This is a genomic window from Streptomyces sp. PT12 (assembly GCF_003311645.1).
Classification (GTDB): domain Bacteria; phylum Actinomycetota; class Actinomycetes; order Streptomycetales; family Streptomycetaceae; genus Streptomyces.
In genome coordinates this window covers 55,855-222,205 of the sequence record NZ_QEST01000096.1, presented here as the reverse complement: position 1 = coordinate 222,205, position 166,351 = coordinate 55,855, and the positions used below count along the sequence as shown (strand labels likewise).

149 protein-coding genes, 2 tRNA genes and 10 pseudogenes (1 of these 161 cut by a window edge) are annotated in these 166,351 nt (G+C 72.6%); 84 read left to right on the top strand and 77 right to left on the bottom strand.

Annotated elements, in window-relative coordinates; translation table 11 throughout:
- Positions 1-62: 62 nt before the first annotated feature.
- The 3 genes from pglX to DEH69_RS11980 all read left to right on the top strand — a co-directional run bounded on the left by pglX (position 63) and on the right by DEH69_RS11980 (position 3,921).
- On the top strand, positions 63-2,213 hold the full coding sequence (pglX, locus tag DEH69_RS11990; RefSeq protein ID WP_113686904.1) for a BREX-2 system adenine-specific DNA-methyltransferase PglX: 2,151 nt from the start codon (positions 63-65) through the stop codon (positions 2,211-2,213).
- Position 2,214: 1 nt separating this feature from the next.
- The gene (locus tag DEH69_RS11985; protein WP_147255527.1) at positions 2,215-3,066 is read left to right on the top strand and encodes a hypothetical protein; all 852 of its coding nucleotides are present in this window, start codon (positions 2,215-2,217) and stop codon (positions 3,064-3,066) included.
- A 150-nt stretch (positions 3,067-3,216) separates the two neighbouring features.
- Positions 3,217-3,921, top strand: coding sequence for a restriction endonuclease (locus DEH69_RS11980; RefSeq protein ID WP_113686902.1), 705 nt, complete (start codon positions 3,217-3,219; stop codon positions 3,919-3,921).
- A gap of 25 nt (positions 3,922-3,946) precedes the next feature.
- Here DEH69_RS11980 and DEH69_RS11975 read toward each other — a convergent pair whose 3' ends face one another.
- From DEH69_RS11975 to DEH69_RS11930, 9 genes are all read right to left on the bottom strand, one after another.
- On the bottom strand, positions 3,947-7,678 hold the full coding sequence (locus DEH69_RS11975; protein ID WP_113686901.1) for an AAA domain-containing protein: 3,732 nt from the start codon (positions 7,676-7,678) through the stop codon (positions 3,947-3,949).
- Positions 7,675-8,091: a hypothetical protein gene (locus DEH69_RS11970; RefSeq protein ID WP_113686900.1), complete on the bottom strand. Its 417-nt coding sequence runs from the start codon at positions 8,089-8,091 to the stop codon at positions 7,675-7,677. The genes DEH69_RS11975 and DEH69_RS11970 overlap by 4 nt, the downstream gene beginning before the upstream one ends.
- Before the next feature lie 130 nt (positions 8,092-8,221).
- Positions 8,222-9,583: a hypothetical protein gene (locus DEH69_RS11965; protein ID WP_113686899.1), complete on the bottom strand. Its 1,362-nt coding sequence runs from the start codon at positions 9,581-9,583 to the stop codon at positions 8,222-8,224.
- Positions 9,584-9,594: 11 nt separating this feature from the next.
- Entirely contained in the window at positions 9,595-10,734 is a 1,140-nt protein-coding gene (locus DEH69_RS11960; RefSeq protein ID WP_113686898.1) for an ATP-dependent endonuclease, read from the bottom strand.
- Positions 10,727-11,962, bottom strand: coding sequence for a hypothetical protein (locus DEH69_RS32640; RefSeq protein WP_258534611.1), 1,236 nt, complete (start codon positions 11,960-11,962; stop codon positions 10,727-10,729). The genes DEH69_RS11960 and DEH69_RS32640 overlap by 8 nt, the downstream gene beginning before the upstream one ends.
- 11 nt (positions 11,963-11,973) lie before the next feature.
- Complete coding sequence (locus tag DEH69_RS11945; protein ID WP_113686897.1) at positions 11,974-13,278, bottom strand: helix-turn-helix domain-containing protein; 1,305 nt, start codon at positions 13,276-13,278, stop codon at positions 11,974-11,976.
- A gap of 792 nt (positions 13,279-14,070) precedes the next feature.
- Positions 14,071-16,167, bottom strand: a complete 2,097-nt coding sequence (locus DEH69_RS11940; RefSeq protein WP_113686896.1) for an iron ABC transporter permease — start codon at positions 16,165-16,167, stop codon at positions 14,071-14,073.
- A gap of 7 nt (positions 16,168-16,174) precedes the next feature.
- A complete protein-coding gene (locus DEH69_RS11935) occupies positions 16,175-17,161 on the bottom strand; it encodes an ABC transporter substrate-binding protein (RefSeq protein WP_113686895.1) in 987 nt (328 codons plus the stop codon).
- Positions 17,162-17,225: 64 nt separating this feature from the next.
- Positions 17,226-18,020: an ABC transporter ATP-binding protein gene (locus tag DEH69_RS11930; protein WP_113686936.1), complete on the bottom strand. Its 795-nt coding sequence runs from the start codon at positions 18,018-18,020 to the stop codon at positions 17,226-17,228.
- A gap of 340 nt (positions 18,021-18,360) precedes the next feature.
- On the opposite strand from DEH69_RS11930, the gene DEH69_RS11925 reads away from it, so the two are divergent.
- Complete coding sequence (locus tag DEH69_RS11925; RefSeq protein WP_113686894.1) at positions 18,361-20,028, top strand: amidase family protein; 1,668 nt, start codon at positions 18,361-18,363, stop codon at positions 20,026-20,028.
- On the opposite strand, the gene DEH69_RS11920 is transcribed toward DEH69_RS11925, so the two are convergent.
- Positions 19,934-20,671 (bottom strand): TetR/AcrR family transcriptional regulator, encoded by a 738-nt coding sequence (locus tag DEH69_RS11920; protein WP_113686935.1) that lies wholly within the window; start codon positions 20,669-20,671, stop codon positions 19,934-19,936. The two genes, DEH69_RS11925 and DEH69_RS11920, sit on opposite strands and share 95 nt — an antisense overlap.
- Positions 20,672-20,990: 319 nt before the next feature.
- Here DEH69_RS11920 and DEH69_RS11915 point away from each other — a divergent pair, with 319 nt between their 5' ends.
- Together DEH69_RS11915 and DEH69_RS11910 are read left to right on the top strand one after the other, a co-directional pair.
- Positions 20,991-22,478, top strand: a complete 1,488-nt coding sequence (locus DEH69_RS11915; RefSeq protein ID WP_113686893.1) for an MFS transporter — start codon at positions 20,991-20,993, stop codon at positions 22,476-22,478.
- A 63-nt stretch (positions 22,479-22,541) separates the two neighbouring features.
- Positions 22,542-23,219, top strand: coding sequence for an AIM24 family protein (locus tag DEH69_RS11910; RefSeq protein WP_113686892.1), 678 nt, complete (start codon positions 22,542-22,544; stop codon positions 23,217-23,219).
- On the opposite strand, the gene DEH69_RS11905 is transcribed toward DEH69_RS11910, so the two are convergent.
- Positions 23,170-24,150 (bottom strand): YihY/virulence factor BrkB family protein, encoded by a 981-nt coding sequence (locus tag DEH69_RS11905; RefSeq protein WP_181727391.1) that lies wholly within the window; start codon positions 24,148-24,150, stop codon positions 23,170-23,172. The two genes, DEH69_RS11910 and DEH69_RS11905, sit on opposite strands and share 50 nt — an antisense overlap.
- 188 nt (positions 24,151-24,338) lie before the next feature.
- On the opposite strand from DEH69_RS11905, the gene DEH69_RS11900 reads away from it, so the two are divergent.
- Complete coding sequence (locus DEH69_RS11900; protein WP_113686934.1) at positions 24,339-24,605, top strand: DUF1876 domain-containing protein; 267 nt, start codon at positions 24,339-24,341, stop codon at positions 24,603-24,605.
- Positions 24,606-24,636: 31 nt separating this feature from the next.
- Here DEH69_RS11900 and DEH69_RS11895 read toward each other — a convergent pair whose 3' ends face one another.
- The gene (locus tag DEH69_RS11895; RefSeq protein ID WP_113686890.1) at positions 24,637-25,491 is read right to left on the bottom strand and encodes a PhzF family phenazine biosynthesis protein; all 855 of its coding nucleotides are present in this window, start codon (positions 25,489-25,491) and stop codon (positions 24,637-24,639) included.
- Positions 25,492-25,588: 97 nt separating this feature from the next.
- Here DEH69_RS11895 and DEH69_RS32635 point away from each other — a divergent pair.
- From DEH69_RS32635 to DEH69_RS11870, 5 genes and pseudogenes are all read left to right on the top strand, one after another.
- A pseudogene (locus DEH69_RS32635) lies at positions 25,589-25,732 on the top strand (4a-hydroxytetrahydrobiopterin dehydratase); the annotation flags it as partial.
- 109 nt (positions 25,733-25,841) lie between these two features.
- Positions 25,842-26,297 carry a GNAT family N-acetyltransferase gene (locus tag DEH69_RS31470; RefSeq protein WP_181727390.1) on the top strand — a complete coding sequence of 152 codons (456 nt, stop codon included), beginning with the start codon at positions 25,842-25,844 and terminating at the stop codon, positions 26,295-26,297.
- A gap of 287 nt (positions 26,298-26,584) precedes the next feature.
- On the top strand, positions 26,585-27,916 hold the full coding sequence (locus DEH69_RS11880; protein ID WP_113686888.1) for a Bcr/CflA family multidrug efflux MFS transporter: 1,332 nt from the start codon (positions 26,585-26,587) through the stop codon (positions 27,914-27,916).
- Entirely contained in the window at positions 27,913-29,115 is a 1,203-nt protein-coding gene (locus DEH69_RS11875; protein ID WP_258534610.1) for a small ribosomal subunit Rsm22 family protein, read from the top strand. The genes DEH69_RS11880 and DEH69_RS11875 overlap by 4 nt, the downstream gene beginning before the upstream one ends.
- A 52-nt stretch (positions 29,116-29,167) precedes the next feature.
- The gene (locus DEH69_RS11870; protein ID WP_113686887.1) at positions 29,168-29,887 is read left to right on the top strand and encodes a bifunctional DNA primase/polymerase; all 720 of its coding nucleotides are present in this window, start codon (positions 29,168-29,170) and stop codon (positions 29,885-29,887) included.
- A gap of 48 nt (positions 29,888-29,935) precedes the next feature.
- Here DEH69_RS11870 and DEH69_RS11865 read toward each other — a convergent pair whose 3' ends face one another.
- Positions 29,936-30,916, bottom strand: a complete 981-nt coding sequence (locus DEH69_RS11865) for a hypothetical protein (protein WP_147255525.1) — start codon at positions 30,914-30,916, stop codon at positions 29,936-29,938.
- A gap of 110 nt (positions 30,917-31,026) precedes the next feature.
- On the opposite strand from DEH69_RS11865, the gene DEH69_RS11860 reads away from it, so the two are divergent.
- A complete protein-coding gene (locus DEH69_RS11860; RefSeq protein ID WP_258534609.1) occupies positions 31,027-31,773 on the top strand; it encodes a CDP-alcohol phosphatidyltransferase family protein in 747 nt (248 codons plus the stop codon).
- Here DEH69_RS11860 and DEH69_RS11855 read toward each other — a convergent pair.
- A complete protein-coding gene (locus DEH69_RS11855; RefSeq protein ID WP_113686884.1) occupies positions 31,689-32,159 on the bottom strand; it encodes an adenylyltransferase/cytidyltransferase family protein in 471 nt (156 codons plus the stop codon). The two genes, DEH69_RS11860 and DEH69_RS11855, sit on opposite strands and share 85 nt — an antisense overlap.
- Before the next feature lie 195 nt (positions 32,160-32,354).
- On the opposite strand from DEH69_RS11855, the gene DEH69_RS11850 reads away from it, so the two are divergent.
- From DEH69_RS11850 to DEH69_RS11840, 3 genes are read left to right on the top strand one after another with little or no spacing between them, the layout of a single operon-like run.
- On the top strand, positions 32,355-33,608 hold the full coding sequence (locus tag DEH69_RS11850) for a glycosyltransferase (protein ID WP_113686883.1): 1,254 nt from the start codon (positions 32,355-32,357) through the stop codon (positions 33,606-33,608).
- Positions 33,605-35,356 (top strand): lipopolysaccharide biosynthesis protein, encoded by a 1,752-nt coding sequence (locus DEH69_RS11845; protein WP_113686882.1) that lies wholly within the window; start codon positions 33,605-33,607, stop codon positions 35,354-35,356. The genes DEH69_RS11850 and DEH69_RS11845 overlap by 4 nt, the downstream gene beginning before the upstream one ends.
- Positions 35,353-36,618, top strand: a complete 1,266-nt coding sequence (locus DEH69_RS11840) for a hypothetical protein (RefSeq protein ID WP_258534608.1) — start codon at positions 35,353-35,355, stop codon at positions 36,616-36,618. Before DEH69_RS11845 ends, DEH69_RS11840 begins: the two co-directional genes overlap by 4 nt.
- 73 nt (positions 36,619-36,691) lie before the next feature.
- On the opposite strand, the gene DEH69_RS11835 is transcribed toward DEH69_RS11840, so the two are convergent.
- The 3 genes from DEH69_RS11835 to DEH69_RS11825 all read right to left on the bottom strand — a co-directional run bounded on the left by DEH69_RS11835 (position 36,692) and on the right by DEH69_RS11825 (position 40,875).
- Positions 36,692-37,645 (bottom strand): M28 family metallopeptidase, encoded by a 954-nt coding sequence (locus DEH69_RS11835; protein ID WP_258534607.1) that lies wholly within the window; start codon positions 37,643-37,645, stop codon positions 36,692-36,694.
- A gap of 131 nt (positions 37,646-37,776) precedes the next feature.
- Positions 37,777-39,222, bottom strand: coding sequence for an O-antigen polymerase (locus DEH69_RS11830; RefSeq protein WP_113686880.1), 1,446 nt, complete (start codon positions 39,220-39,222; stop codon positions 37,777-37,779).
- A gap of 105 nt (positions 39,223-39,327) precedes the next feature.
- Positions 39,328-40,875 carry an aldehyde dehydrogenase family protein gene (locus DEH69_RS11825; RefSeq protein ID WP_113686879.1) on the bottom strand — a complete coding sequence of 516 codons (1,548 nt, stop codon included), beginning with the start codon at positions 40,873-40,875 and terminating at the stop codon, positions 39,328-39,330.
- A gap of 143 nt (positions 40,876-41,018) precedes the next feature.
- Between DEH69_RS11825 and DEH69_RS11820 the strand changes: the two genes are divergently transcribed.
- The gene (locus DEH69_RS11820; RefSeq protein WP_113686878.1) at positions 41,019-42,167 is read left to right on the top strand and encodes a glycosyltransferase; all 1,149 of its coding nucleotides are present in this window, start codon (positions 41,019-41,021) and stop codon (positions 42,165-42,167) included.
- 21 nt (positions 42,168-42,188) lie between these two features.
- Here the strand turns inward: DEH69_RS11820 and DEH69_RS31465 are convergent, their stop codons facing one another.
- Together DEH69_RS31465 and DEH69_RS11815 are read right to left on the bottom strand one after the other, a co-directional pair.
- Positions 42,189-42,347 carry a hypothetical protein gene (locus DEH69_RS31465; protein WP_181727389.1) on the bottom strand — a complete coding sequence of 53 codons (159 nt, stop codon included), beginning with the start codon at positions 42,345-42,347 and terminating at the stop codon, positions 42,189-42,191.
- A gap of 477 nt (positions 42,348-42,824) precedes the next feature.
- Positions 42,825-44,165: a tetratricopeptide repeat protein gene (locus DEH69_RS11815; protein ID WP_113686877.1), complete on the bottom strand. Its 1,341-nt coding sequence runs from the start codon at positions 44,163-44,165 to the stop codon at positions 42,825-42,827.
- 1,009 nt (positions 44,166-45,174) lie between these two features.
- Between DEH69_RS11815 and DEH69_RS11810 the strand changes: the two genes are divergently transcribed.
- Together DEH69_RS11810 and DEH69_RS33435 are read left to right on the top strand one after the other, a co-directional pair.
- The gene (locus DEH69_RS11810) at positions 45,175-45,873 is read left to right on the top strand and encodes a hypothetical protein (RefSeq protein ID WP_258534606.1); all 699 of its coding nucleotides are present in this window, start codon (positions 45,175-45,177) and stop codon (positions 45,871-45,873) included.
- A 510-nt stretch (positions 45,874-46,383) separates the two neighbouring features.
- The gene (locus DEH69_RS33435; RefSeq protein ID WP_309302782.1) at positions 46,384-47,832 is read left to right on the top strand and encodes a replication initiator; all 1,449 of its coding nucleotides are present in this window, start codon (positions 46,384-46,386) and stop codon (positions 47,830-47,832) included.
- Between the two features lie 222 nt (positions 47,833-48,054).
- On the opposite strand, the gene DEH69_RS11800 is transcribed toward DEH69_RS33435, so the two are convergent.
- Both DEH69_RS11800 and DEH69_RS31460 read right to left on the bottom strand, forming a co-directional pair.
- Complete coding sequence (locus DEH69_RS11800) at positions 48,055-49,623, bottom strand: recombinase family protein (protein ID WP_113686876.1); 1,569 nt, start codon at positions 49,621-49,623, stop codon at positions 48,055-48,057.
- A gap of 222 nt (positions 49,624-49,845) precedes the next feature.
- Entirely contained in the window at positions 49,846-49,998 is a 153-nt protein-coding gene (locus DEH69_RS31460; RefSeq protein WP_181727388.1) for a hypothetical protein, read from the bottom strand.
- Between the two features lie 261 nt (positions 49,999-50,259).
- Here DEH69_RS31460 and DEH69_RS11795 point away from each other — a divergent pair, with 261 nt between their 5' ends.
- From DEH69_RS11795 to DEH69_RS11765, 8 genes and pseudogenes are all read left to right on the top strand, one after another.
- Entirely contained in the window at positions 50,260-51,147 is an 888-nt protein-coding gene (locus DEH69_RS11795; RefSeq protein WP_113686929.1) for a helix-turn-helix transcriptional regulator, read from the top strand.
- Entirely contained in the window at positions 51,134-51,319 is a 186-nt protein-coding gene (locus DEH69_RS11790; protein WP_113686875.1) for a DUF397 domain-containing protein, read from the top strand. The genes DEH69_RS11795 and DEH69_RS11790 overlap by 14 nt, the downstream gene beginning before the upstream one ends.
- A 64-nt stretch (positions 51,320-51,383) precedes the next feature.
- A complete protein-coding gene (locus DEH69_RS11785; protein ID WP_113686874.1) occupies positions 51,384-51,686 on the top strand; it encodes a DUF397 domain-containing protein in 303 nt (100 codons plus the stop codon).
- Between the two features lie 37 nt (positions 51,687-51,723).
- On the top strand, positions 51,724-52,935 hold the full coding sequence (gene fxlM, locus DEH69_RS11780; protein WP_181727387.1) for a methyltransferase, FxLD system: 1,212 nt from the start codon (positions 51,724-51,726) through the stop codon (positions 52,933-52,935).
- A gap of 79 nt (positions 52,936-53,014) precedes the next feature.
- Complete coding sequence (locus tag DEH69_RS31455; protein ID WP_181727396.1) at positions 53,015-53,188, top strand: hypothetical protein; 174 nt, start codon at positions 53,015-53,017, stop codon at positions 53,186-53,188.
- Between the two features lie 130 nt (positions 53,189-53,318).
- A complete protein-coding gene (locus DEH69_RS11775) occupies positions 53,319-56,141 on the top strand; it encodes a lantibiotic dehydratase (protein ID WP_181727386.1) in 2,823 nt (940 codons plus the stop codon).
- Complete coding sequence (locus tag DEH69_RS11770) at positions 56,138-57,334, top strand: lanthionine synthetase C family protein (RefSeq protein ID WP_220131232.1); 1,197 nt, start codon at positions 56,138-56,140, stop codon at positions 57,332-57,334. The genes DEH69_RS11775 and DEH69_RS11770 overlap by 4 nt, the downstream gene beginning before the upstream one ends.
- Before the next feature lie 190 nt (positions 57,335-57,524).
- Positions 57,525-58,261: pseudogene (locus DEH69_RS11765) on the top strand (dienelactone hydrolase family protein).
- 294 nt (positions 58,262-58,555) lie between these two features.
- Here DEH69_RS11765 and DEH69_RS11760 read toward each other — a convergent pair.
- Positions 58,556-59,194 carry a TetR/AcrR family transcriptional regulator gene (locus DEH69_RS11760; protein WP_113686870.1) on the bottom strand — a complete coding sequence of 213 codons (639 nt, stop codon included), beginning with the start codon at positions 59,192-59,194 and terminating at the stop codon, positions 58,556-58,558.
- Positions 59,195-59,360: 166 nt separating this feature from the next.
- On the opposite strand from DEH69_RS11760, the gene DEH69_RS11755 reads away from it, so the two are divergent.
- The 9 genes from DEH69_RS11755 (at position 59,361) to DEH69_RS11715 (ending at position 67,218) form a co-directional block, all read left to right on the top strand.
- Positions 59,361-60,305 carry an alpha/beta hydrolase gene (locus tag DEH69_RS11755; RefSeq protein WP_220131231.1) on the top strand — a complete coding sequence of 315 codons (945 nt, stop codon included), beginning with the start codon at positions 59,361-59,363 and terminating at the stop codon, positions 60,303-60,305.
- Positions 60,302-61,672 carry an ABC transporter substrate-binding protein gene (locus DEH69_RS11750; protein WP_113686869.1) on the top strand — a complete coding sequence of 457 codons (1,371 nt, stop codon included), beginning with the start codon at positions 60,302-60,304 and terminating at the stop codon, positions 61,670-61,672. The genes DEH69_RS11755 and DEH69_RS11750 overlap by 4 nt, the downstream gene beginning before the upstream one ends.
- Complete coding sequence (locus tag DEH69_RS11745; protein WP_258534604.1) at positions 61,650-62,606, top strand: carbohydrate ABC transporter permease; 957 nt, start codon at positions 61,650-61,652, stop codon at positions 62,604-62,606. The genes DEH69_RS11750 and DEH69_RS11745 overlap by 23 nt, the downstream gene beginning before the upstream one ends.
- Positions 62,607-62,629: 23 nt before the next feature.
- Complete coding sequence (locus tag DEH69_RS11740; protein ID WP_113686926.1) at positions 62,630-63,427, top strand: carbohydrate ABC transporter permease; 798 nt, start codon at positions 62,630-62,632, stop codon at positions 63,425-63,427.
- 152 nt (positions 63,428-63,579) lie between these two features.
- Positions 63,580-63,882, top strand: a complete 303-nt coding sequence (locus DEH69_RS11735; protein ID WP_258534603.1) for a hypothetical protein — start codon at positions 63,580-63,582, stop codon at positions 63,880-63,882.
- Between the two features lie 10 nt (positions 63,883-63,892).
- Positions 63,893-65,113, top strand: a complete 1,221-nt coding sequence (locus DEH69_RS11730; protein ID WP_113686868.1) for a hypothetical protein — start codon at positions 63,893-63,895, stop codon at positions 65,111-65,113.
- 60 nt (positions 65,114-65,173) lie between these two features.
- Entirely contained in the window at positions 65,174-65,974 is an 801-nt protein-coding gene (locus DEH69_RS11725; RefSeq protein ID WP_113686867.1) for a hypothetical protein, read from the top strand.
- Between the two features lie 64 nt (positions 65,975-66,038).
- Positions 66,039-66,701, top strand: a complete 663-nt coding sequence (locus tag DEH69_RS11720; RefSeq protein ID WP_113686866.1) for a hypothetical protein — start codon at positions 66,039-66,041, stop codon at positions 66,699-66,701.
- Between the two features lie 73 nt (positions 66,702-66,774).
- Complete coding sequence (locus DEH69_RS11715; protein ID WP_113686865.1) at positions 66,775-67,218, top strand: SdpI family protein; 444 nt, start codon at positions 66,775-66,777, stop codon at positions 67,216-67,218.
- Here DEH69_RS11715 and DEH69_RS11710 read toward each other — a convergent pair.
- Positions 67,196-68,443, bottom strand: a complete 1,248-nt coding sequence (locus DEH69_RS11710) for a HEAT repeat domain-containing protein (protein ID WP_113686864.1) — start codon at positions 68,441-68,443, stop codon at positions 67,196-67,198. The genes DEH69_RS11715 and DEH69_RS11710 overlap by 23 nt on opposite strands.
- 177 nt (positions 68,444-68,620) lie before the next feature.
- Positions 68,621-69,457: a hypothetical protein gene (locus DEH69_RS11705; protein ID WP_113686863.1), complete on the bottom strand. Its 837-nt coding sequence runs from the start codon at positions 69,455-69,457 to the stop codon at positions 68,621-68,623.
- 159 nt (positions 69,458-69,616) lie between these two features.
- Here DEH69_RS11705 and DEH69_RS11700 point away from each other — a divergent pair, with 159 nt between their 5' ends.
- Positions 69,617-70,660 (top strand): hypothetical protein, encoded by a 1,044-nt coding sequence (locus DEH69_RS11700; protein ID WP_220131230.1) that lies wholly within the window; start codon positions 69,617-69,619, stop codon positions 70,658-70,660.
- 96 nt (positions 70,661-70,756) lie between these two features.
- On the opposite strand, the gene DEH69_RS11695 is transcribed toward DEH69_RS11700, so the two are convergent.
- The 3 genes from DEH69_RS11695 to DEH69_RS11685 form a co-directional block, all read right to left on the bottom strand.
- Complete coding sequence (locus DEH69_RS11695; RefSeq protein ID WP_220131229.1) at positions 70,757-71,368, bottom strand: DUF1080 domain-containing protein; 612 nt, start codon at positions 71,366-71,368, stop codon at positions 70,757-70,759.
- A 253-nt stretch (positions 71,369-71,621) separates the two neighbouring features.
- Positions 71,622-73,061 (bottom strand): family 43 glycosylhydrolase, encoded by a 1,440-nt coding sequence (locus DEH69_RS11690; protein ID WP_113686860.1) that lies wholly within the window; start codon positions 73,059-73,061, stop codon positions 71,622-71,624.
- Between the two features lie 698 nt (positions 73,062-73,759).
- Positions 73,760-74,737, bottom strand: coding sequence for a GNAT family N-acetyltransferase (locus DEH69_RS11685; protein WP_113686859.1), 978 nt, complete (start codon positions 74,735-74,737; stop codon positions 73,760-73,762).
- Between the two features lie 402 nt (positions 74,738-75,139).
- On the opposite strand from DEH69_RS11685, the gene DEH69_RS11680 reads away from it, so the two are divergent.
- The 3 genes from DEH69_RS11680 to DEH69_RS11670 are packed head-to-tail and all read left to right on the top strand — an operon-like array spanning position 75,140 to position 79,149.
- Complete coding sequence (locus tag DEH69_RS11680) at positions 75,140-75,832, top strand: pyridoxamine 5'-phosphate oxidase family protein (RefSeq protein ID WP_113686858.1); 693 nt, start codon at positions 75,140-75,142, stop codon at positions 75,830-75,832.
- Positions 75,833-75,864: 32 nt separating this feature from the next.
- Positions 75,865-76,647 (top strand): HAD family phosphatase, encoded by a 783-nt coding sequence (locus DEH69_RS11675; RefSeq protein WP_113686857.1) that lies wholly within the window; start codon positions 75,865-75,867, stop codon positions 76,645-76,647.
- 18 nt (positions 76,648-76,665) lie between these two features.
- The gene (locus tag DEH69_RS11670; RefSeq protein WP_113686924.1) at positions 76,666-79,149 is read left to right on the top strand and encodes a glycoside hydrolase family 65 protein; all 2,484 of its coding nucleotides are present in this window, start codon (positions 76,666-76,668) and stop codon (positions 79,147-79,149) included.
- 89 nt (positions 79,150-79,238) lie between these two features.
- Here the strand turns inward: DEH69_RS11670 and DEH69_RS11665 are convergent, their stop codons facing one another.
- A complete protein-coding gene (locus DEH69_RS11665) occupies positions 79,239-80,150 on the bottom strand; it encodes a universal stress protein (protein ID WP_113686856.1) in 912 nt (303 codons plus the stop codon).
- Between the two features lie 92 nt (positions 80,151-80,242).
- On the opposite strand from DEH69_RS11665, the gene DEH69_RS11660 reads away from it, so the two are divergent.
- Together DEH69_RS11660 and DEH69_RS11655 are read left to right on the top strand one after the other, a co-directional pair.
- A complete protein-coding gene (locus DEH69_RS11660) occupies positions 80,243-81,229 on the top strand; it encodes an NAD-dependent epimerase/dehydratase family protein (protein WP_113686855.1) in 987 nt (328 codons plus the stop codon).
- A 159-nt stretch (positions 81,230-81,388) separates the two neighbouring features.
- Positions 81,389-81,601 (top strand): hypothetical protein, encoded by a 213-nt coding sequence (locus tag DEH69_RS11655; protein ID WP_113686854.1) that lies wholly within the window; start codon positions 81,389-81,391, stop codon positions 81,599-81,601.
- Between the two features lie 154 nt (positions 81,602-81,755).
- On the opposite strand, the gene DEH69_RS11650 is transcribed toward DEH69_RS11655, so the two are convergent.
- The 3 genes from DEH69_RS11650 to DEH69_RS11640 form a co-directional block, all read right to left on the bottom strand.
- Positions 81,756-82,106: a nitrite reductase (NAD(P)H) small subunit gene (locus tag DEH69_RS11650; protein ID WP_258534614.1), complete on the bottom strand. Its 351-nt coding sequence runs from the start codon at positions 82,104-82,106 to the stop codon at positions 81,756-81,758.
- A 164-nt stretch (positions 82,107-82,270) separates the two neighbouring features.
- Entirely contained in the window at positions 82,271-84,886 is a 2,616-nt protein-coding gene (nirB, locus tag DEH69_RS11645; RefSeq protein ID WP_113686852.1) for a nitrite reductase large subunit NirB, read from the bottom strand.
- Between the two features lie 3 nt (positions 84,887-84,889).
- Positions 84,890-86,245 (bottom strand): NAD(P)/FAD-dependent oxidoreductase, encoded by a 1,356-nt coding sequence (locus DEH69_RS11640; protein WP_113686851.1) that lies wholly within the window; start codon positions 86,243-86,245, stop codon positions 84,890-84,892.
- 111 nt (positions 86,246-86,356) lie between these two features.
- On the opposite strand from DEH69_RS11640, the gene DEH69_RS33430 reads away from it, so the two are divergent.
- Positions 86,357-87,346, top strand: coding sequence for a GNAT family N-acetyltransferase (locus DEH69_RS33430; RefSeq protein ID WP_309302781.1), 990 nt, complete (start codon positions 86,357-86,359; stop codon positions 87,344-87,346).
- Between the two features lie 86 nt (positions 87,347-87,432).
- On the opposite strand, the gene DEH69_RS33425 is transcribed toward DEH69_RS33430, so the two are convergent.
- Entirely contained in the window at positions 87,433-87,840 is a 408-nt protein-coding gene (locus DEH69_RS33425) for a hypothetical protein (RefSeq protein ID WP_309302780.1), read from the bottom strand.
- Positions 87,841-88,200: 360 nt separating this feature from the next.
- On the bottom strand, positions 88,201-88,476 hold the full coding sequence (locus DEH69_RS32630; RefSeq protein ID WP_258534602.1) for a hypothetical protein: 276 nt from the start codon (positions 88,474-88,476) through the stop codon (positions 88,201-88,203).
- 143 nt (positions 88,477-88,619) lie between these two features.
- Between DEH69_RS32630 and DEH69_RS11625 the strand changes: the two genes are divergently transcribed.
- On the top strand, positions 88,620-89,618 hold the full coding sequence (locus tag DEH69_RS11625) for an AraC family transcriptional regulator (protein ID WP_113686850.1): 999 nt from the start codon (positions 88,620-88,622) through the stop codon (positions 89,616-89,618).
- A gap of 4 nt (positions 89,619-89,622) precedes the next feature.
- Here DEH69_RS11625 and DEH69_RS33420 read toward each other — a convergent pair whose 3' ends face one another.
- From DEH69_RS33420 to DEH69_RS33410, 3 genes and pseudogenes are all read right to left on the bottom strand, one after another.
- Complete coding sequence (locus tag DEH69_RS33420) at positions 89,623-89,790, bottom strand: hypothetical protein (RefSeq protein WP_309302786.1); 168 nt, start codon at positions 89,788-89,790, stop codon at positions 89,623-89,625.
- Positions 89,775-90,125 (bottom strand): hypothetical protein, encoded by a 351-nt coding sequence (locus DEH69_RS33415; protein WP_309302785.1) that lies wholly within the window; start codon positions 90,123-90,125, stop codon positions 89,775-89,777. Before DEH69_RS33415 ends, DEH69_RS33420 begins: the two co-directional genes overlap by 16 nt.
- 130 nt (positions 90,126-90,255) lie before the next feature.
- Positions 90,256-90,474, bottom strand: a pseudogene (locus DEH69_RS33410) (phosphoesterase); the annotation flags it as partial.
- Between DEH69_RS33410 and DEH69_RS33405 the strand changes: the two are divergent.
- Positions 90,467-90,625 (top strand): hypothetical protein, encoded by a 159-nt coding sequence (locus DEH69_RS33405; protein ID WP_309302784.1) that lies wholly within the window; start codon positions 90,467-90,469, stop codon positions 90,623-90,625. The pseudogene DEH69_RS33410 and the gene DEH69_RS33405 overlap by 8 nt on opposite strands.
- An 11-nt stretch (positions 90,626-90,636) precedes the next feature.
- On the opposite strand, the gene DEH69_RS33400 is transcribed toward DEH69_RS33405, so the two are convergent.
- From DEH69_RS33400 to DEH69_RS11610, 3 genes are all read right to left on the bottom strand, one after another.
- Positions 90,637-90,921 carry a phosphatase PAP2 family protein gene (locus tag DEH69_RS33400; protein ID WP_309302779.1) on the bottom strand — a complete coding sequence of 95 codons (285 nt, stop codon included), beginning with the start codon at positions 90,919-90,921 and terminating at the stop codon, positions 90,637-90,639.
- Between the two features lie 426 nt (positions 90,922-91,347).
- Positions 91,348-91,755, bottom strand: a complete 408-nt coding sequence (locus DEH69_RS11615) for a cupin (protein WP_258534601.1) — start codon at positions 91,753-91,755, stop codon at positions 91,348-91,350.
- Positions 91,756-91,794: 39 nt separating this feature from the next.
- Complete coding sequence (locus tag DEH69_RS11610; RefSeq protein WP_113686922.1) at positions 91,795-94,146, bottom strand: molybdopterin oxidoreductase family protein; 2,352 nt, start codon at positions 94,144-94,146, stop codon at positions 91,795-91,797.
- Between the two features lie 243 nt (positions 94,147-94,389).
- Here DEH69_RS11610 and DEH69_RS11605 point away from each other — a divergent pair, with 243 nt between their 5' ends.
- The 5 genes from DEH69_RS11605 (at position 94,390) to DEH69_RS11585 (ending at position 99,399) form a co-directional block, all read left to right on the top strand.
- A complete protein-coding gene (locus DEH69_RS11605) occupies positions 94,390-95,127 on the top strand; it encodes a sirohydrochlorin chelatase (RefSeq protein WP_113686849.1) in 738 nt (245 codons plus the stop codon).
- 123 nt (positions 95,128-95,250) lie between these two features.
- A complete protein-coding gene (locus tag DEH69_RS11600) occupies positions 95,251-95,847 on the top strand; it encodes a hypothetical protein (protein WP_113686848.1) in 597 nt (198 codons plus the stop codon).
- A gap of 30 nt (positions 95,848-95,877) precedes the next feature.
- Entirely contained in the window at positions 95,878-96,531 is a 654-nt protein-coding gene (locus tag DEH69_RS11595; RefSeq protein ID WP_113686847.1) for a bifunctional 2-polyprenyl-6-hydroxyphenol methylase/3-demethylubiquinol 3-O-methyltransferase UbiG, read from the top strand.
- Between the two features lie 235 nt (positions 96,532-96,766).
- Positions 96,767-98,011 carry a deoxyguanosinetriphosphate triphosphohydrolase gene (locus DEH69_RS11590; RefSeq protein WP_113686846.1) on the top strand — a complete coding sequence of 415 codons (1,245 nt, stop codon included), beginning with the start codon at positions 96,767-96,769 and terminating at the stop codon, positions 98,009-98,011.
- Positions 98,012-98,124: 113 nt separating this feature from the next.
- Complete coding sequence (locus DEH69_RS11585) at positions 98,125-99,399, top strand: NAD(P)/FAD-dependent oxidoreductase (RefSeq protein ID WP_113686845.1); 1,275 nt, start codon at positions 98,125-98,127, stop codon at positions 99,397-99,399.
- 42 nt (positions 99,400-99,441) lie between these two features.
- On the opposite strand, the gene DEH69_RS11580 is transcribed toward DEH69_RS11585, so the two are convergent.
- The 3 genes and pseudogenes from DEH69_RS11580 to DEH69_RS11570 all read right to left on the bottom strand — a co-directional run.
- A complete protein-coding gene (locus DEH69_RS11580; RefSeq protein WP_113686844.1) occupies positions 99,442-100,062 on the bottom strand; it encodes an SRPBCC family protein in 621 nt (206 codons plus the stop codon).
- Positions 100,055-100,405, bottom strand: coding sequence for a helix-turn-helix transcriptional regulator (locus DEH69_RS11575; RefSeq protein ID WP_113686843.1), 351 nt, complete (start codon positions 100,403-100,405; stop codon positions 100,055-100,057). The genes DEH69_RS11580 and DEH69_RS11575 overlap by 8 nt, the downstream gene beginning before the upstream one ends.
- A gap of 204 nt (positions 100,406-100,609) precedes the next feature.
- Positions 100,610-101,128: pseudogene (locus DEH69_RS11570) on the bottom strand (NUDIX hydrolase); the annotation flags it as partial.
- An 82-nt stretch (positions 101,129-101,210) separates the two neighbouring features.
- Between DEH69_RS11570 and DEH69_RS11565 the strand changes: the two are divergent.
- From DEH69_RS11565 to DEH69_RS11555, 3 genes are all read left to right on the top strand, one after another.
- Entirely contained in the window at positions 101,211-101,723 is a 513-nt protein-coding gene (locus DEH69_RS11565; RefSeq protein WP_113686842.1) for a GNAT family N-acetyltransferase, read from the top strand.
- A gap of 58 nt (positions 101,724-101,781) precedes the next feature.
- Complete coding sequence (locus DEH69_RS11560; RefSeq protein WP_309302783.1) at positions 101,782-102,198, top strand: DUF4231 domain-containing protein; 417 nt, start codon at positions 101,782-101,784, stop codon at positions 102,196-102,198.
- Positions 102,199-102,329: 131 nt separating this feature from the next.
- Complete coding sequence (locus tag DEH69_RS11555; RefSeq protein ID WP_181727383.1) at positions 102,330-102,524, top strand: hypothetical protein; 195 nt, start codon at positions 102,330-102,332, stop codon at positions 102,522-102,524.
- Here the strand turns inward: DEH69_RS11555 and DEH69_RS11550 are convergent.
- Positions 102,512-103,795, bottom strand: a complete 1,284-nt coding sequence (locus DEH69_RS11550; RefSeq protein WP_181727382.1) for a hypothetical protein — start codon at positions 103,793-103,795, stop codon at positions 102,512-102,514. The genes DEH69_RS11555 and DEH69_RS11550 overlap by 13 nt on opposite strands.
- Positions 103,796-103,853: 58 nt before the next feature.
- Between DEH69_RS11550 and DEH69_RS11545 the strand changes: the two genes are divergently transcribed.
- The 3 genes from DEH69_RS11545 to DEH69_RS11535 all read left to right on the top strand — a co-directional run bounded on the left by DEH69_RS11545 (position 103,854) and on the right by DEH69_RS11535 (position 107,911).
- Positions 103,854-104,552, top strand: coding sequence for a TetR/AcrR family transcriptional regulator C-terminal domain-containing protein (locus DEH69_RS11545; protein ID WP_220131228.1), 699 nt, complete (start codon positions 103,854-103,856; stop codon positions 104,550-104,552).
- A 123-nt stretch (positions 104,553-104,675) separates the two neighbouring features.
- Positions 104,676-106,625, top strand: coding sequence for a DNA primase (dnaG, locus tag DEH69_RS11540; RefSeq protein WP_113686838.1), 1,950 nt, complete (start codon positions 104,676-104,678; stop codon positions 106,623-106,625).
- 227 nt (positions 106,626-106,852) lie between these two features.
- Entirely contained in the window at positions 106,853-107,911 is a 1,059-nt protein-coding gene (locus DEH69_RS11535; protein WP_258534599.1) for an RNA polymerase sigma factor, read from the top strand.
- Positions 107,912-107,986: 75 nt separating this feature from the next.
- On the opposite strand, the gene DEH69_RS11530 is transcribed toward DEH69_RS11535, so the two are convergent.
- A complete protein-coding gene (locus DEH69_RS11530; protein WP_113686836.1) occupies positions 107,987-108,841 on the bottom strand; it encodes an SDR family NAD(P)-dependent oxidoreductase in 855 nt (284 codons plus the stop codon).
- Positions 108,842-108,964: 123 nt separating this feature from the next.
- On the opposite strand from DEH69_RS11530, the gene DEH69_RS32020 reads away from it, so the two are divergent.
- The 3 genes from DEH69_RS32020 to DEH69_RS11520 are packed head-to-tail and all read left to right on the top strand — an operon-like array spanning position 108,965 to position 110,746.
- Entirely contained in the window at positions 108,965-109,204 is a 240-nt protein-coding gene (locus DEH69_RS32020) for a hypothetical protein (protein WP_220131227.1), read from the top strand.
- The gene (locus DEH69_RS32015; protein WP_258534598.1) at positions 109,179-109,835 is read left to right on the top strand and encodes a helix-turn-helix transcriptional regulator; all 657 of its coding nucleotides are present in this window, start codon (positions 109,179-109,181) and stop codon (positions 109,833-109,835) included. The genes DEH69_RS32020 and DEH69_RS32015 overlap by 26 nt, the downstream gene beginning before the upstream one ends.
- Positions 109,836-109,861: 26 nt before the next feature.
- Positions 109,862-110,746 (top strand): class I SAM-dependent methyltransferase, encoded by an 885-nt coding sequence (locus DEH69_RS11520; protein WP_113686835.1) that lies wholly within the window; start codon positions 109,862-109,864, stop codon positions 110,744-110,746.
- 77 nt (positions 110,747-110,823) lie between these two features.
- Here DEH69_RS11520 and DEH69_RS11515 read toward each other — a convergent pair whose 3' ends face one another.
- From DEH69_RS11515 to DEH69_RS11505, 3 genes are all read right to left on the bottom strand, one after another.
- Complete coding sequence (locus tag DEH69_RS11515; RefSeq protein WP_113686834.1) at positions 110,824-112,245, bottom strand: FGGY family carbohydrate kinase; 1,422 nt, start codon at positions 112,243-112,245, stop codon at positions 110,824-110,826.
- Positions 112,246-112,555: 310 nt separating this feature from the next.
- On the bottom strand, positions 112,556-113,773 hold the full coding sequence (locus tag DEH69_RS11510) for a cation:proton antiporter (RefSeq protein ID WP_113686920.1): 1,218 nt from the start codon (positions 113,771-113,773) through the stop codon (positions 112,556-112,558).
- Positions 113,774-113,849: 76 nt separating this feature from the next.
- The gene (locus DEH69_RS11505) at positions 113,850-114,329 is read right to left on the bottom strand and encodes a cation:proton antiporter regulatory subunit (protein ID WP_113686833.1); all 480 of its coding nucleotides are present in this window, start codon (positions 114,327-114,329) and stop codon (positions 113,850-113,852) included.
- 195 nt (positions 114,330-114,524) lie between these two features.
- Between DEH69_RS11505 and DEH69_RS32625 the strand changes: the two are divergent.
- The 6 genes and pseudogenes from DEH69_RS32625 to DEH69_RS11480 all read left to right on the top strand — a co-directional run.
- Positions 114,525-115,034 (top strand): annotated as a pseudogene (locus DEH69_RS32625) (helix-turn-helix domain-containing protein); the annotation flags it as partial.
- Positions 115,021-116,061: pseudogene (locus tag DEH69_RS32620) on the top strand (MFS transporter); the annotation flags it as partial. The pseudogenes DEH69_RS32625 and DEH69_RS32620, both read left to right, overlap by 14 nt.
- Before the next feature lie 78 nt (positions 116,062-116,139).
- A complete protein-coding gene (locus DEH69_RS11495) occupies positions 116,140-116,925 on the top strand; it encodes an IclR family transcriptional regulator (protein ID WP_113686832.1) in 786 nt (261 codons plus the stop codon).
- A 158-nt stretch (positions 116,926-117,083) separates the two neighbouring features.
- Positions 117,084-119,561 (top strand): FAD-dependent oxidoreductase, encoded by a 2,478-nt coding sequence (locus tag DEH69_RS11490; RefSeq protein ID WP_113686831.1) that lies wholly within the window; start codon positions 117,084-117,086, stop codon positions 119,559-119,561.
- A gap of 27 nt (positions 119,562-119,588) precedes the next feature.
- Positions 119,589-120,740 (top strand): N-methyl-L-tryptophan oxidase, encoded by a 1,152-nt coding sequence (gene solA / locus DEH69_RS11485; protein ID WP_113686830.1) that lies wholly within the window; start codon positions 119,589-119,591, stop codon positions 120,738-120,740.
- A 2-nt stretch (positions 120,741-120,742) separates the two neighbouring features.
- On the top strand, positions 120,743-121,864 hold the full coding sequence (locus DEH69_RS11480) for an aromatic ring-hydroxylating dioxygenase subunit alpha (protein WP_113686829.1): 1,122 nt from the start codon (positions 120,743-120,745) through the stop codon (positions 121,862-121,864).
- Positions 121,865-122,358: 494 nt separating this feature from the next.
- Here DEH69_RS11480 and DEH69_RS11475 read toward each other — a convergent pair whose 3' ends face one another.
- Entirely contained in the window at positions 122,359-123,123 is a 765-nt protein-coding gene (locus DEH69_RS11475) for a hypothetical protein (protein ID WP_113686828.1), read from the bottom strand.
- 154 nt (positions 123,124-123,277) lie between these two features.
- Here DEH69_RS11475 and DEH69_RS32615 point away from each other — a divergent pair.
- Positions 123,278-123,415: pseudogene (locus DEH69_RS32615) on the top strand (DUF4360 domain-containing protein); the annotation flags it as partial.
- A 22-nt stretch (positions 123,416-123,437) separates the two neighbouring features.
- On the opposite strand, the gene DEH69_RS32610 reads toward DEH69_RS32615, so the two are convergent.
- On the bottom strand, positions 123,438-123,719 hold the full coding sequence (locus DEH69_RS32610) for a hypothetical protein (protein WP_258534597.1): 282 nt from the start codon (positions 123,717-123,719) through the stop codon (positions 123,438-123,440).
- A gap of 179 nt (positions 123,720-123,898) precedes the next feature.
- Here DEH69_RS32610 and DEH69_RS32605 point away from each other — a divergent pair, with 179 nt between their 5' ends.
- Positions 123,899-124,030 (top strand): hypothetical protein, encoded by a 132-nt coding sequence (locus DEH69_RS32605; protein ID WP_258534596.1) that lies wholly within the window; start codon positions 123,899-123,901, stop codon positions 124,028-124,030.
- Between the two features lie 169 nt (positions 124,031-124,199).
- Here the strand turns inward: DEH69_RS32605 and DEH69_RS11460 are convergent, their stop codons facing one another.
- The gene (locus DEH69_RS11460; protein ID WP_147255523.1) at positions 124,200-125,681 is read right to left on the bottom strand and encodes an amidohydrolase family protein; all 1,482 of its coding nucleotides are present in this window, start codon (positions 125,679-125,681) and stop codon (positions 124,200-124,202) included.
- A gap of 201 nt (positions 125,682-125,882) precedes the next feature.
- Here DEH69_RS11460 and DEH69_RS32600 point away from each other — a divergent pair.
- A pseudogene (locus DEH69_RS32600) lies at positions 125,883-125,990 on the top strand (NAD(P)-binding domain-containing protein); the annotation flags it as partial.
- A 304-nt stretch (positions 125,991-126,294) separates the two neighbouring features.
- Here the strand turns inward: DEH69_RS32600 and DEH69_RS11450 are convergent.
- From DEH69_RS11450 to DEH69_RS32595, 9 genes are all read right to left on the bottom strand, one after another.
- A complete protein-coding gene (locus tag DEH69_RS11450) occupies positions 126,295-127,008 on the bottom strand; it encodes a type 1 glutamine amidotransferase (protein ID WP_113686825.1) in 714 nt (237 codons plus the stop codon).
- A gap of 609 nt (positions 127,009-127,617) precedes the next feature.
- Positions 127,618-128,421, bottom strand: a complete 804-nt coding sequence (locus DEH69_RS11445) for an HAD family hydrolase (RefSeq protein ID WP_181727380.1) — start codon at positions 128,419-128,421, stop codon at positions 127,618-127,620.
- Between the two features lie 125 nt (positions 128,422-128,546).
- Positions 128,547-129,848, bottom strand: coding sequence for a hypothetical protein (locus DEH69_RS11440; RefSeq protein ID WP_113686823.1), 1,302 nt, complete (start codon positions 129,846-129,848; stop codon positions 128,547-128,549).
- Positions 129,845-131,104, bottom strand: coding sequence for an MFS transporter (locus DEH69_RS31450; RefSeq protein WP_181727379.1), 1,260 nt, complete (start codon positions 131,102-131,104; stop codon positions 129,845-129,847). Before DEH69_RS31450 ends, DEH69_RS11440 begins: the two co-directional genes overlap by 4 nt.
- Positions 131,101-132,033 carry a phosphotransferase family protein gene (locus tag DEH69_RS31445; protein WP_181727378.1) on the bottom strand — a complete coding sequence of 311 codons (933 nt, stop codon included), beginning with the start codon at positions 132,031-132,033 and terminating at the stop codon, positions 131,101-131,103. The genes DEH69_RS31450 and DEH69_RS31445 overlap by 4 nt, the downstream gene beginning before the upstream one ends.
- Before the next feature lie 59 nt (positions 132,034-132,092).
- Positions 132,093-133,145 carry a hypothetical protein gene (locus tag DEH69_RS31440; RefSeq protein ID WP_181727377.1) on the bottom strand — a complete coding sequence of 351 codons (1,053 nt, stop codon included), beginning with the start codon at positions 133,143-133,145 and terminating at the stop codon, positions 132,093-132,095.
- Positions 133,142-134,278, bottom strand: coding sequence for an arginase family protein (locus DEH69_RS11425; RefSeq protein WP_113686821.1), 1,137 nt, complete (start codon positions 134,276-134,278; stop codon positions 133,142-133,144). The genes DEH69_RS31440 and DEH69_RS11425 overlap by 4 nt, the downstream gene beginning before the upstream one ends.
- 6 nt (positions 134,279-134,284) lie before the next feature.
- A complete protein-coding gene (locus DEH69_RS11420; protein WP_147255521.1) occupies positions 134,285-135,532 on the bottom strand; it encodes a radical SAM protein in 1,248 nt (415 codons plus the stop codon).
- A 263-nt stretch (positions 135,533-135,795) separates the two neighbouring features.
- On the bottom strand, positions 135,796-135,927 hold the full coding sequence (locus DEH69_RS32595) for a hypothetical protein (RefSeq protein ID WP_258534595.1): 132 nt from the start codon (positions 135,925-135,927) through the stop codon (positions 135,796-135,798).
- A 174-nt stretch (positions 135,928-136,101) separates the two neighbouring features.
- On the opposite strand from DEH69_RS32595, the gene DEH69_RS11410 reads away from it, so the two are divergent.
- A complete protein-coding gene (locus tag DEH69_RS11410) occupies positions 136,102-136,485 on the top strand; it encodes a VOC family protein (protein ID WP_113686819.1) in 384 nt (127 codons plus the stop codon).
- Between the two features lie 81 nt (positions 136,486-136,566).
- Positions 136,567-137,235 carry a hypothetical protein gene (locus tag DEH69_RS11405; RefSeq protein WP_258534594.1) on the top strand — a complete coding sequence of 223 codons (669 nt, stop codon included), beginning with the start codon at positions 136,567-136,569 and terminating at the stop codon, positions 137,233-137,235.
- Between the two features lie 18 nt (positions 137,236-137,253).
- On the opposite strand, the gene DEH69_RS11400 is transcribed toward DEH69_RS11405, so the two are convergent.
- Both DEH69_RS11400 and DEH69_RS11395 read right to left on the bottom strand, forming a co-directional pair.
- Positions 137,254-137,327, bottom strand: a tRNA-Ile gene (locus tag DEH69_RS11400).
- A 199-nt stretch (positions 137,328-137,526) separates the two neighbouring features.
- Positions 137,527-137,599 (bottom strand) — tRNA-Asn (locus DEH69_RS11395).
- A gap of 136 nt (positions 137,600-137,735) precedes the next feature.
- Here DEH69_RS11395 and DEH69_RS11390 point away from each other — a divergent pair.
- The 7 genes and pseudogenes from DEH69_RS11390 to DEH69_RS11360 all read left to right on the top strand — a co-directional run bounded on the left by DEH69_RS11390 (position 137,736) and on the right by DEH69_RS11360 (position 144,176).
- The gene (locus DEH69_RS11390) at positions 137,736-138,026 is read left to right on the top strand and encodes a hypothetical protein (protein WP_113686818.1); all 291 of its coding nucleotides are present in this window, start codon (positions 137,736-137,738) and stop codon (positions 138,024-138,026) included.
- A gap of 122 nt (positions 138,027-138,148) precedes the next feature.
- Positions 138,149-138,919 (top strand): IclR family transcriptional regulator, encoded by a 771-nt coding sequence (locus tag DEH69_RS11385; RefSeq protein ID WP_113686817.1) that lies wholly within the window; start codon positions 138,149-138,151, stop codon positions 138,917-138,919.
- A gap of 26 nt (positions 138,920-138,945) precedes the next feature.
- Positions 138,946-139,797, top strand: a complete 852-nt coding sequence (locus DEH69_RS11380) for an SMP-30/gluconolactonase/LRE family protein (RefSeq protein ID WP_113686916.1) — start codon at positions 138,946-138,948, stop codon at positions 139,795-139,797.
- Positions 139,798-140,021: 224 nt separating this feature from the next.
- Positions 140,022-140,483 (top strand): annotated as a pseudogene (locus tag DEH69_RS11375) (extracellular solute-binding protein); the annotation flags it as partial.
- Positions 140,484-140,488: 5 nt separating this feature from the next.
- Positions 140,489-140,692 (top strand): annotated as a pseudogene (locus tag DEH69_RS11370) (carbohydrate ABC transporter permease); the annotation flags it as partial.
- A gap of 102 nt (positions 140,693-140,794) precedes the next feature.
- Positions 140,795-142,321, top strand: a complete 1,527-nt coding sequence (locus DEH69_RS11365; protein ID WP_113686816.1) for an alpha-N-arabinofuranosidase — start codon at positions 140,795-140,797, stop codon at positions 142,319-142,321.
- Between the two features lie 133 nt (positions 142,322-142,454).
- The gene (locus tag DEH69_RS11360; protein WP_113686815.1) at positions 142,455-144,176 is read left to right on the top strand and encodes a PHP domain-containing protein; all 1,722 of its coding nucleotides are present in this window, start codon (positions 142,455-142,457) and stop codon (positions 144,174-144,176) included.
- Between the two features lie 106 nt (positions 144,177-144,282).
- On the opposite strand, the gene DEH69_RS11355 is transcribed toward DEH69_RS11360, so the two are convergent.
- From DEH69_RS11355 to DEH69_RS11320, 8 genes are all read right to left on the bottom strand, one after another.
- Positions 144,283-145,347 (bottom strand): aldose epimerase family protein, encoded by a 1,065-nt coding sequence (locus tag DEH69_RS11355; RefSeq protein ID WP_258534593.1) that lies wholly within the window; start codon positions 145,345-145,347, stop codon positions 144,283-144,285.
- 106 nt (positions 145,348-145,453) lie between these two features.
- Positions 145,454-146,596 (bottom strand): multiple monosaccharide ABC transporter permease, encoded by a 1,143-nt coding sequence (mmsB, locus tag DEH69_RS11350; protein ID WP_113686914.1) that lies wholly within the window; start codon positions 146,594-146,596, stop codon positions 145,454-145,456.
- A 53-nt stretch (positions 146,597-146,649) separates the two neighbouring features.
- Complete coding sequence (locus tag DEH69_RS11345; protein WP_220131226.1) at positions 146,650-148,221, bottom strand: sugar ABC transporter ATP-binding protein; 1,572 nt, start codon at positions 148,219-148,221, stop codon at positions 146,650-146,652.
- The gene (chvE, locus tag DEH69_RS11340; RefSeq protein ID WP_113686813.1) at positions 148,218-149,333 is read right to left on the bottom strand and encodes a multiple monosaccharide ABC transporter substrate-binding protein; all 1,116 of its coding nucleotides are present in this window, start codon (positions 149,331-149,333) and stop codon (positions 148,218-148,220) included. Before chvE ends, DEH69_RS11345 begins: the two co-directional genes overlap by 4 nt.
- 257 nt (positions 149,334-149,590) lie before the next feature.
- Entirely contained in the window at positions 149,591-150,562 is a 972-nt protein-coding gene (locus tag DEH69_RS11335) for a hypothetical protein (RefSeq protein WP_113686812.1), read from the bottom strand.
- A gap of 69 nt (positions 150,563-150,631) precedes the next feature.
- Positions 150,632-151,663, bottom strand: a complete 1,032-nt coding sequence (locus DEH69_RS11330; RefSeq protein ID WP_113686811.1) for a zinc-binding dehydrogenase — start codon at positions 151,661-151,663, stop codon at positions 150,632-150,634.
- Positions 151,660-152,826, bottom strand: a complete 1,167-nt coding sequence (locus DEH69_RS11325) for a mandelate racemase/muconate lactonizing enzyme family protein (protein ID WP_113686810.1) — start codon at positions 152,824-152,826, stop codon at positions 151,660-151,662. Before DEH69_RS11325 ends, DEH69_RS11330 begins: the two co-directional genes overlap by 4 nt.
- Positions 152,827-152,916: 90 nt before the next feature.
- The gene (locus DEH69_RS11320; protein ID WP_113686809.1) at positions 152,917-153,519 is read right to left on the bottom strand and encodes a TetR/AcrR family transcriptional regulator; all 603 of its coding nucleotides are present in this window, start codon (positions 153,517-153,519) and stop codon (positions 152,917-152,919) included.
- A gap of 143 nt (positions 153,520-153,662) precedes the next feature.
- Here DEH69_RS11320 and DEH69_RS11315 point away from each other — a divergent pair, with 143 nt between their 5' ends.
- Positions 153,663-154,022: an NmrA family NAD(P)-binding protein gene (locus tag DEH69_RS11315; RefSeq protein ID WP_181727376.1), complete on the top strand. Its 360-nt coding sequence runs from the start codon at positions 153,663-153,665 to the stop codon at positions 154,020-154,022.
- Here the strand turns inward: DEH69_RS11315 and DEH69_RS11310 are convergent.
- A complete protein-coding gene (locus DEH69_RS11310; protein ID WP_113686808.1) occupies positions 154,019-154,927 on the bottom strand; it encodes an SGNH/GDSL hydrolase family protein in 909 nt (302 codons plus the stop codon). The two genes, DEH69_RS11315 and DEH69_RS11310, sit on opposite strands and share 4 nt — an antisense overlap.
- A 267-nt stretch (positions 154,928-155,194) precedes the next feature.
- Here DEH69_RS11310 and DEH69_RS11305 point away from each other — a divergent pair, with 267 nt between their 5' ends.
- Together DEH69_RS11305 and DEH69_RS11300 are read left to right on the top strand one after the other, a co-directional pair.
- Positions 155,195-155,689 carry a DUF3145 domain-containing protein gene (locus tag DEH69_RS11305; protein WP_113686807.1) on the top strand — a complete coding sequence of 165 codons (495 nt, stop codon included), beginning with the start codon at positions 155,195-155,197 and terminating at the stop codon, positions 155,687-155,689.
- A gap of 17 nt (positions 155,690-155,706) precedes the next feature.
- Entirely contained in the window at positions 155,707-156,597 is an 891-nt protein-coding gene (locus DEH69_RS11300) for an NAD(P)-dependent oxidoreductase (protein ID WP_113686806.1), read from the top strand.
- Positions 156,598-156,711: 114 nt separating this feature from the next.
- On the opposite strand, the gene DEH69_RS11295 is transcribed toward DEH69_RS11300, so the two are convergent.
- Complete coding sequence (locus DEH69_RS11295; RefSeq protein WP_113686912.1) at positions 156,712-157,344, bottom strand: TetR/AcrR family transcriptional regulator; 633 nt, start codon at positions 157,342-157,344, stop codon at positions 156,712-156,714.
- 39 nt (positions 157,345-157,383) lie between these two features.
- Here DEH69_RS11295 and DEH69_RS11290 point away from each other — a divergent pair, with 39 nt between their 5' ends.
- On the top strand, positions 157,384-158,322 hold the full coding sequence (locus tag DEH69_RS11290; protein ID WP_113686805.1) for a beta-ketoacyl-ACP synthase III: 939 nt from the start codon (positions 157,384-157,386) through the stop codon (positions 158,320-158,322).
- Positions 158,323-158,383: 61 nt separating this feature from the next.
- On the opposite strand, the gene fabF is transcribed toward DEH69_RS11290, so the two are convergent.
- From fabF to DEH69_RS11265, 5 genes are all read right to left on the bottom strand, one after another.
- Positions 158,384-159,646 carry a beta-ketoacyl-ACP synthase II gene (gene fabF, locus DEH69_RS11285; protein WP_113686804.1) on the bottom strand — a complete coding sequence of 421 codons (1,263 nt, stop codon included), beginning with the start codon at positions 159,644-159,646 and terminating at the stop codon, positions 158,384-158,386.
- Positions 159,647-159,732: 86 nt separating this feature from the next.
- Positions 159,733-159,981 carry an acyl carrier protein gene (locus DEH69_RS11280; protein WP_113686803.1) on the bottom strand — a complete coding sequence of 83 codons (249 nt, stop codon included), beginning with the start codon at positions 159,979-159,981 and terminating at the stop codon, positions 159,733-159,735.
- A 58-nt stretch (positions 159,982-160,039) separates the two neighbouring features.
- Positions 160,040-161,038, bottom strand: coding sequence for a ketoacyl-ACP synthase III (locus tag DEH69_RS11275; RefSeq protein ID WP_113686802.1), 999 nt, complete (start codon positions 161,036-161,038; stop codon positions 160,040-160,042).
- Between the two features lie 5 nt (positions 161,039-161,043).
- Positions 161,044-162,039 (bottom strand): ACP S-malonyltransferase, encoded by a 996-nt coding sequence (locus tag DEH69_RS11270; RefSeq protein WP_113686801.1) that lies wholly within the window; start codon positions 162,037-162,039, stop codon positions 161,044-161,046.
- Positions 162,040-162,127: 88 nt separating this feature from the next.
- Positions 162,128-163,321, bottom strand: a complete 1,194-nt coding sequence (locus DEH69_RS11265) for a CdaR family transcriptional regulator (RefSeq protein ID WP_113686800.1) — start codon at positions 163,319-163,321, stop codon at positions 162,128-162,130.
- A 93-nt stretch (positions 163,322-163,414) separates the two neighbouring features.
- Between DEH69_RS11265 and DEH69_RS11260 the strand changes: the two genes are divergently transcribed.
- Positions 163,415-164,083, top strand: coding sequence for a pirin family protein (locus tag DEH69_RS11260; protein WP_113686799.1), 669 nt, complete (start codon positions 163,415-163,417; stop codon positions 164,081-164,083).
- A 209-nt stretch (positions 164,084-164,292) separates the two neighbouring features.
- Here the strand turns inward: DEH69_RS11260 and DEH69_RS11255 are convergent, their stop codons facing one another.
- Positions 164,293-165,117, bottom strand: coding sequence for a serine hydrolase (locus DEH69_RS11255; RefSeq protein ID WP_113686798.1), 825 nt, complete (start codon positions 165,115-165,117; stop codon positions 164,293-164,295).
- 96 nt (positions 165,118-165,213) lie between these two features.
- On the opposite strand from DEH69_RS11255, the gene DEH69_RS11250 reads away from it, so the two are divergent.
- Complete coding sequence (locus DEH69_RS11250) at positions 165,214-165,654, top strand: MerR family transcriptional regulator (RefSeq protein ID WP_113686797.1); 441 nt, start codon at positions 165,214-165,216, stop codon at positions 165,652-165,654.
- 4 nt (positions 165,655-165,658) lie between these two features.
- A protein-coding gene (locus DEH69_RS11245; protein WP_113686796.1) for an aldo/keto reductase crosses the window boundary here: on the top strand, positions 165,659-166,351 show its 5' portion. The gene runs 330 nt beyond the window's last position; the window shows 693 of its 1,023 coding nt (coding positions 1-693); its start codon is at positions 165,659-165,661; the stop codon falls past the right edge of the window.

Genomic DNA, 166,351 nt, shown 5'->3' with positions numbered 1-166,351 from the left:
TCAGGCAGACATGCCCAGATCAACCCGCTTCGCGAAGATCATTTCGCTGAGAAAACCTCAGTGTGCACGGTGAGCCCAGGCGACCGGAGCACCCGGCTCAGGGAATCGTGTGGCGGTCGATCCTCGACCAGATCGGCCGGCCCGGCAGCACCTCGGAATGGGTGAGCGTCGAGGATGAACCCCGTCACCGTTTTTCCCGCTTCCCGTGGACCATGGTGGGCGGCGGAGCGGCGGATCTCATGAATCGGCTTGCGGGATCCCCGCGGCGACTGGTCGACGTCCTTTCCGGGGCGGTCGGAGTGGGCTCCGACCCGGGGGAGCGAGGTGTCTTCGATCTCGGTCGTCCCTGGTTCAACCGACACCCCGACGCGTCCGGGCTGGACCTCGGCCTTGTCACGGGCCAAGTCGTGCGCGACTGGCGTGCTGAAGCGGCAACGGAAGTCCTGGCCCCTTATGACGGGGACGGTTCACCGCTTCCCCTGAACCTCAGCAGCTCGTGGGGGCGACACCTCTGGACGATGCGACAGGTCCTCGGCACGGCCACCGGACAGCGGGAATCGTCGCAGCACCGGCCGTGGTGGACCTGGCGGCGTTGGCTCCCCGAGCGTCATCGGGGTCCGCTGATCACGTTCGCCACCGTGGCCACGCACAATCACTTCGCGCAAGCAGACGACGAAAGGGCGTTCAGCCGGACCGCACCTGTACTTCGACTGCCAGCCGACGCGAGCGAGGACACATACGTCGGTCTGCTCGGAGTCCTCAATTCGTCCACGGTCTGTTTCTGGCTCAAGCAGACCAGCCCCAGCAAAGGGACCGGTGGGGCGACTCTTTCCGCGCCGGGCGATGAATGGGCACGTGTGTACAGATTTGCGCCGAAATCTCTTCTCCAGCTTCCCCTTCCAACCGACGCTCCTCTTGCTCGAGCGCGGGAACTGACCAGGCGGGCCAGGCTCCTTGACGCCGAAGAGCCGAGCACCGTCCTCGCGGATTGGCGTGCGCCCAGCCGGAGAGTCCTGGGCGCGGCAAGAGCCGCATATGCGCAGACCCATCATGAGATGGTCGCCCTTCAGGAGGAACTGGACTGGGACGTCTACGGCTCGTATGGACTGCTGTCCGCTGATGAGCGACCTCGTCTGACCACCTCGCCGGATTTCGAACTCCCTGCGCTGAAGCCGGGGGAGCGCGCGTTCGAGATCGTGTGGGCCCGCAAGGTCGCTGACGGTACGGCCTCGTCGTCCTGGTTCAAGCGGCACTCCTGGTTCGAGATGCACGGAGTCACCCCGGTCACCGACGTCCCGAATCACTGGCCGGCTGCCTACCGGGACGTCGTACAGGCCCGGATCGATGCCATTGAGTCCCACCAGGTAATCGCCCTCGTCGAGCGCCCTGAGTACAAGCGGCGGTGGGCGACGGAGCCCTGGGAGAAGCGCGAGGAGCGAGCGCTGCGCGCCTGGCTGCTCGATCGTTGCGAGGACGAACGCCTGTGGTTCGAGGAGAAGAACGGCGACAAGTATCCGCATCCCCGAACAATCGGCCAACTGGCGCGGCAACTCGGCGACGATGCCCGGGTCCGCTCCGCAGCCGGGCTCTACGCGGCCGACCACCTTGGGCGGCGGGAGGCCACGCTTGCAGATGTGCTGGCCACGATCCTGGACCGGGAGCAGGTCCCGTATGCGGCAGCGCTGAGGTACAAGGAGTCGGGACTGCGCAAGCGCGCGCAGTGGGAGCGGGGCTGGGAGCTTCAGCGTCGCGAGGACGAGACGGGCGAGGCATTGGGGATTCCCGTTCCGCCCAAGTTCGTGAGCGCCGATTTCCAGCGCGCGTCGTATTGGTCGATCCGAGGCAGGCTGGATACTCCACGGGAACGCTTCATCTCCTATGGCGATGTCGTTGACGAAGGAAGCGGCCTGCTGCTCGGTTGGTCCGGCTGGAGCGAAACGGATCGTGTTCGCGTTCTGCTGGATCTGGTCAGTGCTGTTGACCGGCAACCGAATCCGAGTGTGTACCGGATTACCCCCCTCCTGGCCGGCGTACAGGAACTGCTCCGCTCCATGCACCGGTGGGAGGCTCAGGAGGAATCGGCGGGCAGGGTAGTTCAAGCCGAGGTGTTCCAGCGTCACTTCGAAGACATGCTCAGCGCGTACGGGCTCAGCACCCACGACTTGACCTCCTGGAGACCGCGGCGCTCCACGCTGAAGCATCACGACCGGTGATTTGGGCGATCTCACGGATGCCGACCGGCGGGAACGGCCCCGGCCGTTCCCGCCGGTCGGCAGTAGGCTCTTCGCCTCTCTTGCCGCTATCTCCAGCTCACCGATCTGCGCTGGCACTTGGCTCATCGTCGTCGCGGCCACCGTGTTCGCCGCGGCCGCCACAGGGACCTGGTTCGCGCTGGACCCGGGCCACGCCTCAGCGCGCGCCACCCACTCCCCGCAGCCGGCCGCGGCCCGCTCCACCCTTGGCGCCACACCGGCTGGGACCACGTCACCTCCCGCCCGTTCCGCCGTCACCGAGTCGCAGACCTCGACCGTCGCGGCGTCGTCCGCTCCGACGCAGACCCAGGTGATCACCCTCAGCCCCTGGTCCCCAGGCGGCACCCCGGCAACCGGCATCACCATCACCGACCGTGCCAGCGGCTCTTGCTTCGGGACCGCCGAATCCACGATGCGCACGGACGCCTGGCGCTGCACCGCCGGCGACCGGATCCTCGACCCCTGTTTCTCCCCGGACTCCAATCCCTCGGACACCAGCGCACTGTGCCCGGACGGAGCCCTCGACCGCATGGTCGAACTGTCGGTCCCCGAGGGCTTTCCCGGCAACAACAACCACATGCCGGGCGGACCCGACATCGAACCGATCACCCTCGTCCTGACCAACGGCGCCCGCTGCTCGTTCGCCGGTGGCGGCACCGCAACGCTCGCGGGACAACGCCCGAACTACGGCTGCGACAACGGCGGCTACCTGTACGGCTACCCGAACAAGACCGCCGCCGTGTGGACCATCTCGTACGCCGCTCCCGGCAGCGGAGCCAGCGTCTCCACGCCGATCACGACTGTCTACGAGTAGCGCGCTGACAGCCACGCTGCTGAATCAGCGGATGGTGGCATCGGCCGCCGGATCCGGCTGAGCGGAATCGGTCATGGCTGACTTGCGCTCTTCCGGGCTTGTCCTGCGTTGCCGAGACTCTCGCTTCAGGAAGGTTCGGGGGAGGGCGAGATGGCTGTTCAACGTGGACGGAAGTCGGCTCGTCGTAGCGGGCGGGTGACAAGAGCAAAGCCGATCGTGCTCGGCGGAGGCGGCCTGCTCATCGTGCTGATGGTGTTCTGGTCGGAGGTGTGGCCGTACGTCGTTGGGAGCGTAGTCCTCGGCGGTATCGGAGCCGTGGCCTGGTGGCTGTGGCGCACCGACCGGAGGGTGCGTGCTCGGGACCGCCGCTGGCGCCAGGACGAGGCGGTGAAGGCCGGACGGCGGACCCTGGCCGAGGTGGATGCGATGACGGGCACCGAATTCGAGGAGCTGGTCGCCGACTTGTGCCGCAGGGACGGATGCACGGAGGTCCGGCGGGTGGGTGGTTCGCACGACAACGGTGCTGATGTCGTCGGTCGTCTGCCGGATGGCCGGACGTTTGTGATCCAGTGCAAGCGGTACGCGCCCAGCAGCACCATCGCCAGCCGTGAGCTACGTGATCTGCTGGGTGCCAAGGTCCACTTCCAAGCCGACGTGGCGGTGTTTGTGACGACCACCAGGTTCAGCCATCCTTCCGAGAGGTTCGCGGTGGAGCACGGCATTCTCGCTGTGCACCGCGATCACCTCGGCTTGTGGAACAACGGAGCGTCCCTTTTGGCGCTGAGCCGTGTGAACGGTCGCGGCCAGGGGGACTCCCGTCACCGGGCGCGCTGGAAGCAGGCCTACGGGAAGTGACCAGCGCCCAAGAGCCGTTCACCGGTCAGCGGGTGCTCGTGTCGTACAGTCGCCACGCCGGGTAGCGCAGGGCGTGAGCGCTCTCTTCGCCGCAGTCCACGAGCCGACGGCGGTGCAGCATCAGGCGCAGGTGGCGAGCTTCGTCAGCGCCTTCGTCCGGCCCGCGGTCGAGCAGGACGGCCTGTGGACGGGCAGCGTCCCGGCTTCGTACCAGGACGTCGACGGGGTGGCCGTGGACGCTCTCGCCGAGCGTCGCTGTCGTTCCCGGCTGTGTGCACATGACCTGGTAGAGGCGTTGCAGCAGGTCGTCGCCCGCATGGTCCTCGATGCGAGGCCCGGTCGTGGTGGCGGCGTTCAGGAGTTCGCTGGCGACCCCGCCCCACCTGCGCCACAGGTTCATGTCGCCGACCACGATGAGGTGGCTGCGGGCGCGGGTGATGGCGACGTTCCAGAGATTGAGCTGGCGGTGGACCCAGCCGATCGCGCTGTCGTGCATGCCTTCACCGGCGACGAGGGAGAAGACCATGACGTCGCGCTCACCGCCCTGGAAGGTGTGCACGGTGCCGACGCGCACGCGTTGCCGGCCGTATTGCCTCAGTTGCGCGCGGAGTTCGTCGGCTTGGGGCGTGAAGGGGGTGACCACGCCGATCGTGGCTTCGTCGGGGAGTTCCTCCAGCAGGGCACGCACGAAACTGTCCACCTGCCGGATCTCGTCGTGGTTCACCCAGGAGCCGCCGTACGGAGGCCGGGTGGCCCGTCCGGGAACGTGGGACCAGAAGATCGGTTGCCTGGGCAGGGACGGGCGGTCCCGGGTGTCGGTGAGGACCGTCAGCCCCTGGTCGTAGAAGAGTTCGTTGGACACGGCGGCGATGTGAGGGTGGCAGCGGAAGTGCTCGTCGAGGAGGAGGGTGCCTCCCGCGGAGCGCTCGGCGGTGTGGAATGCGGAGTGGCGGCGGTGGACGAGCCGGTGCTTCTCCAGCCAGCCGGAGCGCAGGCCGGTCTTGCGGCGGATCAGAGCCTCGCGTTCGGGGCTGATCTTGGCGATGTGCGGAAGTTGCATGGCGTCCCCGATGACCAGGGCTCGCCGCGCCCGGAACAGCAGCGGAAGCACGTGCGGGATGGCGCACTGGCTGGCCTCGTCGATGACGACCAGGTCGAACAGGGCGGGACCGAGCGGGAAGCGCCGAGCGGAAAGGCTGGTGACCGCCCAGCTGGGTGCGGCAGGGAGCACTTCACGCACGGCGGCCCAGTCGGTGCGGTTGCTGTCTCTGGCGCTCAGAAGATTGCGGATGCGCTGACGGCCGGTCCGCGCGTTGCTCCGTACGGTGCTTTCCAGCAGGGTGCGCGAGGCGTTCTGCACGCCCGCTTCGGCAGCGCCGACCGTCGTAGCCAGCGCGGTGTCATCGACATGGGCGACCCGTGCGTATCCGTTGCGCCAGGCTGCTTCCGCAGCAGCGAAGTCGGCCAGAGCGAGGCAGCCTTCTGCCCGGTCCCCCTCGAAGGTCTTGAGGCCGATCTTGCTCAGGAAGCGGCCGCGCCGCCAGGTGCCGAAGAACCGGGCGTGGGCCAGACGCCGTGCCCGGGCCTCCACCTGATCGTGGCTTCTCGCCTGTGAAAGGACCTCGGTCAGTTCGGTTACAGACCGGCCGAGTTGGGCGGCGTGCTCCTCACGCAGTTGGCCGGCTTGAAGCAGGTCCTTTTCGGTCATGGTGACCTGGGCGAGATCCTGCCGGACGCGGGCGAGTTGGCCGCGGGCGATATCGACGTTCATGGCGGCCGTGGCCACGTTGGGGACGGGTTCCGGCGCGGTGCGCAGGGCGTCCAGGCCTTTGGCCTCGGTTTCGACGTAGTTCCCGGTCTTGGCCTTGGCCGAGCCGGTGCGTATGACACTGCCGGGTACCAGGGTGTCGCAGCGGCGCCAGACCTCGTTCACCGCCTCGTTGTTGTTGGAGGCCACGAGAACGCTCTGGCCGCTCGTCACCGCTGTGGCGACGAGGTTGGCCACGAGCTGGCTCTTTCCGGTGCCCGGCGGTCCCGTGGCGACGGTCAGCCGTCGGGTCATGGCCGAGTGCAGCACGGCGGCTTGGGCCTCGTTGCAGGGTAGTGGTGTGACCAGACGTGTCGGCTCTGGTTCCGACAGGGCCAGTGCGCGGGTGCGTTCGGCCGGGTCGGGCGAGAGGGCGGCGAGCGCTGTCGCCTGGATGCGGTCCGTCTGCTCCGCGATACCTGCGAAGTCGTCCAGGAGCTTCCTCGTGTAGGCGGTGTCGGGCAGGGCTGTGAAGAGCACGGCGGTGTTGCGCGCGCCGTCGCCTGGCGTGTGAATGTCGATGCGGTCGGCGAGCTGATCGGGAAGGAGTTCCTGGATGCAGGGGATCTCGAACTCCTCCCGGAGGAGCTTGCTCGCTTCCACGGCCATGCGGTCGTGCTGGCCGCGATGCCAGGTCGGCTGGAAGGTGTCGGCGAGCTGGGCGGCCTCCTCGTCCCCCAGCCAGTCCCGCGCCAGCTGAGGGTGCGGCTGGACGGGACCGAAGGGCTTGAGCCGTACGCGGCCGTCTTCGGAGACGACCTCCACGCGGCGGATCAGCAGGGGCGCAAATTTCGGGTGCCGCCAGGGGCGGCCGCCGCGTGGTCCGGTCAGGACCACGGCCGGGTATCCGGCCCACAGTTCGGCCTCCTGCTCGACGGCGGACTCGATCAGCCCGCCTGCCTTCGTCGGGACGGGGATGCAGCCGTCGTCGTCGACGTCGCCGGAGAGAAGCCGCTCCGAGCCGGAGAGGCACACGTACGAAGTGTCGTGGTCGCCGACCGACATCAGCGGTGTCTCGGTCTCGTCCGACAGCACGCACTCGCGGTAGTAGTCCAGGAGCTGGTGCCACGTTGGCTGAGACGAGGCGGATTTGCGAGTGGGGGCCAAAGCCTGCGGCGCGGAGGAGAGGATGGGGCGACGGGTGAGTGGTGTGAGCAACGGGGCCGCGCCGAACGGGCAGTCGGCGATGACGATACGGTCGTCGACGCCGTGCGCGAACTTGACCGGCACCTGGCGGGCACCCTGGGCGCGCATGCGTCGGTTGACGTAGTGGAAGAGGTCCTCCACCGACACGTCGCCCTTGCCGTCCTTGCTCACCTTGCCGGTACGCAGGGCTTCGATGACCTCGGCGGTGAACGCGGACGGCTGCACCTCGCCGGTGCTGTCCCTGTCGGCGTATGAGTCCTCACCGGCCCGTGACGACGACAGCACGTACACGCCGCGGCTGGTGAGCAGAGGCTGCTCCTGCTCGGCGGACTTCGCGACGGAGTCGGGCTGCCGGTCAGAGGTGCGCAGGCCCACGGCGAAGCCGCCGCTGCGGCAGCAGTCGATCATTACGACCTTCTGCGGGGCCCAGCACTGTTCCAGCCGCTCGTTGACGAAGCCCGCGCTCACGCCCGTTTCCGCGATCCGGTCGAAGTCGGTGTCGGTGGCGATGAAGTGGAACTCCCCGCCGTCCCGCACGAGTCGAGCACCGTGTCCGGATACGTAGACCAGGGCCAGTTCATCCTGCTCACAGGCGTCCAGGAACTCGCTGACGGCCTCCTGCATGTCGGCGGCGGTCAAGTTCTCCCGGGACGTGATGGAGACGAACCCGCCGATGCTGCGGTGTCTGAGGACCTGCTCCATGCCCCAGATGTCGGCCCGAGTGGAGGGCAGCGGGGAGAAGCGGCTGTCGTCGTAGTGCTCATTGCCGATGAGCAGGGCGCGGCGCCTGACAAGCCGGGTCACTCGCCGTCACCTTCCGGTCCGTTGGACGGGGCGTCACCCACCTTGTCCAGGAATTCGCGAACCACACGCTCTTGAGCGGCGTCCGGGCGGCCCGTGATGGCGACGGAATGCCCGTCGTAGGTGACCTCGACCTTGCGGTGCCGGTCCTTGGCGCACCATTCCTTGATCGCGGTGATCAGAACCTGGGAAGCGGGCCGGGCGATCGCGGTTGCCGTGGCAGCCCACAGTGCCACCTCGCCGACGCCGACACCCTTGTGGCCCGGCTGTATTGCCGCGTCGTCTTCGGCGATGCCGGCGACCACGCCCTCCGTTCCGTGCAGGGCCGCGTACAGATCGCGCGTGAGACGTTCCTGCCGCAGCGCGTCCCCGCCGGCCGCCACCACGAGCTGCCACCGGCGTCCCCCGTCCCGCATGCGCCACTCCTTGTTATCGGGTCATCACGTGGGATGATATTGGCATGAAGGTGCCCCTGGAGACAGCTCGACGGGGATTCGCAGGGGCACCATTCAGCCAGCCGTGAGCTACAGCTCGTGTCGGCTCGATTCAGAGTGTGCGGGGCGGCTCGGGCAGCAGTCGCATGGCCATGATGGAACCGTCCTCGCGCACCGAAACGGGTCCGTCCCAGTCGTCCTGGCGGCTGACAGCCTTCCACCTCGATCGCAGAGCGTGTGCGTTGCGCCGGTACTCCTCCACCCGCCCGTCGCGCAAGTGATCGAAGAGGCTCGCCTCAAGACCGGAGAACGCCTCCACCCGCGTGCCGTTCAACCGGAAGACGTGATCCGTCCCGACAAAGGACATCCCACCGATCTCGTGATCGATGTCCTGCACGATTCCCGTACCGGCATGCGTGAAGCCCTTGAAGTGCCGCTTACCCTGCCGCTCCGTCAGGTATTGCGCCGTCGGCTCACCGCCGCCGGTGAACCCCGTCAGCCCGGCTGCCCCTGCCCGCGCGAGGGCCATGCGGAACCACGGGTACTGGTCCGGCATCACCTGGAAGCCGCTCACGCGTTGCTCGTCCTCACCATCAGCACCCGGGACGCGGACGTCGGGGTAGATATTCAGGTCCTGCAGCTCGCGATTCGCGTCCAGAGCGTCCGGTGGCATGGGCAGGGAGCCGTCACCGGGGGCATGCAGCACGTGCACGATGATGCCGCCCTGCCCGAGCAGCTCCGTCGACGTCACCAGGGTCGGCGTTTGATCCCAGGGGCCGATGTGCACCGCTTCGACCTGCGCTGAGGCAGCGGCCAGCTGGGTGTGCGCGTAAGAGCCCTTCGCGTGGGTCCCCTTGCACGCGAGAGGGACGACCTTCGACGGCTCGCCAGGCTTCCACGCCTCCAGGAGAAAGTCGGGGCGCAACTTCACCCAGTCCCGTCGCTCGACGTCCTTGCCCACCAACGCCCAGCCCGCCTGCAGGGCGATGTCCGCGTCCACGACCGAGATCAAGTGGTCCGGATACCGCTTCTTGAGAGCTCGTTCCGCGACGGCGAGCGCGAATCCGATGCCCAACTCGCCGGATTGCACAGTCTTGTAGTGGCGCCTGGGATTCAACCCTTCCTCTGACAGCGCCATATACCGACCAGGGCTGCCGTCCAGTGCCTGGCAGTACTTCAGACAACCCCAGTGCTCAGCCAGCCCACGCCCGGCTCCCTGCCGGGACAGCACAGTGGCACGCCCCAGCGCGTGCAGTACATCCCACGGCGTGAACCTGACCGACGGGCCGACCTCGGTTGCAGGCAACGGCCTCAACCCCGGCTTTCGCCGAAGCGGTTCGCGCCCGTCCTCCCGTCGTTCCTTGTCGTCCTTCGCGGCGGCATCGGCGACGGCTCCCGCCAACGCGCTGGTCGAGTCGATCTGCACATTCCAGGCCTGCACAAGTTCCTTGAGCACCTGTGCTGCTTCTGCCACGGCTGTTCCCCCTACGTCGCATCGGTGGCGTCATGACAAGATCGAGACTGTAGGTCGGATACGACGGGCGCACACAAGGGGACATGCCCGCGCACAGTCCGAAAACGGACGCCAGAGCTGCTGCCGTGCTGCTCGACGCGGCCAGGGCCCAGCCATGAGCCGAACCCCGGTCGAAGTTTCGAACCAGGGCGACCTGGTGCCGCTGCGAATTGGCTGGATCCTTGTGAGCAGACACCGACGCCCATGGTGTGCAACGCATCGTCGAGACCGGAGCTGTAGCGGATCGAGTCGATGACGCTTCGGGCCAGTCCTACCTTGTCCAGATGTAGACCAGGCACCTTGGACTGGGCGGCCGCGGCGAGGGCTTCGTGCGTGCCGTCGCAGTCCGAGAAATCCACGTCACCGACGTCCAACGACTGAACTTGCTGGGACTGTTCGGGTTCCAGGAAGTCATTCGCGTAGCGCTTCACGGCGGAGACGCCGATCGCCAGGGGAATAAGGTCTTCGATGGTGCGTACACCGTCAGTTGCGGTGCTGGCGACTTTGTCTCCCGGAACGTCGCCCAGTTGCAGGATGAGATCTGGGTCGATCAGTCTCTTACCTTGAGACCCGCGCTGCAGCCCCTTACGGGCCTTGTCACCCGCCTCATCGCTGCCCAGCAGAACGATGACCGCTGGCCGGTCTGCATCGCGCCCCCGGGCGAGGTACACCATGTACGGGATGTGGGAGGCCGAACCCGCTGGAACCAGCGTCAGCGCGTTCAGGTCAATGTTGTCGAGCGCCGGCGCCTTCTGCTGCCGCAGTCGCGCGGACATGCCGGCAAGCAGGATCTGGTCCGACATGCCCTCGAGCATCAGGTTGCAGTTGCTGATGAAGGTGGTCTCTGCGACAAAGCCGCCGAACGCCGAGCGCAGCGGCTCGTAGTGATTGCGTGACGCGTTCCGTACGACGCGTGTGCCCTCGTCTCCTTCGCGCTTCTCCAGCACCCGGATGCGTTCGCCGTGGTTCTTGTCGATCAGGAACGGTGAGTGCGTCACGTACACGACCTGGCAGGGTGCACGCTTCGGGTCCTGTGGATGGGCGAAGCCTTCGAAGATTCGCAGGAGATCCTGCTGGCCCGAACTGGACAAGTAGGCGTCCGGCTCATCCATCAGTAGGATCTCCGGGCCCCGGATGCCGGTGGCTCGTGAGAGAGGTACTGCACGAAAGAGCTGAGGAAGTACTTGAGGCCGCCACTGCGCTCGTCGGCTGAGTACTCTGTTCCTGGAAGAGACGGGCGCTGCCGCCGCCAGCGTCGACCACGATCGCGCCGAACTCGGACCGCTTGCACGGATGTACTCGGCGATGTCGTCGAACGGGTACCGCTCGACCACCAGGTTGGCCGGGATCTCGAAGCCGGCGGCCTGGGGCGACCTTGAACCAGTCGTAGGCGGACTGGCTGGTCGCGTCTGCGTCCAGCAGCAGTGTCGGCAGGTCGAGGACGACGGCGTAGTAGAGGGTGATGAACCAGGCCGAGGTGGTCTTGCCGGTGCCGCCCTTGAGCATGCCGACGACGATCACGAACGCGTCCGAGACGTGTTCTGTGGCCGCGGCCAGGGTCTTGTGACGGGTGTTCTCGTTCACGGGTACTTGATCTCCTGAAACTGGAAAGGTGCCTTGTCGTATGTGCGTCGCCGAGAAGGCCGACGTTCGGCGGCGGGTGTCGGCCGACGGCGGCGGGGCCCGTGCTGCCGTGCCGTGTTTGGGATGGCGCACCGTCGGTCCCTTGTTCTGCGGGGCCCAGCCGTGAACACCTGCGGGCGCGCTCATGACCGCTTCCTCGGGGGTGCGGGCCGGGCCGTGGTTGTGCTTGGGCCGCATGCGGGTGCCCGCCTGGTGCAGGAGCCGGTACACGGTGGCGACCGAGTAGTTGCACCCCTTAGCAAGGTCCGGGACTGTGGCGCCAGCCTCATAGTGCGCTCGAAGGGACAGCGCGAGCTTCTGCCGGTCAGCAGCCCGAGCTGCGGCGCGCATCCGCAGCGTCTGCTGCGTGGTGCGCACGCTGCCGCCGGCCTCGATCAGCAGGCTTCGGGCAGCACGCCTCGTCCCTTGCGCAGCCGCGGCAAGCTCGGTAAGGGGCGCGCCGTGCTCCTCGTACAGGGTGCGGAGATGCGCTGCGAGGCGTTGGCGTGCCTGAGGGGCCTGGCGCATGCGGCGGGTCTGCCACGACGTGCGCATCTCGGTCCCGGCGTCGTGCAGCCGGTTGAGAACCGTGCCGTACGACAGCCCGCTGGCGGCGACGAGTTCTTCGACCGTGGCGCCGGACTCGTACTGCTTGCGCAGGGCCTCGGCCGTCACGGCCTCGCTCGCATCGGATGTGACTGGGGGCTCTGGGTTCACGCGGCGGACTCCTATTCGCTGAGGGCTTCGGCATGGGCGGCGGCCAGCTCGTCGTAACTGCGCTGGTCCGATGGGGTGATGAGGATCAGCCGACCGTCGGTGGCCACGCGCCAGTCGGCGTCAGGGCGGCCCGTGACCGGGTCGATCACGCGCCCGCGCGGGGCGTGCCAGGCAGAGGGGATCTCGTCGGGGCGAGGTGCTGGGATCAGGATCTGGCGGCCGTCGCGGACGATCACCACGGCCTTGCTGCGGTGCTCCGCAAGCCGGTCCAGCGCCTCCCGGTACGCTGCGCGCTCGGCCGCGTGCAGCGGCTTGCGTCGGGTCGCGACGCCCGCGGTGCCGTATTGCTGGGCGACCGCGTCCCAGCCCTGTGCCGGGTGCGCAGTCGGTCCGGGAACCGCATCCGGAAGGCTGGTACCGAAGCCCTCCAGCGCGCGAGGCGCGAGGCTCGAGGTCTCTCCGCTGTGGTGCACCAGACCGTGGTCGGCCAGGCGACGCAAGGCCCGGTAGGCGGTGGCTCGGGACACCGATGCCGAGCCGACGAGCTCGTTGATGGTCTGGGCGGGCCGGGCGTGCAGCGCGCCGATGATCATGAGGGCGGAGCTGCCGAGGCCGTGGTGGGCGAAGGCGTCGTGGCCCATCAGATGGCCGATGACGGTGGAATCGATATCGGCCGTCGCCCGTGTCTCAGGGGTGGGCCACTCCTCAAGTGCCGGGTCGGGGGGGTACTGAGTGGTCCGGAAACGAGACAGCGAAGCGTGGGCGTTGCCGTCGGCGAGGTACCAGGTGGAGCCCTCCCGGCCATGGCCGACTCGCAGGCGGCGCAGCCAACCTTGTGGCTTGAGGACCGTCTCGTAGACGGTTCGGAGTGTCGTCCGGGAGACGCCTGCTTCCTCAGCGGTCTGCCGCTCACTGGCGTGGTGCAGGGGCCCGCCGGCGATCTCGGCGAAGGTCAGATGCGCCCGCAGCACCCGCAGTGCGGCCCGCCCCCGCTCCCCGCGCCAGGGCGTCGTTTCGATCCGGTCCCGCATCGCGGCGAAAACCTCGTACGCCCGCTGACGCGAATCCAGGACTCGCGTATTGCTCACCACTGCCGAGGCGCTGGCCCACACCCGACGGATGTAGTCCAGGGCGCGCGCCTGCCCAGAGCGCAGCGCGATGTGCCGGGCGTGCCGACCACCCTCGTGGTCGGGGTTGAGCAGCAGCCGAGTCAGCTCATCAACGGTTCCGCCAGCGCGGGCGACGTGGCAGGCGATGGCCGCCGTGATCCGGTGCCCGTGCTCGGCCGCACCCTGCCGGTCCTCGCGCGGGACCACGGTTCGGCTGTCGGAGCCGAGCTTTCTGTAGCTTCCAGCCGAGTAGCGGCCGGTGAGGTCTCCGAGCAGGACAAGGTCAGCCGCGGCTCGGGGCAGCCGGTGAAGCCCCAGTCGCTCGCTCGGGTGAAATGTCCGTCGGGATGGGTCTGCCTGGTGGGTGTGGTGTGGCACTGTGGGGTCGTCTCGCAAGGACGTGGACGCCACCCCGGCCCGCTAAAACCACGGGTGGTGTCCGGAACCGACCTCCAATCGGTGCCAGGCGAAGCCTCCAGGATGGCCGTCCTGGAGGCATTCGTATGCCTGGCTCCTCAGCGGAGGCAGGCGTCCCCATCGCGGCTCGACCGAGATCGACTCGGAGTGCGGCCTGAGGAATCCTGACTCGTCCAACACCGCCCCGACCTCGGCCGATCGGGGCCAGACAGAGGGTGATTGCCTCTGACTGGCTCCGAGCAGCTCGGGTCGAGTCGGGGGCGAATCAGAGAGGTTTCCTCTGACTGCCTCCGATCGCCTCTGCAACCCGTCCTAGCAGGTCACAGCCGGTCCGATCCCGGAAAGCCGCGGGTCAGAAAGGTGCTCCAGGAATACCCGGCGTAGAGGCCGACTCGTCCGCCGCCCCTGCTGCCCACCGCACGCCCGTCTCCACGGGACCGACGTGGGCCGGGACGGACAGCACTGCGGGACATTTCCGGCGCCGAATCCACCCCGTTCATCCCACCCCGTTCATCCCGCCCCGTTCATCCCGCCCCGTTCATCCCGCCCCGTTCACGCTGCCCCCGTTCACGCTGCCCCCGTTCACGCTGGCCTCGTGCGGTGCAGGAGCCACAGGAAGTAGGGCGTGCCGATCACCGCGGTGAGCAGGCCCGCGGGGAGTTGGTCGGGGGCGATCACCGCGCGGCCCAGCAGGTCGGCCAGGACGACCAGCGCGCCGCCGAGCAGGGCCGCGACCGGGATCACCCAGCGGTGGCGGCGCCCCAGGAGCGTGCGGGCCGCGTGCGGGGCGACCAGGCCGACGAAGCCGATCATGCCGATCGCGGCGACCGCGGTCCCCGTCAGCACCACGCCGCACGCCAGCAGGGCGAGCCGGGTCCTTGGCACGTTCAGGCCGAGGACGCGCGGGGTGTCCTCGTCGATCGAGATCAGGTCGAGGTAGCGGTGGCCCGCCCACGCGAGCGGGACGACGACGAGGCACACCAGGCTGAGCGGCAGCAGGTGCTCGTAAGCGCGGCCGTAGGTCGAACCCGAGAGCCACGTCAGGGCCTTGGCCGCGCTGAACGGGTCGGTGGCCACGATCAACGTCGTCACCAGCGCCGTTGTCACATACGAGACGCCGACGCCCACGAGCACGAGCCGGTCGGAGGCGAAGCCGCCGCGCGCCGAGAGCGCGAAGATGACCGCGGCGGCGACGGCCGCGCCCGCGCCCGCCGAGCCGGTGAGCGCCCAGAAGCCCGCGAGCGGGGCGTAGGTCACCACGAGCACGGCGCCGACGGACGCGCCGCCCGCGACGCCGATGACGCTGGGGTCGGCGAGGGGGTTGCGCGTGACGGCCTGGATCGTCGCCCCGGCCACGGCGAGCGCGACGCCCGCGAGCAGGGCCGCGACCACGCGCGGGATCCGGGTGCTGAGCACGGTGTTGACCAGCGGGCCCGCCTCGCCGCGCGCCCACAGCAGCAGGTCGCCGACCAGCAGGGAGCGGTCGCCCGCGAGCGCCGCCGCGGCGGCCAGCCCGAACAGCACAGCCGCCACCGCCGCCGCCAGCAGCGCGCGCCGGCGCACGCCCGTGCCGCGGACCTCCAGCGACGCACCCGCGCCGCCGATCGGCGCCGCGCGCAGCCGCAGCGCGAGCGCGACCATGAGGACGCCGCCGAGCAGCGACGTGACCGCGCCCGTGGGAACGCGCACCGCGGTCTGCGCCCCCATGGCGGCGCGCAGCGCGACGTCCGCGCCCAGCACCACCACGACGCCCATGAGCGCGGAGACCGGCACGAGCGCCCGGTGCCGGTGCAGCCCGGGGACATAGGGCACGAGCAGGCGGGCAAGGGCGGGCGCGGCCAGGCCCACGAAGCCGATCGGCCCCGTGGCGGCGACCGCGGCGGCGGACATCAGCACGGTCACCAGGAGCACGGTGAGCTGCGTGCGCCGTACGGGGATCCCGAGCGCCCTCGCCTCGTCGTCGCCGAGCATCATGACGTCGAGGCGCCTGCCGAGCACCAGCAGCGCGGCCACGCTCGCCACGACGAACGGGGCCATGAGCCGCAGGGTGCCGAAGCCGTTCTGGCTCAACGAGCCCGACGCCCATGCGTATAGGCCCGTGCCCTCCTCGGGGCGCAGGATGAGCAGGGACGTCGTGAGCGAGGCGAGCGCGAGCGAGACGGCCGTGCCGCCGAGCACGAGCCGCATCGTGCCGTACTCGGTGCCGGTGAGCGCGATCACCACCGCCGAGGCCAGCAGCCCTCCGGCGAACGCCAGCGCGATGTCGCCCACGAACGGCAGCGACCACCCGGCGACGGAGGCGGCGACCAGCGCGAAGTGGGCGCCGTTGTTGACCGCGAGGATGTCGGGGGACGCCACGGGGTTGCGGGAGATCGACTGGAGGACGCAGCCCGCGGCGCCGAGCGCGACGCCGACCGCGAGCGCCGCGGCGAGCCGGGGGATGCGGGACTCGACGACGACGGCGGCCTCGAGCCCTGATTCGCGCCGCAGGGCCCACGACACGAGGTCGGCGACGCCCACCGCGGCGGTGCCCTGCACCAGATGCACCGCCGCGAGCAGCACCAGGAGGACGAGCAGGGCCCCGGTCAGCGCGAACAGCCGCCCGGACGGGGGCCGTTGGCCGGTCGGCGGCAACGCCCCGCGCCGGGTGGGCTGTTGGGTGAGCGTACCGATCGCCATCGCGGTGTCAGCTCGCGGTCTCGACGGCCGCGTCGACGAACTGGATCATCGAGGCCGGGCCGCCGAACATCCAGATGGAGTCGGGCAGTCGGACCGCGTCCGCGGAGAACGGCAGTGAGGTCCACAGGGAGTTGTCGCTGAGCGTCTCGGCGAACGGGTCGGTCTCGCCCGCCCCGCCGATGTACCAGAACGCGGAGTCGTCGGGGAGCTGGGCAAGCCCTTCGACATCGGTGGCGCCCAGGCCGTAGACCGGGTCGAACTCCAGCCCTTCGACGGTGCCCCACGCGTTGACGAAGCCCAACTCGGCCAGCACGCCGCCGATGAGCGAGCCCTCGCCGAACGGGCGGATGGTGATCGTCTCGCCCGCCTGGTAGGCGTCGCTGAACGCCACGGTCGAGCCCTCGGCCCCGGCCTCCGCGAGCGCGGAACGGCCGTCCGCCACGGCCTCGTCGAACTGCTCGCGCAGCCCGGCGGCCCGGTCCTCGGTGCCGGTGGCCTGGGCGACCAGGTCCAGGTTGTCCCACATCTGGCCGATCGGGTCCTCGGCGTCGCCGCCCGGCACGACGATGACGGGGGTGTTCTCCTCGATCTGCTCGACCGCGCCCTCCACGAGCTGGTCGGTGACGAAGACCGCGTCGAGGTCGAGCGTGGCGAGCGTGTCGAGGCTGGGCTCGCCGCGGGTGCCGATGTCCGTTGCCTCGGGGGAGAGTTCGACGGAGTTGTTCCACTTCTCGAAGCCCTCGATGTCGGAGACGCCGACGGGCTGGACCCCGAGCGAGATCAGGTACTCGATGACGTTCCACTCGGTGCCCGCGACGTTGACGGCCGGGCCTTCGAGGGTGATCTCCTCGCCGCGCGCGTCGGTGAGGGTGATGGGCTCGGCGGACGACTCGGGGGCCTCGTCGTCGTCGGCGGGGTCGTCGGTCGTGCCGCACGCGGCGAGCGTCGCCGCGAGGGCGACGGCGGACAGGACGGAGGCGGTCGTGTGTCTCAACGGAGGTTCCTTCGTGGGTGGTTGGCGCGAACGCGGGAGCGCGGCCGCGGGGCGCGGCGCGCGGTCAGGCGCCGAGGCGGCCGTGGTGGCGGGCCCTGGCCCTGGTGTGGATGAGCCCCGACGCGGGGTCGTGGTGGACGTCGACGTCGATGCCGTACGCGGGGCTGAGCAGCTCCGCGGTCATGACCTCGGCGGGCGGCCCCGCGGCGGCGACCCGCCCCTCGACGAGCAGCACGACCTCGTCGGCCACCGCGGCGGCCTGGTCGAGGTCATGGAGGACAAGGCCGACGGCGATGCCCTCGCGGTCGGCCAAGTCGCGGACGATGTCCAGGAGTTCGACCTGGTAGCGCAGGTCGAGGAACGTCGTCGGCTCGTCGAGCAGCAGCACGGGCGTGTCCTGGGCGAGGCAGCTGGCCAGCCACACGCGTTGCAGCTGGCCGCCGGAGAGGCTGTCGACCGGGCGGAGCGCCAGCTCGGTGACACCGGTCATCTCCATGACGCGCGCGACCACTTCGGGCCCCTCGGCGTCACCCGAGCCCCAGCGCGGGCGGTGCGGATGGCGGCCGTACTCGACGACCTCGCGCACGGTCACCCCGCCAGGGGTGGGCCGGGCCTGTGACAGGAGGGTGACGCGCCGGGCCAGGTCGCGGGGGGCGAGGTCGCGCACGGCCACGTCGCCCGCGAGCTCGATCCGCCCCGCCATCGCCGGGTGGAGCGCCGCCATTGTGCGCAACAGCGTCGATTTGCCACTGCCGTTGGGGCCGATGAGCGCGGTCACGCGCCCGGCGACGAGCCGGACCGAGGCGTCGTCCACGACGGCCGCGCCGCGGTAGCCCGCCCGGACGCCCTCGGCCCGCATCGCCGCATCGGCGGCCACTGAGTTCACTGTCACGCGCACTAAGGTAAGGCATACCTAAGAACGCGGAACCCCCGGGGCGGGGTCCACGGTGAGGTGTTTAACATACATTCCCCCCAGTCGTAACACGCGCGGAGTGGTGCGCACGGGGCGCGAGGGCCACAGTGGTGAGCCGGTGGTGAAGCCGCCCATGGAAAGGCGCATCATGCAGTTACCGGGCCGCGGCGCCTGACCTCTCGGCGCCCCTTCCTCGAACTCCCCTTCTCTCTCGCTTTGTTGCCACGCGCCCGCACGCGTCCCTGATCGGTGAAGGACCTGGTCGGCACAGGAGAGGACACCGCACATGAATGGATGTGGAAGGCGCGGCTTCATCGCCGGGGCGGGGGCCGTGGGCCTGACCGCGGGAACGGCGACGGGGGCCTTCGCCCGGGGCGGCTCCCCGACCCGGCGTCGCCAGGGGCCGCGTTTCGACATCGAGGAGGCGACGGTCGCCGACATCTCGGCGGCCTACGACGCCCGCGAGCTGACCTGCGTGGAGCTGACCGAGATGTATCTCGCGCGGATCGCCGCGCACGAGGACGGCGACGACCGCCTCAACTCGATCACCACCGTCAACCCCCAAGCCCTCCGCGCCGCCGAGGAGTTGGACCGCGAACGCCGACGGCGCGGGCGGCGCGGCCCCCTGCACGGGATCCCCGTGCTGCTCAAGGACAACGTCGACACCCACGACATGGCCACGAGCAACGGCTCGGTGATCCTCAGGGACTCGGTGCCCCCCGACGACGCCTTCATCGCCCGCGCGCTGCGGCGGCAGGGCGCGTTGATCCTGGGCAAGGCGTCGATGGGGGAGTTCGCGGGCGGCAGCTACAACACCATCGACGGGCAGGTCGTCAACCCGTACAACGCCAAGCGCAACACCGGTGGCTCCAGCGCGGGTTCGGGCGCGGCGATCGCCGCCAACCTCGCCGTGCTCGCCATCGGCACCGACACCAGCACCTCCGTGCGCGGCCCCGCGTCGTTCTGCGGCCTCGTCGGGCTGCGGCCCACCACGGGCCTCATCAGCCGCGACGGCATCGCGCCCAAGAACCTGACGTTCGACACCGCGGGGCCCATGGCGCGCACGGTCACCGACACCGCGCTCCTGTTCAGCGCCGTCGCGGGCCTCGACCCCGCGGATCCGCTGAGCGTCGAGGTATACGGCGATCACCCCGGCCCGCTGCGGCGCAAGGCGGCGCGCGGCGACCTGGACTTCACCCGCTATCTGCGCAGGCGCTCGCTGCGCGGGGCCCGGCTCGGCGTGGTGCGCGACTTCTTCGGCGGCGACCCGGAGATCGACGCGCTGGCCGAGGACGCCCTCGACACGCTGCGCTCGCTGGGCGCGCGGCTGGTCGACATCACGCTCGACCCCGAGTTCGTCGAGTTCTACATCACGGGCGGCGGCGCGAACATCAGGGACATCGCCGACTACCGCTTCAGGGAGGACTGGGAGGGCTACCTGGCCACGCTGGGCCCCGAAGTGCCCAAAACTATCGAGGAGTTCGTCCACATCTACGAGACGGAGGTCAACGCGTCGCCGCTGCCGGTCGAGGACAGCGTGCTCGAGCTGCTGACGACGTCGCTGACCACGTCGACCGACGCGCCCGAGTACCGCGACCTGACGCGGCGCGTTCTCCCCGAGGCGACGCGGCTGAAGCTGGCGATGTTCGACCGGCACCGGCTTGACGCGATGGTGTTCCCGTACGAGAGCAGCTTCGCCTCGCCGATCCGCAACCCCGTCTACAGCGTCGATGACCCCACCCATGTGCCGTCGTCGCGCCCCAGGCCGTCGACGTTCGCCGGGTACAGCTCGGTCGGCTTCCCCGGCGTCGTGGTCCCGATGGGCTTCGGGTCGCAGGGGCTGCCGATGACGCTGTCGTTCATGGGGAGGCCGTACAGCGACGGGCGGCTTCTCGGGTACGCGTACGACTATGAGCAGGAGTCCCGGTGGCGGAAGGCGCGGAAGGCGCGGTAGGCGCGGTCACGGGCGCGAGCCACAACCCCACCAGCGCGTCGACCAGACCCGTCGCCGCCTCGTGCCACGACGCCCTGTCCGTGGATTCGCGCCGCGCGAGCGCCCGTTCGCGCTCGGCGCATGAGAGCACGATGAGGTCGCGCGTCATGGCCTTGCGCTCCCGGCGCGCCTCCACCGGCAGCTCGGGCAGCGACTCCCACGTCCCGTCGAGGACCCGCCGCAGCGCGGGGGACGCCAGGGACTCCTCGATCACCATGGCCCGGAGCGTGGGATCCGTGGTCACCTGGGCGCAGAACCGCGCGTACCACGTGGGGCCGCCGAGCGCCGCGAGGTGCTCGGTGGACGGCCTGACCAGGCAGGACACCCAGTCCCTGAGGTCAGGCGACGGCCCGAGCCCGGCCAGCATCCGCTCCCTGATCTCCTCGATCGGCCCGGTGTGCCTGCGGATGATCGCGCGCACCAGATCGGTCTTGGTGCCGAAGTGGTAGCCGACGGCCGCCGTGTTGCCCTGGCCCGCGGCCTCGCTGATCTGGCGGTTGGAGACGGCGTATAGGCCGCGCTCCGCGAACAGCCGCTCCGCGGCGTTCAGGATCGACTCCCGCGTCGCGCCGACCCGTTCGGCCCGCGCCGTCCTGCCCTCCATGGTCCCGCCCGCCATCGCGCTCACCTCGTCCAAGCCTCACCCGAGCTCACCGACCTCATTCGACCCATGCAAGCCCATCCGACCCATGCAAGCCCATCCGACCCATGCAAGCCCATCCGACCCATGCATCCACGCACCCACGCACTCCATGCACCGCATCCACCCCGTGCGGCCCGCCGCCCTCGCGGCCCGCCGTGGGCCCAGCCCCTCAGCCGAAACGGGCCGTGCGAAAACCAGGCAACACGATCCGTTAGTCTCGGTCAATCGATTGATTTAAATCCGATGAGGTCGCGTACCGCGTCAAGACGGAGGCTCCCCCGTGCACGACACCCCTGCCCACCCCACCGACCACGCGGCCCCCGCGGCGGCGCCGCGCGCGAACGCGGTCGTGGGGATCCTGGCGTTCGCCGGGATCGTGGTCGCGCTCATGCAGACCCTGGTGATCCCGCTGATCCCCGAGCTGCCCCGGCTGCTCGACGCGTCGCCCTCCGACGCGACGTGGGCGATCACCGCGACGCTCCTCGCGGGCGCCGTCGCCACCCCGGTGGTGGGTCGGCTCGGCGACATGTACGGCAAGCGGCGCATGCTGCTGGTCAGCCTCGTCCTGCTGGTCGCTGGCTCGGTGGTCGCGGCCCTGAGCGACAGCCTCACGCCGATGATCGTCGGGCGCACGCTCCAGGGCCTGTCGGCGGGCGTGATTGCCCTGGGCATCAGCATCATGCGCGACGAGCTGCCCGCGGAACGCCTGGGCGCCGCCACCGCGATCATGAGCGCGTCACTCGGCGTCGGCGGTGCCCTGGGGCTGCCCGCCGCGGCGCTCCTGGCCGAGAACGCCGACTGGCACGCGCTGTTCTGGGCGTCGGCGGCGCTGGGCGTGCTGGCGTTCGCGCTGGTGATCCGGCTGGTGCCGGAGTCGCCCGTGCGCAGCGGCGGGCGGTTTGACGTCATCGGCGCGCTCGGGCTCTCGACGGCGCTCGCGAGCCTGCTGCTCGCGATCTCCAAGGGCGGCGACTGGGGCTGGAACGACGGCCTGACGCTCGGCCTCTTCGCCGTCGCCGCGGTCACGCTGGGGCTGTGGGGCCTGTGGGAGCTGCGGACGACCGGCCCCCTGGTGGACCTGCGCACCAGCGCGCGCCGCCAGGTGCTGCTGACCAATGTGACGTCCCTCGTGTTCGGCTACTCGCTGTTCGGGATGTCCCTGATCCTTCCGCAGCTGCTGCAACTTCCCGAGGCCACCGGCTATGGCCTGGGCCGGAGCATGCTGACCGTCGGCCTGGTGATGGCGCCCACGGGCCTGGTGATGCTGGCGACCGCGCCGCTCTCGGCGACGATCTCCAGGACCAGGGGCCCCAAGGCCACCCTCATGCTGGGCGCCCTGGTGGTCGCGGCGGGCTATGCCCTGAGCATCGTGATGATGTCCTCGCTGTGGCAGATCGTGATCGCGTCGAGCGTCATCGGCGCGGGCATCGGCCTGGCGTATGGGGCGATGCCGTCCCTGATCATGGCGGCCGTGCCGCCGTCCGAGACGGCCGCGGCCAACAGCCTCAACGCCCTGATGCGCGCCATCGGCACCTCCGTCTCCAGCGCGGTGGCCGGGGTGATCCTGGCACAGATGACGACGTCGTTCGGCGGCGTGGCGTTGCCTTCGCGGGACGGCTTCCGCGTGGTGATGGTCCTCGGCTCGGCGGCGGCGCTGGTGGCGTTCGTGATCGCGTCGTTCCTCCCCCGCCACCGCGCCCCGAGCGCGTCCCCGGTCGCCACCTCGGCGACCGCGCCGTCCACGAGGGGCGCCAGCGCCCGAGGCTGAGCGGAACGCGGGGTTCCGCGTGATTCCGCCGCATTCGAACGGGCGGACGCCTAATATGACGGCGTGCGAAGTGACCTTTTCAAGTCCGAGTACCAGGCGCAGGCGCCCACCGCCCCCGGGATGTCTTTGCAGCACTCGAAGGCGATCAAGTACGTCGTCAACGGCGAATGCCACGCCCGGCAGGGCGCCATGGTCGCCTTCAGGGGGAATCTCCAGTTCGAGGTGAAGTCCCAGGGCGTGGGGAACTTCCTCAAGCGCGCCGTCACCGGCGAGGGCCTGGCGCTCATGGCCGTGCGCGGCCAGGGCGAGGTGTGGTTCGCGCACTACGCGCAGAACTGCTTCCTCATCGACCTCGAGCAGCAGGACATGCTCACGATCAACGGGCGCAACGTCCTGTGCTTCGACCCCTCCCTCAGCTACGAGATCAAGATGGTCAGCGGGGCGGGGATGACGGGCGGTGGGCTGTTCAACTGCCTGTTCTCCGGGCAGGGCCGCATCGGCCTGGTGTGCGACGGGGCGCCCATCATCATCCCCGTCACCTCCCAGGCGCCCGTCTATGTCGACACGGACGCGGTCGTCGGCTGGTCCAGCGGGCTCACCACCTCGATCAACCGCAGCCAGAGCCTGAAGTCGATGCTGCGCGGCGGCTCGGGCGAGGTGTTCCAGCTGGTGCTCCAGGGCGAGGGCTTCGTCATCGTCCAGCCGAGCGAGGCGCAGCCGGGCGTGGGCGAGAAGAAGTAGCCACCCCTTCGGCGCTCCCGTTGCTTCCGGCGCTGCCGGTGGGCGGCCTCGGCCGCCCGCCGCCGGGCGCGGCCAGGCGGGGCGCCGCCCTGCGCAGCCTGGACAGCTCGGCGTTGAACTGAGCCCCGGTCAACAGCGCCAGGTTGGACACCCACAGCCACACCAGGAAGACGATGATCCCGGCGAGCGAGCCGTAGAGGCGGTTGTACGTGGGCACATGGGAGGCGTACAGCGCGAAGCCCGCGCTGGCCACCAGCCACAGGCCCACCGCGAGCGCCCCGCCCGGCACGGCGCGGTGCGGGGCGCGCGTTCCCGCGGGCCCGGTGCGGAAGAGCACCAGCACCAGCCCCGTGACCAGCACCAGCAGTAAGGGCCACTTCAGGGCGTTCCACGCGGCCGTTCCCGCCTCGCCCGTGCCGAGCAGCCGTCCGATCGAACGGACCGCGCCGCCCGTCAGGATCAGCACCGTCGCGCTGCCGACCAGCAGCCCGAGCAGCCCGAGCGAGGCCATCATCATGCGCGGCACCGCGCTCCACGGCGGCCTGTGGTCCTCCACGCCGTGCATCCCGTGCAGCACCCTGCGGAAGACGCTCAGGTAGTTGTACGCGGACAGCCAGGCGCTCGCCGAGCCCACCGCGATGACCAGCCACGCGGTGGAACGCTCGTCCCGCGGCTGGCCGAGCACCGACCGCACCTCGGCCCCCGAACCGGCCGGGAGCAGCGACGTGACCTCGGCGATCAGCTGGTGCGCGGCCCGCGGATCGGCGAGACCGGCGACGGACACCGCCACCATCAGGGTGGGGAAGACCGCGAGCACCGAGTAGTACGTGAGCGCCGCCGCCCAGTGGTCGATGTCGTCCCGCCACATCGCCACGGGCGTGCGGCGCAACGCCCGCGCCCACGGCTCCGACGACCGTCCCTCCGGTGCCATGGCTCCCTTTCGTCGCGACTCGACATTCCCTTCGCGGGGGTCCATTGTCCCGGACAGCGATACGCCCCGCCGCCCGGGCGCTTCGCGTGGTCCTCCGCGCGGCGTTCGGCGTGGTGCTCCGCGCGGTGCTCCGCGCGGGCGCGAACGGTCGGAGTGCGGGCCGCGAACGCCGGGGTGACGATGGACGCATGACCACTGAGACCTGGAATGTCCGGGTGGCCATCGACTCAGGCGGCCGCCTCACCCGGGCCGAGGCGCGCCTTGAGGACCGGCCCGACACGGTGCTCGTGGCGGAGGGCACCGCGCGCGCCAACCCCGACGACCCGCAGAAGCCGGGCATCGGGCGGGAGCTGGCGGTGGCGCGTGCGCTGTCGGAGCTGTCCCACCAGCTGCTCCACCTGACCGCGCAGGACATCGAGGCCGGGACGCACCACCCCGTCACGCGGCTCGAATGAGCCCCTGGCGCGGACCTGGCCCCCTCGCGCGTCAGGTGAGGGGGACGGCCGTGCCCGAGACCAGGACGCGCGGGTCGCCCGCGCGCAGCCGGACGGTGAGCGTCGAGGGGCGGCCCATGTCGTGGCCCTGGTGCAGCGTGAGCACGGCCTCGTCGGGGACGAGGCCCGCCGCGCGCAGCGCGCCGCCGAGCGCGGCGGCCGCGGCTCCCGTCGCGGGGTCCTCGACGACACCACCCACCGGGAACGGGTCGCGCACATGGAAGACGTCCGCGCGCTCCCGCCACACCAGTTGGAGCGTCGTGAGGTCGAGGCGCAGCATCAACGCGGTCAGCCCTGGCCCGTCGTAGTCCAGGTCCGCGAGGCGCGCGCGGGTGGCGGCGGGCACGATCAGGTGGCGGGCGCCCGCGAACGCGATCACCGTCGGCAGGGCGGGGTCGAGGTCGCCGGGGGACCAGCCGAGCGCGGCCAGCGCCTCGGCGAGGTCGGCCGGGTCGACCGGCTCCTGGTGGGGCGCCACGCTGGTCAGCGTCGCCCGCGTCGCCCCCTCGGCCGCCTCCACGCTCACCGGAACGCGCCCCGCAGGCGTATCGAACAGCAACTCCCCGGATCCGCCCGCTCGTTCACCCAGCGCTACCGCGGCGGCAATCGTCGCGTGGCCGCAGAAGGGCACCTCGGCCACGGGGCTGAAGTACCGCACGCCGAACGCGCCGCCGCCGCGCGGCACCAGGAAGGCGGTCTCCGAGTACCCCACGTCGGCGGCGATCCGCGCCATGTCGGCCTCGTCGAGCCCTCGCGCGTCGAGCACGACCCCCGCGGGGTTGCCCCCCGCGGGGTCGTCCGTGAACGCCGCGTAGCGCAGCACCCGCGTGGTGTCCCCTGTGGCCATGCCGGGTCAACGGCCGCCGCCCGGCGCGTTATTCCGTCCCCCGCGGGACAGGCGCCCGCCGGGTACCCGGTGGATCGCCAACGGGTCAGTGAGGGATGCGGACATCGATCTGCGTTGGGACTCCGTGCGGTTCGCGATCACGACACACGACGCGGGCCATCGGCTGACCGCTGCGGACTTCGACTTGGCCGAGCGGATCAACGCGATCGCCGCCGCGCACGACGCACGCCCCCTCGACTGACGCCAGACATGACGGAACGCCCCCGCGCGACCTGATCCACCAGAAGCGGCACAGCGCCGCCACCGAGAACGCCACCGCCCAGGCCGACCACGCCCCCGCACGAGGATGGGTGCGAGGGCTCCAGAGCCTCATCTCCTACTGGGCGGGGCGCCCCCAGGACGCTGGCCACTACGCACAGAGCGGCGCCGCCGCCGCACCGGAGACGGCCGGAACGGTTCGCGTCTGGCTCGCCAGCCTTCACGCCCGTGCGGCTGCTGTACTCGGTGACGCCGATGGGATGAACGCGGCCATGCGCGCAGGTGCCGAGGCCCGTGAACGAGTAGCGCCCGACGACCTCGACGCCATCGGAGGGCTCCTGACGTTGGGGTTCGACTCCCTGGGACTGCACCGGATCTGGGCCGCACGGTCACCCGAGAACGAAGCCTCGCGCCGCGTACTCGACCGCGCCGGACTCGTCGAAGAGGGCAGGATCCGCCACCACGTGCACGTGCGCGGCGCGTGGCGCGACTCCATCGTCCACGCGATCATCGCTGATGAAGGGACGCCCACGACCCCGACGGCATGACGATGCGCCCCCGCGCGCGGCCCGGCTCGCGTGCGGGGGGCGTGTTCAGCGGACGAGCGCGAGCGGGCCCGCCCCCGGCACCCGCCGCCTCGGTGTGGGGTTGGTCACCACGTCGATCGCCAGCGGCGGCCACGGCTTCGCGCGACCCGCCGACCAGGCCCGGCTCACCGGGCCGCGCCCCACGGCGGGGCCCCCGGCGGGGGCATCGGAGGCGCTTAACGGGGTGGGGCCCGAGGGGGTGGTCGTGGGATGATTGGGCCGATCCCCAGTACGTCACGGAGAGGTGCATGAACCTGCCCGGCCCATCCAGCATGGCCGCCCCCGACTCCACCCCCGACGCCCTTCCGATACCCGGCCCCCGCCGCGACGCGGCGGGGGCCACCGCCGCCCAGCTCACGCGCCGCCAACGCGCCGGGGTGCTGCTGACGTTGATCCTCGGCGCTCTCTCCGCGGTGCCCCCGCTGTCGATGGACATGTACCTGCCCGCCCTCCCCGAGGTGGGCGACTCACTCGGCACCGGCGCGGCCACCGTGCAGCTCACGCTCACCGCGTGCCTGCTCGGCCTTGGTCTAGGCCAGCTGATCGTCGGCCCGATGAGCGACCAACTCGGCCGCCGCCGACCGCTGTTGATCGGCATGGGCTGCTATGTCCTCGCCTCGGTCGCGTGCGCGCTCGCGCCCACGGTCGAGTCGCTGACCGCGTTCCGCTTCATCCAGGGCCTCGCGGGCTCGGCCGGGGTCGTGATCTCCCGGGCCATCGTGCGCGACCTGTTCGACGGCGTGGCCATGGCCCGCTTCTTCTCCACCCTGATGCTGATCTCGGGCGCGGCGCCCATCCTGTCGCCGGTGTTGGGCGGCCAGCTGATGCGGTTCACCGACTGGCGCGGCATCTTCGTCGTGCTGGCCGCCGCCGGGGTCGTGCTGACGCTGGTCGTCGCCCGCTGGCTGCCCGAGACGCTGCCGAGGGAGCAGCGCCACGCGGGCGGCGTGCGCTCGGCGCTGCGCGACATGGGCGGGCTGTTCAAGGACCGGGTCTTCACGGGCCATCTCCTGGTCGGCAGCCTGACGTTCGCCGCGCTGTTCGCTTATGTGGCGGCCTCGCCCTTTGTGATCCAGGAGATCTACGGCGCCTCGCCGCAGACGTTCAGCATGCTGTTCATGGTCAACTCCATCGGCCTGGTGGGCGTCAGCCAGATCAACGGCAACGTGCTCGTCGGCCGCCTCCCCACCCACCACATCATGGCCATCGGCCTGGCCGGGGTGACCCTGTCCGCGCTCGCGCTGCTCGTCATGACCAGCGGCGTGCTGGGCGAACCCGGGCTGATCCCCATCTCCGTCGGCCTGTTCCTGCTGATGGGCTCGATGCCGCTGGTGCTGCCCAACGCCAACTCCGAGGGCCTTGAACGCACTCCGCACGCCGCGGGCTCCGCCTCCGCGCTGCTGGGCGCGTCCGCGTTCTTCGTCGGCGCCATCGCCTCGCCGCTCGTCGGCATCGCGGGCGAGGAAACGGCGCTGCCGATGGCCGTGGTCCAGCTGACGTCCGTGCTGCTCGCGGCCGTCTGCTTTGTGACCCTGTGCCGCCCCTGGCGCCGGGCGGGCCGCCCTATCCTGTCCCGGTGACCAGCGCATCCACGACCCTGCGCGCCGCGCTCGACCAGCTGCTCGACGGCCTGCCGCCACGCCAGGCGGCCGGTGCGGTCGAGCGGCTGATGGCGGGCTACCGCGAGCGTTCCGAAGGGGCCGAACGCCCCGGGCGCGGCGGCCCGTTCACCGCCGCGCCGGTCCTGCGGGACCGCGCGGACGCGGTCGCCTACGCCGCCTACCGCATGCCCGCGACATGCGAGGCGGTCACCGCGGCGCTGCGCGAGCTGGCCGCCCGCCTGCCGGGCTGGGCGCCCGCCGCCCATCTCGACGTGGGCGGCGGCACCGGCGCCGCGCCATGGGCCGCGGCCGAGGTGTGGCCGGGGCGCGAGGGCCGCACCGTCGTCGTCGACCGGGCCGGGCCCGCGCTCGACCTGGGCCGCGAGCTGGCCGCGGCGGGCGGCCTGGCCGTCCCGGTCGAGTGGCGCCAGGGCCAGCTCGGCGCCCCCGGCGCGGCGCCGGAGCTGCCGGGCGCCGACCTGGTCACCGTCTCCTATGTGCTGGGCGAGCTGCCCGAGCCCGCCCGCGACGCCGTGGTGGACGCCGCCGCGGCGGCCGTGACGCGCTCGGCCCAGGGCGCGGCCCAGGGCGCGGCGGGGGAGTGGGCGGGCACCGGGGCCGTCGTGCTCGTGGAGCCCGGCACCCCCGAGGGGTACCGGCGCATCAGGGACGCGCGCGACCGCCTCCTGGCCGCCGGGCTGCGCGTCCTCGCGCCCTGCCCGCACGGCGCCGAGTGCCCCATCGAGGTGGGCGCCGACTGGTGCCACTTCGCCGCCCGCGTCAGCCGCTCCTCGCTGCACCGCCGCGTCAAGGGCGGCGTCCTGCCGTACGAGGACGAGAAGTTCACGTATGTGGCGGCCGCCACACCGGGCACCGGCGCCTCTCCCGCCCCAGGGCGCATCGTGCGCAGGCCGCTGCTGCGCAAGGGCCAGGTGCTGCTCGACCTGTGCACGCCCGAGGGCGCGCTGCGCCGCACGACGGTCTCCAAGCGCCGAGGCCAGGAGTACAGGGCCGCTCGGGACAGCGAGTGGGGGGCGCCATGGCCGCCCCATCCGTCTCCCTCTCCACCCCCTCCTCCCGATTACCCATCCGCCGCCCATCCAGGGCAGGATGTGCAGCGGACGGACGCGGCACCGGACCCCGCGGCACCCGCGGAACGCGCGGACGACGCGGAATAACGGCCCGGGCCGCCACGCTGCACCGGGACGGAAGTGAGGCGGCAGGAGGCTCATGGAACGCGACAGCAGATTCCCCCGCTGGCTGCGACGCGGGGCCAGGGGCGCCGCCGCGGGGGCCGCCGCCGCCCGCGCCAGGGAAGCGCTGCTGTTCGCCGCCGCCAGGGCGGGCTTTCCGCTGGCCCCCGCCGCCCACCCCCTGGACTACGGCTGCTCCTGCGACCGCATCGGCTGTCCCACCCCGGGCCGCCATCCGCTGTCGCTCGCCTGGGCCACCCAGGCCACCACCGACCCCGACCAGATCGCGCGCTGGCTGCGCGTCCACCCCGACGCCAACTTCATCACCGCGACGGGCCGCGCCCACGACGTTCTCGACCTCCCGGCCGCGGCGGGCTACGCGGCGCTCGAGCGGCTCTCTGGCGGAGCCGAAACGTTCGGCCCCGTGGCCGTCGCCGACCCCGACCGGGTCCTGTTCTTCACCGCCACCCGCGGCACCCCGGACGACGAGGACGAGTGGTGGCCCTGCGAGCTCGACTGCCACCCCGAGACGCTCGACGAGCACCCCGGGCTGCGCTGGCACTGCCGCGGCAGCTATGTCCTGCTGCCGCCCTCGCGCGTCCCCGGCGCGAACGAGGCGGGCGTGCGCTGGCTGCGCGGGCCCGAGCACCCGCTGCCCGAGCCGTTGACGCTGCTCGCCGCGCTCACCGACGCGTGCGGCGACGAGCTGTCGGGACGCGGCGCCGCACGCGAGGCCGAGGCGGGCCCGCGGCGCTGACGCCGGGGCGCGCCGACGCCGGGTAGCGCCGACCCGGGAAGGCGCGTATCACTCCCCGGCCGCGCTGACCACGCCGATCGAGCGGAACAGCAGCTCCACGTCGCCCTCGCCCTCGGGCACCACAGCCGAGAACATCGCGACCTGCTCCACCGTGAGCGCGCGCTCCGCGGGGGATGACAGCAGCGGCTCGATGGCCTCGTGGACCTCGATCGTCTGGCCCTCGGCCATCGTCTGCTTCTGGTTGTGCAGCGTCGAGAACAGCACCAGCGCGCCGCCGTCGGCCGTCCGCATCGCCACGGGCCGGTACGTGAACTCGTCCTCGTCGGGCGGCACGTCCTGGTAGTCCATGACGAACGCGGCGCTGCCGTTGGCCTCTTCCCTGGCCGCGACCTCGTCGCTCGTGTAGGCGCCGTCGTTGAACGGGCCCGAGCCGTTCGCCAGGTACTCGGTGTAGGCGGTGGGGAGCTGGCCCGGCTCGACGGCCAGGCCCGTGTCGGTCTCGCCGGTCACGGGCAGGTCGTCCAGGTAGCCGTCCTCGTCCTCGGCCAGCTCGGGGCCCCGGCCCGTGGGCAGCACCGTCACATAGGAGGCGTTCCACTCCGCGTCGAGGCTGTCGCGCGTGAAGACCAGCATCCAGCGGTTGTCAGGGTCCTGGTTGGTCTGGGTGTCGGCGACGAAGAACTTGGGCCAGCCCGCCTGCTGCGGGATGTGGAACTGGGTGTCGTTGACCGCGAGGGGCGTGAAGTCCTGGTCGCCCCCGGGGTTCCTGGCGCGCAACGACGCGAACTGGGCCTCGCGGATGGCGCCGAGGGGGCCGATCTCGACCGTGGAGTTCAGCTCGGGGTCGAACGCGCGGGACGCCTCGTTGCTGATCTCCACATAGCGCTCCAGGGCCTCCTCGGCCTCCTCTTCGGAGGCGGCGGGCACCACCGCTTCCTCGCCGTGGACCGTCATGCAGCCCGACAGGGACGCCACAAGGGTCAGGGTCAGGGTCGACCCCGCCGCGGCCGTCGTCAGTCGTGCTCGCACCCGCATCGTCTGGGCCCTCCCCGTCATACCTGTGTCTCGCCCGGTGTCGCGCCCGGCCCGCGCATCGTATCGATGCCCGAGGGGGCCCGACGCATGGGATGATGCCACGCATGCCGGGGACGGGGAGCTACGGGGCGGCGTTGCGGCGGCTTCGTGACGCGCAGAAGACCGCCAAGGGGATCTCGTTGTACTCCCGTTACCTGAACCGGCCGCTCGGCCGGGTGTTCGCCGCGGCGGCCCACCGGGCCGGGCTGCGGCCCAACCAGGTGACGGCGCTCAGCGCCCTGCTGAGCTGTGCCGCGATCGCGGGCGTCGCGCTGGCCGAGCCGTCGTGGCCGCTGGCCCTCGCGGTGTGGGCTGGCCTTGTGCTTGGCTTCGCGCTCGACTCGGCCGACGGCCAACTGGCCAGGCTGCGCGGGGAGTCGAGCGCGGTGGGGGAGTGGCTCGACCATGTGGTGGACTGCGCCAAGATCACGGCGCTGCACGCGGCGGTGCTGATCTCGTTCCACCGGTTCTTCGACCTGCCGGGCGAGGGGTGGCTGCTGGTGCCGCTGGTCTTCCAGCTGGCCGCCGTGCTGATCTTCTTCGGCGGGCTGCTCACCGACAAGCTCAAGCCCAGGGCCGCGCCGGGGAGTTCGCCGGGGGGCGCGCCGCCGTCCCGGGTGCGGGCGGTGGCGCTGCTGCCCGTGGACTACGGCGTGCTGTGCGCGCTGTTCCTGCTGCTGGGCAGCGAGACGGCGTTCCGCCTCGGATACGCGGCGCTGTGCGCCGTTTACGTGCTGTTCTGCGTGGCGTTCTCGGTCAAGTGGTTCCGCGAGCTGTCCGCGCTCAACGCGTCGAGCGCCGCGCGCAGTTGAGTGCTGGAGGTGTGCACCGTGTAGGGGAAGTAGACGATGCGGACGCCCACGGTCGCGAAGTCCCGTTCCAGACGCTCCCCCTTGGGGGTGCCGCGCCAGTCGTCGCCCTTGAACAGCACGTCGAACCGCACCTGTTGCCAGGTCTGAAGCTTGTCGGGCACCGTCTCCACGAACGCCGCGTCCACATGCCGGATCGAGCGCACGATCTCCAGGCGCTCCACCAGCGGGATCACCGGCGGCCTGCCCTTGGCCAGGGTCGCCATCTCGTCCGAGACGACCCCGGCCACCAGGTAGTCGCAGTGACTCCTGGCGTGCCTGAGGATGTTGAGGTGCCCCACATGGAAGAGGTCATAGACCCCGGGCGCGTAGCCCACCGTCTGCGGCATGCGTCCGACCCCCCACTGGTCCCGCCGAATTCACCGGGTTCACGCGTCCTTCACGCGCGACGATCCCTTGACCATAGCGCCACAACGCGTGGTGATTCTGCGGATAGGCTGGGAACTCGGGGTTGTACTCGGGCTTGTACTCGGGGTGTTGTCCGGGGTTGTTGGCGGCGTGGAGCGCCGGGGAGGAGACCCACCGTGGGCGAACGGCTGCTGCTCGTGTCGACCAACTACGCGCCCGAGCAGGCCGGTATCGGCCCCTATGCCACCCAGATCGCCGAGCACCTGGCGGCCCGCCGCGCGGCCGAGGTCCATGTCCTCGCGGGCATGCCGCACTACCCCGCCTGGCGCCTCGACCCCGCCTACCGCGGCACGTGGCGCGCCGAGGAGCGGCGCGCGGGGGTGCTCGTGCACCGCAGGCGGCACGCGGTCCCGCCCCGGCAGACCGCCGTGCGCCGCGCCCTGTACGAGGCGTCGATCCTGGCGGGCGGCCTGGTCGCGCCCCCGCGCATGGCCCGCCCGCACGCGGTGCTCGCCCAGGTGCCGAGCCTGGCGGGCGGGGTGCTCGCCGCCCGCATCGCGCGCCGCCACCGCGTTCCCTATCTGCCCATCGTGCAGGACCTGATGGGCGCGGCCGCCGCGCAGAGCGGCATCAGCGGCGGGGGCCGCGCCGCCTCGGCCGCCTCGGCGGTCGAGCGCCGCATGCTGCGCGGCGCGACCCTGGTGGGCGTCATCCACGACAGCTTCCGCGACCGCGTGCGCGCCCTGGGCGTGCCCCCCGAGCGCATCAGGCTGGTGCCCAACTGGTCGCATGTGCGGGCCCCTTCGCCGGGCGCGCGAGCCGCGACCAGGGAACGCCTGGGCTGGCCGCCCGGGTCCGCGGTGCTGCTGCACTCAGGGAACATGGGCCTCAAGCAGGGCCTCGACGTGCTCGTCGACGCCGCCCGCGAGGCGCCCGAGCTGCGGGTGGTGCTCATGGGCGAGGGCAGCCAGCGCGCCCGCCTCGCCGCGCGGGCCGAGGGGCTGCCCAATGTCACGCTGCTGCCGCCCGCCGCCGACGCCGACTTCCCCGAGGTGCTTGCCGCCGCCGACATCCTGGTGGTCACCCAGCGCGCGGCCGTCCTGGACATGAGCGTGCCGTCCAAGCTGACGTCGTACTTCGCGGCTGGGCGCCCCGTGCTCGCCTCGGTCGCGGGCGAGGGCGGCACCGCGGCGGAGGTGCGGCGTTCGGACGCGGGCCGCCTGGTGCCGCCCGAGGACCCGGCCGCGCTTGCCGCGGCCGCCAGGGAGCTGGCCGCCGACCCGGCCGCGGCCGACGCCCTGGGCGCGCGCGGCGCCGCCTACGCGCGCGACCACCTGTCGCGTGCCGCCGGGCTCGGCCGCGTCACCGCACTGCTCGACGAGGCGCTCGCCCTGGCCGCCGACGCCCGCACGAACGGAGAAGGATCATGAGCGCGGTGCGCGACGACGCGCGGGGCGGCGCCCCCGCGGCCCCCGCGGGCGGATACGACGAGCCCGACCTGCTGCGCGACCAGTTCCGCCAACTCCTGCGCTACCGGCTGCTGATCGTGTGCGGCATCCTGCTTGGCCTCGCGGGCGGCGGCTGGCTCGGGCTGACCGGGAACGAGTCCTACATCGCCACCTCCGAGGTCACCGTCCGCGCCCCCACCGCCGACCCGTTCGCCGGGGCGCCCGTGGACCGCGTGGCCATGGGCTCCGAGCGCCGCACCGCCGTGAGCGACCTCGTCGCGCGGCGGGCCGCCGACGCGCTCGGCATGCCGGAGCGGGTGCGCGAGCTTGGCCGTGGACTGACCGTCACCAACCCCCCCAACACCGAGGTGCTGCGCTTCTCCTACTCCCATGGCGACCCCGACGTGGCCGCCGAGCGCGCCAACGCGTTCGTCGCCGCCTACCTCGCCAACCGCCAGGCCGACGCGCAGGAGACCATCGCCCACAACGTCGCATCGCTCGAGGGCCAGCGCGCGCCCCTCGTCGAGCGCCGCGACCAGCTGGAGACCGAGCTCGACACGCTCTTCGACGGCAGCTCGGCCTATGACAGCGCGGTCGCCGACCTGTCCACGCTCACCGGGCAGATCTCCGAGATCAACGCGCAGATCTCCAGCCTCCAGGCCCTGGACACCTCGGGCGGCCGGGTCATCACCGAGGCCACCGCCCCCGGCAGCCCCTCAGGCCCTGGGCTGCCGCTGCTGCTGGCCCTCGGCTACGCCGTCGGCATCGGCCTCGGCCTGCTCGCCGCCTGGGTGCGGCTGGTGTTCGACCCCACGGTCCGCTCGCCTGGCGATGTGACCCGCGCGCTGCGCGCCCCCGTCCTCGGCGTGCTGCCCCGCACCGGGCGCGGCCACCCCGACCAGCTGCTCGCGGCGGGGCGGCTCGCGGAGGAGTACAGGTCGGTGGCGTTCAGGCTGGCCTACGACGAGACGTTCGCCCAGCGCCGCCGCCTGCTCGTGGTCGCGCCGCGCGGCAGCATCGAGGCGCCGCTGGCCGCCTCGGTCAACCTGGCCGCCGCGTTCGCCGAGATGGGTATGGACGCGCTGCTCGTCGAGGCCGACCTGCGCACCCCGACCCTGGCCGAGCAGCTGCGCCACACCGACGGTGGGCGCCCTGGCTGGGCTGGCTCGCCCGGGTACCGGGAGGGCACCTGGCCGGTGGGCGCGCGGGTGCCCATCGACGCGGGCGAGTCCGGCATCTTCGACCTGGTGCCAGGGCGCCGCGTGCGCAACGTCCCGCGCGCCCTGACCTCGCCCGCCGCCACCACCCTGGTGGGGCACGCCGACGCCAAGGGCTCGGTCGTGGTGGTGCTCGCCCCTGCCGTGCTGTCCTACGCCGACGCCATAGCGCTCGTGGACCGCGTCGACAACGTCCTTGTGGTGTGCGACCCGAGCCAGGTGCGCCGCGACGACCTCGCGCGCGTGCGGGAGTTGGTGGTCGGCGCGGGCGGCGCGCTGCTTGGCGCCGTGCTGCACTCGTGGGGCGGCGGCCACGAGGGCGGGCGCGACGCGGATGGCACCGAGGTGCCGGGAACGCGCCCCAGAGTGGCCTCCGTCAGCTCGCGCGAGCGGGAGCGCGAGCGCCGCGCGGCGCGCGCGTCCCAGCAGGCGTACCGCGACATCGGCTCGGAAACGCTCGGCCTGCGGGTCCTCGACCCGGCCGAGCTCGAGGACGGTTCGCCGCGCCCGTGACCAGCTCACCCGACCCCACCGACGACATACGCCGACCGCCCGCGAGCGCCGCATCCGCCGCGGCCGCCTCGGTCGCCGACCAGGGCGTGGCGGCGCTCACCAATGTCGCCGTCGTCATCGTCGCCGCGCGCCAGTCCACGGCGGACGACTTCGCTTCGTTCGCCGTCGTCTACACCGTCTTCGCGCTACTGCTCGGCCTGACCGGCGCCTATGTGGGGCAGCCGCTCGCGCTGCGGCGCGGCGGTGAGTCGGCGCTGCACCGGCACTGCCGGGCGTCGGTGGCGTTCACCCTGTACGCCTCGGGCGCGCTTGGCGCGGTGCTCGCCGCCGCCACGGTCGCGCTGCCAGGCGGGATCGCGGCGGGGCTGGCCGCGCTCGGCGCCGTGCTGCCCGTGGTGCTGACGCAGGAGGCGCTGCGGTACGCGTTCGCCGTGCTGCGGGCCCCGCATCTGGCCCTGGCCTGCGACGTGCTGCGCGGCGCGGTGGCGCTGCCGCTGCTCGTGGCCCAGCCGTATGGCACGGGCCCGGCGCGCATGGTGCTGGTGTGGGGCCTGTCGGCGCTGCCCGCGCTGGCGCTCGCGGGGCTGCTGCTGATCCGGCGCACGCGCGGGGCGCGCGGGGCGCGCGGTGGCGTGGGGGCGCGGGCGCTGCTCGACCCGCGCCATCTCGGGCGCAGGTTCGCGGTGGAGTTCGGGGTGGGCAACGCGGGGTCGCAGGTGGCCGTGGTCGGCCTCGGCGTCCTCGCCGACCCGCTGGCCGTGGGCGCGCTGCGGGGCGCGTCCACGCTGTTCGGGCCGATGAACGTGCTGTTCAACGCGGCCACCGGCTTCGGCCCCCCGCTGCTCGGCCGCCACGGGGGCCCGCACCGGCAGGCCAGGGCCGCGGGCCTGGTGGGCGGCGCCCTGGCGGCGGTCGCGGTGGCGCTCGCCCTCGCCCTGTCGCTGCTTCCCGACGCGACCGGGCGCGAAATCCTGGGCGACACCTGGGAGTTGGCCGTGGAGCTGCTGCCCGCCACGGGCAGCCAGTATGCCGCGATGGCCCTCGGCACATGCGGGCTGCTGACGCTGCGGCTGCTGAGCCCGCGCGCCACGCTGCCGTTGCAGGTGGTCTTCTCGGCGTTCTCGGTGTGTTGTCTGCTGCTCGGCTACGGGATCGGGGGCATCACGGGCGCCGCCTGGGGCCTGGCCTTCGGCTCGGCCGCCAAGGCGGCGGCGGTGTGGGCGCGGATCGCGCTCGAACTCCGCACCGTGGTCAGGAGCTGAGTCGGGACCCGGGTCGGGAGCCGGGTCGGGACCCGGGTCGGGAGCCGGGTCGGGACCCGGGTCGGGAGCCGGGTCAGGAGCCGAGCTCCCACACGGCGTGCGCGAGCGCGTCCGCGTTGCGGTCGAGCGCCGTCTCGTCCACATTGGCGAGGTCGTCGCACGCCCGGTGGTAGCACGGGTCGAACGACACGCCCGCGTCGCCGCCCCACAGCTCGGCCTGCGCCGCCGTCTTGGCCTGGCCCGCGCCGGTGAACACGCCGCCGACGGGCACGCCGACCGCGTCGAACGGCGCGTGGTCGGAGCGCCCTCGCACCTCGGAGCTGGCCTGGGTCGTGACCCCCCGCTGGGCGAACCAGTCGGCGAACACCGCCTGGATCTCCGGGTTCTCGTCGTAGACGAAGTAGCCCGCGTTGGGGGATGCGACCATGTCGGCGTTGAGATAGCCGGTGAGGGAGGCCAGCTCGTCGGGGGCGAGCGAGTCGACGTAGTGGCGGGAGCCGACCAGGCCGAGCTCCTCCGCGCCCCACCAGGCGAAGCGCAGCCGCCGCTCGGGCGCGAGGCCCGACTCGGCGACGGCCAGGGCGACTTCGAGGACGGCGGCCGAGCCGGAGCCGTTGTCGTTGATGCCGGGGCCCGAGCCGACCGAGTCCAGGTGGGCGCCGGTGAGCAGCACGTCGTCCGTGGCGGCCTGCGGCCACTCGGCGATCAGGTTGTGGCCCGTGGTGCCACCCGCGGTGAACTCCTGCCGCTCGGTGGTGAATCCGGCGGCGTCCAGCTGCGCCTGGATGTGGTCGACGGACGCGGTGTAACCGGGGCGGCCATGGGCGCGGTTGCCGCCGTTGGCGTCGGCTATGGCCTCGAAGTCGGCGAGTTGGGCGAGCAGCCGGTCGAGGGCGATGTCGGGGGCGGCCGCGGCGGCCGAGGGCGTGGCGGGGGCCGTGGCGGTCGCGGTCGCCGCGCCGGGGAGCGCGGTGAGGACGAGCGCGGCGGAGAGGGCGGCCAGGACGGCGCGGCAGGGACGAGGCACGGTGGCGGCTCCAGGGACGCGGTGGGGGCGCGAACTGAACCACGAGCATCGAACGCCTGTCGCCATGCCGTCAAGGGCGGCTCCCACGGCGGGAGTTGCGCCAGGCCGCCCTCAGTCCGTCCCCGGGCCGCTCAGCGCAGCCGCGCGTGGCGGTTCTCGCGCAGGGTGGTCACCAACAGCAGGCACAGCACCGCGATCCCGATGCGGCCCGACGCCTGGAGCAGGGAGCCGCGCAGCAGGATGAAGCCATAGCCCGCGAGCAGCGGCACCACCACGGCCAGAACGTTGCCGGGCGAGGGGTCGTCCACCGTTCTGCGCACATAGCGCCGGTCGGTGCGGGCCGCGGCATAGCCGATCCCGAGCATGCCCACGGTCATCCCCAACGGGCCGAAGTCCAGCCAGAGCTCGGCCCACAGCGGGGAGGACAGGTTGGCGCTCGTGGTGCCCATCCAGCCGCCCACGAGAAAGCCGGTGTCCTCGGGCTTGCCCTCCCACACGCCGCGCGGCACGAAGAACAGCGCGGCGCCAGCGACCTGTTGGCCATAGGTGTGCCCGTTGCCGTCGGCGGCGTAGGTGATCGTGTTGGCGAACATGTTGACCTGGTCGTAGTCCTTGACCACCAGCGGCTCAAGCGGCGCGTTGGTCTCCAGGGGCCGCCTGCCGTCCTCGTCGTAGCGGAACCGGTCGGTGAACGGGAAGACCAGCAGCGCGATCACCACCCCAAGCGCCAGCGACGCCCGGTACATCACCGGGCTGCGCGGGAAGAGCGTGAACAGCAGCGCGAAGAGCACCGTCAGGAACCAGTAACGGGGGTTGGACACGGGGTTGTTGACGATCGCGTTGACCACGAGCAGCCCGGCCCACGGCAGCAGCACCGAAGGGCGCCCGCGCGCCGCCCTCGACGTCACGAGCCACCGCGTGAGGAACAGCAGCGCCAGCAGCGCCGGAACGGTGCCGAAGCCCCGCAGCAGCGCGTTGCCCGCCTCGCCCCCGCCCTCGGCCGCCGAGCCGCCCGTCGCCTCGCTCAGGCTGGCGCTGATCTCCTGGCGGCTGGTGAAGAACACGGCGGGGCCGCCGAGCTGGACGATCAACAGCCCGCTCGCGGCATACGCGAGCGCCACAAGCAGCCACAGCCGCCCCCGGTGCACGGTGGCGGGCGGCCTGCGCCGCCGCACCGCGACGGCGGGCCGGTGCCGGGCCAGCAGCGCGCCCACGTCGAACGCCGCCATCCCGCACAGCACGAGCGCGGTGGCCAGCTGCGTGTCCTCACGCGGCCCGAGCACGGGCGTGGGATCCCGCCCCAGCACGCTCTGCGCGAGCGGCGCGATGCCCATCGCGAGATAGCCGAAGAGCCAGAACACGCCCTGGATCAGCCGCCGTCGGCCCGAGAGCACCATCGCGCACAGCCGCACACCGGCGTAGCACGCGACGACCAGCTGGAGCCAGAACGTGGTGTCCCGCAGCCCCTCGCCCGGCTGCGCCGCGACGGCCAGCGGCAGCACCCCCACGATCCCGCTGATCAGCGGGACCGACAGCGGCCGGGACAGTACCGCCCTGCTGGGCACCTCAACGGCCACCGGCCCAGTGTAGTCGGGGCCCGTGCGGTCGGGCCCTGGCCCTTCCGCGGCCGAGGAGCCCGACGCCGTTGTCGGCCTCCGCGGAGCGTCGCCGCAGGGCCCGGGTCAGGCGGGCAGCAGCGTGTAGTCGGGGTAGTTGCCTGGCAGCCGCTCGGCGTGCGGGCCACGGGTGATCGCGCGGGTCAGCAGGTCGCCGCCGACGAACGCGCCGCGCCACGCGTTGCCGTGCCCGCCGAATGTCTCGTCGCGGTCGCCCCGGGACCGCGGGCGGTTGATGCCGACCTTGAACGCCCGGATCTCCGAGGCCAGTTCGGCGGCCAGCGCTTCGTCGTCGCACGACACCGTGGCGACGAGCGCGCCGTTGGAGACGTTCATCGCGGACAGCAGCTCGGCCCTGGTGTCGACCACCACGATCGTGTCGACAGGCCCGAACGGCTCGGCGTGGAACAGCGGCGAAGACCGCGGCGGCGACAGGATCGTCGCGGGCGCCAGATAGGCGGAGGTGTCCTGCCCCGGCAGGAAGCGCCCGGCGTCGAGCGATCCCCGGTGGATCGGCAGGCCACCGGCCGCGATCGTGTCGCCGGTGAGCCCGGCAAGCTCCTTGGCCTTGGCATTGTTGATGAGCGGCCCAAAGTCCAGCTCGGGGAAGTCGTCATCGGGGCGCTCGACGGCCAGCGGGTTGCCGAACCGCACCTCCTTCACGGCCGCCAGATAGACGTCCAGGAACCGGTCGAGCAACTCCCGCTGCACCACGAACCGCGGATACGCCGTGCAGCGCTGCTTGCCGTAGTCGAACGTCTTCCTGAGCTGGCCGCCCAGCAGGCCGAAGTCGCTGTACTCCCACACGCCCCAGGTGTTCAGGCCCTCCTGCTCCAGCATGTGGCGCCGTCCGGTGCCCGAGAGCGCCGCCGCGACGCGCCCACCGGCCGCCCGGCCCCCGACGAACGCGACACAGCCCAGCAGGTCCGAGCCGACCAGCGCGGGGCTCAGCTCCGCGCCGCCGCCGCTGATCAACGTCACAGGAAGACCCTCCCTGACCGCGAGCGCCGAGGCCAGGGCGAGGCAGCTCAGGCCGCCGTTGGTGGGCACCTTCGCGATCGCCGCGTTGCCCGCGAGGACCTGCACGAGCACCGCGTGCATCAGGACGCTCATCGGGTAGTTCCAGCTCGCGATGTTCGACACCGGGCCGTCAAGGGCCACCCGGCCCGCCAACTGCCCCTCGCACTCCTCCAGATACCACCGCACGCCGTCGACGCAGCGGTCCACGTCCTGGCAGGCCAGCTTCCACGGCTTGCCGATCTCCCACACCAGCAGCAGCGCGAGCAGGTCGCGGTGCTCGGTCAGCGCGTCGAGCGCCGCGCCCACCCTGGCCCTGCGCTCGGCGAGCGGGACGCGCCGCCACGTCTGGTGCGCGTCATGGGCGGCGCGCACCGCCTCGTGGCCCTCCCCCGCCGTCAGCTGCGGCGGCCCGGGGACGGGCGTTCCGTCGACGGGGGAGACGGCAGGCTGCGGTATGCCGTCGCGCTGCCACGCCCCCGCCCACAGGTTGCGCACGCGCTCGTCGTCGAATGCCTCGGGCGCCGCCCGCAGACACCGTTCATAGGTCTCGCTCCACCCCGTACCGGCCTTCCGAGTCAGTTGCGGAGGTCGCATGATCCATCCTCTCGGGATAACCCAGCGGTCTGAGCCTGACGGTAATGACGCGGCTTGGGCGCCCCTAAAGGCGGCGTGGAAGGCGCTGCTCGACGTGCGCGGACGCCGCCCCGACGGGCCGCGTGCGATGGGAGGATGGCGGGGTGAGGATCCTCCAGGTGGTGACGCTGCACACCCCGACCCACGCGTTCGGCGGCCCCACCAGGGTGGCGCTCGGCCAGTGCGCGGGCCTGCGCGAACGCGGGCGGCAGGCGACGCTCGTGGCGCTCGGCGACGGCTTCCCCTCCCGCGGCGCGCTGCCGCGCGAGGTCGACGGCGTGCCGGTGCGGCTGTTCCGGGCCCGGCACGTGCTGCCCCGCTTCGAGGTCAGCGGCATCACCTCGCCCGCGCTGCTGGCCAGGGCGGGCGCCTATGCGCGCTCCGCCGATGTCGTCCATGTCCATCTGATGCGCGACCTGATCACGCTGCCGTTCGCGCTGGCCGCCCTCGCGGCGCGGAAGCCGCTGGTGCTCCAGACCCACGGCATGGTGGACCCCACGGACAAGCCGGTGGCCAGGCTCGTGGACGCGCTGGGCGTGCGGCGCGTGCTGCGCCGGGCCGACGCCGTGCTCTACCTCACCGAGCGCGAGCGCCGCGAGACCGCGGCCGTGGTCGCGCCCGCCCCGATCGGGCCGCAGCACCGGCTGGTCAACGGCGTTCCCCCGCAGAAGGAACGGCGCGCCGTCGAAGGCCCTCCCACCGTGCTCTACCTCGCGCGCGTGCAGGCGGGCAAGCGGCCCGAGGACTTCGTGGCCGCGATGCCCGCCGTGCTCGAACGGCACCCCGACGCGCGCTTTGTGCTGGCCGGTCCCGACACCGGCGCGCTGGCCGACACCCTCGCGCTGGCCGACGCGCTGGGCGTGCGCGGGGCGCTCGACCATGTGGGCCCGGTCAACGGGCGCGACGCGGTCGTCCAACTCCTCCGCTCCGCCCATGTCTTCGTGCTGCCGTCGGTCCAGGACGCGTTCTCCGTCTCGGTGCTCGAGGCGATGTCGGTGGGCACGCCGGTCGTGGTGACCGAGACCACGGGACTCGCGCCCGATGTGGCGCGCGCGGGCGCGGGCCGGGTGATCCCCGACGGCTCCGCCGTCGCCTCCGCGGTGCTTGAGCTGCTGGATCCGGCGGCCAACGAGAAGGCGTCGGTGGCGGCGTTCGAGCTGGTGCGCGAGAGGTTCACGCTGGGTGTCGTGCTCGACGCGCTGGAGCGCGTGTACGCGCAGGTGCGCGGGGCGGGGACGACGGCGCGGCGGTGATCGGGACGGCCTGGCGCCGCGTCAGCGGCGCGTTCTCTCGTAGCGTCTGGGGCGGGGTGGGAGGAAGCCGGGGAGTTGGGAGATGTGGCGGCTGGCCCACAGCACCGTGAAGCAGCCCATGTGGAAGGACTCGCCTCCGTGGAAGTGCAGCAGCTTGCCGCCGCTGGCGAGCGCGCTCATGTCGCATATGGTGTAGGGCCGTCCGCCGACGACCAGTTGGTCGCAACTTCGGCCCTAAGGGGGGCCTCTGACCTGCGGTTTTGCGGGTCGTCTGAGACCGTTGCGGGATCGTGACCTTAGGTGGGTGGGCGGGTCGGGTGCGGTCGCGGGTGGCGTGCGGGGTGGTGGGCGGCGGCCGGTTTGGCGTGAGGGAGCGGGGCCGTACGCTGGCCGCGAACCGGGCAGCCCTTGGCCTGCCCGCAACAGCCCGGTTGGGCCCCGCTCCGGAGGCTCGCGCCAAACCGGCCGCCCCTGCCGCGCCGCATGCCGCCCGCCCCAGCCAGGGACCAGTAGCCCGGTGCTTCCGTCAGTGAGTGCGGGAACGTACTCGTCGCGGTCTCGTCTCCATGGTGGCGGGGTGTGGGGCGGGGCAGTTCCCAGGCGGACGGGGCGGGTGGCGCAGAGGACGGGTTTGGCCAGCCGTGCGGACCGTTGCTCTCAGGCTGTGAGTTGCCGGGCGCGGTCGTAGACGTCCCGTGCGTGCGCGTTGCCAAGGTGCGGGCGCAGAAGTCCTTTCAGCTTCGCTACCCGCTCATCGACTCGACCTGAGTGGACGGTTGGGAAGTCGTCGAGCACGCGGTGCCAGGAGGCGCAAGCGGCTTCAAGGTGTCCGACTTCCAACTGTCGTTCCGCGAGCATCGCTCCGAATCGGATTCCTGACCTGTGGCTGTCGGTGGAGTCACGGAGCCGGAAGTGCAGTTGGAAGGAGCCGATGCTTCCGGAGACATCTCCCAGGTTGTATCTGACCTGAGAAATGGTGTATGCGAGGGTTGCGGGAGAGTATCCGCCGTAGGTTGGGATTTGGCTCTCTGCGATGTCGAGAGCCTTCTCGGCCTCCCTAGTGCTCCGGAAAGCGTTGATTCGGTCTCCGGCGACGGCGTAGGCATGTGCCTGCTGTCCGGCAAGGAAGGCGCGCATCCTGGGACCGGAAGTGGGTGAAGCCGCGGCAGCGCTGTTCGCGAGACGCACGGCATGAGGGCCGTGGCCCAGGTCGGCAGCCTGGACGGACATACCTCGGAGGATGTGACAGTATGTCAGGTGATCGTTGCTCGCCCCCGCCAGTTCGAGCCCTTTGACATAGTACCGTTGGGCCAATCCGTGAAGTCCTTCGTCGACCGCCATCCATCCTGTCACGTAGCACAGAAATGAAGCGGCCGAAAGCATGGCCCGCCTCACTTTGTCCGACCCGTCCGCTCTCAGATACGGGGCAACCGTATTGGCCATGAAGGCGGCGGCCATCGGGCGCGCGTAACGGCCTCCGTATTGGTCGTCCAGCTCGCAAAGCCTGTCGGTCATGTCCGAGACGGCAGTGACATCGGCCATTCCTATTTTCCGCGCAAATCCTGTTTGCACGGCTTCCATTCTGCCCACGATGTCGGGCCATCCTGGGATGGTCAGTGCGACGGAGTACAGTCCGGCACTCATCACCCCTCGGCGGGACGGGTCCATGTCGCTCCTCACCAGGTCAAGCAACTCTTCGACGGTACGCGAGTACGCCGGTGACGAGGCCGACGAAGTGCGCGCGGGGCTGGGGAACCCAAGCTCGGCGAGCGTCACAGGGCGGCCAAGGCGCCGGGCGAGCGCTTCGGCGACGAAAGGGCGCACGGCCTCGCGGGGAACCGTCCCTCCCAGCCACTGACTGACGGATGGTTGGTCGTACCGGGTGGCTTGCCCTGCCTCACGCGCCAGCCGGTTGACCGCACGGGCGAGCTGCGTTGCGGTCAGGCCCGACTCTGCGATGAGCCGAGCGAGACCCCGGTTCGGCTCACGTCTGGTCATGGTGCAGTTCTCCCCCAACTCTTATGCCTCTAATGGTTTGGCCTTCGCCCCACGCTACCGCCGAGCGGGTGCGGTGAGTTGTCCTTGGCGTGCACTCGGTGACCAAGGAGGACAGCCAACATGGCCGAGTCAGAGCCGGAGATCAGCGAGCCCGTGCGTCGTGGACGAACGGATGGCGTCGGCGTGTACGTCCGTCCGGTTGCTGGACGCGCCCCCCTTCCCCCGTTGAGCGGCACCCTCGCCAGCCAGCGCTCGACGAGCGAGACCGCCTCCCCCCCCACCGGAGGCGGACGGGAGAGTGACGGCTGCGAGGGCGGGGCGGGCTGCGGGATAGGCGAACGTCCGGCGTCGGCGGCGGACGTAGCCACCGCCGCTGAGATTCCCGCCGCTGATTCCGCGTGAGCGTACCGGCGAAGCGCTCCACCAGGCGCAGGCCGAAAGCCGACGAGGAAGGGCCGCCGCGGTTGTACTGCGGCACCTGCTGCGGTCACCGGAAAGTGTGGTGTCCGTCCTGCTTCGGCTTCTTCGGCTGTGCGACGTGCCACGGCACATGCAAGGTCCCGTGCCCGGAGTGCGCGGGCGGGACTTTGGGGCCGATCACGGCCTACCGATAAAAGCCCCGGCGAGTGGGCGAACACTCCCGGGGCATGGCCAACAGATCTGGGACTGCTGACATGCGAAACCCTACCGGCCGCGCCGTCGCGTGGCTCTCGTTACTGATCAGGCCGTCCGGCCGACACCGCGTCGGGGCGTCCCTGCCCCATCGGTCGAACTCGCCGGAACTGCCGACGGTTGAACCGCCTGCGGCACAAGTGCCTCCGCGATACGCCCATGTCGAGGAGCTGCGCGGCATGGAGCCAGCGGAGCGCGCCTACTGGCTCAGGGTGCTCGACGACTCCGCCAGGGCGGTGGGCAACGCCCGCCGATCCTCCTCCCGTTCCGGCCGTCCGCGCCCTTCCTCACGCCAGGCCGGGGCTTCTCCATCACACGACCGCAGGGGATGAAATCCATGTCGCACCGCACGGACAACGCCACCGTGCAAGAAATCCGCCCCGGCGCGGCCGACCTGGCGTCGAGCGATGCGGGGCCGCCGCTGGGTGTGCTTCCCCGGCCGGATGTGGTGCCGTACATCGCGCAGTGGAGCGAGGAACGGGACCCGGAAACCACGGTGGTCGCGCGGCGCGGAGGCATCGGCTACGCGGACGAGATCGTCCACGACCGTGACGAGGACGGCGTGCTGTGGACCAGGACCACCCACCGCCCGGGGAAGGGCCGCCCGGAGTTCGGCAAGGTCCACGGCCTGCGGCAGCGGCGGGCGATGCGGCGGCTGCTGTGCCAGGTGTGCGCGGGACCTGCCGACCTCAACGACGACGGCGTGCTCTGGCTCCTGGGCGAGGACCCCCACGACCCCGCGTCCTGGCCCAAGGACCTGCTCACCTCCCACCCCCCGCTGTGCCTGCCGTGCGCGGCGACGTCCGTCCGGATGTGCCCGCACCTGAGCAGGCGGTATGTGGCCCTGCGCGTCAGGGAGTTCCACCTCGCCGGTGTGTGGGGCACGTTGTACCGCCCCGGCTTCCCGCTGCCCGTCGTGGCCGACGCGGCGGGGATCGGATACGACGACCGACGCCTGCGGTGGCTGCGCGGCCACCAGCTGATCATGCGTCTGGAGTCCTTCACCGCCGTGGATCTCGACGTGGAGTCCGGCTGAGACGGGCCCCACGACCGCGCGGCGAACGCCCGGCCGTCCACCGCTGCTGAGCGCCCGGCAGGTCTCGGCGGGGGCGTAGGGGTGTTCTGTTGGCTGGGGTTGCGCTCGTGTGACGGGCGGCCTGGCCGCTCGGCCGGGACCGGCCGTGAGGCCGCATGCCCGGCCGGGGGCGGCCGGGGGCCGCCCGGCGCGCCGGTAGGCGCGCCCCTTGAGCCAGTAAAGATATTTCGGACCCACGTTGTCCTGGCGTGTGCCCCGGCGAGCGGTGAGGGGCCGGTGCTGCGTGGTCCCGTACGGGGGTCTGGGATAGGTGTCGGGTGCGGGCCGTGGCGGGCCGGGCGGGCGGTGACAGGCGGTCGTTCTCCTGTTCGGGAAATCCGGTTGGTTTGGGGGCGTTTGACTGGTAGTACGGCTGGTGGTGTTCGGTCTCCTGGGGGCTGGATGGCTTCTGGGGTGAGGGAAGGGAGTTGTGGTGTCTGATCCTGTTGCTTCTGAGTTGGTGGGTCCGCCATGGGCGCGGGGCGTGCGGTCGCGGTGGGCGGTGGAGGCCGGGATGCCGCGTGGCAGGGGCGGGAGTGGTCGTCCGGGCTGTCGTGGGTGGAGCGTGACGTGGTTCGTGTGGCTGCGGAGCCGGGGTTCGGCCGGTGGCTTGAGCAGGTCAAGGGCACCGGGGGATGCGGGCAGCCGGTGTATCTGGCGGGGTATTCCATGGTGGTGGACGCTGGTTCGGGTGAGGTGTTGCGGTACTTCGGGACGGTGGGTGAGCCGGGTGGCCGGTTGGCTGTGCGGTGCGGGAACCGTCGGGAGTCGCGGTGTGCGTCGTGTTCGCGGGAGCATGCCGGGGATACCTGGCATCTGGTCGCGGCGGGGCTGGGCGGGGGTAAGGGTGTTCCGTCGTCGGTGGTGTCGCATCCGCGTGTGCTGGTGACGCTGACGGCTCCGGGTTTCGGTGTGGTGCACCGGGCTGGGCGTTGTGTGCGGGCGGGGGCCGGGGTGTGTGAGCACGGGCGGCCGGTCGGCTGCGGGGGTTGGCATGCGGATGGTGCCGGGGTGGTGGGTGAGCCGCTGTGCAGGGGCTGTTATGACTACGCGGCGCATGTGCTGTGGCACGCGATGCTGGGCGAGTTGTGGTCGCGCACGGTTCGTGGGGTGCGGCGTGCTCTGGCGGCTGCGGGTGGTGTGCCGCGCTCGCGGCTCGGCGAATGCCTGCGGGTGTCGTTCGCGAAGGTCGCGGAGTATCAGAAGCGTGGCGCGGTCCATGTCCACGCGGTGATCCGCCTGGACGGCCCGGACGGTCCCGGGAGCCCGCCGCCCGCCTGGGCGACGGGATCCGTGCTCGATGCCGCGGTACGCGCCGCCGCAGGCAAGGCGAGTGTGCGCACCCCGTACGCGCCTGAGGTCGGGGCGCTCACGTGCCGGTGGGGGCGGCAGCTCGATGTTCACCCCATCCTCGACCAGTCGGCCGCTGACGGTGCCCTCTCGGGTGAGGCGGTGGCGGGGTATGTGGCGAAGTACACGTCCAAGTCCGTGGGGGACAGTGGCGGTTCGGATCACCCGGTGCGTTCCTGGGCCGATCTGGTCTCGCGGCGGGTGTCGGGGCATGTGCGGGCGCTGATGGCGGCGTGCTGGCGGCTGGGGGCGGTTGCCGAACTGGCGGGGCTGCGGTTGCGGACGTGGTGTCACATGCTCGGTTTCCGGGGCCATGTGCTGACCAAGTCGCGCCGGTACTCGACCACGTACACGGCGCTGAGAGGCGCGCGGGCGGCGTTCCGTTCGGCGCCTGCCGTCGGCGGGAACACGGTGACGGTCTCGTCCTGGCGGTTTGTCGGGGCGGGGCATTCCCCGGGTGAGGCTGAGTTCGCCCGGGGTGTCTGGCTGGACCGGATGCAGGCCCGCGCGCTGGCTGCGGAAGCGGAGCGCGGCGGGGGCGGGGGCTGGTGGGTGGGGCGCGGTGGGTGATCATCGGCGGGCACAGAAGCCCAGCACGGTTGAAGCGGAGACGGCAGTGACAGGCGGTGAAGATGGACGAGAAGAGGAAAGAGAGGTGTTCCTCGACGAGTGGCTGAAGAGGGCCGGGGCGCCGCCCCGGGACGTGCTGGAACGGTTGCGTGACCTGCTGCCCGAGGACGCCCGGCACCCCCCTCTCCCCGAGTGAGGGCGCCGGGCATCCCCGCCAGGTGATCAGCCAGACCGGACCGGGTTCGTGTCCGGCGTCATGGTGTAGGTGATCCGGTGCAGCACACCGGGCTTGCCTTCCCGGCGCCGGATGCGGACCTCGCCCAGGGCGGCGGGGGAGAAGACGAGGCGGACGGCTTCGCGGCGGGCGGTCAGCTCGATACGCGCCCACCGCTGCGCGATGTCCTCTCCCGGCGCGACGAGCGAGCGGAGCGTCTCGGGCATCGCGGTGGCCTGCTCGGTCGCCTCCAGGGCGGCGATGTCCGCCGTGATGCCGTCCAGCGTCTTCGCGATCATCATCGCCTCGGCCGCCGTCTTCGTCTCGGTGTTCTCGCACACGGCCTTCTCCGCCCGCAATTCGGCGAGTTTCGCGCGGATACGGGCGGCCCGCGCGTCGTCCCTCGGCGGGGCGGCGAAATCCCGGTAGACGGCATCGGACGCGAGATACCGCAGCAGCGCCCCGGGCTTGGCCGCGTCGCCTATCAGGACGGAATCAACGGCGGCCTTGCTGATCTGCACGCACTGATTGTCCTTGCACACGTAGATCGCCTTGGGCGAGTCCGGGGATTTCACCCTGACAAGGCTGCCGCACACGTCGCATCTGACGGCCGCTGTCAGTTCGTGGACGGCCCGGCCGTGACGGTACGTGCGGCGGGAAGGGTCCGCCAAAATCTTCTGGACCTTCCAGAACACTTCCGGGGACACCAGCGGCTCCCATACCGCCTTGGTGATCTGTGGATTCTTCACCCCCCGGCGCCTGACCGGTTCCCCGTCCACCTCGTTGGGAATGTGCACCTTCAGCCCCGCGTAGGCGTGGATGTGCGCCATCGCCAAAAGCCGCTGATGGCTGAACGGGCGTCCCCTGTGCGTGAGATACCCACGCTGCGCAAGATACCGCTCAACACGCTTGAACGAGATCCCCCGCACCAGGGCATGGAAAAGGATCTTCGGCACCCGGGAAGCGGGCCGGTCCTCCACCCAGTTCACCAGATCACCCGTGGCCTGGTCGTACACCGGGCGGAAACCGTAGGGGGCCAGCGCGTACGGCCGCCCCGCCCGGGCGAGCCTGCGGGCCGTCCGCTTGATCCGCTCGCTCGTCTCGTACGAGCTGTACTCCCCCTTGTTCGCCTCGTCATAGAGGACACTGCGGTCACGGCCGTTCCTCGGGTCATACAGCCGCTCATGCGAGGTGACAAAGATCCGCACGCGCTTCTCGGCACATACTTCGATCAACTGCACCCATTCCGTCATCTGACGGCTTCCCCGCGACGCCTCCCACGGAATCAGCACGTTCGCGCCGAACTGACCCGACCCGAGATCGTTCATCAGGCGCGCGAAGTCCTCACGCTGCTTCCGCGCGTACCGCGACGCCGACAAATCATTGTCCGTGTAAGGATCACCAGAAATCGTGATCCCATGCTCAGCCGCGATCTCCTCGTTCTCGCCGTGCTGATCGGTGACGCTCCGCCTCTGACCCGACCTGTCCTGGGAAACCCTCAGGTATTCCCGGCCGGTAAGGGCGAGATGCTGACTGCTCCGGGACTGCGAAACCTCGATTGCTGCTGTCGTGTTCATACCCCCATTTTCTCAATTCCCCAGAGAATAGGCCACCATTAAGGCCGCAATCCCTCGCCGAGCTTGACCGTGGCGGCGGTGATCTCGACGGCCACCATCCCGCTGGGGTTCATCGCGCCATCACCGCCAGTGTGATGGTGACCACAAGTCCGCAGCCCACGACGACCTGGGCGACGATCTCGCTGGTCCGTATTCCCTGATCGTTTTCATACCGCTGCCGCGTCACTTACGCCTCAGCTCCTCAAGATGTGCGTCGATCTGCTTGTTCAACTCGGCCCAGCGCGCGGCGAGTTCTTCCGAGGTGAGAACGGCGATCCGACTCTCGCCCTCGTCCGCCTCGCCGTCAGGGGGCATGGCCTGGTCCTGCGTGTTCATGGGGGTGTCACCTGCCGCTCGATTCGTTCCGGCGGATCCCCGGCTGCGGGCAGCATCAACTACCACGTAACGTGGCTGGATTGACACACCGGGCAACCGGTGGATCTAGAATGCTCATTGCCCGAGAAATGTGCAAGCCTTCAGGGAGCCCTTTCGGTGGTCACGTTTTCGAAGGGGCAAACGCCATTGAGAAATGAATGGATGGCGGGCTTTCATTCCGGGGCAAGGGACTACTTCAGACTGAACGAGGGAAGGGGATTCATGGCGGAAGCGATGCTGGGGTCGACCGTGCCAAGGCGCCAACTGGGGCGGGTGCTCCGCGAGTTGCGTACCGACGCGCGGCTCACGCTCAAGCTGGCGGCGAAGAAGCTGGAGTGGTCGGAGGCGAAAATGTGGCGGATCGAGTCGGGGCTCACCTCGATGCGAAGCCATGACGTCCAGACCATGTGCAAGATCTATGGCGCGTCGGCGGAGATCACCGAGGCGCTGATGGGTCTGGCGAAGGAAACGAAGGCCCGGGGCTGGTGGCACAGCTTCGGCGACATCATCCCGGAGGGATTCGACGTCTTCATCGGTCTTGAGGGCGCCGCCTCCCAGATGTCGATCTATCAAGGCGACTTGGTGCCCGGCCTGTTCCAGACCGAGGACTACGCACGGATCATCATCAGGGCGGCTCACCCCGACAAGGACGAGGAGGAGATCAAACGCCGGGTGCGGCTGAGGCTGGCCCGGCAGAACATGGTCACCCGGGTGACCGAGCCACCTCTGCTGCGCGTGACGCTGGACGAAGCGCTGTTGCGGCGCCCGATCGGGGGAGGCGCCGTGATGGCGGAGCAGCTGCGCCATCTGGCGAAGCTGTCCCAGCTGGACAACGTGGAGATCCGGGTGGTCCCGACCGAGGCTGGGTTCCACCAGGGCCTGTCCGCTGGCCCGTTCTACATCCTGCGGTTCCCGGTCAACGGGGACGGCAAGGAGACCGAGCCGCCCACCGTCTACGCTGATGGGTACACGGGTGATCTCTATCTGGACCGGCCCACCGAGATCGAGCGGTACGACGCCGGGTTCGCCGACATGTGGAACAAATCGCTGAGCGAGGGGGCCTCCAGGAGCCTCCTCACAAAACTGGCAGGGAGTCATGAACAGGGTTGATGTAACGGGAGCGGTGTGGATCAAGTCCTCGCGCTCCGCAGACAACGGCAACTGCGTCGAGGTGGCCCGCGTGACCGATGTGGTCGCGATGCGGGACAGCAAGTTCGGTGAGGAGAGCCCGGTGCTGGCCGTTCCCACGGCCCAGTGGTCGGCGTTCCTCCGCACCCTCTGAGTGCTCCAACGCGCCCCCCACCCGGCCTGGCGCCGGTCCCCGGGGGGCGCGTTCACTTGGCCGTATGAGTGGAATCTGGATCACGTCCTCATACTCCGAAGCCAACGGCAACTGCGTCGAGTTGGCCGCACTGAACGGCGCGCGCTGGACCACGTCCTCGCGCTCCTCCGACAACGGACAGTGCGTCGAGGTGGCCCGTGTGACCGATGTGGTCGCGATGCGGGACAGCAAGCTCGGCGAGCAGAGCCCGGTCCTTGCCGTCCCCACCCCCCCAGTGGTCGGCGTTCCTCCGCACCCTTTGACCCGCCACCCCACGCGCCCGACCCGAGCGTCAGCGCTCACGTGTCGTAGCCATAGGGTTACATGAAGGTGGGCAATAGGCAGGCACGATGAGGGAGGACGGCATGACGACGGGGACGGCGGCGGGCGTTGAGGAGCTGCGCGAGCGGATGGTGCGGGAGTTGGTGGAGCGCGGCGCCGTCGTGGGGCCGATGGTGGCGGCGGCGTTCCGTGCCGTTCCGCGCCACCGGTTCGCGCCTGAGGTGCCTCCTGAGGAGGTCTACGGCGCGCCTGAGGCCATCTTCACCAAGCGCACCGACGACGGGCGCGCCGTCAGCTCCGTCTCGGCGCCCTGGCTGCACGCGCGGATGCTGGAGGCGGCTCGGCTGGCTCCGGGGATGCGGGTGCTGGAGATCGGCTCAGGGGGCTGCAACGCCGCGCTGCTGGCCGAGCTCGTCGGCCCCGCGGGGGTCGTCACCAGCCTGGACATCGATCCGGACATCACCGGGCGTGCCCGCCAACTCCTCGATGAGACCGGGTACCAGCGGGTGCGGGTTCGGACGGGCGATGGCGCGTTGCCGTTGACCGACGCCCCGGTCGGCGGCTGGGACCGCATCATCGTGACCGCGGGGTCGGCCGACCTGCCGGAGGCGTGGTTCGACCAACTGGCAGACGGCGGACGGCTTGTCGTTCCGCTCCGCTTCCGTGGCCTGTCCCGGACCTTCGCCTTCGCCCGGGACGGGGGGCAGCTGCGGAGCGACACCACGATCGTCTCCGGATTCCTCGCCATGCGGGGGGAGAGCGCTGACGCGCCGCGTGTGGTCCGGCTGGCCGACGAGGATGTCCGGCTGGTCGTCGACGAGCGCCAGCCCTGCGACGAACCCGCGCTCCGTGCGGCGTTCTCCACGGCCCGCCGCGAGCTGTGGACGGGGGTGCGTCTGACCGGCTCGGAGGGGTTGCTGCCCCGCCTCGATGTGTGGCTCGCCGGGGCGGTCGCGCCCTACGGCAGGCTGCGCGCCAGCCGGACCGCCGCGGAACGCGGACTGGTGGGGTGGGTCCTGGGCACCGGCGCGGCGGCGATCTGGAGCGACAGCTCCCTGGCCTACCTCGCGTTGCGCACCGCACCGGATCACACCGACCCGTTCGAACTCGGCGTCATCGCTCACGGCCCCGACCGGGAACACCTCGGCCTCGCGCTCGCCGACGAGGTCATCCGCTGGAACGCCACCGCCCGCCACCAGGGCGACCCCGAGGTCCGCGCCCACCGGCGCGGCGACCCCGCGCTCCCGACCGGCGTGGTCATCGACAAGCCCAGCGTCCGGCTGACCATCGGCTGACCGCGCCGCCCGCCACCCGAATCGGCACCACACCGACGTCCCGGCGCGACGCCGGGAACCTCACCACAAGGAGAACCGGATGACAACGTCCCCGGCGCCAGCACCCGAACTGGCCGACGCCTTCGACCTGGACCTACGGCAGCGGCCCGTGGACGGCCTCCACGTCTGGCTGAGCGGCGGCGAGGAGGAGGGCGACACCACAGGTGACGGCTGTGGCGAGTCCCCGCCCCAGGGCCCGACGACCGGCTGCTGAAGGGGCTTCGGGACCGCGAGCGGCCCGGGTGCCCATCCCGCCCGGCCGCGTCCTCGTCATTCCCACGTCCACGCCTCCGACGAACGGTGGTGCGATGCCCCGCAGGCTGTTCTCGGCTCACCCGGTGGCCATGGCCCGATTACCGCTTCGGCCCCACCGAGAAGTCGGCCATGGGGCCGACGGTCTCCTGGCCGAGGGGATTCTCATCGCCAATCGGGGCATCGAGCCCTCAGAAGCCGACAGCGACGTTCGCACCAGGGCCACCCTGCGCGGCTACGACCTCCGTTCACGCTGCCGCACCACCCCGCACGGCGTCTTCGCGGGTGTGGCGCCAGCCTCCCTGACCGCCCGTGCCACCACGCTGCGGCTGGGCCCGGTCCACCGCGCCATCACCACACCGAGCCCACACTGGCTGTCGGCCCTCGCCGATCAACTACTGTACGAACAGCCGGAGTTGCTGCGTGCACTCACCCTGACCACCAGCAACCTGGTCACCCGGCGCGGCGACCGGCTGGAGGTCGAGCGCCCCACCGAGCGCGGCGCGGAGATCGGCAGCGTGCGGGACACCCGAGTCTCCCGTTGGCTACTCCGCGCCTGCGCGGACGGCGCGCCAGCCGCCTCCATACTCGCGGAACTGGCCGACCGTCATCCCGGCGCGAGCGCCTCCACCATCGCCCGCGCCGTGCTGCACATGATCGAGGCGGGAATCCTGCTCGGCGACCTCCTCCCGAGCGACCTTCGTGCCGACCCAATCCAGCATCTTCTGCGCCGCCTCCCGGCGCGTTCCCCAGCCGCCCGCACACTGGAGCGCCTGGGCACCCTCATCCGGGAGGCCGACGCACACCCTCCCGGCTCACCCCACCGTCGGCCCCTCCTGTCAGCGGCTCAGGATCTCGCCGCCTCCCTCCACCACTCCACGCGCCCGCTGACCGTGGACACCCTCGCCGACGCCGAGATCGCCCTGCCTCGAATCGTGAGTGACAGCGCCGCCCTTGCCGCCTCCGTCCTCTGGCGCATCGGCCACCGCAACCCACCGCTCGGCGACTACCACCGCCGCTTCAGCGCTCGTTACGGCCGCCACAGACTCGTTCCCCTTCTCGAAGCCCTCGACCCTGTGACAGGTCTCGGGCCACCGACGGCCCACGACGCACTCGGCACCGACGAGGGGCTTGTCCCCTCCCGCATGGCCGCACTGGCGTCCCTGCTCGCCGGTTCCCTCAGCACCGGTACACCAGAGATCGTTCTCCAGGACCGTGACCTCGACCGGCTCGCCAACCCCTCCCCGCTGCCGCCACCCCGCACTGCCGAGATCCACCTACAGCTCCTCAACACGGCCAGCGGGGCGCTCGGCGTCGCCGTCGTGCCCGGGACCGGCTCGCAGGACGCAGGCGCGGCATCGGGGCGCTGGACCCGCTGGCTACCCGAACTCGCCGTCACTCAGCACGCCGACGACGGAACCGGAACGATGGTCGCCGAGATCGTCTGCCGCACTCGTACCGCTGCCACCGGAGCGCTCAACGTCGAGACGGGCACCGCCCCCTGGCGTATCCCCCTCGGCGTTCCCACCCGACCGGGAGACCTGATCCCCGAGGAACTGGCCCTCACCACCACCGGTACGCATCTGCTGCTGTGGTCCACCCGCCACGACCGTCCCGTCACCCCGGTCCTCCGCAGCCGCATCGCGCCCCGTCTGCTACCCCCAGTCGCCCGTGCCCTGCATCTGCTCGGCCACGCCGGTACCCGCCCATGGCACCCCTGGAACTGGGGCCCGCTGTCGGCCTTCCCTTTCACACCCCGCGTGCGCTACCGCGACATCCTTCTCTGCCCCGCCCGCTGGCAGATACCCGCCGAACTGGCCGCCACCGCAGGCAACCGCGCCGCCTTCACCAGCGCACTCGTAGCCTGGCGGCACACCGTCCACCCCGCCCTTCCCGACACCGTGGTCGCCACCGAGAATGACCGCCATCTTCCACTCGACCTCCACGATCCCGACGAGCGCGAACTCCTGCGCCGCAGCGTCCACCGGGGCACCCGTACCCTCCACGAACCCCTCGGCTCCCCCGAAGCCCTCGGTGTCCTCCCGGGCCCCGACGGCGAACGCCACCACCTCGAACTCGTCGTCTCCCTCACCCGCCGTGACGCCCCACCCCAGCCCCGGCCCAGCCCCCACCGAGCCATCCGGGCACCGCGCGCAGGTCGCCACCTCCCCGGTGGCACCTGGCTGTCCGCCGTTCTCCCCGGTCCGGCCCACCTCCACGACGCCACCCTCACCGAGCTCACCCCGCTGCTCGACCAACTGACCATCGAAACCGGCATCGACCGCTGGTTCTGGATCCGCTACACCACCCCGGCGCTCGGCCCTCACCTTCGCCTCCGCTTCCACGGCGACCCCGCCACCCTGAACGGTCATGTTCAACCCCAACTCGCCACTGCAGTCGCCCACCTCCACCGACGAGGACTGCGCGACGGCCTCCACCTCGAGCCCTACGACCAGGAGATCGAGCGATACGGCGGCGACCAGGCCATCACCGCCGCCGAGAACTTCTTCCACGCGGACAGCGCACTCGCCCTCCATGCCCTCGCCCTCACGGAGAACCAACGCCTCCTCCTCGCCGCCGCCTCGTCCGCCGAGATCGCCACGACCCTCGCGTCCGAACAGCCTCGACGAGCCCTCGAGCCGGGCCGACTGACCCCGAACCAACGCCACCACCGGGATGCCCTCCGCCCCGCCATCCGCGACGGTGCCCAAGCCCTCGTTCCGCCCGCCCTGGCCTCCTATCACGCCCGACACCACAGAGCCCTCCTCGCCTACCGCGATCTCCTACCCATTGCGCTCACCGCCGCCTGCGCCTCCGACCTCATCCACCTGCACAACAATCGGCTCCTGGGCACCGACCCCGGCCATGAACGCCTCGTCCGAACCCTCGCCGCCGACTTCCTCCACCGCCCATGACCGACCATCTCCGCCGCATGGCCGCCACCAAGGCTGAAGAACGGGCCCGTGCCCTCAGGCCCACCGAGTCCGTCACCTCCGCCATCACCACCCGCGCCGCGCACACCCTCTGCTACGGACTGGCAGGCACCGCTCTCCTTCACGCCTGCCTCGGCGACGCGAACACCGCCGCCCACCACTGGAACGCGGCCTCTCGCGCCCTCGGCGACGCCCCATCTGACGGCGTCCACACCGGACCCGGCGCCCTCGCCACCTCGTTGATCATCGGCACCGCCCACCTCCCCGACCGCGGCCCCCACCATGCCCTCGTGCCCCGTGCCACCGGCTGGCTCTCGGCCCGCGCCCAAGCCCTCGCCCGCCACCAACAGACCAGCCCTCACCCATGGACACCCTGGGCCGTCTACGACGCGATCAAGGGCCTGAGCGGCATCGGCCGCATCCTCCTCGCCGCCCATACCACGGGCCACCACACCGATGCCGCCACGGGACTCCGAGCCGCCCTGACCACGCTCACCGGGATGATCCTCACCGACCAGGGCACCCGCCCCGGCTGGTGGCTCCCTGCCCACGCCCATCCGCCAACCGTCCGTGTTCCCCCATCGGGTGCTGCCACCACTGGCATGGCCCACGGAATCGCAGGCCCCCTCGCCTTCCTCGCCCTCGCCCAACGCGCGGGCCACACCGTCCCCGGCCAACACGACGCCATCGCCAAAGCCGCCCACTGGCTCCTCACCTGGGCAGGCCCCGGCCCCACCTGGCCACCCCACATCAGCGGCACCGACCTCGACACCGGCCCCACCCCAACGCCCAGCATCACCCCAGGTCGCAGAACGGCCTGGTGCTACGGCACCCCAGGGATCGCCACCGCCCTCAACCACGCCGGTCAAGTCCTCAACGACCCCACCCTCCTCCATGCCGCCACAACGGCCCTCGGGCACCTCGCCGCCGATCTCACTGCCTGGGACACCGAAGGTCCCGGCCTCTGCCACGGCGCGGCAGGCGTTCTCATCAGCGCCCGCCACAGCAACGCCCAGCTGGCGGCCCGCGCTGTGAACACCGCCCTGTCGCTGTCCTCCGCCACACCGGGCCTCCTCACCGGCAAAGCTGGCGCTGCCCTCGCCCTGGCTGACTACGCCCAACTCCTCGCCCACCCTCGAACGGCCCCCTGGGACGCCGTTCTGCTCGCCTCCTGAATCTTCCGCCTGAGGTGCGGGGCGGCGGCCGACCCGGGGTGCGGGTTTCATCGACCCGGCGATGCTCGTCGTGCAGCTTGTCGCGGCCGGACACACCCCGGAGTCCGCCGAGTCCTGGGCCGCGCGCTGCGCGGCGTGGGGGGAGGCGGACCCCGAGGGCATCGACGCGTTCGCGGCGGCCAGCGCCCGCATGTGGCGCGATGTCGCCGAGCGGCGACCGCGTGAGCTGGCGGGCAGGGCACTCGCCGCCTTCCCCGACCGCGGCGAGCGGCACCCAGGGGTGCTGATGTACGCGGACGGCTTCGGCATCCGGCCCGTGCTGCGGGAGATGGCCCGCGAACTGGCCGGGCACGGGTACTACGTGCTCGTCCCCAACCTCTTCTACCGGCACGGCCCGGCACCGGTGATCGAACTTCCCGAGCACATCGGTGAAGAGGTCCGGCCCGCGCTCATGGCCCAGTTGATGCCCTTGATCGAGGCGCACACCGCCGAACGTGTCCTGAGCGACGCCGACGCCTACCTCAGGTTCCTCACCGCCCAGCCCGAGGTCGGCGTCGGACCGGTCGCGGTGACCGGCTACTGCATAGGCGGCCTCGTGGCGATGCGCACCGCCGCGGCCCATCCCGGCCACGTGGCCGCCCTCGCCGCATTCCACGGCCCCGTGGGCGCGGACGGGCCCGACGCCCTCGCCGAGATCACCGCCGACGTCCACTTCGGCCACGCCGAAAGCGACCTGACGCCCAAAACCCTCGGCGAGCTCAACCGGGCCCTGGACGCCGCGGAGGTCGACTACACCTCCGAGATCTACCCCGGCACCGTCCACGGGTTCACCATGTCCGACACCGACGCCTTCGACCCGCCGGACTCCAGCGCCACTGGGACCGCCTGCTCCGCCTCCTCGACCGCACCCTGGCCAACGGCTACTGACCGAGTAGGGGCCTGACCAGCGTAGAAGGCTGCTGGTCAGGCCCCGTCGCGGAGGTGGGTAGGTGAGTCGGGCGTTCTCCGCGCGGATCATCCTGCCGCGGGCTGCCGCGGGCTGCCGCGGGCTGCCGCGGGCTGCCGCCAGGTCCTTCTCCAGATCTCTTGCGCACGTCGCCTGTTGGCGTTGGTGAGTTCGGTGATGCGGTCCGCGGACGTTCACCGCGTTGCCCGCCCCCTTCGGGGACCCGCGCCGAGCGGGCCGCGTTTACCGCTGCGTCCAGACCAACGCCACCTTGATCACCGGGTGAGGGCAAGGGCCTCCACCTGTGCGGCGGCCCATCCGATGGCGGTCGCATGGGCGGGCACGTCGCTGTCGACGAGCCAGGCCATCTCAAGGCCGCTGAGGAACGCGAGGATCTCGATGGCCTTGGCGTGCAGGTCGACGTCCGCACGGATCTCGCCTCGCGCTCGCGCGGACACCAGCGTCTCCTCGAGTCGCGCGACGGTTGCGCGGTACGTGGCGGTGAGCCGGTCCTTGAGGACGGCGTCGGTGCCGACGTTCTCCGCGACGAGGATGGCGACGAGACCCACCAGCTCGGGGTGCTTCGGCCAGTCGGCGACGACGTCGGCGACGATGTCGAAGATGCCGAGTCCGGGATCCGGACCGCCCCGCCAGAGCAGGGCGTTCTCGTGCTCGTCCCGGCGGTCGAGCACCGCGTGCAGAAGCTGCTCCTTGGTCGAGAAGTGGTGGAGCAGCCCGGTCTGAGAGACACCGGCCGCCGAGGCGATCTGGGCCAGGGACGTTCCCCTTGAGCCGTTCCGCGCGAGCAGCGATGTCGCGACCTCGATGATGCGCGCGCGTCGCGCCTCCCCACGCGCCGAGATCTTGTGGCCATCGCCCCGGGCGCCCGCGGTGGGCGTCGTTGGAGTGCTCATGCCTCCCCATACTAGACAACCGACCGAGCACTCGTTACGTTTGCGAAACAGACCGAGCACTCAGTTTGTTTCCGATGCGACGAGGAGGTCAGTCGAGATGAACTCGCGAGGACCCGGGCCCGCTTCGCGGGCGGCCGACCCGACGGCTCCGAGGATCCGCCCCGAGGTGGGCAGGTACCTGGAGCTCAACCCGGACGGGGCGATGCGGTGGGATGACACGGAGGCGCTGCGCCGGACCACCCGCGACCGCGCGCTGGCGGTGCGGGGCGCGCTTGAGCCGGTCTTCTCCTCCGAAGACCTCGACGCCTCAGGGGTGCCGGTGCGACGCGTCCTGCCATCCCCCGACGCCGTGGACGTGCTGGTATGGGTGCACGGGGGCGGCTGGGTCCACGGCGACCTCGACGGCTACGACGGAGTCGCGCGATCCCTGGCCAACCGCGCCCGGTGCGCGGTCGTTTCGGTCGACTACCGGCTGGCTCCCGAGCATCCGTTTCCCGCCGGGCTCGAGGATGTCCTGCGGGTGCTCGACTGGGCCCGATCCAGATACGGGGCCGTGGCCGTGGGCGGGGACAGTTCGGGCGGGAACCTCGCGGCCGCCGCATGTCTGGCCGCCCGTGAGCGTCAACTGGACCTCGCGGCACAGCTGCTGGTCTATCCGGTGCTCGACCACGGGGACAGCGAGTACAAGGCGGCCTTTCGGCGCCGCTATCGCGGCTTCGTCGGGCAGCGGGACTTCGGGGCCGCCGCCTGTGAACGGATCGCCTGGCTCTGGGACCAGTACGACCCCGAGGGCAGCCACCGCGACGACCCTCTCGCCGCGCCCCTCCGGGCGGCCGGTCTGAGCGGCCTTCCCCCCGCCACCGTCATCCTCGCCGAGCACGACGTGCTCCGCGGCGAGGGCGAGCGCTATGCCGATCGTCTCCGGGACGCCGGAGTGCCGGTCGACCTCCTGGCGTTCCCCGGCCAGATCCACGGGTTCTTCCAGATGGCCGGTGTGACGCCGGACGCGCGCCGGGCCCTCGACCTGGCCGGAGACGCGATCCGCAAGGCCCTCGACTCCGCGTCGCCCCGTCCCCGCACCACGCTGTTCGACCAAGGGGAGCGGAGATGACCACGTCCCTCCATGGCATGGTGGCCCTCCAGAGCCTCCGCGGACGCGCCACAACGGCCCTGCTCCTGGGGGCCGCTCTCCTCCTGGCCGCCTGCGGCCCACCCGGCGCCGGTAACCCCGGTGGGCCAGGGCCGCAGGAGCCCGCGACGAGGCTGCCCGCCGTGTCAGGACCGCTCCGCATCCTGGTCAGCACTCCTGATGTGCCCCTCTACGAGGCACTGGCCGAGGAGTTCGAGGCCGAGCATCCGGACGCGGACGTCACCGTCGACAGCGAGGACTACGCCACGCTGATCACCAACGCCCCGCGGATCCTGTCGACCAGCAATCCCCCCGACATCATCAAGCTCGGGTCCTTCGGAAACCTGGTGAAGGACGAGATGATCATCAGCCTCGACGGCTACGCGGAAGCCTACGGGTGGGACGACTGGCCACCGTCGCAGTTCCTTTCCGCGCGCGTCGCCGCGGACGGAGGGACCCGCGGCACGGGGTCGCTTTACGCGGTCGGTCCGGGCTTCGGGCTCACGGGCGTGTACTACAACACGTCGCTCGCGGGCGAGATAGGAATGTCACAACCCCCGGAGTCCGTCTCCGAGTTCGAGGACCTCTTGGACCGGGCACGCGAGAAGGGCCTGTTGCCCATGATGGTCAACGGGAAGGACGGCGGCACCGCCTTCCTGCTTCAGAACCTCCAGATGGGCCACGCGGGAACGAGCGAGCCGATGCAGGCATGGACGTTCAACCAGCCCGGCGCGGACATCGACACCGAGCCGACCGTCCAGGCCGCCGCCGCCCTCCAGGCATGGGCCGCCGACGGGTACCTCCCCGACGATGTCAACAGCATCGACCAGTCCGCCGCGCCGATCCGGTTCACGGAAGGCGAGGGCGTCTTCTTTCCGAGCGGCAACTGGCACGCACCCGGGCTCGACGAGTCCTCAGGCGACTTCGGCTTCTTCCTGTTCCCGCCGATGGAGGAGGGCGGCCCGTACTCGGCCATGACGGCCGGTTCGAACCTGGCGATCTCCGCACGGTCGGAACACCCCCAGGAGGCGGCCGCCTTCCTTGACTTCGTCCAGACCGACGCGAGCGCCCGCGAGCTCACCGTTCGCCTGGGAGGGCTGATCCCCGCCGGTCCCGAGAGCGCGCCCATGCCCGCGACCGAGCGCGGCTCGGCCGTGAGCGACACCGTGGCGGCGTTCGGGCACCTCGTGGCCAGCGACGGACTGGTCGACTTCATGGCGAACGCCACCGCCTCCATCCAGGTGAGCACGATCGTTCCCTCGATCCAGTCGCTCCTGGCCGGACGGATCACACCCGAAGAGCTGGCCAGCCAGTTGGAGGACGGCTATGAGCGCGAACTCGGCCGTTGAGCCGGGGCGGGCGGTCCGTGAACGGGGAGGTAAGCCGACGCGCGCGCCCAGGAAGCGCGTCCCGCCGCACATCGCCGGCCGCTCGATGGCGGGCCTCGTCTGGGCGGGCCCGGCCCTGGTGGCGTACGCCGTGTTCGTGGTGTACCCGTTCACGCAGGCGGTTCGGTACTCGCTCTACGACTGGGACGGCTTCGGATCGGCGCGGTTCGTCGGGATCGACAACTACCGGCGCGTGCTGACCGATCCCCAGCTGGCGGGCTCGATCGGCCACGCCTTCGTGCTGATCGTGTTCTTCACCGTCATCCCGGTCGGCGCGGGCCTGCTCTGCGCGGCGGCGCTGAGCCGCGTGGATCGCGGCCCGGTCGGGGGACTGGCGCGCGCGGTGCTGATCGTTCCCCAGATCCTGCCCCTGGTGGGCGCCGCCATCGCGTGGACCTGGGCCTACTCGTCCGAGGGCGCGATCAACCAACTCCTCGGGGCCCTCGGTCTCGGGGGCCTCGCACGCCCATGGCTGGCCGACTTCGACACGGCCCTCCCCGCGGTCGGGCTCATCGGCACCTGGGTCTCGTTGGGCTTCTGCACGGTCCTGCTCCTCTCGGGCGTCGGCCGCATCGACACAAGCCTCTTCGAGGCCGCCCGTCTCGATGGCGCGGGCCACTTCAGAGAGCTGACGACCGTGCTGATTCCCGGCGTTCGCCGCGAGATCGCCGTCTGCGTGACCGTGACGGTGATCGCCGCCCTCGCCAGCTTCGACATCGTCTACGTCTCCACCGGCGGTGGTCCGGGCACCGAGACCATGGTCCCCGGCGTGGAGATCTACCGGCTGACCTTCCTGAGCCAGCAGGTGGGGCAGGCGTCCGCGCTCGGTGTCGCGTTGACCGTGCTCGTGCTCGCGGTGGTGCTGCCGCTCCAGTGGCTGGGGCGTGAGCGATGACCAGGCGCTGGCCCCCGACCCGCATGCTCCAGTACGCGCTGCTGCTGGCACTCATCGTCTACACCCTGTTGCCGCTGCTCAGCATGCTGACCACCGCACTCGCGCCCGAAGGCTCCGCGCCGCGCGGCATCGCATGGCCAGGCGATCCCCAGTGGGGCAATTTCCGTCTGGCCTGGCGCGAAGCGGACCTGCTTCCGCTACTGCTGTCCAGCAGCCTGATCGTGCTCGCGGTCGTACCGGTCTCGCTGGTGCTGGCCACCTCCGCGGGATACGCCTTCGCGTTCCTGCGCGTTCCGGGACGGAGAGTGCTCTACGTCGGCTTCCTGGCCGGACTCGCCCTGCCACTGGAGGCCCTGATCACCCCGCTGTACTACCAAGCGCGCTCGCTGGGGACCTTCGAGAGCCGCTGGGCGATCATCCTGCCTCTGGTCGGGCTGTTCATGTCCTTCGGCGTGTTCTGGATGACAAACCAGTTCAGGAGCCTTCCCCCCGAACTCCAGCAGGCCGCCCAGCTCGACGGCGCCTCCCAGTGGCAGGTATTCCGTCACGTTCACCTGCCCCTCGTGCGATCCGGCCTGTCCGTCCTGGGCATCCTGTACTTCCTCTGGACGTGGAACCAGTTCCTGCTCGCCCTGGTGCTCGTCAGCGATCCCCACGATCGCACCATGGCCGGGGCACTCGGGACCTTCCAGAGCCAGTACGGAACCGACATCGTCCTGTTGTGCGCCGCGGCCCTGATCGTCATGATCCCCTCCCTGCTCATCTACCTGGTGTTCCAGCGGCAGTTCGTCAACGCCATCCTGCAAGGGGGACTGAAGTAGCACGGGAGGGCTGTCGGCCCCGGGCGTCGACCAGCCCTCCGTCGCCGCCCTCCGGCGCGGACGGCCGCCGGATCCGCGAGAACCGCCGGGCCCCGCCGCGCGTCATGGGTCGTGAGTAAAGAAGTGACCAAGTGGCCGACCGCGGGGGAGCAGTGAGCAGCGATCTGTACATAGACGGCGAGATGCTCGCCGAGGTGCGCGGCAATCTGACGCGCATCACCGACATCCTCAACGATCCCGCCGAGGCGATCAGCGACGTCGGCACCGGGGAGGCGGGCGTCGCGGCGCTCTCCGACCGGCTGGGGGAGTTCGGCGACGAGTGGAGCTACGGCATCGGGCGGATCGGGGAGTTCGCGCGGAGCGCCGCGGAGATCCTGACCCAGGTGGAGCGGCAGTTCGACGAGCTCGACCTGAGTCTGGCCGAGGAGCTCCAGGCCGCCAACGAGGGCTCCTGAGGGGGGAACGATGTCCTTTCCACGCAAGCCGCACATCAACGACTTCCCCGCGCTCGGCTTCGTCCCGTGCCCGGGCGACCAGGAGTCGATCGACACCGTCGGCACGGCGTTCGGCACCACGGCCGAAGTGCTCGAAGAGGTCAACGCCGTGCTCAGCGGCGCCGACGCGGGCGAGTGGCGCGGGCGCACGGCGCGGGAGTTCAGGCGGATGCTGCGCGACGACTTCCAGCCGAAGGTGCAGGACGCGCTCCAGTCGTTTGGCGAGGCCCACCGGGCCATCGGCGACTGGCTGGTGACGATGGGCGACTTCCAGCGGCGGGCCGATGTGCTCGAGGTGGACGCGGCGGCTGCGCTGGCCGACCTGGAGGCCGCTAGGACGAGCATCGACGGACTGCCGCCCGAGCCCGGCCCGTTCGAGCCCGAGCCCGAGACGGAGGAGGAGCGCGGCGAGCAGGAGCGCAACGCCGAGGAGCGCGAGCGCCAGGAGACCGCCTACCGCGTCGCCGAGGCCGCGCTCTCCGAATTCAGGGACCGCGGCGAGCGGTTGCGGCAGGACTACGACGCCGAGGGCCGCACCATCGCGGGCCGCCTCCAGAACGCCATCGACATCGCGCCCAACGAGCCCGGCCTGTGGGACCGCATCGGCGACGCGCTCGGCGACCTCGTCGAGGGACTGACCGATCTGCTCGACGAGTTGGGCGCGGCGTTCATCGACCTGATGACCGAGCTGGCCCCGATCCTGTCCAAGATCGGCGCGCTCACGGGACTGCTCAGCTCGATCACGGGGCTGCTGGCGTTCATACCCGGGCTCCAGTTCCTCGGGGGCGTCTCGCTCGTGCTGGCCGGGATCTCGATGGCCGCCAACTACCTCTCGGCGGTGGGGGAGACGGGCAGCTTCACGGCCGCCCTGGCCGATCCCGCGTTCCTGCTCTCGGCGGCCAGCTTCGCCTTCGGCGCCGGTTCGTTCATCGGCATGAACGTGCTCCACGGCATGCGGGCCACCCAGACGCTCGGCAACGTGCCGGGGGTGTTCGGCTGGGCCATGCGCAACGGCACGAGCGCCAGCGCGCTGCCCGGCGTCATGGGCCTGACGTGGGTCACCAACGCCAATACGGCGGGCCTGCGCTTCATGGACGGCTTCGGCAACGCCGGGACCGTGCGGGACATGTACAGCGGCGCCTTCTGGACCTCGGGCTGGCGGACGAACTCCTCACCTGTGGCCCGGAATTGACCGTCGCAAGGAATTGACCGTCGCCCGGAATCGACCACGGGCCGAGGAGAGGGACACACCATGGAGACAGCGGACGGCGGGACGGAAGGGCCCGAGAGGGCGGCGCGGGAGGGGGCGGCACGGCCCGAGGAGTCGGCGCGGGCCGAGAAGTCGGCACCCGAGGGCTCGGCAACCGAGGGCTCGGCACCCGAGGAGGCCATGTTCGGCGGGGGGCCGCCCGCGTTGCTCTACCTGCCGAACGACTGGTTCGACTTCCTCAGCGAGGGCCCCGACGCGGAGGCGGCTCGCCGCCGCTACGAGGACCTGATGCCGCGCGCCTTCCCCCACATGCCCCCGGAGGGGCACCGGGAGATCCTTGACGGGCTGATGCTCTGGCGCGACGCGCTGTGGTCCAACGGGTTCCTCACTCATGGCATCATCTGTGTGCCACCGGACGACGGCAGGGCGGCGGCGCTATGGCAGATCATGGTGACCACGATGCGGCTGCCGAGGGTCAACCCCGACATCGACACCACGGCACTGCTCACGCGGATGATCCCGCGGTCGGACATCGGCTATGTCACCCATGTCGAGAGCTATGGGACGGAGATGGGGCTCGGTCTCGGCGTCATCGGCCGCACGACCCTGACCCCGCCGGGGGCCCCGCTGCCCGAGGGGGCCACCGAGGCGCCGAAGGGGGGCATGGCCGCAGCGCTGTCCTTCGCGCCGGGCGCCGAGTACGGGCTGCTGGTCACGGGCGTGTGCATGGATCCCGAACAGGACGAGATGCTGGCCATGCTGATCGCCCTCATCGCGGGGAAGTCCACACTGGCGAGCGACGCCGCCCCACCGGACACCCAGGCGAAGGCGCTGGTCCGATAGCGGCTTCCGACGGTGGCGGCTTTCGACGGTGGCGGCTTTCGACGGAAGAGGCGAGCAGAGGCAGATGGCGCGCAAGAGACTGATCAACCCGTACACACCACGCCACGAGTTCCCGCCCGACCTGCGGCGGCGGCACACGTTGCGGCATGTCCACGAGGTCGGCATCGGAGCGATCGCGCACCACCCCCTGCCCTACCGCAGGCCGCGCCCCGGCCTCGCGATCGGCGTCTCCCTCGCGGTCTTCCTCGGTCTCGGCCTGGTGGGCGGGACCGGCATGGCGCGGGCGGGCCAGCCGTTCTGGATCCCACCGGCCGCGGGCCTCGGATGCTGGCTGGCCCTCGTCGGCCTGCCCATCATCCTCCCGCAGTCGCTCGCCCGTGCCGCGAGGCGACGCCGGGTGGAACGGGTCCTCGACGCCATGCCCGCCCACCGCGGCGCGGCCCACACGGTGCCGGGGCAGCTCGGCAAGGACACCGGCGTGGTGACCTACCACGGCGGCTGGCTCAGGACAGCCACCCCGGGAGGGACGGCCGCCGCCATCCCGTTCGCGGACATCGCCCTGGCCGAGGAGCTGCCGGGGAAGGGCTTCTGGGGATTCCCTGGCGTCGACATCATGAACAGGGCCGGGGAATGGACCGAGATCCGGACCACCGACAACCGGGAGCTGCTTGACACGCTGGAGCACTCCGGCGTTCCCGTGCTGCGCACCGCCAAGGGGATCAGGTAGGCGAGCTGGGCCGGTTGTGTGGCGACTGTGGAGCAGCCGGGGGAACGGCAGGTCAGACAAGTACGCTGACCGCATGACCGACGCGGTTACCACCGGCACGGCCATCACCACGGCACTCGCCCTCACCGTGGCCGGAGTGCTCCTGCTGGCGCTCGGACTCCTGCCGCAGCGCGGCAAGTTGAGCAGGAACGCCTTCCTCGGCATACGGACCGTGCGCGCCCTGGAGAGTGACGAGGCATGGCGCACCATGCACCGCGTCGCGGGCCCCTGGGTCACGGCCGGGGGCGTCCTGCTGCTGCTCGTGGCGTTCTCCGGCTTCTACCTCGATCGCGAACCGGCGTTCAGCGTCACGGTGTTGACGGCCACGGGCGCCTGTGTGGCGCTGCTGTTCACCGGCGCGTGGCGCGGCAGCCGCGCCCTGCGGCCCACGGCCGCCGCCCCCGCGGGTGGCCGAGGACCGGGTGCGGGCGTGGGTCCTCGGCCGGGTGGTGGGGTCAGCGGCGCCGGAAGAGGTTGAGGCGCTGCTGCCATGTCGGGCCCATGCCCGGCTGCTTGGGCCGCGCGTGCGTGAACCGCTCGAAGCGGGCGATGTCGCTCGGCTCCGCGAAGGAGTCGAAGATCGTGCGCGCCTCCGCGCTGACCGGCGCGTCCTGGGCCATGAGCGTAAACAGCAGGTCACCGCCGCGCAGCACGGCGAGCGAACGGTGCCTGATCTCGTAGTCGGGGCGCGCCGCCAGGCCGTGCAGCGCGCGCAGCAGCCGTATCGGGTGCTCGGGCGTCAGGTCCGCGTTGAGCGGCGACAGGAGCTCGAGAACGATGTGCACCTCGGCCGCGGGAAGCTCGGGCGCGCCCTCGAGCGCCGCGAGCACCGCGGGGATGCCCGACGGGTGGCTGCGCACGAAGTGCCGGGCCCGGCTGATGAGTTGAAGGTCACGCGCGGGCCGCTCCGCCCGCGCGGCAAGGCCGATCGCCTCGCGCACCAGCTCCTGGGGCGTCGGCTCGCCCAGCGCCTGCACCGCCCGCAGGCTCACCGGTGGCGCCTTGTCGAGGGCCAGCAGCGTCAATGCCTCACGTGTCTCACCCTCCTCCCCGCCCCTGCCCGAACCCGCCAGCTCCTCCACGGACTTCAGCCGCACATCCGTGTGCGGCGAGAGCGCGGCGTGCAGCCCGTCGGCCACCGCGGCGTCGCCCTCGTGGGCCAGCACCGCCAGCAGACCGTTCAGATTCTGCTGCCCCTGCTGCGACTTCTCCGCCTGGAGCCGCCGCTCGATCACCGCCCTCGGCACCGGGTAGCTGCGCAGGGTGTCCGCGATGTCCCAGATCAGCGAGCCACTGGGCTGCGCCCTGGCGAGCGTGTCGAGCAGCGGCCCCACCGCGTCGTCGTCGCGCACGTCCTTCAACGCCCGCGCCGCCGCCCACCGGCACGCCGGGTCGGCCAGCGACGCCGTGAGCACCGGGCCCGCCTGCTGGTCGCCGATCCGGTGCAGCGCCTCGATGATCCCCTGCTTCAGGCCCGCGCTCTCGTCCGCCGACTCGTCCGCCGCCGGGACCCTGCTGACCTGGTCGCGATGCTGGGCTGAGGCGGTGACCAGCGCCCTGAGCCGCTTGATCAGCACCGGGACCACATGCGGCCCCTGCGTGCTGAGCTCGGCGAGGACTCTCTCGCGCGGGCTCTGGTCGGCGACATCACCCGCCCGCCAGGAGCCCAGCTGCTCGATCAGGTCTTCCACGCGCTCGGTCATCCGGTCCAAGACTCCTCTACTGCTCGCGCGTCAAACGCCTTACGGCGCCCGTCGGTTGACAACCGTAGTCATTCGGGCGACCGGCTCCGACCGGGATCACCACTGTCCCCCGGTCGCCGCCACGGCTGTGAACGGATCTCTACGTATCGTTAACTGTCCCCACTCAGGCGGGAGTCGTCAGGCGGGCCTGAGACGGTCGGGGAAGCGCAGGGGATACCCCAGCCGCGCGCACCGCGCCTCGAAGCCAGGCGGCAGCCACGCGCAGGACAGCAGCCGCGGATGCGCGGGAAACGCGTGCAGCGCCGTCAGCACAAAGATCAACGATGCCCAGGGCGTGTGCAGTTGGGCGGCGACATGGCCGCCGTTCCCGCTGACGAAACCGCACTGGAGCCGCTCGGGACCCACCAGCTCCACCGAGGTCGGCGTGCCCCAGTCCCAGGTGTACGCGGCCGCGAAGGGGTTGAGGAAGTGGAACCCCAGATCGCTGACCACCACCTCTCCCGACGCCTCGGGCACCCAGCGGGGCTGGAGCGCCGCCTGCGCGGCACGGCGCCGCGCGGCGTTCCCCATCGCCGAGCCGATCAACGTGCCCGCCACCAGCGCCGGATGGCCGAACGCCACCACGCCGCTGTGCGTCCAACTCCCGTCGCCCACCGCGCGCCAGGTGAGATAGAACGCCGGGCCGACCGCCAACGGCCGCTCTCCCGGCCTGAGTCGGGCCGTGGTCGCCACCATGGGCCGCTGGTCGAGCGCGCCCGCGAGGTGATCGCTGAGGATGTCGCACGTGTACCAGAGGTACTGGTCGAGATAGCCCCAGGGCGGCTCGGGGGCGGCCCCAGGGTCGACCGCGGTGGGCATCTCGCCAGGAGCGCCGGTCGGGGCGCCTGTCGCGACGCCGATTGCCGCGCCCGCCTCGGTCGGGGCGTCGGGGGCGCCGTTTGCCGCGCCCGCCTCGGTCGGCGCCTCCGCGCCGTCCCGGTCGTCGGGGCCCCAGGGCCCCCACTCCTGTCCCACCGGACCCCACCCCCGCGACCCCGCGACATCCTCACCGCGCCGACAGGCCGTGACGGCGCGCACATCCCAGGGTACGCGGCCCCGGTGGCCCAGGGGCGGCCTTCTGGGCGGAACGATCTGTTTACACAACGGTAGAACTCGGACACTACGGTGAGATACATGATCGATGCGCAAGTGTCGCGCCGCTCCGCGCCGGGCGGGCTCCTGGGCGGAACCGCCGGGCCCCGTCCCACCGGACCGGCCGCCTGGGCGCGCCGCCCCCGGCCGCTCCGTGTGCTGATCGCCACCAACGAGCCCTGGGGCACCTACCATGTCGCCCCCCTCCTCGACGAGGCCGCACGCCGCCGCTGGGACCTCACCCAACTCGTCCCCGACTACGAGGGCATCGCCCCTGGCGACCCCGTCCAGGTCGCCACCCCCGCCGACGCCCCCGAGGCCGACCTCCTCGTGGTCACCGGCGCGGGAGACTGGCCCGCGGACTGCGCCGCCCGGTTCCGCCGCCTGCCGCTCAACGCCTCCGCGCTCGCCCACCAGCGGCCGGCGCAGGCCCCACGCGCCGGCGAACTACGCCGCCGCGTCCGCCTGTTCACCGCCTCCTCGGCGGCGGAAGGACGCGCGTTCGCCGACTGCTTCGGCACCAGACGCCCCGTGCGCACCGTCGGCTCGCCCCAGACCGACGACCTCCCCCCGCGCCGCCCCGAGCCCGGCCTGGTGCTCGTGCTCACCAGCGTCGCCCACCCCGACCGGACCGGGGACGCCGCGCCCGGCACCGAGCTGCTGCTCGCGTCGGCCGAACGGCTCGCCGCGGCGGGCAAGCGGATCCTGGTCGGCCTGCACCCGCGCGAGGACCGTTCGCTGTGGGAACGCTGGGAGATCAGCACCGTGCCCTCCGTGACCGCGTCGGCGCGGGCCGAGGCCGCCATCGGCATCCCCGGCACCGTCTTCCCCCTCGTCGCCGCCGTCGGCACGCCGCTCGTCGGCTGCGTCGACCCCGAACTGACCGTCCCCGACTACCTGTTGTCCGTCTGCTCCACCACGGTCGACGACCCCGCCGACGCGCTCGCCGCGATCGACACCGCCCAACTTCCCGCCCCCGCCACGCTGTCGGACGCCGTCGGCCCCATCGGCGGCTCGGCCGACCGGCTGCTCGACGCCTGGCACGAACGCACCGCCGCCGCCCAACCGGCCGCCATGGCCGCGTAGACCGCGTAGACCGCGGAGACCGCGGAGAAGCGCCGAGAGGGCGGACACGGCGTGTGCGCGTCCGCCCTCCCCCTCACCGAGGCGTCATGGAGCCGTCTACAGATCCATGATCTGGATGTCGCGGAACCACACGTTCGAGCCGGTGTGGTGGTTCTGCAACCCGACGCGGCCCGAGCTCAGGTCGCGGTCCGGACTGGCGTTCTCGGTGTCGTAGTCGTTGATCAGCATGCCGTTGAGATACACCTGGACGCGCAGATCCTGGACCACGATCTCGTAACTGTTCCACTGGCCAGGCGGGTTGAGGGCCTGATCGCGGGCCTCGATGTCGGCGCCCTGGAAGCTGTAGATCGCGCCCGTGGTGCGCTCGGGCACGTCCGTGGCGTCGATCTGCACCTCGAACGCCTGGTTGCGCGCCACGGGATCGCCCTGCGGGTCGGGAAGCCCGATGTGCACACCGGAGTTGTCGTCCCCGCCCATCTTCCAGTCCAGCTTCAGGCGGTAGTCCGTGAACTCCTCGGGATAGGACAGGAGTCCGAGGCCGCCCACCGACCGGATGGTGCAGTCGGCCTGCGAGATGAAGCCACCGGGGGCGGCCATCTCCCAGGCGGCCAGGCTCTCCTGGGTGCCGTCGAACAGCATGCGGTAGCCGTCGTCGGGCTCGGCCGGGACGCACGCCTCCTGCTGGATCCGCAGATGGTCCCAGTTCACATGGCGGTCGTCGTCCTCGCCCGCGGAGACCGTGATGGTGTTCGCCCCCGCCTCCAGATCGAGCTGCTCGACGTGGTCCGCCCACGTCTGCCACGTCCCGGTCGTCTCGACCGCGATCTGGCCCAGATCCTCACCGTTGACATCGAGCGAGATCGGAGGCTGGGAGGGAAAGCGCTATCCAGGGTGACCTGGAAAAAGCCACCGGACCGGGCCCACCTCGTCGTCGTGTCGCCGCCCGGTCCGGTGGCAGCTTTCAGTCGGTGTAGACCTCGGCGCGGTCCACACTCACGAACGCGGCCCCCGAGTCGGGATTGCGCTCTCCCGTGACCCGGATCCGCAGCGTGTGCTCGCCGTGCGGCAGGCGTGGGCTGAGGTACTGGAGCGTTTCGCCCGTCCTGATGGGCCCGTGGAAGTCGACGCGTTGCTCGGGGCCGCCGTCGACGCTGATCGCGGCGATGCCGTTGCCGGTGTCCTGCACGGAGAGCAGCGCGATCCTGGTGCCCGTGAACGTGAACGTCGCGGTGTTCCCCGCCTGGTCGCTCCAGTGGTCGTCGCCCCAGAAGCACTGGGCCGCGCAGCCGGAGCCGGAGTTCCACGTGCCCTCGTAGGCCACGGCGCCGTCGCCGCTCGAACGGCCGTCGTCGTTGATCCAGTAGGTGCCGGAGCCGGGGTCGCCGGACGGGAGGTCCTGGGTCGCGCCCAACGCGAGCGGCGTGCCGAGATCCGGGCTGCCGTCGGCGTTCCAGCCGATCTTCTGGGCGCGCGTCGTGCGGTTGGTGTAGGTGAGGTCCGTGGTGGTCTTGGCGTGGTAGATGATCCAGTCCTCCGTCCCGTCGGGGGACTGGAAGAAGGCGTGGTGTCCGGGGCCGTAGACGCCCACCGCGTCGTTGCGCGCGAACACGGGCCCGTCGTGCTGGATCCAGTTGCCCGGCACCAGCGGGTCGGCGCCGTCGGGCAGGGACATCATCCACACCTGGTAGTCGGGCTTGCCGGTGTCGCACGTCGAATACGTCATCCACGTACGGCCGTTGCGGTACAGGAACTCAGGGCCCTCGCGGACCTCGGGGCAGCCGCCGTCCCCGTCGATCGCGACGGCGTCGCCCGAAACGGTCCAAGGGTTCGACATCGGCGCGATGTTGAGGCCGTTGTGGTGGTACTCGTTGATGCCGCTGTAGGCCAGGTAGAGCCGCCCGCCGTGCTGGAGGATCCCGGGGTCGATGGCGAAGTCGTCCAGGTGGTTGGGCGGGGCGAGCTTGGCCTTGAAGTGGTAGGGCCCGGTGGGGTCGTCGCCCTCCGACTCCAGGACATAGAGCCTGTGGTGCTCGTCCACGCCGTCGTCGGCCGTGTAGTACATGTACCAGCGGCCGTCGAAGCGGTAGAACTCGGCGGCCCAGATGTGCTGGTTCCGCGAGGGGTCGGAGTCGGTCCACACGGTGACGGGGTCGGCGGCCAGCAGGGTGCTCAGCGAGGGCGAGCTCCACATCTTGATGCTGCCACCCTGGGTGGTGGTGAGGTGGTACTCGCCGTTCGCATACGTCGCGAACGGGTCGGGTCCGGGGTTGAGCGGATTGCGGAACGTTCCCGCGGCGGTGGGTGACATCGTGTCCTCGGCGGTGGCCTGCGGTATCAGGACCAGGCCGACGAGCAGCGCGAACACTGCCGTGACCAGTGGAATCCTGGATCGGACGCGCATCAGCGGCTCCCTCTGTCATGACGACGTGGGTTGGCGTGCCCATGGCATCACGTCGCTTACAACGATGTAAATACGCGCGACAAAAGTCCCTCTCCGGGCATGGCCTGTGTCGAACAGACCGTGCCGCGCCTGCCCGGGGCAGCGGCGGCCCAGCGGGCGCGCTGGCTGAGGTCGGCGTGGGGGTGGTGGGGTGGCGGCGGGTGGAGGTCGGGTGGTGGCGGCGGTGGGGCGGTGAGGTGGTGGTTGCGGTGGTGGCCGGGGCGGTGGGGGCGGTGGGTTGGGGAGGCGTCAACTGGCGTATGGAGCTGGGCTCGTTCGGTGGATGGACTTGGTTGCTTGGAGGGAGAGCGCTCTCCGGGGCGGCTGGTCGTCCGGCGTGTGCGTGTGTGGATGGGGCTTGGCGGCCGGGGCGGGTCCGACGGGACGTCAGGTCGGTGCCGCGCCCTGTGCCTGTTCGGTGAACGCTGCTGGTGACGCGGGCGGGGGAGAGCGCTCTCCTGGCTGCTCGACGTGCCGGGGGAGAGCGGTTTCCCGGAGGCCCGCACACGAACCCGGCCGCGGTCCTCGACTCGGCGATGTCGCGGAGAGCGGTTTCCCGGAGGGCCCACACCCGGCGTGCGTGCCCGGAAGCGGACGCCGCAGGCGGCGGCGTGGTCGCCGGACCTCGCCCCGCCCCGCCGCCGCTGCTGAGGCGGCCCTCAGGCGGAGCCGCCGAGCGACAGGTGCGCGGCAACCGCTCCATCGGCCCGCTGGGTCAACGTCGCCCCGAGCCCCGCCGCGAGAATCCGGCGCATCGGCGCGTTGTCGCTGGTCGTCTCAGCGACCAGCGCCGTCGCGCCGTCCTCGCGGGCCAGGGCGGCCAGCTCCCGCAGCGCCGCGCCGCCGACCCCCACACCGCGGTGGGCGCGGGCGAGCCACAACCCCGCCTCCAGCGTCCGCGGTTGGCCCGCGACCGGCTCAAGGCGTGCCGCGCCCACCACCTCTCCGTCGCCGACCATCACCGCGTAGGTGGACTCCACCGGCTCGGCGGCCAGCCCTCTCGACCGGTGGAACTCAACAAATGCCGCCCGCCGTTGACGGGTCCACCCCGGCGCGCCCGCCACCGGCGGCATCACATCCAGCGGATCCGCTCCCTCGACGGCCGCGTCGAGCAGCCGCCCGAGCGACGCCTCGTCCAGCGGCACCAGCCGCACCCCCCGGTGGAACATGATCAACAGATCCGCCCCCACATCCCTCGACGTGACCACGAACCCTTCCGACGCATAGAGGTGGCGCGCCCGCGCGTTGCCCGGCCGCACATCGAGCCAGACCCGGTCGGCGCGATGGGCGAGATACGCGCGGTCGCGCACGGCGCGCAGCAGCGCGCGCCCCACGCCCGCGCCCCGGCGCTCGGGCGCCACCACGAGGCGGCGTATCTCGAGAACGCGCCCCGCCCGGTCCCCCGGATCCAGCCGATCCTCCTGGTCCGCCGCCCGCCACAGCCCCGCGAGAACCGCGAACGCGGCGGGCTCGCCGTCCCGTTCGGCCACAAGGTGCTCCTGACGCGGGTCGGCCAGAGCGCGTTCGTGCCACGCGACACCGATCTCGCCGAGGAAGGCGGCTGTCCGGAGAGCGCTCTCCCACTCGATGAGCCGGGGAAGGTCGGCGGCCGTGGTGGGGCGGAGGGGCAACGACATGCGGGGGAGCGTAACGCCCAGGGTCGACCGGGGCGCTCGGTAACAGAGTGGTCGCGGAGTGAAGCAGCGCGGTGGCGGAAACCGGTCGATGGGTAGACCTATGTTGTGCTGGACATGACCGCTTTTGTGAGGGGATCGTTTCGAAGATCGTTACGGGGCGGGCCGTGCTGACCGGGGAGTGGCCCCCCTCGTTGGAGCGGCTCGGGCCCTATCAGCTGATGGGCTTCAGCTGCGCGCTGTGCGGCGACTACCTGGGGGCGCGCGCACGGGAGTTGGGGACGCTGCGACATCCGCGTTTCGGGTATCCGTTCCGGCTGTGGGCCTGCGTGCCCAGCTGCCTGGCGAGCGGTCCCCCGGCGCTGCCACCATCCTTGGGAGGGGTGATCCCTCGGAGGTGACGCGGTGGCGGAACGGGCGCGCGGGCGCGGCAGCGACGTCGGGCGGCGCATCGCGCTGCGGCGCGAGCAGCTGGGGCTCAGCCGCGAGGACGTCGCCGGGCGCGCCGGAATGGCACCGCAGTACCTCCGCTATCTGGAGGAACGGCTCTCCTCGCCCGGTGGGAACGCGCTCTCCCGGCTCGCCCGCGCGCTGGACACCACGGTCGCCGAGCTGAGGGGCGCGGAGCCCTTCCGCGCGCCCGGCGCGAAGGCCGCGCGCCCGCGCGTGACCGAGCTCCGCGCCGACGAGTGCCACCGGCTCGTCGCCGCCCACCACATCGGGCGGGTTGCGGCCGCCACGCCCGAGGGGCCCGCGATCGTTCCCGTGGTCTACGCCGTGGTGGGCGGCGCGGTCGTCTTCCGGGCCGCGCCGGGCACGGGCGCCTCCGCCGCGGGCGACGCCGAGCAGACCGCGTTCGAGGTCGATCACCTGGACGAGGACGCCACCGCGGGCTGGAGCGTGCTGCTGGTCGGCCAGGCCCGCCGGATCACCGACCCCGGGGAGAGCGAACGGCTGGCGGAGCGGGTGGCCGAACGGCTGGGGAAACGGCTCGGAGAGGGGGGCGCGGCGGCCGGTCCCTGGGCGCCGGAGCGCGATGCCATGTGGGTACGCCTGCGCCCGGCGCGCGTCACCGGCTGGCGCGCCCGGCTCGGGTAGCGGAGCGCGCGCCCCCGGGTTCCTATGGAGAGATGGTGACTGTGCCGGAGCCCGAGCTGTGGAACTGCCGCGCCGTCGTGTTCGACACCGACGGTGTGATCACCGACTCGGCGGGCGTGCACGCGGCCGCTTGGAAGGAGGCGTTCGACACCGTTCCCGGCGTGGCCCCGCCGTTCGACGCGGGCGAGGACTACCGGCGCCATGTGGACGGCAAGTCGCGCCTCGACGGCGCCGCCGCCTTCCTCGCCGCGCGCGGCATCGACCTCCCCGTGGGCAACCCCGAGGACCCGCCCGGCACCGACAGCGTGTGCGCCGTCGCGGCTCGCAAGGAGGACTTCTTCGTCCGGAGGCTGGGCGAGAGGGGCGTGGACGTCTGGCCGGGCACCGTCCGCCTGCTGCTCGCGCTGCACGACGTGGGCGTGCGGTGCGCGGCCGTCTCCTCCTCGCGCCACGCGCGCGACCTGCTGGCGCGCGCCGGCGTGCGTTCGCTGCTCCAGACCGTGGTCGACGGCAACGACATGGCGCGGCTCGGCCTGCCGGGCAAGCCCGACCCCGCGCTGTTCCTCGAGGGGGCGAGACGGCTGTCCGTCCGGGCCGGGGAGGCCGCCGTGGTCGAGGACGCCCTCGCGGGCGTCGAGGCCGGGCGCGCCGGGGGGTTCCGGATGGTGATCGGCGTGGACCGCGTCGGCGGGCCGACCAGCGAGGATGACCTGCTCGACCACGGCGCCGACGTGGTGGTGCGCGACCTGGCGCAGTTCCTCACCGACAACGACGAGGGCGGCGCGTCGGGCGACCTGGCCTCCGGGGGTGCGTGAGCCATGGGCGAGGGACACATGGCGGACGGCATCTGGGAGTACCAGGGCTACGACCCGCACACGGAACGGCTGCGCGAGGCGCTGTGCACCCTCGGCAACGGCTACCTCGCCACCCGCGGCGCCGCCCCCGAGACCACCGCGGGGCCATCGCACTACCCGGGCACCTATGTGGCGGGCCTGTTCAACCGCCTCACCACCACCATGTCGGGTCGCGACCTCGACCACGAAGACCTGGTCAACCTCCCCAACTGGCTTCCGCTTCGCTTCCGCATCCACCCCGAACAGGGCCCGCCCGGCGACTGGTTCAGCCCCGACGCCGACCCCGAGGAGCTGATGAGTTACCGCCAGGCGATCGACCTGGCGCGCGGCGTGCTCATCCGCGAGATCAGGTTCCGCGACGCACACGGGCGCCATCTCCGCATCGAGCAGGCCCGCCTCGTCCACATGGGGGACCCTCATCTCGCCGCGCTGCGCACGACGTTCACCGCCGAGGACTGGACCGGCACCCTCGAGGTCGAGTCGGCGCTCGACGGCGAGATCACCAACGAGGGCGTCGCCCGCTACCGCGACCTCGCGAGCGACCACCTCACCGATCTGGACACCGGGAGCGACGGGCCGGACGTCGTGTGGCTGCGCTGCCGCACCCGCGTCTCCGACGTGCGCGTCGTGATGGCGGCCCGCACCCGCTACCGTTACGAGACCGAGGCCGAAACCGGCGCGGTCCGCGGCGCGCAGGGCGCCGAGGGAACGGTCCTCACCCGCCTGGTCGAGTGCCGCGCCGCCCACCTGCTGACCCTGCCGCTGGTTTCCGACCGCACCGTCACGGTGGAGAAGGTGGTTGCGGTGCACACCTCACGCGACCCCGCGATCAGTGGCCCGCTGGAGGCGGCGGTGCAACGGGCCCACCGCGCACCGGACTTCACCGGGCTGCTCGACGCACACGCCGCCGCATGGGAAGTGCTCTGGAGACAGGCGGAGTTGGAGGTGCCGGGGGAGACCGGACGAATCCTGCGGTTGCACCTCTTCCATGTGCTCCAGACGCTCTCGCCGCGCCACACACCGGAGTTGGACGTGGGCGTCCCGGCGCGCGGGCTGCACGGGGAGGCGTACCGGGGGCATGTGTTCTGGGACGAGCTGTTCGTGCTGCCCTATCTCAACCTGCACTTCCCCGAGTTGTCCAAGGCGCTGATGACCTACCGCTACCGGCGGCTGCCCGAGGCGTGCCGCGCGGCGACCGCCGCCGGGTACCCCGGGGCGATGTACCCGTGGCAGAGCGGCAGCGACGGCCGCGAGGAGACCCCCGAGGTCCACCTCAACCCGCGCTCGGGGCGTTGGCTCCCCGACAACTCCCGCCTCCAGCACCATGTCGGCTCGGCCGTCGCCTACAACGTGTGGCGCTACGGTGAGGCCACGGACGACGCGGAGTTCGTCCACACCAAGGGCGCCGAGATGCTGCTCCAAGTGGCAAGGTTCTGGGCGGCGTTCGCCCAGTGGGACGCAGACCTCGAGCGTTACCGCATCCGGGGCGTCGTCGGCCCCGACGAGTACCACGAGGGCTACCCTGGCGCCGCCAAGCCGGGCCTTGACGACAACGCCTACACCAACGCGACCGCCGCCTGGGTGCTGGCCCGCGCGATCGACCTCACGCGGACGCTGCCGATCTCGCGCCGCCGCGAACTCCTGGAGCGGCTCGCCCTGTTCCCCGAGGAGCTGGACCGCTGGGAGGACGTGTCGCGGCGGCTGCGCATCCCGTTCCACCAGGGCGTGATCAGCCAGTTCGACGGCTATGGCGACCTGGAGGAGCTGGACTGGGAAGGCTATCGCGGCCGTTACGGCAACATCAGGCGCCTCGACCGGATCCTGGAGTCCGAGGGCGACACCGTCAACCGCTACCAGGCGTCCAAGCAGGCGGATGTCCTCATGCTGGGCTATCTGTTCTCCCCCGACGAACTGACGCAGCTCTTCCGCCAGTTGGGCTACGACCTGGACGAGGCGCGCTGGCGAAGGACCGTCCGCTACTACCTCGCGAGGACCAGCCACGGCTCCACGCTCAGCGGCGTCGTGCACGCCTCCGTCCTGGCCCGGGTCCGGCACGAGGAGGCGTGGACGTTCCTCAAGGAGGCGCTGGCCAGCGACGTCGCCGACCTCCAGGGCGGCACCACGGAGGAGGGCATCCACCTGGGCGCCATGGCGGGCACGCTCGACCTCGTGCAGCGCGGTCTTGCCGGGATCCAGACCCGGCAGGGCGCGCTGTGGCTCGACCCTGCGCCGGTGCCCGAGCTGTCGGAATTCGGCTTCTCGGTGCGGCACCGGGGGACCGCCGTCCATGTCCGCATGAAACCAGGGCAGTTGTGGATCGGCGTCCCCGCCTGGGAACAGTCACCCGCCCGGGTGGTCCTCGCGGGCGGCACCGTGGACATCGCCCCCGGCGACGACCGGCTGCTGCCGCTCCCCGAGGCGGGCGCCAGGGGGAGCGACGAGGAGCGCCGCGAGGCGAGCTGAACCCCCGGCACCGTCACCGCCGCTCGGCCGCGGCTCAGCCGTCACCCTCGGTCGTCCCCCTTCGGTCGTTCCCCCTCGGCCGTCACCGCTCACTCGTCATCGTCGTTCTCGCCGTGGTACGGAACGACCGCCACCGGGGAACGCGCGTGGTGCAGCGCCGCATGGGTGACCGGACCGATGCGCATTCCGAGCGTGCGCCGGTGCACGCGCCGGCCCACGACGACCAGCGCGCCCCGGGGCGCGGCGGCTGAAAGCAGCGTCTCGGCGGCGTTGCCATAGCCGGGGTGCTCGATCACCCGCACCCTGGGAGAGCGCTCTCTCCAGGGCGCGAGCACGTCCGTCAGCACCCGGCCCTCCACCGTCTCCAGATCCCGGGCCGCGCCCGCGTTCTCCTCGAGGCTGCCCGGCACCTCCGCGCTGAACAGCGACGGCGTGCCCCACGCCCGCACGGCGCGCACGGCCGCGCCGCGCGCCAGAGCCGCCGTGAAGGCGAAGTCGAGGAGCGCCCGCGCCGCCGGGCCCGCGTCCTTGATGCCCACCACGATCTCGTCGGGCTCATCGCCCTCCTCCCCGGGGGCGCGTTCGGTGGCGTTCGCGCGGACCAGCACCACAGGGCGCCGGGCGTGCGCAATGACCGGAAGCCCGACCGAGCCGAGCAGGAACCCCACGAACGCCCCGTGCCCCCGCGTGCCGAGCACCAGCATCTCGGCCCCCGCGGCGGCGTGGATCAGGCCATTGGTCGCCACGTCGGTGATCACCTCGGTGGCGATGTCGGGCGGGGGCCCGGCGGGGTGCCGCTCGACCAGGTCGCGCGCCACCCGGTCGAGCAGCGCCCTGGCTGCCATCTCGTCCGGCGCGGGCGGTACATACAGGGGCTCGGTGATCCACGCGTGGACCAGGCGCAGCGGCAGCCCGCGGCGCGTGGCCTCGACGGCGGCCCAGTCCGCGGCCGCCAGGCTCCCCGGCGAGCCGTCGACGCCGACGGTGATGGGACGTTCCATGCGTTCTCCTCTCCCGTCCACTGTGGCCCCTTTCTCCTGATCTCGCCGGATCGGGCACGGCGTGGACCCGCGCCGGGTGCTTGGCTGGGGGGATGGAGATTCTGATACTCGGCGGCACGGCGTGGCTGGGCCGCGAGGTGACGCGGCAGGCGCTGGCGCGGGGCCACGGGGTGACGTGTCTGGCCAGGGGCGAGAGCGGCCCGGTCGCGCCCGGCGCGCGCCTGGTGACCGCGGACCGGCGTGAGCGCTCGGCGTACGCGCCAGTGGTCACGCGGGACTGGGACGCCGTGGTGGAGGTGTCGTGGCAGCCGGGGTTGGTCACCGACGCCCTCGCCGCCCTGGCCGAACGCGCCGGGCACTGGGCGTATGTGTCCTCGGTCAGCGCGTACGCGTCACACGGCCTGCTCGACGTGGACGAGTCGACTCCGCTGCTTGCGGCCACGGGGGAGCGCGAGGCGGGGCACGAGGAGTACGGGGCCGCCAAGGTGGCCTGTGAACGGGCCTGCGAGGCGGTTGCGGCCGACCGGCTGCTCGTCGCCCGCGCGGGCCTGATCGGCGGCCCTGGCGACGCGAGCGGCAGGTCCGGGTACTGGGTCGCGCGCGCCGCCCGCGACCCGCGCGAGCCGATGCTGGTGCCCGACACCCCGCGCCTGCCCACGCAGGTCGTGGACGTGCGCGACCTGGCCGCGTGGCTGCTGGACGCGGCGGAGGCCGGGACCACGGGAACGTTCGACGCGGTCGGTCCGATGCTGCCGTTCGGAGACTGGATAGCGCTCTCCCGCGCCATCGGCGGGCACACGGGCCCCGTGGTGACGGCCGATCCGACCTGGCTGGCGGAGCGGGGCGTGGCCGCCTACATGGGCCCCGAGTCGCTGCCGATGTGGCTGGTCGAGCCCGGCTGGGAGGGCTGGTCGGCCCGCACGGGGGCGGCGGCCAGGGCGGCGGGCCTGACCCACAGGCCGCGCGCCGAGCTGCTGGCCGACACGCTGGAGTGGGCGCGCACCCAGGGGTTGCACCACCCGCGCAGTGCGGGATTGAGCGCCGCGAAGGAGCGCGAACTCCTCGCCGCACTGGGCTGAGCCGGGGCCACACCTGTGGGTGACAGGGCGTGTCCGCTGTTCGACGTCGTTCCCGGCGCGGTGCCCGGCGAACGCTGCCCGTCCATGCACACGATGGCGCGCGGGCCAGCGGATCCACGCCGGCTCGTGGACCCACGTCACCCCCCCAAAGGAGCAGACATGCGTATCCGTTCCGTGCTCACGGCCAGCGCCATGGCCGCCGCGATCATCGTCGGCGGCGCCGGTGGCGCCCTGGCCTACAAGGGCGACGACACGCACCACCCGAGTGCGGGCGCGGCGGAGTTCGCCACGTGCGGCATCTTCGCGGGAGTCATCGAGGACAACCCCGTCTTCGGCTCGGGCTGCGCGGGCGGCCGCCTCGCCTGGAAGTAATCGACCCACGTAATCCCCATCGAGGGCCGGGAGTCGCCAACGCGGCGCCCGGCCCTCTCGCATGCCCGGGCCCGGTGGCGCGGGCGCGGTAGCCGGGCGCCCGGTGGCGGGGCTCAGCGGTGACGGGTGAGGGGCAGGTTCAGGGGTAACGGGTTCAGCGGCGCCGGGTCGCGTAGACCGGGACCGCGCGGGCCGGATCAGGGTCGTCCAGGCAGGCGCCCGTGGTGAGGTCGAAGCGCTGCTTGAGCAGCGGGGAGGCGACGAACGGCGCACCCCCTTTGCCCGCCCCGCCCATCAGGCCACGGGAGAGGACCTGGGCGCCGGTGAACGGATCGCGGTTGCCGATCGCGTGCACGCGGCCATGGCGGTCCCTGAAGACCGCCGCCTGGCTGCCGTCGGGCAGCAGCGCGGCCACGCCACGCCCCGGCGTCAGCTCCGCCAGACCGCACACCGTCAGCCACTGACCGGCGGCCACCTCGATCTGCACGGTCGTTCCGGTCTCGATGTCCGCGGCGGACCCGTTGCCCGCCGCGGTCTTCACGTTGGCCGTGGTCTCCGCGTTCGCGGCCGTCTTCACGTTGGCCGTGGTCTCCGTGTTCGTCGCGGTCCCCGTGTTCGTCTTGCTCCGCGCGTTGGTCTCGATCCGCGTGTTCGTCTTGATCCGCGTGGTCATCGGGCCGCGCTCCGCTTCGGGGAGGCGAGGGTGAGCAGCGTCAAGTCGGGCTTGAGCTGGTCGCGTTCGGGCACGAACCGCACGGTCGGGTCGGGCACGTCAGGGGCGTTGACGAACGACACGAAACGCCGCAGCTTCTCCGGATCGCCCAGCGTCTCGGCCCACTCGTCGCGGTAGCTGGCGACATGCGCCGCCATCAGCGCCTCCAACTCGTCGCAGATGCCGAGGGAGTCGCGCACCACCACGTCCCGTACATGCTCAAGGCCGCCCTCGATCCGCTCCAGCCACACCGAGGTGCGCTCCAGGCGGTCGGCAGTGCGGATGTAGAACATCAGGAACCGGTCGATCAGCCGCACCAGTTCGGCGTCCGAGAGGTCCTGAGCCAGCAGGTCCGCATGGCGCGGGGTCGCGCCGCCGTTGCCGCCGACGTAGAGGTTCCAGCCGTTGGCCGTGGCGATCACGCCGAAGTCCTTGCCCATGGCCTCGGCGCACTCGCGGGCGCAGCCGGAGACCGCCGACTTGAGCTTGTGCGGCGAGCGCAAACCCCGGTAACGCAGCTCCAGATCGATCGCCATCCGCACGCTGTCCTGCACCCCGTAGCGGCACCACGTCGAGCCCACACACGACTTCACCGTGCGCAACGCCTTGCCGTAGGCGTGCCCGGACTCGAAGCCCGCCTCGACCAACCTGGCCCAGATCCGCGGAAGTTGATCGACCCGGGCGCCGAACATGTCGATCCGCTGGCCCCCCGTGATCTTGGTGTAGAGGCCGAAGTCCCTTGCCACCTCGCCGATCACGATCAGCTTCTCCGGGGTGATCTCGCCGCCCGGCACGCGGGGGACCACCGAATAGGAGCCGTTCTTCTGGAGGTTGGCGAGGAAGTGGTCGTTGGTGTCCTGGAGCGCGGCCTGTTCGCCGTCGAGCACATGCTCTTCGGCGCCGATGGACGGGGCGAGCGAGGCGATGACGGAGGCCACCGCGGGCTTGCACACCTCGCAGCCGTCGCCGCCGCGCGCCGGGTCGCGGCCGTGCTCGTCGAGCAGCGTCCGGTAGGAGATGATCCGGCGGACGCGCACGATCTCGTACAGCTCCTGCCGGGTGTGCGCGAAGCAGCCGCACAGACCCGTGTCCACCGCGACGCCGCTCGCCGCCAGCTCGTCGTTCACGAGCTGGCCCAGCACCTTGAGGCAACTCCCGCAGCCCGTACCCGCCTTGGTGCAGCGCTTCACCTCGGGAACGGTGACGCAGCCCTCGTCGGCGACGGCCGCGCGGATGGTGCCCTTGGTGACGTTGTGGCAGTTGCACACCACCGCCTCGTCCGGCAGCGTCGAGGGGCCGAGCGCGGTGGGCGGGCCCAGACCGGCGGGCAGCACCAGGCGCTCGGGCGCGGCGGGCGGCACACTCCCGGTCAGCGGACGCAGCAGCGCGTACGCCTCCGCGTCGCCCACCAGCACCCCGCCGAGCAGGGTGCCGTCGCGGCCCATCACCAGCTTCTTGTAGACCCCCGAGCGCGAGTCGGCGTAGACGACGTCGAGGCAGCCGTCGGCGGTGCCCTGCGCGTCGCCGAACGAGGCCACGTCCACGCCGAGCAGCTTGAGCTTGGTCGAGGTGTCGGCGCCCGTGAACGCCGGTCCGCCGCCCGCCCGTTGCGGCTGCTCGGGAGACAGGTCGCGGGCGATCGCCTCGGCCGCCGTCGTGGCCATCTCGTAGCCGGGGGCGACCAGGCCGTAGACCGTGCCGTCCACCGCGCGGGCGCACTCGCCGATCGCGTAGACCGCGGGGTCGGCGGTGCGGCACCGCTCGTCCACCACCACGCCGCCGCGCTCGCCGACCGCGAGGCCCGCCTCCCTGGCGAGCTGGTCGCGTGGCCGCACCCCGGCGGAGAACACCACCAGGTCGGCGGCCACCGTCGAGCCATCGGAGAGCGCTATCCCGGTGACCTCGCCCGCCGCGCCCCGGGTGATCTCCTGGCCGCCGACGCCGGTGTGCACGACCAGGCCGAGGTTCTCGACGGTCCGCCGCAGCGCCGCGCCGCCGCCCTCGTCCACCTGGATCGCCATCAACCGCTCGTTGAACTCCACCACATGGGTCTCGAGACCCAGGCCAAAGAGCGCTCCCGCGGCTTCCAGGCCGAGCAGCCCGCCGCCCACCACCACGCCCGCGCGGCGGCCTTGCGCATAGGATTCGATGGCCCGCACATCCTCGATCGTGCGGTAGACGAAACAGCCCTCGGCGTCCCGGCCCGGCACCGGCGGCACGAACGGCGCGCTGCCCGTCGCCAGTACGAGCGTGTCATAGGCGAACGAGGCCCCCGAGCGCGCCGTCACCACCCGCGCCGCCCGGTCCACGGCGACGGCCGGGTCGCCCACCCTCAGCTCGATGCCGTGCTTCTCCGTGAACCCCTCGGGCAGCAGGGAGAGTTCCTCCGGCGATGTGCCGGAGAAGTACGAGGTGAGGTGCACCCGGTCGTAGGCGGGCCGCGGCTCCTCGCACAGCACGACCACGCGCGCCCGCCCGCTCACCCCCCGCTCGGCCAGCTCCTCCAGGAACCGCTGGCCGACCATCCCGTGGCCGATCAGCACGATCGTGGGAGTGCGTGTGGTGGGGTCCATGGCTCAGTACCCTCCGTCGTGGGTCAGCAGATGGAGCAACGGGCTGGCGGGGAGGGCCTCGTCGCTCTCCCACGCGCTGGCGAGCGCGGCGACCCCGCCCAGGTCGCCGAGCAAGACCCCGCCGCGCAGCCGGTCGCCGCGGACGACGATCCTGCGGTAGGCGCCGCGCGTGGCGTCCGCGAGGCGCACCACGTCGTCGCCCGGGGCGGGCGAGGTCTCCCCGAAGGCGGCCAAGTCCAGGGAACCAAGGGCCGGTTCGGCCCGCGCGCCCCGCTGGCCGCGTTCGCCGCGTTCGCCGCGCGCCTCACGGTGGCCGTGCGCCTCGCGGTGGCCGCGTTCGCCGCGATCGGGGAGCGTGAGGCGGACCAGCGCGCGCGTTCCCCCGTAGCGGGCGTCCGGGTCGCCGCCGAGCACCCGGGCCAGCACATCGGCCTGGTCCTGTGCCGCCCCGGCCAGGCCGTGCAGCACACCGCGGTGCTCCGCGCAGTCACCCACGGCGTACACGCGCGGGTCGTCCGGCGTGCGCAGCCGGTCGTCGACGACGATCCCGCCCCGTGTTCCGAGGGCGAGCCCGGCCGCGCGCGCCAGGCTGACGCGGGGCCGCACCCCGCAGGCGAGCACGACGAGTTCGGCGTCGAGCGCATAGCCGTCGGCCAGCCGCACGCCCGTCACCCGGCGCGTTCCCCGGGCCGTCGCCACGCCCCGCACCCGGCACTCGGTGTGCACCTCGACACCCCTGGCGGCCAGATGGTCGCGCAGCAACGCGCCCGCGTCCGGGTCGACATGGCGCTCGAGCAGGTGCTCCCCCTGGTGGGCGAGCACCACATGGACACCCAACTCGGCCAGCGCGCGGGCGGCCGAGACGCCGAGCAGCCCGCCGCCGATCACCACCGCCCGGGGCGCGGGACCCGCGGCCGACACCGCGCCGCGCAGCGCCAGGCAGTCGTCCAGCGTGCGGAACGGGTATACGCCGTCCAGGAGTTCGCCCCCGCCCGGCGGCAACAGGCCCCGCAACGGCGGCAGTACCGGATGCGACCCCGTGGCCAGCACCAGCACGTCATAGCCGACCCGCGTCCCGTCGGCGCACTCAACTGTCCGCGCCGCGCGGTTGATTCGCTTCACCCGCGTTCCGGCCCGCCACGCGACGTTCGCGCCGGGCCTCGGAAGGGCGATCACCTCGGCCGGGTAGCGCCCGGCCAGCACCTCGGCGAGCAGCACGCGGTTGTACGCGGGGTGCGGCTCATCGGCGAGCACCGTCACCGTGGCGCCCGGCGCGGTGCCGAGCTGCCACGCGAGCCGCGCACCGGCCATTCCGCCGCCCACGACCACCACGCGCGTGTCCACCGACCCACCAGCCATGCCCCGAGCGTGCGGCGGCGCTGTTACCCGTCGGCATCACTGCCGTTTCTCCTGGGCAACGCTGCGCTCAGCACCGCTTCCCCGAGGCTGTGAGCCGGATACGCTGCGCCCGTGCGGACTTCCTCGGGCTCCACACCCCACACCTTGACCGTCGGCACCGCCCGGCCGTCGGCCGAGTCGTTCGAGCTGCCCCCGGCCGATCTCGGCCGGATAGGGGCGGAGTCGATCGCCGAGGGGGTCGCCCGCCTGAGCCGGGCCACCCCGTTCCCCCACGAAACCCGCATCGCCGACCCTCACCCCGACCCCGACCCCGACGCCGACCCCGGCCCTGACCTCGGCGCCGACCCCGACGCCCCACTCACCCGCCACGCGGCGTTCGCCGGGACCACCGCCCCGGGCACGTGGCCCGCCCAAGCCCGTTCCCTCAGCGAACCGCCCCACTCCGGTGCCTCAACGGCGCCCGCCCTCCCAGGAACTGGCGCCACTCGCAGCCGCCCGCGCTCCCGGCCGTCCCGCGTCGGCCGCGGCTGGCTGACCCACCCCGCTCCGCCGCAAGGAATGATCCCCATGACCGAGGTGCGCACCGCCCACACCGCCGATCTCGACCCCGCCACCCTCGCCGCGGTACGCGCTCTCCTGCATCAGGCGTTCGACGGCGACCTGGGCGACCTCGACTGGGAACACGCCCTGGGCGGGATGCACGCCCTGGCCTATGCGGACGGGGAGTTGGTCGGCCACGCGTCCGTCGTCCAGCGCCGGGTCCTGCACGGGGGCCGCTCGCTGCGCACCGGCTATGTCGAGGGCGTCGGCGTCCGCCACGACCAGCGCGGCCGGGGCCATGGCGCGGCGCTGATGGCGGCGTTGGAGCGGGTGATCCGCGGCGCATACGACCTGGGAGCGCTCTCCACGACCGAGTCGGCCCGCGCCCTGTACATGTCACGCGGCTGGCTTTCGTGGCAGGGGCCGACGTTCGCGCTGACCCCGCTGGGCATAGTGCGCACCGAGGAGGAGGACGACGGGGTGTACGTCCTGCCGGTGACGGCGCGCCTCGACATCGAGGGGGAGCTGGTGTGCGACTGGCGCGACGGGGACGTCTGGTGAACGCCCACGATCGCCGTCTCGTCGCCCGTCCGCGCGCGACCGGCTGGCGCCGCGGGCTGGTTCCTCGACATGTGCCCGAACAGGGCTCAGTTGAACGCTGACGGCATGGGAGAGCGCTCTCCTCGCGCCCCGGTGGCCGCGGCCTCGGCCACATAGGCGGAGAAGTCGCGCGGCGCCCGGCCCGGGATCGCGGCCACGTCGCTGGTGAGGCGGGCGTTGCGCCCGTCGAGCACCGCGCCGAACACCTCGGTCAGCAGCGCCGCCACCTCGGGCGGCATCCCGGCCCCCGCCAGGATCTCGGCATACCGCACCGGCGGCACCGCCAGGAACCGTACGTCCCGCCCGATCGCCGCGCCGATCTCGCCCACCGCATCCTCGAACGTCAGCAGCCGTGGCCCGGTCAGCTCGTACACCCGCCCCGCGTGCCCAGGCCCGGTGAGCGCCGCGACCGCGCAGTCCGCGATGTCCTCGGCGTCCAGGAACGCCTCCGCCACCCGGGCGCGGCGGGCAGCACCACCTCGCCGCCGAGGACGGCGTCCAGGAGGAAGTCCTCGCTGAAGTTCTGGGCGAACCAACTACCGCGCAGCACCGTCCACTCCGCGCTCGCACCCGCGCTCGCACCCGCGCTCGCACCCGCGCTCGCACCCGCGCTCGCACGTGCGCCCGCCCGCCGCATCGCCCGTTCCGACTCGACCGCGCGCTCCTCGCCCCGGCCCGAGAGCGGCACCAGGCAGCGCACCCCCTTGGCCACGGCCAGCTCGGAGAACGCGCCGATCGCCTCGGGCGCCCACGGCGGCCGCCGCGTAGGGCACGTAGCACAGGAACACGGCCTCCATCCCGTCAAGCACCGGCCCTCAGGTCGTGGGGTCCTCCCAGTGGAACGGCGGGGTTCCGGCGCGTGAGCCGATCCGCGCGCCCGGTAGCCGCCGCGCGACGCGCCTACCGCTCTTGCCGGTGCCGCCCAGGACCAGGATCCGCTCGGGCGCAACGGTGCCGTTGGCGTTGGTGTTGGCGTTGGTGTTGCCGTCGGTGTCGGTGTCGGTGTCGGTGTCGGTGTCCGTGTCCGTGTCCGTGTCGTTCGTTATGCCAGGTATCTCGGCCAACTCGTTCATCTCATCCGTCTCATCCATCGCGGAAACCGCTCTCCCGCCGATTCCGTCGAGGGTGCGCGGCGGTGCCGCGCCCATGTCCTCAGTCCACCGGAGCGGCGCCCGCCCGGCCATCGCCGTCAGGCTCACGCGCATGCGCGTGCGCGTGCGTCTACGCTCGTGGCATGGACGCGCTGACCAGCCTCCTCGACGGCCCCCGCGCGCGGGGCGCCTTCCTGTTGCGCGCCGTGCTCAGCGCGCCCTGGGGGATACGGGTGTGCGACGAGGCGCCGTTGACCGTGGCGTGCGTGACGCGCGGCCACGCGTGGATCGTTCCCGAGGGCGAGTGCCCGGTGCGACTCGCGAAGGGGGACATCGCGGTGGTGCGCGGCCCCGAGCCCTACACCGTCGCGGACGACCCGGACACCCCGCTGTCGACGCGGGTGCTGCCCGGCGGGTGCAGCGTCGGCCCCGACGGCACCGACCTGTGCGAGGCGCTCGACCTCGGCGTGCGCACATGGGGTACCGACCCCGAGGGCGGGACCGAGCTGCTGATCGGCACCTACCAGCTCCCACTGGAGGTCAGCGCACGGCTGTTGCGCGCCCTGCCCCGGGTGCTCGTGCCGCGCCGCGGCGCCTGGGACGGGCCGCTGCTCGGGCTGCTTTCCAGCGAGATCGTCAAGGACGAGCCAGGGCAGGAGGTGCTTCTCGACCGGCTGCTCGACCTGCTGCTGATCGCGGCGCTGCGCGCGTGGTTCGCGCGGCCGGACGCGGAGGCGCCCGCGTGGTACCGCGCGCACGGCGACCCCGCGGTCGGCCACGCGCTGCGGCAGATCCACGACCACCCCGCGCACCCGTGGACCGTCGCGGGCCTCGCCGCCAGGTCCGGGGTCTCGCGCGCGGCGCTGGCCCGCCGTTTCACCGAGCTGGTCGGCGAGCCGCCGATGGCGTATCTCACGGGCTGGCGGCTCCAGTTGGCCGCCGAGCTGCTGCGCGATCCGGAGGTGACACTCGAGGCGGTCGCCCGCCGTGTGGGGTATGGCAGCGCGTTCGCGTTGAGCACGGCGTTCAAGCGGGAGCGCGGCATCAGCCCGAGCGAGCACCGCGCGCGGGGCGGCGCCGCTCAGGTCAGCGGCGCGGGCAGCGGGCGCAGCTCCTCGTCGCCCGAGCGCACCGGGCGGTAGACCGTCAGGTGGCCCCGCACCTTTCGAGCAGCAACGACGCCGGTGCCGGGCCCGCCTCGCCGTCGAACGCCAGGGAGCTGCCCTCGCTTAGGCCCGCCAGGTGCAGGCGCGGCAGCCGGGTCGCCGAGTACACGCGCGAGCGGGCCAGCGTCCCGGTCAGCGCCGAGCACACCACGCGCGTCTGGCCAGCGGCCGGTCCGCGGGCACCAGGCGGACGTCGAGCAGCCCGTCGTCCAGGTGGGTGCGGTGCGAGGGGGCGAAGCCCTCGGGGGAGTAGAGGCCGTTCCCCGCGAACAGCAGCCACAGCCGGTGCGGGTAACCGTTCAACTCGACGTCTACGGGGCGCCCGGTGCGCGGCATCCGGGCCAACGAGACCGCGGCCGAAGGCCACTTGCCGATGCGCCGCTCCAACGACGCGCGGGCGCGGACGACTTCGGGGTAGAGGCCGAGGCTGAACGTGTTGAGGAAGTGCCGCGTCGGGCCCTCGGCCCCGCCGACCGGGCGCACGCGGCCGAGGTCGACGGAGATCGCGTCGTCCTTGCGGAGCGCGGCGGCCGTGTCCTCGAAGGTCTGTATGGCCGGTGTCGAGGGCGAAGTGGTTGAGCGTGCCGCCGGGGAAGACCGTGAGCGGCACGCGGTGCTCCACCGCGCTCGCCGCCGCGGCGTTCACGCTCCCGTCGCCCCCGCAGATGCCCAACGCGCCCCCGGCGCGCGCCGCTCGCCGCGCCGCGTCGTCCAGCGACGCCACCAGACCCTCATCGTTGGATCGTTGAACAATCTCGGCGCGCGGTGGTACCGCCCGCAGCCGGTCCTCGTCCGAGGCGGCCGCGCCTGGCCCCGCCCCGTCGTTGACCACCACGACCAGGCCCGCGCCGTCCTGGAGCGCGGGCGCCTCGGCGCGGTGGTGCACCCGCTGCGCGGGCACCGGGCGGCGCGGCCACCGGTGCCCGGTCGCCATCGCCGCGCCCACGCCGAGCACCGTGCCCGCCACCACGTCCGACGGGTAGTGCACGCCGACCTACACGCGCGAGGCGGCGACCGGCGCCACCGCGGCCCCGTACCGCCGCGACTCCAGCGCCACCCCCGTGGCGAACGCGGCCGCCGAGGCCGCGTGGCCCGAGGGGAACGAGCTGGTCAACGGCTGCCGCGCCAGCCTGCGCGCGAGCGGCACCGCGTCGATCAACGGGCGCTGCCTGCGCAGCGCGTACTTCATGATCGTGTTGGTCGCGAACGACGCGAGCGTCAGCGCCGCCACCCCGCGCAACGCCGCCCGCCGCCCGGCCCGCCCGCCGAACACGGCCATGGCCGAGCGTCGCGAACCACAGCCGCCCGTGGTTCGCCGCGTGGCTCAGCGCGGGCAGCACCGTCTGCACGCCGGGCGGGTGGGCGGAAGCGACCCGGTCGAAGACCCGCCGGTCGAGGCGGCTCAACAGCCCCAGCTCGTCGTCCCCTCGCCAGCCCATGCCCCTCGCTCCTTCTCGCGCCGCGCGGGCGTCGCACGGCCGCCTCTCGTGCGTTTCCCTGCCCTGGCGCGCCTACCCCGGGGCATTGGCGGCACTCCTGGGGCCGAGTGCTCAGGGCCGGGCGCTGCCGGGGGCGTTGACCCGGGCTGGTTGATCCGCGCTCGGTGCTCCTGGGGCCGGTGCTGCCGAGCTCGGTGCCCTTGGGCTCGGTGCACCGAGGGGCGTTGGGAGAGCGCTTCCCGAGACGCGGCGTCGTGCGCGAAGGGTCAAAGGGGGTTGTCGTCGTTCCTCTCCCCGGGGCCTCGCCGCGTGTCGTCCACGACGACCGGCTCGGGCGTCGCCGTCACCGAGGTCAGCACGATCACCGAGTCGTCGAGCGCCATCAGCCCGTGGCGCAGCTGCGGGATCCGCATCACCTGGCCGCTCACCAACTCCGTGTCGCCCGGCTCCGAGAGCAGCCGCACCCGGCCACTCAACACATGGAGGCTGGCCGCGGGGGGCGCGTTGTGCTCCTCCAGCTCGGCGCCGCCGACGAGCGCGATCACGCTCTGCCGCAACGGTCCGTCGTGCAGGAACAGATGGGCGCTGCGGCCGTGCTCGTTGTGCCGCGCGAGCGCGAGGTGCGCGTCGGCCAGCCCGGGCAGCCCGATCACGTCCTGGGGCAGATCAGTCATGTCCCCATGCTGCCGGGTGGCGGGCGCCCCGCAACTCGGCTACGGGGCCCCGCCGTCGGCCTCTGGCCCCGTTTCGGCCCGCTCCACCCGGACCGCGCACACCTTGAACTCCGGCATGCGGGACACCGGATCGAGCGCCGGGTTGGTGACCGTGTTGACGCGCCCCTCACCCGGCCAGTGGAACGGCATGAAAACGGTGTCCGGCCTGATGTCCCCGCTGATCCGCGCGGGCGCCACCGCCCGGCCGCGCCGCGAGATCACGGCGAGCCGGTCGCCCTCGCCCGCGCCGAGCCGTTCCGCGAGCCGGGGGTGCAACTGGACGAACGGGCCTGGCGCGGCGGCGTTCAGCTCGCCCACCCTCCGCGTCTGCGCCCCCGACTGGTACTGCGCGAGCACCCGCCCCGTGGTCAGCAGTAGCGGGTACTCCTCGCTCGGCTCCTCCGCCGAGGCCCGGTGGCTCACCGGCGCGAACCGCGCCCGCCCGTCCGGCGTCGCGAACCGGTCCAGGAACAGCCGCGGCGTTCCCGGGTGAGCGCTCTCCGGGCGGTGAGGGCTTTCGGGGCGGTGAGCGCTCTCCGAGCGGTGAGGGCTCTCCGGGCGGCGAGGGCTCTCGGGGCGGTGAGCGCTCTCCAAATGGTGAGCGCTCTCCGAACTCTCCGACGGGTGAGCGCTCTCCGAGCCCGCCCCGCTCTCCGAGCCCGCCCCGCCCCCCGCGCCCAGCCCCTCCGCGCCCTCCGTCGCCGGGCATGGCCAGAACACCCCGTCCTCCCGTGCGATCCGCTCATAGGTGATACCCGAGTAGTCCGCCTTGCCCCCGGCCGAGGCCCGCCGCAGCTCGTCGAATACCTCCTCGGGCTCCGTCGAGAAACCGCTCTCCCACCCCAGCCGCGCCGCCAGCCCCCGCAGCACCTCGAGATCGCTCCTGCACCCCGGTGGCGGGTCGACGGCCTTGTGCCGCAGCAGCACCCGGCCCTCCAGATTGGTCAGCGTCCCCGTCTCCTCCGCCCACTGCGTCACCGGGAGCACCACGTCCGCAAGCCGCGCCGACTCCGATAGCACCACGTCGCACACGGCCAGGAAGTCGAGCGCCCGCATCCGTTCCTCCACGTGCGCGGCGCGCGGCGCGGAGACGACCGGATTGGATGCCATCAGCAGCAGCGCCCGCACCCCGTCGGGGGTGTCCCTGCCGAGCGCGTCGAGGAGTTCGTAGGCGCTGCGCCCAGGGCCCGGCAGCGTGTCGGGGTCGACGCCCCACACCCCGGCCACATGGGCGCGCGCGTCCGCGTCGGCCAGCATCCGGTAGCCCGGCAGCTGGTCGGCCTTCTGCCCGTGTTCGCGCCCGCCCTGGCCGTTGCCCTGCCCGGTAAGACAGCCATACCCGGAGAGCGCTCTCCCGGCCCGGCCGGTCGCGAGGCAGAGGTTGATCCACGCACCAACGGTGTCCGTTCCCTTGGACTGCTGCTCGGGCCCGCGTGCCGTCAGCGCCATCGCCGCCTCGGGCGCGCAGAACATCCGCGCCGCCGCGCGCAGCAGCGGAACGGGCACCCCCGTGATCCGCTCCACCAGCTCGGGCCAGTGCGCCATCGCCGCCGCGCGCGCCTCCTCCCACCCCGTCGTGCGCTCCCTGATGAACCCCTCGTCCGTGCGCCCTTCCGCCACCACCAGGTGCAACAGCCCCAACGCCAGCGCCAGATCCGTCCCCGGGCGCGGCGCGAGGTGCAGGTCAGCCTGCTCGGCCGTGCGGGTCCGCCGCGGATCCACGACGATCAGCGTGCCGCCGTTCTCCCGCAACTCGGTGAGGTAGCGCAACGCGGGAGGCATGGTCTCGGCGAGGTTGGAACCGACCAGCAGGACGCAGCCGGTGCGCGGGATGTCGGCCAGCGGGAACGGCAGCCCCCGGTCGATCCCGAACGCCCGCGTCCCCGCCGCCGCGGCCGACGACATGCAGAACCGGCCGTTGTAGTCGATCTGCGAGCTGCCCAGCACCAGCCGCGTGAACTTGCCGAGCGCGTACGCCTTCTCGTTCGTCAGCCCGCCGCCGCCGAAGACGCCTACGGCGTCGGGCCCGTGCCGTTCGCGGACCGCGGCCAGTCCCTCCGCGACCCGGTCCAGTGCCTCGTCCCACTCCGCGGGGACCAGCTCGCCCCCGCGCCGCACCAGGGGCCCGGTCAGCCGCGCCCCGGCGGCCAGCACGGCGGGGGCGGTGCGGCCCTTGCCGCACAGCGCGCCGCGGTTCACGGGGAACGCGGTCCGCTCCACCACCTCGAGCCCGCCCGCCGCCCCCGGCGCGGGCCGCAGACCCATCCCGCACTGGAGCGCGCAGTACGGGCAGTGGGTCTCCGTGGCCCGTACCGCCGCGCCCACCGCCGCGCCTGCCTTGGTGCCCACCATGCCCGCCTCCGCACCCGCCTCCGCACCCGCCGCCACGCCCGCCGCCACACCCGCCTCCGTGTCCGCCGTGATGCCCGTCATGCGGTTCATCGTGCGACGGACGTGTTACGCGGCGGCGCCCCCCGCGTTACCCGGCAGGGGCGGCGACCTCAGCCGGGCGCGTGGCGCGCGGTGAGGAGTGCAGCGGCCAGTGGTGACACTCGCGCAACACCGCCGCAACGCCCGGGGCGCAGGCTGGCGGTTATGCGCAACGCCCGTAGCATCCCGCCCACCCTGGTCGCCGTGGCCCACGGCTCACCCGACCCCCGGGCTCACCGGGCCGTCGAGGCGCTGGTCCGGCTGGTCCGCGCGCTGCGCCCGGGACTGCGTGTCGAGCTGGGCCACCTGGAGATCGACAAGCCGCTCCTGGCCGACACGCTGGCCCGTCTGCGCGGCGAGGCGGTGCTCGTGCCGTTGCTGTTCAGCAGGGGGTACCACGTCAAGCACGACATACCCGCGATCGTCGCGGGCGCCAACCCCCGCCTGAACGTGACCACCGCCGCATGCCTCGGCCCCCACCCGCTGCTGGCCGAGGCGCTGCACAGCCGCCTGGTCGAGGCGGGCCACCGGCGCGGCGACGCGGTGATCCTCGCCGCGGCGGGCTCACTCGACCCCGAGTCCGCGGCGGGCACCGGCTACACCGCCCAGATGCTCGCCACCCGCCTGGGCGGCGCCCGGGTCCTTCCGGCCTACGCGTCGGCGGCCCGCCCCACGGTGGCCGAGGCGGTGGAGCGCTTGCGCGCCGAGGGCCACCATGGCATCGCGATGGCGTCGTGCTTCGTGGCGCCGGGGCTGTTCAGCACCCGCTGCGCCGAGGCGGCCCCGGGGGCGGTCGCCGCGCCGCTGGCCCCGCACCCGGCGCTGGCGCGGCTGCTCCTGCACCGTTACGACCAGGCGCGCGACGCCGCGTTCACCAGCCCCGCCCTGGCGACGACGGCCTGATCCGCGGCACCTGCCGTATCCCGCCCTCGACCGCCGCCGCTCGCACACCAGTTGGTGCAATGGGCCAATGTGTCGGGGGTGTGAGCCGACCAATGACTGGGAGAGCGCTCTCCATGGTCGGGAGTGAGGGCCGATTACGACTGGCTGCGGCGGGCCGCGGACGCCGAGGCGCGGGCGCGCTGGCTCGGTGAGCGCTTTCCCGATGGGATCCCACCCCAGTGGTGGAACGCCGTCCTCGGCCTGGTCGAGACGGAGGTCAGCCTGCTGCGGGCGGTAACTCGCGCGGAGAGCGCCCAACGGTTCGCCTTCGCGGACTCCCTCCTCGCGCAGGCCCCCGCCCTCGGGGGGATCAGCCGATGTGAGGCCGCGGCCCGGCGGGTCAGGCTCGCCGCCCTCGCGCACCGGTACGAGCCTCCGCTCGTCGGGCTGCCTCCCGGGCTGACCCCCGACGGCTCGGCCCGCCGCCTCCTGGACGCCCTGCCGCTCGCCCGCCCCGAGGCCCGTGCCGCCGCCGAGCTCAGGCGCCGCGGGCAGGCCACAGGCGAGGACCGCTCCCACGAGCCGGGGGAACCCATCCCGCCCGGCCAGGGCGCCTCCGGAACGCTCGCGCGGCTCCAGGAAACGGAACGCGCCGTCGAAGACCTCCGCTGGGTGGTGGACGCGATCGAGGACCCTGGGCTGCGGGCCGAGGCCGCGGCCTGGCTGGCGCGGCACGACTGAACCCCGGGCAGGCGCGGGTACGGTCCCGGCATGACCGAGTCGCTCGACGTATCCGGCTACTGGGAGACCACCGGGGCCGCCAAGGCGTTCACCCACCCCCTCGACCGCGACCTGCTCGCGGCCCATGTGCCGCGGGGCGCGCGGGTGCTCGACTTCGGGTGCGGCTACGGGCGGCTGACCGCCGAGCTGGCCGCGCTCGGATACCCGGACGCGCACGGCGTCGACACCTCGGCCGCGCTCGTGCGGCGCGGGCGGGCCGAGCACCCCGGGCTGAGCCTGGAACACCGCCAGGCGCTGCCCCTGCCGCACCCGGACGGCGCGTTCGGGGCGGCGCTGCTGTTCGCGGTGCTGACGTGTGTCCCCGACGACGTCGCGCAACGGGCGATCGTCGCCGAGCTGGCCCGCCTCGTCCACCGCGGCGGGGTCCTGTACCTCAGCGACGTCCCGCTCCAGAACGACCTGCGCAACCTGGAGCGTTACCGGGAGCAGGCGGAGCGCCACGGCGCGTGGGGTGTGTTCGAGATTCCCGACGGTGGAGTGTTCCGTCACCACGACCCCGACCACCTGCGTTCCCTGGTGACCGACCACGGCTTCGCGATCGAGGCCGAACGCCAGGACACGGTCGCCACCCTCGACGCCCACACCGTCGAACGCCTCCAGATCGTCGCCCGCAGGGTGGGCTGAACGCGAAGGTCCCGCCCGGAGGGCGCGGCTTACAGGAGAAAGGATTCGCCCGGTTCCGGAGAGCGCTCTCCCGGGGCGAGGATGCAGCACGGTGGACTTGGCCGCGCAAGCTTTCGCGCTATGGGAGAGCGCTCTCCCGCTGCCTAGCCCGCCACGCCCCCGCCCTGCCCCTGCCCCCGCCCCGCTTGGCCCCCGAGGGCGGCGGGTCGGGTGTGGGGCGGCTACCTTCGTTCGTATGCACGTCGCAGGGTATGACGAGGCCGCCGCCGAGCGGTGGGATCCGGAGGCCGACAAGCGGCCTGGGCGCACCGCGTTCCAGCGGGACCGGGCGCGGGTCCAGCACTCGGCCGCCCTGCGCCGTCTCGCGGGGAAGACCCAGGTCGTCACGCCCGACGCCCCCGATCCCGACGCCGCGCCGCGCACCCGGCTCACCCACTCCCTCGAGTGCGCCCAGGTCGGGCGCGACCTCGGGGCGGCGTTCGGGTCCGACCCCGACATCGTCGAGGCGGCGTGCCTCGCGCACGACCTCGGGCATCCGCCGTTCGGGCACAACGGAGAGCGCGTTCTCGACCGGATCGCCGACGGCTGCGGCGGGTTCGAGGCCAACGCGCAGTCGCTGCGCCTGCTCACCCGGCTCGAACCCAAGCGCTTCGCGGGCGCCCAGGCGCGTTCCGTCGGCCTCAACCTCACCCGCGCCACCCTCGACGCCGCCACCAAGTACCCCTGGCCGCGCGGCACCAGCCGCCGCAAGTACGGCGTGTACGAGGACGACCTGCCCGTCTTCGCCTGGCTGCGCGCCGGCGCCCCCGCCGAACGCCGTTGCTTCGAGGCGCAGATCATGGACTGGGCCGACGATGTCGCCTACTCCGTGCACGACATGGAGGACGGGCTGCGCGCCGGGCACCTCACCCCGGGGCTGCTGCGCGCGACGGCCGAGCGCGACGAGGTGTTCACCGTCGCCGCCAAGCGGTACGCGCCCCCCGGCACCGAGCACGACGCGCTCGCCGCGGCCCTCGACCGGCTGATGGCCCAGGAGTGGTGGCCGACGAGCTACGACGGCGGCGCGCTCGCGCAGGCCCGGCTCAAGGACGCGACGAGCCAGCTCATCGGGCGGTTCTGCCTGGCCGCCGAACGCGCCACCCGCGCTAGGTACGGCCCGGGCCCGCTGCGCCGCTACGCCGCCGACCTGGTCGTTCCCGAGGCGACCCGGCTGGAGTGTGACGTGCTCAAGGCGGTCGCAGACGTCCATGTGATGCAACGCCCCGACCAGGAGGCGATCAGGACGCGGCAACGCGCCGTGCTCGGGGAGCTGGCCGAGGCCCTCGTCGTCCGCGCGCCCGAGGGGCTCGACGCGCAGTACCGCGCGCTGTTCGCCGCGGCCACGGACGACGCCGAGCGGCTGCGCGTCGTCGTCGACCAACTCGCGGCGCTCACCGACGCGTCCGCGCGCTCCCTGCACGCCCGGCTCACTCGGCCGTGACCTGGCGCGTCGCGCGAGGGCGCGGCGCGTCCCGCGACGACGTGCCCCCTTCCGGCCAAGCCGCTGGTGGGGCAGGCTCCTTGGGATTGGCGCACCAGATCGGGAGGCACTGCGTGGACGGCACACACCGGACGTTCGTCATCATCGGCGGTGGACTGGCCGGGGCCAAGGCGGCCCAGACGTTGCGTGAGGAGGGCTTCCCTGGCCGGGTGATCCTCATCGGCGACGAGCACGAACAGCCCTACGAGCGTCCCCCGCTCTCCAAGGACTACCTGACCGGCCGGGCCGTCAGGGAGAGCGTTTTCGTGCACCCCCCGGCGTGGTACGCCCACAACCGCATCGAGCTCCATCTGGGCCAGCCCGCCGTCGCGATCGACCGGGCGGCCCGCGAGGTCAGGCTCGGCGACGGAACACGGCTGCCGTACGACGCCCTGCTGCTGGCCACGGGCGCCGAGCCGCACCGACTCGGCATCCCGGGAACGCAGTTGGCGAACGTTCACCATCTGCGCCGCCTTGCCCACTCCGACCACCTGCGGGGCGTGCTCACCGGCACGGCGGGGGCGGGCGAGCCGCTGGTGATCGCGGGGGCGGGCTGGATCGGTCTCGAAGTGGCCGCCGCCGCACGGACGTTGGGCGCCGAGGTGATCGTGGTGGAGCCTGGGCCCACTCCGTTGCACGGCGTGCTGGGGCCCGAAGTGGGGGCGGTGTTCAGTGAGTTGCACCGCTTCCACGGGGTGACGTTCCACTTCGGGACCCGGCTCGCCGAGATCACCGGGCGCGACGGGGTGGTCGCGGGTGTCACCACCGAGGACGGCCGTCGGCTGCCCGCGCGGGCCGTGCTCGCGGCGATCGGCGCCGGGCCGCGCACCGCGCTGGCCGAGGGCGCCGGGATCGCGCTCTCCGAGGGTGGCGGCATCGCCGTGGACGCCGCGCTGCGCACCAGCGACCCGGCGATCTTCGCCGCCGGGGACGTGGCCGCCGTGGCGCACCCCGGCGGCAAGGGCGGCAGGCTCCGCGTGGAGCATTGGGCCAACGCCCTCAACTCGGGTCCCGCGGCGGCCCGTTCGATGCTGGGCCACGAGGTCGTCTACGACCGGGTGCCGTACTTCTTCTCCGACCAGTACGACGCGGGCCTCGAGTACTCGGGGTGGGCGCCGCCGGGGGCGTATGACCGGGTGGTGTTCAGGGGGGATCTGGCCAAGCGCGCGTTCATCGCGTTCTGGCTGCGCGAGGGCCGCGTGCTGGCCGGGCTCAACATGAACGTGTGGGACGTGGTCGAGCCGATCCAGCGGCTCGTCCGCGCGGGGCTGCCCGTGGATCCCGAGGCTCTCGCCGACCCGGGGACCCCGCTCGAGTCCCTCGTCCCCGGCGACCGACTCAAGGGGTGACCGGGCCCGGTCCCGGCCGACCCGGGCCCGGTCCCGCGCCGGTCAACTCTCCTGTGGCTCAGGGGCGTAGAAGGCCGCGGTGTTGGCCGCCGAGCGCTCCGCCTCGGCGGCGTCCGCGCCCGACGCCTCGTGCGCCGCGCGCCAGCGCTCGGCGCTGCCGAGGATGAACTCCCGTTCCTCCTTCGCCTCCGTGCCGCCGAGGTGGGCCTCCAGGCCGATCAGGGCCAGGTCCCAGCCCACCCCGACGGCCCCGGGACCGTAGCGGTCCCAAAACTCCGGGTCGACGACGGCGACATGCTCGAGCTCGAGGAGCGTGGCGCCGTCGCCGTCAGGGGGCAGCCGCAGCGTGACCTCGGGCGCGGGGGTGCCGGGGATCTCCTCGCCGTAGATCCAGCTCACCCGCAGCAGCGTCGGCTCCTGGCACGCCAGCACCTCACCGCGGGCGTTCCCCTCCAACTCGTAGGCGCCGCCCAGCCGTAGCTCGCCGCTGACCGGCGCGAGCCAGCGGGCGAGGCGTTCGGGGCTGGTGCAGGCGTTCCACACGTCGGCGGCGGGGGAGTCGTAACGCCGCCGCAGGATCACGGCCTTGCCCTCGTGGCCGCCGATCGCCGTCGTGACAACCTCACGCCGCACGGCGTTGATCCGGTCCACCAGCTCACTCATCCGAGCCCTCCTCGCCCGTTCTCGCCCGGCGCTTCCCGCGGGCCAACTCCGTGCCGAGCGCGTCCAGTCGCTGGTTCCAGAACCGGCCGAAGCGGTCGAGCCACCGGTCCACCTCGGCGAAGCGCTCGGGGGCGACGGCGTACAGCCGCCGCGTCCCCTCGGCCTGCACCGTGGTGAACCCGGACTCGCGCAGCACCTTGAGGTGCTGCGAGACGGCGGGTTGCGATATCCCGAACTCCGCCCGGACGACGCCCACGATGTCTCCGGCTGGCCGTTCCCCTTCGGCGAGCACCTCGAGGATGCGCCGCCTGACGGGGTCACCGAGAACGTCGAACGCGTGCACGGCGGTAAGCTATCAGCGTCGACTTATATCAGCGTCGACTTATATCAGCGAGGGCGAACGTGAATCGGGTCGGTCCGCGTGTCACAGCGCCCTGTCAACGCCGTCAACCACGTCAACGCCGTCAACCACGTCAACGCCGCCGACCCTGTCGACCACGTCAACGCCGCCGCCCTTGTCAACTCCGTCGACTCCGCCGCCCACCCCGTCGACCAGCAGATACAGCAGCCCGACCAGTGAGCCGCCGCTGATGATCTCGCGGCGGTCGATCATGCCCCTGATCCGGTCGACGGGGATCCACTCGATGCGGTCGGACTCGTTCAGCTCGGTCGGTGGGCCGATATGGGTCGCGGTGTCCGCGCGGAAGACGTGGTGCTCGGCGTCGGTGATGCCGTTGGCGGGCTCGGCGTAGATCAACGGCCGCATCGGCCCTGGCCGCCATCCGGTCTCCTCCTCGACCTCGCGCGCCGCCGTCGCCGCCGGGGTCTCGCCCTCCTCGACCAGGCCCATGGGCAGCTCCCACGCCCACGCGTCGGTGATGAACCGGTGGCGCCACAGCATCAGCACCTCGCGGCGCTCGTTCAGCACGACGGCCACCGCGAGGTGTCTGAGGCGGACCACATGGTGGTCGAACCGTTGTCCGTCGGGGAGTTCGACATCGATCAAGCACAAGTTCAGCCAAGGGTTGGTGTACACCTGCCGTTCGCCGTACGTCTTCCAGCGCATGATCATGACCGTAGTCCACGCGGGCGCCCCCCACGCCATCCCTGGCGGCCTTCACCCGGACGAGCGCGCGTAGGGTGCGGGCATGACCATCCGCACCGAGGTCGTTCCCCGCGACGCGGTCCTCGATCTGCGCTGGCGGGTGCTCCGGCCCGGACACCCGCGCAACGCCGCCGAGTTCGCCGAGGACGCGCGGGAGGACACCTACCACCTGGCGGCGTTCGATGGCGAGGGCGCCGAAGTGCTAGCGTGCGTCAGCCTGTTCCCCGAGCCGCTGCCCGGCGATCCGAGGGTCGCCCACCGCATCAGGGGCATGGCGTCGGCGCCCGCCGTGCGCGGGCGTGGCTTCGGCGCGGCGCTGCTGGGTGCGGCGGGGACCGAAGCGGCCCTGCGCGGCGCGGAGTTGCTGTGGTGCAACGGCCGCGTCGAGGCGGTCGGTTTCTATGTGCGGCACGGATTCTCCGTCGTGGGCGAGGAGTTCGTGATCGAGGGCGTGGGCCCGCATCACGTCATGGCGCGGTCCCTCACGGAGCGGCCGCTCACTGACCGGCCCCTCACCGAACCGCCCGTCGCGAAGGCCCAGGGCCACGGCGGGTGACGCGCCGGGCGCCGCCGGTGAGCGCTCTCCCGACCCCTGGACCGGCGCCCCCGACCCCCTGCTGGCCCGGGACCGGCGCGACCTGGCGTTCTACGAGCGGGTGCGCGACAACAACCGCCGCCTCCACCGGCTCGTCGAGCTGGTCGCCCTCGCGGCCGCCTCGGGCACGGTCGTCGCCGCGGGGCTTCGGGCCGAGCCCTGGCTGACCGCGACGATCGCCGCGGTGACGCTGTTCTGCACGGGCTTCCGCCAGGTCTTCGGCCCCGGGCCGCGCTGGGCGGTGGCCGGTCACGCGTGGGACGCGCTGCGCCGCGCGCTCGACCGCTACCAGCTGCTGCCCGAGGCCGAGCGCGACGAGGCGGCCCGGGCCGAGCTGCTCGCCGCGGTCGAGGCGATCCGCGCCGACGAGACCCGGCAGTGGGCCGAGCGGCAGCGCCAGCAGGCGCCCCCGGGCGAGCCGCCCGCGCTGCCCTGAGGGCCCGTGGCCCCCAGGCCCGTCAGCGCCCGTCGGCGGCGCTCAGCGCCCGTCGGCGGCGGTCTGCGCGGGAGTACTCTGGCGGCGAGGGGGCCGTTCGGGTCCCCGCTTCCGGAACGGCAGGTGACCCCATGGACACAACGCGTACCGCCGACGCGCCGGACACCCCCGACGAGGCGGCCGCGGCACGGGCGGCCAGGTTCGGGCAGCTGCCGCCCCGCGTCGCCCCCGGCGACATGGTCGAGGAGAGCCCGGCGTCCCCGCCCGCCGACCCGTCGTTCGGACGGAACCCCGACACCGACTGGATGCTGCGCTACGCGAGTTGACCCCGCCGGGGCCGCCCCTCGGGCCGGGGCCGCCCCTCGGGCCCGCCGACCGCGATGTCGGCGGGCAGCAGCGGCTCGGTGAGCAGCCGCCGCACCCGCGCGTTCCGTTCCTCGGGCGCCCCCGTGTCAAGCCACGCGCCCACCGTGCGCCAGCCGTGGTAGTAGCCGAGGACATACACCCCCATCCCCGGCGCGGCCACGGACGCCATCGCCGCGTCCACCTCCGCGTCGTCGAGCAGCGCCCAACGCGCCAGGTAGGCGCGGACCTCCGCCTCGGGGCGCCCCTTGTCGGCGAGGAGCGCGGCGTTGGCCCACGCGCCCCAGAGCGCGTTGCGCGCGTCGTGGATCGCGGCGAGGTCCGCGCCGTCGGGGGCGATGCCGAACGGGCCGAGCACGTGGCGTTCCAGCCACTCCCGCGCCTCGTCGCCGGGGAAGATCACCTCCTGGGCGCGCAGCCCCATCCCCTCGCTGAGCACGAACGGCGGGCTGAGCAGGAAACGCGTCCGGCAGTCCGGGTGGTGCTCCTTGAGCAGCGACTCGGCGATGTGCCCCGGGTGGCCCTCGTGGGCGACGACGGAGAGCAGGTCGGCGAGGTTGAACGGCAGCCCCCCGTTGACGAACAGCGTCGAGCGGCCCCCGCTCTCGTGGTGCCCGGCCGCCAGGAAGTGCGCCCGCGGCACCACCGTGCAGCGCACGTCCTCGTCCGGCAGCGGCACGATGGCCGCGCTCGTCCTGGCGCGGGTCTCGGCCACGGCCGCCAGCACCAGGCGCGGTAGCTCGTCCCGGCGCCTCCGCGGCAGCGTGTGCGCCCGGCGCCAGGCGTGCAGGCGGTGGTGCGTCGTTCCCCGCGCGCCGGAGGGCAGCGCCGTGGCGAGCCGGTCGTGCGCCTCCTCGAAGACCGGCTCGGGCACCCATCCGGCCTCGATCCCCAGACAGGCGCGCGCGTAGGCGCTCAGCGGCTCGCGCACGCCCGCCGCGCGCCGGGCCACCGCGCGCAGCGATCGCACCTGCGCCGTGAGATACGCGGCGCGCGCCGGCGTGAACGGCGGGTCGGCCAGCAGCCGTTCCGCGTCGTCGGCCAACTGGCCCGCCGGGCGCGGCTCCTCGCCCGCCACCTCGTTCGCCCATGCCGCTGGGCCCCGGTGGATCAGCAGTGTTCCGCTGCCCTCCCCCGTCACCGCCCGGTTGACGCGCAGGGCGAGCATCGCGTAATCACGCAGCCAGGACGCGGACTCCGGGGACTCATGTGATGGTGCTATCGCATCGGCCATGGAAGAGAAGCTAGCCGTACGGAAAACCGTACGGCGTACGGACGAAAGGCGGGCGTGGGTGACGAGGCGGCGTGGACAACCGAGCCTCTGGTTCCGGGACGACGGGGGTGGGCGTAGGCCACGGCTGTCGCGGGAGCGGATCGTCGAGGCCGCCGTGGACCTGCTGGACAGCGAGGGAGTGGAGGGGTTCTCCATGCGCCGCCTGGCCGCCAGGCTGCGCGCGGGCACGATGTCGCTCTACTCCTATGTCGAGACCCGCGAGGACGTGCTCGACCTCGCGCTCGACGCGGTGATGGGCGAGTTGGCGCTCGATGACGACGACGGCGTCGACTGGCGCACCGCGTTGACCCGGCGCGTCGAGCAGAGCCGCCAGGTGATGCGCCGCCACGTCTGGATCACCACGTTGATCGGCACCCGGCCGCTCATCGGCCCGACGTCGCTCGCGCGTTCCGACCGCTTCTACGCGACCCTCGCCAGGGCCGGGCTGCCACCGCTCGAACTCAACGCCGCCGTGAACACCCTCTTTGCCTACGTGCATGGATTTGTCGCCGCGGAGAACGTCTGGCGTTTGACCGTGACCGATCCCGAACACGAGGCGAAGCTGCGCCGCCAGGTCCGCCGCCATGTCCTCGCGCACGCGGACCGCTATCCGGCGCTCGCTCGCGAGGCCGATGTGACGGACGGCGACGCCGACGGGGGGTTCAGGCGCGGCCTCGACCTCATCCTCGACGGGATCGAGGCCCGCCTCGCGGCCTGAGCCCCGTGGCACGAGCCCTGTGGCACGAGCCGCGCGGCCCGAGCCCGTCGCCGTTCACGCGTGGCTGTTCACGCGCGGCCGTCCCGGGCCCCGGGTGTCGGAGGGGCGCCGTAGACTTCTGGCGTGGCGGGCAGGATCAACGACGAGGACGTGAAGTCGGTCAGGGACGCGGTCCCGATCGACGCCGTGGTCTCCGAGTACCTTCAGCTGCGCCCCGCGGGCGGCGGGAATCTCAAGGGTCTGTGCCCGTTCCACGACGAGAAGTCGCCGTCGTTCCACGTCAGTCCGAGCAAGGGCCTCTACCACTGCTTCGGCTGCCAGGAGGGCGGGGACACCCTCGGCTTCGTGATGAAGATCGAGCATCTGTCGTTCTCCGAGGCCGTCGAGCGGCTGGCCGCGCAGGCCGGGGTCACCCTGCGGTACGAGCAGGGTGGGTACAGCCCGGGGCGCCAGCAGGGCGAGCGCACGCGGCTGATCGAGGCGCACAAGGTCGCCGCCCGCTTCTACGCCGAGCAGCTGGCCACGTCGCCCGAGGCCGAGATCGGCAGGCGCTTCCTCGCCGAGCGCTCCTTCGACCAGGCGGCCGCCGAGCGCTTCGGCGTCGGATACGCCCCCGCGGGCTGGGACCACCTGGTGCGCTTCCTGCGCGGACGCGGCTTCACCGACCTGGAGTTGCTGGCCTCGGGGATCGCCCAGGACGGCAAGCGCGGGCCGATCGACCGGTTCAGGGGGCGGCTGATCTGGCCCATCAGGGACATCACGGGCGAGGTCGTGGGCTTTGGCGCCCGCAAGCTCCGCGACGACGACGGCGGCCCCAAGTACCTGAACACCCCCGAGACGCCCATCTACCGCAAGTCCCAGGTGCTGTACGGCATCGACGTGGCCAAGCGCGACATCGCCAAGACCAACCGCGCGGTCGTCGTCGAGGGGTACACCGACGTCATGGCCTGCCACCTGGCCGGGGTCACCACGGCGATCGCGACGTGCGGCACCGCGTTCGGCGCCGATCACGTCAAGATCCTGCGCCGCGTCCTGATGGACAACTCGAGCTCGCACCGCGCCGGAGAGGTCGTCTTCACGTTCGACGGCGACGCGGCCGGGCAGAAGGCCGCGCTGCGGGCGTTCGAGGACGACCAGAAGTTCGCGGCCCGCACGTCGATCGCCGTCTCGCCAGGCGGCATGGACCCGTGCGAGCTGCGGATCGCCGATGGCGACGAAGCCGTGCACAAGCTGGTCGAATCGGCGTCGCCGCTTTTCGAGTTCGCCATCAGATCGATCGTCGACCAGCACAATCTGGACACGGCGGAGGGCCGTTCCGCCGCGCTCGAGTTCGCCGCGCCGATCGTCGCCCAGATCAAGGACCAGGCCATCCAGCACGAGTACGCCGTGCGGCTCGCCGGGCTCGTCGGCATCCCCGACGAGGGCTTCGTGGTGCGGCGCATCGGCCAGATCGCGCGCTGGGGGAGGGCGCGCGCCCAGGGCCAGGGCGCCGGGGGACCCGGCGCGCCGCGCGGCCAGGGGGAGCGCAGGGGTAACGCGCCCGCCCCCGTTGCCGCGCCCCCTTCGCCCGTCGGCCCTCCACTGAACCTCCGCACCCCCGCCTACCTGGCCGAGCGCGAGCTGCTCAAGATCGCGCTCCAGTTCCCCGCGCTGGTCGCGCCGGTCTTCGACGCCTACGGCGAGGACGAGTTCACCGCCGCCCCCTACACCGTCGTCCGGCGCGTCATCGGCGAGGCGGGCGGCGTCGCCGCGGCCGACGACGCGTTCCTCGACCGGGTGCGCGAGGCCGCGCCCGACGACGCGGTGCGCTCCCTGGTCACCGAGCTGGCCGTCGAGCCGCTGACCCTGCCGCGCCGCCGCCAGGCCGAGGTGGACGTGCACGCCGAGCGGAGCCTGGTGCAGGTCAGGATGGCCGCCGTCGAACGCCGCATGCGCGAGCTGGAGTCCACCGCGCGCCGCGCCGAGGCGCAGAGCGGCAACACCACGGCGGCCGAGGTCCGCCAGGAGCTGTGGGCGCTCGAGCAGTACCGCACGGCCCTCAAGGAGCGGGGCGCCGAGGCGCTCTACGCCTGACCGGCCGAGGCGCTCTACGCCTGACCGGCCGGGGCATTCCACGTCTGACCGGCGGGGGTGCCGCGCGCCTGATCGACGGGGTGCCGCGCGCCTGACCGGCCGGGGCGCGGCGGGCGAGCGGCGGGCAGCGGCGGGTAGTTGGCCGTCGCCGCTCGGTAGCCACTCCCGGCAAAAAGTGCACGCACGCATCTCGTGGCCGGAGTGTGCCGTACCCCACACTGGGGGCGGTGCCGCTCCCTCCGCTCTCCCTCCGCTCCGCCTGCCGCGATCCCTCTGGAGGCCGCTCCGTGCAGACTTCGACCCTCCCCGCGACCGACACGGCCACCGCACCGCAACCGGAAGTGACCCTGCGGGCCGAGGGAAACGGCGCGACCGGCGACCTCTTCCGCCAGTATCTGCGCGAGATCGGCCGTATTCCGCTGCTCACCGCGTCCGACGAGGTGGAGCTGGCCCGGCGGATCGAGGCGGGCCTCTTCGCCGAGGAACGGCTGCTCACGCTGGCGGTCGACGGCACGGTGGACGAGCGACTCGCCCTGGACCTCGACCGGCTGGTGGTGCGCGGCCGCCTGGCCAAACGGCAGCTGATCGAGGCCAACCTGCGGCTCGTCGTCTCGGTCGCCAAGCGGTACATCGGGCGGGGGCTGACGATGCTCGACCTGGTCCAGGAGGGGAACCTGGGCCTGATCCGCGCGGTCGAGAAATTCGATTACACGCGCGGATTCAAGTTCTCGACGTATGCGACCTGGTGGATCAGGCAGGCCATGTCGCGGGCCATCGCCGACCAGGCCCGCACCATTCGCGTGCCCGTTCATGTCGTCGAGCTGATCAACCGCGTCATCCGCGTCCAGCGGCGCGTCCTCCAGGAGCAGGGCTACGAGCCGACATCCGAGGAGGTGGCGGTGTTGCTCGGCCTCACCCCGGCCCGGGTCAGCGAGATCCTGCGGCTGGCCCAAGACCCGGTCTCGCTCCAGGCCCCGATCGGCGACGAGGACGACGTCAACCTCGGCGACCTCATCGAGGACGCGGACGTCCTCTCACCCGCCGAGTCGGCCGCGTTCATGCTGCTGCGCGAGCAGTTGGAGGCGGTCCTGTCCACGCTGGGCGACCGCGAGCGCCGCGTCGTGGAGCTCCGCTACGGCCTGGTCGACGGCCGCCCCCGCACGCTGGAGGAGATAGGCCGCCTGTTCGGCGTGACGAGGGAGCGCATCCGCCAGATCGAGCACAAGACGCTCGGCAAGCTCCGCGACCACGCCTACGCGGAACAGCTGCGCGGCTACCTGGACTGAACGCGCCGCCCCCTCAAGGCGGTTGACGGGTCCCGGCATGGCCGACGGGTCGCGGCACGGCCGGATCCGCGCGGCTCACGGGAAGTTGATTGCCGGGCCCGTGCCCAGATGGGGCGTCGCGCTGATGTCGCTCTCCACGCGGGCCAGCTTCGCGCGGATCGCCGTCACCGCGTCGTCACCCAGTGGCAGCCGCAGGGGCGGACGGGGGAGGGCGAGCGCGGTCAGCAGGGCCGCGGCCGCCTTCGACGGATCGCCCGGCTGCTTGCCGTCGCCCGCGGCGAGACGGTCGCGGACCACGCCCACCGCCGCCTCGTAGTCGGGCAGCGAGGACGCGGCGGCGATCGCGCCGTTGAACTCCGTGCGGAACGCGCCGGGTTCGACGATCAGCACCCGGATGCCCAGCGGCTCCACCTCCGCGGCCAGCGCCTCGCTCGCCCGCTCGAGCGCACCCTTGGCCGCGGCGTAGGTGCCCACCCCCGCGAACGCCAGCAGGCCACCCATGCTGGTGAGTTGAACGACCGCGCCACCGCGCCTGCGCCGCATCCCCGGCAGCGCGAGCCGCGTCAGCCGCATCGGCCCGAAGAACATCACCTCCATGGCGTCACGGAGTTCGTCCTCCCGCGTCTCCTCCAACGCGCCGACCGTGCCGAACCCCGCGTTGTTCACCAGGACATCGATGCGCCCATACGCCGACTCGGCGGTGCGCACGGCCCGTTCGCATGCCTCCGCGTCCCTCACGTCCAACGCGACGACGGTCAGCCGGTCCGGGTGCGCGGCGGCCAGCTCCGCCATCGCCCCCGGGCGGCGCACCGCGGCCACCACCGCGTCGCCCGCGGCCAGCGCGGCGCGCGTGAACGCGGCGCCGAAACCGCTGTTGGCGCCGGTGATCAGCCAACTGCGCGCGGCGGATTCGGAAGTGGACGACGACATGACGGCTCCTCTGCCGTGCCCTCGGTCTGCGGGAACGACGATGCCGTGCCATGCGCCGCACCGACATGGGCCGAAGGTGGAAGTCCCTCGCCCGCACCCGTCACCCCCGCTTGTATGAGGAGGGTGACCGCGGAAACCCGTTCCATGGCCGCGGCGCACGCCGTCGTGTCCCACACCGGCGGCCCCCGGCGACTGCCGGGCGACGAGCCGCTCCCCGCCGAGGACTACCGCCGCCTGTTCGGCGTCTACGAGGCCGTGGACCGCGCCGCCGACCTGCCCGCCTGCCGCGAGCGGCTGCTGCGGGCGCTAGGAGTGGTTCGGATACGCGTCGATCACCGTGCTGCACGGGCCCACGATCGGTGACGCGCTGCACGGCGGCCGGGGCATCAAGTCCGGCTACTCACAGGACTTTCTCGACTCCTACGCCCGCCGCTGGATCACCTCCGACCCTTTTATGACGGCGGAGGCCCACCGGCTGCTCGCCGAGCGCGGCGCGGTGACGCTGCGCGACCTGCACCCCGAACGGGTCCCGGAGCAACGGGAGTTCGTGGAACGCTTCCTGCGCCCCCACGGCGTCCACGACAAGGTCGGCATCATGATCGACGCGGGCGCGGAGGGCGCGTTCTACGTCGGCGTCGTGGTCCGCGGCCCCGGGGCCCGGGGCGAGGGCACCTCCCAGCCCTCCTGGAACCAGGGGACGGTCGGCGCGCGCGACATCGCGGTGCTGCGCGCACTCGCGCGTCAACTCGCCCCGTTGGTAACGATGTTGCTCGCCCGCGACCGCGCCGCGGCGGCCGCGTGCCGCGACCTCGGCCTGACCCCGCGCGAGCGCGAGGTCGCGGGCCTCGTCGCCCAGGGACTGAGCAACCAGCGGATCGCGCAACGGATGTTCATCGGCGTGGGCACCGTGAAGAGGCACCTCACCCAGGCCCTGACGAAGACCGGCACCACCAGCCGCACCCACCTGGCCGCCCGCTGGGCCCAACACGCCTGAAGCCCGCGCCACATAGCCTGCTCCCCATGTCCGACAACGTTCCCCGCGACGCGCCCCGCGCCGTTCCCCGCGACGCGCCGCCCGCTCGACGCGACGACACCCCCGAGGAGTTCAGGCGGGTCGGCCTGAGCCGGACGTTCGACGAGGACGCGGAGCTGTACGACCGCGCCAGGCCCGGATATCCGAGGGAGATGTACGACGACCTCGCGGACCTCGGGGGAGCCAGCGTCGGCAGCCGCGTTCTCGAAGTGGGCTGCGGGACCGGCCAGGCGACCGTGCCGCTGGCCGCGCGCGGCTGCCGGATCACGGCCGTCGAGGCGGGCCCGCGCATGGCCGCGGTCGCCCGCCGCAACCTGGCCGCTGCCGGGCACGGCGCCACGGCCGAGGTGGTGACCGCCGACTTCGAGAGCTGGCCGCTGCCCGATGAGCCGTTCGACGCGCTTGTCTCGGCGACGGCGTTCCACTGGATCGACCCCGCGGTGCGCGTCGCCAAGGCCGCCGCCGCGCTACGCCCCGGGGGAGCGCTCTCCGTGGTGCGCACCCAGCATGTCAGGGGCGGCACCGAGGAGTTCTTCGTCGAGGTCCAGCGCTGCTACGAGCGCTTCGACCCCGACACCCCGCCGGGGCTCCGGGTCCCGGAGGCCGCCGACATCCACGGGTCGGACCACGCGGACGAGGTCGCGCGCGGCGGGGCGTTCGGCCCGACGGTCTTCCGCCGCTACGAGCGCGACCTCACCTACCCCACGGCCCACTACCTGGACCTGCTGCGCACCTACTCGGGCCACCGCGCCCTGCCCGAGGCCGCGCGCGACGGGCTGCTCGCGTGCGTCGCTGGCCTGATCGACGGGCGGTACGGCGGCCGGGTCACCAAGCGCTACCTCATCGAGCTGGCCGTGTCGCGCAGGCGGTGAAGCGCGGGCGGTGAAGCGCGGGCGGTGAAGCGCGGGCGGTGAAGCGGTCCGGGCCCGCCGCGCGGTCAACGGCCGCCTCAGCCGAACGCGTTCGGATGCGTCTCGTCGCGCACCGCCGCGAACTGCTGGCGCACCGCCGTGCCGACCGCCGCGTCGTCGCCGACGTTCAGCGTCTCGCCGGGCGCGGCGGGCCACTCGGGCGGCGCCTCATCGGTGAGCTTGCCGTCCGCGACGCCCTGCGACCACGCCGCCTGCCGGGCCGCGCCGAGCGCCGTGTAGTCGGCGGGGGCCGGGATCACCACCTGGGCACCCAGGATCGCCGGGGCCAGCGCCTTGACCGCGGGCAGCTCGGCCGCCGCGCCGAGCAGGAAGACGCGGTCGATCCGCACCCCGCGCCTGCGCAGCACCTCCGCCGCGTCGGCCAGCCCGCACAGCATGCCCTCGAACGCCGCCCTCGCCAGGTGCTCCGGCTTCATGCTCTCCCGCCGCAGCCCCGCCAACGTCCCAGCTGTGTGCGGTAGTTCGGGGGTGCGTTCGCCCGCGAGATACGGCAGGAACACCAGCCCGTGCGCGCCGGGCGTCGAGGCGAGCGCGAGCTCGGACAGGCCGGGCAGGTCGCGCCCGAGCAGCTCGGCGGTGCCCCGCAGCACGCGGGTGGCGTTCAACGTCCGCACCACGGGAAGGTGCAGCCCCGTCGCGTCGGCGTAGCTGGTGATCGCGCCGCCGGGGTCGGTCAGCGCGTCGTCGTGCACCGCGCACACCGACCCCGAGGCGCCGAGCGACACCACCGCGTCGCCCATGCCAACGCCGAGCCCGAACGCCGCCGCCATCGTCTCGCCCGTGCCCGCCGAGATCAGCAGGCCCTCGGGGGTGCGGCCCGCAGCCTCGGCGGGCCCGAGCACGTCGGGCAGCGCGACCGGGTGCCCGATGGCCAGCTCGGCCAGCTCGTGACGCCACGACTCCGACACCGCCGACCAGTACCCGGTGGTCGACGCGCCGCCCCGGTCCGTCGTCCAGCGGCGCGGGCGCCCGAGCAGCTGCCACACCAGCCAGTCCTGCGCCTGGAGAACGGCCGTGGCGCGCCGCGCGGCCTCGGGCTCCTCGCGGGCCAGCCAGCGGAGCTGGGAGACGGGCTGGCTCGGCTGCGGCACCGAGCCGACCGCCTCGGCCCACGCCGCCTTGCCGCCGAGCGCGTCCACCAGGCCGAGCGCCGCCGACTGCGTCCGGTCGTCGCCCCCGGTCAGCGCGGGGCGGACGGGGTTGCCCTCGGGGCCGAGCGCGACCACGCCGTTCTGCTGCGCGGCCACGCCGATGGCCGTGACGTCCTCGAGCAGCCCGCCGTCCGCTGCCTCGCCGAGCGACAGCAGCCACGACTCCGGGGTCGCCTCACCGCTGGGGTGCTCCGCGTGCCCGTGCCGGACCACCTCCCCGGTGTCCGCGTCGCAGACGACAATGCGGGTGTACATGGACGAGCTGTCAAGACCGGCGACCAATCCCATGAGAAAAGATGATGCCTCATCCTTTCGGACGAGCGGACCGGAACTCCCTCTTGGGTGGTGGGGGCCGCTCGGAAGGGGGCTGTAGGCGAGGCGCTTGGTGGGAGAGCGCTCTCCGGAGGTGATCTGAGGCCGAGTCGGCCTTGGGAGAACGCTCTCCCAGAATGCTGGGGGCGCGTGCCCGTGGTCGAGGTGCTCGGGGGAGAGCGTTCTCCGAGGTGTCCGGGCGAGCGCCGTTCACTGGGGGAGCGCTCTCCCGCGTCCCCTGGGGCCGAGGTCCCCTGGGGCCGAGGTGCCCCGCGGGCGAGGTGTCTCAGGCGCCGGAGCTTGCCGCGGGCCGGACCTCGTGTACTACCTCGGACGCGGAGTCCTGGCTCTTGCGCCGTTCCCGCAGCCGTCGGGCGACGGGCTCGGTCCACCGCGTGGCGAACGGGCCGAGGATGACCAGGATCAGCACATACGCCGTGGCCACGGGCGCGATGCGTGGCTCGGTCGCCGAGGCGAGGCCCGCGATGACGATCGAGAACTCCCCGCGTGCCACCAGCGCGCCGCCCGCGCGGAACCTGCCGCGTGGCCCGATGCCCGCGCGCCGGGCCGCGTACCAGCCCGTCGCGATCTTGGTGCCCGCGGTGACCAGGGCCAGCAGCAGCGCGGGGACCAGCACCGGCGGGATGTCGGTCGGGTCGGTCGAGAGCCCGAAGAAGACGAAGAACACCGCGGCGAACAGGTCGCGCAAGGGCGTGAGCAGCCTGCGCGTCGTGTGCGCGACCTCTCCGGAGAGCGCAATCCCGACGAGGAACGCCCCCACCGCCGCCGACACCTGGAGCCGCTGTGCGACGCCCGCGACCAGCAGGGTCAGGCCGAGCACGACCAGGAGCAGCATCTCGGGGTTGTCCGACGAGACGGCCTTGCTGATGAAACGCCCGTGGCGCAGCGCCACGAACAGCGCGACGCCCGCCGTGCCGAGCGCGATGGCCAGCGTGACGCTGCCGCTCGCCAGGCCGACGCCCGCGAGCACCGTTGACAGGATCGGCAGGTAGATGGCCATGGTCAGGTCCTCGATGACCAGGATGCCGAGGATGACGGGGGTCTCGCGGTTGCCCAGGCGGTTCAGCTCGGTGAGGACCTTGGCGATGACGCCGGACGACGAGATGTAGGTGACGCCCGCGAGCGCCAGCGCGCCGACCGGTCCCCAGCCGAGGAGGAACGCGGCGATGGCGCCGGGTGTCGCGTTGAGAAGGAGGTCGACCACCCCGGAGGGATACTGCGTGCGCAGGCTGTCCACCAGCTCGTTGGCGGTGTATTCGAGGCCGAGCATCACCAGCAGCAGGATGACGCCGATCTCGGCGCCGACCTCGATGAAACCCTCGCTCGTGGACAGAGGCACAAGACCGCCGTGGCCGAAGGCCAGGCCGACGAGGAGATAGAGAGGGATGGGGGAGAGCCCGAGTCGCCCGGCCAGCCGTCCGACGATTCCGAGGCCGAGGACGACGGCCCCGAGTTCGATCAGCATGGTCGTGGTGTCGTGCACGATCACCGCACCTTTCCGTGAGCCGCGCCGCACCGGCGGCTGCAAGGTGCGGGTCGTGATCTTCGCTGGGTGTGCCTCACGAGCCCGCGATGATGTCGGCCAGATCGTCGACGCCTTCCCGGGTGCCGACGACCAGCAACGTGTCACCTGCCTCAAGCCGGAAGTCGGGCGCAGGGGACGGGTGTGCCCCCGTGCGGCGCAGCACGGCGACGATCGAGGCCCCGGTGCGGGTGCGGGCCTTGGTGTCGCCCATGGGCCTGCCCCGGTACGGGGAGTCGGGCTCGATGGGAATCCGCTCGGTGACCAGGTCAAGCCCGAACTCTCCGTCGGGCAGTACGCTTTCGGCCCGCTCGGGACCGATGATCGAGGCCAGCCGGGCGGCTTCCTCCGCTTCCAGGGGAACGGTCCCCTGGCAGGAGTCGGGGTCCTCGGGGTCGTAGAACCCGACGAACCGCCGTCCGTCTTCGTGTGCCACCACCGAGATGTGCTGTCCACCTCGTGTGGCGATGTCGTACTGGGTGCCGACGCCGGGCAGGGGGGTGCGCCGCGTCACCATGACCGACCCTCCTCCCCGTCAGACGTCACGGGGAGTATAACGGCTCGGCCCGGCGCCTATTCCCTGGCATTCTTGCACAGCTCTTTGCAGAGTCCCTTTGCAAAGACTTCCTGGCAATCTGGCCTGCGCGGTGTGACAGAGCCCGGAGAGCCCTCGGATCACCGAGAGTCCGAAGAGCCGCGCGCGTCCGACCCGCTGCGCGGCGCCGATGTCGTCGTCCTCGACGCGCGTGGGCTGCGCGCGCTCGCGCACCCGGTCCGCGTTCAACTCCTCGGCCTGCTCCGCAGGCTCGGCCCCGCCACCGCGACGCAGCTGGCCACCCGCATGGGCCTGACCTCGGGCGCGACCAGCTACCATCTGCGCCAGCTCGACGCGGCGGGCCTTGTCGAGGAGGACACCGCGCGGGGCAACGCCCGTGACCGCTGGTGGCGTTCGGTGCACCGGATGACCCGGTTCGACAGCCGACGGCTGGCCGCCGAGGAGCCCGAGGCCGCCCTCACCTATCTGCGGTCGGTCGCCACGTCCTGCGCGCTGCGCGTGCAGCAGGCGCTCGACGAGCTGGAGACCATGCCCCCGCAGTGGCGCGACGTCTTCAGCATCGGCGACATGTTCCTGCGGCTCACCCCCGAGGAGGCGCGGCGGCTCACCGACGAGCTGCGCGCGGTCGTCGGCGCGTACCGGCGCGACCCCCGCCCCGCTGCTGCACATGGCGGGGGCGTTGCCGTTCTGGCTGCTCGCCGTCCTTGTCGCGGGGGTGGGCGCGACGCGCGGCCCTGGCGACCTGGCCAAGGCGGTGATGGTCCCCGAGGCGGCGGAACGGTGCGGCGTCCCGCTCGAACGCGCCACCGGCCTCTCGGGCGTCGTCGAACGCCTCGCCGCCACGATCGCCCCGCCGCGGGCGGTGGACTCGTCGCGTGGCTCGGGCCTTTGGCGGGGCTGACGGTCAACGCCGCGTCGTTCGCGCTGGGTTCACTCGTCATCGCCGTGACGCTGCCCGCGGGGATGGGGCGCGGGGCCGGGCGCGAGGAGCAAGGCCCAGGGCTACTGGGCCCGGTTCGGGGAGGGGCTGGCGTTTCTCCGGCGCGACCGGCTGCTGTTGGCGGTGGTCGTGATGATCGGCATCACCAACCTCATCGACGCCGCCCCCAGCACCGTGCTGCTGCCCGTGTGGGCGCGGGAGTCGGGCAACGGCCCAGCGGCGATCGGCCTGTTGGCGAGCGCGGGCGGCATCACCGCGGTGGTGGGCAGCCTGACGGCAGCGGCGATCGGGCACCGGCTGAGGCGCCGCCCCGTCTTCTTCGCGGGCTTCCTGGTGACCGTGCCGCGCTTCCTGGTGCTCGCGCTCGGCGCCTCGGGCGGCGTGCCGCTGGGCGTCGCGGTGGCGGTGTTCGCGATCGGCGGCCTGGGCGCGGGCTTCCTCAACCCCATCCCGGGCGCGGTCACCTATGAACGGATCCCCCGCCCGCTCGTCGGCCGCGTCGCCGGGCTGACCGGGGCGCTCTCCTGGGCGGGCATGCCGTTCGGCGGCCTGGTCGCGGGCGCCGCGGTGGCGGCCGCTGGCGTCGCCCCCGCCCTCCTGATCGGCGGCGCGGCCTACTTCCTCACCACCACGTTGACGGCGCTGCGCCCTGAGCGGCGCGCCATGGACGGGCACCGCGCGGCCTGCGACGCACCGCGCGGCCGAACGCGCGCCCTGGCCAGCGACCGAACGCGCGCCCCGGCGCGTGACTGAACGCGCGCCCGGGGTCCGGCGCCGGGCGCCGCATACGATGGCGTCCACGGAAGGCCGCAGGGGCGGGGGGAGCGGACGATGGCAGACGGAGCGGACGACCGGCGCGGGTCGGCCGGATCCGTGCAGTCGGTGGAGCGGGCGATGGCCCTGCTCGAGGTGCTCGCCCGCAGCGGCGCGTCCGGAGTGACCGAGATCGCCGACGAGCTGGGAGTGCACAAGTCGACGGCGTCCCGGCTGATCGGGGTCCTGGAGAGCCGCGGCCTCGTGGACCAGGAGAAGGAGCGCGGCAAGTACTTCCTCGGCGTGGGGATCCTGCGCCTCGCGGGGGCCGCTGCCATGCGCCTCGACATCTCCCAGGAGAGCGCTCCCGTGTGCCGTCGGCTGGCCGAGGAGACGGGTGAGACCGCCAACGTCGCCGTGCTCGACGGCGACGCCGCGGTCAACATCATGCAGGCGCGCGGCAGGGCCGAGGTCTCGGCCTACAACTGGCTCGGCCGCCGCACCCCGTTGCACGCCACCGCCAGCGGAAAGGTGCTGCTCGCCGCGCTGCCCGCGAACGTCAGGGACCGCCTCATGACCGGCGAGCGGGAGCGTTTCACCCGCCGCACCGTGACCGCGCCGACCGCGCTCCGCGCCGAGATCGCCCAGGTCGTCGCCGCCGGATTCGCCGTCACCCGCGAGGAGCTGGAGGAGGGGCTGAGCGCGGTCGCGGCCCCGGTGCGCCGCTACGACGGAACGGTGATCGGGGCGATCGGCGTCTCGGGACCGGTGTACCGGATGGGCGAGGAACGGCTGTCCGAGCTGGCCGAGAGCTGCATCGCCGCGGGCGGCGAGCTGTCCCGGCGCATGGGCTTCGGCGGCTGACTCCCGGGCGCGACTCCCGGGCGGTGACTTCCGGCCGTTTCCAGGGTTTTACCGTGGGTCAACGTTCCTCCCTTGACAGTGACCCCGCCCGATCCCACCCTGTTCCGCAAGGCGCAACGCACAGCGCCATGCGCAACGCACGGTGAGAGGAGCGGGGCATGGCGGCGGAGGCGGGACCACGGGTCGTCGTCATCGGGGCAGGCATCGTCGGCTGCGCGCTGGCCGACGAGTTGACCGCCCGCGGGGTGCGGGACGTCACCGTGCTCGACCGGGGGCCGCTGTTCGCCGGGCCAGGATCCAGCTACCACGCGCCCGGCCTGGTCTTCGCGACCAGCCCCTCCCGCGTTTTGTCGATGTTCGCCCGCTACACGATCGAGAAGTACCGCTCCCTGGGCTGTTTCGCGCCCGTCGGCGGCCTCGAGATCGCCACCACCGAGGAGCGCGCGGCCGACCTGCGCCGCAGGGCCGGGCTCGCCGCCTCATGGGGCATCGCGGCCGAGACCGTCACCGCGCGGCGGTGCGCGGAGCTGTGGCCGCCGTTGGATAGCGCTCTCCTGCTCGGCGGCCTCCACACTCCTGACGACGGGCTCGCCGACGCGGCCCTGGCCTGCCGGAAACAGGCGGAGAGCGCTCTCCGCCGAGGCGCGGCGTTCCATGGCCACCACACCGTCACCGCCGTGGAACGCGGCCCCGGCGGCGTCACCGGCGTGGTCACCGACCGCGGCTCGTTCCCCGCCGATGTCGTCGTTTCGGCCGCGGGCTCTTGGGGCCCGGTCATCGGCGCGATGGCCGGGGTCACCGTGCCGCTCCAGCCACTCGCCCACCAGTACGCCAGGACCGCGCCGCTGCCCTGGCTCGCCTCTGGAGCCCGCCTGCCGATCCTGCGCCACCAGGACCGCGACCTGTATGTGCGGCAGCACGGCGACCGCCTCGGCATCGGCAGCTATGCCCACCGGCCCATGCCCGTCGACCCGTTCGACCTCACCGCCTCCGAACTCCCCTTCAGCACTGAGGAGTTCGTGCCCTCATGGCGCGACGCGGCCCTGCTGGTACCGGCGTTGGCCGACTCGTCGGTCGAGCACGGCTTCGACGGGGTCTTCTCGTTCACCCCCGACGGCATGCCCCTGATCGGCGAGGTCGCCGACGTTCCGGGGCTGTGGCTCGCCGAGGCGGTGTGGCTGACGCACTCGGCCGGTGTCGCCCGCGCCGTCGCCGAGTGGCTGGCCGAAGGGCGGCCCTCCATCGACGTCCACGCGTGCGACGTGAACCGCTTCCACGACGTCCAGCTCTCCCCGCGCTACATCGCCGAGCGCGGCGCCCAGAACTTCGTCGAGGTCTACGACGTCATCCACCCGCTCCAGCCGATGGAGCGGCCCCGGCCGCTGCGCACCAGCCCGTTCCACCCCCGGCACCTCGAACTCGGCGCGTACCACCTGGAGTCGGGCGGCTGGGAGCGCCCGCACTGGTTCGAGGCCAACGCCCCGCTCGCCGACGCGCTCGCGCCCGGCGCCGCCCCGGCGCGCGACCCCTGGGCCGCGCGCCACTGGTCGCCGATCGTCGCCGCGGAGGCGCTGGCCACGCGGGAGCGCGTCGCGCTGTTCGACATGACGCCGCTCACCCGCCTCGATGTGCGCGGCCCCGGGGCGCTCGCGTTCCTGCGGCGGCTGACCACCGGGCGCGTGGACCGCGGGGTGGGCGCGGTGGTCTACGCCCTGCTGCTCGACCACGCCGGGGGCATCCGCTCCGACATCACCGTCGCGCGCCTGGGCGACGACCACTGGCAGATCGGCTGCAACGGCCCGCTCGACCTCCACTGGCTGCGCCGCCATCTGCCCGAGGACGGCTCGGTCGCCGTCACCGACATCACGGCGGGCACCTGCTGCGTCGGCGTGTGGGGGCCCGAGTCCTTCGCCCTGGTCCAGCCGCTGGCGGACATCGACGTGTCGTACGCGGCGTTCCGCTACTTCACCGCGCGGCGCGTCCACATCGGCCATGTCCCGGTCACCGCGCTGCGGGTGAGCTATGTCGGCGAGTCGGGCTGGGAGCTGTACACCACCGCCGACCTCGGCCCGCGCCTGTGGGACACGCTGTGGGAGGCGGGGCGGCGGCACGGCGTGATCGCGGCGGGGCGCGGCGCGTTCGACAGCCTGCGCCTTGAGAAGGGCTATCGCGCCTGGGGCACGGACATGACGACCGAGCACGACCCGTACGAGGCGGGGCTTGCCTTCGCGGTGCGGCGCGAGGAGGGGACGGGCGAGGGGTTCATCGGAGGGAGAGCGCTCTCCCACCCGAGAGCGCTCTCCCGACCCCGATGGAGAGCGCTCTCCCAGCGATCCGGGGCGGCGGTCGAACGACGGCTCGCGTGCCTCACGCTGGACGACCCCGCCGCCATCGTGCTCGGCAACGAGCCGGTGTACGCGGGCGGCCCCGGGCGCGCGGCCACGTCACCCGTCGGATACGTCACGAGCGCGGGCTACGGCTACACGGTCGGCCGCGCCATCGCCTACGCCTGGCTCCCCGCCGATCTCGCGGTCCCCGGCACGGGCGTGCACATCGCGTACTTCGGCGAGAAGGTGCCCGCCACCGTCCGCGCCGAGCCGCTGTTGGACCCTGAGATGGCACGCATCCGCCGCTAGGCGGGGAGTCCCACGAGGAGAAGAGTCATGGCCAAGGCTTACGACGTCATCGTGCTCGGCCTCGGCGGCATGGGCAGCGCCGCCGCCGACCACCTGGCCGCGCGCGGCGCGCGCGTCCTCGGCCTCGAACGGTTTGGCCCGGTCCACGACCGCGGGTCGAGCCACGGAGGTTCGCGCATCACGCGGCAGTCCTACTTCGAGGGCGCCGCCTACGTTCCGCTGCTGCTGCGCAGCTACGAGTTGTACGCGCGCCTCGAGCGCGCGGCGGGCGACGACGTGGCGGTGCTGTGCGGCGGGCTGATGATCGGCCACCCCGAGAGCCGCACCGTCTCGGGCAGCCTCGCCTCGGCCCTCGCCCATGACCTCCCGCACGAGATGCTGGACGCCAAGGAGATCCGCGCCCGCTTCCCCACGTTCGCGCCCGGCGACGACGAGGTGGCGCTCCACGAGGCGAGGGCCGGGCTGCTGCGCCCCGAGGTGACGGTGGGCGCCCAGCTCAAGCTGGCCACGGCGGCGGGCGCGGAGCTGCGGTTCGACGAGCCGGTCACCTCCTGGAGAGCGCTCTCCCCGGGGCGCGGGGTCAGCGTCACCACCGCCCGCGGCACCTACACCGCGGGCCACCTCGTGGTGACCCCGGGTGCCTGGGCGCCCGAGCAACTGGCCGATCTCGGCGTCCCGTTCACCATCGAGCGGCAGATCATGTACTGGTTCGAGCCCGACGGCGGCGTCGGCCCCTACGCCCCCGAGCGACATCCCGTCTACATCTGGGAGGACGCGGCGGGCGAGCAGGTCTACGGCTTCCCCGCGATCGACGGCCCAGGCGGCGGCGCGAAGGTGGCGTTCTTCCGCAAGGGCAGCGTGTGCACCCCCGACACCATCGACCGCACCGTGCACCCGCGCGAGGTCGCCGAGATGGCCGCCGCGGCCGGGGCGCGGCTGCCGTCCCTCCCAGGAACGTTTCTGCGGGCTGTCACCTGCATGTACACCACGACGCCCGACGAGCACTTCGTGATCGCCCCGCACCCCGCGCACGAGGCCGTCACGGTGGCCTGCGGCTTCTCGGGGCACGGCTTCAAGTTTGTCCCCGTCGTCGGCGAGATCCTTGCCGATCTGGCCCTCACCGGCGCGACGGCGCACCCCATCGCGCTGTTCAGGCCGGACCGGCTGGGAGGCCGGTAGTCATGACCACGTCGCCGCTCACCCCCACCGGACTGCTGCCCACCCTGCCGGGCCGCGCCTACACCGACCCCGAATCGTTCCGCCGCGAGCAGGAGTTGATCTTCGAGACCCGCTGGTTCTGCGCGGTGCGCGCGGGGGACCTGCTGACGCCCGGCTCATTCCGCACGGTCACCGTGGGGCGCGAGAGCATCCTGATCGCCCGCGCGCGCGACGGCGCGCTGCGCGCGTTCCTCAACGTGTGTCGCCACCGGGGCGCGCGGTTGTGCACGGAGGAGTCGGGACAGGTGCGGCGCAACCTCCGCTGCCCGTACCACGCCTGGACCTATGCGCTCGACGGCCGCCTGGTCGCCGCGCCGAACCTCCGTGACCTGCCGGGACTCGACCGTTCCGCCTACGGTCTCGTCGACGTGGCGCTGCGGGAGTGGATGGGCTACGCCTGGGTGTGCCTGGCGGAGGACCCGCCGTCGTTCGACGAGACCGTCATCGGCTCGGTCGCGGCGCGCCTGGGCGACGCGGACGCGGTCGGGCGCTACCGGCCGGAGGACCTGGTGCTCGGCAGACGCATCGGCTATGACGTCCGGGCCAACTGGAAGCTGATCGTCGAGAACTTCATGGAGTGCTACCACTGCGCCACGATCCATCCCGAACTGGTCGCGGTGCTACCCGAGTTCGCCGGGGGCTACGCGGCGCAGTCGCAGGTGGGGCACGGCGCGGAGTTCGCCGCGGGGGCCGAGGGGTTCACCGTGGATGGCGGCCCCGGCTTCGGCCGCCTGCCCGGCCTGGCCGACGACCAGGACCGCCGCTACTTCGCCGCGACCGTCCGTCCGCAGGTGTTCATCAACCTTGTGCCCGATCATGTCATCCTGCACCGCATGTTCCCGCTGGCGGCCGACCGGACGCGGGTGGAGTGCGACTGGCTGTACGCGGCGGAGGTGATCGACGAGGGCGCCGATGTGTCGTCGTCGGTCGAGCTGTTCCACCGGGTGAACGAGCAGGACTTCGCCGCGTGTGAGCGGACCCAGCTCGGGATGCACTCCCGTGCGTATGGGCGGGGCGGGGTGCTGGTGCCCACGGAGCATCACATCACGGAGTTCCATCGGTGGGTGGTGGGGTTGCTGTCCTGAGACGTGCCCTGCGAGCGGCGGCTACCGGTCCCACGTGGCGCGTTCATCACACAGGGCACGGGGTGTGTTGAACAGAACGTGCCGCGTGTCGGAAGAGGTCCCGTCCCCGCGTAAGCGGGGCATAAGCGCGAGCGGGCCCGCTGAACGACGCGTGCGCCCGTCCCGGACCGGCATGCTCCCTGAGCTCGATGTGCGCGCGGTGAACGACGATGGCGGCGGCCAGGGCGGGCCCGAAGGGCGCGCGCCACCGCAACCGACCACCGGCAGGTCGGCCGCCGACGAGGGACGCGGCCGCGCCCGTTCGGCGAACGCTCCCGGCCCACAACGGAATAGCCCGGTGACCGAGACGGCCGCACACCCGACGCCCCTCCCCCGTAGGTGCCAAGCCCTGACCCGCACCGCCCCACCCCCCGACACCCGGCCGACGGCGAACGGGAGGACGCCAAGACCGTAGCCGCCGTTCCCCTCAACCTGCTTCCTCAGCCCTCGCCCTCTCAGCCCTCGCCCCCTTGGCCCTCGCCCCCTTGACCGCAGTCCCCGAGCGGCCCGCAGGGCACAGGGCCTCGTGGCTCGACGCTCTCCATCCGCGCGTACAGCACGTGCTCGTTGATCTCCAGGTTGTTGATCACCTTCAGGCACGCCGCGATCCCGTTGCCCACCAGCTCCTCGGTGACCTCGCCGTACTCGACCTGGAGCAGGGTGTTGGGCGCGCGGTCGTCGTGGGGTGGGCTCGCGGGGGCGCGCCATGTGCCCTCCGCGTCGGTCTCCGTCGCCGCGCGCAGCGCAAACGCGATGCTGTGCGCCTTGGCGCGCGGGACGGTGATGGTCAGCGACTCCCGCCCCACGCGGTTGAGATACACCCCGTCATCGGGCGTGCCGAACAGCAGCGCGTGCAGCATGTCCTTGGCCTCGTGCAGCAGTTCGGCGCCCGCCGCCGACCGGCGTTCGGGCCCGATCAGCTCGCCGCCCTTGGCCGGAGGCCCGATCAGCAGGCCCTCGGCCTCCATCCCCTCGCGGGTCAACGCCCGGTAGCGCTCGACCAGTTCGGCGAGGGCGGCCACGTCGAGGCACGGGTGCTCGACGGTGCCGGGGCCGGGACGCGGGGCGGGCGCGGGGGCGGCGGGTCCGAGCGTCTCGGTGAGCAGCTGGTCGACGAGCCAGGCCCGGGGCTGCCCGGCCAGCTCCTTCAGGACGCGTTCCCTCAACTCCCCGTCCAGCTCCTGCCGGATCCGACCGATGATCTCCTGGATGCCGCTCATGCGCCGGACGGTAAGCGTACGGGGCCCCCGCCGCCCCCCGCCGCGCGGTCAAACCACCCGGACGGGTCACCTGGGTGCGCGGGCCACGGGTCCCCGGGGCAACTGGTTCCGCACCTTGTCACCTTCGTCCCCTGTCCTTTCGAAGCCCCGGGCGACGCCGTTCACCGTCACCTACGGCGACTACCTCGCGCGGGTGGGCCGTGGTGCGTCGCCCACCGACTTCAGGAAGAACTGCCAGCTCGACCTCGCCATGCGCGTTCCCCAGGGCTTCACCTACGCCATCGCGACCGCCCGCTCACCACGACGCCCCGGGGTCAGGGGTGGCGGATGCCCTCGTTCAACGTCCTGGTCCAGGGCGCGTCCACCTCGTCCGCGCCGAGGGAGACGACCAGGTGACACAGTGCGCCGACGGTGAAGAAACGCCGCACCTCCGCGTCCGAGCCCTCCGAGGCGCCGCGCGCATACCCCACCAGGCGCGCGTGCCCGGCGCGCATCGCCTCGCGCACCGCGGGCTCGGAGACGGCCGCGGCCTGCCCGTGCAGCTGGAGGAGCAGCAGGTCACGGTCGCTGATCAGCTCCGCGTACGCCAGGCCCATCGCCGAGAGCACGGCCTCGGGAGAGCTGCCGTCGGCCCGCGCGGCCCCGTTTCGAGGGCGGCGCGCACGCGGGCGAAGCAGTGCGCCACGACGGCGACGAACAGCGTCTCCTGGTCGGGAAACAGCCGGTAGACATGGGCCTGCGACCGGTAGACATGGGCCTGCGAGATGCCGCGCGCTTGGCGACGTCGACGGTCGAGGTGCCGAAGTACCCGCGCGCCGCGAACGCGCCGATGGCCGTGGCGAGCACGGTCTCGCGGCGCTCCTGGGCGGTCGAGAGCCGACGTCGGGCGGTGCTGGGGGTCAGCTGAGTGTTCCATCACTCATGGCGGAGGCGTCAAGCCGGGCGGGAGAGCCCGGGCGGGAGAGCCGGGCCGAAGGCACGGCCGAAGGCCGAGGGCGCGGGCCGCCCGCCGTTGACGGGGCGGACGCCGGGCCCTCGCCGTGAGTGATCGCCCCGTCCGAACGGCTTCCCTGCCGTCAGGCCGCCCAGTCGGGGAGGTTGCCCGCGCGCCGCTCCGCGAGGCGTTCCGGCAGGTCGTCGGGGCGGCGCAGGCGCGGCCCGCCCTCGCGTTCCATCGCGTCCCGCAGGCGCCGCGCCGCCGCGTCGATCAGCCCCATCACGCTCGGCGCGTCTCGCCGCGTCAACTGTCCATCGCGTTTGAGCACTTCGCCGTCCACCAGCACCGTGTCCACGTCGCCGGGGCCGCAGTGCAGCACCACCGTGGCGAACGGGTCGACGACGGGGCGGTGGTAGAGCCGGTCGTGCCGCAGCAGCACGAGGTCCGCGGCCTTGCCCGGCTCAAGCGAGCCCGTCACGTCGCCGAGGCCCAGCGCCCGCGCCCCGCCGAGCGTCGCCAGGTGCAGCACGTCGCGCGGCCGCACCGCCGTGCCGCGCAGCGCCCCGACGCCGCCCGAGTCAAGCCGCCGCTGCGCGCTGCGGCCGTTCTCGCACTGCATCGCGAGCCGCATCTGCGCGAACAGGTCGCCCGAGTTGTTCGACTGGATGTCCGTGCCGAGCCCCACCGTCACCCCCGCCGCCGCGGCGCGCGCGAACACTGGGTGGCCCAGGCCCATCTGGAGCTCCGTCTCCACCGTGCTCGCCACCGCCGCGCCCGACTCGGCCAGCCACCGCAGCTCCTCGTCCGTGCTGCTCGTGGCGTGCGCGTGCAGCTGGAGCGGGCCGAGCAGCCCGTCGCGGTGCAGCCACGCGATCTCGTGCGGCGCCTCGGGCCCGCCGAACACGTTGGTGTGCGCGGTCAGCAGCACCCCGAGCTCCCTGGCGAGGCGGAACTCCCCGCGCGTGGTCTCCCAGGGAACGCTGCCGATCTCGTTGGCCGCGAGGCCCATCACCACGCGGGGCGCGGGTGTCTCGTCGGCGGGGAGGTCGGTGGGGCGGCTGGCGGGGAAGTAGGTGCCGCGGACGCGTTCGACGTCGGCCATCCGCTGCCGTTCACTCGGGAAAGCGCTCTCCCCCGATGGCGGGGTGGTCAGCCCGTAGGCCCACACGGCGCGGATGCCGGACTCGCGGATGGCGTTGACCCCGGCGTCGGCGTGGTCGGGCGTGGTGATGACGTGTGCCACGTCGATCGTCGTGGTGGTGCCCGCCTCCAACGCGGCCAGCGCGCCCGCGAGCGTGCCCGCGTGCACGTCGTCGGGGCCGTGCAGCGCGGTGTGGTGCAGCCGCATCGACCACAGCACGTCCATGAGGTCCCACTCGGCGGTCAGCCCGCGCATCGTCGTCTGCCACAGGTGGTGGTGCGCGTCGACGAAGCCGGGCAGGACGAAGCGGCCCGTCGCGTCCAGCACCTCGGCGCCGTCGGGAGCCGTGGCGCCGCTCGGCCTGATCTCCGCGATCCGCCCCTCGGCCACCACCACGTCGGCCCGCTCGAACCGCCCCGTCGCGGGCGGCCCGACCAGCACCGTTCCGCCCCGGATGACCATGCTCCCCGGTCTTGTCACCGTTCACTCCGTCCCGGCCCGATGGCCCGCGCTCGATGGACTCGATGGATCGGCCCCATCGTCACCGCGTTCGCGCCCCGCGCCGGGGCGAATTGCCCGGGGCGGGCCCAGGACTACGCCAACGGGCCTCGTCCGGCCGTCCCGCGCGGCTCCGCCTCCCGCCCGATCCGGCGCGCGGCGGCGGCTGGTTGCCGTCGCGGCATGCGCGTCGGAATCCTCGGCACGGGAAACGCCGCCCGCGCCCTCGCCACCGGCTGGGCCGCCGCGGGGCACGAGGTGGTCCTCGGCTCCCGCGGCCCGGGCGACCGCCCGGCCCGCCCGCCCCCGCCGTCTCCGCCGCCGCTGCCTTCTCCAGCCCAGCCGCCCCCGCCCCCGTCCCCGTCCCCGCCGCCGTCCCCGTCCCCGCCGCCGTGGTGCGAGCCCGTGTGCGGGCCGTTGCTCCCGCCTCCCGCGACCCTTGTCACGATGATCGGAAAGGCCACCGACGCCAGGATCCAGAGGATCTCCATCCGTTCCTCACCCCACGGGAACCGGCGCCCCAGGGCCCGCCCCCGGTTCCCCGCCGACGAGGGCTGCCGACGAGGGCGGTCGACGTCCGCGCCCGGGGCGGGGCTCAACCGCGCTTTCTGACCAACGCAGCAAAGCGCAGGGCCACTTCGCGCCAGACCTCGGTCAGGGCCGCCGCGTCGGCGGTGGCGCGGCGGCGCAGCTCGTCGCGGTCCACCCCGTGGCGTTCGAGGCGCTCGGTGGACCAGTCGGCGATGCGCTCGGGGCTGCTCTCCGGGTGGAACTGCACGCCCCACGCCGCCGCGCCGACCCGGAACGCCTGGTGGGGGCACCGCTCGCTGCGCGCCAGCCACCGTGCGCCCTCGGGGAGTCGGACGATCGCGTCGACGTGGTTCTCGATCGCGGGGGGATGCGTGGGCAGCCCGTGGAAGAGCGGGTCGTCGGCCGCCTCGGCGCGCAGCGTCAGGCGCGTGCTGCCGAACTCGGGCTCCCCGTGCTCGGCCCGCACGGCTCCGCCCGCGACCGTCGCGAGCAGCTGGCCGCCCAGGCAGATCCCGACCATCGGGGTCTCCCGGTCCAGCGCGTCGCGCACCAGCCCGCGGGTCGGCGCCAGCCAGGGCGCCCGATCGTCGTCGTCCGGCAGATAGGCGCCGCCGAGCACGAGCAGCGCCGCGTGGTCGAGCCTGCCGGGCAGCGGCTCGCCCGCGTAGGCGTGCACGACGCGCAGGTCGAGCCCGCCCTCCGCGAGCCACCCGGCCCACCGTCCCGGGCCGCCGCCCGGCGTGTGCTGGACGACCAGCGCCTCGGTCCTTTCAGCCATGCGTCCGCTCCCGTTCGCGCGGTGCGTTCCGGTCGTGGCCGGGGTTCGGCCGAGTGGCACTGTAGGCGCTCGGCCGTCCCCGGGGGTAGCCACCCTCCCATGGGCGGCAATCGGGGGCCGCGTCAGGAGCGCGGCGTCGTGCATCCGTCGGGCGGCCTGAATGTGCGATTCACGCGCCCCCCATGAACAACCGTGGTGTGTGGCCGCGGCGGGTTCGGTGGTCTCGGGGTCGGCGTGCAGGACGGAGAGACAGCTGCCGACGTTGGTGTCGACCGACCCGCGGCCGACCAGCACGGCGGTCCTGGCGAGCACGTCGGACGGGATGTTCGAGCCTGGCGTCGGCGCACGCCTCGGCGAGCGAGACCAGGCCGTAGCGGTGCACGGGGGGTGTAGTGCCGGGAGAAGAACGCCGGGATGCCGGGCAGCCGTTCGTCGAACATCGCCGGGGTGAGCCGCACCGCCCTGAAGGACACCTCCCCTGGAGCGGTGAAATCTGCCCGCGCGAGGCGATGCGCCACACGTCCTCCGCCGTGAAGGTCGGCCCCGTGGGTCCCGGCAGGCAGAACCCGAGCCCGGTGACCACCGTGTCCCTCGCCCGCGGGGCTGGCATCAACGAGCCGCGCGCCCGGGCGAGCTGATCGCGCCACGGCCGCCACGGCCGCCACGGCCGCCATGGCCGCCGTCGTCGCCGTCGCCCCCGCCGTCGTCGCCGAACTCCTCGCGGAGCGCGGGCGTTCCAAGGCCAAGCAGCGCGGGCAGGTCGAGCAGCGAGGCGATCCTGGCCCCCGCGTACCCCGGGTGCGCGCCCGTCCGGTCGAGCAGGACCCCGCGTAGGCCCGCCGCGCGCGCCCCGCCCATGTCCGAGTGGAGGGAGTCGCCCACGTGGTACGTCCGCGCGGGATCCATGCCGGTCCTGCGCAGGGCTTCCCCGAAGATCAGCGGGTCGGGCTTGGGGACCCCCGTGCGGTAGGACGTCACCACCACCGGGAACCACGAGTCGAGCCCCGTGGCCCGCAGGATGTCAAAGAGCAGCTCGTCGAAGTTGGAGACGATGCCGACCGGCAGCCCGCTGGCGGCCAACAGGTCCAGGACCGGGGCGACATCGGGGAAGACGCCGTAGCGCCGCGGCTGCGTGACCACCGCGGCTGCGGCCCTGGCGATCGCGGGGCGGGCCGCGTCGATCCCCTCGATGCCCGACGCCTCGAGCAGCCCCTCGACAAAGGCGGCCCAGGCGCACAGCCGCGCGTCATGCGTGGGCTGGTCGTCGGGCCAGTCGAACGGGCCGAGGCCGTCGAAGGCACGCCCGATCCGGTCGGGGGCCCAGGGGCCGCCATGGCTCCCGACGAGCTCGGTGACCAGCTCGGGCAGGGAGGGGGACAGGGTGAACAACGTGTCCGCCGCGTCGAAGAGCACACCGGCGGGCCGCCCGCGGCGCCGCGCGCCCGCCGGGGCCCGGGCAGGGGCCCGGTCCCGAACAGGCTCCTGGTCAGGGTCTTGAGCAGGGTCCTGGGCAGGGACCTGAGCCTGGTCCGCCGATGTCATGCGTCGCGCCTTCCGGGTGCCGTGCCATGTCGTGCCGTGCCGTGGGCGAGGGCGGGCAGCTCCCCCTCCTCGAGCCGGGTGCGCAGGGCGCCCGCGTCCCGCAGCAGCGCGTTCAGGCGCGGGTCGGGGCTGCGCACATAGGTGGTGAGACGGACCAGGCGGCAGCCCCTGAGGGTCTTCGCCCGGTAGGTCGAGTCGCCGTAGTGGATGCGCACTCCGCCGAGCCGGGCGGCATGGGCGACGAGCTCGTAGTAGGTGACGTTGAAGTAGCTGAACGCGTCCGCCCGAACGGCCGCTCCCAGCCGCGGGACCAGCCTGCGCCCCGGCAGGTCCTCGTAGAAGGCGACAAAGCCCATCGGCCCCGTCGCGGCGTCCGCCCTGAGGACCTTGAGCCCGGGGATGCGCGCCGCCCGTGCGAAGCGGTCGATGACCGCGCCCGCGTCGCCGCGGTGGCCATAGCGCCGGTACCGGTCGAGCTGGAGCTGGACCAGGTCGGGGGTGAGCCCTTCGGGCCCGTGCAGCGTGACGCCGGGGGCGGCATCGAGGAAGCGCCTGCGCTCCCTGCGGAGCGCTCTGCGCCGGCGCTCGGGGAAGCTCGCGAAGTAGGCGTCGAGGTCGGCGAAGCGCGCGTCGAGCACCGCGTCGGCGCCCACCGTGACCGCCGCGTAGCCACGGGCGCCCAGGACATGGTGCAGGTCGGCATCGGCGGGCTCGTCCCTGAGGTGCCCGAACAGGACGACGGGCAGGGAGAGTTCGGCGGCCAGCTCCTCCACCGCGGTCACCAGCGACCCCACGGTCGCGAGGCGTTCGGCCCTGGTGCCCGCCGGGCGGCCGACCACCCCGGGGCGGACGGAGCCCGGCGTGACCACGGCGAGGGTGTCCGTGGCGGCGGGCGGCAGCCGGTCGCGCAGCGCCGCGAGCCGCGCCTCGGCCGCGGCCCGCTCCCCGCCCCGCTCCCCGCCCCGCTCCCCGCCCCCTTGCCCGTCCCCCGGAATCCGGTCGGTCAACGCCCGGCACGGGTCGCCGAGCAGCACCTCCCTGGCCGCGTAGGCGCGGTGCGCGGCCGTGTGGGGCACGGGGTAGCAGGCGGCCAGCGCGGCCACGGCGCCCCGCGCGCCCCGCACGGCCAGATAGTGGTGGGTCGGGCTGATCCTTCCCTCCTCGGCCTCGAACCAGGCGAGGGAGTGCTCCACGCCACCGGAGAGCAGCGCCGCCGAGCCGCCCCGTGCGGCGTCCCCGACCCGTTCGAAACGCTGGACGCGCTCGAAGCGTTCGACGCGCGACGTCTCCCCCGTCATCCGGCCACCTCGTGGACGCGCTCGGGCCCGCGGAACGCGCACAGCTCGCGGCTCGACACCAGCGTGACGACCGAGGCCAGGGTCCAGGCGGCCGCCGCCCACAGCAGGGGCGCGGGCCCGAGGAACGCGGCAAGCGCCGGGGCCAGCACATAGCCGAGGGGAAGGAACGCGAACGTTCCGAGCGACGCGAGGGACGAGACGCGGGAGAGGCGTTCCGGCGTCGCCGAACGGTGCACCGCGGTGTTGACCAGCGTCGTGTGGGCGCCGATCCCGGCCCCCGCGAGGACTTCGGCGACGCACAGCGGCCCGAGGCCCGACCCGGTGGCGAGCAGCAGCGGGGGCAGCCCCATGCCGAGCAGGCACAGGGCGGCGTCGCGCAGCGGCCGGTCGCGGCGCAGGCGCCCGCCGACCAGGCTGCCGAGCAGCTCGCCCGCGGCGAAGAGCAGCATCAGCAGCGCCCAGCCGTTCGGCGAGATGTCGAGCACCAGCTCGGGACCGAGGACCATGAACGGCGCCGTGACCAGCAGCAGCACCAGGCTGTTGATGACGGTCAGGCGCAGCAGCCAGGGGAGTCGGCGCAGCTCCCACCAGCCCTCGCGGAGGGCGGCGAGGCCGCCGGGGACGCGGCCCGTGGGGCCGCCGCGCGGCAGCCCCGTCAGCAGGAGCGCGGCGATGAGGAAGGAGATCCCGTCGAGGGCGAGCGCGAGGGACGGGCTGCCGAGCGCGGCCAGCGCGGCGGTCAGGGCGGGCCCGAGCAGCGCCGCGGCGCCGATCCACGCCGAGAGCAGGGCGTTGGCCGTTCCCAGGTGCTCGGGCCCGACGCAGTGCGGCAGGTAGCCGAAGGTGGCGGGGTGGCCGAGGGCCGCCGAGACGCCGTAGCCGGCCTGGCAGGCGAGCACCCACCCCAGGCCGCCGCCCGTGACGAGGAGCAGCGCGGAGAGGAGCTGGGCCGCGCCGCAGACGACCGCGGAAGCGGCCATGAGCGGCAGCTTGGGGCTGCGGTCGGCCGCCACTCCGCCGAGGGTGAGAAAGAGCAGCTTGGGCACCAGCGCCGCGGCGAGCAGGGCGCCGAGCCATCCGGCTCCGCCGCCGCGTTCGGCGAGGCCGAGGGTGAGCGCGGTGGGGACCACGGCGTCGCCCGCGAGGGAGACGGCGCGGCTGGCGAAGAACCGCCTGAAGGCGGGGATGCCCAGGACCGCGCGGTAGGTGGGGGGCCGCGCGGGGGCGCCCGCGGTCGCCACCCGTGCCTCGGTCAACGCCGTTCCCGTGGCGCGCCCAGCCCGAGCGCCAACTCCCGCGCGCGGTCGGCCGCCTCGGGGCCGCGCGTCGGGTCGGGCGCCTCGCTGAGGAAGACGAGGGCGAGCATCAGCGCGGCGTCGAGTCGGCACACCGGCAGGCAGGGGTCGCGCTCGAACGCCGTGGCCGCCTCTCCCGCCTCCGCCGCGTATCCCCGGCGGATCGCGGCCAGGTCGAGCTGGTTCTCGGGGTGGCGCGCGTACTCGATCAGACGCCCGTACTCCACGGCCGGGGTGCCGAGCAGCGCGTTCGACCAGTCGATGAGGCCCACGGGGCGCCCATGGCGGCGTCGGATGTTGTCGCCGCGGACGTCGAGGTGGACCAGGGCGCGCTCGGCGACCCCGGTGAGCGCTTCGGCGAGGCGGGACGCGTCCGGGGGCCCTGGCCAGTCGTCGACGTGCCGGCCGACCTCGGCCCAGCGGCGCCGGATGCGCGCGGCGAGCACGTTCGCGGTGGACATTCCTTCGGCCGCCACGGGGGTGAGGCGCGGCGGGGGGAGGCGGTGGAGCCGGGCGAGGAGCCCCCCGAGGGCGAAGGAGTCGAGGGCCGACCCGTCGTCGGGGACGTAGGCGGACAGCAGAACGTCGGGGGACGCCGGGTCGTCCCCCAGGACGAGCTCCCTCGGCTCCGCGACCGGCAGGCCGTGGTCGGCCAGGTGCCTGGTGATCAGGTATTCCTGGCGGAGAAGGCTCCTGGTGTCCACGTGCGGGTCGTTGGCGTTCGCGTCGAATCGCCGGTGGGCGAGGCGCACCGCGACGGGTGCGCCGTCGCGGGCCAGGGCCCGGTAGACGGCGAACTCGAGACCTGCGCCCACGCGTTCGAGGCCCTTCAGGCCCCACCGCTCGGCCAGGCGGTCCAACGCGGCGGAACGCTCACTGTCGCTGTGCACCCTGGGATGTCCTTCGGTCGTGGGCGGCCCCGCGGTCCGGTCGGCCGCGGGCCCTCGCATCATGGCGCCTCCGGCAGCGTGCGGCGCCAGGACGCGGCCAGCCACCGCTCGTACGCGGGACCTGACGGGCTGTCCACGACCAGGCACAGCGGCTCGATGATCCGCCCAGGGCCGCCGGCGAGGCCGCCGTGCAGCGTGGTGAGGTTGTGGCCGAACAGCAGGTCGCAGCGCTCGCCGGGGGCGAGGACCTCCCAGCGGCTCCGAAACCTCCGCCATGTCAGCCCGGTGGCCGTGAGCACCTGGTGGCAGAAGAGGCGGGCCGCCTCCCCCTCGCACTCCCCGCAGGCGCAGCGCCGGGCCAGGGGCACGGCGGCGGGGTAGCGGACCCGTTCCTCCTTCGTCAGCTCGGCCTCGGCGTGGTGGAACGACAGGCCGTGCCAGAACGGCTCGTCCAGGCCGAGCATGGCGCCGAACGACGGGTAGGCGCAGCCGTGTTCTGGCTGACGCGCGAGGCTTGCGCGGAGGTTGGCGCCTAGCCATCGCGCCGCGGCGGCGGGCCGGTCGCCGCCCGGGCCGATGCCGCGCCGCTCGCGCACGTCGTCGATGATGCCGAGCCAGTCGTAGTACGTGGTGACGCTCAGGCCCTCGCCCACGTCGGGGAGGAAGATGCCCTGGTACATCTTGTGCGCGGGCGTGGTGGTCCAGCCGGAGCCGCCGAACTCCCGCCAGGCGGGCGCCCATTCGGGAACATCGTGGGTGCTCGGCGTCAGATAGGAGCAGTGCTGGCCGTCGTGGTGCGGGAGCAGGGTGCGGGTGGCGAAGCCCTCGGGGACGTGCGTCGCCTGGGGCCTGTCCACCTCGAGCCGCATCGCCGCGGGGGCGCCGCGGGCGATCAGCGCGGCGCGGAGCCGTTCGGCCAGGGCCTTCGCCAGCCCGCGGCTCTCCTCGACGCCGAGCCGCAGGCGGCCGATGCGGAACACCGCCAGGCCGACCCGGTGGATGACGCCGGTGGCCTCGGCCGCCAGGTCGTCGAGCGCCCGTTCGCGCCGGGGCCCGGGGCCCGCGGCGAGCCCGGCGCAGTCGAACTGGGCCGCGGCGGGGGTGAATCTCACCGGCGCTCCAGGGGATCGTCGGACGGGGCGCGGGACCAGGGCGCGAGCCCCGAGGGCGCGCACTCGGCGCGGAAGAGGAACTCGAAGAGCAGGCGCGCAGCGATCTGGGCCGTGCTGCCCGAGGGGTCGTAGCGGGGCGCGACCTCCGCCACGTCGAGGGCGCCGACGGGCAGCGCGCGAAGCGCCTCGTAGACGTCCAGGAGGTCGCCGGTGCCGATGCCGCCCATGGTCACATGGCCCGTGCCGGTGGCCGCGGCGCTGTCGAGCACGTCGATGTCGAGGGAGACATAGACGGTGTCGCACCGCGAGCCGAGGTCGTCGACGAGGGGGCGCAGGGCGGCGGCGGCACCGTCCCTGGCGATCCGGGAGCCGGGGACGACGTGGAAGCCCGCGTCGATCAGCCCCCTGTACTGGTCGTACTTCGTCACGTCGCCCACCCCGACGAAGGCCATGTCCTCGGGGCGCATGTCCGGGATCTCGCTGATCCTGCGGGAGTTGGAGCCGTGGTACAGCGGCCCGTGCAGCGCGCTCCAGTTGCCGAAGTCGAAGTGGTGGTCGACGGTGATGAACCCCACGCGCCCCGCCCCGCGGTCGAGCCGCCCCGAGCGGAATCCGGCGAACGTGGGGAAGGTGCACGAGTGGTCGCCGTTGAGGAAGACCAGGCGGGGCGCGGCGCGGCTCAGGCGGCGGCTCTCGGCCGCCACGGCCTGGAACGTCCGCACCGTGTCCGTGGGGAAGACATGGAGGTCACCGGCGTCCGCGACGCGCGGCGCGCGGTAGCGGAACGTCTGCCCCGTGCGGGTGTCGAGCATCGGCCACTGGCCCAGGCTCGTCAGATAGCTGGAGAAGACCAGGCTCGCCTGGCGGATGGCGCGCGGGCCCTCGGCGGCTCCGGGCCTTGAGCTCGCGGTGGCGTCGAACGGGACGCCCGCCACCGCCCAGCCGTCCGCGCCGAGGCACGCGCCCAGGTCCGCGCCGAGGCCCGTTCCGGCGTCGGCGTCCGTTGCCGAGGGGGAGGCGGTGGGGGCGCCGAAGAGCGTCGCGACGCCCGCCCATCCGGGCAGCGGCTCCGCGTCGAAGTCCTCCGCCGCGACGGCGGACACGAGCGCTGCGAAGTCGGGGAGTTCCGTCATGTCACCTCATCTGCGCGGGGGCGTGGAAGCGGTCATGGGCGCGCGGATGATGTCGTGCGCCGTGCTGATCTTTTCCTGGAACAGCTCCCAGCTCGCCGCGGGAGACAGGTGCCGGGGCCGGTAGACGACGGGCGCGTCCTCGCGCCAGTGGGCGAATTCCCAGTCGAGGATGCGCTCACGCAGCCTCGGGAAGTCGGGGGTGAGCGGATAGGGCACGAAATTGTAGAGATTGAAGAGCCACAGCGCCGAACGGTTGTCCCTCAGCCACGCCACGGTCTGGTCGTGCGACGCCTCCGTCTCCTCGTCGAGTCCGCCCATCATGTTGAGCACGACCTTCAGGCCCGCGTCGTTCAACCGGTGGATCTTCTGGGTGTAGTCGTCGAGCCCCCTGGAGAGCTTGTCGAGCCGTTTCAGCATCTGCGAGTCGGCCGATTCGAAGCCGAGCTCCACGGCGACGACGCCGAGTTCGCGCATGGCGTCGACGATCCACTCCCTCACCTGCATCACATGGGTCTGCGCGATGAAGCGGTATCCGGGCCGGTCGCGGAAGACGTCGAGGAGGTTGCCCACGGCTTCGCGTGACTGCCCGAAGGTCTTGTCGCCGATGTAGATCAGCCGGGTGTCGGGGAAGCGGGCGGTGAGCTCGTCCACCTCGCGCGCGAGCGCGTTCTTGTCCACGAGGGTGAGCTGCTTGCTCCAGGCGTCCCCGCAGAACGAGCACCGGTACAGGCACCCATGGCTGGCGTTGAGCCGCAGCAGGGGCACCTGCCCCTGGTAGCCGCCGAGGTGGCGGTAGTCGGGCGCCCAGGTGATCGGCTCGGACGCGAGCCCCGGCAGCAGAGGCTTCGCCAGGCCGCCTCCGGCCCCCGAGGCGAGCCCCACGAGCCTGCGCACGAAGGCGTTGTCGAGCTGCCCCCGGTGCACCGCGTGAACGGAGCCCTCCGGGGCGAGCGGGGCCATGTTGCCGCCGAGGACGACCCGGCGCCCCGCGCGCTCCAGGCGCCCGGCCACGTCGAGCGCGAGGCGGAAGTTCTGGGCGAGGGGCGAGACGAGGACCAGATCGCCCGGGGCCGTCGCGGCCAGCAGCGGGGCGGCGCAGGCGTCCGGCTCGGCGGGCGTTCTCGACAGGTCGGAGAAGGCGGACGCGATTCCCGCGGTGTCGAGCAGGGCGGTCAGATGGGCGACCCACAGGGGCATCTCCCACAGCCCTTCGCCCGGAATGAAGTACTCGGGAACGAGGGACCGGAATCTCACGTCGTAGTCGTCGTAATAGTGCGACAGAAGGGGATCGGGTTCATGGCTCGAGGGGAAAGGGAGTTGGACCAGGCAGCTCCGGGGCACGGCATTCCTCGCTCGCTGAGGGCTCGCTGACGGTGGGGGCGTCGGTGGCTGTGGAGTAGCTGGCGAGAGCCACGCGTGGGACCGCGCGGCGCGATTCACCAGGGGAGCGTTCCCCGTTGATCCCGGTCCCTAGCGTTCCGTTACCGCTCGAACACGTCCCCGAAATGGCGGGGTGGTCAGCTCGTCGCGAGCCGCTCGCCGCAGCGGCGGGCGTCGCGCGGCAGCCAGACCAGGGCGCCGACCGTGAGCGGCACCGACCGCGCGCCGTCGACGAGGGTCCCCGCGCCCGCGAGGACGAGCAGCAGCACGTCAAGGCCGCTCTCCCGGTGCTCGTCGACGCGGCCCTCGGCGGGCAGGCGGATGAGGCTGGCATCGAGCTGCCGGGCCGATCCGGTGAGTCTCCACAGCGCGCCCTGCCGCCCAGGGGCGGCACGGGCGCAACTCGGTGGCGTCGGGAGCGGGCATCGGGCATGCTCGCACCCATGGTCTCGGCAGTGCAGAACGTGGCGATCGACTGTGCGGACGCCTATGAGCTGGCCCGCTTCTGGAGCGCGGTGACCGGCCGCCCGCTGCATCCTGAGGACAAGCCGGGCGATCCGGAGACCGAGGTGCGGCTGGCGGAGGGCCCGGCGCTGTACTTCAACCAGGTGCCCGAGCCCAAGACGACCAAGAACCGGATCCATCTGTGCCTGCGCCCTGAGACCTCGCGCGAGCAGGAGGTGGAACGGCTGCTCGGCCTCGGCGCCACCTTTGTCGCCGATCACCGGAACCCCGACGGCACGGGCTGGGCGGTCCTCGCCGACCCCGAGGGCAACGAGTTCTGCGTGCTGCGCGGCGACTCCGACCGGGCCGCCACGACTCCCTGAGCCCCTGATTCCCCGACCGCTTCCGCGGCCGTCCCCGGCCCGCGGCGCGCCGACCGGGGGAGGGGTCCGCGGTGGCGCCGCGTGGCGGGCCTTACGGTGCGGCCACGGCCGGATCAGCCGACCACGGAGGGCCGAGCGCTGCCCAAGCACCTGCGGCTGACCCTGCTCGGGGTCGGCGCCATGAACTCGCCGCGCTTCGCCCCCGCGGGGCTGCTGGTGCGGCACGCGGGCCACGCGGTGGTCCTGGACGGCGGCCCCGGCGCGGACCCGCCGCCGCGCGTGGACGCCTGGCTCGTCACCGACGAACAGGCCGAACTCCGCGCGCCGCTGCGGCGGATGGCCGCCGAGCGCGGCCTCGCCGCGCGCGCCGCCGACCTCACCCTGGGCGCGCTCCGGCTGCGCGCGCGCCCGGTCGAGCACACCTCGCACCCGACGTTCGGCTACCGCATCGAGCTGGACGGCCTGCTGGCCGTCTGGGCGCCGGAGTTCCGCAGGTTCCCCGCCTGGGCCGCGGGCGCCGGGCTGCTCTTCGCCGACGCGTCGTCCTGGACGCGGCCGATCACGTTCCGCGGCGGCGTCGGCGGCCACGCCAGCGTGCGCGAGGTCGCCGCCGAGGCGGCCAGGCACCGGGTCGGGCGCGTGGTGTACGCCCATATCGGCAGGCCCTGCATCCGCGCGATGGACGCGGGGCAGACCCCGTGGCTCGGCGAGTGGGGCCGCGAGGGCCGCACCTACACCCTCTCCGGCTGAGCCCCCGGGGACCGGGGGTGGGGCGGGTGGGACTCGAACCCACGGCCGACGGATTATGAGTCCGTTGCTCTAACCGGCTGAGCTACCGCCCCGTCACGGCGTGCCGCGCACATCTGTGCGCGCCGTCTGCCGCAGCATAGCTGCTCATACGATCTGCCGCCCGGGTCGGGGCGGCTCGTACGCAGGGTGGGACTGCGGGCATGGGTGATCGGTTCCCGGCCGCGGGGGAGTGATGCCTCGAAACGAGGAAAGGGCCCCGGACGGGGCCCTTCAGGTGACGGCGGGAAGATGCTCCCCCGACTGGACTCGAACCAGTAACCTGCCGGTTAACAGCCGGCTGCTCTGCCAATTGAGCTACAGGGGACTGCGCCGCTTCGGGACGCTCACCGGTTGGTGGGGCGTGTCCCTGCCGCGGCCCATAGATTAGCGCATGTGAGGCGGTGCATCGAAATCGGTATCCGGGCTACCCGGTTGTCGAGACGGGAGAAGGGAAACGTCCCATGCGCAAGCTGACGTTCATGGCCGGAGTGGCGGTGGGTTACGTCCTCGGTGCCCGCGCAGGGCGGGAGCGCTACGAGCAGTTGAAGGAGAGGACGGAGCGGCTGCTGGCCAACCCCGCCGTCCGGAACACCGTGGACTCCGCGGCCCAGTCGGGGCGGCAGGCCGCGGCGAGGGCGGCGGGCGCCGTCGCCGACCGGGCGGGTGACCGGCTGCCGGGATCGGTGGCCGAGAGGCTACGCTCGGTCGGTGGTCACGGCGGTGCGGAGGGGAGCGACCGGCAGGCTTCGTGAGGTGTGTACCTTACGGGCGTTGTCTTCGCCATTGCCCGCGGTGACGGGCGGTGGTTAGCGTAAGTTCGGCATCCCGGCGCTCGACCGGGATGCCGAACACTTGAGCGGCGGAGGCAACGGGCATGGGGCGTCGCGTACCGGCGGTGAGCCGGGCGTTGGACATATTGGAGCTATTCCTCGAGGGCGACGGAACGCTGTCCGCGCCCGAGATCACCCGTCGGCTCCAGCTGCCGAGGACCACGGTCCACGAGTTGGTCACCACGCTGGCGGCCCGCTCGTATCTGGTGCCGGTCCCGGAGCAGCCGGGGCGCTTCCGGCTGGGGGTGCGCACGTATCAGCTCGGCAGCCGCTATGCCGAGCAGCTCGATCTGGCGGCCGAGGGGCAGCAGGTGGCGAGGTCGGTGGCGGAGACCTGTGGGGAGACCGTGCACGTCGCCGTTCTCGAGGACGCCGATGTGATCTACATCGCCAAGGTGGACAGCACGCACGCGGTGCGGATGGTGTCCGCGGCCGGGCGGCGGCTGCCCGCGCACTGCACGGCCGTCGGCAAGATGCTGCTGGCCTCGCTGTCCGACGAGGAGCTTCACAAGCGGCTTCCCGAGGGCGAGTTGCCGCGGATGACGCCCAACTCGATCACCTCGCCGAGCGCGCTGCGCGAGGTGCTTGCCGAGGTCAGGGAGCGGGGTCTGGCGTCCGAGCAGCGGGAGTCCAACCCCGATGTGAGCTGCGTGGCCGCCCCGGTCAGGGACAGGGCGGGGAGCGTGGTGGCGGCGTTGAGCGTCTCGGTGCCGATGATCCGCTGGAGCGCGGACCGGCAGCGGGAGCTGGCGGAGCTGGCCGTCAAGGGAGCGAACGAGCTGTCCGAACGCCTCGGCCACCACGGCCGCGGCTGATCGACGTCGGAGGGGCGGAGAACGTGGTGAGGACGCTGGAGACGGCGGTGCGCGGGCGGGCCGAGCTGGGGGAGGGGCCCACATGGGACCCGGCCACGGGGCGGCTGATCTGGGTGGACATCCTCACCTCCCGGATCCACCACTACGACCCGGGCAGCGGGCGCCGCACCGTGCTGACCACGGAGCAGCACGTCGGGGCGGCCAAGCCGCGTGCGGGCGGCGGCCTGGTGGTGAACCTGCGGGACGGCGTCGGGCTCTACGACGAGGCGGGCGCGTTCCGCTGGCTGGTGCGGGACGCGGTGCCGGGGCGGCGGGGGAACGACGCCGCCGTCGCGCCCGACGGCTCGCTGTGGGCGGGCACGATGCGGTACGACGAGGCGCCGGGCGGGGGCACGTTGACGCGCGTGCTCGCCGACGGCTCGGCGTCGCTCGTGGTGTCCGACGCCACGGTGAGCAACGGCATCGGCTGGAGCCCCGACGGCTCGCTCATGTACTACATCGACACCCCGACCCGGCGCGTTGACGTGTTCGACGTCACGGACGGCGGTGGGGTGCGCGGGCGCAGGACGCTGGTGGACACCGAGGGGCTCTCCGGCGCCCCCGATGGGATGACCGTGGACGCGGACGGGTGCCTGTGGGTGGCGTTCTGGGGCGGCGGCGCGGTCCGCCGCTTCACGCCCGACGGCGCGCTCGACCGCGAGGTCGCGGTGCCGGTGTCGCGCCCGACGGCGTGCGCGTTCGGCGGCGCCGACCTGCGCGACCTGTACATCACCACGGCCGCGACCGGCACGGACCGGGCGAGCGAGCCCCTGGCGGGCTCGGTCCTGGTCCTCCCGAACGCGGGCCATGGCGTCGCACAGCCGCCGTTCGCTGGCTAAGGGAACGGGCCGGGTCGTCGATCCGGCCCTCTTTTCTTCTGTGTCCAACCCGTTGACCCCGGGCGCGGGCGCACCTACGTTCTCGTTCGTATCTCCGATCTCCGTTCGGGATGACGAACATGAGGGCGGGCCGCGTCATGAATCCTTCATCTCTGTCACCGCCTGGACCATTTCTGTCACCGCCTGGATCATCCCTGTCACCGCCAGGGCCGAGTCGCCGGGCGCTGCTCGGGGCGTTCGCCGGGGTGGGGGCGCTGGCCGCCGTGGGGGCGGCCGGGTGCGTCGCGCCCAGCACGGGTGGCGCGGGGCAGACCCGGCTGCGCTACTGGCACCTCTTCGGCGGCGGCGACGGCGTCAACATGGCCGCCATGCTGGACGCCTTCCGTGCCGAGCACCCCGGCATCCACCTGGACGACGCCACGCTGGAGTGGGGCGCCCCTTACTACACCAAGCTGGGCATGGCGGGCGCGGGCGGCCGGGCGCCCGAGGTGGCCGTGCTGCACATGGCGCGGCTGACCGGGTTCGCGCCCGGCCGCCTGCTGAATCCCTTCGACCTCGACCTGCTGGCCGAACACGGCGTCACACCGGCCGACTTCCCGGAGAACCTGTGGACCCGCGGCGCCGTCGAGGGGCGGCAGTACGCGGTGCCGCTCGACACGCACCCGATCGTCCTCTACTACAACACCAACACCTGTGGCCCTTCCTGGTGACCACCGACCCCAACGCCATGACGCTGCCCGTCGGCCTGGTCAACGTCCAGTCCACCTATGGCGTCCGCTACGCCCAGGTCATGGCGTCCGTGATCATCGGCGGGCTGCCGCTGCTGATCGTGTTTGTCTTCTTCCAGCGGCAGATCGTGCGCGGCGTCGCCCACACCGGGCTCGCGGGACAGTGACGCGCGGCACGGGGCCGTTCGCCCTGTTGACGGGTGAACGGCCCGCTTCTACCGTTTGTTCGCAACTCCGATCGTTGCACGAAATACCGACCAGGGATTCGCATGAGCGACGCACCGCACTCCGCCCGCTTCACCCTCGACCGCGACTTCACCGTCTCGCCCGTCGACCCGCGCCTGTTCGGCTCCTTTGTGGAGCACCTGGGCCGCTGCGTCTACACGGGCGTCCACGAGCCGGGCCACCCCACCGCCGACGCGGAGGGCCTGCGCGGTGACGTCCTTGACCTGGTCAGGGAGCTGGGGGTGACCGCGATTCGCTACCCGGGCGGGAACTTCGTCTCCGGCTACAAGTGGGAGGACGGCGTCGGCCCGAAGGAGGAGCGGCCGCGCCGCCTCGACCTGGCGTGGCGGTCCACGGAGACCAACCAGTTCGGGCTGAGCGAGTTCATCGACTTCGTCCGCAAGGTCGGCGGCGAGCCGATGATGGCGCTCAACCTCGGCACGCGCGGCGTCGCCGAGGCCATCGAGCTCCTGGAGTACGCCAACCACCCAGGCGGCACCGAGCTGTCCGAGCGCCGCGTCGCGCACGGCGACAAGGACCCGTTCGGCATCCGGCTGTGGTGCCTGGGCAACGAGCTGGACGGCCCCTGGCAGACCGGCCACAAGACCGCGGACGAGTACGGCCGCCTGGCCGCGGAGACCGCCCGCGCCATGCGGCAGATCGAGCCCGGCCTTGAGCTGGTCGCGTGCGGCAGCTCGTCTCAGACGATGGAGACGTTCGCCGCGTGGGAGGCGACCGTCCTGTCCCACTGCTACGACCTGGTCGACCACGTCTCCCTGCACGCCTACTACTACGAGCGCGACGGCGACCGCGACTCCTTCCTGGCCTCGGCCGTGGACACCGAGTCGTTCATCGAGAACGTCGTGGCCACCGCCGACCACGTCGGCGCGCGCCTGAAGTCGGACAAGCGCATCAACCTCTCGTTCGACGAGTGGAACGTCTGGTACCAGGACGGCAGCGCCCCCACGCTCTCCGGCGAGGGCCGCGGCGAGGACTGGGCCGAGGCGCCCCGGCTGCTGGAGGACAACTACAGCGTCACCGACGCCGTCGTCTTCGGCTCCCTGCTGATCGCCCTGCTGCGCCACGCCGACCGCGTCAAGGTGGCCTGCCTGGCCCAACTGGTCAACGTCATCGCCCCGATAGCCACCGAGCCCGGCGGCGCCGCGTGGCGCCAGACCACGTTCCACCCCTTCGCACAGGCGTCGCGGTACGGGCGCGGCACCGTCCTGGACGTGCGGCCCGAGAGCCCGCGCCACACCACCGAGCGCTATGGCGAGGTGGACCTGCTGCACGCCACGGCCGTGCGCGACGAGGAGACGGGCGCGGTCACGATCTTCGCCGTCAACCGCGACCTGACCCGTTCGCTGCCGCTCGACGTCACGCTGCGCGGCCTGGGCCTGAGCGAGGTCGTCGAGCACAGCGTGCTGGCCGACGCCGACCCCGACGCGCGCAACACCGCGGCCGACCCCGACCGCGTCACCCCGCGCCAGAGCGCGGGAACGACCCTGGCCGAAGGGGTGCTGACGGCCCGTCTCGAGCCGCTGTCCTGGAACGTGATCCGGCTGGCCTGAGCGCGGGCGGGGGGCGCGCGCCGAGCGTTATGGCGCCCGCCCCCCGCTTCTCACCCGGCGTTCACTCGGTGCCCCAAGAGTGCCCCCGGCAGACATACCGAAGTTCCGGCATGAACCACCTGGGAGCGCACACATGGGGCATCACCACGGTCACGGCCACCACCACGCGCACGACCACGACCACGCGCACGACCACGACGAGGCTTACGACTCCAGACCGCTGCCCGCGGCGATGGACCCGGCCGTTCCCGACAGCGAGCTCGACCCCGACCAGCTCTCCCGCCGTTCGATGCTGCGCCGCGCCGGGCTGCTCGGCGCGGGCGTGGCCGGGGCTGGCGTGCTCGCCGGTGCCGGTGCGGGCACCGCGGCGGCCCGCCCCGCCGACGGCGGCGGCAACGGCGGCGGGCGGCTGCTGTGGCTCGCCGGTGACCACCACATCCACACCCAGTACAGCTCCGACGGCCAGTACCGGGTGATCGACCAGGTCCGCAACGGCGCCCGCAACGGCCTCGACTGGATGGTGATCACCGACCACGGCGGCGCGCAGCACTCCAGGATCGGCGTCGAGCGCGTCAACCCCGACATCGTGGCGGCCCGTTCGGCCCACGAGGACACGCTGGTCTTCCAGGGCCTCGAGTGGAACATCCCGGCCGCCGAGCACGGCACCGTGTTCGTGCACCCGGGCCGCAACGAGGTCGATGTCCTCAAGCGGTTCGAGACGGACTACGACGGCAGCGTCAACAACGCAAGCGGCAACACCCCGCAGAACGAGGCCCTGGCCATCGCCGGGCTCGACTTCCTCGCCGGGCAGGTGCGGCGCCGCGCGGTCCGCGACGCGCTCATGCTGGCCAACCACCCCTCGCGCCAGGGCGTCGACTCCCCGCACGAGATCCGCGCGTGGCGCGACGCGCAGCCGCGCATCGCCGTCGGCTTCGAGGGCGCGCCGGGCCACCAGGCCGCGGGCATCCCCGAGCCGCACGGCCCGGGCGGCGGGCGCGGCTACTACGCGGGCAGCCCAGGGCCCAACTCGTTCCCCGGCTACCCGGCCGAGAGCTACCGCACCTGGGGCGGCTTCGACTGGATGACGGCGACCGTGGGCGGCCTGTGGGACAGCCTGCTCTCCGAGGGCAAGGCGTGGTCCATCTCCGCCAACTCCGACTCGCACGTCAACTACGCGGACACCGCCACCAGGCCCGATGACACCGACTTCGACGCCAACGGCTTCCACTCCGACCCCGTCTACCGCGGCTCAGGGCTCAACCTGACCGCGGGCGACTTCTGGCCCGGCCAGTACAGCCGCACCCATGTCGGCGCGACCGGGTTCACCTACTCCGCCGTCATGGAGGGCATCCGTGCGGGCCGTATCTGGGTGGACCACGGCGGGCTGATCTCGGGGCTCGACGCACGGCTGCGGGGCGGCAACCGCTCGGCCACGCTGGGCGGCACCCTGCACGTCAGGCGCGGCGCCGAGGTCGAGCTGACGATCAAGGTGTCCCTGGCCAACGGCCCCAACTGGGCGGGCTTCGTGCCCGAGCTGGCGCGCGTCGACGTCATCCAGGGCGTCGTCACGGGCGAGGCGGACGACAGGGACGCCTTCCACGCCCCCGACACGCGGGTGGTGAAGTCGTTCGACGTCAACGAGTCCACCGGCGAGGTCACGTTGACCCACCGCCTGGGCCGCGTCGACCGCCCGCTCTATGTCCGCCTGCGCGGCACGGACGGCCGTCGGAGCCAGCCGGGACTGAACGGCGCGGGCGTGGACCCCGCGGGCCCGGCCCTCGATGTCCTCGGCGACGCCGACCCGTGGCTCGACCTGTGGTTCTACAGCAACCCGATCTGGGTGCTGCCGGCGTAGGCGCCAACGCGAGCCCACCCCGGCTGCGGCCCGGCCCCCAACCCCCGCTGCGGCCACATGCGCGCGCTCTATCCGACGATCGCGATCGAGGAGCTGCCGGACGCGCCTACCGTGCCGTGAAGCCGTGCACCGTGGTCGAGCGGAACGTTTCGCCGGGGCGCAGCACGGTCGAGGGGAACGCGGGCCGGTTGGGCGCGTCGGGGAAGTGCTGGGTCTCCAGGCACACGGCGTCGCCCTGCCGGTAGGCGCGCCCTGATGGCCCGGCGAGCGAGCCGGTGAGGAAGTTCCCGCTGTAGAGCTGCACGCCGGGCTCGGTCGTGGAGACGGTCATCACCCGCCCTGAGCCCGGGTCGTGCAGCGTCGCCGCGTGCCCTGGGGTCTCGGTCGGGCCCTTGTCGAGCACCATGCAGTGGTCGTATCCCTGGGCGGCGAGCAGCTGGGGGTGCCCCGCGCGGAGGTCCTGGCCGATGGGCTTGGCCGCCCTGAAGTCGAACGGTGTGCCGCGCACATCGGCCAGCTCGCCCGTGGGGATCAGCGTGGCGTCCACGGGCAGATAGCGGCTCGCGGCCAGCGCCAGGCGGTGCCCCGCGACCGGGCCCGAGCCCTCGCCCCCGAGGTTGACATAGGTGTGGTTGGTGAGGTTCACCACCGTGGGGGCGTCGGTCGTCGCCAGGTAGTCGATGCGGAAGGCGCCGTTCTCCTCCAGCGTGTACGCGACGGTGACCGAGAGCGTTCCGGGGAAGCCCATCTCGCCCGCGGGGCTGGTCAGGCGCAACGCCAGCCCCGCGGGCCCGTTCGGGGTGACGTCCCACAGGCGCTTGTCGAAGCCGGTCTCGCCGCCGTGCAGGCTGTGCGGTGCCTCGTTGACCGGCACCTGGTGCGTGGTGCCGTCGAGGGTGAAGCGGCCCTGGGCGATGCGGTTGCCGAAGCGCCCTATCAGCGCCCCGAAGTAGGGCGAGTCGGTCATATAGGGCTCGGCGGTGGCGAAGCCGAGCGACACGTTGGCCACGCGCCCCTGGCGGTCCGGCACCTCCAGGGTCTGCACGATGCCGCCGAGGTCGAGCACGCCCAGGCGTGTGCCGCCCCTGGCCAGGGTCCAGCGGGCCACGGGCGTACCGTCGGGCAGCGCGCCGAACGGCTCCCGCCGCGGGGGCGCGTCGGCGGGAGCCATGGCGTGGGCTGTGCTCGGGGGCGTCGTCGGTGAAGGGGACATGAGACAAGGGCTCCTAGGGAGTTCGGTGACGTCAGGAGCCCGCGGGCCGCGCCCCGCCGGTGTGTCATGCCCGGCTGGTGAGGCCCCTGCGCTTGTTCCACACGTCGAAGGCGACGGCGATGAGGAGGACCAGGCCCTTGATGACCTGCTGCCAGTCTTCGCCGATCTTGAGGAGTTGCATGCCGTTGTCGAGGACGCCGAGGACGAGGCCGCCGATGACGGCGCCGAGTACGGTGCCGACGCCGCCGCTCATGGAGGCGCCGCCGATGAACGCCGCCGCGATCGCCTCCAGTTCGAAGAGGTTCCCCGCGCCCGTGGTGGCGGTGCCGGTGCGGGCGGTGAACACGCAGCCAGCGAGCGCGGAGAGGACGCCCATGTTGATGAACACCGCCATGGTGACACGGCGATACTTCACCCCGGACAGCTGGGCCGCGGCGCGGTTGCCGCCCAGGGCGTAGACATGGCGGCCGATGACGGAGTTGCGCATCACGAAGCCGAGCAGCACCAGCAGCCCGCCGAGGATCAGCAGGACGACGGGGGCGCCGCGGTAGCTGGCCAGGGTGAGGGAGAACGCCATGACGGCCGCCACGATCGCCGCGCACTTGAGCACGAACAGCTCGCGCGGCAGCACGTTGAGGTCGTAGTCCCTCTGCTGCCGCCTGGTCCGCCACTCCTGGATGACCACCACCGCGCAGACGGCCAGGCCCAACAGGACGGTGAGGTTGTGGTAGTTGGTGTCGGGGCCGACCTCGGGCAGGAAGCCCTGGTTGATGTCCTGGAACCCCTGGGGCAGCCCCGACCAGGTGCGGCCTTCGAGGAGGATGCGGGTGGCGCCCCGGAAGAGCAGCATGCCCGCCAGCGTCACGATGAACGACGGCAGCCCGACATAGGCGATCCAGAAGCCCTGCCACGCGCCGATCGCCGCGCCGATCAGCAGCGCGAGAAAGAGGGCGAGCTGCCAGGGGATGTCGTGTTCGAGCATCATCACGGCCGCGGCGGCCCCGGAGAACCCGGCGATCGAGCCGACGGAGAGGTCGATATGGCCGTTGATGATGACGATCATCATCCCGATCGCGAGGATCAGGATGTAGCCGTTCTGGTTGATGATGTTGGAGACGTTGCGGGGGAGCAGGACGTCGCCGCCGGTCCAGATCTGGAAGACGGCCAGCAGCGCCACCAGGGCGATCAGCATCCCGTACTGCCGCATGTTGGTGCGCAGCGACCTGGCCACGACGGTGGTCAGCTTGCCTATGACAGGGCTCACGCTCCCGCTCCCGCCTGCTCGTCGGTGCCGGTCATCAGTCGCATGAGCGCCTCCTGGGTGGCTTCGGCGCGGTCGAGGATTCCGGTGAGGCGGCCCGCGGTCATGGTGGCCACGCGGTCGCAGATGCCGAGGAGTTCGGACAGCTCGGACGAGATGACGATCACGGCCTTGCCCTGGGCGGCGAGCTGGTCGATGACGGTGTAGATCTCGGACTTGGCGCCCACGTCGATGCCGCGCGTGGGCTCGTCCAGGATCAGCACCTCGGGCCCGGTGTTGATCCAGTTGGACAGCACGACCTTCTGCTGGTTGCCGCCGGAGAGCCGCCCGACCTGCTCGAAGACCGTGGGTGTCTTGATGTTCATCGAGCCGCGGAACCCCTCGGCCACGCGCGTCTCGGCGTGCTCGTCGACGAATCCGCGGCGGGCCACCTTGGGCAGGGCGGCGAGGGAGATGTTCCGCGCGATGCTGTCGAGGAGGTTGAGGCCATAGGTCTTGCGGTCCTCGGTGACATACGCGATGCCGCTCGCGATCGCGTCCGAGACCGTCCGCGTGGAGACCTCGCGGCCGTGCACGGCGACGGTGCCGCGCTCGTAACGCCCCCACGAGCGCCCGAAGACGCTCATCGCCAGCTCGGTGCGGCCCGCGCCCATCAGCCCCGCGAGGCCCAGGATCTCCCCGTGCCGCACCTCGAGCGAGACGGAGTCGACCACGCGGCGCTGCTGGTCGAGCGGGTGCCGCACGGTCCAGTCGGAGACGGCAAGCGCCACCTGCCCGGCGCGTTCGCCGGTGTACGGGGTGCGCTCCGGGTAGAACTGCTCCAGCTCACGCCCCACCATCCCGCGGATGATCCGCTCCTCCGACGTGGTGGCCATGGGCAGCGTCTCCACCGTCCGCCCGTCCCGCAGGACGGTGACGGTGTCGGCGACCTGGCGGACCTCGCCCAGCTTGTGGGAGATCAGGACGCACGCGATGCCCTGCTCCCGCAGCCCGGTGATCAGCCGCAGCAGCTCGCGGGAGTCCTCGTCGTTGAGCGCGGCGGTCGGCTCGTCCAGGATCAGCAGCCTGACGCGCTTGGCCAACGCCCTAGCGATCTCGACGAGTTGCTGCTTGCCCACGCCGAGCGCCGCCACCGGGGTCTGGGGGTGCTCCCCGGTGAGGCCGACGCTGCGCATCAGCGCCTCGGTCTCGCGCAGCGTGTCGGACCAGGAGATGATCCCGCCGCGCCCGGCGCGCTCGTTGCCCAGGAAGATGTTCTCGGCGATGGACAGCTGCGGGATCAGCGCGAGCTCCTGGTGGATGATCACGATCCCGCGCGCCTCGCTGGCCCGGATGTCCCGGAACCGGCAGGGCTCGCCCTCGAACAGGATCTCGCCGCGGTAGCTGCCGTGCGGATGCACCCCGGAGAGGATCTTCACCAGGGTGGACTTGCCCGCGCCGTTCTCCCCGCAGATCGCGTGGATCTCCCCGGGCGCGACGGTGAGGTCCACCCCGTCCAGGGCGCGCACCCCGGGAAACGCCTTGGTGATGCCCCGCATCTGAAGCACGGGGCCGGTCGGTTCGCTGGTCATGACGCGAGATCGGCCTCGGTGTAGTAGCCCTCGTCGATCAGCAGCTGGTAGTTCTCCGCGTCGATGCTCACCGGCTCCAGCAGGAAGGACGGGACGACCTTGACGCCGTTGTCGTACGTCTCGGTGTCGTTGGCCTCGCACTCCTCGCCGTTCAGCAGCGCCTGGCCCATCGCCACGGCCTGCCTGGCCAGCTCGCGGGTGTCCTTGTAGACCGTCTGCGTCTGCTCGCCCGCGACGATCGACTGGACCGACGCCAGCTCCGCGTCCTGGCCCGTCACCACGGGAAGCGGCTGCGCCTCGGTGCCGTAGCCGACGCTCTTGAGCGCCGCGATGACGCCGAGCGAGATCCCGTCGTAGGGCGAGAGCACCGCGTCGATCCGCTCGCCGCGGTAGTCGGCCGTCAGCAGGTCGTCCATCCGGTCCTGCGCCTCCGAGCCCGACCAGCGCTCGGTGGTCACGGCGTTCAGCTCGGTCTGGCCGGATCGCACCACGAGCTGGCCGCCGTCCAGATACGGCTGGAGAACGCTGAGCGCGCCGTCGAAGAAGTACCGGGTGTTGTTGTCGTCGGGTGACCCCGCGAACAGCTCGACGGTGAACGGGCCCTCCTCGCCGTCCGCGAGGCCGAGGGAGTCCACGATGTACTGCGCCTGGAGCTCGCCGACCTGCTCGTTGTCGAACGTCGCGTAGCAGTCGACGTGTTCGCTGTCCATCAGCAGCCGGTCGTAGGAGACCACCGGGATCTCGGCGTCCGCGGCCTGGGAGAGGACATTGCCGAGCGAGGCGCCGTCGATCGCCGCGATCACCAGCAGGTCCACACCCTGCGCGATCATGTTCTCGACCTGGCTGATCTGTGTCTCGATCTGGTCCTCGCCGTACTGGAGGTCGGTGTCGAATCCGGCCTCCTCGAACTGCGCCACCATGTTCTCGCCGTCGGCTATCCAGCGTTCGGACGACCGCGTCGGCATCGCGATCCCGATCGTGCCGCCCTCCTCACCCGGATCTCGCTCGTCCTCCGACCCCCCTTCGCTGTCCTGACCGCACCCCGCGAGGGCGAGGGCGAGAACGGTGGCCGCCGCGGCGGCGCGGACTGTTGCGGCTCGGAAACGCGACATGGGGTTACGTCCTCTCGGAGAGATCGAACGTCTTCAGTACTGGTCGTGCCGGATGGTGCCGGTGGTGCAACCGTGCTGGTCTTGCGGGTCGTTCCTCTGGGCTGTTCCCTTGGGGTGTTCCCTTGGACTGTTCCGTTGGAAAATGTCGGACCATGTTTGAACTGGCGCGACGCTAACGGCGGTTGAGGGGCGTGTCAATGGTCAGGACAAGCCCCCCGCCGCGGAGATCTGACGGGGAGTCAGCCGTCGAACGTGAATCAGCCGCCGTCGGAGAAGCGGCGCAGCGGCCCTGGGAGCCTCGCCCCCGGCGGCGACATGCCGCGGTCGGCGCCGAGCCGGGCGAGCAGGTCGAGGGCGAGCCGCCCGCGCCTGACCCGTTCCCGCGCGGTCTGGAGGGTGAGTTCGCGCAGATGGCCGCCGTACGGGTAGATGCCGGGCGCCTTGCTGAGCCCGAACTTCAGATAGATCGGCGCGCCGCGTCTGATCAGCTCGGCGATGTCATACATCCGGACATAGCCGCCGAGGTCGTCGGGCGCCTCCAGGTAGAAGTCCAGCGGGACGCCGCTGACGCGCCGGATCTCGGTGAGGTGCTCCAGGGTCAGATCCGAGGGGATGTTGACCGAATCGGCGCCCAGGCGCTCGTGCACGGAGACCGACGCGGGGTTGACGGGGCCGACGAGCGCGGAGACCTTGAACGTCGTGTCGGCGGGCAGCGTGCCGCGCTCGCGCAGCCGGTGCAGCAGCCACAGCACGCCCTCGTCGGCGACCAGCAGGCAGCGCACGCCCAACTCGGCGGCGCGCAGGGCGTCCTCGACGCACCCGGCGAGCGCCCCCTGGCCGCGGGCGCGCAGCCCCGCGCCGCCCGAGGCGCTGCGGGTCGAGGCGCCGATGTCCCACGTGCCGCGGGGGCCGGTGAACAGGCACAGCTCGGCGCCCGCGTCGGCGCACGCGCCGACCATGTCGGCTATCTCCCCGTCGGTGAGCATCCACACGCCGCTGCCCTGGCTGATGCGGTGCACGGGGACATCGAGGCGGGTGGCCTCCTTCAGCACGGTGGCCAGGGCCTCGGGGCCCTCGACGGACGGGATCTCCGTGCGCCAGGTGCCGCCGTCGGGGAAGGCGTGGGGGGAGGCGTCGGCGGGGTCGTCCGCCGGGAGGGCGTAGCCCAGCGAGGCCAGCGCGGCCTCCCCGGGGCGACGGGACGGTGCGGGGACGGACTCAGACACGATGCTCCAGTGTTCGCGGTGGTTCGGTGGTTCGGCGTTCGGGATCTCGGCGTTCGTTCGGCGCGGCAGGCGTCAACGGTCCCCCCGGGGTTCGAGGAGAACCTTGCCCACCTCGGGGTCGCCGCTACCGACCAGCTCGATCGCTTCTCCGAACGATTCGAGCGGCAGCCGGTGCGTGACGAGCGCCCCGGGGCGCAGCAGCCCGAGGCGGAACGCGCGGGTGGCGTACGCCCAGGCGGCGGGCGGTGCGCCGAAGACGCCCGCGACGGTCAGCTGGCCGACCGCGACGAGCACCGGGTCGATGCCGAGGGCGCCAGGCGCGGGCAGCCCGGTGAGCACGACGCGCCCGCCGCGCCGCGCCAGCAGGCACGCGTCCCGCGCGGTGCCGGGGGCGCCCGCGGTCTCGACGACCAGGTCGAACCCGCCGTGCAGCTCGGCCGCCTCGTCGGGCGGCGCGGCGCGGCTCGCGCCCATCGCGGCGGCCCGCGTCCGCGGCCGGTCGCGGGGGTCCACGGCGACGAGGTCGGCCGGGGACCAGGCGGCGAGCAGCTGGACGGCGAGCAGCCCGAGCGTTCCGGCGCCCACCACCGCCACGCGCTCCCCGGCGCGCGGGGCGGCGCGCAGCACGGCGGCCGCGACCACGGCCGCGGGTTCGAGAAGGGCGGCGGCGGTCAGGTCGGCCCCGTCGTCCAGCAGGTGCAACAGCCGCGCGGGCAGCACCAGATGGTCGGCGAACGCGCCAGGGCTGGTGAACCCGGTCTCCTCGTACCCGGCCGTGCACAGGCTGGTCTCGCCCGAGCGGCACCGCTCGCACACCCCGCACGCCCGGAATCCCTCGCCCACGCACGGGCGCCCGACGAGCGACGCGTCGACGCCCGGCCCCGCCTCGGCCACCGTGCCCGACCACTCGTGGCCCGGCACCACGGGATAGCGCACATAGCCATCGGCGCGCGTGCCGTCGTAGACCTCGCGGTCGCTCGCGCAGATCCCCGCGGCGTGCACGGCCACCCGCACCTCGCCAGGGCCCGGCACCGGAGGCGCCTCGGCGGTCACCAGCCGGTGGGCGCCGGGGCGTTCGACGAGGACGCTGCGCGCCGCGGTCACCGCCGCGCCCCGCCGTCCCGCTTGTGCCAGTCCTCGGCCCACAGGTTGAAGCGCGCGCGCTGCTGCGGGAACTCGGCCGCCGCGTCCGTGTCCAGCTCGACGCCGAGCCCGGGCTCGTGGGAGAGCGTGAAGTAGCCGTCGACCACCTGGGGCGCGCCCTTGACGACCTTCTTGATCTCGGCGTCGGCGAAGTCGTTGAAGTGCTCAAGGATCTTGAAGTTCGGGGTGCAGCCCGCCAGTTGGAGGCTGGCGGCGGTGAGCACCGAGCCGCCGACGTTGTGCGGGGCGACGAGCACATAGTGCGCCTCCGCGGTGGCGGCCAGCTTGCGCGCCTCCCCGATGCCGCCGATGTGGCCCACGTCGGGCTGGATGATGTCGGCCGCCTGCGACTCCAGCAGCTCGCGGAACTCGATCCGGTCGTGGATGCGCTCGCCCGTGGCGATGGGCAGCGCCGTGCGCTCGGCGACCTTGGCGAGCGCCTTGAGGTTCTCCGGCGGCACCGGCTCCTCAAGCCACGAGGGCGCGAACGGCTCGAGCTCGCGCGCCAGCCGGATCGCGGTCGCTGGCGAGAAGCGGCCGTGCATCTCGAGCAGCAGCTCGGCCTCGGGACCGATCGCGTCACGGACCGCCTCGACCAGGGAGAGTGAGCGAACGGTCTCGGCGTGGTCGAGTTCGAAGCTTCCCGTGCCGAACGGGTCGAGCTTGAGCGCGCGATACCCGCGCTCCACCACCGCGCGGGCCGCCTTGTGGAACGCGTCGGGCGCGCGCTCGACGGTGTACCAGCCGTTGGCGTACGCCTTGACCCGGTCGTCCGACGCGTCGGCCCTGCCGCCGAGCAGCTGCCACACCGGCACCCCGAGCGCCTTGCCCTTGATGTCCCAGCAGGCCATCTCCACGCACGCGATGCCGGACATCACGATCTCCCCGGCCCGCCCGTAGTCGCCGTACTTCATGCGGCGTACCAGGTCCTCGACCGCGAACGGGTCGGATCCCGCGATGTGGTTGGCCTCGGCCTCCTTCAGATAGCCGAGCAGCGCGTCGGTGTGCCCCAGCATGCGCGTCTCGCCGACGCCGGTCAGTCCCTCGTCGGTGTGGACCCGCACATAGGTGAGGTTCCGCCAGGGGGTTCCGACGACATGCGTGCTGATTCCGGTGATGCGCACGGGTGCCAGCCCTCCACCATGTTCGAGATTTCGTCAGCTGTTCGAAATGCTGGCGAGAACGTTAGGAGCGGGGGCATACCCTGTCAATGGTTACGCCTCCAGCAGGCGTTGGGAACCCCGCCTCCGGTGCTCGGGGCTCAGCCCCGCCACGGTCAGCCGGAACAGCTCGCCCGCCCTGGCGGCCGGGTCGCGGTGGTGCTCCGCGGCCAGGGCGATGCCGACGCTCAGCGTGATCAGGTCCTCGACGGTGACGCCCTCCGCCACCGCGCCGTCCCGCGCGGCGCGTTCGAGCAGGGGCTCGGCCGCCTCTTCGAGGGCCGCCGAGCAGGCGTTGCCGTGCGCGGGGTCGGCCCCCGCGGCGTCGTAGCTCAGCGCGGTCGCGAGCCCCGCGGCGGTGACGCAGTAGGTGACGACGTCGCCCAGCCAGTCGAGCAGCGCCTCGCGGCTGTCGCCGCCCCGCTCCACCAGGTCACGGGCGCGGGCGCACAGCGCCTCGATCCGCTGCCGGGAGACCTCCTCCAGCAGGGCGCGGCGGGTGGGGAAGTGGCGGCGCACGGTCGCCGAGCCGACCCCCGCGGTGCGGGCGATCCGTTCGAGGGAGGCCGCGGCGCCCCGCGTGGCCACCTCGTCCTCGGCCACGGCGAGGATCCGCGCGTGGTTGCGCCGGGCGTCCGCCCGCTGGGTCTCGGCCATGGCGTCATCTCCAGGATCGCTCAGTGGCGGGCCCCGCCGTATCGTACCCGGGTGAAAACGGCGGGCCCCGCCGTTTAACGCGTCCCGAGGAGCAGCATGTCCGTCGCAAGCCCCGCCGATATGCCCGCCGATATGCCGCCGATGTGCCCGCCGATGTGCCCGCCGATTCCGTCCCCGTCCTGGTCACGGGCGCCACGGTCGTGGCGGCCGTCGCCGACCCCCGGCGCTTCCACCGGGTCGAGCTGGAGCTGGCGAGCGAGCACCTGTCGATGGCCGAGATCGCCGATGTCATCTCCCGCGTCCTCGGCACGCGGATCCCCGCGCCCGACATGACCGAGGAGGAGGCGTTCGCCGCGGGGATGCCCGCCGTGGGCGCCAACCACGCGTGGCTGAACGTGGCGCCCCAGCCCGCCCGCCCGCGCTTCGCCAGGGATCTGGGCATCCCCCTCACCCCCTTCGAGGACTGGGCCCGCGCACACCTGCGGGCGGAGGTCGGGGCCTAGGACCCCGCGGTGATCTGCTCGTAGGCGAGCTCGGCCAGCGTCGCCTGGCCCTCGCGGCTCGGGTGGAACCAGTCGAAGTCGCTGAGGTGGTGCGTCGTAAACGCGAAGTCGAAGACGGCGCCCCCGTCGTAACGGCACAGCGCGTCATCGGCGCACACCGCGTCGAGCGCGGCGTTGTACTCCCGCACCCGCTCCCGCACCGCCTCCCGGCGCTCGACCGCCTCGGCCGAGTCGTCGCCCGCGTCGTCGAGCATCGAAGGGCAGATGTTCGCGACCTGCCACACCGTGCGCGCCACGAGCGACTCGCTGCCCTCGGACCACAGCCGCATCAGGTCGGGCACGCTCGACACATAGACCTGTGTGTCCGGCAGTTGGCCCCTGATGATGTCCATCGTCTCGGTGAAGTGCGCGCGGAAGTCGTCGACGGAGGTCATCGACTCCAGATCGGAGGCGCACGCGTCGTTCCCGCCGATCATCACCGTCACCAGCTCGGGCTCGTACCCCACGATCCGCCGGGCCTGGTCGGGCAGGTCGCTCGCCGTCGCGCCCGACTCGGCGAGGTTCCACGAGCGCTCCGAGACGTCGGCGCCGTCCCCCATTAACTGCGTCGCCAGGCTCGCCACCTCCGGCTCCGTCCCGGTGGCCCAGGACGCCTCGGGGCAGTCGGAGAGCAGGGCGCAGGCGTCGAACGCCCGGGTGATCGAGTCGCCGATCGCCGCGAGCGAGGCCGGGCTGGTGTTCCACCGGGGTGCGGGCTCGGCCTCCTCCTCGGCCTGCCCGCCGCCCGGCCCGGGGGCCGAGTCCTCGTCGTCGGACGCGGAGGAGGAGGTGCAGGAGATCGTGCCCGCGGCGAACAGGGCAACGGCGGCGACGGGCAGGGCGAGGGCGCGACGGCTGACCGGCATGCGGCCTCCTTCGGGGGTTCCGGGGTGTCCATGGGGCGGGTGGGCGGGCGGTAGCTTGGTCTAGCGTTTTCCGGCAGATGTGTCTGGCGGCGGGCGACGCCTGACACGCGCCCCGTGACAAGGCTAAAAGATGACCTGACGTCAACCGCTGTCCCCTTTGCCAAGAAAAGGCATGAATACTGTTTACTGTTCGTGCGTGATTCCGGGGGCTTCCAGGGGGCGCCTTGAAGCTCACGGCGGGCGCAGACCGGCGAGAGTGGAGGTCCGATGACGACACGCGGTGTTCTGTATGTGCACTCCGCCCCCCGGGCCCTGTGTCCCCACATCGAATGGGCCGCGGCCGGGGTCCTCGGCGCCCGCGTCAGCCTGGACTGGACCAAACAGCCCGCCTCGCCCGGCACCTGGCGCGCCGAGCTGTCCTGGCAGGGCGAGCCCGCCACCGCCTCCAAGCTCGCCTCCGCCCTGCGCGGCTGGCACCTGCTGCGCTTCGAGGTGACGTCCGAGCCGTCCCCCGCGGCGGAGGGCGAGCGCTACAGCTGCACCCCCGAGCTCGGCATCTACCACGCGGTGACCGGCATCCACGGCGACATCATGATCCCCGAGGACCGGCTGCGCGCCGCCGCGAACCGCTCCGCGCGGGGCGAGAGCGACCTCCAGGCCGAGATCGCCAGGCTGCTCGGCAAGCCGTGGGACGACGAGCTGGAACCGTTCAGGCACGCGGGCGATGGCGCGCCCGTCCGGTGGCTGCACCAGGTGGTCTGACCGTTTAGCGTGCGGTCATGACTGATCAACAGGACCGCATCATCACCGTCAGCGTTCTCGGCACCGGCATCATGGGCTTCGCGATGGCCCGCAACCTGTGCCGCGCCGGGTTCGACGTGCGGGTGTGGAACCGCACCCGGGCCAAGGCGGAGCCGCTGGCCGCCGACGGCGCCCGGGTCACCGACACCGCGGCCGAGGCGGTGGACGGCGCGGAGGTCGTGCTGACCATGCTCCACGACGGCGCGGCCACGCTCTCCGCGATGCGTGCCGCCGAGCCGTCGCTGCGCTCGGGGACCGTCTGGATCCAGAGCGGCACCACGGGCCTCGACGGACTGCCCCCGCTCACGGGCTTCGCGCGGGAACGCGGCCTGTCATTTGTGGACGCGCCCGTGCTCGGCACCCAGCAGCCCGCGGAGACCGGGCAGCTCGTGGTGATGGCGTCGGGGCCCGCGACGGCGAGGGAACGCGCCGAGCCCGTGCTGGCCGCGATCGGCCGCCGCACGCTGTGGCTGGGTGACGAGGCGGGCGCGGGCTCGCGCCTGAAGCTCGTCTGCAACAGCTGGGCGCTGGCCGTCACCCATGGCGCGGCCGAGGCGATGGCCCTCGCCCGGGCGCTCGACGTGGACCCCCAGCGGCTCCTCGACGCGCTCGAGGGCGGCACGCTCGACATGCCCTATCTGCGGATCAAGGCCGAGGTGATCCGCTCCGACGACTACACGCCGACGTTCGCCGTGGACACGGCGGAGAAGGACGCGCGCCTGATCCTCGCGGCGGCGGAACGGGCGGACGTCCGCCTCGACCTGGCCATGGCGGGCGCGGAACGCCTGCGGCGCGCCTCGGACCACGGCCACGGCCGCGAGGACACGGCGGCGTCGTACTTCGCGAGCTTTCCGCCTGCCGCGGGCTGAGCGGCCGCCTGCGGTGGGGTGGGGTGCGGGCGTGTTGGCGCCTGCGGCGGGGCGTGTGGTCGTCCGCGGGGTGGGGTGTGCTTCGCGGTGGTGCGGGTGTGTCATGCCGACAGGTCACCCTGGGCCGGGCGCGTTGTCGTGGTCTCGTTCGGGGGACAGGAGGCGGGTGATCGCCCTTGTGGCCTGGGTGGGGGCCTGGGGGGTGGGGGCCAGTTGGGTGGTGTGGTTCAGGCTCATCATCACGCCGTACAGCTCGAAGACCAGCTGGTCCGGGTCGGTGTCGCGGGGGAGGTCGCCCGCGCGGACCGCGGTGCGGATCTCCGCCGTCAGGCGGCGCTGCCACGCGCGGAACTGGCGGCGGAGGAGCGCGCGGACCGGGCCCGTGCGGCCGTCCTGTTCGAACGTGGAGCTGACGAACAGGCAGCCGCCGGGGAACACGCCGCGCACCAGGTAGGAGATCCACGCGTCGCACACCGCCCGCAGCCTGGGCAGGCCCGGGGTGGTGCCCGAGGCGGGGCGCCAGACCTCGCGGTCGAAGATGACCGCCGCGCGTTCGAGCGCGGCCAGCTGGAGCGCCTGCTTGGTGCCGAAGTGGCCGAGCAGGCCCGACTTGCTGATGCCCAGGTCCGCGGCGAGGCGGCCGATCGTCAGCCCCTCAAGACCCTCGACCGAGGCGACGTCAACACCCCGCTCGATGATGCGCTCGCGCGTGCGACGCGCCTCGGCGGCGGAGTGACGGGGGCTCATGCGTTCCATTATAGAGACCGACCGATCGGTCGCTATCCTGTGCCCATGACGCGTATCTCCGCCGTCGGGTACCACCAGCCCGAGCATGTGATGACCAACGACGACCTGGCCGGGATGGTGGACACCAGCGACGCATGGATCAGGCAGCGGACCGGGATCACCTCGCGCCGCGTCGCCAGGGACGAGTCCGTCCAGGACATGGCCGTGACCGCCGCGGGCAAGGCCATGGCCGCGGCCGGGCTCGCGCCCGACGAGATCGGGCAGGTCATCGTGGCCACGTGCAGCGCCGTCGACCGCGTGCCGTCCGTCGCCGCCCAGGTCGCCGGGCGCCTCGGCGTCCCCTCGGCCGTCGCGTTCGACCTCAACAACGGCTGCGCGGGCTTCACCACCGCGCTCGCCACCGCCGAGCACGGCGTGCGGGCCGGCGCGGTGCGGCACGCGCTTGTCATCGGCGCCGAGAAGATGTCCGCCGTCGCCGACTGGACCGACCGCACCACGTGTGTGCTCCTCGCCGACGGGGCGGGGGCGGCCGTGGTGAGCGCGTCGGACGAGGAAGGGATCGGGCCCGTCGTGTGGGGCTCCGACCCGACGCGGCGGGACATGGTGCGGATGCAGGACGAGTGGCGGCCCAGGTTCGCGCAGGAGGGACAGAGCGTCTTCCGCTGGGCGACGACCGAGCTCGCGCCGTTCGCCCGCGAGGCGTGCGCGCGGGCCGGGATCGCGCCGGGCGAGCTGGCCGGGATCGTCACCCACCAGGCGAACCTGCGGATCATCGAGGCCCTGGCCCGGGCGATCGACGCCCCGAACGCCGTGGTCGCGCGCGATGTGACCGTCTCGGGCAACACCTCGGCCGCCTCCGTGCCGCTCGCCCTGGCCAAGCTGGTCGAACGGCGTGAGGTCCCGGTGGGCGCGCCGGTGCTGCTGTTCGCGTTCGGCGGGGGCCTGGCCTGGGCCGGGCAGGTCGTGCACTGCCCCTGAGGGCGGCGAACGGCCCGCCTCCCGCCGCGTGCCGGGGGGCGGGCCGTTCCGCCGGGCGCCTTCAGAGCGTGCGCAGCGCCAGCGTGACGTTGTGGCCGCCGAAGCCGAAGCTGTTGTTGATGGCAGCGATCGTGCCCGACGGCAGGTCGCGCGGGGCGTCCCTGACGATGTCCGCGTCGATCTGGGGGTCGAGCCGCTCGATGTTGATCGTCGGCGGGGCCTTCCTGTGGTGGAGGGCGAGCACCGTGGCGACCGTCTCGATGCCGCCCGCGCCGCCGAGCAGGTGGCCGGTCATCGACTTGGTGGCCGAGATGGCGATGTGGTCGACGTCGTCGCCGAGCACGCGGCGCAGCGACTTGATCTCCGCGATGTCGCCCTGCGGCGTCGACGTGGCGTGCGCGTTGAGGTGGACGACCTGCTCGGGCTTGAGGTCCGTGGCGTCAAGGAGGTTCTGGATGGCCGACGCGATGCCCTCGCCGTTCGGCTCGGGCTGCGCGATGTGGTGCGCGTCGGCGGACAGGCCCTGGCCGAGCAGCTCGCAGTAGACGCGCGCGCCGCGCCTGGCCGCGTGCTCGGCCGACTCCAGGATCACCACGCCCGCGCCCTCGCCGAGCACGAAGCCGTTGCGGCCCGAGTCATAGGGGCGGGAGGCCCGTTCGATGTCGTCGTTGTCCTTCGAGAGGGCCATCATGTTCGCGAACGCCGCTATCGGGAGCGGGTGGATGCACGCCTCCGTGCCGCCCGCCAGGACCACGTCGGCCCGCCCGGTGCGGATCATCTCGGCGGCGTAGCCCACGGCTTCGGCGCCCGAGGCGCAGGCGCTCACCGGCGTGTGCGAGCCCGCCCGCGCGCCGAACTCCAGGCTGACGTTCGCCGAAGGGCTGTTGGGCATCAGCATCGGCACGGTGTGCGGGGAGACGCGCCGGGCGCCGCTCGCCCTGAGGATGTCGTACTGGTCGAGCAGCGTCGTGACGCCACCGATGCCGGACGCGATGACCGAGCCCACGCGCTCGGGGCGCACGCTGTCGTCGTCGCCCGCCCTGGCGGTGAACCCCGCGTCGGACCACGCCTCCCTGGCCGCGAGCAGCGCGAACTGGGCCGTGCGGTCCAGCTTGCGGGCCTGCGGCCTGGGGAACTGCCCGGCCGGATCGACGGCGGCGGTGGCGGCGAAGCGGACGGGCATGTCGGCCGCCCACTCCGTGGTGAGGGGCTTGACGCCGGACCGGCCGGCGAGAAGCCCCTCCCATGTCGATGCGCTGTCGCCACCCAGCGGTGTGGTTGCGCCGACACCGGTGACTACCACCGTTCGATTGGTCGCGTTCACAGAATCAGTTCTCCGCTTGTCGGGGACGGTGCGGGGCCACCGTGTGCGGGTGGCGACACGCGCGTTCTTTCTTGGGGGTGAGCCGGTCAGCTCTGGTGCGACTCGATGTACCCGACCGCGTCGCCGACGGTCTTCAGACCCTTGACGTCGTCGTCCGGGATCTTGACACCGAAGCGCTCCTCGGCGGCGACGACGACCTCGACCATGGACAGCGAGTCCACGTCCAGGTCGTCGGTGAACGACTTCTCCTCGGTCACCTCGTCCTGCGGGATGCCGGCGATCTCGTTCACGATGTCGGCGAGACCAGCGATGATCTCTTTCCTGGTGGCAGCCATTGCGGCGCTCCTTCGTGTGCTGCGGTGGGGTACCGCGGGGGTGCTGATCGGATCTTGCTCAGGGCAGGGTAACGACCGTGGCGGCGTAGACCAGACCCGCCCCGAAGCCGATGACGAGCGCGGTGTCGCCGCTCCTCGCCTGGCCGGTCGCCAGCATCCGCTCCATAGCGAGCGGGATGGAGGCGGCCGACGTGTTACCCGTGGTCTCTATGTCGCGGGCGACCGCGACGCTTTCGGGGAGCCCCAGTGTCTTCACCATCGAGTCGATGATCCGCATGTTTGCCTGGTGCGGGATGAAGACGTCGAGCTGTTCGGGGGCGATCCCGGCGGCGTCCATCGCCTCCTTGGCCACCTTGGCCATCTCGTACACGGCCCAGCGGAAGACCGTCTGGCCCTCCTGGCGCAGCGCCGGGAACTTGTCCCCCGGGCTGTACTCGTTCCATGGGACGGTCTGGCTGATCACACCCGCCTTGTCGCCCTCCGAGCCCCAGACCGTCGGGCCTATCGCGGGCTTCGGGGACGGGCCGAGCACGACCGCGCCCGCGCCGTCGCCGAACAGGAAGGCCGTGGAACGGTCCTCGTGGTCGGTCAGGTCGGAGAGCCGCTCGACGCCGATGACCAGCACATGGCGGGCGCTGCCCGCCACGATGAGCCCGGTGCCGATGGTCACGCCGTACCCGAACCCGGCGCAGGCGGCGGAGATGTCGAACGCGGCGGGCTTGCCCGCGCCGAGGCGGTGCGCGATCACGGTGGCGATCCCCGGCGTCTGCGCGAAGTGCGAGACGGTGGAGACGATCACGGCGTCCACCTGCTCGGTGCCGATTCCCGCGTCCGCGATGGCCTTCCCCGCCGCGGCCACCGACATCTCGGCGACCGTCTCCTCGTCGCCCGCCCAGTGCCGGGTCACGATGCCCGAGCGGGAGCGGATCCACTCGTCGGACGAGTCGATGCGCTCCAGGATCTCCTCGTTGGTCACGACCCGGGAGGGGCGGTAGCCGCCGACGCCCATGATGCGGGCGTATGGGCTGCCGGGGCGGGCGTTGATCGCGGCGGGCATGGTCCTCAGTGCTCCTGTTCGGCGGCCGGCGCCGCATCGGCGGACTCGGCGGCGTGCGTGGTGAACAGCTCGCGGGCCGCGGCGAGGTGCTCGGGGCCCTTGACGGCCACCCGGTCGACGCCGGGGAGGTTGCGCTTGGCCAGGGCCGTGAGTGTGCCCGCGGGGCACAGCTCGACGAACGCGGTGACACCCAGCCGCCGGAACGTCTCCGTGCACAGGTCCCAGCGGACCGGGCTCGACACCTGGGTCACCAGGCGACGCACCACTTCCCGCCCCTCGGTCACCACGGAGCCGTCGGCGTTGGATACGTAGCGTATGCCCGGATCCCCGGGCTCGATACCGGATGTGGCGCGTTCCATGGCGGCCACGGCGGGCGCCATGTGCGCGGTGTGGAAGGCGCCCGCGACCTTCAGCGGGACGACCCTGGCCTTCTCAGGGCGGTTCGCGGAGAGTTCGGCCAGCCGCTCCAGGGTCCCCGCGGCGACGATCTGGCCGCCGCCGTTGTCGTTGGCCGCGACGAGCTCGAGCTCGGCGAGGCGGGCCGCGACCTCGTCGGGGTCGCCGCCAAGCACCGCGGACATGCCGGTCTCCGCGGCCGCGGCGGCCTCGGCCATGGCGGTGGCGCGGCTGCGCACGAGCGTCATCGCCGTGTCCTCGGTGATCACCCCGGCGATCGCGGCGGCGGCCAACTCGCCCACGCTGTGCCCCGCGACGGCGCCGACCGCGCCCCGCGCCGCCTTGCCCTCGCCGCCCCCGTTGTCGCCCTCTTTGCCGTCGAACAGCGCGGCGGCGGAGAGCAGCGCGGCGGCCACCAGCAGCGGCTGGGCCACGGCGGTGTCGCGGATCTCCTCCGCGTCCGCCTTGGTCCCCAGGTGGACCAGGTCGGCGCCCACGAGGTCCGACCACCCCTCGAGGCGGTCGGCGACACCGGGGAGGTCGAGCCAGGGATTCAGGAAGCCGGGAGCCTGGGAGCCCTGGCCGGGAGCGACGAGTACGAGCACTCTCTCACTCTCTCCCGGCACGCCCCGTCACCGCCCGTGGGGGCGAGAACGAAGAACACGGGAGGGATTTGTAGCCCTTGAACAAAAGCTAGGGGGTTGTCTCTTCGTCGGCCAGCCGCCCGAGCATCAGGGCGATGCGCAGGGTGAAGGCCGATCGGACATCGGACGGCGGCCATCCGGTGACATCAGTCACACGACGGAGGCGGTAGCGAACGGTGTTGGGATGCACAAAGAGCATTCTGGCGGCACCCTCCAGACTGCTCGCCTGCTCCAGATAGACACTCAGCGTTTCCAGCAGGGCCGAACCCGCCTCCTGGAGCGGTCTGTAGATCTCCTCCACCAGCAGGGTGCGCGCCGCGGGGTCGCCCGCCATGGCGCGCTCCGGCAGCAGGTCGTCCGCGAGAACGGGACGGGGCGCGTCGGGCCAGGCGGCGCACGCCCGGAGCCCGGCCGCGGCGGCCTGCGCCGACCGCGTGGCGCCCAGCAGGTCCCCGACCAGCGGCCCCGCCACCACGGGGCCCGAGGCGAAGGGGCCGATGAGCGCCTTCGCCGCCTGCACCGGGTCGTCGCTGCCGCCCGCGATCACCACAAGTCGCTTGCCCAGCACGCCCGTCAGCACCTGGAGCTTGGCGTAGCGCGCGGCGCGGCGGATCGCCTCGACCGTCAACTCGCTGTCGCCGCTTGGCGCGTTCCCGAGGACGACCGTGACCTGCTCGGGCGCCTTCCAGCCGAGCGCCGCGGCGCGCGAGACGTCGCTCTCGTCGGCCTCGCCCGAGACCACGGCGTTGACCACAAGCGACTCGAGGCGCGCGTCCCACGCGCCGCGCGCCTCCGCGGCCTGGGCGTAGACCTGCGCGGTCGCGAACGCGATCTCGCGCGCGTAGATCAGCAGGGCGTTGCGCAGCGCGGCCTCGCCGCCCGGCACGGCCAGCTCGTCGACCGCGGACTCGACGACCTCGATCGTGGTGCGCACCATCTCCACGGTCTGCCGCAGCGTGATGGCCCGCGTCAGCTCGCGCGGCGCGGTGCCGAAGACGTCGGTGCTGATGGCCTGCGGGGTGTCGGGGTGCCGGAACCACTCGGTGAACGCCGCGATGCCCGCCTGCGCCACCAGGCCGATCCAGGAGCGGTTCTCCGGTGGCATGGCGCGGTACCACGGCAACTGCTCGTCCATCCGCATGATGGCGGCGGCGGCGAGCTTCCCCGAGGACTGCTCGAGGCGGCGCACGGTGGCGGCGTGCGCCAGCTTCTCGTTCGCATCGGGTGTGGGTTCATCGGACACGAGGACCAGCCTGCCTCATTTCGCCCCGGGCCATACCACGCGGGGTCCGGGTAGGGGCCCCTCACTCCGGGGCGCGGCGGCTACCGTGGGCGCATGCTTCGCGTGGTGCGTGCGGAAGACCGCTACCGGGGCGGCGACCTCGCCGCCGGGATCGACACCAGGCACGCGTTCTCCTTCGGTCGCTTCTACGATCCGGGCAACGTCCGCTTCGGCCCGTTGACCGCCTGCAACGAGGAACGGCTCGCGCCCGGCTCGGGGTTTCCCGCGCACCGGCACCGGGACCTGGAGATCGTCAGCTGGGTCGTCGAGGGCGAGCTGACCCACGAGGACGCCTCGGGCGCCGCCACGGTCCTCGGCCCGGGCGACGTGCAGCGGCTGAGCGCGGGCGACGGCACGGTCCACGCCGAGCACAACGCCGGTGGGGCGCCGCTGTGTTTCGTGCAGATGTGGCTGGTTCCCGCCACGCCGGGCGGCGCGCCCGAGTACGAGGTGGTGCGCGGGATCGCGGACGGCACCCCGTACGCCCTGCCGCGCACCGACGCGGTGCTGCACGTGCGGCGGCTCACCGGGGGCGAGCGCACCGCGCTCCCCGCGGCGCCGCTCGCGTATGTGCACGTGGTGCGCGGAACGGTGTCGCTGGACGGCGGCCGCGCGGCACTGCGTCCCGGCGACTCCGCGCGGCTGACGGGCGCGGGCGAGCTCGCGGTCACGGCGGGCGGCGGCCCGGCCGAGCTGCTGGTGTGGGAGTTGGCGGCGACCTGAGGCGCCTCGCCGCGGCGGCGCGCGGCCCGTTGGCCAGCTGGGCCCGCGCGACCGGCCGATCGGCCCATGACCCTCTGCCTTCGGCGGAACGGCACCCCGAACGCCCCCGCGCGGCGCGGGCATTCCCCATGAGCGGCGGATTCAGCGGCGAGGCGGCCGCGGCATCCGGCCTGCGGCGCGTGCGACGTCGGGGCGCGCGGCCCTCCCCCTCACCGCGTTGCTGGGCCGCTCAGCTCCGCGAGCACCGCGTCCGTGAACGGCGGCCACGCCTCCGCGGCCCAGCCGCCGAAGGCGCGGTCGGTCAGTGCCACGCACGCGGTGGCGGCGTCGGGGTCCACCCAGAGAAACGTTCCGGTCTGCCCGAAGTGCCCGAAGGTGCGCGGCGACGATGTCGCGCCCGTCCAGTGCGGCGACTTGTGGCCGCGGATCGAGAAGCCGAGGCCCCAGTCGTTGGGCCGCTGGTGGCCGAACCCCGGCAGCACGCCGCTGAGCCCGGGGAAGACCACCGACGTCGCCTCGTCGAGCGTCCCGCGCGCCAGCAGGCGCGGGGCCAGCAGCTCGGCGGCGAACGCGGCCAGGTCGTCGGCCGTCGAGACGCCGTCCTTCGCGGCCGAGCCGTTCAGCTCGGTGCGCTCCATGCCGAGCGGCACCAGCACCGCGAGCCGCAGATACTCCGCGAACGGCATCCCCGTGGCCTTGGCGATGTGGTCGGCCAGGGCGTCGAAGCCCGCGTTCGAGTACAGCCGCCGGTCGCCGGGCGCGGCCATCACCCGCGGCTCGTCGAACGCCAGCCCCGACGCATGGGCCAGCAGGTGCCGCACCGTCGAACCGGGTGGCCCCGCGGGCTCGTCCAGCTCCGTCGCCCCCTCCTCGACGGCGATCAGCACGGCGTAGGCGGCCAGCGGCTTGGTCACCGAGGCGAGCTCGAAGGCGTGGTCGGCCGGTCCGTGGGAGAAACGGCGGCCGTCCGCCGTCACCACGGTCGCCGCGGCGGTGGGCACGGGCCAGCTGTCGATCAGCTCCAGGGCGCGCATGCCCCCGAGCGTAGCGCGTGGGCCGCGCGCCCCGTGGCGAGATTCCCCCGGGCCCGGGGTTGCCTGGAGCGCACTCCAGCGTTTTAGCGTGCGGGTATGACCGTGACACAGCAGACCCCCGTGGTTCTCGAGGAGTCCGCCGACCTGTGCGTGTCCGTCGAACGCCCGCACCCGCGGCCTGACGGGCACGACCGCTACACCATCAGCGAGGTGGCCGCGCACACCGGGCTGAGTGTCCACACCCTGCGCTGGTATGAACGTATCGGGCTCATGTCGCACGTCAACCGCTCGCACACCGGGCAACGGCGTTACGACAACGCCGACCTGGACTGGCTCGCGTTCGTCAACAAGCTGCGCCTCACCGGCATGGCCGTGGCCGACATGGTCACCTACGCCGACCTCGTGCGGCAGGGCGACCACACCTACCCCGAGCGCCGCGCGCTGCTCGTGGCGACCAGGGAGAACGTGCTGCGCCGGATCGCCGAGCTGCGATCGACGCTGAGCGTCCTGGACTTCAAGATCGACATCTACAGCTGAGGGGATGAGCACGGTGGTGGAACGCATCGCCGCGGCGGTGCTGGGCGCCGGTGGCCCGGCGGTCGGCGTGCAGGGTCTTGGCTGCATGGGCATGAGCCACGCCTACGGGCCCACGGACGGGGACGAGGCGCGCGCGACGCTGGAACGCGCCCTCGAACTCGGGATCACGCTGTTCGACACGGCGGACATGTACGGCAGCGGCGAGAACGAGCGCTTCCTCGCGCCGTTCTTCGCCGCGCACCGCGACGAGGTGGTGATCGCGACCAAGTTCGCCATCTCGCTCGACCCGGGTGACCCGACGAAGCGGGCGATCCGCAACGACCGCCCGTATCTGCGCGCGTGCGTGGAGGCGAGCCTGCGGCGCCTTGGCGTCGAGGCGATCGACCTGTACTACATGCACCGGCGCGACCCGGCCGTGCCGATCGAGGAGACGGTCGGCGCGATGGCCGAGCTGGTCGCCGAGGGCAAGGTGCGCCACCTCGGGCTGAGCGAGGTCACGGGCGCGGAGCTGCGGGCGGCGCACGCGGTGCACCCGATCGCGGCGCTCCAGTCGGAGTGGTCGTTGTTCTCGCGCGACGTGGAGCGCTCCGCGGTGCCCGCGGCGCGCGACCTCGGCGTGGCCATGGTGCCGTACTCGCCGCTGGGGCGCGGCTTCCTGACCGGCGCGTTCAAGGACGCGAGCGGCGAGCTCGCCGCC

Coding starts and splice junctions, on each gene's coding strand:
- DEH69_RS11980 (WP_113686902.1), top strand. CDS start 3,217: ATGGCTGTTCAACGTGGACGGAAGTCGGCTCGTCGTAGCGGGCGGGTG.
- DEH69_RS11970 (WP_113686900.1), bottom strand. CDS start 8,091: ATGCGGGACGGGGGACGCCGGTGGCAGCTCGTGGTGGCGGCCGGCGGG.
- DEH69_RS11960 (WP_113686898.1), bottom strand. CDS start 10,734: ATGGATGAGCCGGACGCCTACTTGTCCAGTTCGGGCCAGCAGGATCTC.
- DEH69_RS11940 (WP_113686896.1), bottom strand. CDS start 16,167: ATGGCGATCGGTACGCTCACCCAACAGCCCACCCGGCGCGGGGCGTTG.
- DEH69_RS11930 (WP_113686936.1), bottom strand. CDS start 18,020: ATGCGGGCCGAGGGCGTCCGGGCGGGCTACCGCGGCGCGGCCGTCGTG.
- DEH69_RS11925 (WP_113686894.1), top strand. CDS start 18,361: ATGAATGGATGTGGAAGGCGCGGCTTCATCGCCGGGGCGGGGGCCGTG.
- DEH69_RS11920 (WP_113686935.1), bottom strand. CDS start 20,671: ATGGAGGGCAGGACGGCGCGGGCCGAACGGGTCGGCGCGACGCGGGAG.
- DEH69_RS11905 (WP_181727391.1), bottom strand. CDS start 24,150: ATGGCACCGGAGGGACGGTCGTCGGAGCCGTGGGCGCGGGCGTTGCGC.
- DEH69_RS11900 (WP_113686934.1), top strand. CDS start 24,339: ATGACCACTGAGACCTGGAATGTCCGGGTGGCCATCGACTCAGGCGGC.
- DEH69_RS11895 (WP_113686890.1), bottom strand. CDS start 25,491: ATGGCCACAGGGGACACCACGCGGGTGCTGCGCTACGCGGCGTTCACG.
- DEH69_RS11880 (WP_113686888.1), top strand. CDS start 26,585: ATGAACCTGCCCGGCCCATCCAGCATGGCCGCCCCCGACTCCACCCCC.
- DEH69_RS11870 (WP_113686887.1), top strand. CDS start 29,168: ATGGAACGCGACAGCAGATTCCCCCGCTGGCTGCGACGCGGGGCCAGG.
- DEH69_RS11860 (WP_258534609.1), top strand. CDS start 31,027: ATGCCGGGGACGGGGAGCTACGGGGCGGCGTTGCGGCGGCTTCGTGAC.
- DEH69_RS11855 (WP_113686884.1), bottom strand. CDS start 32,159: ATGCCGCAGACGGTGGGCTACGCGCCCGGGGTCTATGACCTCTTCCAT.
- DEH69_RS11845 (WP_113686882.1), top strand. CDS start 33,605: ATGAGCGCGGTGCGCGACGACGCGCGGGGCGGCGCCCCCGCGGCCCCC.
- DEH69_RS11825 (WP_113686879.1), bottom strand. CDS start 40,875: ATGCGACCTCCGCAACTGACTCGGAAGGCCGGTACGGGGTGGAGCGAG.
- DEH69_RS31465 (WP_181727389.1), bottom strand. CDS start 42,347: ATGAGCGCGCTCGCCAGCGGCGGCAAGCTGCTGCACTTCCACGGAGGC.
- DEH69_RS11815 (WP_113686877.1), bottom strand. CDS start 44,165: ATGACCAGACGTGAGCCGAACCGGGGTCTCGCTCGGCTCATCGCAGAG.
- DEH69_RS11810 (WP_258534606.1), top strand. CDS start 45,175: ATGTCGCACCGCACGGACAACGCCACCGTGCAAGAAATCCGCCCCGGC.
- DEH69_RS33435 (WP_309302782.1), top strand. CDS start 46,384: ATGGGCGCGGGGCGTGCGGTCGCGGTGGGCGGTGGAGGCCGGGATGCC.
- DEH69_RS11800 (WP_113686876.1), bottom strand. CDS start 49,623: ATGAACACGACAGCAGCAATCGAGGTTTCGCAGTCCCGGAGCAGTCAG.
- DEH69_RS31460 (WP_181727388.1), bottom strand. CDS start 49,998: ATGAACACGCAGGACCAGGCCATGCCCCCTGACGGCGAGGCGGACGAG.
- DEH69_RS11795 (WP_113686929.1), top strand. CDS start 50,260: ATGGCGGAAGCGATGCTGGGGTCGACCGTGCCAAGGCGCCAACTGGGG.
- DEH69_RS11790 (WP_113686875.1), top strand. CDS start 51,134: ATGAACAGGGTTGATGTAACGGGAGCGGTGTGGATCAAGTCCTCGCGC.
- DEH69_RS11785 (WP_113686874.1), top strand. CDS start 51,384: ATGAGTGGAATCTGGATCACGTCCTCATACTCCGAAGCCAACGGCAAC.
- fxlM (WP_181727387.1), top strand. CDS start 51,724: ATGACGACGGGGACGGCGGCGGGCGTTGAGGAGCTGCGCGAGCGGATG.
- DEH69_RS31455 (WP_181727396.1), top strand. CDS start 53,015: ATGACAACGTCCCCGGCGCCAGCACCCGAACTGGCCGACGCCTTCGAC.
- DEH69_RS11775 (WP_181727386.1), top strand. CDS start 53,319: ATGGCCCGATTACCGCTTCGGCCCCACCGAGAAGTCGGCCATGGGGCC.
- DEH69_RS11770 (WP_220131232.1), top strand. CDS start 56,138: ATGACCGACCATCTCCGCCGCATGGCCGCCACCAAGGCTGAAGAACGG.
- DEH69_RS11760 (WP_113686870.1), bottom strand. CDS start 59,194: ATGAGCACTCCAACGACGCCCACCGCGGGCGCCCGGGGCGATGGCCAC.
- DEH69_RS11750 (WP_113686869.1), top strand. CDS start 60,302: ATGACCACGTCCCTCCATGGCATGGTGGCCCTCCAGAGCCTCCGCGGA.
- DEH69_RS11745 (WP_258534604.1), top strand. CDS start 61,650: ATGAGCGCGAACTCGGCCGTTGAGCCGGGGCGGGCGGTCCGTGAACGG.
- DEH69_RS11740 (WP_113686926.1), top strand. CDS start 62,630: ATGCTCCAGTACGCGCTGCTGCTGGCACTCATCGTCTACACCCTGTTG.
- DEH69_RS11730 (WP_113686868.1), top strand. CDS start 63,893: ATGTCCTTTCCACGCAAGCCGCACATCAACGACTTCCCCGCGCTCGGC.
- DEH69_RS11725 (WP_113686867.1), top strand. CDS start 65,174: ATGGAGACAGCGGACGGCGGGACGGAAGGGCCCGAGAGGGCGGCGCGG.
- DEH69_RS11720 (WP_113686866.1), top strand. CDS start 66,039: ATGGCGCGCAAGAGACTGATCAACCCGTACACACCACGCCACGAGTTC.
- DEH69_RS11715 (WP_113686865.1), top strand. CDS start 66,775: ATGACCGACGCGGTTACCACCGGCACGGCCATCACCACGGCACTCGCC.
- DEH69_RS11710 (WP_113686864.1), bottom strand. CDS start 68,443: ATGACCGAGCGCGTGGAAGACCTGATCGAGCAGCTGGGCTCCTGGCGG.
- DEH69_RS11700 (WP_220131230.1), top strand. CDS start 69,617: ATGATCGATGCGCAAGTGTCGCGCCGCTCCGCGCCGGGCGGGCTCCTG.
- DEH69_RS11690 (WP_113686860.1), bottom strand. CDS start 73,061: ATGCGCGTCCGATCCAGGATTCCACTGGTCACGGCAGTGTTCGCGCTG.
- DEH69_RS11685 (WP_113686859.1), bottom strand. CDS start 74,737: ATGTCGTTGCCCCTCCGCCCCACCACGGCCGCCGACCTTCCCCGGCTC.
- DEH69_RS11675 (WP_113686857.1), top strand. CDS start 75,865: ATGGTGACTGTGCCGGAGCCCGAGCTGTGGAACTGCCGCGCCGTCGTG.
- DEH69_RS11670 (WP_113686924.1), top strand. CDS start 76,666: ATGGCGGACGGCATCTGGGAGTACCAGGGCTACGACCCGCACACGGAA.
- DEH69_RS11665 (WP_113686856.1), bottom strand. CDS start 80,150: ATGGAACGTCCCATCACCGTCGGCGTCGACGGCTCGCCGGGGAGCCTG.
- DEH69_RS11660 (WP_113686855.1), top strand. CDS start 80,243: ATGGAGATTCTGATACTCGGCGGCACGGCGTGGCTGGGCCGCGAGGTG.
- DEH69_RS11655 (WP_113686854.1), top strand. CDS start 81,389: ATGCGTATCCGTTCCGTGCTCACGGCCAGCGCCATGGCCGCCGCGATC.
- nirB (WP_113686852.1), bottom strand. CDS start 84,886: ATGGACCCCACCACACGCACTCCCACGATCGTGCTGATCGGCCACGGG.
- DEH69_RS11640 (WP_113686851.1), bottom strand. CDS start 86,245: ATGGCTGGTGGGTCGGTGGACACGCGCGTGGTGGTCGTGGGCGGCGGA.
- DEH69_RS32630 (WP_258534602.1), bottom strand. CDS start 88,476: ATGGATGAGACGGATGAGATGAACGAGTTGGCCGAGATACCTGGCATA.
- DEH69_RS11625 (WP_113686850.1), top strand. CDS start 88,620: ATGGACGCGCTGACCAGCCTCCTCGACGGCCCCCGCGCGCGGGGCGCC.
- DEH69_RS33400 (WP_309302779.1), bottom strand. CDS start 90,921: ATGGCCGTGTTCGGCGGGCGGGCCGGGCGGCGGGCGGCGTTGCGCGGG.
- DEH69_RS11615 (WP_258534601.1), bottom strand. CDS start 91,755: ATGACTGATCTGCCCCAGGACGTGATCGGGCTGCCCGGGCTGGCCGAC.
- DEH69_RS11610 (WP_113686922.1), bottom strand. CDS start 94,146: ATGGTGGGCACCAAGGCAGGCGCGGCGGTGGGCGCGGCGGTACGGGCC.
- DEH69_RS11605 (WP_113686849.1), top strand. CDS start 94,390: ATGCGCAACGCCCGTAGCATCCCGCCCACCCTGGTCGCCGTGGCCCAC.
- DEH69_RS11595 (WP_113686847.1), top strand. CDS start 95,878: ATGACCGAGTCGCTCGACGTATCCGGCTACTGGGAGACCACCGGGGCC.
- DEH69_RS11590 (WP_113686846.1), top strand. CDS start 96,767: ATGCACGTCGCAGGGTATGACGAGGCCGCCGCCGAGCGGTGGGATCCG.
- DEH69_RS11580 (WP_113686844.1), bottom strand. CDS start 100,062: ATGAGTGAGCTGGTGGACCGGATCAACGCCGTGCGGCGTGAGGTTGTC.
- DEH69_RS11565 (WP_113686842.1), top strand. CDS start 101,211: ATGACCATCCGCACCGAGGTCGTTCCCCGCGACGCGGTCCTCGATCTG.
- DEH69_RS11555 (WP_181727383.1), top strand. CDS start 102,330: ATGGACACAACGCGTACCGCCGACGCGCCGGACACCCCCGACGAGGCG.
- DEH69_RS11550 (WP_181727382.1), bottom strand. CDS start 103,795: ATGGCCGATGCGATAGCACCATCACATGAGTCCCCGGAGTCCGCGTCC.
- DEH69_RS11530 (WP_113686836.1), bottom strand. CDS start 108,841: ATGTCGTCGTCCACTTCCGAATCCGCCGCGCGCAGTTGGCTGATCACC.
- DEH69_RS11520 (WP_113686835.1), top strand. CDS start 109,862: ATGTCCGACAACGTTCCCCGCGACGCGCCCCGCGCCGTTCCCCGCGAC.
- DEH69_RS11515 (WP_113686834.1), bottom strand. CDS start 112,245: ATGGGATTGGTCGCCGGTCTTGACAGCTCGTCCATGTACACCCGCATT.
- DEH69_RS11505 (WP_113686833.1), bottom strand. CDS start 114,329: ATGGTGACGCGGCGCACCCCCCTGCCCGGCGTCGGCACCCAGTACGAC.
- DEH69_RS11495 (WP_113686832.1), top strand. CDS start 116,140: ATGGCAGACGGAGCGGACGACCGGCGCGGGTCGGCCGGATCCGTGCAG.
- DEH69_RS11490 (WP_113686831.1), top strand. CDS start 117,084: ATGGCGGCGGAGGCGGGACCACGGGTCGTCGTCATCGGGGCAGGCATC.
- solA (WP_113686830.1), top strand. CDS start 119,589: ATGGCCAAGGCTTACGACGTCATCGTGCTCGGCCTCGGCGGCATGGGC.
- DEH69_RS11480 (WP_113686829.1), top strand. CDS start 120,743: ATGACCACGTCGCCGCTCACCCCCACCGGACTGCTGCCCACCCTGCCG.
- DEH69_RS11475 (WP_113686828.1), bottom strand. CDS start 123,123: ATGAGCGGCATCCAGGAGATCATCGGTCGGATCCGGCAGGAGCTGGAC.
- DEH69_RS32610 (WP_258534597.1), bottom strand. CDS start 123,719: ATGGGCCTGGCGTACGCGGAGCTGATCAGCGACCGTGACCTGCTGCTC.
- DEH69_RS11450 (WP_113686825.1), bottom strand. CDS start 127,008: ATGGCTGAAAGGACCGAGGCGCTGGTCGTCCAGCACACGCCGGGCGGC.
- DEH69_RS11440 (WP_113686823.1), bottom strand. CDS start 129,848: ATGACGGGGGAGACGTCGCGCGTCGAACGCTTCGAGCGCGTCCAGCGT.
- DEH69_RS11425 (WP_113686821.1), bottom strand. CDS start 134,278: ATGACGGAACTCCCCGACTTCGCAGCGCTCGTGTCCGCCGTCGCGGCG.
- DEH69_RS11410 (WP_113686819.1), top strand. CDS start 136,102: ATGGTCTCGGCAGTGCAGAACGTGGCGATCGACTGTGCGGACGCCTAT.
- DEH69_RS11390 (WP_113686818.1), top strand. CDS start 137,736: ATGCGCAAGCTGACGTTCATGGCCGGAGTGGCGGTGGGTTACGTCCTC.
- DEH69_RS11385 (WP_113686817.1), top strand. CDS start 138,149: ATGGGGCGTCGCGTACCGGCGGTGAGCCGGGCGTTGGACATATTGGAG.
- DEH69_RS11365 (WP_113686816.1), top strand. CDS start 140,795: ATGAGCGACGCACCGCACTCCGCCCGCTTCACCCTCGACCGCGACTTC.
- DEH69_RS11360 (WP_113686815.1), top strand. CDS start 142,455: ATGGGGCATCACCACGGTCACGGCCACCACCACGCGCACGACCACGAC.
- DEH69_RS11355 (WP_258534593.1), bottom strand. CDS start 145,347: ATGGCTCCCGCCGACGCGCCCCCGCGGCGGGAGCCGTTCGGCGCGCTG.
- mmsB (WP_113686914.1), bottom strand. CDS start 146,596: ATGCGGCAGTACGGGATGCTGATCGCCCTGGTGGCGCTGCTGGCCGTC.
- DEH69_RS11345 (WP_220131226.1), bottom strand. CDS start 148,221: ATGACCAGCGAACCGACCGGCCCCGTGCTTCAGATGCGGGGCATCACC.
- chvE (WP_113686813.1), bottom strand. CDS start 149,333: ATGTCGCGTTTCCGAGCCGCAACAGTCCGCGCCGCCGCGGCGGCCACC.
- DEH69_RS11320 (WP_113686809.1), bottom strand. CDS start 153,519: ATGGCCGAGACCCAGCGGGCGGACGCCCGGCGCAACCACGCGCGGATC.
- DEH69_RS11310 (WP_113686808.1), bottom strand. CDS start 154,927: ATGCCGGTCAGCCGTCGCGCCCTCGCCCTGCCCGTCGCCGCCGTTGCC.
- DEH69_RS11305 (WP_113686807.1), top strand. CDS start 155,195: ATGACGACACGCGGTGTTCTGTATGTGCACTCCGCCCCCCGGGCCCTG.
- DEH69_RS11300 (WP_113686806.1), top strand. CDS start 155,707: ATGACTGATCAACAGGACCGCATCATCACCGTCAGCGTTCTCGGCACC.
- DEH69_RS11295 (WP_113686912.1), bottom strand. CDS start 157,344: ATGAGCCCCCGTCACTCCGCCGCCGAGGCGCGTCGCACGCGCGAGCGC.
- DEH69_RS11280 (WP_113686803.1), bottom strand. CDS start 159,981: ATGGCTGCCACCAGGAAAGAGATCATCGCTGGTCTCGCCGACATCGTG.
- DEH69_RS11275 (WP_113686802.1), bottom strand. CDS start 161,038: ATGCCCGCCGCGATCAACGCCCGCCCCGGCAGCCCATACGCCCGCATC.
- DEH69_RS11260 (WP_113686799.1), top strand. CDS start 163,415: ATGCTTCGCGTGGTGCGTGCGGAAGACCGCTACCGGGGCGGCGACCTC.
- DEH69_RS11255 (WP_113686798.1), bottom strand. CDS start 165,117: ATGCGCGCCCTGGAGCTGATCGACAGCTGGCCCGTGCCCACCGCCGCG.
- DEH69_RS11250 (WP_113686797.1), top strand. CDS start 165,214: ATGACCGTGACACAGCAGACCCCCGTGGTTCTCGAGGAGTCCGCCGAC.